The organism is Actinotalea subterranea, from assembly GCF_008364845.1.
GTDB classification, from domain to species: domain Bacteria; phylum Actinomycetota; class Actinomycetes; order Actinomycetales; family Cellulomonadaceae; genus Actinotalea; species Actinotalea subterranea.
This window is the reverse complement of sequence record NZ_VTTP01000001.1, coordinates 200617-429423: the sequence shown is the minus strand read 5'-3', so window position 1 is coordinate 429423 and position 228807 is coordinate 200617. Positions and strand designations below refer to the sequence as shown.

The 228807-nt window shown below is 74.1% G+C and carries 213 protein-coding genes, 1 other RNA gene, 1 pseudogene and 1 riboswitch (1 of these 216 only partly in view); of the genes and pseudogenes, 121 read left to right on the top strand and 94 right to left on the bottom strand.

Features of this window, described 5'->3' with window-relative positions; all coding sequences use genetic code 11:
• Positions 1-97 precede the first annotated feature (97 nt).
• The 4 genes from FZ988_RS01990 to FZ988_RS01975 all read left to right on the top strand — a co-directional run bounded on the left by FZ988_RS01990 (position 98) and on the right by FZ988_RS01975 (position 4074).
• The gene (locus tag FZ988_RS01990; RefSeq protein WP_149202308.1) at positions 98-946 is read left to right on the top strand and encodes a Bax inhibitor-1/YccA family protein; all 849 of its coding nucleotides are present in this window, start codon (positions 98-100) and stop codon (positions 944-946) included.
• Positions 947-1070: 124 nt separating this feature from the next.
• Entirely contained in the window at positions 1071-2477 is a 1407-nt protein-coding gene (locus FZ988_RS01985) for a cystathionine beta-synthase (protein WP_149202307.1), read from the top strand.
• 98 nt (positions 2478-2575) lie between these two features.
• On the top strand, positions 2576-3568 hold the full coding sequence (locus tag FZ988_RS01980) for an acetylxylan esterase (protein ID WP_149202306.1): 993 nt from the start codon (positions 2576-2578) through the stop codon (positions 3566-3568).
• 86 nt (positions 3569-3654) lie between these two features.
• Positions 3655-4074 (top strand): FKBP-type peptidyl-prolyl cis-trans isomerase, encoded by a 420-nt coding sequence (locus tag FZ988_RS01975; RefSeq protein WP_149202305.1) that lies wholly within the window; start codon positions 3655-3657, stop codon positions 4072-4074.
• 69 nt (positions 4075-4143) lie between these two features.
• Here FZ988_RS01975 and FZ988_RS01970 read toward each other — a convergent pair whose 3' ends face one another.
• The 4 genes from FZ988_RS01970 to FZ988_RS01955 form a co-directional block, all read right to left on the bottom strand.
• Positions 4144-4824, bottom strand: a complete 681-nt coding sequence (locus tag FZ988_RS01970; protein ID WP_149202304.1) for a response regulator — start codon at positions 4822-4824, stop codon at positions 4144-4146.
• Positions 4821-6203 carry a sensor histidine kinase gene (locus FZ988_RS01965; protein ID WP_149202303.1) on the bottom strand — a complete coding sequence of 461 codons (1383 nt, stop codon included), beginning with the start codon at positions 6201-6203 and terminating at the stop codon, positions 4821-4823. The genes FZ988_RS01970 and FZ988_RS01965 overlap by 4 nt, the downstream gene beginning before the upstream one ends.
• Before the next feature lie 106 nt (positions 6204-6309).
• Complete coding sequence (locus FZ988_RS01960; RefSeq protein WP_149202302.1) at positions 6310-7161, bottom strand: ABC transporter permease; 852 nt, start codon at positions 7159-7161, stop codon at positions 6310-6312.
• A complete protein-coding gene (locus FZ988_RS01955; protein WP_149202301.1) occupies positions 7158-8153 on the bottom strand; it encodes an ABC transporter ATP-binding protein in 996 nt (331 codons plus the stop codon). Before FZ988_RS01955 ends, FZ988_RS01960 begins: the two co-directional genes overlap by 4 nt.
• A 241-nt stretch (positions 8154-8394) precedes the next feature.
• On the opposite strand from FZ988_RS01955, the gene FZ988_RS01950 reads away from it, so the two are divergent.
• Positions 8395-8862, top strand: coding sequence for a hypothetical protein (locus FZ988_RS01950; RefSeq protein WP_149202300.1), 468 nt, complete (start codon positions 8395-8397; stop codon positions 8860-8862).
• Positions 8863-8997: 135 nt separating this feature from the next.
• On the opposite strand, the gene msrA is transcribed toward FZ988_RS01950, so the two are convergent.
• Positions 8998-9660: a peptide-methionine (S)-S-oxide reductase MsrA gene (gene msrA, locus FZ988_RS01945; RefSeq protein ID WP_223145008.1), complete on the bottom strand. Its 663-nt coding sequence runs from the start codon at positions 9658-9660 to the stop codon at positions 8998-9000.
• 121 nt (positions 9661-9781) lie between these two features.
• Here msrA and FZ988_RS01940 point away from each other — a divergent pair, with 121 nt between their 5' ends.
• From FZ988_RS01940 to ilvA, 3 genes are read left to right on the top strand one after another with little or no spacing between them, the layout of a single operon-like run.
• Positions 9782-10993 carry a cystathionine gamma-synthase gene (locus FZ988_RS01940; protein ID WP_246169090.1) on the top strand — a complete coding sequence of 404 codons (1212 nt, stop codon included), beginning with the start codon at positions 9782-9784 and terminating at the stop codon, positions 10991-10993.
• Positions 10990-12240: an AI-2E family transporter gene (locus FZ988_RS01935; protein ID WP_149202299.1), complete on the top strand. Its 1251-nt coding sequence runs from the start codon at positions 10990-10992 to the stop codon at positions 12238-12240. Before FZ988_RS01940 ends, FZ988_RS01935 begins: the two co-directional genes overlap by 4 nt.
• Positions 12237-13448, top strand: a complete 1212-nt coding sequence (gene ilvA / locus FZ988_RS01930; protein ID WP_246169088.1) for a threonine ammonia-lyase — start codon at positions 12237-12239, stop codon at positions 13446-13448. The genes FZ988_RS01935 and ilvA overlap by 4 nt, the downstream gene beginning before the upstream one ends.
• An 86-nt stretch (positions 13449-13534) precedes the next feature.
• On the opposite strand, the gene greA is transcribed toward ilvA, so the two are convergent.
• Both greA and FZ988_RS01920 read right to left on the bottom strand, forming a co-directional pair.
• A complete protein-coding gene (gene greA, locus FZ988_RS01925) occupies positions 13535-14023 on the bottom strand; it encodes a transcription elongation factor GreA (RefSeq protein ID WP_149202298.1) in 489 nt (162 codons plus the stop codon).
• 276 nt (positions 14024-14299) lie between these two features.
• Complete coding sequence (locus tag FZ988_RS01920) at positions 14300-14704, bottom strand: DUF4307 domain-containing protein (RefSeq protein WP_149202297.1); 405 nt, start codon at positions 14702-14704, stop codon at positions 14300-14302.
• Positions 14705-14892: 188 nt separating this feature from the next.
• Between FZ988_RS01920 and mca the strand changes: the two genes are divergently transcribed.
• The 7 genes from mca (at position 14893) to FZ988_RS01885 (ending at position 21130) form a co-directional block, all read left to right on the top strand.
• Positions 14893-15753 carry a mycothiol conjugate amidase Mca gene (gene mca, locus FZ988_RS01915; RefSeq protein ID WP_149202534.1) on the top strand — a complete coding sequence of 287 codons (861 nt, stop codon included), beginning with the start codon at positions 14893-14895 and terminating at the stop codon, positions 15751-15753.
• Positions 15750-16058, top strand: coding sequence for a hypothetical protein (locus FZ988_RS01910; RefSeq protein WP_149202296.1), 309 nt, complete (start codon positions 15750-15752; stop codon positions 16056-16058). The genes mca and FZ988_RS01910 overlap by 4 nt, the downstream gene beginning before the upstream one ends.
• A complete protein-coding gene (locus tag FZ988_RS01905; RefSeq protein ID WP_149202295.1) occupies positions 16055-16885 on the top strand; it encodes a nitrilase-related carbon-nitrogen hydrolase in 831 nt (276 codons plus the stop codon). The genes FZ988_RS01910 and FZ988_RS01905 overlap by 4 nt, the downstream gene beginning before the upstream one ends.
• A gap of 66 nt (positions 16886-16951) precedes the next feature.
• Positions 16952-17071: riboswitch (TPP riboswitch) on the top strand.
• A gap of 42 nt (positions 17072-17113) precedes the next feature.
• Entirely contained in the window at positions 17114-17953 is an 840-nt protein-coding gene (locus FZ988_RS01900) for a Ykof family thiamine-binding protein (protein WP_246169087.1), read from the top strand.
• Positions 17950-18717, top strand: a complete 768-nt coding sequence (locus tag FZ988_RS01895) for an ECF transporter S component (protein ID WP_149202294.1) — start codon at positions 17950-17952, stop codon at positions 18715-18717. The genes FZ988_RS01900 and FZ988_RS01895 overlap by 4 nt, the downstream gene beginning before the upstream one ends.
• Positions 18714-20312: an ABC transporter ATP-binding protein gene (locus FZ988_RS01890; protein ID WP_149202293.1), complete on the top strand. Its 1599-nt coding sequence runs from the start codon at positions 18714-18716 to the stop codon at positions 20310-20312. The genes FZ988_RS01895 and FZ988_RS01890 overlap by 4 nt, the downstream gene beginning before the upstream one ends.
• Positions 20309-21130 (top strand): energy-coupling factor transporter transmembrane component T family protein, encoded by an 822-nt coding sequence (locus FZ988_RS01885; RefSeq protein ID WP_188078936.1) that lies wholly within the window; start codon positions 20309-20311, stop codon positions 21128-21130. The genes FZ988_RS01890 and FZ988_RS01885 overlap by 4 nt, the downstream gene beginning before the upstream one ends.
• 32 nt (positions 21131-21162) lie before the next feature.
• On the opposite strand, the gene trhA is transcribed toward FZ988_RS01885, so the two are convergent.
• Positions 21163-21831 carry a PAQR family membrane homeostasis protein TrhA gene (gene trhA / locus FZ988_RS01880; protein WP_149202291.1) on the bottom strand — a complete coding sequence of 223 codons (669 nt, stop codon included), beginning with the start codon at positions 21829-21831 and terminating at the stop codon, positions 21163-21165.
• A gap of 214 nt (positions 21832-22045) precedes the next feature.
• On the opposite strand from trhA, the gene FZ988_RS01875 reads away from it, so the two are divergent.
• The 3 genes from FZ988_RS01875 (at position 22046) to FZ988_RS01865 (ending at position 26634) form a co-directional block, all read left to right on the top strand.
• Entirely contained in the window at positions 22046-22807 is a 762-nt protein-coding gene (locus FZ988_RS01875) for an isoprenyl transferase (RefSeq protein ID WP_149202290.1), read from the top strand.
• Between the two features lie 293 nt (positions 22808-23100).
• On the top strand, positions 23101-24411 hold the full coding sequence (gene phoH2 / locus FZ988_RS01870) for an RNA 5'-3' helicase PhoH2 (protein ID WP_149202289.1): 1311 nt from the start codon (positions 23101-23103) through the stop codon (positions 24409-24411).
• Positions 24412-24534: 123 nt separating this feature from the next.
• Positions 24535-26634, top strand: coding sequence for a methyl-accepting chemotaxis protein (locus tag FZ988_RS01865; protein ID WP_188078935.1), 2100 nt, complete (start codon positions 24535-24537; stop codon positions 26632-26634).
• Positions 26635-26685: 51 nt separating this feature from the next.
• Here the strand turns inward: FZ988_RS01865 and FZ988_RS01860 are convergent, their stop codons facing one another.
• Together FZ988_RS01860 and FZ988_RS01855 are read right to left on the bottom strand one after the other, a co-directional pair.
• Complete coding sequence (locus FZ988_RS01860) at positions 26686-28113, bottom strand: class II fumarate hydratase (RefSeq protein ID WP_149202532.1); 1428 nt, start codon at positions 28111-28113, stop codon at positions 26686-26688.
• Between the two features lie 111 nt (positions 28114-28224).
• A complete protein-coding gene (locus tag FZ988_RS01855; protein WP_149202287.1) occupies positions 28225-28962 on the bottom strand; it encodes a carbonic anhydrase in 738 nt (245 codons plus the stop codon).
• A 272-nt stretch (positions 28963-29234) separates the two neighbouring features.
• Between FZ988_RS01855 and FZ988_RS01850 the strand changes: the two genes are divergently transcribed.
• From FZ988_RS01850 to FZ988_RS01830, 5 genes are all read left to right on the top strand, one after another.
• Entirely contained in the window at positions 29235-30494 is a 1260-nt protein-coding gene (locus FZ988_RS01850; protein ID WP_149202286.1) for an extracellular solute-binding protein, read from the top strand.
• A complete protein-coding gene (locus tag FZ988_RS01845; RefSeq protein WP_149202285.1) occupies positions 30491-31519 on the top strand; it encodes a carbohydrate ABC transporter permease in 1029 nt (342 codons plus the stop codon). Before FZ988_RS01850 ends, FZ988_RS01845 begins: the two co-directional genes overlap by 4 nt.
• On the top strand, positions 31519-32361 hold the full coding sequence (locus FZ988_RS01840) for a carbohydrate ABC transporter permease (RefSeq protein ID WP_149202284.1): 843 nt from the start codon (positions 31519-31521) through the stop codon (positions 32359-32361). Before FZ988_RS01845 ends, FZ988_RS01840 begins: the two co-directional genes overlap by 1 nt.
• A gap of 94 nt (positions 32362-32455) precedes the next feature.
• Positions 32456-33742, top strand: coding sequence for an ABC transporter ATP-binding protein (locus FZ988_RS01835; protein WP_149202283.1), 1287 nt, complete (start codon positions 32456-32458; stop codon positions 33740-33742).
• 30 nt (positions 33743-33772) lie between these two features.
• On the top strand, positions 33773-35110 hold the full coding sequence (locus FZ988_RS01830; protein ID WP_149202282.1) for a glycoside hydrolase family 15 protein: 1338 nt from the start codon (positions 33773-33775) through the stop codon (positions 35108-35110).
• A 12-nt stretch (positions 35111-35122) separates the two neighbouring features.
• Here the strand turns inward: FZ988_RS01830 and FZ988_RS01825 are convergent, their stop codons facing one another.
• Genes FZ988_RS01825 through xseA form a run of 3 tightly spaced genes read right to left on the bottom strand, consistent with a single transcriptional unit; the run spans position 35123 to position 37808 of the window.
• A complete protein-coding gene (locus FZ988_RS01825; RefSeq protein WP_149202281.1) occupies positions 35123-36223 on the bottom strand; it encodes a carbohydrate kinase family protein in 1101 nt (366 codons plus the stop codon).
• Positions 36220-36525 (bottom strand): exodeoxyribonuclease VII small subunit, encoded by a 306-nt coding sequence (locus FZ988_RS01820; protein WP_149202280.1) that lies wholly within the window; start codon positions 36523-36525, stop codon positions 36220-36222. The genes FZ988_RS01825 and FZ988_RS01820 overlap by 4 nt, the downstream gene beginning before the upstream one ends.
• A 26-nt stretch (positions 36526-36551) precedes the next feature.
• Entirely contained in the window at positions 36552-37808 is a 1257-nt protein-coding gene (gene xseA, locus FZ988_RS01815; RefSeq protein WP_149202279.1) for an exodeoxyribonuclease VII large subunit, read from the bottom strand.
• 135 nt (positions 37809-37943) lie between these two features.
• Here xseA and FZ988_RS01810 point away from each other — a divergent pair, with 135 nt between their 5' ends.
• A complete protein-coding gene (locus tag FZ988_RS01810) occupies positions 37944-38969 on the top strand; it encodes a 4-hydroxy-3-methylbut-2-enyl diphosphate reductase (RefSeq protein WP_149202278.1) in 1026 nt (341 codons plus the stop codon).
• Between the two features lie 78 nt (positions 38970-39047).
• Here FZ988_RS01810 and FZ988_RS01805 read toward each other — a convergent pair whose 3' ends face one another.
• Positions 39048-40409: a DNA recombination protein RmuC gene (locus FZ988_RS01805; RefSeq protein WP_149202277.1), complete on the bottom strand. Its 1362-nt coding sequence runs from the start codon at positions 40407-40409 to the stop codon at positions 39048-39050.
• Positions 40410-40502: 93 nt separating this feature from the next.
• Here FZ988_RS01805 and ychF point away from each other — a divergent pair, with 93 nt between their 5' ends.
• Complete coding sequence (gene ychF, locus FZ988_RS01800) at positions 40503-41597, top strand: redox-regulated ATPase YchF (RefSeq protein WP_149202276.1); 1095 nt, start codon at positions 40503-40505, stop codon at positions 41595-41597.
• Here ychF and FZ988_RS01795 read toward each other — a convergent pair.
• Positions 41587-42003 (bottom strand): VOC family protein, encoded by a 417-nt coding sequence (locus tag FZ988_RS01795; RefSeq protein ID WP_149202275.1) that lies wholly within the window; start codon positions 42001-42003, stop codon positions 41587-41589. The genes ychF and FZ988_RS01795 overlap by 11 nt on opposite strands.
• A gap of 104 nt (positions 42004-42107) precedes the next feature.
• Between FZ988_RS01795 and FZ988_RS01790 the strand changes: the two genes are divergently transcribed.
• Positions 42108-43100 (top strand): helix-turn-helix transcriptional regulator, encoded by a 993-nt coding sequence (locus tag FZ988_RS01790; protein ID WP_149202274.1) that lies wholly within the window; start codon positions 42108-42110, stop codon positions 43098-43100.
• A 139-nt stretch (positions 43101-43239) separates the two neighbouring features.
• Here the strand turns inward: FZ988_RS01790 and FZ988_RS01785 are convergent, their stop codons facing one another.
• Entirely contained in the window at positions 43240-43584 is a 345-nt protein-coding gene (locus FZ988_RS01785) for a DUF952 domain-containing protein (protein WP_149202531.1), read from the bottom strand.
• Between the two features lie 39 nt (positions 43585-43623).
• Positions 43624-45819, bottom strand: a complete 2196-nt coding sequence (locus FZ988_RS01780; protein WP_246169085.1) for a SpoIIE family protein phosphatase — start codon at positions 45817-45819, stop codon at positions 43624-43626.
• A gap of 480 nt (positions 45820-46299) precedes the next feature.
• On the opposite strand from FZ988_RS01780, the gene FZ988_RS01775 reads away from it, so the two are divergent.
• The 3 genes from FZ988_RS01775 (at position 46300) to FZ988_RS01765 (ending at position 51005) form a co-directional block, all read left to right on the top strand.
• Positions 46300-48159, top strand: a complete 1860-nt coding sequence (locus FZ988_RS01775; protein ID WP_149202272.1) for an ABC transporter family substrate-binding protein — start codon at positions 46300-46302, stop codon at positions 48157-48159.
• A 234-nt stretch (positions 48160-48393) separates the two neighbouring features.
• Complete coding sequence (locus FZ988_RS01770; RefSeq protein WP_149202271.1) at positions 48394-49914, top strand: ABC transporter permease subunit; 1521 nt, start codon at positions 48394-48396, stop codon at positions 49912-49914.
• On the top strand, positions 49911-51005 hold the full coding sequence (locus tag FZ988_RS01765; RefSeq protein ID WP_149202270.1) for an ABC transporter permease: 1095 nt from the start codon (positions 49911-49913) through the stop codon (positions 51003-51005). Before FZ988_RS01770 ends, FZ988_RS01765 begins: the two co-directional genes overlap by 4 nt.
• A gap of 44 nt (positions 51006-51049) precedes the next feature.
• On the opposite strand, the gene FZ988_RS01760 is transcribed toward FZ988_RS01765, so the two are convergent.
• Entirely contained in the window at positions 51050-51673 is a 624-nt protein-coding gene (locus tag FZ988_RS01760) for a PH domain-containing protein (protein ID WP_188078934.1), read from the bottom strand.
• Between the two features lie 82 nt (positions 51674-51755).
• Here FZ988_RS01760 and FZ988_RS01755 point away from each other — a divergent pair, with 82 nt between their 5' ends.
• The 5 genes from FZ988_RS01755 (at position 51756) to FZ988_RS01735 (ending at position 60639) form a co-directional block, all read left to right on the top strand.
• Positions 51756-53633, top strand: a complete 1878-nt coding sequence (locus FZ988_RS01755) for an ABC transporter ATP-binding protein (protein ID WP_149202268.1) — start codon at positions 51756-51758, stop codon at positions 53631-53633.
• Between the two features lie 168 nt (positions 53634-53801).
• A complete protein-coding gene (gene typA / locus FZ988_RS01750; RefSeq protein ID WP_149202267.1) occupies positions 53802-55712 on the top strand; it encodes a translational GTPase TypA in 1911 nt (636 codons plus the stop codon).
• Positions 55713-55731: 19 nt separating this feature from the next.
• Positions 55732-56763: a PIG-L family deacetylase gene (locus FZ988_RS01745; protein WP_149202266.1), complete on the top strand. Its 1032-nt coding sequence runs from the start codon at positions 55732-55734 to the stop codon at positions 56761-56763.
• Positions 56760-57149, top strand: a complete 390-nt coding sequence (locus FZ988_RS01740; protein ID WP_246169083.1) for a DUF6113 family protein — start codon at positions 56760-56762, stop codon at positions 57147-57149. Before FZ988_RS01745 ends, FZ988_RS01740 begins: the two co-directional genes overlap by 4 nt.
• A 55-nt stretch (positions 57150-57204) precedes the next feature.
• Positions 57205-60639 carry a VanW family protein gene (locus FZ988_RS01735; protein ID WP_149202264.1) on the top strand — a complete coding sequence of 1145 codons (3435 nt, stop codon included), beginning with the start codon at positions 57205-57207 and terminating at the stop codon, positions 60637-60639.
• A 38-nt stretch (positions 60640-60677) separates the two neighbouring features.
• Here the strand turns inward: FZ988_RS01735 and FZ988_RS01730 are convergent, their stop codons facing one another.
• Positions 60678-60902, bottom strand: coding sequence for a putative acetyltransferase (locus tag FZ988_RS01730; protein WP_149202263.1), 225 nt, complete (start codon positions 60900-60902; stop codon positions 60678-60680).
• Positions 60903-60998: 96 nt separating this feature from the next.
• Here FZ988_RS01730 and fdxA point away from each other — a divergent pair, with 96 nt between their 5' ends.
• The 3 genes from fdxA (at position 60999) to FZ988_RS01715 (ending at position 64047) form a co-directional block, all read left to right on the top strand.
• Positions 60999-61325, top strand: a complete 327-nt coding sequence (gene fdxA / locus FZ988_RS01725) for a ferredoxin (RefSeq protein ID WP_149202262.1) — start codon at positions 60999-61001, stop codon at positions 61323-61325.
• 38 nt (positions 61326-61363) lie between these two features.
• Complete coding sequence (gene dapC, locus FZ988_RS01720; protein ID WP_223145006.1) at positions 61364-62491, top strand: succinyldiaminopimelate transaminase; 1128 nt, start codon at positions 61364-61366, stop codon at positions 62489-62491.
• 257 nt (positions 62492-62748) lie between these two features.
• Entirely contained in the window at positions 62749-64047 is a 1299-nt protein-coding gene (locus FZ988_RS01715; RefSeq protein WP_149202261.1) for a citrate synthase, read from the top strand.
• Between the two features lie 56 nt (positions 64048-64103).
• Here the strand turns inward: FZ988_RS01715 and FZ988_RS01710 are convergent, their stop codons facing one another.
• Together FZ988_RS01710 and dapD are read right to left on the bottom strand one after the other, a co-directional pair.
• The gene (locus tag FZ988_RS01710; protein WP_149202260.1) at positions 64104-64997 is read right to left on the bottom strand and encodes a hypothetical protein; all 894 of its coding nucleotides are present in this window, start codon (positions 64995-64997) and stop codon (positions 64104-64106) included.
• A 10-nt stretch (positions 64998-65007) separates the two neighbouring features.
• Positions 65008-65991: a 2,3,4,5-tetrahydropyridine-2,6-dicarboxylate N-succinyltransferase gene (gene dapD / locus FZ988_RS01705; RefSeq protein WP_149202259.1), complete on the bottom strand. Its 984-nt coding sequence runs from the start codon at positions 65989-65991 to the stop codon at positions 65008-65010.
• A gap of 73 nt (positions 65992-66064) precedes the next feature.
• Here dapD and dapE point away from each other — a divergent pair, with 73 nt between their 5' ends.
• From dapE to FZ988_RS01675, 6 genes are all read left to right on the top strand, one after another.
• The gene (dapE, locus tag FZ988_RS01700) at positions 66065-67159 is read left to right on the top strand and encodes a succinyl-diaminopimelate desuccinylase (RefSeq protein ID WP_149202258.1); all 1095 of its coding nucleotides are present in this window, start codon (positions 66065-66067) and stop codon (positions 67157-67159) included.
• 10 nt (positions 67160-67169) lie between these two features.
• Positions 67170-68000 carry an LOG family protein gene (locus FZ988_RS01695; protein ID WP_149202257.1) on the top strand — a complete coding sequence of 277 codons (831 nt, stop codon included), beginning with the start codon at positions 67170-67172 and terminating at the stop codon, positions 67998-68000.
• Entirely contained in the window at positions 67997-68959 is a 963-nt protein-coding gene (gene folP / locus FZ988_RS01690; RefSeq protein WP_246169082.1) for a dihydropteroate synthase, read from the top strand. The genes FZ988_RS01695 and folP overlap by 4 nt, the downstream gene beginning before the upstream one ends.
• Positions 68956-70188 (top strand): hypothetical protein, encoded by a 1233-nt coding sequence (locus FZ988_RS01685; protein ID WP_149202256.1) that lies wholly within the window; start codon positions 68956-68958, stop codon positions 70186-70188. Before folP ends, FZ988_RS01685 begins: the two co-directional genes overlap by 4 nt.
• Before the next feature lie 203 nt (positions 70189-70391).
• Entirely contained in the window at positions 70392-70559 is a 168-nt protein-coding gene (locus FZ988_RS01680; RefSeq protein ID WP_081802811.1) for a DUF3117 domain-containing protein, read from the top strand.
• Between the two features lie 8 nt (positions 70560-70567).
• On the top strand, positions 70568-72241 hold the full coding sequence (locus FZ988_RS01675) for a leucyl aminopeptidase family protein (RefSeq protein ID WP_342781111.1): 1674 nt from the start codon (positions 70568-70570) through the stop codon (positions 72239-72241).
• An 80-nt stretch (positions 72242-72321) separates the two neighbouring features.
• Here the strand turns inward: FZ988_RS01675 and FZ988_RS01670 are convergent, their stop codons facing one another.
• Positions 72322-72954 (bottom strand): O-methyltransferase, encoded by a 633-nt coding sequence (locus tag FZ988_RS01670; RefSeq protein ID WP_281287145.1) that lies wholly within the window; start codon positions 72952-72954, stop codon positions 72322-72324.
• A gap of 304 nt (positions 72955-73258) precedes the next feature.
• On the opposite strand from FZ988_RS01670, the gene sigE reads away from it, so the two are divergent.
• The 6 genes from sigE to FZ988_RS01640 all read left to right on the top strand — a co-directional run bounded on the left by sigE (position 73259) and on the right by FZ988_RS01640 (position 78523).
• Positions 73259-73834 (top strand): RNA polymerase sigma factor SigE, encoded by a 576-nt coding sequence (sigE, locus tag FZ988_RS01665; RefSeq protein WP_246169157.1) that lies wholly within the window; start codon positions 73259-73261, stop codon positions 73832-73834.
• Positions 73831-74862, top strand: coding sequence for a zf-HC2 domain-containing protein (locus FZ988_RS01660; protein WP_246169079.1), 1032 nt, complete (start codon positions 73831-73833; stop codon positions 74860-74862). Before sigE ends, FZ988_RS01660 begins: the two co-directional genes overlap by 4 nt.
• Positions 74850-76295, top strand: coding sequence for a S1C family serine protease (locus FZ988_RS01655; RefSeq protein ID WP_149202254.1), 1446 nt, complete (start codon positions 74850-74852; stop codon positions 76293-76295). The genes FZ988_RS01660 and FZ988_RS01655 overlap by 13 nt, the downstream gene beginning before the upstream one ends.
• A gap of 85 nt (positions 76296-76380) precedes the next feature.
• Positions 76381-76794: a twin-arginine translocase TatA/TatE family subunit gene (locus FZ988_RS01650; RefSeq protein WP_149202253.1), complete on the top strand. Its 414-nt coding sequence runs from the start codon at positions 76381-76383 to the stop codon at positions 76792-76794.
• A 113-nt stretch (positions 76795-76907) separates the two neighbouring features.
• Positions 76908-77960 carry a tryptophan--tRNA ligase gene (gene trpS / locus FZ988_RS01645; protein ID WP_246169156.1) on the top strand — a complete coding sequence of 351 codons (1053 nt, stop codon included), beginning with the start codon at positions 76908-76910 and terminating at the stop codon, positions 77958-77960.
• Positions 77957-78523, top strand: a complete 567-nt coding sequence (locus FZ988_RS01640) for a 2'-5' RNA ligase family protein (RefSeq protein WP_149202251.1) — start codon at positions 77957-77959, stop codon at positions 78521-78523. The genes trpS and FZ988_RS01640 overlap by 4 nt, the downstream gene beginning before the upstream one ends.
• Before the next feature lie 45 nt (positions 78524-78568).
• Here the strand turns inward: FZ988_RS01640 and FZ988_RS01635 are convergent, their stop codons facing one another.
• From FZ988_RS01635 to sdhC, 4 genes are read right to left on the bottom strand one after another with little or no spacing between them, the layout of a single operon-like run.
• The gene (locus tag FZ988_RS01635) at positions 78569-79348 is read right to left on the bottom strand and encodes a succinate dehydrogenase iron-sulfur subunit (RefSeq protein ID WP_149202250.1); all 780 of its coding nucleotides are present in this window, start codon (positions 79346-79348) and stop codon (positions 78569-78571) included.
• On the bottom strand, positions 79348-81132 hold the full coding sequence (gene sdhA, locus FZ988_RS01630; protein WP_149202249.1) for a succinate dehydrogenase flavoprotein subunit: 1785 nt from the start codon (positions 81130-81132) through the stop codon (positions 79348-79350). Before sdhA ends, FZ988_RS01635 begins: the two co-directional genes overlap by 1 nt.
• A gap of 51 nt (positions 81133-81183) precedes the next feature.
• Positions 81184-81645, bottom strand: a complete 462-nt coding sequence (locus FZ988_RS01625) for a succinate dehydrogenase hydrophobic membrane anchor subunit (protein ID WP_149202248.1) — start codon at positions 81643-81645, stop codon at positions 81184-81186.
• Positions 81645-81980 carry a succinate dehydrogenase, cytochrome b556 subunit gene (gene sdhC / locus FZ988_RS01620; protein ID WP_246169155.1) on the bottom strand — a complete coding sequence of 112 codons (336 nt, stop codon included), beginning with the start codon at positions 81978-81980 and terminating at the stop codon, positions 81645-81647. Before sdhC ends, FZ988_RS01625 begins: the two co-directional genes overlap by 1 nt.
• A 251-nt stretch (positions 81981-82231) precedes the next feature.
• Here sdhC and FZ988_RS01615 point away from each other — a divergent pair, with 251 nt between their 5' ends.
• The 13 genes from FZ988_RS01615 (at position 82232) to FZ988_RS01550 (ending at position 96447) form a co-directional block, all read left to right on the top strand.
• On the top strand, positions 82232-83377 hold the full coding sequence (locus FZ988_RS01615; RefSeq protein WP_149202246.1) for a mannose-1-phosphate guanylyltransferase: 1146 nt from the start codon (positions 82232-82234) through the stop codon (positions 83375-83377).
• Positions 83374-84588: an amidohydrolase gene (locus tag FZ988_RS01610; protein WP_149202245.1), complete on the top strand. Its 1215-nt coding sequence runs from the start codon at positions 83374-83376 to the stop codon at positions 84586-84588. Before FZ988_RS01615 ends, FZ988_RS01610 begins: the two co-directional genes overlap by 4 nt.
• A gap of 217 nt (positions 84589-84805) precedes the next feature.
• Complete coding sequence (locus FZ988_RS01605) at positions 84806-85939, top strand: BMP family lipoprotein (protein ID WP_149202244.1); 1134 nt, start codon at positions 84806-84808, stop codon at positions 85937-85939.
• Positions 85940-86111: 172 nt separating this feature from the next.
• A complete protein-coding gene (locus FZ988_RS01600; RefSeq protein WP_149202243.1) occupies positions 86112-87695 on the top strand; it encodes an ABC transporter ATP-binding protein in 1584 nt (527 codons plus the stop codon).
• Positions 87692-88924, top strand: coding sequence for an ABC transporter permease (locus FZ988_RS01595; RefSeq protein WP_149202242.1), 1233 nt, complete (start codon positions 87692-87694; stop codon positions 88922-88924). The genes FZ988_RS01600 and FZ988_RS01595 overlap by 4 nt, the downstream gene beginning before the upstream one ends.
• Positions 88921-90216: an ABC transporter permease gene (locus FZ988_RS01590; protein WP_425457927.1), complete on the top strand. Its 1296-nt coding sequence runs from the start codon at positions 88921-88923 to the stop codon at positions 90214-90216. Before FZ988_RS01595 ends, FZ988_RS01590 begins: the two co-directional genes overlap by 4 nt.
• 7 nt (positions 90217-90223) lie before the next feature.
• Positions 90224-90640: a cytidine deaminase gene (locus FZ988_RS01585; RefSeq protein ID WP_149202241.1), complete on the top strand. Its 417-nt coding sequence runs from the start codon at positions 90224-90226 to the stop codon at positions 90638-90640.
• A 10-nt stretch (positions 90641-90650) separates the two neighbouring features.
• Positions 90651-91964, top strand: a complete 1314-nt coding sequence (locus FZ988_RS01580; protein ID WP_149202240.1) for a thymidine phosphorylase — start codon at positions 90651-90653, stop codon at positions 91962-91964.
• Between the two features lie 115 nt (positions 91965-92079).
• Positions 92080-93099 (top strand): hypothetical protein, encoded by a 1020-nt coding sequence (locus FZ988_RS01575; RefSeq protein ID WP_149202239.1) that lies wholly within the window; start codon positions 92080-92082, stop codon positions 93097-93099.
• Positions 93100-93528: 429 nt separating this feature from the next.
• Entirely contained in the window at positions 93529-93750 is a 222-nt protein-coding gene (locus FZ988_RS01565) for a hypothetical protein (RefSeq protein ID WP_149202238.1), read from the top strand.
• Positions 93751-93795: 45 nt separating this feature from the next.
• A complete protein-coding gene (locus FZ988_RS01560) occupies positions 93796-94938 on the top strand; it encodes an adenosine deaminase (RefSeq protein WP_149202237.1) in 1143 nt (380 codons plus the stop codon).
• Positions 94935-95666, top strand: a complete 732-nt coding sequence (gene deoC / locus FZ988_RS01555; RefSeq protein ID WP_149202236.1) for a deoxyribose-phosphate aldolase — start codon at positions 94935-94937, stop codon at positions 95664-95666. The genes FZ988_RS01560 and deoC overlap by 4 nt, the downstream gene beginning before the upstream one ends.
• 10 nt (positions 95667-95676) lie before the next feature.
• Positions 95677-96447, top strand: a complete 771-nt coding sequence (locus FZ988_RS01550) for a glycerophosphodiester phosphodiesterase family protein (protein ID WP_246169077.1) — start codon at positions 95677-95679, stop codon at positions 96445-96447.
• Positions 96448-96464: 17 nt separating this feature from the next.
• Here the strand turns inward: FZ988_RS01550 and FZ988_RS01545 are convergent, their stop codons facing one another.
• Together FZ988_RS01545 and FZ988_RS01540 are read right to left on the bottom strand one after the other, a co-directional pair.
• Positions 96465-98309: a phospho-sugar mutase gene (locus FZ988_RS01545; protein WP_149202235.1), complete on the bottom strand. Its 1845-nt coding sequence runs from the start codon at positions 98307-98309 to the stop codon at positions 96465-96467.
• On the bottom strand, positions 98309-99151 hold the full coding sequence (locus FZ988_RS01540) for a purine-nucleoside phosphorylase (RefSeq protein WP_149202234.1): 843 nt from the start codon (positions 99149-99151) through the stop codon (positions 98309-98311). The genes FZ988_RS01545 and FZ988_RS01540 overlap by 1 nt, the downstream gene beginning before the upstream one ends.
• Before the next feature lie 111 nt (positions 99152-99262).
• Between FZ988_RS01540 and FZ988_RS01535 the strand changes: the two genes are divergently transcribed.
• Entirely contained in the window at positions 99263-100714 is a 1452-nt protein-coding gene (locus FZ988_RS01535; protein WP_425457925.1) for an NAD(P)H-quinone dehydrogenase, read from the top strand.
• A 47-nt stretch (positions 100715-100761) separates the two neighbouring features.
• On the opposite strand, the gene efeB is transcribed toward FZ988_RS01535, so the two are convergent.
• The 10 genes from efeB to FZ988_RS01485 form a co-directional block, all read right to left on the bottom strand.
• Positions 100762-102186: an iron uptake transporter deferrochelatase/peroxidase subunit gene (gene efeB, locus FZ988_RS01530; protein ID WP_149202233.1), complete on the bottom strand. Its 1425-nt coding sequence runs from the start codon at positions 102184-102186 to the stop codon at positions 100762-100764.
• A 2-nt stretch (positions 102187-102188) separates the two neighbouring features.
• Positions 102189-103478, bottom strand: a complete 1290-nt coding sequence (efeO, locus tag FZ988_RS01525) for an iron uptake system protein EfeO (protein ID WP_149202232.1) — start codon at positions 103476-103478, stop codon at positions 102189-102191.
• A gap of 179 nt (positions 103479-103657) precedes the next feature.
• A complete protein-coding gene (gene efeU, locus FZ988_RS01520) occupies positions 103658-104524 on the bottom strand; it encodes an iron uptake transporter permease EfeU (protein ID WP_149202231.1) in 867 nt (288 codons plus the stop codon).
• 106 nt (positions 104525-104630) lie between these two features.
• Positions 104631-105143 (bottom strand): NUDIX hydrolase, encoded by a 513-nt coding sequence (locus tag FZ988_RS01515; protein ID WP_149202230.1) that lies wholly within the window; start codon positions 105141-105143, stop codon positions 104631-104633.
• A 6-nt stretch (positions 105144-105149) separates the two neighbouring features.
• Positions 105150-106955, bottom strand: coding sequence for an acetyl/propionyl/methylcrotonyl-CoA carboxylase subunit alpha (locus FZ988_RS01510; protein WP_223145005.1), 1806 nt, complete (start codon positions 106953-106955; stop codon positions 105150-105152).
• Positions 106956-107073: 118 nt separating this feature from the next.
• The gene (locus tag FZ988_RS01505; RefSeq protein WP_149202229.1) at positions 107074-107730 is read right to left on the bottom strand and encodes a Maf family protein; all 657 of its coding nucleotides are present in this window, start codon (positions 107728-107730) and stop codon (positions 107074-107076) included.
• 70 nt (positions 107731-107800) lie between these two features.
• Positions 107801-109528, bottom strand: a complete 1728-nt coding sequence (locus FZ988_RS01500; protein ID WP_149202228.1) for a DUF885 domain-containing protein — start codon at positions 109526-109528, stop codon at positions 107801-107803.
• A gap of 91 nt (positions 109529-109619) precedes the next feature.
• The gene (locus FZ988_RS01495) at positions 109620-109856 is read right to left on the bottom strand and encodes an acyl-CoA carboxylase epsilon subunit (RefSeq protein WP_188078933.1); all 237 of its coding nucleotides are present in this window, start codon (positions 109854-109856) and stop codon (positions 109620-109622) included.
• Positions 109853-110455 (bottom strand): hypothetical protein, encoded by a 603-nt coding sequence (locus FZ988_RS01490; protein ID WP_149202226.1) that lies wholly within the window; start codon positions 110453-110455, stop codon positions 109853-109855. Before FZ988_RS01490 ends, FZ988_RS01495 begins: the two co-directional genes overlap by 4 nt.
• Positions 110452-112074 carry an acyl-CoA carboxylase subunit beta gene (locus FZ988_RS01485; RefSeq protein WP_149202225.1) on the bottom strand — a complete coding sequence of 541 codons (1623 nt, stop codon included), beginning with the start codon at positions 112072-112074 and terminating at the stop codon, positions 110452-110454. Before FZ988_RS01485 ends, FZ988_RS01490 begins: the two co-directional genes overlap by 4 nt.
• 138 nt (positions 112075-112212) lie before the next feature.
• On the opposite strand from FZ988_RS01485, the gene FZ988_RS01480 reads away from it, so the two are divergent.
• On the top strand, positions 112213-113091 hold the full coding sequence (locus FZ988_RS01480) for a biotin--[acetyl-CoA-carboxylase] ligase (protein WP_246169075.1): 879 nt from the start codon (positions 112213-112215) through the stop codon (positions 113089-113091).
• A gap of 14 nt (positions 113092-113105) precedes the next feature.
• On the top strand, positions 113106-114182 hold the full coding sequence (locus FZ988_RS01475; protein WP_149202223.1) for an adenylate/guanylate cyclase domain-containing protein: 1077 nt from the start codon (positions 113106-113108) through the stop codon (positions 114180-114182).
• A 33-nt stretch (positions 114183-114215) separates the two neighbouring features.
• Here the strand turns inward: FZ988_RS01475 and FZ988_RS01470 are convergent, their stop codons facing one another.
• A complete protein-coding gene (locus FZ988_RS01470; protein WP_342781110.1) occupies positions 114216-115046 on the bottom strand; it encodes an SOS response-associated peptidase in 831 nt (276 codons plus the stop codon).
• A gap of 76 nt (positions 115047-115122) precedes the next feature.
• Here FZ988_RS01470 and FZ988_RS01465 point away from each other — a divergent pair, with 76 nt between their 5' ends.
• From FZ988_RS01465 to FZ988_RS01455, 3 genes are all read left to right on the top strand, one after another.
• Positions 115123-116391 carry a multidrug effflux MFS transporter gene (locus FZ988_RS01465; protein ID WP_246169074.1) on the top strand — a complete coding sequence of 423 codons (1269 nt, stop codon included), beginning with the start codon at positions 115123-115125 and terminating at the stop codon, positions 116389-116391.
• Between the two features lie 58 nt (positions 116392-116449).
• Positions 116450-117886 carry an aminotransferase class I/II-fold pyridoxal phosphate-dependent enzyme gene (locus tag FZ988_RS01460; RefSeq protein ID WP_149202222.1) on the top strand — a complete coding sequence of 479 codons (1437 nt, stop codon included), beginning with the start codon at positions 116450-116452 and terminating at the stop codon, positions 117884-117886.
• Positions 117887-118294: 408 nt separating this feature from the next.
• Positions 118295-120130 (top strand): DUF222 domain-containing protein, encoded by a 1836-nt coding sequence (locus FZ988_RS01455; RefSeq protein WP_188078932.1) that lies wholly within the window; start codon positions 118295-118297, stop codon positions 120128-120130.
• A 183-nt stretch (positions 120131-120313) separates the two neighbouring features.
• On the opposite strand, the gene FZ988_RS01450 is transcribed toward FZ988_RS01455, so the two are convergent.
• The 5 genes from FZ988_RS01450 to FZ988_RS01430 are packed head-to-tail and all read right to left on the bottom strand — an operon-like array spanning position 120314 to position 124117.
• Positions 120314-120553, bottom strand: coding sequence for a hypothetical protein (locus FZ988_RS01450; RefSeq protein WP_149202220.1), 240 nt, complete (start codon positions 120551-120553; stop codon positions 120314-120316).
• A complete protein-coding gene (gene feoB / locus FZ988_RS01445) occupies positions 120550-122475 on the bottom strand; it encodes a ferrous iron transport protein B (protein WP_149202219.1) in 1926 nt (641 codons plus the stop codon). Before feoB ends, FZ988_RS01450 begins: the two co-directional genes overlap by 4 nt.
• Positions 122472-122696, bottom strand: coding sequence for a FeoA family protein (locus FZ988_RS01440; protein ID WP_149202218.1), 225 nt, complete (start codon positions 122694-122696; stop codon positions 122472-122474). The genes feoB and FZ988_RS01440 overlap by 4 nt, the downstream gene beginning before the upstream one ends.
• A 21-nt stretch (positions 122697-122717) precedes the next feature.
• Entirely contained in the window at positions 122718-123557 is an 840-nt protein-coding gene (locus tag FZ988_RS01435) for a DUF72 domain-containing protein (RefSeq protein WP_149202217.1), read from the bottom strand.
• A gap of 53 nt (positions 123558-123610) precedes the next feature.
• Positions 123611-124117 (bottom strand): GNAT family N-acetyltransferase, encoded by a 507-nt coding sequence (locus FZ988_RS01430; RefSeq protein WP_149202216.1) that lies wholly within the window; start codon positions 124115-124117, stop codon positions 123611-123613.
• Between the two features lie 144 nt (positions 124118-124261).
• Between FZ988_RS01430 and pgi the strand changes: the two genes are divergently transcribed.
• Positions 124262-125962: a glucose-6-phosphate isomerase gene (pgi, locus tag FZ988_RS01425; RefSeq protein ID WP_149202215.1), complete on the top strand. Its 1701-nt coding sequence runs from the start codon at positions 124262-124264 to the stop codon at positions 125960-125962.
• Positions 125963-125977: 15 nt separating this feature from the next.
• Here pgi and FZ988_RS01420 read toward each other — a convergent pair whose 3' ends face one another.
• Both FZ988_RS01420 and FZ988_RS01415 read right to left on the bottom strand, forming a co-directional pair.
• Positions 125978-127219: an amidohydrolase gene (locus FZ988_RS01420; protein WP_149202214.1), complete on the bottom strand. Its 1242-nt coding sequence runs from the start codon at positions 127217-127219 to the stop codon at positions 125978-125980.
• Positions 127220-127229: 10 nt separating this feature from the next.
• Positions 127230-127724: a MarR family winged helix-turn-helix transcriptional regulator gene (locus tag FZ988_RS01415; protein WP_149202213.1), complete on the bottom strand. Its 495-nt coding sequence runs from the start codon at positions 127722-127724 to the stop codon at positions 127230-127232.
• Positions 127725-127783: 59 nt separating this feature from the next.
• On the opposite strand from FZ988_RS01415, the gene FZ988_RS01410 reads away from it, so the two are divergent.
• Positions 127784-128158, top strand: a complete 375-nt coding sequence (locus FZ988_RS01410) for an RNA-binding S4 domain-containing protein (RefSeq protein WP_149202212.1) — start codon at positions 127784-127786, stop codon at positions 128156-128158.
• A gap of 32 nt (positions 128159-128190) precedes the next feature.
• Here the strand turns inward: FZ988_RS01410 and FZ988_RS01405 are convergent, their stop codons facing one another.
• Together FZ988_RS01405 and FZ988_RS01400 are read right to left on the bottom strand one after the other, a co-directional pair.
• The gene (locus tag FZ988_RS01405; protein WP_246169072.1) at positions 128191-130182 is read right to left on the bottom strand and encodes a penicillin-binding transpeptidase domain-containing protein; all 1992 of its coding nucleotides are present in this window, start codon (positions 130180-130182) and stop codon (positions 128191-128193) included.
• Between the two features lie 59 nt (positions 130183-130241).
• The gene (locus FZ988_RS01400; RefSeq protein WP_149202211.1) at positions 130242-131528 is read right to left on the bottom strand and encodes a phosphoribosyltransferase; all 1287 of its coding nucleotides are present in this window, start codon (positions 131526-131528) and stop codon (positions 130242-130244) included.
• Between the two features lie 151 nt (positions 131529-131679).
• Between FZ988_RS01400 and FZ988_RS01395 the strand changes: the two genes are divergently transcribed.
• The 4 genes from FZ988_RS01395 to FZ988_RS01380 all read left to right on the top strand — a co-directional run bounded on the left by FZ988_RS01395 (position 131680) and on the right by FZ988_RS01380 (position 134263).
• Entirely contained in the window at positions 131680-132132 is a 453-nt protein-coding gene (locus FZ988_RS01395) for an S-ribosylhomocysteine lyase (protein ID WP_149202518.1), read from the top strand.
• The gene (gene mtnN / locus FZ988_RS01390) at positions 132129-132851 is read left to right on the top strand and encodes a 5'-methylthioadenosine/S-adenosylhomocysteine nucleosidase (RefSeq protein ID WP_149202210.1); all 723 of its coding nucleotides are present in this window, start codon (positions 132129-132131) and stop codon (positions 132849-132851) included. The genes FZ988_RS01395 and mtnN overlap by 4 nt, the downstream gene beginning before the upstream one ends.
• Positions 132852-132867: 16 nt before the next feature.
• Complete coding sequence (locus FZ988_RS01385) at positions 132868-133335, top strand: NUDIX hydrolase (protein WP_149202209.1); 468 nt, start codon at positions 132868-132870, stop codon at positions 133333-133335.
• 130 nt (positions 133336-133465) lie between these two features.
• The gene (locus FZ988_RS01380) at positions 133466-134263 is read left to right on the top strand and encodes a GIN domain-containing protein (RefSeq protein WP_149202208.1); all 798 of its coding nucleotides are present in this window, start codon (positions 133466-133468) and stop codon (positions 134261-134263) included.
• Between the two features lie 6 nt (positions 134264-134269).
• Here the strand turns inward: FZ988_RS01380 and FZ988_RS01375 are convergent.
• Positions 134270-135527, bottom strand: a pseudogene (locus tag FZ988_RS01375) (RNA polymerase sigma factor).
• Positions 135528-135536: 9 nt separating this feature from the next.
• Positions 135537-135890 (bottom strand): YciI family protein, encoded by a 354-nt coding sequence (locus FZ988_RS01370; protein ID WP_149202207.1) that lies wholly within the window; start codon positions 135888-135890, stop codon positions 135537-135539.
• A gap of 258 nt (positions 135891-136148) precedes the next feature.
• Between FZ988_RS01370 and FZ988_RS01365 the strand changes: the two genes are divergently transcribed.
• Together FZ988_RS01365 and FZ988_RS01360 are read left to right on the top strand one after the other, a co-directional pair.
• A complete protein-coding gene (locus FZ988_RS01365) occupies positions 136149-137630 on the top strand; it encodes an MDR family MFS transporter (protein ID WP_149202206.1) in 1482 nt (493 codons plus the stop codon).
• 268 nt (positions 137631-137898) lie between these two features.
• Positions 137899-139239: a DUF4921 family protein gene (locus FZ988_RS01360; RefSeq protein WP_149202205.1), complete on the top strand. Its 1341-nt coding sequence runs from the start codon at positions 137899-137901 to the stop codon at positions 139237-139239.
• A 23-nt stretch (positions 139240-139262) separates the two neighbouring features.
• Here the strand turns inward: FZ988_RS01360 and FZ988_RS01355 are convergent, their stop codons facing one another.
• Both FZ988_RS01355 and FZ988_RS01350 read right to left on the bottom strand, forming a co-directional pair.
• Complete coding sequence (locus FZ988_RS01355; RefSeq protein ID WP_149202204.1) at positions 139263-140630, bottom strand: ATP-binding protein; 1368 nt, start codon at positions 140628-140630, stop codon at positions 139263-139265.
• Positions 140627-141280 carry a response regulator transcription factor gene (locus FZ988_RS01350; RefSeq protein WP_149202203.1) on the bottom strand — a complete coding sequence of 218 codons (654 nt, stop codon included), beginning with the start codon at positions 141278-141280 and terminating at the stop codon, positions 140627-140629. Before FZ988_RS01350 ends, FZ988_RS01355 begins: the two co-directional genes overlap by 4 nt.
• An 80-nt stretch (positions 141281-141360) precedes the next feature.
• Here FZ988_RS01350 and FZ988_RS01345 point away from each other — a divergent pair, with 80 nt between their 5' ends.
• The 6 genes from FZ988_RS01345 to FZ988_RS01320 all read left to right on the top strand — a co-directional run bounded on the left by FZ988_RS01345 (position 141361) and on the right by FZ988_RS01320 (position 147845).
• A complete protein-coding gene (locus tag FZ988_RS01345; RefSeq protein WP_149202202.1) occupies positions 141361-142650 on the top strand; it encodes a LolA family protein in 1290 nt (429 codons plus the stop codon).
• Between the two features lie 83 nt (positions 142651-142733).
• Positions 142734-143705, top strand: coding sequence for an ABC transporter ATP-binding protein (locus FZ988_RS01340; RefSeq protein ID WP_149202517.1), 972 nt, complete (start codon positions 142734-142736; stop codon positions 143703-143705).
• On the top strand, positions 143692-144579 hold the full coding sequence (locus FZ988_RS01335) for an ABC transporter permease (protein ID WP_149202201.1): 888 nt from the start codon (positions 143692-143694) through the stop codon (positions 144577-144579). The genes FZ988_RS01340 and FZ988_RS01335 overlap by 14 nt, the downstream gene beginning before the upstream one ends.
• A 21-nt stretch (positions 144580-144600) precedes the next feature.
• Positions 144601-145527: a Ppx/GppA phosphatase family protein gene (locus FZ988_RS01330; protein ID WP_149202200.1), complete on the top strand. Its 927-nt coding sequence runs from the start codon at positions 144601-144603 to the stop codon at positions 145525-145527.
• A gap of 41 nt (positions 145528-145568) precedes the next feature.
• Positions 145569-146912, top strand: a complete 1344-nt coding sequence (locus tag FZ988_RS01325; RefSeq protein WP_188078931.1) for an NYN domain-containing protein — start codon at positions 145569-145571, stop codon at positions 146910-146912.
• Positions 146913-147278: 366 nt separating this feature from the next.
• The gene (locus FZ988_RS01320; RefSeq protein ID WP_149202198.1) at positions 147279-147845 is read left to right on the top strand and encodes an OsmC family protein; all 567 of its coding nucleotides are present in this window, start codon (positions 147279-147281) and stop codon (positions 147843-147845) included.
• An 82-nt stretch (positions 147846-147927) separates the two neighbouring features.
• Here the strand turns inward: FZ988_RS01320 and FZ988_RS01315 are convergent, their stop codons facing one another.
• Positions 147928-149304, bottom strand: a complete 1377-nt coding sequence (locus tag FZ988_RS01315; RefSeq protein ID WP_149202197.1) for a wax ester/triacylglycerol synthase domain-containing protein — start codon at positions 149302-149304, stop codon at positions 147928-147930.
• A gap of 75 nt (positions 149305-149379) precedes the next feature.
• Here FZ988_RS01315 and FZ988_RS01310 point away from each other — a divergent pair, with 75 nt between their 5' ends.
• Positions 149380-150369 carry a P1 family peptidase gene (locus tag FZ988_RS01310; RefSeq protein WP_149202196.1) on the top strand — a complete coding sequence of 330 codons (990 nt, stop codon included), beginning with the start codon at positions 149380-149382 and terminating at the stop codon, positions 150367-150369.
• Between the two features lie 44 nt (positions 150370-150413).
• Here FZ988_RS01310 and FZ988_RS01305 read toward each other — a convergent pair whose 3' ends face one another.
• Positions 150414-151427 (bottom strand): type IV toxin-antitoxin system AbiEi family antitoxin, encoded by a 1014-nt coding sequence (locus FZ988_RS01305; RefSeq protein WP_149202195.1) that lies wholly within the window; start codon positions 151425-151427, stop codon positions 150414-150416.
• Positions 151428-151758: 331 nt separating this feature from the next.
• Between FZ988_RS01305 and FZ988_RS01300 the strand changes: the two genes are divergently transcribed.
• Positions 151759-152136, top strand: coding sequence for a hypothetical protein (locus FZ988_RS01300; RefSeq protein ID WP_149202194.1), 378 nt, complete (start codon positions 151759-151761; stop codon positions 152134-152136).
• Between the two features lie 66 nt (positions 152137-152202).
• Here the strand turns inward: FZ988_RS01300 and rlmC are convergent, their stop codons facing one another.
• The 5 genes from rlmC to FZ988_RS01275 all read right to left on the bottom strand — a co-directional run bounded on the left by rlmC (position 152203) and on the right by FZ988_RS01275 (position 161224).
• On the bottom strand, positions 152203-153330 hold the full coding sequence (rlmC, locus tag FZ988_RS01295) for a 23S rRNA (uracil(747)-C(5))-methyltransferase RlmC (protein ID WP_149202193.1): 1128 nt from the start codon (positions 153328-153330) through the stop codon (positions 152203-152205).
• Positions 153331-153371: 41 nt separating this feature from the next.
• Positions 153372-156158 (bottom strand): FtsX-like permease family protein, encoded by a 2787-nt coding sequence (locus FZ988_RS01290; RefSeq protein WP_149202192.1) that lies wholly within the window; start codon positions 156156-156158, stop codon positions 153372-153374.
• Positions 156155-159517 (bottom strand): FtsX-like permease family protein, encoded by a 3363-nt coding sequence (locus FZ988_RS01285; RefSeq protein WP_149202191.1) that lies wholly within the window; start codon positions 159515-159517, stop codon positions 156155-156157. The genes FZ988_RS01290 and FZ988_RS01285 overlap by 4 nt, the downstream gene beginning before the upstream one ends.
• Complete coding sequence (locus tag FZ988_RS01280; protein ID WP_149202516.1) at positions 159510-160178, bottom strand: ABC transporter ATP-binding protein; 669 nt, start codon at positions 160176-160178, stop codon at positions 159510-159512. Before FZ988_RS01280 ends, FZ988_RS01285 begins: the two co-directional genes overlap by 8 nt.
• A gap of 77 nt (positions 160179-160255) precedes the next feature.
• Complete coding sequence (locus FZ988_RS01275) at positions 160256-161224, bottom strand: ABC transporter ATP-binding protein (protein ID WP_246169070.1); 969 nt, start codon at positions 161222-161224, stop codon at positions 160256-160258.
• Between the two features lie 155 nt (positions 161225-161379).
• Here FZ988_RS01275 and FZ988_RS01270 point away from each other — a divergent pair, with 155 nt between their 5' ends.
• The 9 genes from FZ988_RS01270 (at position 161380) to FZ988_RS01230 (ending at position 169320) form a co-directional block, all read left to right on the top strand.
• Positions 161380-161910: a hypothetical protein gene (locus FZ988_RS01270; protein WP_149202189.1), complete on the top strand. Its 531-nt coding sequence runs from the start codon at positions 161380-161382 to the stop codon at positions 161908-161910.
• 9 nt (positions 161911-161919) lie between these two features.
• A complete protein-coding gene (locus tag FZ988_RS01265) occupies positions 161920-162783 on the top strand; it encodes a helix-turn-helix domain-containing protein (RefSeq protein WP_149202188.1) in 864 nt (287 codons plus the stop codon).
• Between the two features lie 159 nt (positions 162784-162942).
• Positions 162943-163722 carry an electron transfer flavoprotein subunit beta/FixA family protein gene (locus tag FZ988_RS01260; protein WP_188078929.1) on the top strand — a complete coding sequence of 260 codons (780 nt, stop codon included), beginning with the start codon at positions 162943-162945 and terminating at the stop codon, positions 163720-163722.
• A complete protein-coding gene (locus FZ988_RS01255; protein WP_149202186.1) occupies positions 163722-164741 on the top strand; it encodes an electron transfer flavoprotein subunit alpha/FixB family protein in 1020 nt (339 codons plus the stop codon). Before FZ988_RS01260 ends, FZ988_RS01255 begins: the two co-directional genes overlap by 1 nt.
• Positions 164738-166021: an FAD-dependent oxidoreductase gene (locus tag FZ988_RS01250; protein WP_188078928.1), complete on the top strand. Its 1284-nt coding sequence runs from the start codon at positions 164738-164740 to the stop codon at positions 166019-166021. The genes FZ988_RS01255 and FZ988_RS01250 overlap by 4 nt, the downstream gene beginning before the upstream one ends.
• On the top strand, positions 166018-166308 hold the full coding sequence (locus FZ988_RS01245; protein WP_149202184.1) for a ferredoxin family protein: 291 nt from the start codon (positions 166018-166020) through the stop codon (positions 166306-166308). The genes FZ988_RS01250 and FZ988_RS01245 overlap by 4 nt, the downstream gene beginning before the upstream one ends.
• Before the next feature lie 59 nt (positions 166309-166367).
• Entirely contained in the window at positions 166368-167525 is a 1158-nt protein-coding gene (locus tag FZ988_RS01240; protein WP_149202183.1) for an acyl-CoA dehydrogenase family protein, read from the top strand.
• Between the two features lie 88 nt (positions 167526-167613).
• A complete protein-coding gene (locus FZ988_RS01235; RefSeq protein WP_149202182.1) occupies positions 167614-168462 on the top strand; it encodes an SDR family NAD(P)-dependent oxidoreductase in 849 nt (282 codons plus the stop codon).
• A 51-nt stretch (positions 168463-168513) separates the two neighbouring features.
• Positions 168514-169320 (top strand): enoyl-CoA hydratase/isomerase family protein, encoded by an 807-nt coding sequence (locus FZ988_RS01230; protein WP_149202181.1) that lies wholly within the window; start codon positions 168514-168516, stop codon positions 169318-169320.
• A gap of 100 nt (positions 169321-169420) precedes the next feature.
• Here FZ988_RS01230 and FZ988_RS01225 read toward each other — a convergent pair whose 3' ends face one another.
• The 3 genes from FZ988_RS01225 to FZ988_RS01215 form a co-directional block, all read right to left on the bottom strand.
• Complete coding sequence (locus FZ988_RS01225) at positions 169421-170638, bottom strand: M20 metallopeptidase family protein (RefSeq protein WP_149202180.1); 1218 nt, start codon at positions 170636-170638, stop codon at positions 169421-169423.
• Between the two features lie 109 nt (positions 170639-170747).
• On the bottom strand, positions 170748-171074 hold the full coding sequence (locus FZ988_RS01220; RefSeq protein ID WP_223145004.1) for a DUF1905 domain-containing protein: 327 nt from the start codon (positions 171072-171074) through the stop codon (positions 170748-170750).
• Positions 171071-171649, bottom strand: coding sequence for a GNAT family N-acetyltransferase (locus FZ988_RS01215; protein ID WP_149202179.1), 579 nt, complete (start codon positions 171647-171649; stop codon positions 171071-171073). The genes FZ988_RS01220 and FZ988_RS01215 overlap by 4 nt, the downstream gene beginning before the upstream one ends.
• Positions 171650-171733: 84 nt before the next feature.
• Here FZ988_RS01215 and dinB point away from each other — a divergent pair, with 84 nt between their 5' ends.
• Together dinB and FZ988_RS01205 are read left to right on the top strand one after the other, a co-directional pair.
• Positions 171734-172945 (top strand): DNA polymerase IV, encoded by a 1212-nt coding sequence (gene dinB, locus FZ988_RS01210; RefSeq protein ID WP_223145003.1) that lies wholly within the window; start codon positions 171734-171736, stop codon positions 172943-172945.
• A 70-nt stretch (positions 172946-173015) separates the two neighbouring features.
• A complete protein-coding gene (locus FZ988_RS01205) occupies positions 173016-173459 on the top strand; it encodes a hypothetical protein (RefSeq protein ID WP_188078927.1) in 444 nt (147 codons plus the stop codon).
• A gap of 35 nt (positions 173460-173494) precedes the next feature.
• On the opposite strand, the gene FZ988_RS01200 is transcribed toward FZ988_RS01205, so the two are convergent.
• On the bottom strand, positions 173495-174487 hold the full coding sequence (locus FZ988_RS01200; RefSeq protein WP_149202177.1) for a helix-turn-helix transcriptional regulator: 993 nt from the start codon (positions 174485-174487) through the stop codon (positions 173495-173497).
• 126 nt (positions 174488-174613) lie between these two features.
• Between FZ988_RS01200 and FZ988_RS01195 the strand changes: the two genes are divergently transcribed.
• A complete protein-coding gene (locus tag FZ988_RS01195; RefSeq protein ID WP_149202176.1) occupies positions 174614-175036 on the top strand; it encodes a VOC family protein in 423 nt (140 codons plus the stop codon).
• Positions 175037-175151: 115 nt separating this feature from the next.
• Positions 175152-176429, top strand: coding sequence for a hypothetical protein (locus FZ988_RS01190; protein ID WP_149202175.1), 1278 nt, complete (start codon positions 175152-175154; stop codon positions 176427-176429).
• Positions 176430-176445: 16 nt separating this feature from the next.
• Here FZ988_RS01190 and FZ988_RS01185 read toward each other — a convergent pair whose 3' ends face one another.
• Entirely contained in the window at positions 176446-177465 is a 1020-nt protein-coding gene (locus tag FZ988_RS01185; RefSeq protein ID WP_149202174.1) for an aldo/keto reductase, read from the bottom strand.
• Between the two features lie 170 nt (positions 177466-177635).
• Between FZ988_RS01185 and FZ988_RS01180 the strand changes: the two genes are divergently transcribed.
• The gene (locus tag FZ988_RS01180; RefSeq protein WP_149202173.1) at positions 177636-178226 is read left to right on the top strand and encodes a TetR/AcrR family transcriptional regulator; all 591 of its coding nucleotides are present in this window, start codon (positions 177636-177638) and stop codon (positions 178224-178226) included.
• An 89-nt stretch (positions 178227-178315) separates the two neighbouring features.
• Here FZ988_RS01180 and FZ988_RS01175 read toward each other — a convergent pair whose 3' ends face one another.
• Together FZ988_RS01175 and FZ988_RS01170 are read right to left on the bottom strand one after the other, a co-directional pair.
• Positions 178316-180193, bottom strand: a complete 1878-nt coding sequence (locus FZ988_RS01175) for a cation:proton antiporter (protein ID WP_149202172.1) — start codon at positions 180191-180193, stop codon at positions 178316-178318.
• Between the two features lie 103 nt (positions 180194-180296).
• The gene (locus FZ988_RS01170) at positions 180297-180626 is read right to left on the bottom strand and encodes an ArsR/SmtB family transcription factor (RefSeq protein ID WP_223145002.1); all 330 of its coding nucleotides are present in this window, start codon (positions 180624-180626) and stop codon (positions 180297-180299) included.
• A 16-nt stretch (positions 180627-180642) separates the two neighbouring features.
• On the opposite strand from FZ988_RS01170, the gene FZ988_RS01165 reads away from it, so the two are divergent.
• Complete coding sequence (locus FZ988_RS01165; protein ID WP_149202170.1) at positions 180643-181119, top strand: SRPBCC family protein; 477 nt, start codon at positions 180643-180645, stop codon at positions 181117-181119.
• A 57-nt stretch (positions 181120-181176) separates the two neighbouring features.
• Here the strand turns inward: FZ988_RS01165 and FZ988_RS01160 are convergent, their stop codons facing one another.
• Positions 181177-181605 (bottom strand): hypothetical protein, encoded by a 429-nt coding sequence (locus tag FZ988_RS01160; protein ID WP_149202169.1) that lies wholly within the window; start codon positions 181603-181605, stop codon positions 181177-181179.
• A gap of 143 nt (positions 181606-181748) precedes the next feature.
• Between FZ988_RS01160 and FZ988_RS01155 the strand changes: the two genes are divergently transcribed.
• From FZ988_RS01155 to FZ988_RS01140, 4 genes are all read left to right on the top strand, one after another.
• Positions 181749-182072 carry a rhodanese-like domain-containing protein gene (locus FZ988_RS01155; protein ID WP_149202168.1) on the top strand — a complete coding sequence of 108 codons (324 nt, stop codon included), beginning with the start codon at positions 181749-181751 and terminating at the stop codon, positions 182070-182072.
• A gap of 58 nt (positions 182073-182130) precedes the next feature.
• The gene (locus tag FZ988_RS01150) at positions 182131-183507 is read left to right on the top strand and encodes an MBL fold metallo-hydrolase (RefSeq protein WP_149202167.1); all 1377 of its coding nucleotides are present in this window, start codon (positions 182131-182133) and stop codon (positions 183505-183507) included.
• Positions 183508-183595: 88 nt separating this feature from the next.
• The gene (locus FZ988_RS01145) at positions 183596-184414 is read left to right on the top strand and encodes a sulfite exporter TauE/SafE family protein (RefSeq protein ID WP_149202166.1); all 819 of its coding nucleotides are present in this window, start codon (positions 183596-183598) and stop codon (positions 184412-184414) included.
• Between the two features lie 57 nt (positions 184415-184471).
• A complete protein-coding gene (locus FZ988_RS01140; protein WP_149202165.1) occupies positions 184472-185083 on the top strand; it encodes an alpha/beta fold hydrolase in 612 nt (203 codons plus the stop codon).
• Between the two features lie 53 nt (positions 185084-185136).
• Here FZ988_RS01140 and FZ988_RS01135 read toward each other — a convergent pair whose 3' ends face one another.
• Both FZ988_RS01135 and FZ988_RS01130 read right to left on the bottom strand, forming a co-directional pair.
• Positions 185137-185772, bottom strand: coding sequence for a transcriptional regulator (locus tag FZ988_RS01135; RefSeq protein WP_149202164.1), 636 nt, complete (start codon positions 185770-185772; stop codon positions 185137-185139).
• Positions 185769-186164, bottom strand: coding sequence for a DNA-binding protein (locus FZ988_RS01130; protein ID WP_149202163.1), 396 nt, complete (start codon positions 186162-186164; stop codon positions 185769-185771). The genes FZ988_RS01135 and FZ988_RS01130 overlap by 4 nt, the downstream gene beginning before the upstream one ends.
• A 55-nt stretch (positions 186165-186219) precedes the next feature.
• Between FZ988_RS01130 and FZ988_RS01125 the strand changes: the two genes are divergently transcribed.
• The 3 genes from FZ988_RS01125 to FZ988_RS18390 are packed head-to-tail and all read left to right on the top strand — an operon-like array spanning position 186220 to position 188313.
• A complete protein-coding gene (locus FZ988_RS01125) occupies positions 186220-187494 on the top strand; it encodes a PEP/pyruvate-binding domain-containing protein (protein WP_149202162.1) in 1275 nt (424 codons plus the stop codon).
• A gap of 2 nt (positions 187495-187496) precedes the next feature.
• Positions 187497-188111: a histidine phosphatase family protein gene (locus tag FZ988_RS01120; RefSeq protein ID WP_246169068.1), complete on the top strand. Its 615-nt coding sequence runs from the start codon at positions 187497-187499 to the stop codon at positions 188109-188111.
• A gap of 40 nt (positions 188112-188151) precedes the next feature.
• Positions 188152-188313 carry a hypothetical protein gene (locus FZ988_RS18390; protein WP_188078926.1) on the top strand — a complete coding sequence of 54 codons (162 nt, stop codon included), beginning with the start codon at positions 188152-188154 and terminating at the stop codon, positions 188311-188313.
• Here FZ988_RS18390 and FZ988_RS01115 read toward each other — a convergent pair.
• Positions 188310-188612, bottom strand: coding sequence for a hypothetical protein (locus tag FZ988_RS01115; RefSeq protein WP_149202160.1), 303 nt, complete (start codon positions 188610-188612; stop codon positions 188310-188312). The two genes, FZ988_RS18390 and FZ988_RS01115, sit on opposite strands and share 4 nt — an antisense overlap.
• Positions 188613-188803: 191 nt before the next feature.
• Between FZ988_RS01115 and FZ988_RS01110 the strand changes: the two genes are divergently transcribed.
• Both FZ988_RS01110 and FZ988_RS01105 read left to right on the top strand, forming a co-directional pair.
• The gene (locus tag FZ988_RS01110) at positions 188804-189418 is read left to right on the top strand and encodes a hypothetical protein (protein WP_149202159.1); all 615 of its coding nucleotides are present in this window, start codon (positions 188804-188806) and stop codon (positions 189416-189418) included.
• A gap of 78 nt (positions 189419-189496) precedes the next feature.
• Complete coding sequence (locus FZ988_RS01105) at positions 189497-189931, top strand: nitroreductase/quinone reductase family protein (RefSeq protein ID WP_149202158.1); 435 nt, start codon at positions 189497-189499, stop codon at positions 189929-189931.
• 78 nt (positions 189932-190009) lie between these two features.
• Here the strand turns inward: FZ988_RS01105 and FZ988_RS01100 are convergent, their stop codons facing one another.
• From FZ988_RS01100 to arr, 5 genes are all read right to left on the bottom strand, one after another.
• Positions 190010-190873: an ATP-grasp domain-containing protein gene (locus FZ988_RS01100; RefSeq protein WP_149202157.1), complete on the bottom strand. Its 864-nt coding sequence runs from the start codon at positions 190871-190873 to the stop codon at positions 190010-190012.
• Between the two features lie 75 nt (positions 190874-190948).
• Positions 190949-191893, bottom strand: coding sequence for a cold-shock protein (locus tag FZ988_RS19105; protein WP_149202156.1), 945 nt, complete (start codon positions 191891-191893; stop codon positions 190949-190951).
• A 111-nt stretch (positions 191894-192004) separates the two neighbouring features.
• Entirely contained in the window at positions 192005-194587 is a 2583-nt protein-coding gene (locus tag FZ988_RS01090; protein WP_149202155.1) for a polynucleotide kinase-phosphatase, read from the bottom strand.
• Entirely contained in the window at positions 194584-196125 is a 1542-nt protein-coding gene (locus FZ988_RS01085) for a 3' terminal RNA ribose 2'-O-methyltransferase Hen1 (protein WP_223145000.1), read from the bottom strand. Before FZ988_RS01085 ends, FZ988_RS01090 begins: the two co-directional genes overlap by 4 nt.
• Positions 196126-196192: 67 nt before the next feature.
• Entirely contained in the window at positions 196193-196603 is a 411-nt protein-coding gene (arr, locus tag FZ988_RS01080; RefSeq protein WP_149202153.1) for an NAD(+)--rifampin ADP-ribosyltransferase, read from the bottom strand.
• A gap of 147 nt (positions 196604-196750) precedes the next feature.
• On the opposite strand from arr, the gene FZ988_RS01075 reads away from it, so the two are divergent.
• On the top strand, positions 196751-197734 hold the full coding sequence (locus FZ988_RS01075) for a hypothetical protein (protein WP_149202152.1): 984 nt from the start codon (positions 196751-196753) through the stop codon (positions 197732-197734).
• Positions 197731-198105 (top strand): GntR family transcriptional regulator, encoded by a 375-nt coding sequence (locus FZ988_RS01070; RefSeq protein ID WP_149202151.1) that lies wholly within the window; start codon positions 197731-197733, stop codon positions 198103-198105. The genes FZ988_RS01075 and FZ988_RS01070 overlap by 4 nt, the downstream gene beginning before the upstream one ends.
• A 109-nt stretch (positions 198106-198214) precedes the next feature.
• Here FZ988_RS01070 and ssrA read toward each other — a convergent pair.
• The 19 genes from ssrA to FZ988_RS00975 all read right to left on the bottom strand — a co-directional run bounded on the left by ssrA (position 198215) and on the right by FZ988_RS00975 (position 216303).
• Positions 198215-198582: a transfer-messenger RNA gene (ssrA, locus tag FZ988_RS01065) on the bottom strand.
• 150 nt (positions 198583-198732) lie between these two features.
• On the bottom strand, positions 198733-199665 hold the full coding sequence (locus FZ988_RS01060) for a GGDEF domain-containing protein (protein WP_149202150.1): 933 nt from the start codon (positions 199663-199665) through the stop codon (positions 198733-198735).
• Positions 199666-199842: 177 nt separating this feature from the next.
• Positions 199843-201483, bottom strand: a complete 1641-nt coding sequence (locus FZ988_RS01055; RefSeq protein ID WP_188078925.1) for a leucine-rich repeat domain-containing protein — start codon at positions 201481-201483, stop codon at positions 199843-199845.
• Between the two features lie 29 nt (positions 201484-201512).
• Complete coding sequence (locus FZ988_RS01050) at positions 201513-203423, bottom strand: DUF2207 domain-containing protein (protein WP_149202148.1); 1911 nt, start codon at positions 203421-203423, stop codon at positions 201513-201515.
• A complete protein-coding gene (smpB, locus tag FZ988_RS01045; protein WP_149202147.1) occupies positions 203416-203886 on the bottom strand; it encodes an SsrA-binding protein SmpB in 471 nt (156 codons plus the stop codon). The genes FZ988_RS01050 and smpB overlap by 8 nt, the downstream gene beginning before the upstream one ends.
• Positions 203887-203947: 61 nt before the next feature.
• Positions 203948-205276, bottom strand: coding sequence for a M23 family metallopeptidase (locus FZ988_RS01040; protein ID WP_246169067.1), 1329 nt, complete (start codon positions 205274-205276; stop codon positions 203948-203950).
• 5 nt (positions 205277-205281) lie between these two features.
• The gene (gene ftsX, locus FZ988_RS01035; protein ID WP_149202146.1) at positions 205282-206196 is read right to left on the bottom strand and encodes a permease-like cell division protein FtsX; all 915 of its coding nucleotides are present in this window, start codon (positions 206194-206196) and stop codon (positions 205282-205284) included.
• An 11-nt stretch (positions 206197-206207) separates the two neighbouring features.
• Positions 206208-206897, bottom strand: coding sequence for a cell division ATP-binding protein FtsE (gene ftsE, locus FZ988_RS01030; RefSeq protein ID WP_149202145.1), 690 nt, complete (start codon positions 206895-206897; stop codon positions 206208-206210).
• Positions 206898-207145: 248 nt separating this feature from the next.
• Entirely contained in the window at positions 207146-208258 is a 1113-nt protein-coding gene (prfB, locus tag FZ988_RS01025) for a peptide chain release factor 2 (protein ID WP_149202144.1), read from the bottom strand.
• A gap of 84 nt (positions 208259-208342) precedes the next feature.
• Positions 208343-209752: an EAL domain-containing protein gene (locus tag FZ988_RS01020; RefSeq protein WP_188078924.1), complete on the bottom strand. Its 1410-nt coding sequence runs from the start codon at positions 209750-209752 to the stop codon at positions 208343-208345.
• Between the two features lie 127 nt (positions 209753-209879).
• Positions 209880-210302 carry a pilus assembly protein TadG-related protein gene (locus FZ988_RS01015; protein WP_149202142.1) on the bottom strand — a complete coding sequence of 141 codons (423 nt, stop codon included), beginning with the start codon at positions 210300-210302 and terminating at the stop codon, positions 209880-209882.
• 108 nt (positions 210303-210410) lie between these two features.
• Positions 210411-211007 (bottom strand): pilus assembly protein, encoded by a 597-nt coding sequence (locus tag FZ988_RS01010; RefSeq protein ID WP_188078923.1) that lies wholly within the window; start codon positions 211005-211007, stop codon positions 210411-210413.
• Positions 211004-211408, bottom strand: a complete 405-nt coding sequence (locus FZ988_RS01005) for a TadE/TadG family type IV pilus assembly protein (RefSeq protein ID WP_149202141.1) — start codon at positions 211406-211408, stop codon at positions 211004-211006. Before FZ988_RS01005 ends, FZ988_RS01010 begins: the two co-directional genes overlap by 4 nt.
• A complete protein-coding gene (locus FZ988_RS01000; RefSeq protein WP_149202140.1) occupies positions 211389-211697 on the bottom strand; it encodes a hypothetical protein in 309 nt (102 codons plus the stop codon). The genes FZ988_RS01005 and FZ988_RS01000 overlap by 20 nt, the downstream gene beginning before the upstream one ends.
• On the bottom strand, positions 211694-212635 hold the full coding sequence (locus tag FZ988_RS00995) for a type II secretion system F family protein (protein ID WP_149202139.1): 942 nt from the start codon (positions 212633-212635) through the stop codon (positions 211694-211696). The genes FZ988_RS01000 and FZ988_RS00995 overlap by 4 nt, the downstream gene beginning before the upstream one ends.
• Positions 212632-213489, bottom strand: a complete 858-nt coding sequence (locus tag FZ988_RS00990) for a type II secretion system F family protein (protein ID WP_149202138.1) — start codon at positions 213487-213489, stop codon at positions 212632-212634. The genes FZ988_RS00995 and FZ988_RS00990 overlap by 4 nt, the downstream gene beginning before the upstream one ends.
• 1 nt (position 213490) lies before the next feature.
• Positions 213491-214723 carry a TadA family conjugal transfer-associated ATPase gene (locus FZ988_RS00985; protein ID WP_149202137.1) on the bottom strand — a complete coding sequence of 411 codons (1233 nt, stop codon included), beginning with the start codon at positions 214721-214723 and terminating at the stop codon, positions 213491-213493.
• Positions 214724-214861: 138 nt separating this feature from the next.
• Positions 214862-215203: a hypothetical protein gene (locus FZ988_RS00980; protein ID WP_149202136.1), complete on the bottom strand. Its 342-nt coding sequence runs from the start codon at positions 215201-215203 to the stop codon at positions 214862-214864.
• Complete coding sequence (locus FZ988_RS00975; protein WP_149202135.1) at positions 215200-216303, bottom strand: DUF4349 domain-containing protein; 1104 nt, start codon at positions 216301-216303, stop codon at positions 215200-215202. Before FZ988_RS00975 ends, FZ988_RS00980 begins: the two co-directional genes overlap by 4 nt.
• A gap of 94 nt (positions 216304-216397) precedes the next feature.
• Here FZ988_RS00975 and FZ988_RS00970 point away from each other — a divergent pair, with 94 nt between their 5' ends.
• The 11 genes from FZ988_RS00970 to FZ988_RS00915 form a co-directional block, all read left to right on the top strand.
• On the top strand, positions 216398-217345 hold the full coding sequence (locus FZ988_RS00970; RefSeq protein WP_149202134.1) for an oxygenase MpaB family protein: 948 nt from the start codon (positions 216398-216400) through the stop codon (positions 217343-217345).
• A gap of 139 nt (positions 217346-217484) precedes the next feature.
• Positions 217485-218429, top strand: coding sequence for a CAP domain-containing protein (locus tag FZ988_RS18385; protein WP_188078921.1), 945 nt, complete (start codon positions 217485-217487; stop codon positions 218427-218429).
• A 9-nt stretch (positions 218430-218438) separates the two neighbouring features.
• A complete protein-coding gene (locus tag FZ988_RS00955) occupies positions 218439-219239 on the top strand; it encodes an ABC transporter ATP-binding protein (RefSeq protein ID WP_425457923.1) in 801 nt (266 codons plus the stop codon).
• On the top strand, positions 219215-220801 hold the full coding sequence (locus tag FZ988_RS00950; RefSeq protein WP_149202132.1) for a hypothetical protein: 1587 nt from the start codon (positions 219215-219217) through the stop codon (positions 220799-220801). Before FZ988_RS00955 ends, FZ988_RS00950 begins: the two co-directional genes overlap by 25 nt.
• 100 nt (positions 220802-220901) lie before the next feature.
• Positions 220902-222077: an ROK family transcriptional regulator gene (locus FZ988_RS00945; protein WP_246169065.1), complete on the top strand. Its 1176-nt coding sequence runs from the start codon at positions 220902-220904 to the stop codon at positions 222075-222077.
• 91 nt (positions 222078-222168) lie between these two features.
• Positions 222169-223515, top strand: a complete 1347-nt coding sequence (locus FZ988_RS00940; RefSeq protein ID WP_149202131.1) for an extracellular solute-binding protein — start codon at positions 222169-222171, stop codon at positions 223513-223515.
• 76 nt (positions 223516-223591) lie between these two features.
• A complete protein-coding gene (locus FZ988_RS00935) occupies positions 223592-224662 on the top strand; it encodes a carbohydrate ABC transporter permease (RefSeq protein WP_149202130.1) in 1071 nt (356 codons plus the stop codon).
• Positions 224659-225588 (top strand): carbohydrate ABC transporter permease, encoded by a 930-nt coding sequence (locus tag FZ988_RS00930; protein ID WP_425457921.1) that lies wholly within the window; start codon positions 224659-224661, stop codon positions 225586-225588. The genes FZ988_RS00935 and FZ988_RS00930 overlap by 4 nt, the downstream gene beginning before the upstream one ends.
• A complete protein-coding gene (locus FZ988_RS00925; RefSeq protein ID WP_149202129.1) occupies positions 225588-226589 on the top strand; it encodes an ROK family protein in 1002 nt (333 codons plus the stop codon). The genes FZ988_RS00930 and FZ988_RS00925 overlap by 1 nt, the downstream gene beginning before the upstream one ends.
• Entirely contained in the window at positions 226577-227362 is a 786-nt protein-coding gene (gene nagB, locus FZ988_RS00920; RefSeq protein ID WP_149202128.1) for a glucosamine-6-phosphate deaminase, read from the top strand. The genes FZ988_RS00925 and nagB overlap by 13 nt, the downstream gene beginning before the upstream one ends.
• 844 nt (positions 227363-228206) lie before the next feature.
• A protein-coding gene (locus FZ988_RS00915; RefSeq protein WP_149202127.1) for a hypothetical protein crosses the window boundary here: on the top strand, positions 228207-228807 show its 5' portion. The gene runs 275 nt beyond the window's last position; 601 of the gene's 876 nt are visible here — the first part of the coding sequence; it begins with the start codon at positions 228207-228209; the stop codon falls past the right edge of the window.

Genomic DNA, 228807 nt, shown 5'->3' with positions numbered 1-228807 from the left:
TCCCCGCGTTGCACGTGCATAGGATGAACACCGGCCAGCGACACCCCTGCCCGTTCCGCGGTCCACGCGGGGCCGGGCGCCGCGACCAGGAGGCACAGTGAGCAACCCCGTCTTCAGCAACAGCGCCATCTTCGGCGAGCCACGGCGAGGCCGCGGGACCGTCGTGCAGCCGAACCCCTACACGTCCACCGGTGGAGCGACAGGCGCCGCCGGCACCCTCAACGCGTCGACCCTCGAGCAGATGTACGGCGCCCCCGCGGCGACCACGCGCGAGACGGGCCGCATGACGTACGACGACGTGATCATGAAGACGGGCGGGCTGCTCGCGCTCCTCGTCGTGGTCGCCGCCGCGACCTGGTACGTCGCGCCGGGCCTGTGGCCGATCGGCATGGTCGTCGGCCTCGTGCTCGGCCTCGTCAACGCGTTCAAGAAGAGCCCGAGCCCCGCGCTCATCGTCGCCTACACGGTCGCCGAGGGCGTGTTCCTCGGTGGTATCAGCCTCGTGTTCCAGTCGATGACGTTCGACGGCAACGCGGTCCAGCCGATCGTGCTCCAGGCGATCCTCGGGACGCTGACGACGTTCGGTGCCGCGCTCTTCCTGTTCCGCTCGGGCAAGGTCCGCGTGACGCCCAAGTTCACGCGCTGGCTCATGATCGCGATGGTCGGGTACCTGGCCTTCTCGCTCGTGAACTTCGGCCTCTCGTTCTTCATGGCCAGCTCGGGCTTCGGCCCGCTGCGCGAGGGCCCCATGGGCATGCTCGTCGGGCTCTTCGCCGTCGGCCTCGCCGCGGCGTCGCTGATCATGGACTTCGACTCGATCAAGCGCGGCGTCGAGCAGGGCGTCCCGGCCAAGTTCGCCTGGTCCGCGGCGTTCGGCCTCATCGTCACGCTCGTGTGGCTCTACCTCGAGATCCTGCGTCTCCTCGCGATCTTCAACCGCGAGTGACGGCCCCACGTCCCCGGCACCCGTCTACCCGACGGTGCCGGGGACGTGCCATGTCCGGGGAGGCCAGGACCACCCACCCAGCCCGCGCCGCCCGGCGCGGCCGACCACCAGGAGCGGTTGCCCCGTGAAGTACGCCGAGCACATCTCCGACCTCGTCGGCGGCACGCCGCTCGTCCGCCTGGGCGCGGTGACCGAGGGCCTCGCCGCGACCGTGCTGGCCAAGGTCGAGTACCTCAACCCCGGTGGCTCCGTGAAGGACCGCATCGCGCTCAAGATGATCGAGGCCGCCGAGGCCTCGGGCGAGCTGCGCCCCGGCGGGACGATCGTCGAGCCGACGAGCGGCAACACCGGTGTCGGCCTGGCCCTCGTCGCGCAGCGCAAGGGCTACGACTGCGTGTTCGTGTGCCCGGACAAGGTCTCGCAGGACAAGCGGGACGTGCTCGCCGCCTACGGCGCCCGGGTCGTGGTCACGCCCACCGCCGTCGCTCCCGAGCACCCGGACTCGTACTACTCGGTCTCGGACCGGCTCGTCCGGGAGATCGACGGCGCGTGGAAGCCCAACCAGTACGCGAACCAGAACGGCCCCGCGAGCCACTACGAGACCACGGGCCCGGAGATCTGGGCGGACACCGACGGGCGCGTGACGCACTTCGTCACCGGTGTCGGCACCGGCGGGACGATCACCGGGACGGGCCGCTTCCTCAAGGACGCGAGCGCCGACCGGGCTCCCGAGGCAGGCGGGCGCGTGCACGTCGTCGGTACGGACCCCGCGGGGTCCGTGTACTCGGGCGGCGACGGTCGTCCCTACCTCGTCGAGGGTGTCGGCGAGGACTTCTGGCCGGCCGCGTACGACCCGACGGTCCCGGACGAGATCATCGCCGTGAGCGACGCCGACTCGTTCGCCATGACGCGCCGCCTGGCGCGCGAGGAGGGCCTGCTCGTCGGCGGGTCCTGCGGCATGGCGGTCGTCGCCGCGCTCCGTCTCGCGCGCCGCCTCGAGGAGGAGGACGCCGACGCCGCGGCCCGTGCCGTGATCGTCGTGCTGCTGCCCGACGGCGGGCGCGGCTACCTCTCCAAGATCTTCTCCGACGCGTGGATGCGCTCGTACGGGTTCCTGCGCGAGGAGCAGGGCGCCGTCGTCGGGGACGTGCTGCGGTCGAAGTCGGGTGCGCTGCCCGACCTCGTGCACGCCCACCCGACGGACACCGTGCGCGACGCGATCGAGATCCTGCACGAGTACGGGGTCTCGCAGATGCCCGTCGTCAAGGCCGAGCCGCCCGTGAAGTCGGGCGAGGTCGCGGGTTCGGTGAGCGAGCGCGACCTCCTGGACGCGGTGTTCAGCGGCCGGGCCGCGCTCGCGGACCGGGTGGACCGGCACATGGCCGCGCCCCTGCCGCTCATCGGTGTCGGCGAGGACGTCGAGGCAGCGCGCACGGCCCTGCAGCAGGCCGATGCGCTCATGGTCGTCGAGCACGGTGACCCCGTCGGGGTCCTCACGCGGCACGACCTCCTGGGGTTCCTGGCGCGCTGACCTACACGCGGGCAACCCGCGGTCGGAACGTTACGACACGGCCCACCGGCGCGTGGTAGACATCTGGGCGAGTCCCGTCACCGCCGAGGAGGCCGCCCGTGCCGATGTTCGACCTGCCCGTCGAGGAGCTCCGCTCCTACCGGCCCGAGGTGGCCGAGCCCGCCGACTTCGACGCGTTCTGGGCGCAGACCCTCGCCGAGACGCGTAGCCACGCGCTCGCGCTCGAGGCCGTGCCCGTCGAGACCGGGCTGTCCCTCGTCGAGGTGCACGACGTGACGTTCGCGGGATTCGGCGGGCAGCCCATCAAGGCCTGGCTCACCCGTCCCGCGGGCGCGCGCGAAGACCTCCCGGTCGTCGTCGAGTACCAGGGCTACGGCGGCGGCCGGGGCCTCCCGCACGAGCGCCTGACGTGGGCGGCCGCTGGCTACGCGCACCTGTTCATGGACACCCGGGGGCAGGGCAGCACGTGGGGGAGCGGGGGCGACACCCCGGACACGACCGGGAGCGGACCGCAGACCCCGGGCGTCATGACGCGCGGGATCCTGGACCCCGAGCAGCACTACTACCGGCGTCTGTTCACCGACGCCGTGCGCGCCGTCGAGGCCGCGCGGGAGCTGCCGGGCACCGATGCGACCCGCGTCGCCGTCTGCGGCGGGAGCCAGGGCGGCGGCATCAGCATCGCGGTGGCAGGGCTCGTGCCCGACCTCGTGGGAGTGATGCCCGACGTGCCCTTCCTGTGCCACATCCGTCGTGCGACGGAGATCACCGACAACGACCCGTACGGCGAGGTCGTGCGCTACCTGTCGGTGCACCGGGGCCACGTCGACGCCGCGTTCCGGACGCTCTCCTACATCGACGGCGCCAACTTCGCACGGCGCGCCCGCGCCGACGCCCTCTTCTCCGTCGCGCTCATGGACCTGACATGCCCCCCGTCGACGGTCTACACGGCCTACAACCGCTGGGCGGACCTCCTGCCGGCAGGAGCCGCACGGCCCTCGACCGAGATCGTCGAGTACCCCTTCAACCAGCACGAGGGCGGGCAGGCCCACCAGGTGGGCCGTCAGATCCGCTGGCTCGCCGAGCGCGTCTGACCCTCGCGCGGCCGCGCCCGGCATCGGGCACGATGGACCGCGGCGACGCGCACCCGGCGCAGCGCCACCGACAGGAGAGGTCACCCATGCCCGAGAACACGTCCCCGCTGCCCGTCGCCTCCGGGGTGTTCGGCGACAAGCCGGTGCTCACCTTCCCCGACACCCCCGCGCCGGGCGACCTGGCCGTGCAGGTCCTCTCGCGTGGCGACGGCGAGCTCGTCGAGGCGGGCGACGACATCGAGGTCAACTACTACGGCCAGGTGTGGGGCGGCCGGATGTTCGACAACTCGTACGACCGCCGCTCGTCCATCTCGTTCCCCATCGGCGTGGGTGCGGTCATCGGCGGGTGGGACGAGGGGCTCGTGGGCCAGCAGGTGGGCTCGCGCATGCTCCTGTCGATCCCGCCGCACCTCGGCTACGGCGAGCGCGGCATGCCCCAGGCCGGCATCGGCGGGACGGACACGCTGGTCTTCGTCGTCGACATCGTCGGCACGCGACGCCGCTGACCGTGCACCCGGACGGCCGCGCGCACCCGGGGCGCGCGGCGGTCCGGGCGGTCGGGCGCGCCAGGACGCTCAGGCCTGGCCGCGCCCCACGAGGCCCGTCTCGAACGCCAGGACGACGGCCTGGACGCGGTCGCGCACCCCGAGCTTGGCGAGGATGCGGCCCACGTGCGTCTTGACCGTGGCCTCCGAGAGGTAGAGCAGCTCCGCGATCTCCGCGTTCGACGAGCCGTGCGCGATGGACAGGAGGACCTCCAGCTCGCGTGGCGTGAGCTCGGCGAGCCTCGGGTCGACGGCGTCGGCCGCCTCCGGGACGACGCCCGAGGCGGGCATCTGCGGGGCGAAGAGCTCGAGCATGCGTCGGGTGATGCGCGGCGAGACGACCGCGTCCCCCGAGCTCACCGAGCGGATCGCGGCGATGAGCTCCGGGGGCCGGGCGTCCTTGAGCAGGAAGCCGCTCGCCCCCGCCCGCAGCGCGGCGAACGCGTACTCGTCGAGGTCGAACGTCGTCAGGATGAGGATCCGCGTGGCGGGCTGCTCGGCGACGATCCGCCCGGTGGCCTCGATCCCGTTCACACCGGGCATGCGGACGTCCATGAGCACCACGTCGGGCGCCAGGGCACGGACCTGGTCGACCGCCGTCGCGCCGTCCCCGGCCTCGCCGACGACCTCGATGTCGTCCTCGGCCTCGAGGACGAGCCGGAAGCCCATGCGCAGCAGTGCCTGGTCGTCGACCAGAAGGACCCGGATCATGCGCGCTCCTGCCAGGGGATGACCGTGCGGACCCGCCACCCGGTGTGCCAGGGGCCGGCATCGACCGTCCCCGCGTAGACGCCGGCGCGTTCGCCGATACCGATGAGGCCGCGCCCGGCGCCGTCGGACGGCGGCGTCGTGCCCGGCAGGGCCGGGCCCTCGTCGACGACGTCGACCTCGACGCCGTCCGGCGTGCGGCGCAGGGTCAGGTCCACCCCGGAGGTCCCGGGTGCGTGCCGCAGCACGTTCGTGAGGGACTCCTGGACGATGCGGTAGACCGCGAGCTGGAGGCCGGCGTCGCCGGGCAGCGCGGTCGTCAGGCCGTCGGTGCGCACGGGCAGCCCCGCGGCCCGGAACCGCTCGACGAGTGCCACGAGGTCGGGCGCGGAGGGCTGCGGCTCGAGCGGCGCGGCGTCGGCGTCCGGCTCGGGGCCGGCGTCGAGCACGCCCAGCACGCGCCGCATGTCCGTGAGCGCCGCGCGCCCCGTTGCCGAGAGCTCGTCGAGCGCCGCCCGGGACCGGTCGGGCGATCGCTCGATCGCGGCCGACGCGCCATCGCCGAGCGCGATCATGACGGACAGGCTGTGGGCGACGACGTCGTGCATCTCACGCGCGATCCTGGCGCGCTCGGCGGCCCGCGCGAGCAACGCCTCCCGGTCCCGGTCCCGGGCGAGGCTGTTGGCCCGCTCGACGAGGTCGGCGATGTGCAGGCGGCGGTTGCGCACGCTCGTGCCGATCGCGACCGCTAGCAGGCCCAGGATCATGACGAACGCGATGGTCAGCAGGCGGTCCTGCGAGCTGAAGGCGACGGCCCCGTTGTCGTCGGTCACGCTCACGCCCGCGACGTCGCTCGCGGGGACGCCGTCCGGCGCCTCCCAGGACCACAGGACGAGGCCCGTGACTCCCATCGAGCCCGTGAACGAGAGCCAGGTCGTCAGGGCCGGCCGTGACGCCGCGACTGCGTAGAGCGCGAGGCACACGCCGAGGTCGAACCCGTTCGTCGAGCCGGACAGGCCCGTGCACGCCGCCGTGAGGACCGTCATCACGGTGATCACGAGCAGGGGCCGTCGTCTGCGCCAGAACAGGAGCACGGTGCCCAGGACGATGAACCCGGCCGCGACGAGCTGGGGCCTCGTCCCGTCCCACGAGAACGGCCCCTGGGTCGCGGTCGCGAGGAGCGCGAGGAGCGAGGGCACCGCGAACCAGAGCATGACGACGACGTCCATCGCCACGGGGTGCCGCACGAAGAACCGGCGGACGGGGCCGAGGCGCCGGGCCGTGAGCTCGGTGAACTCCGGCGCACCGTCCGGGTGCCCGGCCGGGACCGGGCCGGGCGCAGGGGCCCCCGGGGGCGGTGTCCGCAGGCGGTGTGCTGTCACGGCACCAGCCTCCCATCGGCGGTGCCCTGGACGACGCAGGGCGTCGGACCGGCCCTCCACCGGTCCGACGCCCCCGCCGCCGCCCCAGGGGCGGTCACGTGCGTCCTCAGGCGTCGCGCCGGCGCAGGAGCACCGCTGCGAGGACCAGCAGGACCACCGTCCACACCACCAGCACGCCGTAGCCCTGCCACGCGCTCAGCTGGACGGCGTCCTCGACGCGGTTCATCGAGTCGAGCGTCTCGTCCGTGAGGAGCAGGCGCGTGCCGGCCGTCGACGGAAGGAACGGGCTGACAAGCTCGAAGAAGCGCAGCGGGATGAGCGCGAACACGTTCTCGATCACGAGGAGCAGGCCGAGGACGACGGCGAGCGCACCGGCCGAGTGACGCATGAGCGCGCCGATCGCGAAGGCGAACACGGCGATGGTCGCGAGGTACAGCGGGGCGCCGGCCACCATGCGCAGGGTCGACGGGTCACCCAGGTCCAGGGACAGGTCGAGCTGGTCGGCGAACGGCAGCACGGCGACCCAGGCGAGCGCCACGGCGATCACCGAGACGACGGCGACGACGACCGCGAGGACCGCGGCCTTCGCCCACAGGGCCGGGAGCCGCTTCGGCACCGCGGCCAGCGTCGACCGGATCATGCCGGTGCTGTACTCGCCCGAGATCGTGAGGATCGCCAGGACGCTCACGGCGAGCTGGGCGAAGTACCACCCGCTCGTGATGACGGACGCGCCGTCGACGGCGCCCATCTCCTCCGGGCCGACGGTCGTGGCGCCCCACGCGTAGAGCACGGCGAGGCCGATCATCAGCAGGGCCGTCACGGGCAGGGTCCAGAACGTCGAGCGGATCGTGCGGAACTTGATCCACTCCGACGCGACGACGCGCGTCAGCGTGACCGGCTTGACCGCGGCGCGGGGCCGGGTCGCAGCGGCCGGGGCGGGGGAGGCCAGGGTGGTCATCGCAGGGCACCTTCGTTCAGGGGCGCGGTCGCGCCTTTCGGGCTGGCGGGGTGGGCGGCCTGGCCGGCGGGGGCGGGGCCGCCGAGCGGGGCGTGCGAGTGGAACTCGACGTCCTGGGCGGTGAGCTGCATGTACGCGTCCTCGAGCGAGCCGTTGAGCGGCGTGAGCTCGTGCAGGACGACGCCGGCCCGTGCGGCCGCCTCGCCGATCGCGGGGGCCGTGCTCCCGGTGATCTCGAGGACGCCGAGCTCGGGTGACGCGACGGTGACGCCCGCCGCGCGGACCGCCGCCTCGAGCTCGGCCGCCTGGGGCGACCGGACGCGGACCGTGGTCCCGGTGGCGCGGGCGACGATGTCGCCGACGGGGGCGTCGGCGATGACCCGGCCCCGGCCCACCACGATGATGTGGTCGGCGGTGAGGGCCATCTCGCTCATGAGGTGCGAGGACAGGAAGACCGTGCGCCCCTGGCCCGCGAGGTAGCGCACGAGGTTGCGGACCCACAGGACGCCCTCGGGGTCGAGGCCGTTGACGGGCTCGTCGAGGATGAGCGTCTGGGGGTCGCCGAGCAGGGCCGCCGCGATGCCGAGGCGCTGTCCCATGCCGAGAGAGAAGCCGCCGACGCGCTTGCGCGCCACGCCCTCGAGCCCCGTCATCTCGATCACCTCGCGCACGCGCGCCTTGCCGATGCCGTGGGTCGCCGCCATGGCGAGCAGGTGGTTCTGCGCGGAGCGGCCGGTGTGCACCGCCTTCGCGTCGAGGAGCGTGCCGACCTCCTGGAGCGGAGCCCGGTGCTGGGCGTAGTGCTTGCCGTTGACGGTCACCGAGCCGGCGGACGGCCGGTCGAGCCCGACGACCATGCGCATCGTCGTCGACTTGCCGGCGCCGTTGGGCCCCAGGAAGCCGGTGACCTTCCCGGGCTGGACGGTGAACGACACACCGTCGACGGCGGTCTTCGCGCCGTACCTCTTGGTCAGGCCTACGGCCTCGATCATGGTTCCTCCTCGTCGGTGCTGACGAGTCGAACCTACGGAGCCCGGGCCCGCACCAGAACGGCCATGAGGCGTATCTGTGCGGGCCCGGCTCCTACGCCGCAAGGATGACCCGCTCCGTCGCGCGACGGGCGCGCGGCCTCCCGCGGGCGCGCTCAGCGGGGGCGGCCGGAGCCTGTGCACGACGCCCGTGCGCGGTGCTGGGGTGCCACCATGGACGCTCCACGAGCCAGGGAGCCGACCAGTGGCAGGTAGTCGTCCGACGATCGAGTTCCGGGCCGTCCACACCCCGGACCGCCCCACCGCGGTCATGCCCGTCGTCGACGGCGTCACGCTGTGCGACCTCGTCGGCGCCTACGAGCGCAAGAGCGGGTACGAGCCGTGGGGCGCCTACGGGGGCCTGGTGCCCGCGTTCTTCGACTACGGGCGGCTCACCGAGTACCTGCGCGGCGACGCTCGGCAGCAGTGCCCGGAGCCCGGCTCGGTCTGGCTCCTGGCCTGCGACTGCGGCGAGGTCGGCTGCTGGCCGCTCGAGGTGGACGTCGCGGCGACACCCGAGACGGTCACGTGGTCCGGCTTCCGGCAGCCGTACCGCCGCGAGTGGTCCTACGCGGCCTTCGGTCCGTTCGTCTTCGACCGCCGCGAGTACGACGCGGCAACGGCACACGTCACGGAGCTCATCGAGGCGGAGCTGGGGCAGGAGGTCGGCTGAGGCTCAGGTCCCGCGGGGCGACGGCGGAGCGGGCACCCTCGCCCGTCCAGCCCCCGCCCGTGGGGCGCAGCGTGGGCCCGGCAGCGGCGCCTCGCTGCCGGGCCTACGCGCTCAGGCGCCTACGAGGTCGGGCGACTACGAGGGGAGCGGGCAGGCGACGCCCGTCGAGTGGACGGGGCAGTAGCCGTTCGGGACCTTGTGCAGGTACTGCTGGTGGTAGTCCTCGGCGTAGTAGAACCGGCCCGCGCCCCCCTCGCCGTCGACCGGCCGGATCTCGGTGGTGATCTGGCCGTACCCGTTGCGGCGCAGCTCGGGCTCGAACGCGTCGCGGGTCGCGAGCGCCGCCTCGAGCTGCTCGGGCGTCGTCGTGAAGATCGCCGACCGGTACTGGGTGCCGACGTCGTTGCCCTGGCGGAACCCCTGCGTCGGGTCGTGCAGGGTCCAGAAGGTACGCATCAGCTCGGCGTGGCTCAGCACCGTCGGGTCGTAGGCGACGAGGACCGTCTCCGTGTGACCGGTCTGGCCCGTGCACGTCTCCTCGTACGTCGGGAACGGGGTGAAGCCCCCCTGGTAGCCGGCGGCCGTGGTGACGACCCCGGGGAGCCGCCACATCTCCTTCTCCGCACCCCAGAAGCACCCGAGCGCGAGGTGCGCGACGGCGGTGCCCTGCGGCCACGGGCCGGCCAGCGGCGTGCCGAGGACCGCGTGCCGCTCGGGCACGGCGTAGGCGTACCCGTCACGTCCCTTGAGCGCACGCTCGGGCGTGACCATCGTGGTGCGCAGCATCGATCCGAACATGGGGCCTCCTTGCTCGTGGACGGTCGACCGGCTGCCGGCCGTCCATCGGCTCGCAACGCGCCCGACGCCCGCGGTGTTCCCTGGCGCGTGCGCGTCGGGGCCTACCTCTAGCCTGGGACGCGTGACAGACGCACCCACGCCGCAGGACTGGACCAACGCAGGCTTCTCGACCCGGGCCATCCACGCCGGGCAGGAGCCGGACGCCGCCACCGGCGCCGTCGTGACCCCGATCTTCCAGGTCTCGACCTACAAGCAGGACGGTGTCGGCGGCCTGCGGGGCGGGTACGAGTACTCGCGCTCGGGCAACCCGACCCGCACGGCGCTCGAGGAGGCGCTCGCGGCCGTCGAGGGCGGCGCGCGGGGCTTCGCTTTCTCGTCGGGCCTCGCCGCGGAGGACACGCTGCTTCGCGCGGTGCTGCGTCCCGGGGACCACGTCGTCGTGCCGAACGACGCGTACGGCGGCACGTACCGCCTCGTCGCGCGGGTCTTCGGCCCCTGGGGCATCGAGCACACGCCGGTCGACCTCACGGACCTCGACGCGGTCGCGGGCGCGATCGAGCACGGGCGGACCAAGGTCGTGTGGGTCGAGACGCCCACGAACCCGCTGCTCGGCGTGAGCGACATCGCCGCCCTCGCGGCGCTCGCGCGTGCGGCGGGCGCCCTCCTGGTCGTCGACAACACCTTCGCCACGCCGTACCTGCAGCAGCCGCTCGCGCTGGGTGCCGACGTGGTCGTCCACTCCACGACCAAGTACATCGGCGGGCACAGCGACGTGGTCGGCGGGGCGCTCGTCGTCGGCGACGGCGCGCAGCTGCCCGTGGGCCTCGAGGGACCCACCGGGACGACGCTGCTGACGGACGCGGTCGCGTTCCACCAGAACTCGTCGGGCGCCGTCGCGGGGCCCTTCGACGCGTGGCTGACGCTGCGCGGCCTCAAGACGCTCGCGGTGCGCATGGGACGGCACTGCTCGAACGCGCTGACGGTCGCGACGTTCCTGCGCGACCACCCCGCGGTCGACCAGGTCATCTACCCCGGGCTCGAGGACCACCCGGGCCACGCGACCGCGGCGCGCCAGATGAGCGGCTTCGGCGGCATGGTCTCCTTCCGGGTCGGGAGCAAGGAGAAGGCGCTCGACGTGTGCGCCCGGACGCACGTGTTCACGCTCGCCGAGTCGCTGGGCGGCATCGAGTCGCTCATCGAGCACCCGGCCCACATGACGCACGCATCCGTCGCGGGCTCGGCGCTCGAGGTCCCGGACGACCTCGTGCGCCTCTCGGTCGGCATCGAGGACGTGGCAGACCTGGTCGCCGACCTCGGCCAGGCGCTCGCGTGACCGCCGCACCGGGCGGACGAGGCCCGGCGTCCGACGCCGTCCCGCGTTCCGTCCAGGTCGCGGCCGCCTGGGCGTGGCGCGTCCTGCTCGTCGCGGTCACGCTCGGCGTGGTCGTCGTGGGCATGGCGTACTCGAAGGTCCTGTGGGTCCCGGTCGTCCTCGCGCTGCTGCTGACCGTCCTGCTCGGCCCGGTCGTCGACGCGCTCGTGCGCCGGGCCCGCCTGCCCCGTGGCGTCGCGTCGGGCGTCGCCGTCCTCGGGCTTCTCGCGGTCGTGTCCGGCCTGCTGACCGTCGCCGGCCGCGAGATCGTGCAGGGCATCGGGGACCTGTGGTCGCGCGCCTCCGCGGGCATCGACGAGCTCCTCGAGTACGCGGCCACGAGCGACCTCGGCCTCGGCAGCGAGGAGATCGGCAGGTACCTCGACCAGGCGCGCGAGCAGCTGAGCAGCAACAGCGGGACCCTCGTCTCGGGTGCGCTCTCCGTGACGACGACCGTGGGCCACGTCCTGGCGGGCGCCGTCGTGACCCTGTTCTGCCTGTTCTTCTTCCTCAAGGACGGCGCGACGATCTGGGCGTGGATCCTGCGGCTCTTCCCCGAGTCCGCCCGCCAGCCCGCGTACGAGGCGTCCCGGCGCGGCGTGGTGACGCTCGCGGCGTTCACACGCACGCAGATCCTCGTCGCCGCGATCGACGCCGTGGGCATCGGGCTGGGCGCGCTGATCCTCGGGATCCCGCTCGCGGTGCCCCTCGCCGTGCTCGTGTTCCTGGCGAGCTTCATCCCGTTCGTCGGTGCGATCGCGACCGGTGCGATCGCCGTGCTCGTCGCGCTCGTCGACCAGGGCCCGGGCCAGGCGCTGATCATGCTCGTGATCGTGCTGGGCGTGCAGCAGTTCGAGAGCCACGTGCTCCAGCCGCTGCTCCTCGGGCACGCGGTCTCGCTCCACCCCGTCGCGGTCCTGCTGTCCGTCGCCGCGGGCTCGCTCGCGGCGGGCGTGGTCGGCGCGCTCCTCGCGGTGCCGTTCGTCGCGACGCTCAACACGGTCGTGCTGTACCTGCACGGCCGCGACAAGTTCCCCGCGCTCGGGCAGGACCCGGACGCGCTGAACCGCCGGCTCAGACAGCTCGACGGCCCCACGGGCGACACGCCGCTGGTCGACGAGGGCGGCCCTGACGCAGACCCGCTCGCCTCGGGTCGCACGAGCGGCACCGGCACCACCGGCACCACTGGCACGGCGGACGAGAGGTGAGCGTCCCCGTGGTCGGCCCCTCGGACGTCCTCGAGGCCGCCGCCGTGCTGGACGGCATCAGCCTGCGCACACCCGTGGAGTCGAGCCGTGCGGTCTCCGCGCTGGCCGGCGGGCCCGTGCACCTCAAGTGCGAGAACCTCCAGCGAGCCGGGTCGTTCAAGATCCGCGGCGCGTACGTGCGCATGTCCAGGCTCACGGCCGAGGAGAAGGCGCGCGGGGTCGTCGCCGCGAGCGCCGGCAACCACGCGCAGGGGGTCGCGCTCGCCGCACGGCTCCTCGGCGTCGACGCGACGGTGTACATGCCCCACGGCGCCGCGCTGCCCAAGATCGCCGCGACCCAGCAGTACGGCGCGCACGTGGTGACCGCGGGGACGTCGGTCGACGAGGCGCTCGTCGCCGCGCGTGAGCACGCCGACCGCACCGGCGCGGTGCTCATCCACCCGTTCGACCACCCGGACGTCGTCGCGGGCCAGGGCACGATCGCGCTCGAGATCCTCGAGCAGGTCCCCGACGTCCGGACCATCCTCGTCCCGATCGGGGGAGGTGGCCTCGCGGCCGGGATCGTCGCCGCCCTGGGTGACGACCACCGCGACGTGCAGGTCATCGGCGTGCAGGCCGCAGGCGCCGCCGCCTACCCCGGTTCGCTCGTCGCGGGGCGGCCCGTCGCCCTCGAGACGATGGGCACCATGGCCGACGGGATCGCCGTCGGCTGCCCCGGGGAGGTCCCGTTCGCGATCCTCGCGGGACGGCACGTGCCCGTGCGCACGGTCTCCGAGGAGGACCTCTCGCGGGCCCTCCTGCTCGTCGCCGAGCGCGCCAAGCTGCTCGTCGAGCCCTCGGGGGCGGCCGGGGTCGCTGCGCTCCTGGCCGGGGAACCGGTGCAGACGCCCGCCGTCGTCGTGCTGTCCGGCGGCAACATCGACCCGATCGTGCTCCTGCGGGTCGTACGGCACGGCCTCGCCTCGGCGGGGCGGTACCTGCAGATGCGCGTCACGATCGACGACAAGCCAGGTGCGCTCGCGGCGCTGCTCGCCGAGCTCGCCGCAACCGGCGGGAACGTCATGCATGTCGGGCACACGCGGACCGGCATCGACCTCGCGATCGACGAGGTCGAGATCGGCGTGCAGGTCGAGACCCGCGGGCCCGACCACTGCGCGCAGGTCCTCGAGCACCTCCGTGGTGCTGGCTACCAGGTCCACGAGGGCTGACGGTGGACCGTGCTCCCGCGGCGTCGTGGCGCGGCGACGGGACCAGCCTGACGGGCCGCCCGTGGCACGGGCGACCCGTCAGGGGATCACGGCTGGAAGGGCTTGGCCTCGTGGATCTCGACGGCGATCTCGTGGCCGTTCGGGGCCGTGTACGAGGTCTTCTCGCCGCGTGAGCGGCCCACGATCGCGGCACCCAGCGGGGACTTGTCGCTGTACACGTCCAGGCCGGTGCCCTCGGCGACCTCACGCGAACCGACGAGGAACGTCATGCGCTCCCCGGCGACGCTCGCCGTGACGACCATGCCGGGCTCGACGACGCCGTCGTCCGGCGGGGCCTCGCCCACGACGGCGGTGCGCAGGATCTGCTGGAGCTGGCGGATGCGCGCCTCCTGCTTGGCCTGCTCCTCGCGGGCCGCGTGGTAGCCGCCGTTCTCCTTGAGGTCACCCTCCTGGCGCGCGGCGTCGATCTTCTGCGCGATCTCCGTGCGGCCCGTCGTGCTCAGCTGCTGCAGCTCGGCGCTGAGACGGTCGTGCGCCTCCTGGGTCAGCCAGGTGACAGTCGTCGTGTCGGTCACGGTCGCTCCTTCCGAGCTCTCGTCGTGCGTGGTCGGTCTTCGTCCTGCGGCGTGCTGTCGTGCTCGGGCCGTGCGCGACCCGGTGGGGGAGGCGCGTCGCTCGGGGGTTCCACGCCACGAGGGCACGAGACCCGGCGCGACCCTGCGCTGCACTGCCGCGCGGCCGTGCTGTGACGTCCGGGAACCGCTGTGGCTACCGGGAGCACGGCACGTGATGGCGTGGAAACGACAACCATAGCAAGGTCCCGCGCCGCAGGCCCGTGGGCTCGCGTCCGTTCAGGGGACCCAGCAGCTCTCCACGACGCCGGTCACGGCGGGCTCGGCCGTCGCGACCTCCACGGTGAGGCGGCGGGTGCGCTCCTGCGACGGGGCGACGTCCACGGTGACGACGCCCACCTGCGCGTACTGCTGGCTGAGTGCCTCGACCCGGCACCTGACCGTCACCGACGGGTCGGTCCGGTGCACGTCGAAGACGACCTCCACGCGATCGTCCTCGAGCGAGAAGCCCACGTCGTCCCACGTCACAGGGCTGCCGGCGACACCCAGGCCGATCCACAGGGCCGCGCCGAGGCCCGCGAGCCCGAGCAGCCACAGCGCGACCACCCCGCGACGCCGGGCGCGCGGGGTCGCCTCCCGGCCGTACCGACCGGCCGGCGGGTGCAGGGGCTGCGGCGCTGTCATGACCTCTCCTGGTCCGGTCGGGTCCTGCTGGGTGGGTACCGGGCTGCGCGCCGGGTGCGTGCGGGGGCCGGCGTGCGAGACCATTGTCCCTGGTGCGCCCGTCTCGGGTGCGCATCTCGGCGACGAGGAGGCTGTCGGTGGCGGACACCGGACGAGGCACGAGCAGTTCACGGCAGGGTCTGCGGCTCATGGCGGTGCACGCCCACCCGGACGACGAGTCGAGCAAGGGCGCGGCCACGACCGCGCGGTACGCCGCCGAGGGCGTCGACGTGCTCGTGGTCACCTGCACCGGCGGCGAGCGGGGCGACATCCTCAACCCGCGGTACTCGGGGCTCCACGGCACGCCGGAGGAGATGGCTCAGGTGCGCCGTGCCGAGATGGCGGCGGCCGCCGAGGCCCTGGGGGTGCGTCAGCACTGGCTCGGCTTCGTCGACTCGGGGCTTCCCGAGGGCGACCCGCTCCCGCCCCTGCCCGAGGGCTGCTTCGCGCTCGTCCCGCTCGAGGAGGCCGCCGCGCCGCTCGTCCGGCTCGTCCGGGAGTTCCGGCCGCACGTGATGACGGCGTACGACCCGAGCGGCGGGTACCCGCACCCCGACCACATCATGGCCCACCGGGTCGCGTTCGAGGCCTACCACGCCGCGGGCGACCCGGAGCGCTACCGCGGCCTCGGGGAGCCCTGGGCGCCCACGAAGCTCTACTACAACCACGACTTCTCGCTCGAGCGCATCCGCACCGTGCACGACGCCGTCGTGGCCGCTGGCCTCGAGTCGCCGTTCGGCGACTGGATCGACTCGCGCGCGATGCGCGAGGTCCCCCAGCGGCAGGTCACGACCCGGATCGCGTGCGCCGACTACTTCCCGGCACGCGACGCGGCCCTCGTCGCGCACGCGACGCAGATCGACCCCGACGGGTTCTTCTTCCAGGTGCCGCGCGACCTCGAGGTCGACGTCTGGCCCGTCGAGGAGTACGAGCTCGCCGAGTCGCGCGTGCCGACGCACCTGCCCGAGGACGACCTCTTCGCGGGCATCCACCCCGAGGACGACCGGTGACGTCGGCCCTGGGGTCCGGCCTCGACGCCGCGGGCTGGACCGCGTCGGTCGTCGTCGCCTCGGACGAGCCCGAGCTGCGCGAGGGCGTCGATCCGGGCGACGTGAGCCCCGGCGTCCCGGGCTTCCTCGTGATCTTCCTCGTGGTGCTCGCGTGCATCCCGCTGTTCCGGTCGATGACGTCGAAGCTGCGCCGGCTCGACCACCGCGCACGCGTCGAGGCCGCGGGGGAGCCCGTGACCGCGCCCGCGGACGACGCCGCGGCGCCGGGCGCGGACCCGGACGCGCCGGGAGCACCGCGCCCATGACCCTGCGTGTGCACGTCGCAGGCATGCGCACGGGCACCGACCGCGCGGCCAACGCCGCGGCAGCGGTCGACCTCGTCGAGCACGCCGCGGCCGACGGCGCCGGACTGCTCGTGCTCCCGGAGTACGCGGCCGCGTTCGACCCCCATGGCGTCGGCCGGGAGCACGCCGAGCCGCTGGACGGCCCGTTCGTGCGGGCCCTCGAGGCGGCGGCGGCACGGACCGGCGTGCACGTGATCGCCGGGACGCTCACACCGGGGGAGGCGGACGGGCGGGCCGCGAACGTCGTCGTCGTCGTCGCCCCGACGGGCCTCGTCGCCGCGTACCGCAAGGTCCACCTGTACGACGCGTTCGGGCACCGCGAGTCCGACCGCCTCGAGCCCGGCCCCGCGGACGCCGCGCCCGTGGTCGTCGACGTCGCGGCCCTGCGTGTGGGCGTCATGACGTGCTACGACCTGCGGTTCCCCGAGTCGGCGCGCAGGCTCGTCGACTCCGGCGCGACGGTGCTCGCCGTGCCGGCGGCGTGGGCGGCGGGCGAGCACAAGGCCGAGCACTGGGGCACCCTGCTGCGTGCCCGTGCGATCGAGAGCACCGCCTACGTGCTGGGATCCGTCCAGACGGGCCCCGGCGTCACCGGCGACCCCACGGTCGTCGACCCCGACGGCGTCGTGATCTCCGCAGGGCCCGGCGTTGCAGGTGGCGGCGAGCAGGCCGTGGTCGTCGCGGAGCTGGACCCCGCGCGCGTGGTCGCCACGCGAGAGCGGAGCCCGTCCCTCGCGAACCGGCGCTACGGCGTCGTGCCCCTGCCGCCGCGCGTGCCGCAGGACTGAACGGCCACCACGCCAGGCCGCGGACGGTCGCTTGACACGGCGACCGGGGGGCGTAGGTTCGACCCCGACAAGCCCCCGGGGAGCGCGGACGCGCTGAGAGTGTGGTCGGACCGAGAGGTCGAGCCACTGACCCGTGGAACCTGATCCGGTCCGTACCGGCGTAGGGAGCTGGGCGAGGCACTGCGGTGCCGTGCTGTCCGGGGGTCCGTGCACCCTCAGGAGGCGACCGTGACCATCGACCACGCCCAGCGCGAGCCGACCACCCAGCGCGACCCGATCACCCAGCGCGAGCCGATCACCCAGCGCGAGCCGATCACCCAGCGCGACCCGATCACTGGTCCGGACCCGAGCAGCGAGCCGGCCCCGGCCGCCGCCCAGGAGGCGACGGCGGACCACACCCGCATGGGGGTCGGCGCCCGCTTCACGCTCCACCCCGCGACGGACGCCTTCGTCGACGTGATCGTGGGCGCGCTCGCGGCGGGGCACGCCGCGGTGCCCGCCGTGGCCGTCCGCACCGACGACGTGTCGACGCTCCTGCGCGGCAGCGAGCAGGACATCGCGGAGTACCTCACGACCGTCGTCGCGCACGCTGCGGCGGCCACGCCCACGGGGCACGTCGTCGCGACGGTCGCCCTGTCGCGGGGCTGCCCGGGCGAGGTCGGGTGCACGCTGCCGACGGGCGAGCTGGCCCACGTCGCACCCGTCGACCTGCCGCCCACCGGCCTGGCCGCGGCGGCGCACTGGGCGCTGTACCCGCTGGGGACCGTCGACGCGATGGGGCCGATCGAGGAGGCCATCGGTCGGGCGCGCGCCGCCGGGACCTGGGCGGGCGCGGAGAACTTCGCGACGCGCCTCGAGGGTGACCTCGCCGCGGTCCTGGCGACACTCGTGGACACCTGGACGACTGTCGGCCGCTCGGTCGCGCACGTCGCTGCCCACGCGACGGTCAGCGTGGGCAGCCCGAGCGCACGGCGTGAGCCGAGCACACAGCGCGAGCCGGGTGCGGGGCAGCCGCCCGGCCGGTCCGCCGAGGCGGGGGACGCCACGCGCGCGGAGGGCGAGCGATGAGCGGCCGCCGCATCCCGTGGGCGCTGCGCGACCTCGTCGTGATCGCGGTGCTGGCCGCGGTCTTCGGGTTCCTCTACTGGGCCCTCGTGCAGGCGTGGGGCGGCCTCCAGGTCGCGATGGGCCCGCTCGGCGACCTCGCGCAGAACGCGCTCATGGGCGGCTGGATCACGGTGGCGCCCCTCGCGGTGTTCGTGGTCCGCCGGCCTGGCGCGGGGATCGCTGCGGAGATCGGGGCGGCGTTCGTGGAGTTCGCGTTCCTCGGGTCGCCGGCCGGCCCCACCCTCCTGATCGCGGGGCTCGTCCAGGGCGGTGGGGCCGAGGTCGCGTTCGCCCTGACCCGGTACCGCCGGTTCGGGTGGCCGACCTTCCTCGCCTCGGGCGTCGGCGCCGTCACCGCGAGCTTCGTGTGGGCCGGGACGACGCAGGACTGGTGGACCCAGGACCTGCTCGCGCTGCGCGCCGTGCTCCAGCTCGTCAGCGGCCTCGTCCTGACAGGTGCGCTGGCCAAGGTGCTCGCGGAGGGTCTGCTGCGCGCCGGTGTGCTCGACAACTTCGCCGCGGGCCGTGCCGCCGCCGGCCGGGCGGGCGATGTCACGGTGCCCGACGGCGACGCGGTGCCCGACGGCGACGCGGTGCCCGACGGCGTCGCGGTGCCCGACGGCGACGCGGTGCCCGACGGCGACGCGGTGCCCGACGGCGACGCGGTGCCCGACGGCGACGCGATCACCGCCGGGCGTGACGACGTGCGTCCAGGATCCCCGTGACCCCCGCGGTGACCTGCGCGGGCCTCACGGTCTGGTACGCGCGCCGACCCGACGCCGGGCTCGCAGGCGTCGACCTGGACCTCGAGCCGGGGGAGCGCGTGCTGGTCGCGGGCCCGTCGGGCGGCGGCAAGTCGACGCTCCTGCACGCGCTCACCGGCGTGGTGCCGCAGTCCGTCGACGCCACCGTCGGCGGCCGCCTGCGCGTGCTCGGCCAGGACCCCGCACGCGTCCCCGTGGCTCGCCTCGCGCTCGACGTGGGCTGGCTCGGGCAGGACCCCGCGTCGGGGACGTGCCTGCCGTACGTCGACGCCGAGGTCGCCTTCCCGCTGGAGAACCGGGGAGTCGCCCGCGCGGAGATCGGCCCGCGGGTCGCGCGCGCCCTGGCCGACGTCGGCGCCGCCCACCTCGTCGGCAGGCGGACGTCGACGCTCAGCGGCGGAGAGCAGCAGAGGGTCGCGCTCGCCGCGGTCCTCGTGGGTGAGCCGCGCCTCCTGGTCCTCGACGAGCCGACGTCGATGCTCGACCCGGTCGCGGCGGCGGCGGTGCTCGACCTGCTGGGGCGGGTGACGGGGCGCGAGGTCGATGGCCCCGGGCCCGCACGGACGACGGTGCTCGTGGAGCACCGCCTCGCCGAGATGAGCTGGACGCCCGAGCGGACCGTCGTCATCACCGGCGGCCGCGTCGCGTCGGACGCTCCCACCGGTGACGGGACCACCCGTCACGTCGCGCAGGGTGCGGGCGGCGTCGCTGGTCGGCGCCCGTGGGCACCCACCCGCCGCTCGACGGTCGGCGACGTGGTGCGTCGGGTGCGCGGGGCCGCGTACGGGTACGGCGTCGTCCCGGCCGTGAGCGGCGTGGACCTCGACCTGCGTGAGGGTCAGGTCACGGCTGTCGTGGGCACCAACGGGTGCGGCAAGTCGACGCTGCTGCTCGGGCTCGCAGGGCTGCTGCCCGCGCTCGCGGGGCTGCCCGGGCCCCAGGGTCGAGGGGGCAGGCGTCCCCGGCGGGGAGGACGCGCCCCGTCGGGGACCGCGCTCCCGGGGCCGGGCGAGGTCGGCCTGGTGTTCCAGCGACCCGAGCACCAGCTCCTCGCCCGGACGGTCGCCGGGGAGGTGGCCTACGGCCTCGTGCGCGCTCGTGGGCTGCGTCGGCCGGACGCGCGTGTCGCGGCGGCCGTCGAGGACGCGCTGGCGCGGGTGGGCCTGCGGGCGCTCGCGGACGCCGACCCGTTCCGCCTCTCGGGCGGCGAGCAGCGGCGCCTGTCGGTCGTCGCGATGGGTGTGCTCGAGCGTCCCGTCCTGCTGCTCGACGAGCCGACGTTCGGGCTCGACCCGGAGCAGACCGGTGCGGTCCTGGCTCTGGTGGCCGAGCTTGCCGCGGGCGGGACGGCGGTCGTCCTTGCGACCCACGACCTGCGCCTCGCCCGGTGCCTCGCCGACCAGGTCCTTGTGCTGGGACGGGGCGCGAGCATCGCGTGCGGTGGGCCCGAGCTGCTCGACGACCGGGCGCTGCTGGGCGCGGCGGGGCTGCTCGTCCCGGCGGACGGGCCGCCCCCGCACGAGCCCGTCGCCGCGGTGCGAGGCGGGGCGTGGTGACGGGGGCCACGGCGCTCCGGACGGTGCCGGCGCGGCCGACCGCCGTCCAGGTCCCGTGGCTCGCCCGGTGCGACCCCACAGTGCTCCTGGGCGTCGTGGTGGCGACGCCGCTCGTCCTGGTCCGGGTGTTCGACCCGCTGCCGCTGGTCGCCCTCTGGCTCCTCGGGCTCGTGGGCGCTCGGTGCGCGGCGGGCGTCACGTGGCGACGGCTGGTGCTCGCGCAGCTGCCCTTCGCGTGGTTCGCCATGAGCCTCGTGGTGGTCAACGCCGTGACGCGCGGGGGTGACGTCGTCGCCGTCGTCGGGCCGCTCGAGGTCACGGACCTGGGCCTGCGGACGGGCGTCGCGCTGGCCGTCCGCACGCTCGTGACGGGTGTGTGCGCGACGGCGTTCCTCACGGTCGCCGACCCGGTGCGGCTGCTCGGGTCGTTGCTCGTGGTCGGGCGGCTCCCCGTGCGGACCGCTGCGGCTCTCCTCGCGGCGCACCGCCTCCTCGAGGACCTTCCGGACGACTGGGCGTCGACGCGTCGCGCGCACGCGGTGCGTGAGCCACCGGGGCGCCGGACCGGTGGGTCTGCGGCGGCGTTCGGGCGGGCCGCCTTCGCGCTCCTGGCGTCGAGCGTGCGCCGTGCGGAACGTGTGGCCGTCTCGTTGGAGAGCCGCGCGCTCGGGGCCCTGCCGCGACACGAGCGCACCGTGTGGCGCCCCGCGTCGACGTCACGCGCGGACGCGGTGCTCGTCGCGGTCGTCGGGAGCGTCGTGGGGGCCGTGGTGCTCGTGCTCGGCCCGCTGCTCGGCCCGCTCGACCTGGCGCCGTAGGGCGCGGGCCGGGCGCGGCAGGTCGTGAGACGTCAGCCTGCGGCGCCGCTCGAGTAGGTGGCGAGGCTCACGGCGACGTAGTGGCACAGGAAGCCGACGACCGTGAGCACGTGGAAGATCTCGTGGAAGCCGAACCAGCGCGGGCTGGGGTTGGGCCGCTTGGTGCCGTAGACGACGGCGCCGACGGTGTAGGCGAGGCCGCCGACGGCGACCCACCAGACGATCGCGGGACCGTTGGGCGTGACCCAGAAGTCCGGCATGAACCACACCGAGACCCAGCCGAGCGCGACGTAGACGGGCACGTAGAGCCAGCGTGGTGCGCCGAGCCAGAAGATCCGGGCGAGGGTGCCGAGCAGCGCGCCGGACCAGACGACCACGAGCAGCGTCCGGTCGAGGGGCGAGTCGAGGAGCAGCACCGACAGCGGGGTCGAGGTACCCGCGATGATGAGGAAGATGTTGGTGTGGTCGAGCCGGCGCAGGACGCCGGCGACCTTGGGGGACCACGTGCCGCGGTGGTACACGGCGCTCGTGCCGAACAGCAGGATCGCGCTCAGGCCGAAGACGCCCGTCGTGACCTTGGCCTCGGTCGTGGGGGCGAGGACGACGAGCACGATCGCGCCGACGAGGGCGATCGGCGCCGTCCCGGCGTGGATCCAGCCACGCAGGCGCGGCTTGACGGCGTCGACGAGCTCCGCGGCCATGGTGTCCCTTCCTCAGCATGTGCTGCGCAGAACCTACGCACCCGTAGGTTACCTCAGCGTAGGTCGCGCCACCGCCACGTCACGCGACCGTGGCGGGTCGGTGTGGCTGTACCGTGACACCGACTGACACCGACGCTACGCCCGCGGGCGACCCCGGGTGCGCACGGCGTCGTGCCCGGCCGCCCGCCCCGAGAATGACCCCCGAGGACACCGCATGCACCTGCCGCATCCGCTCTACGGGCTGTACGAGCGGCGGCTCGCGGCATCGTTGCCGCGGGAGGCGATCCCCCGGCACATCGGCGTCATCCTCGACGGCAACCGGCGCTGGGCGCGGAGCCTCGGCGAGACGCCCTCGACGGGCCACCGACGCGGGGCGGACAAGATCGCGGACCTCCTCGGGTGGTCCGAGGAGATCGGCGTCGAGGTCGTGACGCTCTGGATGCTCTCGACCGACAACCTTGCGCGCGAGCCCGCCGAGCTCGCCGAGCTGCTCGGCATCATCACGGACACGGTGGGGGACCTCGCCGCGTCGGGCCGCTGGCGCCTGCAGGTCATGGGCGCGCTCGAGCTGCTGCCCCCGGCCGCCGCGTCGGCGCTGAGCGACGCGCAGGAGCGCACCTCCGGCATCGAGGGCCTGCACGTCAACGTCGCGGTCGGCTACGGCGGGCGGCGTGAGATCGCCGACGCGGTCCGGTCGATCCTGCGGGAGCACGCGGGGAACGGCACGTCGCTCGAGGAGCTCGCGGACACGTTCGACGTCGACCACATCGCCGAGCACCTGTACACGAAGGGGCAGCCCGACCCCGAGCTCGTGATCCGCACGTCGGGCGAGCAGCGCCTCGGCGGGTTCCTGCTGTGGCAGAGCGCGCACTCCGAGTTCTACTTCTGCGAGGCCTACTGGCCGGCGTTCCGCCGCGTCGACTTCCTGCGTGCCCTGCGGTCCTACGCCGCGCGCGAGCGCCGCCTCGGGCGCTGAGGGCCCGCGGCCGGGCGCTGAGCGGCGCCCGACGGCCGTCAGGTGAACATCGTGTGACATGGGAGCGGGTGTCGCGCGTGTCGTGACGGTCGTGTCGGAGGCCCGGCGTAGCGTCCCGCGATAACGGACGGCGTCCGTCGTCCCTCGGGAGGCCAGCCCATGGAGCACCAGCTCCGGGAGGAGGGCCCGCGACAGGCCCTCGTGGCGGTCGACCGGGCCCACCCAGCGGGGCGCCGGTCGTCGGCCGGCGTCGCGCGGCACGCTCGGCGCGCAGGCGCCGGAGGGAGTCCCCCGTGACCCAGACCTACGTGCTCGACACCTCCGTCCTCCTGTCGGACCCGCGGGCGATCCTGCGCTTCGCCGAGCACCAGGTGGTGCTCCCCGTGGTGGTCATCACCGAGCTCGAGGCCAAGCGTCACCACGCAGAGCTCGGCTACTTCGCGCGCAGCGCGCTGCGCATGCTCGACGACCTGCGGGTCACTCACGGGCGGCTCGACGAGCCCGTGCCCGTCGGCGAGGCGGGCGGGACCCTTCGGGTCGAGCTCAACCACGTGGACCCCACGGTGCTGCCGGCCGGGTTCCGGCTCGGTGACAACGACACGCGCATCCTCGCCGTCGCGAAGAACCTCGCCGACGAGGGCCAGCGCGTCACGCTCGTCTCGAAAGACCTGCCGATGCGCGTCAAGGCCTCAGCCGTCGGGCTGCACGCCGAGGAGTACCGCGCGGAGCTCGCGGTCGACTCGGGGTGGACCGGGATGACCGAGGTGCAGCTCGCCGACGAGCAGATGGCCCGGTTCTGGGAGACCGAGCGCCTCGAGCTCGCGGACGTCGACCTCACGGGCCAGGACACCGGTCCGCTGCTGTGCCACACCGGCGTCGTCGTGCACTCGCCGCGCGGGTCCGCCCTCGCGCGCGTCACGGCGGACAAGCAGCTCCGGCTCGTGCGGGGGGACCAGGACGTGTTCGGGGTCCACGGACGCAGCGCCGAGCAGCGCATCGCGATCGACCTCCTGCTCGACGAGGAGATCGGCATCCTCTCCCTCGGTGGGCGTGCCGGCACGGGGAAGTCGGCGCTCGCCCTGTGCGCGGGCCTCGAGGCCGTGCTGGAGCGGCGCCAGCACCGCAAGGTCATGGTGTTCCGGCCGCTCTACGCGGTCGGCGGCCAGGACCTCGGCTACCTCCCGGGGTCCGAGGCCGAGAAGATGAACCCCTGGGCCCAGGCGGTCTTCGACACGCTCGGCGCGCTCGTCTCGCAGGAGGTCGTCGAGGAGGTCATGGACCGGGGCATGCTCGAGGTGCTGCCCCTGACCCACATCCGTGGACGCTCCCTGCACGACGCCTTCGTGATCGTCGACGAGGCACAGTCCCTCGAGCGCAACGTGCTCCTCACGGTCCTGTCACGCATCGGCCAGAGCTCTCGCGTCGTCCTCACGCACGACGTGGCCCAGCGGGACAACCTGAGGGTCGGCAGGCACGACGGCGTCGCCGCCGTCATCGAGGCGCTCAAGGGCCACCCCCTCTTCGCGCACGTGACGCTCACGCGGTCCGAGCGGTCGCCCGTCGCCGCGCTCGTCACCGAGCTGCTCGAGGGCATCGAGGCGTAGCCGCAGGCCCGGAGGGTGAAACAGCCGCGGTCGATCATGTGATCACTCACCGCGGCGGGTGGGCGACCGATGGGTGGGGCGCAGGGGAAACCGGTGGACCGCCACCGCGAACGAGGAGCCCCGATGCCTTCCCTGCGGACCAGCCTTCGAGCCCAGCTCGTCACGATGGGTGCGGGCGCCGTCGTCGTGAGCGCAGCGCTGCTCACGGGTCTCGGCGGCCTGCAGACCTCCCGGCTCGCCGACGCGACGGGCCAGGACGTGACGGCCCTGAACGAGGCGTCGATGAACGAGACCGTCGCGCAGGCGCACTCGCTCGTCAGCACCCAGGTTGCCACGGTCACCGACCGCATGGCGTCCGAGCTCCGGGTCGCCCAGGGCGTGCTCGAGCGCGCGGGCGCCGTGAGCTTCGGGTCGCCAGTGACGTGGCAGGCGACGAACCAGGTGACGTCGCAGACCCAGTCCGTCACGCTCCCGCAGGTGCTCGCGGGTGGCACGTGGCTCGGGCAGAACGCCGACGCCGCGACCCCGAGCCCCGTCGTCGACGACGTCACGGCCATGCTCGGCTCGGCGAGCACCGTGTTCCAGCGCATGAACGAGGCGGGCGACATGCTGCGCGTCGCCACGAGCGTCCCGACGACGGACGGCGGGCGCGCGATCGGCACCTACATCCCGGCGCAGGGGGCTGACGGTGCGCCGAACGCGGTCGTCGAGGCTCTGCTCGCCGGGGAGACCTTCTACGGGACGGCCCAGGTCGTGGGGCAGACGTACGTGACGGCGTACGCGCCGATCATGGTCGACGGGGCCGTCGTCGGCGCGATCTTCGTCGGCACGCCGCAGACCACCGTCGACGCCCCGCTGCGCGAGGCGCTCGCGGAGGTCGTGGTCGGTGAGACGGGCTACGTGACCGTGACGTCGGCGTCGGGCGCCTGGGTCGTGCCGCCGCCGGGAGCGGCCGAGGGCGACGCGCTCGAGGCGGTCGACGCCGACGGCGAGCCCTACGTCCAGCCCCTGCTCGACGCCACGGCCGGGCTCGCGGACGGTGAGGTCGCCGAGCGGAGCGTCGAGCTGGCCACCGGCTCGATGTCGGTGCACGCGACGCGCTACGCGCCGTGGGGCTGGACGATCACGGCCTGGGGTGTCGACAGCGAGCTGCAGGCCGCTCCTGCCCGCCTCGCCGCGGGCACGACGAGCCTCGTGCGCACGCTCGTCGTCGCGGGCCTGCTCGTCGCGGCGGCCGCGGCGCTCGTCGTGGTCGTCGTCTCGGGGCGCGTGGTGGGACGCGTGTCGCGGCTGACCCAGGCGCTGCACCGCGTGGCCGCGCGCGACCTCTCCCAGGACGTGCGCGGTGAGGGCCGCGACGAGATCGGCGTCATGGGCGACGCCGTGGGCGAGGCGATCACGGGGATGCGGGGCGCGCTCGAGCGCATGCAGTCCGGTGCGGACGCCGTGCGCCTGACCGCCGACCGTCTCGACGGGTCGAGCAGCACGCTCGAGAAGGTCTCGGGGGAGGCGTCGGACCGCGCGGACCAGGCAGCGCACAGCGCAACCGTCGTGAGCACGGAGGTCGGCGCCGTGACCGCCGCGATGACGGAGATGCGCACGTCGATCTCGTCGGTGTCGCACGACGTCCAGGCCGCGACGGTCCAGGCGTCCGAGGCCGTCCGCGTCACGCGTGAGGCAGCCGAGGCCGCGACCCGGCTCGGCGAGTCCTCGTCGCACATCGCGGCGATCCTCAAGACCGTCACCTCGATCGCGGGGCAGACCCACATGCTGGCGCTCAACGCGACGATCGAGGCCGCGCGCGCCGGCGAGGCCGGCCGTGGGTTCGCCGTCGTGGCCGACGAGGTCAAGGACCTCGCCCAGCAGACGTCGGCCGCCATCGGAACGATCGCGCCCGTCCTCGCGGCCGTCACGCAGGACGCGGCGGACGTGCACGAGGCCGTCGAGCGCATCGCCGAGTCGATCTCCACCGTCGACGAGCACCAGTCGTCGGTCGCCGCGATCGTCGAGCAGCAGGCCGCGACGACGTCGGAGGTCGAGCGCAACCTCGTGGTCGCCGCGGGGAGCTCGACCGACATCGCCGGCAGCATCTCCGAGGTCGCCCAGGCGGCGTCGGCCGCACGCGCAGGCTCGGCCGACGTGCGGGACGCCGTCTCGACCCTCACGGGTGTCGCGTCCGAGCTGTCCGACGGCGTCGCGGAGTTCACGCTCGTCGGCCGGTGACTCGCACCCGGCGGGGCGGGGCACCGGCCGGGGCGGCCTGACGCGCCGTGCTCAGGCGACGGGCGGCCGCGTCATCGCGAGCACGTCGAGGGCCTCGTCGAGCTGGGCCTCGGTGACCTCGCCACGCTCCACGAACCCGAGGTCGACGACTGCCTCGCGGACGGTGATGCCGCGGGCGACGGCGTGCTTGGCGACCTTCGCGGCGGCCTCGTAGCCGATGACCCGGTTCAGGGGTGTGACGATCGAGGGCGACGACTCGGCGTAGGCGCGTGCGCGGTCGACGTTGGCCGTGATGCCGACGACCGTGCGGTCCGCGAGGACACGCGCCGCGTTGGCGAGCAGGCGCAGGGACTCGAGCACGCCCTGGGCGATGACGGGGATCTGCACGTTGAGCTCGAAGGAGCCGCTCGCGCCCGCCCACGCGACGGTCGCGTCGTTGCCGACCACGCGCGCGGCGACCATGAGCACGGCCTCGGGGATCACGGGGTTGACCTTGCCCGGCATGATCGAGGAGCCGGGCTGGAGGTCGGGCAGGAAGATCTCGCCGAGGCCCGTGTTGGGACCGGACCCCATCCAGCGCAGGTCGTTGCAGATCTTGGTGAGCGAGACGGCGATGGTGCGCAACGCACCGGAGAGCTCGACGAGGCCGTCGCGCGCGCTCTGCGCCTCGAAGTGGTCGCGCGCCTCGGTCAGGGGCAGTCCCGTGTCCTCGCGGAGCAGGGCGATGACGCGCTGCGGGAACCCGCCGGGCGTGTTGATGCCGGTGCCGACCGCTGTGCCGCCGAGCGGTACCTCGGCCGCGCGCGGCAGGGCGGCGTGGAGGCGCTCGACGCCGTAGCGGACGGCCGCGGCGTAGCCGCCGAACTCCTGGCCGAGCGTCACGGGCGTCGCGTCCATGAGGTGGGTGCGCCCCGACTTCACGACACCCGCGAACTCGCCGGCCTTGGCCTCGAGGGCCCCGGCGAGGTGCTCGAGGGCGGGCACCAGGTCGTGCACGACGCCGGCCGTCGCCGCGACGTGCACGGACGTCGGGAACACGTCGTTCGAGGACTGGGACGCGTTCACGTGGTCGTTGGGGTGGACGTCGCGACCGAGGTGGCGGGTCGCGAGCGTCGCGACGACCTCGTTGGTGTTCATGTTCGACGAGGTCCCCGACCCGGTCTGGAACACGTCGACAGGGAAGTGCTCGTCGTGCCTCCCTGCGGCGACCTCGTCCGCGGCGGCCACGATGGCCCGCGCGACGTCGTCGGGGAGCACGCCGAGCTCGGCGTTCGCGAGGGCCGCGGCCTTCTTGATGCGTGCGAGCGCCTCGATGTGGCTGCGTTCGAGGCGGGTGCCCGAGATGGGGAAGTTCTCCACGGCGCGCTGCGTCTGCGCGCGGTACAGGGCATCGACCGGGACGAGGACGTCGCCCATCGTGTCGTGCTCGATCCGGAACCCGGCGGGGGCTCCCGGGGTCGCGGTGCCGCTGGCGTTCATGGTCTGGGCGTCGTCGTCCGTCATGCCGCCCATCCTGGCATCGCACGCACGACGGCGAGCACCGGGTGTGTCCAGGGTCACAGGTCCCGGGCGGCCCTGCCGCCCGCCTGCTCAGGCCTCGATGCGGCCGGAGGCCTCCACGAGGCGCACCTGGCCGTCGGCCAGCGCGTACTCGAGCCCGACGACGGCGCAGCGGCCCTCCTGGACGGCGGCGCTCAGCCCGGCCGAGTAGCTCTGGAGCATGCGGACCGTGTGGCGCACGTGCTCGCGGCCCAGGGTCGCGGGCGTCGGGACGAGCAGCGGTCGGTCGGCCCCGGAGGTTCGGCCCCCGCCGTCCTCCCCGTGCCCGGAGTCGTCGCGCCCGTGCACGTCGGCCCCGTCCGTGGCGTCGCCGGGGTGGCCGAGCCCCTGCTCCGGGTCCGGGATGTTGACGATGCTCGGGATGACGCGGTCGACGATCGCCCGGACGAAGCCCCGCGGCATGCGCCCCGTCGTGAGGGCCTCGGCCGCGGCGCCGACGGCGCCGCACGAGTCGTGCCCGAGCACGATCACGAGGGGCGTGCCGAGGATGTCGACGCCGAACTCGATCGAGCCGATGACGGTCGTGTCCACGACGTGGCCGGCGGTCCGGACCACGAACAGGTCCCCGAGGCCCTGGTCGAAGATGATCTCGGCGGCGACCCGCGAGTCCGAGCACCCGAAGACCACGGCGAAGGGGTTCTGGGCGGTGCTGAGGTCGGCACGGTGCTCGACGCCCTGCGACGGGTGCTCCATCTCGCCGCGGACGAACCGCGCGTTGCCCTCGAGGAGTGCGGTCCAGGCCTGTGCCGGTGTCATGTCGCGCGCCATGGCCCCATCCTGCACGGCGCGCGCCGGTCCGCCCCTCGGCGACCACGGGATGGCCACCCCGGCGCGCGGGTGCCGCCGGGCGAGGGAGAGCGCCGTCGGGCGAGCGAGAGCACCGCCGGGCGGGGGGCGCCGCCGGTGCGTGCCGGGACGTGCCGCGCAGCCCGCTCGACGACCGCTCCGGTGGCGGCCCTCACGGACGGGGTGTAGCCCTGTGTGCAGGCAGCACCACGGAACGGGGGACCCGGTTGCGACGACGCAGAGGGATCGCGGGGATGCTCGTGCTGGCGAGCGCGGGTGTGGTCGGCGCGTGCGGCGGCGAGAGCGGGCCGCCCACGCTGACCTGGTACACCAACCCGGACGACGGTGGTCAGGCGCGCATCGCCGAGGAGTGCACCCAGGAGGCTGACGGCGCCTACGAGATCGAGGTGTCCGTGCTGCCGCGGGACGCGAGCGCCCAGCGTGAGCAGCTCGCGCGCAGGCTCGCGGCGCGGGACGCGTCGATCGACCTCATGAGCCTGGACCCGCCCTTCATCCCCGAGCTCGCCGAGCCGGGCTTCCTCGCCCCCGTCCCGCAGGACGTCGCGGACCGGGTCAGCGAGGGCGTCGTCGACGGTGCCCTCGTGGGGGCGACGTGGCGCGACGAGCTCGTGACGCTGCCGTTCTGGGCGAACACCCAGCTGCTGTGGTTCCGCACGTCGGTCGCCGAGGGGGCGGGTCTGGACATGTCCGCGCCCGTGACCTGGGACCAGCTGATCGAGGCGGCCACCACCCAGGACGCCTACCTCGGCGTGCAGGGGACCAAGGCCGAGTCGCTCACGGTCTGGGTCAACGCGCTCGTGGAGTCGGCGGGCGGGCACGTGATCGAGGACCCGGAGGCGGAGGCCGACGACGTCGCGCTGGGGCTCGAGTCGGAGGCCGGGCAGGAGGCCGCCCGCATCATCGGTGAGATCGGCTCGGAGGGGCTGGGTGGCCCCGGGCTGCCGACGGCGGACGAGAACGCCTCGCTCACCCTGTTCCAGGGCGACCGCGGGTCCTTCATGGTCAACTGGCCGTTCGTCTGGCGCGCGATGAACGCGGCGGTCGAGGACGGTGCGCTCGACCAGGCGGTCCTCGACGACATCGGCTGGGCCCTGTACCCGCAGGTGCTCGAGGGCTCGGAGTCACGGCCCCCGTACGGCGGCATCAACATCGGCGTCGGCGCGTTCTCTCCGGACGTCGACCTGGCCTACCAGGCGGCCGAGTGCATCGTCGACCCGGCGAAGCAGGCCGAGTACTTCGTGAGCGACGGCAACCCGCCGGCGGCCTCGGCGGCCTACGACGACCCCGAGGTCCAGGAGGCGTTCCCGATGGCGGACGTCATCCGCCAGTCCCTCGAGCAGGCGGCCCCGCGGCCGCAGACGCCGTACTACAACGAGGTCTCCACGGGTCTGCAGGAGACCTGGCACCCGCCGTCCGCTGTCGACCCGGACGCGTCGCCGGGGCGTGCGACCGACCTGATCATCGCCGTGCTGCGCGGGGAGAGCCTGCTGTGACCGCCGCGAGCACGCCAGCGGGCGTCGGCGCCCCCGGCTCCGGGAAGCCCTCCGGCCAGCCCGGGCGCACGGCGCAGGAGGAACGTGCCCACCGCGCTCGCGGCGGACCCCGGCAGGATGCCGAACGCTCCGACCGCGCGCGCGCCGAAGCCCGCCTGGGCTGGTACCTCGCGGGGCCGGCGTTCGTGGTCATGCTCGCGGTCACGGCGTACCCGATCCTCCAGGCCGTCTACGAGTCGCTCTTCCGCTTCCGGCTGACGGCGCCCGACGAGCGCGAGTTCGTCGGGCTCGAGAACTACGCCACGGTGCTGAGCGACCGGGTGTGGTGGGCCGACCTGGGTGTCACCGCGTTCATCACGCTCGTCACGGTCCTCGTCGAGCTCGTCCTGGGCTTCGCGCTCGCTCTGGTGATGCACCGGGCGGTCACGCAGCTCCGGGGCCTCCTGCGCACCGCGATCCTCGTGCCGTACGGGATCATCACCGTCGTCTCCGCGTTCGCGTGGTTCTACGCGTTCGACATCAACTCGGGGTTCGTGAACTCCTGGTTCTCCTGGGTGCCGGGCATCGACGAGGACCTCAACTGGTTCGCCGGGCAGGGCACGAGCCTCGTCGTCATCATCGCGTCGGAGATCTGGAAGACGACGCCGTTCATCTCGCTCCTGCTCCTGGCGGGCCTGGCGCAGGTGCCCACGGAGCTCGAGGAGGCCGCGGAGGTCGACGGCGCCACGTGGTGGCAGCGGCTGCGTCGCGTCGTCATCCCCAACATGAAGGCCGCGATCATGGTCGCGGTCCTGTTCCGGGCGCTCGACGCGTTCCGCATCTTCGACAACGTCTTCATCATGACGAACGGCGCCAACGGAACCGAGGTGCTCTCGCTCCTGGCCTACCGCACGTCCATCGGCCGGCTCGAGATCGGCCTCGGGTCCGCGATCTCGGTCCTGCTCTTCGTGTGCGTCATCGCCATCTGCTTCGTCGCGATCAAGCTCTTCAAGGTCGACCTGGCCGGCGCACGAGGGGAGAAGTGATGTCGACGCTCACGGGACGTCAGAAGGCCGGGTGGGCCGTCATCACGGTGCTCGTCCTGGTGTACGCGCTCTTCCCGGTCGCCGCGATCGCCGCGACGAGCTTCAAGCGCCCGAGCGAGCTCAACCAGGGCACCTTCTTGCCGCAGAGCCCGACGACGGCGAACTACGAGCAGATCCTCGTCGGCGGGGCCCAGGAGCTCTTCCTGTCCGCGCTGCGCAACTCCATCGGCATCTCGCTGATCGCGACGGCGGTCGCCGTGGTGCTCGCGACGCTCGCCGCCTACGCGATCGCGCGCCTCGACTTCCCGGGGAAGCGACTCGTGCTCACGACGGCGCTCGGGGTCTCGATCTTCCCCGTCATCTCCATCGTCACGCCGCTGTTCAACCTGTGGCGCTCGATCGGCCTGTACGACACCTGGCTCGGGCTGATCATCCCGTACCTGTCCCTCACGCTGCCGATCTCCATCTGGACGCTCGCGGCCTTCTTCCGGCAGATCCCCTGGGAGCTCGAGCAGGCCGCCCAGGTCGACGGTGCGACGAGCTGGCAGGCGTTCCGCAAGGCGATCGTCCCGCTCGCGGCTCCAGGTGTGTTCACCACGGCGCTCATCGCGTTCTTCATCGCGTGGAACGACTTCGTCTACGGAATCTCGTTGACCTCGACCGAGGCAGCGCGGCCGGTGCCCGCGGCGCTCGCGTTCTTCACGGGCGCGTCGCAGTTCGAGGAGCCCACCGGGTCGATCTCTGCGGCCGCCGTCGTCGTGACCGTCCCCGTCGTCGTGCTCGTGCTGCTCTTCCAGCGTCAGATCGTCTCGGGCCTCACGCAGGGCGCGGTCAAGGGATGACCGCGCCGGCCCGAGCCGCCGTCGTCCGCCGCGCCGGGACGTCCCCGACCGGCTGCGCCCGTCCCGCCGATCCACCCGAGCCGCGAGGAGAACCATGGCGTCCATCGTCCTGACGGACATCGTCAAGAAGTACGGAGACGGGTTCCCTGCGGTCAAGGGCGTGAGCCTCGACATCGCGGACGGGGAGTTCGTGATCCTCGTAGGCCCCTCGGGGTGCGGCAAGTCCACGCTGCTACGCATGATCGTGGGGCTCGAGGACATCACGTCCGGGGACCTCGAGATCGGCGGACGGCGCGTCAACGACAAGGCGCCGCGTGACCGGAACCTCGCGATGGTGTTCCAGAACTACGCGCTCTACCCGCACCTGACCGTCTTCGAGAACATCGCGTTCCCCCTGCGCCTGCAGAAGGGCCAGTTCAGCGACGACGAGATCCGGCGCAAGGTCGAGCTCGCCGCGGACACGCTCGAGCTGCGCGAGCACCTCGACCGCAAGCCCGCGAACCTGTCCGGTGGCCAGCGCCAGCGCGTCGCGATGGGCCGGGCGATCGTGCGCGAGGCCGACGCGTTCCTGTTCGACGAGCCGCTGTCGAACCTCGACGCCAAGCTGCGCGGCCAGATGCGCACCGAGATCGCGCGCATGCAGCGCCGGCTCGGCACCACGACCGTCTACGTGACGCACGACCAGACGGAGGCGATGACGCTCGGGGACCGGGTCGCGGTGCTGCGCAAGGGAGAGCTCCAGCAGGTCGCGAGCCCGCGCGGGCTGTACGAGCAGCCGGTGAACCTCTTCGTCGCGGGGTTCATCGGCTCACCGCCCATGAACTTCCTGCCCGGCGTGGTCGAGGACGACGCCCTGCAGCTGCCGTTCGCGCGGGTCCCGCTCGACGACCGCCTCCGGGCGAGCATCGGCGACCGAGGGCTGGTCATCGTGGGCCTGCGTCCCGAGCACGTCGAGGACGTCCGGGTCCTCGAGCCGGACAAGGTCGAGGCGGGTGTCACGTTCACGGCGGACGTCGACGTGACCGAGTGGCTGGGCGCCGAGCTGTACGCGTACATCCCGTTCGACACGCACCCCGACGTCGCGACCAAGCTCGAGGAGCTCGACCGCGACCTCGACGGCGAGGGCATGCGCAGCCAGGTCGTCGTCGTCCTCGGCTCCGAGAGCCGTGTGCGGGACGGGGACCGCGCCGAGCTGTGGTTCGACCCGGCCCGTCTCATGGTCTTCGACCCGGAGACGGGCGAGAACCTCACTCGCGACGACGACGCAGCCGCGCGGATCGACGAGGAGAACGAGGCGGACCGTCGCGCGAGCCTCGAGCGTGCCCAGGCGCGTGAGCGCCGCGACGGGGACGGCGCAGGCGCGGGCGAGCACGCGGCGTGAGACGTGCGCGCGCCCGGCTAGAGTCGCCGGGTGTCGGCACGGTGGCCCAGGGCGCGGGTAGGCGTCGCAGCGGCTGTCGGCGTCGCCATGGTCGTGACCTGCCTGGTCGCCTCCGCGCCCGTCGGGCGGCCCCACGCCGTGATCCCGCTGTACGCGGAGGGCGTGGTGCTCGACGCGGGCGGCATGCCGCAGATCGTCCGGCCGGGCACGCCACCGGACGACCCGGACGCGCAGGACGACGCCGTCCAGCGTGCCCGGCAGGATGCGTGGCTCGAGGAGGGCGACGTCCCGGGCCCCGACCGGTACGCGGACCTCGCGGAGCAGGCGCTGCGCGACCTGGATGCCCTCGTCCTGCCCAACGGTGCCGCGATCGCGGGGACCAGCGCGGCGTGGCGATACGTCTGGCCGCGTGACGCCTCGTTCACGGCCGTGGCGCTGGCCCGTACGGGGCACCCCGACGACGCGTTCGAGATCCTCACCTACCTGCAGCGGATGCAGGACGAACGCTCGTCCGGCGGGGTGTTCGAGGCGCGGTACCTGCCCGACGGGACCGGTGCCGTCCCCGACGAGCGCGGTCTCCAGCTCGACGGCAACGGCTGGGTCCTGTGGGCCGTGGCTCAGTGGTACGACGCCGCCGGTTCGGGGACTGCCACGGATGAGGCGCTCGAGGAGCTCCGCCCGCTCGTCGAGCGGTCCCTCGCGGCGATCGAGGCGAACACGGACCCGGTGAGCGGTCTCCCCGGCGTGTTCCCGGACTACTGGGAGGTGCGCGAGAGCGTGCCGACGCTCGGCACGTGCGCACCGCTGCTGCTCGGCGTCCGGGCGGCGGAGGGGGTCGCGGAAAATCTCGGCCTCGGCGCGGTGGAGCCCCTGGTGACGCGTCTCGAGGCGGGCGTCGACCGCTTCGCCCCCGACTACCCCAGGCGTCTGGGCGGGCGTGACCGGGACACCGCGGTCGCCTTCCTGATGCCACCGTTCGTCGAGGCGGGCGGCGTTGAGGGGGACGACGCCGGTGCCGGGGTCGACGAGGACGTGTCGGCCGCGTGGTCGGCGGCTGCGGCGGCGATGGTCAGGCCAGCGGGCGGCCTCGCACCGGGGGAGGGGTGGAAGGAGGACGGCATCTCGTGGACGCCGACGACCGCGGTGTTCGCCCTCACGGCGGCGGCGTCGGGCGACGTCGAGCAGGCCGTCGAGCGTCTGGACTGGCTCGAGGCGCACCGGACGAGTCGTGGTGCGCTTCCGGAGAAGGTGCTGTGGGACGGCAGCCCGTCGGCGGTCGCGCCGCTCGCGTGGACGGCGTCGCTCGTGCTGCTCACGCTCGACGAGCTGGACCGCCAGGAGACGGGCGCGGCGACGGACGCCGGCTGACCGCCCGAGCGGTCAGGCCTCGAGCTCCGCGGCGGTGGGCGGGTTGGCGCCGGCGCGGCTCACGGTGATGGCGGCGATCTGCGTGCAGCGCGTGAGGACCGAGCGCAGGGTGACGTCGTCCGCGGCGCGCAGCGCGGCCCTCCGGTCGGCACCGAGGAGGTGGGCGGACCACAGCCCGTCGATGAGGCCGCCCATGAAGGAGTCGCCTGCACCCACGGTGTCCGCGACGGCGACGCGCGGCGCTGCGACGTCGAGCCGTCCGCCCTCGGCCGTGAACGCGGTCGCGCCCTCCCCTCCGCGGGTGACGATGACGACGGCCGGCCCGGCGGTGGACCAGCGCCGGGCGACCTCGAGCGGGTCCGTCCCCGGCTCGAGCCAGGCGAGGTCCTCGTCGCTGACCTTGACGACGTCGGACAACGCCACGAGGTGCTCGACGACGGGCCGGGTCTCGGCGGCGGGCGGCATGAGCGAGGGCCGCAGGTTCGGGTCGTAGGTGAGGGTGGCCGACTCGCGGTGCGCCTCGAGGATTCGTGCGACGTCGGGGCCTCCCGGCGTCAGCACGGCTGCGATCGAGCCCGTGTGGACGACGAGCGGGGGCACGGCGGGCGAGGTCCAGCGCTCGGGGACGTGCCATGCGAGGTCGAAGTCGTAGGAGGCGACGCCGTCGGCGTCGAGCGTCGCCGTGGCGACGGACGTCCGCTCGGCCGTGTCGCTGCCGGCCACGATCGTGACCCCGGAGGCCTCGAGGTGGCGACGGACGAGGTCGCCGTGGGTGTCGGGCCCGAACCAGGTCAGCAGGTCGACCTTGCGGCCGAGGCGACCGAGCCCGAGCGCGACGTTCGCCGGGCTCCCTCCGACGTGCTCGCCGCCCGTGCCGTCGGCACGCCTGACGACGTCGATCAGGGCTTCGCCGATGACGAGCGCGCGACGCTCCGAGGCGTCGACGTGGACCTCGACGACGTCCTCGACGAGCGGCGTGAGGCCGCCCTGAGTGGGGTCGCGCTCGATGACGCCGACCCCGGGCGCCGCGTCACCCTCGGGCGTGACCGCCGGGCCGGTCGGCGGAGCGGGCGTCGTGGGGACGTCGCTGGCGGGGGTGCTGGGCTCGGTCATCGGGCGTCCTCGTCCTCGGGGTCGGCATCGGCGGGGGTCGTGCCGCCACGGGCGGCGCGGGGGTCTGCGGTCGTGCCGCTCGTGGCGGCGTGAGCCTCCTCGAGGCGGCGGCGGGCGCCGTCGAGCCACTCCTGGCACCGGGTGGCGAGGGCCTCGCCCCGCTCCCAGAGGGCGAGCGAGCCCTCAAGGGTCTCGCCCCCGGCCTCGAGGCGTTGCACGACCGTCACGAGCTCCTCGCGCGCCTGCTCGTAGGTGAGGTCCGCGACGGGTCGCGGCTCGGACGGGGAGGTGGAGGTCGGCACGGGGACAAGTAAACCGTGCGCCACCGTCACGGGTGGCGTACCTGTGCGGGGATCTCGCCACCCGCCACGCGCACGCGCAGCGGGTCACCGGGCGCCACGTCGTCCGGTGCCCGCACGACCCTTCCGTCGTCGGCGCGCTGGACGACGGCGTAGCCGCGCTCGAGCGTCGCGGCGGGGGACAGGGCCCTGACCTGCGCCGCGAGCCGGTCGATGTCGGCGCTGCCTGCGCGGACGGCGTCCCCGAGCGCGCGGTCGGCGGCCGCGTGGAGCCGGTCGACCTCGCGCTGGTGGCCGTCGACGAACACGTGCGGGCTCGCGAGCACGGGCCTGCCGCGGACGGCCGCGAGCCTGTCGAGCTCGCGGTGCACGAGCCGCTCGACGGCGGCGCGGGACCGGGTCCGTGCCTGGACGAGGCGTGCACGCTCCTCGTGGACGTCCGGGACGATGCGCTTCGCGGCGTCCGTGGGGGTCGACGCGCGGTGGTCGGCGACCAGGTCGAGGAGCGGCGCGTCCGTCTCGTGGCCGATCGCGCTGACGAGGGGTGTGCGGCACGCGGCCGCAGCACGGACGAGTGCCTCGTTGCTGAAGGGCAGGAGGTCCTCGACGGACCCGCCGCCGCGCGCGACGACGATGACCTCGACCGCCGGGTCCGCGTCGAGCTCGGCGATCGCCGCGGTGACCTCGGGGACGGCGCGCACGCCCTGGACGGCGACCTCGCGGATCTCGAAGCGCACCTGGGGCCAGCGCGCCCGGGCGTTGACGACGACGTCGTGCTCGGCCTTGGACTCGCGGCCGCAGACGAGGCCGACTGTGCCGGGGAGGAACGGCAGGGGCACCTTGCGGTCGGCGTCGAAGAGGCCCTCGGCGGCCAGGAGGCGTCGGAGGTGCTCGATGCGGGCCAGGAGCTCGCCGAGCCCGACGGCGCGGATCTCGTCGGCCTCGAGCTGGAGCGTCCCGCGCTTGGCCCAGAACCGGGGCGTCGCGTGCACGACGACGTGCGCGCCCTCCTCGACGGGGGCCGTCGCGGCGTCGAGCACGCGCACGTGCAGGGAGACGGGCAGCGACACGTCGGCGTCGGTGTCCCGGAGCGTCAGGAAGGCGAGGGTGGTGCCCGGTCGGCGGTTGAGCTGGACGACCTGGCCCTCGACCCACACACCGGGCATCCGGTGGATGTAGTCGGCGATCTTCATCGAGAGGTAGCGCACGGGCCACGGCCGCCCCGCCGTGGTGTCGACCGCGCGCGTCGGCAGGGGCGCCGGGGCGGTCGTGCTCGTCTCGCTCACCGGCCCAGCCTGCCACCCGTCGGCGACACGGCCCGCACCCGGCGTCCGTCGCCGGGGGCGTCGAGCAGGCCAGGGGTGTGCGGCGTCACGGGCCGGCCGGGGGCTCGTCGGGCGGGCGTTTCGTAGACTGGTGAGGTGACCCCCTCTTCTCCCGGACCGAAGCGTGTCCTGCTCGCGGCCCCGCGTGGCTACTGCGCGGGTGTCGACCGGGCGGTCATCGCCGTCGAGAAGGCGCTCGAGCACTACGGCCCGCCGGTGTACGTCCGCAAGGAGATCGTGCACAACAAGTACGTCGTGGAGACGCTCTCGGAGCGCGGGGCGGTGTTCGTCGACGAGACGGACCAGGTGCCCGAGGGTGCGCGCGTCGTGTTCTCCGCGCACGGCGTCTCCCCGGCCGTGCACGCGGCGGCCGCTGCTCGCTCGCTCCTGACGATCGATGCGACGTGCCCGCTCGTGACGAAGGTCCACAAGGAGGCGGTGCGCTTCGCGGGTGACGACTTCGACATCCTCTTGATCGGCCACGACGGCCACGAGGAGGTCGAGGGCACCGCCGGTGAGGCGCCGGACCACATCCAGGTCGTCAACTCGCCCGACGAGGTCGACCGGGTGGTCGTTCGTGACCCCGAGAAGGTCGTGTGGCTGTCCCAGACCACGTTGTCGGTCGACGAGACGATGGAGACGGTGCGCCGCCTGCGCGAGCGCTTCCCGGCGCTCCAGGACCCGCCGAGCGACGACATCTGCTACGCGACGCAGAACCGGCAGGTCGCGGTGAAGAAGCTCGCGCCGCAGTGCGACCTCGTGATCGTGGTGGGTTCCGCGAACTCGTCGAACTCGGTGCGTCTCGTGGAGGTGGCGCTCGATGCGGGTGCCGGGGCGTCGTACCGCATCGACCGCGCCCAGGAGATCGACCCGGCGTGGCTGGACGGTGTGACGACGGTGGGTGTCACGTCGGGCGCCTCGGTCCCGGAGATCCTCGTCCGGGACGTGCTGGACCGCCTCGCTGACGCCGGCTTCGGCGATGTGCAGGAGGTGCGGACCGCGACGGAGGACCTCATGTTCTCCTTGCCGAAGGAGCTCCGCGCGGACCTCAAGGCGGCGGGTCAGGCAGCGGCGCGCCCCCAGCGCGGCCCCCGACGCTCGTTGTCCGTCGAGCCGGTCTGAGCTCGCGCCACGTCGTACCTCGTCACGCGGGGGTGCCAGGGCCGGCTCGTGCGGGGCCCGGTCCGACCTGGCGCTGGCTCAGGCGGAGCTGGACCTGCGCACCACGTCCCACAGGCCGGGTTCCCTCGGCCCGGTGAGGCCATCGATCGCGACGACGCGCTCGTCGTCCGCCGCGACGAGCTCGGGGGCCTGGACCTGCCGGCTCACCCGCTCGACCTGCGCGGGGGTCTCGAGCTCGTCGTCCGTCACGCGCAGCTCGGCGAGCCGGCGGGCGCTGACGAGCACACGTGACTCGAGCGAGCTCACGGTGTCGTTGTAGGAGCGCACCGCGCCGTCGAGCTGCCTGCCGAGCCGGCTGACGTGACCTCCGAGCGTTGCGAGCCGGCCGTGCAGCTCGCGACCGAGGGTGAGCACCTGCTGCGCGTTCGCGGCGAGGGCTTCCTGGCGCCACGCGTAGGCGACGGTCCGCAGGAGGGCTACGAGGGTCATGGGCGTCGCGATGACGACGTTGCGCTCCATCGCGTACTCGTAGAGCGTCGGGTCGACCTCGAGGGCGGCGTGGAGGAACGGCTCGGCCGGGACGAACATGACCACGAACTCCGGGGCGGGCGAGAGCTGCTCCCAGTACTGCTTGCTCGCCAGGTCGTCGACGTGCTTGCGCATGTGCCGGGCGTGGGCGGCCATGCGCTGCGCGCGCACGGCGTCGTCGTCGGCCTGGACCGCGTCGAGGTAGCCGAGGAACGCGACCTTGGAGTCGAGCACCACCTGCTTCCCACCGCTGAGCCGCACCACCATGTCGGGCCGCTGCGCGCCGTCGTCGGTCCGCACGGATGCCTGCTCGACGAAGTCGACGTGCTCGAGCATGCCTGCCGCCTCGACGACGCGACGCAGCTGGAGCTCACCCCAGCGGCCGCGGACCTGGGAGGAGCGCAGGGCGGTGACGAGCTGGCCCGTCTCGCTGCGCAGGAGGTCCGACGTCTCCCGCATCGCACGGACCTGCTCCCCGAGGGCGCTCTGGCTCACCAGGCGCGCCTGCTCGGCCGCCGTCACCTCCGCCCTGACCTCGTCGAGGACCGTCGCGATGGGTTCGACGAGCGTGCGGACGGCCTGCTCACGCGTCGCGAGCGCGGCCTCGTGGCTCTGCTGCGTGGCGCGCAGGCGCTGCTCCGCGAGGCCGAGGAACTGGTCGTTGTTCGCGGCGAGCGCCTCCGCCGCGACCGCGCGGAACTGGTCGGTGAGGCGTCGCTGGTCACCCTGCGCAGCCGCGAGCCGTTCCGTGGCCATCTGCCGCTCGGTCTCGAGCTGGACCCGCAGACGCGCGGCGTCGAGCTCGGCTGCCTGCACACGCGCGGCGGAACCCTGCGCGCCGAGGACCCGCCCGACGAGCACGCCGATCAGGGCACCGACGAGCACGCCGGCGAGGACGAGGGCTGTCTCCATGCCCCAACCCTCCCAGCGCCCACCGACATCCGGCCCGCCCCCACACGCGCGAGGGGACACGGGTCGCGGCGCGCGCCCGTAGACTCGTCGCCCGTGGCTCTCACCATCGGCATCGTCGGACTGCCCAACGTCGGCAAGTCCACCCTCTTCAACGCGCTGACCCGCAACCAGGTCCTCGCCGCGAACTACCCGTTCGCGACGATCGAGCCGAACATCGGCGTGGTCCCGCTGCCCGACCCCCGCCTGCGCACGCTCGCCGACATCTTCGGCAGCGAGCGCCTCGTGCCGGCGGTCGTCTCGTTCGTCGACATCGCAGGCATCGTGCGCGGCGCGAGCGAGGGGGAGGGCCTCGGCAACAAGTTCCTCGCGAACATCCGCGAGGCCGACGCGATCTGCCAGGTGGTCCGGTCGTTCGCCGACGACGACGTCGTGCACGTCGAGGGCCGCATCCACCCGGCCGACGACATCGAGACGATCAACACGGAGCTGGTCCTGGCGGACCTGCAGACCGTCGAGAAGGCGATCCCGCGCCTCGAGAAGGAGGTGCGCGGCAAGAAGACGGACGCCGCGGTCCTCACCGCCGCCCAGGAGGCGTACACGGTGCTGTCCGAGGGGTCGACGCTCTTCGCGGCCCAGGACCGCCTCGCCAAGGCCGGCGTCGACCCGGCCGCCCTGCGCGAGCTCCAGCTCCTGACGACCAAGCCGTTCATCTACGTGTTCAACACGGACGACGCGGGCCTCGCGGACGACGCGCGCAGGGCAGAGCTGAGGGCGCTCGTCGCCCCGGCCGACGCGATCTTCCTCGACGCCAAGCTCGAGTCCGAGCTCGTCGAGCTCGACCCCGAGGACGCCGCCGAGATGCTCGCCGAGTCGGGTCAGGCCGAGGCAGGCCTCGACCAGCTCGCGCACGTCGGCTTCCACACCCTCGGCCTGCAGACCTACCTCACGGCAGGGCCCAAGGAGGCCCGCGCGTGGACGATCCGCAAGGGCTGGACCGCACCGCAGGCCGCGGGCGTCATCCACACCGACTTCGAGCGAGGGTTCATCAAGGCCGAGGTCATCAGCTTCGACGACCTCGTCGAGGCCGGGTCCATCGCCGCGGCCCGCGCGGCAGGCAAGGCCCGCATCGAGGGCAAGGACTACGTCATGGCCGACGGCGACGTGGTGGAGTTCCGCTTCAACGTGTGAGCCCGGGTCCCTCCGCCGTGCCGGGGCGGCGGAGCTCGCTGATCGGCGTGAAGACGTTGACCAGGTTGCCGTCGGGGTCTCGGAGGAGGAGCGAGCGGTTCCCCCAGGGCATGTCCGTCGGCTCGTTCACGAACACCTCGACGACGTCCCGGAGGGCGTCGCGCGTCGCGTCGACGTCGTCGACCAGGAAGTCCAGGATCACGCTCCGGTTCGCGCGGGCCTCCGCGGCGTCGGCGCCCAGCAGCGGGACGGTGGCTGAGCTGGCGATCGCGAGCGTGCCGAGCCCGGTGCGCAGCTCGGCGAACATCGGATGGAGCCTGGTCGCGCTGATCCCGGTCACTTTCTCGTAGAACGCGACCAGGGCGTCGAGGTCGTCGGTGATGATCCGGGTGGCGGTGAGCTGCATGGCTCTCTCTCCTCGCGTGTCGGTGCCCGTGGCCGGAAAGGCCACACGCGGACCGTAGAAGGGATTCCGGGCCGCATCCGCCCGGTATTGGCGATGATGGGCGCATGGCCGACGGCACCGCGCGAGCGCTCAAGCTCCTCGAGCTGCTGCAGTCGGCGCACGTGCGCACGGTGTCCGAGCTGGCGGACCGCCTCGGCGTCGACGAACGGACGGTCCGTCGGGACGTCAGGCGGCTGGTCGCCCTCGACGTGCCTGTCGAGTCCTTGCGCGGGCGCTACGGGGGGTACCGACTCATGCCGGGCCGGCGTGTCCTGCCGTTGACGTTCACGAGCGAGGAGGTGATGGCCGTCTTCCTCGGGCTGTCCCGCGTGCGGCCCACGCGGGACGGGCCCGGCGTGGCCGCGCAGACCGCCCTGTCCAAGGTCAAGCGAGCTCTGCCGTCCCAGGACGCGGAGCGCATCGATGCCGTGCTCGCCGCGATGGTGAGTGACGGTCGCGTTCGCGACGGCGACCCCGACCCCGCGGTGATGCTGACCCTGGCGGACGCGCTCGACCTCGGGCGGGCCGTCGACGTGCGCTACCGCAACCGAGAGGGCGTGCCGTCCCGACGGACCCTGCACCCCTACGGGCTCATCGCTCGCGGGGACCACTGGTACCTCCTTGCGCTGGACACCGGCACGCAGGAGGAGCGTGTCTTCCGGGTCGATCGGGTGGAGACCGCACGGTCGCTCGCCCAGACGTTCGTACCGCCGGAGCGGGACGACGTGGCGGCGCGGCTGACGGAGCGTCTCGTCCACGCCGACTACCGGTGGAAGGTGGTCCTCCGCATCCGGCAGACAGAGGAACGCATCCGTGCCCATCTCCCGGCCAGCGTGGCCGGGCTCGAGCGGCTGGGACGCAGGGGCACGCCGACGGCGGACGACGACCGGCTGCCGTGGCACAGGGCGGAGATCCACGCCGAGGACCTGGGCTGGCTGGTCTCGGTCATCGCGGCCCTCGACTGCGAGGTGGTGATCGAGCGTCCGGAGGAGCTCCGTGAACGGGTGCGCACGACGGCGGTGAGGATGCTCCGCGCCGCGGCTCCCGGTAGCGGCTGAACCACGTCATCGGCGCGGCGCAGCGGTCGCAGCGGCGCGAGACGACCGTGATCCGGCGCGCGTCTCCCGATGGCCGTCGGCGATGCGACGGGGCGGCGTTCCGCCCTCGCGTCAGAGGAGGCCACGACCCCCAGGCGCGTCAGAACCGGAAGCGACCCTCGGCGTCGAAGCCGGCCGGGCGGACGTCGGTCACGAACGCCGGCGTGATCGGCCCGTAGATGTGCGGGTACAGCTCTCCGTCACCGCCGTCCTCGTCGACGACAGGTGTTCCCGCGGCGCGGATGGCGTCCGCGTCCAGGACCAGGACGCACAGCTCCGCCTCGTCGTCGGCGTAGACGAGCTCGGCCACCGGGCTCAGCTGGTGCTCGTACGAGGCGTGGATGAAGCCGACCTCGTCGAGGCTCGCGCCCCGGGTCGAGGTCGCATAGGGACCGGTGGTCGACGCGGTGTCCCACTCGTCGCGGTGCGCCAGATGGAAGATCATCACGGCCCCATCGAACCACCGTCTCCCCGGGCCCTCGCGTCAGGGGCGTTCGCCCTCCGCACCAGCCGCACCAGCCGTGCCGGCGGGAGCCTCGGGTGCGGGCGGGACGTCCGGCGGCACCCGGTTGGGCCCGGCCTCGGGCGGGCGGGGGCCGACCTGCGGGTGCAGGCGCACGGCGACGAGCGCGACGTCGTCCTCCGGGTGCGGGGGCAGCATGCGCCGCAGGGTCTCGTCGCACAGCGCGTCGAGGTCGAGGTCGAGCCGCGCCAGCTCGCTCAGCACCTGCTGGAGGCGCGTGAGCCCCGCGCGCAGCGGCTGGGCGCGACGCTCGACGAGGCCGTCGGTGAACAGGAGGACCGTGGACCCGGCGTCGAGCACCACCTCGGTCTCGCGACGTAGCGTGTCAGGCAGGACGCCGAGCAGGAGGTCGCCCTGGGCCGCCACGAGCGGGACGACGGTGCCGTCGGGGCGGATGACCAGAGGCGGCGGATGACCCGCGTTCGACCAGCGCACGCGGGTGCGCAGGTGCGCGAGGTCCTCGGGCGTCTGCTCGATGCGGGCGACGACGGCTGTGGCGATCGTGGTGGCCTGGAGCGTGCGCATCGCCTGGTCGACCTCGCGCAGCAGCTGTGCGGGCCCGGCGCCCGTCGCGACGGCGATCCCGCGCAGGATGGAACGGACCTGGCCCATCGCGGCGGCCGCCGCCGTGTCGTGGCCGACGACGTCCCCGATCACGAGGACGGTCGCGCCGTCGCGCTGGAGGAAGGCGTCGTACCAGTCGCCGCCGATCTGGGCCGCCTCCGCAGCTGGGACGTAGCGGACGACGACCTGCATGTGGTCCGGCTCGGGAGGGGGTGTCAGGAGCGAGCGCTGGAGGCCCTCGGCGAGACGTCGCTGCTGGCGGTACAGGCGCGAGTTGTCGAGCGCGAGCCCGGCACGGCCCGCCACGTCCTGCGCCGTGGCGATGTCGGCGGGGCTCATGGGCACGCGCTCCGCGCCGGCGAACAGGCTCAGCAGGCCGACGGTCCGGCCGCGGCCCCGCAGCGGGAGCACGACGACGGCCTCGGGCGCGAGCCGGTCCAGCAGGTCCCTGGCCTCACCGGGCTTGAGGACGGAGCGGACCGCGCGCGTCGCGCCTTCCTCGACGTGCGCGGGCTCACCGGACTGGAGTGCCTGCGCGACGAACGAGCGGGGCTCGAGGGCGTCGAGCCGCAGGTTCGCGTACCGCTCGACGAGGGGGCGCTGGGCGGGGTCGGCGTGCCACCAGCCGATGTCGCGGAGGCCACGGCGGAGGTCGGCGTGGTCGTCGTCGACGAGCGTGACGACGCACCAGTCGCCGAGCGCGGGGACGACGAGCTGGGCGAGGCGCGCGACCGCCTCCTCGGCGTCGAGGGTGCCGGTGAGCGCGGCCGTGACCTCGGCGAGCAGCGACGCACGCTCGGCCGTCCGCTCCGCCTCCTCCTGCGCCGCCCGCCGTGCGGTGATGTCGAAGAAGTGCACGGAGAGGCCGTCCGGGCTCGGCCACGCGTGGAGCTCGAACCATCCGTCGAGGGGCGCGGGGTAGTAGGCGTCGAAGACGACGGGACGTTGCTCGGCGAGCGCCCGCCGGTACTTCTCCTCGAATGCCGAGTCGAGGGCGGCGGGGAAGAGGTCCCACACGACGCGCCCGAGGAGTGCCTCGCGTGCCGTCCCGAGGAGCCGCTCGGCCTCGGCGTTGACGTAGGTGAAGCGCCACGCGTGGTCGAGCGAGTAGAACGCGGTGGGCGTGGCCTCGAGCACGCGCGCGACCCGGGCCTCGCTGTCGTGCACCGCTGTGCGGTCGTAGGCGGCGCCGAGCACCCGGACGGCGCGTCCGGTGCCGTCGGCCAGGGCCCGTCCCCGCGCGGCGACCCATCGCACTGGTCGGTCGGGCGCGACCACCCGGTACTCCGCCTCGTACTCGCCGCACGTGTCGATCGCGGAGGCGAGGGCGGCGGAGACCCGCGGCTGGTCCGCCGGGTGGACGCGGGCCGAGAAGCCCTCGATCGTCTCGTCGAACGAGCTGCGGTCGTAGCCGAACAGGTCGAGCAGCTGGTCGTCCCAGGCGAGGCGGCCCGTGACGAGGTCCCAGTCGAAGGTCCCGATGCCCGCGGCCCGGATCGCGAGCTCGCCGAGCACGCGCCGGGCGTCGTCACCCTGGGGGAGGTCGTCACCGCGTCGTCGGCGGGGCGCAGCGGGCGAGGCGTCAGTGCCCACGTCAGCCCCCTGACCTCCGCCGTCGGCAGTGTCGGACGACCTGCTCCCCGACGCTAACAGGCCCGTGGCCCGTCGGCGTCGCGCAGTGCGACGGGGCCCGCGCGGGGCCGGATCCGTCTCGGAGACCGGCATCGGGCGCCGCGATGTGCTAGCGCCTGTCAGCGGTGCGTCTGACGACGGTTCACCGGCCAGACCCGGATAGGCGCAACGGATTCCGTCGACAGGAGCCGGACCCTCGCCGGGGGAGCCCGGGCCCGACCTCCGGGGTCGTCTCGTCTGGTGAGACGTACCGGCCAGTATCGATCAGGTAACGATCACCAACCCGAACTGTTACGCGTCCCGAATGCCGGGATTCGCGGGGGTACAGTCGCGGCAACCACATGGTGAGCGATCGCCGGGTGGCTCCAGCGAGCCCGAGTGCGGGCTGCCGAGGGGCCGAAGGGCCCAATGTCGCTCACCACATCCTTGTCAGGAGGAACATTGAGGATCTCACGCAAGTCCGCGGCCGTCGCGGTCGCTGCAGCGAGCGCGCTCGTGCTCGCGGGCTGCAGCGGTGACGCAGACGAAGCCAACGGCTCCGAGGACGACAACGCGGGCATCAGCACCGAGGCGTCGGTGAACATCGCGTGGAACCAGCCGTTCTACTCGTACAACATCAACAGCGCCACGGGTAACGCAACCGCCAACTCGGTCCTGCGCTACCTGATGAACTCGTCCTTCAACTACTACGACCAGGAGCTCAACCTGGTCCAGGACGAGTCCTTCGGCACGTACGAGAAGACCTCGGACGACCCGCTGACGATCGAGTACACCTTCGCGGACGACGCGCAGTGGTCCGACGGCGTGCCCGTCGACCCGGCCGACTTCCTCCTCGAGTGGGCCGCCCAGGTCGGCACCTACAACAACGTGACCCCCGAGACGGACGACGAGGGGAACATCACGAACCAGGAGGCCATCGACGCGGGCATCTACTTCGACGGCCTGTCCTCCTGCGTCCCCCTGATCGAGGACATCCCTGAGATCGACGGCAAGACGATCACCCTCGTCTACTCCAAGCCGTTCGCCGACTGGGAGACCTGCATCACGGGCCCGAACCTGCCGGCCCACGTCGTCGTGAAGCGCGCCCTCGGCATCGAGGACCCGACCGAGGCCAAGCAGGCGCTCGTCGACGCGCTGGCCGAGGACGACTCCGAGGCGATCGCGAAGATCTCCAAGGTCTGGAGCACGGACTTCAACTACACCTCGCTGCCCGAGGACGAGGAGCTCTACCTCTCCAGCGGCGCGTACGTGATGACCGACTTCGTCGAAGAGCAGTACATGACGCTCAAGACGAACGAGAACTACAAGGGCGAGCTCACGGCCGCCATCCCGACCGTCACGGTCCGCTGGAACGGCGACCCGATGGGCCAGGTCCAGGCGCTGCAGAACGGTGAGGTCGACCTCATCAGCCCGCAGGCCACGGCCGACGTCCTCGAGGCGCTCCAGGCGATCGACGGGCTCGAGATCGAGACCTCGGACGAGGGCACGTACGAGCACATCGACCTGCAGGTCACCAACGGCGGGGCGTTCGACCCGGCCATGTACGGCGGCGACGCCGACAAGGCCCTCAAGGTGCGCCAGGCGTTCCTCAAGACGATCCCGCGCCAGCAGATCATCGACAACCTGATCAAGCCGCTCAACGAGAACGCCGAGCTGCGTGACTCCTACAGCGTCGTGCCCGGCTCCCCGCTGTACGACGACGTCGTCGCCGTCAACGGGCAGTCCGAGCAGTACGGCGAGGTCGACATCGAGGGCGCCAAGGCGCTTCTCGCCGAGGCCGGCGTCGCCGGTCCGATCAACGTCCGGCTGCTGTTCGACCCGAACAACACGCGTCGCCAGAACGAGTACGAGCTGATCGCGGCCTCGGCCGCCGAGGCCGGCTTCACGGTCGCGCCGTACCAGGTCCAGACCGACTGGGGCACGGACCTCGACAACGCCACCACGTACTACGACGCAGCGCTGTTCGGCTGGCAGTCGCAGTCGACGGCCGTCACGGAGCTCGACTCGAACTACCGGACGAACGCCGACGGCACGGGCAACAACTTCTACGGCTACTCCAACCCCGAGGTGGACTCGCTGCTCGACGAGCTCCAGGTCACCACGGACGAGGAGAAGCAGGCGGAGCTGCTCGGCAGCATCGAGAAGCACCTGGTCGACGACGCCTTCGGCGTGACCATCTTCCAGTTCCCCGGCGTCACCGCCTGGAACCCGGAGAAGCTCCAGGGCGTCTCGAAGATCTCGATCAACCCGACGATCTTCGCCGGCTTCTGGAACTGGACGGCGGGCTCCGCAGCGGAGTGACCGTCACCCTCTGATCGACCCCGTCGGGGAGGGCGCCCTCGGGCGCGCCCTCCCCGACGGGCAGCGAGGCCTAGCACGACCGTCCGAGGGCGCCGGGGCACGCGTACCCGGCGCCCTCGCACGTTCTCCGCCGCCGCGCCGGCTGCCCCCACGGCCCGCGGAATACCGGCCAACCACACTCGCGGGTCTAGGATCACCCGCTGAGTCTCCCCGACGACCGAAGGACGCCTTCCGGTGCTGTCTTTCCTCACACGCCGCGTGCTGGCAGGCCTTGCCACGCTCTTCGCGGCGATCTTCCTGATGTTCTTGCTGGTGGACCGCTCGATCGACCCGTTGGCCGACCTGCGCGAGAGCACCGCGAGCAACAAGCAGCAGCTGATCGACCAGCGCATCGAGCTGTTGAACCTGGACACCAACGTCGTGCTCCGGTTCTTCCACTGGCTCGGCAACTTCGTCACCGGTGACCCCGGGGTCGCGTGGCGCACCGGCCAGGAGGTCGGGCCGATGATCTCGCACGCGATCGGCTCGACCCTGCAGCTCGTGACCGCGGCGACACTGCTGTCGCTCCTCCTGGGCGTCACGATCGGCATCGTCAGCGCGCTGCGTCAGTACAGCTCGTTCGACTACCTCATCATCTTCCTGTCGTTCCTCCTGTACTCGCTGCCCTCGTTCTGGATCGCGGTGCTGCTCAAGCAGTGGGGCGCGATCGGCTTCAACGACTTCCTGCGCGACCCGGTGCTCTCGTGGGTCGTGATCACGGTGATCGCGCTCCTCGGCGGCCTGCTCTGGATGCTCGCGGTCGGCGGCTCGGTCCGACGCCGCGTCCAGACCTTCGCGCTCGGGCTGGCCGCGACGTTCGCGATGCTCGCCTACCTGCAGCTCACCGACTGGTGGTCGGACCCGCAGCTGGGCCCGATCCTCGTCCTCGTCCTCGGTGCCGCGGCAGCCTTCGCGATCACCGGTGTCTCCGCCGGCCTGCGTAACCGGAGGGCACTCTTCGCGTCGCTCTCGACGGTGGCGCTCGGCGTGGCCCTGTACTTCCCGGTCCAGGGGCTGTTCGACGAGATCGTCGAGTCGCACCTGCTGATCGCGGGCATGGGCGTGGTCGCCGTCGCGAGCGGTGTGCTCATCGGCTTCCTCTTCGGCGGGCCGGACCGGGGCGTGTCGATGCGCTCCGCGGGAATCACGGCCCTCGTCGTCGCGACCCTGGTGTTCGTCGACCAGGTGCTCCAGGTGTGGGTCCCGTACTCCAACGCCCTGGGCGGCCGGCCGATCCCGACGTTCGGTGACCGGACGCCGAACCTCGGTGGCAACTACTGGGTCCAGGTGCTCGACGCGTCGACCCACCTCATCCTGCCGACGCTGACGCTCATCCTCGTGGCCTTCGCCGCGTACACCCGGTACTCGCGCTCGAGCATGCTCGAGGTCATGAACCAGGACTACATCCGCACCGCGCGCGCCAAGGGCCTGCCGGAGCGGGTCGTCGTCGTGCGCCACGGCTTCCGGAACACGCTCATCCCGCTCGCGACGATCGTGCCGATCGACGTCATCACGCTCATCGGCGGCGCAGTCATCACCGAGGCGGTCTTCGCGCGGCCCGGCATGGGCTCGCTGTTCATCAACGCGCTCCGCGGCGCGGAGATCGAGCCAGTGATGGCGTACCTCTTCATCACCGCGTCGTTCGCGATCATCGCCAGCATCGTCGCGGACATCATCTACGCGATCGTCGACCCCCGGATCAGGTTGGACGCATGACGACTCCCACGGCTCCAGACGCCCCGGACTCCACGGGGACCCTCGAGAACGCGATCGAGCTCAAGGAGGTCGCCGGCCTGTCCCAGGGGCAGATCGTCCGGCGGCGCTTCTTCAGGCACAAGGGTGCGCTCGTCGGTCTCGCAGCGCTCGGGTTCATCGTTCTCCTCGCGTTCACCTCGGTGGGCGTCGGTCCCATCGACGGCTGGTGGAAGCACGCCGGCTCTCCGGGGCCTGTCCTCAACCCCGGCGGTGCGCCCACGCTCAGCATGCCGACGTGGCTCGGGGGCACGGGCTTCGCTCTCGGCGAGCACCCGTTCGGCCAGGACGAGATCGGCCGCGACATGTTCGCGCGCGTCATGCTCGGCACGCAGACCTCCATCAAGGTCATGGTCATCATCGGGCTCGTCGCGTGCCTCGTCGGCGTCACGATCGGCTCGCTCGCGGGGTTCTACCGCGGCCGCCTCGAGATGATCCTCATGCGGACGACGGACCTCTTCATCACCATCCCGACGATCGTCATCGGCGCGGTCATCGGCAAGCTCTCCGGCGGTGTCAACAGCACGCTGTTCGCCGTCGCACTCGGCCTGATCCTGTGGACGAGCCTCGCTCGCCTCGTGCGCGGAGAGTTCCTCAGCCTGCGCGAGCGCGAGTTCGTCGACGCGGCGCGCGTCGCGGGCGCGAGCGACCGCCGCATCATCTTCAAGCACATCCTCCCGAACGCCATCGGCGTGATCATCGTCGCGACGACGCTGCTCATGAGCTCGGCGATCCTCCTGGAGACGGCCCTGAGCTACCTGGGCTTCGGCATCCAGCCGCCCGAGGTCTCCCTGGGTCGCCTCATCAGCGAGTACCAGAGCGCGTTCGCGACGCGGCCGTGGCTCTTCTGGTGGCCGGGCCTCTTCATCGTCTCGATCGCCCTGAGCGTCAACTTCATCGGTGACGGCCTGCGCGACGCGTTCGACCCGCGTCAGAAGCGCATCCCCTCCCAGCGGAAGATGGAGAAGTCCCTCGACCAGCGGGTGACGAGCACGCTCGGGAGCTACCCCCCGGGGAGCCCGACGAACATCCGCGACGCCGGGAACGGCGCGTGACCTCCCTGCTCGCCGAGGCGTTCGGCGGCGCAGGTGCGCGCCCCTCAGCCGAGGATCACGCACACGGCGGTCGCGGCACCCAGGCCCAGGACCGCCGCGAGCACGGCGACGTTCCAGCGCTTCGTCGTGCGCGGTCCCTCGGCCGTGGCGCGCGCCTCAGGTGCGCCGACCGGGCGGAGGTGGCCCGCGGCGACCAGCTGCGTGTGCCGCTCGGCGATCACACGCGCGACCTGCTCGGCGGAGCTGTTCTCCCAGCGGCGTCCGGCGCCGTCGTGCTCCGAGGGCTGAACCGAGCCGCCGCGTCGTCGCGTCGCGGTGCGGTTCGCGGTCCCGCTCGAGCGGGGTGCCGCCCAGGCCGTGACAGCTTCGTCGTCGGCACGCACCACGAGGGACCACGCGACCTCGACGCCGCGGTACGCGGGCCACGGGACGTGCACGGTGCGCAGCACGTTGACGACGGTGACGCCGCCGTCGGCCACCTCGACCCGCGGGTTCCAGAAGAGCGCCCACACCAGGGCCGGCACGAGGGTGCACGGCGCGGCCCACAGCAGCGCGCCACCCAGGCCGTCCGTCGCGACCACGCTCCCCAGCGCGAGCAGGGCGACGACCGCGACGGCAGCCGTCAGGACCCGGCCGAACGTGGACGAGAAGACTCGGGTCGCGTTCACCACCACATGCTCCCAGACCTCGACCCGGCATCCGCCGCCACCCCCGGCGCGCACCGGCGTCCCCAGGAAGGACACTGATCCCGTGGCACTCGACACGTCTCACGCCCCGGCCCCGGCCCCGGACGGCGCCCAGGCGCCCGTCCTGACGGTCCGCGACCTCGGCGTCGACTTCTACGTCGACGGCGAGTGGTTCCCGGCCGCGACCGAGGTCTCCTACGACGTCATGCCCGGTGAGGTGCTCGCCATCGTCGGCGAGTCCGGCTCGGGCAAGACCCAGTCGTCGATGTCCCTCATCGGTCTCCTGCCGCCCAACGGGCGCGCACGCGGGAGCGCGAAGCTCGGCGACCGCGAGCTGATCGGCATGTCCCCGAGCCGGCTGCGGCCGATCCGCGGACGCGAGATCGCGGTGATCTTCCAGGAGCCGATGACGGCGCTGAACCCCGTCTACACCGTCGGCTTCCAGATCGTCGAGACGCTGCGCGCGCACTTCGACATCGGTCCCGCGGCCGCCAAGGAGCGGGCCGTCGAGCTTCTGCGGCTCGTCGAGCTGCCGGAGCCCGAGCGCCGGTTCAACTCCTACCCGCACCAGCTCTCGGGCGGGCAGCGGCAGCGCGCGATGATCGCCCAGGCGCTGGCCTGCGACCCCAAGCTCCTCATCGCGGACGAGCCGACGACGGCGCTCGACGTCACCGTCCAGGCCGAGATCCTCAAGCTGATGCGCGACCTGCGCACGCGCATCAACTCGGGCATCGTCCTGATCACGCACGACATGGGCGTCGTCGCGGACATGGCCGACCGCATCATCGTCATGAAGGACGGCCGTGTCGTCGAGCACGGCACGTCTGCCGAGATCTTCGGCAACCCGCAGCACCCGTACACGCAGCGCCTGCTCGCAGCCGTCCCGCACCTCGGCCGGATGGGCGCCGGCGGCACGGCCGAGGCGGCCCGTGACGCCGCCGCGGCGGTCGCGGAGGCCGCCGGCGCACCCGCGCGCGTCGCCGAGCCCTCCGCGGAGGCCGCAGGCAAGGACGTCGTGCTCCAGGCGCGCGACCTCGTCGTGGAGTACCCCGGGCGCCGCCGCACGGCGGCCTTCCGCGCGGTCGACTCGGTCGACATGACGATCCGCCAGGGCGAGGTCATCGGCCTCGTCGGCGAGTCCGGCTCCGGCAAGACGACCATCGGCCGTGCCGTCGTCGGGCTGCTGCCCGTGACCAGCGGATCCCTGGAGATCTGCGGCGTCGACATGGTCGGCGCCTCGCGCAAGGACCTGCGTCCGCTGCGCAGCCAGGTCGGTATCGTGTTCCAGGACCCGGGCTCGTCCCTCAACCCTCGTCTGCCGATCGGCGAGTCCATCGGCGAGCCGCTGTTCCTGCACCGCCAGATCAAGGGCGCCGCCCTCGACCGTGAGGTCGAGCGGCTGCTCGACCAGGTCGAGCTCCCGCGCGCGATGCGCAACCGCTACCCCCACGAGCTCTCCGGCGGGCAGCGTCAGCGCGTCGGCATCGCGCGTGCGCTGTCCCTCGAGCCGAAGCTGCTCGTGGCCGACGAGCCCACGTCCGCGCTCGACGTGTCCGTGCAGGCGACGGTCCTCGACCTGTTCCAGGACCTCCAGCGCGAGCACGGGTTCGCGTGCCTGTTCATCTCCCACGACCTCGCGGTCGTCGAGATGCTGTCCGACCGGATCGCCGTGATGCACCACGGCAAGCTCGTCGAGGTGGGGGAGACGGCGCAGGTCGTGGGCAACCCCCAGGACCCGTACACGCAGCGGCTCATCGCGGCCGTCCCCGTCCCGGACCCGGAGGAGCAGCGCCGGCGTCGCCAGGACCGCGACGCGATGCTCGAGGCGCAGCGGGCCGAGATCGAGCTCGAGGAGGCCGAGGCGGCCGCCCACGCCGCACGCGGCAAGGGCCGCGGGCACGAGGACGCCGAGGGCGAGCACCTGCCCCCCACCGGTTTCTGAGTCTCACGGGGACCCGCCCGGGACGACGGGCACGCTCGGTCCCGGGGTCCTTCACCCCGGGGTCGAGCGGCCCCCGGCGCGGGTGCGGGGTGTGTGCATGTAAAATCGGTCGGCGCCCAGTGTCGTGGCGCGCTCCCCGATCTCCCCACACTTTGAGATGAGTCCCGCATGCCTGTGCGCTCCGACCTGCGCAACGTCGCGATCGTCGCCCATGTCGACCACGGCAAGACCACCCTCGTCGACGCCATGCTGTGGCAGTCCGGCTCGTTCGGCTCCCACGCGCACGTCGACGAGCGCGCCATGGACTCGGGTGACCTCGAGCGTGAGAAGGGCATCACGATCCTGGCCAAGAACACGGCCATCCGGTACCGGGGACCCGCGGCAGCCGCGGCCGGCCAGCCGGACGGGATCACCATCAACGTGATCGACACGCCGGGCCACGCGGACTTCGGCGGCGAGGTCGAGCGCGGGCTCTCCATGGTGGACGGCGTCGTGCTCCTCGTCGACGCGAGCGAGGGCCCCCTCCCGCAGACCCGGTTCGTGCTCCGCAAGGCGCTCGCCGCGAAGCTCCCGGTGATCCTCCTGGTCAACAAGGTCGACCGCCCGGACTCGCGCATCGCGGAGGTCGTCCACGAGGCGACCGACCTGCTGCTCGGCCTGGCGAGCGACCTCCACGAGGACGTCCCGGACCTGGACCTGGACGCGATCCTCGACGTCCCCGTCGTCTACGCGGCCGCCAAGGCCGGGCGTGCGTCGCTCGAGCAGCCCGCCGACGGCACGCTCCCCGACAGCCCCGACCTCGAGCCGCTCTTCGCGACCATCCTCGAGAAGATCCCCGCGCCGCAGTACGACGAGGGCGCGCCGCTTCAGGCGCACGTCACCAACCTCGACGCGTCGCCGTTCCTCGGCCGCCTCGCCCTCCTGCGCGTGTTCAACGGCACCATCCGCAAGGGCCAGCAGGTGGCGTGGGCCCGGCACGACGGGACCATCCAGAACGTCAAGATCACGGAGCTTCTCGAGACGAAGGCGCTCGATCGCGTGCCCACCGACTCGGCCGGCCCGGGCGACATCGTCGCGGTCGCGGGCATCGCCGACATCACGATCGGCGAGACGCTGACCGACCCCGACGACCCGCGGCCGCTGCCGCTCATCACGGTCGACGACCCCGCGATCTCGATGACGATCGGCATCAACACGTCCCCGCTCGCGGGCAAGGGCGGCAAGGGCCACAAGGTCACCGCCCGCCAGGTCAAGGACCGCCTCGACGCCGAGCTCGTCGGCAACGTGTCGCTGCGCGTGCTGCCGACCGAGCGTCCGGACGCGTGGGAGGTCCAGGGGCGTGGCGAGCTCGCCCTCGCGATCCTCGTCGAGCAGATGCGTCGTGAGGGCTTCGAGCTCACGGTCGGCAAGCCGCAGGTCGTCACCAAGGTGATCGACGGCAAGACCAACGAGCCCATGGAGCACATGACGATCGACGTCCCCGAGGAGTACCTCGGTGCCGTCACGCAGCTCCTCGCGCAGCGCAAGGGCCGCATGGAGACCATGTCGAACCACGGCACGGGCTGGGTCCGCATGGAGTTCGTCGTGCCCGCGCGCGGCCTCATCGGCTTCCGCACCCAGTTCCTCACGGACACCCGGGGCACGGGCATCGCCTCGTCGATCGCGCACGGCTACGAGCCGTGGGCCGGCCCCATCGAGACGCGGACGACGGGTTCGCTCGTCGCCGACCGCGCGGGCAAGGTCACGCCGTTCGCCATGATCAACCTGCAGGAGCGCGGCTCGTTCTTCGTCGAGCCGACGGCCGAGGTCTACGAGGGCATGATCGTGGGCGAGAACTCGCGCAACGAGGACATGGACGTGAACATCACCAAGGAGAAGAAGCTCACGAACATGCGGTCCTCGACCGCCGACAACTTCGAGAACCTCGTCCCGCCGCGCAAGCTCACGCTCGAGGAGTCCCTCGAGTTCGCGCGTGAGGACGAGTGCGTCGAGGTCACGCCCGAGATGGTCCGGATCCGCAAGGTCGTCCTCGACCAGACGGAGCGCGCACGCGCGACGGCGCGGGCCAAGCGCGCCTGACCCGCCCGCGGCCCAGCCGATGGTGACTGACGGCGTCGTCCCGCCCGCGGGCGAGGGGGGACTGCTCGCCGTCCACGCCCACCCCGACGACGAGACGCTCAGCACGGGCGCCCTGCTCGCCACCTGGGCCGCCGCGGGACGGCCGGTCACGGTCGTCACGTGCACCCGGGGCGAGCAGGGCGAGGTCATCGGTTCGCGGCTCGCTCACCTCGAGGGGGACGGTCCCGCGCTCGCCGCTCACCGGGAGGGCGAGCTCGCCGACGCCCTCGAGGCCCTGGGGGTCGGGGAGCACACGTTCCTCGACGCGCTGCGGGCACCGCCTGCCGCCGGCGGCCGCACCCGGTACGCCGACTCGGGCATGGCCTGGGCGGGTGTCGCCCGTGCGGCCGCCGCGGAGCACCTGCCCGACGGCGCGTTCGTCGGGGTCGACGTCGACGCGGCGGCGGGCGACCTCGCGCGCCTCATCCGGCGGCGTCGGCCGGACGTCGTCGTCGGGTACGAGCCCGGGGGTGGCTACGGGCACCCCGACCACGTGCAGGCGCACCGGGTGATGCAGCGCGCGCTGGACCTGGCTCAGCTCGACGTCACCGGCACCGCGCGGACCGGGGACGAGCCGTGGCGTGTCCCCGTGGTGCTCTGGTCCGTGCTGCCTGTCGAGGAGCTGCGGGTCGGCCTCGCTGCCATGAGCTCGTTCGCCGCGCCCGGTCTGCGGCTCCCCGACCCGGCGGGTCCCGTGCCCGCGTGCGCGGTCCCGGGCGCCGAGGTCGACGTGCGCGTCGACGTCCGACCGGTGGCGTCGGCAGTGGTCGGCGCGATGCGTGCCCACGCGACCCAGATCCAGGCCGTGCGCGTGGTCGACGAGGTCGCTCGCACCCCCGGCGCCGGTACGGCAGCGATCGACCCGGCGGGCCTCGTCCTCGGTTCCCGTGCGCTCAGCGACGGCGTGCTGCAGCCCGTCCTGGCGGCCGAGGCGTACCGCTACGCGCACGGCTGGCAGCCGCGGCCGGTGGCCTGGCCGGCCGGTGTGACGGCAGTACGGTGGCCCGCGTGACGATCCTCAACGGCCGGGTCCTGGCCCGCCTCGCAGCCATGGGTCTCCTCGGGGTGGTTGTCGGGGTGGTCGGGACCGTCGTGCACCGCTGGCACATGCCCTGGGGCCTGGTCCTCGCGCTCGCGTCGGTCCTGTCGGCCTCCGTCGTGGCGCGCGCCTGGACGGGCTGGGCCGGGATGCTCTCGGTCGGTCTCGGTGTCGCGCTCGCCGTCGGCGTCCTCGCGGTCGAGGGACCGGGCGGCGACGTGCTGGTGGCGGCGCAGCCGGTGGGTTACGTCTGGTACGGCGGCGCCCTCGTGACGGTCCTGGCCGGTCTGCTGCCCGCGCGCTGGTTCAGCGAGCGCCCCGTGGGTCGCGCGCCACAGGCGGGCGGGCTGGGCACGTAGAATCTGGCCCGGTGGGCGACGTGCTCGCCGCAGCGGGCAGGGGAGAGCGGATCCGATGACGCAGGGACCGGAGAAGGACGTCGTCGACGACGATGTGACCGAGGCCCCGGTGGCCGCTCCGGAACCAGGTGGGGACGCCGACGCCGCTGTCGAGCCGGCACCGGCCTCGGACGAGGCTGCGCACGACGCTGACGGCGTGGCCGACGACGCCGATGTGACCGATCTTCCGGACGAGGCCGCGGACGTCACGGCCCCCGCGGGCCCGCCGACGGACGATTCCGCGGGCGACGACACGCGCACCCCCGCAGATGCGGAGGCGGCCGACGCGCACGACGAGGTCGCCCAGACGCCCGCGCCCGACCAGCCCGTGCAGCGCGACGTCCCCGCGCAGGAGGGCGCACCCGCACAGGACGACGCGCCCGCTGAGCACGAGACACCTGCTCAGGACGACGCGCCTGGGCTGGACGACGCGCCCGGGCAGGACGACGCCCCTGGGCTGGACGACGCGCCCGGGCAGGACGAGGTGCCGGCCCACGACGACGACGTGCCGGCACGGGACGAGGCGACCGAGCAGGACGAGGTGTCCGAGGCGCCTGCGCAGGACGCCGTGCCGGCCCTGCCCGATGTGCCCGCGCAGGACGCGCCCGCGCAGGACGTGCCCGCGCAGGACGCCGTGCCCGACGTGCCCGCTGTGCCCGCCCTGCCCGACGCACCGGCGCAGGACGCCGCCGAGCACCACGTGGCCACCGACCACCACGAGCGGCCTCGGCCGGAGCAGATGTCGGTGCCGGACGTCTCCGCACCCGACGGACCGCCGGTGGATGCGGCGCCCGAGCCGGCCATCGCACCCGCGGAGACGGGTCCCGACACGCCCGCGGCCGCCGCTCCGTCGGTCCACGCGCGTGACCACGGCGTCGGCGTCGCAGCGGACGCTCCGCTGACCGACGCGCCTTCGCCCGAGACCGACGCGCCTTCGCCCGAGACCGAGGCTGAGCTCTCACCGGCGCCGGGGTCCGCAACCCCGCCAGCCCCTGCACCCGCGTCGGCGCCGCCCGCCTCCGACGTGCCTGCCGCACTCGAGCCAGAGCCCGCACCCGCACCGTCGTGGCAGCCCCCGCCGCCTCCGCCGCCCGCCGCGCCGGAGCCGGACCCGTCCGAGGCGACCCCTGCGGCCCCGCTGACCCCACCGACCCCGCCCCCGGCACCTGAGCAGGCAACCCCCGCGGCGCCTACCGAGGCGACACCCGAACCCCCGCGCGACCCAGCGCCGCCGAGCGTCTCGTGGCAGCCCCAGCCGTGGTCGTCCGCGACGCTCGTCATGCCCGCCGTGCCGGCCGAGGACGCCCCCGCGGCTGGGGCCCCGCCGGAGGTCCAGGGTGCGCCCGAGCCGATCGGCGCCTCCACCCCGATCGGCGCCTCCACCGAGGCGGAGATGCCGGTCGAGGTGCCCGGCGTCCCCGGCGTCCCGGTCCGGACCCCCATCCCCGTGCGCCGCGTCTCGGACACGCCGCCGCCGGAGCCGAACGGAGCAGTGCCGGCTGTCACGTCGTTCACGCCCGACGGACCCGGCACGACCGACCGCACGGAGGTCCTGGAGCGGACCGCGTCCGTCGCGTCGACCAGCGCAGCACCGGCACCGACCCCCACGGACGCGCCGGCGGCGCAGGCCGCCGCGCCCATGCACGCGCCGGCCGCCGCGCCGGCCGCCGCGACACCTCCGCCGCCCCGCACCTCGGTGCGCCCGTCGCGCGACTCGGACGCGGTGGCCGACGCCTCAGCGTCCCCGATCGACGTCTTCCCGGAGGAGGAGCGCCGGCGCAGGTGGCCACGCGTCCTCGGCGTCGTCGCGACCCTCCTCGTCGTGCTCGGCGGCGCCTACGTGGGCGTCCTGTGGTTCTGGTCCGACAGGGTCCCGACCGACACCGTGGTCGCCGGTGTGGAGATCGGTGGCCTCCCCGCGGACGAGGCGGTCGCCCTCCTGGAGACGTCGCTCGAGACCGCCACCACGGAACCCGTACCCGTCGCGGCCGGGGAGAAGCGCACCACGTTCGACCCGTCTCAGGCGGGGCTGGTGCTCGACGCGGAGGCGACGGTCGCCTCGGTCACGGGCTTCGACCTGCAGCCCGTGCGCCTGTGGCACCACCTGTTCGGCGCGGGGACCGTGGACCCGGTGACCGACGTCGACGAGGCCGCGCTCACCGTGGCGGTCGAGGAGGTCGCGGCAGCCCTCGTCCTGGAGCCCGTCGACGGGACCGTCGTCCTGGTCGACGGCCAGCCCGAGTCGACACCGGCAGTCGACGGCCTGGCCGTCGACGAGGAGCAGACCGCGCAGATCCTCCGGGACGGGTGGCTCACTGCCTCCCGGCCCGTCGAGCTGCCGACCGAGGTCACCGCCCCGTCCATCACGCAGGACGCCGTCGACCGCGCGCTCACGGAGCTCGCGCGGCCGCTCACGGGCGCACCCGTCGTCGTGTCGGTCGCCGACCAGCTGGCCGAGCTCCCGGTGGACGTCCTCGCCGCAGCCGCGTCGTTCGTGCCGGAGGGTGACGAGCTCGTGCTGCAGATGGACGGTGCCACGCTCGTCGAGGCGGTCACCGCGCGCACGACGAACCTGCTGACGGCGCCGTCGGACGCAACCTTCGCCTTCGAGAACGGGGCGCCGGTCATCGTGCCAGGCACCCCTGGCACCACGCTCGACCCCGCCGCGCTGGCCTCCGCCGTGGCGACCGCGGGCACCACGAGCGACCGCACGGCCCGCGTCGAGCTCGTCTCGACCGACCCGGCGGAGTCGACCGCGGCACTCGAGGCGCTCGGCATCACGCAGGTCGTCTCCGAGTTCTCCACGCCGCTGAATAGCGAGCCCCGACGGACCCAGAACATCATCAACGGCGCGAGCAAGATCAACGGGACGCTGATCCGCCCCGGGGAGACGTTCAGCCTGACCGAGGTGCTCGGGCCGATCGACGCCGCGCACGGGTACGTGCAGGCGGGTGCGATCGTGAGCGGCGAGCACACCGACGCGTGGGGCGGCGGGCTCTCGCAGATCTCCACCACCACGTACAACGCCGCGTTCTTCGCGGGCTACGAGGACGTGGAGCACCACCCGCACAGCGAGTGGTTCTCGCGCTACCCGGAGGGCCGCGAGGCCACCATCTTCACCGGCGTCCTCGACATGCAGTGGCTCAACAACACGCCCTACGGCGCGCTCATGCAGGCCTGGGTGGAGGGCGGACGGGTGCACGTCCGGGTGTGGAGCACGCCGCACTGGACGGTCGAGACGTCGACGAGCGGCCGCTCGGGCGTCACGGCGCCGACCACGGTGTACTCGCAGTCCCCGACGTGCGAGCCGCAGTCGGCCGGCAACTCCGGCTTCACCGTGACCGTGTCCCGCCGCACCCTGCTCCAGGGCGTGGAGCAGGACAACGAGTCGTGGACGGTCCGGTACAAGCCGCAGAACCAGGTCATCTGCGGCCCGGCTCCCGCGGGCTGACCCTCAGGGCGCGCGGCCCGGCTCCCGCGGGCTGACCCTCAGGTCGCGCGGGGCGGGCGTCGCGGGGGCGCCGGGGGCACGAGCTTGCCGATCGCGATCTCCGCACCGGGCACGTCCACGTCCCCGGCTCGGGTGCGCACGCGGACCCCCGCCGCGTCGGTCGCGAGCAGGTCGCCCAGGACGTCGCTGTACCTGCCGTCCGCCAGGCGTCGACGCACGACGACGCGCGCACCGACGGGCCATGACGTCCACGGGTCGCTCACAGGGCGGCTCCTTCCGTCGCGCACCGGCTCACGTGGGGGATACTAGGAGCCTTGCGCGCCCGAGAGGGTGCCGATGCGCTTCGTGGAGGGACCCCCGTGACTTACGTGATCGCTCAGCCCTGCGTCGACGTCAAGGACAAGGCCTGCATCGAGGAGTGTCCGGTCGACTGCATCTACGAGGGCAAGCGCTCGCTGTACATCCACCCGGACGAGTGCGTCGACTGCGGTGCGTGCGAGCCGGTGTGCCCCGTCGAGGCCATCTACTACGAGGACGACGTCCCGGAGCAGTGGAGCGAGTACTACCGCGCGAACGTCGAGTTCTTCGACGTGCTCGGCTCGCCCGGCGGTGCCGCGAAGCTCGGCGAGATCGACCACGACCACCCGATCGTCGCCGCGCTCCCGCCGCAGAGCACCCCGGCCTGACGCGGTCCGCCGGCGCCCGCACGCCCCCGCGCACCCGCATGGGTCTCCAGCTGCAGGGCCTTCCCGACTTCCCGTGGGACGCCCTGACCCCGTTCGCCGAGCGCGCCCGGGCCCACCCCGACGGCATCGTCGACCTCTCGGTCGGCACCCCCGTCGACCCGACGCCCCAGGTCGTGCGTGCCGCGCTCGCGGCCGCGGCCGACGCACCGGGCTACCCGACGACGCACGGGACCGCCGCGCTGCGTGAGGCGGTCGCCGCGTGGTTCGCCCGGCGCAGGGGGGTGCCGTCCCTCGACCCGGGTGCGGTGCTGCCCACGGTCGGGTCGAAGGAGCTGGTGGCCTGGCTCCCGTCGCTGCTGGGCCTGGGACCGGGCGATGTCGTCGTGCACCCCGAGGTCGCATACCCGACGTACGACGTCGGCGCGCGGTTCGCGGGCGCCTCGCCCCTGCCCGCGGACGACGTCACGGCGTGGGCCGGCCGGGACGACGTCCGCCTCGTGTGGCTCAACTCGCCCGGCAACCCGACGGGCCAGGTCCTGGGCGTCGACGAGCTGCGGGAGGTCGTGGACGCCGCCCGGCGGATCGGCGCCGTGGTCGCCTCGGACGAGTGCTACGCGCTCCTGGCCTGGGACGAGCCGTGGGCGTCGGGTGGTGTGCCGAGCATCCTCGACCCGCGCGTGTGCGGCCCCAGCCACGAGGGCCTGCTCGCCGTGCACTCGCTGTCCAAGCAGTCCAACCTCGCCGGGTACCGGGCGGCGTTCGTCGCGGGCGACCCGCAGCTCGTCGGTCGTCTCCTCGAGGTGCGCAAGCACGCGGGGATGATGGTTCCGGGCCCGGTGCAGGCCGCGATGGTCGCGGCGCTCGACGACGACGCCCACGTCGACGAGCAGCGCGCCAGGTACCGTCGGCGGCGCACGGCCCTGCTGGCCGCGGTCGAGCAGGCGGGGCTGGAGGTCGACGCCTCACCGGCGGGCCTCTACCTGTGGGCGCGTGCGGCGGGCCCCGGCCAGGACTGCTGGCAGACCGTCGCCGACCTCGCGGACCTGGGGGTGCTCGTCGCGCCGGGCGCGTTCTACGGGCCGTCGGGCGCGCGTCACGTCCGCATGGCGCTCACCGCGTCGGACGACGACGTGGCCCGTGCGGCCGCCCGGCTGTCGGGGGCATGACGTCCGCGTCCGCGGGGCAAGAACCCGTCATCGCATAAGCCAAGCATCTGCTTTACTGGGCCTTGACCCGTGGCAGACGCCGCCGACGACGCGCGGTGTGACCGGGATCACGCTCAGATCGGGACGTTCTACCCATGGTTGAGTGGGTCGACGCCTCAACTCGCAGGTACGGTCTTCGTGGCCGACGACGCCCACCCAGCGCGTTCGGGCCTCACCCAGGGGTTTCGCCCGGCACGCCGGGTCCGCAAGGAGGAAGCATGATCGACACCACCACCGCTCCGGTGGAGCTGCGCACCGGGGAGCGAACGCTCGAGCTCCCGGTCGTGGAGGCGTCCATCGGCAACGACGGGATCGTCGTCTCGTCGCTGCTGAAGGAGACCGGTCTGGTCACCGTGGACCCGGGGTTCATGAACACCGCCTCCTGCGAGTCCGAGATCACCTACATCGACGGCGACCAGGGAGTGCTGCTCTACCGCGGCTACCCCATCGAGCAGCTCGCCGAGAAGTCCTCGTTCCTCGAGGTCGCGTACCTCCTCACGCACGGTGAGCTGCCGTCGGCTGACGCCCTGTCCGCGTGGATCGAGCGCGTCGAGCGCCACACGCACCTGCATGACAACTTCAAGGCCCTCATCGGCGCGTTCCCCACCAACGCGCACCCGATGGCGGTCCTGTCGAGCGCCGTGTCCGCCCTGCCGGGCTACTACCCGGAGAGCGTCGACCCGTTCGACCCCGAGACCGTCGAGCTCGCCACCGTGCTGCTGCTCGCCAAGGCGCCCACGATCGCCGCGTACGCCCACCGTCGCGCGCTCGGCCAGCAGATGATCGGCCCGGACCAGGGCCGCGGCTACGTCGCCGACTTCCTGCGCATGGCGTTCCAGCCGAACGGGACCCCGTACGACGTGGACCCGACGATGGTCAAGGCGCTCGACGTCCTCCTGCTCCTGCACGCCGACCACGAGCAGAACTGCTCGACGTCGACGGTGCGCATCGTCGGCTCGAGCCACGCGAACCTCTACGCCTCGGTCTCCGCAGGGATCAACGCCCTGTCCGGCCCGCTCCACGGCGGCGCCAACGAGGCCGTGCTGCAGATGCTCACGGACATCCAGGCGGGCGGCGGCGACGCCACGGAGTTCATGCGGCGCGTCAAGAACAAGGAGCAGGGCGTCCGCCTCATGGGCTTCGGCCACCGGGTGTACAAGAACTACGACCCGCGCGCAGCGATCGTGAAGAAGGCCGCGGACGAGGTCCTGTCGAAGCTCGGCAAGCGTGACGAGATGCTCGACATCGCGATGCGGCTCGAGGAGATCGCGCTCAACGACGAGTACTTCATCGAGCGCAAGCTCTACCCCAACGTCGACTTCTACACCGGCCTGCTCTACAAGGCCATGGGCTTCCCGACCAACATGTTCACGCCGCTCTTCGCCGTCGGGCGCATGCCGGGCTGGATCGCCCAGTGGCGCGAGATGATGCGCGACCCGGCGACCAAGATCGGCCGCCCGCGGCAGATCTACACGGGCCCGACGTCGCGCGACTACGTCGAGATGGACGGCCGCTGACGACCGCCGTCCTCTGACCGGGGCAGCCGACGGCGGACGGCTCGTGCGGTACCGCCTCAGCTCGCGACGGTGACCAGGACGAGCCCGGCGCCGGCCGGCTCGCCCTCGGTCCGCACCCACCGGCCCGTGGACCTGTCCCAGGTCCGGTCGCCGTGCTGGACCGTCGCGATGTCCAGGGGCGACGCGACCGAGACCGCCCAGTGGGCGACGGCCCACGCGAGCCGGTCCGCGTCCTCGGGTGCCGCAGCCATCGGCGAGGCGTCGATCTGCACCACCCCGTCCTGCGGCACGCTCGCACCCAGTCCGTTGAAGTCCCGCTCGACGCGTGCGACCACGCTCGCGGCGTCCCCCGCACCGTCCGGCTCCGGGAGCGTGCAGGTCACGGCCGCACCGGTGTAGCCGTACATCGCCGACGCCCAGGCCCGCGCGCGCGCCTCGTGCTGGGCATAGGCGTCCGGGAACCCCGAGCGCTGGACGGCCTGCGCCGCCTCGGTCACAGGCAGGTCCTGGTACCCGTCGACGTCGACGAGCGCGTCGTAGAAGGCGTTCGTCGAGTACACGGGGTCCATGATCTGCTCGACGGTTCCCCAGCCCTGCGACGGGCGCTGCTGGAAGATCCCGACCGAGTCCCGGTCGCCGTGGTCGATGTTGCGCAGGGTCGACTCCTGGAGGCCCGTGGCGATCGCGATGGTCGTCGCGCGCGCCGGCAGGCCCCGGCGCAGGCTCGTCGCCGAGATGAGCGCGGCGGTCTCGGCCTGGTCGGGCTCGAGGTACCAGGACGTGCCGTCGAGGACCGCCTCGCACCGCGCGTCGGCCGGAGCCTCGTCGGACCTTCCGAGCCAGGCGGCGACACCGATCCCGCCGCCGACGACGACGGCCGAGAACGCGACGGTGCCCGCCACGGCCCGCACGCCGGCGCGACGCCGACGGGCTGCGCGGGAGAGTGCCATCACGTCCGCCTCAGTTCGCGTGGAGGTCCGGGTTGAGCACGATGCCGTGACCCGCGCGCGCGAGCACCTCGACGACCCCGGTGAGCGAGTTGCGGCGGAACAGCAGGCCGTCCTGGCCGGCCAGCTCGCGAGCCGCCACGACCGTGCGGTCCGCACCGTCCGTCGCGCTCCCGGCGCCGACGACCGTGACCTTGGTGCCGGCCGTGACGTACAGGCCTGCCTCGACGACGCAGTCGTCACCGAGGGGGATGCCGAGGCCCGAGTTCGCGCCGAGCAGCGACCGCCGCCCGATGCTGATGACGGTGCGCCCGCCCCCCGAGAGCGTCCCCATGATCGAGGCGCCCCCGCCGACGTCGCTGCCGTCGCCGACGACGACGCCCGCCGAGATGCGACCCTCGACCATCGACACGCCGAGGGTCCCCGCGTTGAAGTTGACGAAGCCCTCGTGCATCACGGTGGTGCCCTCCGCGAGGTGCGCGCCGAGGCGTACGCGGTCGGCGTCGGCGATGCGGACGCCCGAGGGCAGCACGTAGTCGACCATCCGCGGGAACTTGTCGACGCCGTGCACCGTCGGTGCCGTGCCGTGGGCGGCCCGCAGGCGCAGGCGCGTCTCCTCGAAGCCCTCGACCGCGCACGGGCCCCGGTCCGTCCACACGACGTTGGGCAGCACGCCGAAGATGCCGTCGAGGTTCTGCCCGTGGGGAGCGACGAGGCGGTGCGAGAGCAGGTGCAGGCGCAGGTAGGCGTCGGCCGTGGACGACGGCGGGGCGTCGAGGTCGATCCGCGTCGTCACCGTCGAGGTGCGCACCCCGCGCGCGACGTCGGCGCCCTCGAGGGCCTCGAGCCGCCCACGCAGCGACGCGGCCCGCGCGGCGGCGTCGGGGTCGGCGTCGTCCGCCGTGCCCAGCACCGGCTCCGGGTACCAGACGTCGAGGACCGTGCCGTCGTCCGTCAGCGTGGCCAGGCCGTGGCCCCAGGCGGTGCGATCAGTCATGCGGGCCAGCCTAGATGTCCGGGGTGCGGCCCCCCACGCCTGGCGCGCCGCGCCGCGGACTAGGGTCGCGGGCATGGCCGACCCCGTCCTCAACCTCACCGGCGACCTCGTCGAGCTGGCCCGCGCCCTGTGCGACACCGAGTCGGTGAGCGGCGACGAGCGGCGCCTCGCCGACGCGGTCGACCAGGCTCTGCGTGGCCTCGACCACCTCGAGGTGCTGCGCGACGGCGACGCCCTCGTCGCTCGGACCGCACTGGGTCGGTCCGAGCGCGTCGTCGTCGCCGGGCACCTCGACACCGTCCCCGTCGCGGGCAACCTGCCGACCGAGCTGCGCACGGACGCGTCGGGCGTCACCGAGCTGTGGGGCCGCGGCACCGTCGACATGAAGGCCGGCGTCGCGGTGCAGCTCGCGCTCGCGGCGACGCTCACCGCGCCGACCCGGGACGTCACGTGGGTGTTCTACGACCAGGAGGAGGTCGAGGCGGACCGCAACGGCCTGGGCCGCCTGGTGCGGAACCACCCGGACTGGGTCTCGGGCGACTTCGCGGTGCTCTGCGAGCCGACGGCGGGTGCGCTCGAGGGCGGCTGCAACGGCACGCTGCGCGCGGAGGTCCGCGTGCCCGGTCGCGCCGCGCACTCCGGTCGCGCGTGGCTCGGGGTCAATGCGATCCACGGTGCGGCGCCGCTGCTCGCTCGGCTCGCGGCCTACTCCCCGCGTGCGGTCGACGTCGACGGCCTCGTCTACCGCGAAGGGCTCAACGCCGTCGGGATCCGGGGCGGCATCGCCGGCAACGTCATCCCCGACGAGTGCGTCGTCACCGTCAACTACCGGTTCGCGCCCGCACGGTCGCTCGACGAGGCGGTGGCGCACGTCCGCGACCTCTTCGAGGGCTATGACGTCCGGGTGACCGACGCCGCGCCGGGCGCCAGGCCGGGCCTCGACCACCCCGCCGCCGCGGCGTTCGCGGCCGCCGTCACGGGCCTGACGGGCCGCCCCCCGGCGGCCAAGGAGGGGTGGACGGACGTCGCGCGCTTCACCGAGCTCGGTGTCCCCGCGGTGAACTTCGGCCCCGGCGACCCCACGCTCGCGCATGCGGACGACGAGCGGTGCCCGGTGGACCAGATCACGGGCTGCTTCGCCGGGCTCCGGGCGTGGCTCACCTCCTAGAGTCGGACGCATGACCGCGCACATCCCAGGACGTCCCGCAACGAACGGCTACCGCAGGGGCCCGGTGCTGCTGCGCCGCGGCCAGGTGCCGGTGACGACGAGCGACCAGAACCTGCTCGCCCGCGGCGGCGGGGCGGACTGGGTCCACGCCGACCCGTGGCGGGTCATGCGCATCCAGAGCGAGTTCGTCGAGGGCTTCGGCGCGCTCGCCGAGGTCGGCCCCGCCGTGAGCGTCTTCGGATCGGCCAGGACCAAGCCCGACCAGCCGGAGTACGAGCTCGGTGTCCAGGTGGGCCGCGGGCTCGTCGAGGCCGGCTACGCCGTGATCACGGGCGGTGGCCCGGGGATCATGGAGGCCGCCAACCGCGGCGCCAACGAGGCCGGCGGCCTGTCGATCGGCCTCGGGATCGAGCTGCCCTTCGAGCAGGGCATGAACCAGTGGGTCGACCTCGGCGTCAACTTCCGCTACTTCTTCGCCCGCAAGACCATGTTCGTCAAGTACGCCCAGGGCTTCATCGTGCTGCCCGGCGGGTTCGGCACCTTCGACGAGCTCTTCGAGTCCCTGACCCTCGTCCAGACCCACAAGGTCACGGAGTTCCCGATCGTGCTCGTCGGCACGAGCTACTGGAGCGGCCTGCTCGACTGGCTCCGCGGACCGGTCGTCGACCACGGGACCGTCAGCGCGAAGGACCTCGACCTCATCCAGCTCGTGGACGACCCGAGGGAGGCCGTCGAGCTCGTGGCCGAGCGGGACGCCCAGCTGCGTGCCGAGGAGGAGGCCGCCGTCGCGGCGAACGCTGCGGCCGAGCAGGAGGCCGAGCAGGCCTCGCGCGAGCGGTGACCGGCGGGACAGGTCTGCCGCCGACGGCGGGGGTGCCGCTGCGGCTGCGCGGCCGGGTGCTGGCCCCGGACCGTGCCGCCGTCATGGCCGTCGTCAACCGCACGCCCGACTCGTTCTACCCCGCCGCCCGCGCCGGCGACGAGGACGCGGCGCTCGCGGCCGTCGCGCGTGCCGTCGCCGACGGGGCGGACCTCGTGGACATCGGCGGGGTCCGCGCGGGTCGCGGCGCCGAGGTCGGCGTCGAGGAGGAGATCGACCGCGTGCTGCCGGTCGTCAGGCGGGTCCGAGCCGCGTTCCCGGACCTGCCCATCAGCGTCGACACGTGGCGGGCCGAGGTGGCCGAGGCCGTGACGGCCGCGGGCGCGGACCTCGTCAACGACACGTGGGCCGGGCACGACCCGGCGCTCGCGCACGTCGCCGCCGCCGCCGGTGCCGGCCTCGTCTGCTCGCACACGGGTGGGCTGCCCCCGCGCACCGACCCGCTCCGGCCGCAGTACGTGCCTGCCCCAGAGCCGGACGCGGACGCTGACCCCGATGCGGGTGCCGAGGCCGACCCGCTCGACGGCGTGCTCGTGGACGTCCTCGCCACGCTCGCGGCCGCCGCGGCGCGCGCGGTCCGCGCGGGCGTCGACCCGGGCTCCGTCCTGGTGGACCCCACGCACGACTTCGGGAAGACCACCTGGCACTCGCTCCACCTCACGCGCCGCACGCCTGACCTCGTCGCGCTCGGCTTCCCCGTCCTCATGGCGCTCAGCCGCAAGGACTTCGTCGGGGAGTCCCTCGGGCTGCCCGTCGACGAGCGCCTCGAGGGGACGCTCGCCGCCACGGCGGTCGCGGCGTGGCTGGGCGCGAGCGTCTTCCGGGCGCACGACGTGCGCGCGACACGGCGCACCGTCGAGATGGTCGCGGTCCTGCGCGGGGACCGCCCACCGGTGCGCGCCGTGCGCGGCCTCGTGTGAGCGCTGTCGCCCGCGCACCCTGGTGGCTCAAGGTGCTCGGCGTCTACGCGGCCGCGCGGATCGTGAGCGCCGTGATCCTGATGGCCGTCGCGCGCACGCAGGAGGCGAACCTCTGGACGCCCGCGGCGCCGTCGTACGCGCAGTACACGGGGCTCATGTGGGACGCGAGCTGGTACCGCTCGATCGCCGAGACGGGATACCCGGGCGAGCTGCCGCGGGGCGCGGACGGCCTCGTCCAGCAGAACCCGTGGGCGTTCTTCCCTCTCTTCCCGGCCCTGTGCCGCCTCCTCATGCAGGTGACGGGTGCGCCCTGGGAGGTTGTGGCGCCGACGCTCGCGCTCGTCCTGGGCGCGGCCGCGATGCTCGTGGTCCACCGGACGGTCGCCGCGGCGCTCGCGCGCCCGGGCGGACCGGGACCGGCGGTGCCTGGCGGGACGGGGGCGGGCGTCGTGCAGACCCTGCCGCTCGCGACGGTCGCGCTCCTGTCCGTCTGGGCGTCGGCGCCGGTCCTCCAGGTCGGGTACACGGAGTCGCTCGCGCTCCTCCTCCTGGCTGCGACGCTGTGGTGCCTCGTCGTGCGGCGGTACGGGGCGGCGCTCCCGCTCGTCCTCGCGCTCGGGCTGACGCGCGCCGTCGCGCTGCCCGTCGCCGTCGCCGTCGTCGCGCACCTGGTGGTCCGGTGGCGGCAGGCGCGCGCGGGCGCTGCGTGGCCCCGGCCCGAGCGGGTCGGGGGAGCGGTGCTGCTCCTGGCTGCTCTCGCCTCGGGCGTGCTCTGGCCCGCGGTCTGCGGCCTCGTCACGGGGGAGCTCGACGCCTACGGGCAGACGCAGGCCGCGTGGCGAGGTCGGGACGAGGTGGTCCCGCTGCTGCCGTGGCTCGACGTCGCGCGCTGGCTGCTCGGCTCGTGGGGCCCGGTCGTGCTGGTGCTCCTCGTGGGCGTCGCGGCGCTCGCGGTCGCGACCCGCCCCATGGCCCGCCTCGGCCCCGAGCTCCAGGGGTGGTCGGCCGGCTACGTCGCCTACCTCCTGCTGGTGGTCGAGCCGGGGACGAGCCTCGTCCGCTTCAGCCTGCTCGCCTGGCCGGTCGCGGGGGTGCTCGCGCTCGTCGCCCTCCGGTCGCGGCTGCCTCGCACCGCGCTCGCGGCGATGGTCGTGGTCGGGGTGCTCGGGCAGGTCGCCTGGGTAGCGCTGCTGTGGCGCCTGGTCCCGCCCTCCGGCTGGCCTCCCTAGCCCCGGACCCCCGCGGGCCCCGGCTCCGCCCGGGTGCGCGTCCCGGATCGCGGCCGGCGGGTCCCGGCGAGCACGGCGGGTGAACTAGACTGATCTCGGACATCCGTCCCTCCCGCCGTTCAGCGCGAGCACCCCCGGCCCGTGCCGGTGGCGCGCGACCGGGCGCGGGGAGGCCGGGACAGACCGACACGGAGGAGCCACCGATGGCCGCGATGAAGCCGAGGACCGGCGACGGGCCGCTCGAGGTCACCAAGGAGGGGCGTGGCATCGTCATGCGCGTCCCGCTCGAGGGTGGCGGCCGCCTGGTCGTCGAGCTCAACGCGACCGAGGCGAGCGAGCTGGGCGAGGCGCTGACCTCCGTCGTCAGCTGAGGGGCACCGTGGCGTCAGCGTCCCCGAGCCGGCGTCGCGTCGCCGCACCGGCACTGCGTCGTGAGCAGGGCTCGCGGCGGCTGAGCACGCTCCTCCCCGAGCTGCCGCACCTCGAGGTCGTCCGCGGCTCCGTGGCGACGAGCACGCTGCTCGCCGAGCCGGAGGTCGACGCCCTCGTCCTTCCCGTCGCCCCGCCCGCCGAGGGCGACGACGGCGAGGAGGGCGTCCAGCCCCGCGCGGGCACCGCGGACGCCGCCGCACGCTACGGCGTCGACCTCGCCGACCTGGCCGACCGCCTCGACCTGCACGGAGCGCCGGGCGAGGCGCACACCGTCCAGCTTCCCCGGGCGACCGCCCCGGACGCCCGGCTTCCCTGGGCGGGCCTGCCGCCCCGGCTCGTCATCGTGGGCGTCGGCAGCGGGACCCCGCGTGACCTGCGCCGGGCGGGCGCCGCGGTCGCACGTGCGACCCGCGGCCTGCGCACCGTCGTGACGACCGTCGGTGCCGACGGCGGTGCCGAGGGCACCGCCGCGCTCGTCGAGGGGTACGTCCTCGGCTCCTACCGGCACCCGAGCCGGGCGACCGGGTCCCCGGCGCCCGCCGCGGCCCGCTCGCTCGTGCTGCTCGGCCGCTACCCGGACGCAGCGGTCGTCGCGGGTCGCATCGCCGCCCAGGCCACCTGGCTCGTGCGGACCCTCGCCGCGACCCCGTCCGACACGAAGACGCCTGCCTGGTTCGCCGACCGTGCGTCCGAGCTCGCGCAGGACGCGGGACTCACCGTCGAGGTCCTCGAGCCGCAGGCCCTCGCCGACCGCGGGTTCGGCGGGATCCTCGCGGTCGGCTCCGGCTCGGCGCACGGCCCCCGGCTCGTGACCGTCAGGTACGAGCCGGACGCGGGTGCCCGCCGTCCCGCCGCGCGCGGGACCGGTCGGGCCCGGCCCGTCGGCGCGCGGCACGTCGTGCTCGTCGGCAAGGGGATCACCTACGACACGGGCGGGCTGTCCATCAAGCCCCGCGAGGCGATGGTGCCCATGAAGACCGACATGACCGGGGCGGCCGTCGCGCTCGCCACGGTCCTCGCGGCGGCGAGCGCGGGCGTTCGCCACCGCGTCACAGCCGTGCTCCCGCTCGCCGAGAACGCCTTCGGTGGCTCGTCCTACCGGCCAGGCGACGTGCTGCGGATGTACGACGGCACCACGGTCGAGATCGCGAACACCGACGCCGAGGGCCGCCTCGTGCTCGCCGACGCGCTGAGCCACGCGGTGGCCGACCTCGACCCGGACCTGCTGATCGACGTCGCCACCCTCACGGGCGCGGCGACCCTGGGCCTGGGCAAGCAGTACGCGGCCCTGTACAGCGCCGACGAGGGCCTGGCGCGCTCGCTCGAGGAGGCGGGCGCCGAGGCGGGGGAGCCGCTGTGGCGCATGCCGCTCGTGAACGAGTACCGGTCCGCGACGCGCTCGACGATCGCCGACCTGCGTCACGTGACGGACGACCCGCACATCGGCGGGGGCTCCATCACGGCCGCGCTCTTCCTCGAGCACTTCACGGGTGGCCGGCGCTGGGCGCACCTCGACATCGCAGGGCCGGCGCGCGCTGCGGCGACGGCCCACGAGGTCACCGAGGGCGCGACGGGCTTCGGGGCACGAGCGCTCCTGCGCTGGCTCACGCTGCTGCGCTGACCTTCGGTCCCGGCGCCGCGCCGAGCGGCGCCAGAGGCCCTCAGGGACCGCCGACGGGCGTCAGCGACCGCCGACGGGCGTCAGCGCCGTGCGGCGAGCAGCAGCCCGTCGCCGCTCGGGACCAGCGACGGCACCACCCGGTCGTCCTCCCGCAGGGCGCGCGTGACCTCGCGCAGGGCGGTCGTCACCGGGTCGCGTCGCGCCGGGTCGGGCGTGCGGTCGCCCGCGAGGGCGTGCGCGACGGCGAGCACCCCGCCCGGCCGGAGCAGACGCAGGCCCTGCTCGACGTGCTCTGCGAGCTCGAGCGGGTCGCCGTCGGCCAGGACCAGGTCGTAACCGCCGTCGGTGAGCCGGGGGAGCACCTCGAGCGCGCGGCCCGTGATGGTGCGCGCCCGGGTCGGGCGGATCCCCGCCTCACGGAAGGCCTCCTTGGCGGCACGCTGGTGCTCGGCCTCGGCGTCGATCGTCGTCAGGACTCCGTCGGGCGACATGCCGCGCAGCAGCCACAGGCCCGACACCCCCGCGCCGGTGCCGATCTCCACGACGGCCGACGCCCGGAGCGCGGCCGCGACGACCTGGAGCAGGGCGCCCGTCCCCGGTGAGACCGCACCGCAGCCGAGCTGGGCCGCGCGGTCCGTCGCGCGCAGGAGCACCTCGTCGGCCGTCCGGAAGTCCTCGCAGTGGGCCCAGCTGGCGGACTTGTCGGTGGAGATGGCGGCCTCCCGGGGCAGTCGTGGACGGGCGTGCGAGCGGGTCGTGCACAGGTGGCTCGATGCTATCGCCGCAGGTCCGCGCGGGCCGGGCAGGTGGCCGGGGACGCGCGCGCCAGGTTCGCCGACACGCGCCGGGAACACCGGGAACGGCTCGCGCGTTCCCACGGTTGTCCAGGACTGGGACACTGGGTGTGCCCCGCCGGGGCTGACATCAGGAGGCGCACGACTCTTGCGAACCGTACTGCGTGGGCGACGCCCCGCGACGGACGGGGACGGACCCGCGACGGGGACGGCCCCGACGAGCGTGCCCGCGGGCACCGAGGTCTACGTGCCGCCCTCCTGGGAGCAGATCGTCACCGACCACTCGGCGCGCGTCTACCGCCTCGCCTACCGGCTCACGGGCAACCAGCACGACGCCGAGGACCTCACGCAGGAGACGTTCGTCCGCGTGTTCAGGTCGCTCTCCTCGTACACGCCCGGGACCTTCGAGGGCTGGCTGCACCGCATCACGACGAACCTGTTCCTCGACCAGGTGCGCCGACGCAAGCGGATCCGCATGGAACCGCTCGGCGACGACGCCGAGCGGGTCCCGGGGACGGTCGGGGACGGCACGCCCGAGCGCGGCTTCGAGCACGCGAACCTCGACCACGACGTCCAGCGCGCCCTCGACGCGCTCTCGCCGGAGTTCCGCGCGGCGGTGGTCCTGTGCGACATCGAGGGCCTCTCCTACGAGGAGATCGCGGTCACGCTCGGCATCAAGCTCGGCACCGTCCGCTCGCGCATCCACCGGGCGCGTGCGCAGCTCCGGGAGTCCCTCGCGCACCGGGCGCCGGAGGCGGTGGCGCTCGCGCCGGCGGACCCGGCCCCCTGGGAGGCGTGAGCGTGACGCACCTCGGGTCGCAGATCAGCGCGCTGGCGGACGGTCAGCTGTCCCCGGACGCCGCGGACCGTGCGCTCGCGCACGTGGCGGGCTGCCCGGAGTGCCGCCGCGAGCTCGACGCGGCGCGCGCCGCGAGGCGAGCGCTCTCCGCCGCGTTCGAGGTGCCGATCGCACCCGACCTCACGGCACGCCTGCTCGCGCTCGGCGCCTGCCCGGCCCAGGGCCAGCAGGGCCAGCCGCCGCGGCGTGACACGCGCTTCATGGGTGACTCGGTCCCCCTGCCCGGCAGCGACGACCGGCGCCGCCTGCCGGCCGACTGCCTCACCGGCGACCTGGTCCGCCGCCGCCACGTGCCCGGCCGCTGGCTCGTCGCCGCGACCACCGGCGTCGGGGTCGCGGTCGTCGGCCTCGTGTCCCTCGGCGCGCAGCCACCGGTCGTGCCCGAGGCGCACCCGGCGCACGCGCTGACGCTGCTGGGCCGGGCGAGCACCTCCACGCACCAGTCGGCGAGCGTCGTCCCGGGCGGCTCCGCGACCGTGACCCGCACGGCGGCGCAGAACGCCGCGCTCGTGCCGGGGGCGTGGGCGGACCAGGCCACCGCGACGCCGCCCGACGAGGCGCTCGCCTGGATGGCCGAGCACGGCTGGGCGGCGCCGGACGTGCTTCCGCAGGGATACCAGGTCGTGGGCCTGTGGGAGGGCGTCGACGGGTCGCGCGCCGTCGAGGTCGACCTCGTGGGCGAGGCCGGCTTCATCGTCGTGACCGAGGAGCGCGGTCGCCTCGATCCCGCGGTGGCCCAGACCGCGGAGCAGGTCACGCTCGGCTCGCGGACCGTGCACGTGCTGTCGACGGCGCCGTGGCACGGCGTGTGGCAGTCGGGCGACAGCGTCGTCAGCGTGGTCGCCGAGGCGCCGTCGGACGCGCTCGACGAGCTCGTCGCCGCCTACCCTCAGCAGGACTACGACGACGGCCTCACGGCACGCATCTCACGCGGCTTCGAGGTCCTCGCGGGAACATGGGAGCCGTGAGCACCGAGCCGACCAACCCCTTCGCCCCTCCGTCGACGTACCGGTCGGCCGACGCGCCCGTCCCCGGCGCCGCGACGCCGGAGCCTCGGGCCCCGGAGCCGCGGTCTGCGGAGGCGTCGTCCCCGCAGTCCCGGCTGCCGGAGCCGCCCGTGGAGCGACAGGTGGCCTCGCCGCAGCCGTACCGGCCCGGCTACGTCCAGCTCGAGGAGACGACCCTCCCGGGCGACGAGACGGGCACCCGGGGGAGCGACGCCTCGTCCCCGGCGGCGGACCTGCCAGGCGTGCTGTTCCCCCAGGGCCCGACGGACAGCTGGGGTCGCCCGGTGCCCGAGCGCGCCCCTCGGCGCCCTCGGCGCGCCCTCAGCGCGGTGTGGGCCGTCCCGCTCGTGGTGCTCTCGCTCCTCGCGGGCGGCGCGGGAGGTGTCCTCGCCGAGCGCGTGCTCGACAGCCGGCCCTCGGACGCCGCGCTCCCGGAGGTCGTCGGTGCCGAGGACGTCGGCGAGCTCAGGGGCGTCGCGGCGATCGCCGGGGCCGTGCTCCCGAGCGTCGTCTCGATCGAGGTGCGGTCCGCGCAGGGCGAGGGCACCGGCTCCGGCTTCGTGCTGCGTGAGGACGGCTACATCCTGACGAACAACCACGTGGTCGCGGCCGCGGGTGACGACGCCGAGATCGTCGTGGTGTTCGCGGACGGGACCGAGGAGGCCGCCGAGGTCGTCGGACGCACGTCGGAGTACGACCTCGCGGTCATCAAGGTCGAGCGCGAGGGCCTGACGCCCCTCCTTCTGGGCGACTCGGACGGCGTCGTCGTGGGCGACCCTGTCGTCGCCGTCGGCGCACCGCTGGGGCTCCAGGGGACCGTCACGACGGGCATCGTCAGTGCGCTCAACCGACCGGTGTCGGCAGGCAGCGCGACGGACACGGCCTTCATCAACGCGATCCAGACGGACGCCGCGATCAACCCTGGGAACTCGGGCGGACCGCTCGTCAACGCGGACGGCGAGGTCATCGGGATCAACTCGGCGATCGCGCAGACGCCGGGGGCGGCGGCGGCGACCGGGAGCATCGGCCTCGGCTTCGCGATCCCGTCCAACCAGGTGCGGCGCACAGCCGAGGAGCTCATCGAGACGGGCCGGGCGACCTACCCGGTGATCGGCGTCCTCCTCGACCAGCGGTACGAGGGCGAGGGCGTCCAGGTCCTGTCCGAGGCGCAGAACGGTCAGCAGCCGGTGACGCCGGGCGGGCCTGCCGAGAAGGCGGGCATCGTGCCCGGGGACGTCATCGTCGCGATCGACGGGCGGCCGGTGACGCAGGCCGACGAGCTCATCGTGGCGATCCGGGCGAAGGCGCCGGGCGACGCGGTGACCCTCACCGTGCGCACGGGCGACGAGGACCGCGACGTGCGCGTCGTGCTCGACGAGTTCACGAGCGACTGAGCCCGCAGCCGGTGCAGCGGGCCCGCGGCCGTCGGCGGGCTGACCGGGCGAACCGCCCGCCGGGGCAGCGGGTTACGCTGACCCGGTGCTGGGGATCAACGGGGCCGAGCTGCTCGTGCTGATGCTCGTGGCCCTCGTCGTGGTGGGCCCCGAGAGGCTGCCCAGGTACGCCGAGCAGCTCGCGGGGTGGGTCCGCACCCTGCGCCGCATGATCGGCTCGGCCAAGGAGCGCGTCGCGGCCGAGCTCGGCGAGGAGGCGGCGGACGTCGACTGGGCCTCCCTCGACCCGCGCCGCTACGACCCGCGCCGGATCGTCCGGGACGCCCTCCTCGAGGACCCGGCGCCCGCGCCCGCGGTGACGTCAGCCGGCGGACGGCGGTACACGACGACGGCGGCCTCGGCTGCTGCGGGGACCGGTGCGACCGGCGGCGCCGGCGGTGCGTCCCGCGCCGTCGCCGGCGCCCCCGAGGCGGCGCCGTTCGACGACGAGGCGACCTGAGCGAGCCCATCGGGACGCGGCCGCCCAGGCGCTCCGCGACCGCCTCGTCGCCCGGTTCGGGGCACGGCGCCGAACCTGCCAGAATGCTCAGCATGTCCGACCCCGCCTCGTCCATGTCAGCGAAGACCACCGGGCCCGCGGCGCCCACCGCGCGGGGGAGGCGGATCCTCTCGGGCATGCAGCCGACGTCGGACTCGCTGCACCTCGGCAACTACCTGGGCGCGCTGACGAGCTGGGTGGCCCTCCAGGACGAGTACGACGCGCTGTACACCGTCGTGGACCTCCACGCCCTCACCGTGGCCCCGGACCCGAAGCAGCTGCGCGAGCGCACGCGCCGCACGGCCGCGCAGTACCTCGCCGCGGGCGTGGACCCGGCACGGTCCGTGCTGTTCGTCCAGAGCCACGTGCACGAGCACGCGGAGCTCGCCTGGGTGCTGTCCTGCTACACGGGCTTCGGCGAGGCCTCCCGCATGACCCAGTTCAAGGACAAGTCCGCCAAGCAGGGCGCCGAGGGCACGACCGTCGGCCTCTTCACGTACCCCGTCCTCATGGCGGCGGACATCCTGCTGTACGACGCGGCACTCGTGCCCGTGGGCGAGGACCAGCGTCAGCACCTCGAGATCACGCGTGACCTGGCGCAGCGGGTCAACTCCCGGTTCGGCCGCACGTTCGTGGTGCCCGAGGCGCACATCGTCAAGGCGACCGCGAAGATCTACGACCTCCAGGACCCGACGGCGAAGATGAGCAAGACGGCGTCGTCGCCCAACGGTCTGATCGAGCTGCTCGACGACCCGAAGGTCGTGGCGAAGCGCATCCGCTCGGCCGTCACGGACGCGGAGCGGGAGATCCGGTACGACGTCGACGCGAAGCCCGGCATCGCGAACCTCCTGACGATCTTCTCGGCCCTCAGCGGTCGTCCTGTCACCGACGTCGTGCAGGACTACGAGGGCAAGGGGTACGGCGACCTGAAGAACGACCTCGCGGACGTCGTCGTCGCGTTCCTGACGCCGTTCCAGGAGCGCGTGCACGGCTACCTCGACAACCCGGCGCTGCTCGACGACGTGCTCGCCGACGGCGCGGAGCGGGCCCGCACGATCGCGCGCGAGACGCTCGCACGGGTCTACGACACGATCGGCCTGCTCCCCGCGCGCGGGCGGCGCGGATGAACCTTCCCGAGCGCGTGGGCGACCAGGTACGGATCGGCGTCGCCCTGCAGGTTCCGGCACCGTTCGGGCCCCAGCTCCAGCGCGCTCGCGCGGGCTTCGGCGACCCGCTCGCCCAGGACATCCCGCCGCACGTGACGCTCGTCGGCCCCACGGTCGTGGAGCCCGGCCGGCTCGCCGAGGTCGGCGACCACCTCACGGCGGTCGGCAGGGCCCATGCGCCGTTCACGCTCCACCTGCGGGGGACGGGCACGTTCCGGCCGGTGTCCGCGGTCGTGTTCGTCCAGGTGGTGCAGGGCATCGCGGAGTGCGAGCGGCTCGAGCGCTCGGTGCGGCGCGGGCCGCTCGCGCAGGAGCTGCGGTTCAACTACCACCCGCACGTCACGGTCGCCCACGACGTGCCCCAGGACGCGCTCGACCGTGCGTTCGACGAGCTCGCCGACTTCGACGCACGCTTCCTCGTGGACAGCATCCACGTGTTCGAGCACGGCGACGACGGCGTCTGGCGGGTCGTCCGCGACTTCCCGCTCACGGGCACCGCACCCGTGGCCGAGCCGGCCCGCTGACCGCCGCCGCGGTGCAGGCGGCGTCCTGCTCCCGGCAGGGTGCCGTCAGAACGCGCGGGTGATCATCGCGCGCTTGACCTCCTGGATGGCCTTGGTGACCTCGATGCCGCGCGGGCACGCCTCGGTGCAGTTGAAGACCGTGCGGCACCGCCACACGCCCTCGCGGTCGTTGAGGATCTCCAGGCGCTGCGCGGCGCCCTCGTCGCGGCTGTCGAAGATGAACCGGTGCGCGTTGACGATCGCGGCGGGGCCGAAGTACTGGCCGTCGGTCCAGAACACGGGGCACGACGACGTGCACGCGGCGCACAGGATGCACTTGGTCGTGTCGTCGTAGCGCTCGCGCTGCTCGGCGGACTGGCGGCGCTCGCGCGTCGGCTCGTTCCCGTTGGTGATGAGGAACGGCATGATCTCGCGGTACGAGGCGAAGAACGGCTCCATGTCGACCACGAGGTCCTTGATCACGGGGAGACCCTTGATGGGCTCGATCGTGATCGGCTTCTTGATGTCGAGGTCCTTGAGCAGCGTCTTGCAGGCGAGCCGGTTGCGGCCGTTGATGCGCATCGCGTCGGAGCCGCAGATCCCGTGGGCGCACGAGCGCCTGAAGGTCAGGGAGCCGTCGACCTCCCACTTGACCTTGTGCATCGCGTCGAGCACCCGGTCGGTGCCGTGCGCGGTGACGGTGAACTCCTCCCAGTACGCCTCGGCCTCGGGCGTGTCGGGCAGGAACCTGCGGATGCGCAGGGTCACGTCGAAGCTCGGGATCGCCCCGACCTCGGCTGCGGGCTCGGGGGTCGCGTGCCCCGTGGTCTCCAGGACGGTGGTCATCAGTACTTGCGCTCCATCGGCTGGTAGCGGGTCACGGTCACCGGCTTGTGGTCGAGGCGGATCTCCGTCTCCCCGGGCTCGGCGGCGCTGGGGCGGCGGTAGGCCATCGTGTGCTTCATGAAGGCCGCGTCGTCGCGGTCGGGGAAGTCCTCACGGAAGTGCCCGCCGCGGGACTCCTCGCGGGCGAGGGCGCCGACGACGACGACCTCCGCGAGGTCGAGCAGGAACCCGAGCTCGAGGGCCTCGAGCAGGTCCGTGTTGAACTGCTTGCCCTTGTCCTGGACGCCGACAGACCGGTACCGCTTCTGGAGGGTGCGGATGTCGGTGAGCGCTGCGGTGAGCGACTCGGCGGTGCGGAACACCTGGGCGTTGGCGTCCATGGACTCCTGAAGGGCGCGCCGCAGGTCGGAGACGCGCTCGCCCGCGGCGGCGTCGCGCATGCGCTCGATCTCGCCGACGACGGCGGCCGCCGGCTCCTGCGGCAGGTCGACCCAGTCCGCGGTCGCGGCGTAGGCGGCGGCGGAGATGCCGGCGCGCTTGCCGAACACGTTGATGTCGAGCAGCGAGTTGGTGCCGAGGCGGTTGGAGCCGTGCACGGACACGCACGCGACCTCGCCTGCGGCGAAGAGCCCGCCGATGACGTCGGTGTTGTTGCGCAGCACCTCGGCGTCGATCGTCGTCGGGATGCCGCCCATCGCGTAGTGCGCGGTGGGGTACACGGGGACCGGCTCGGTGTAGGGCTCGATGCCCAGGTAGGTCCGCGCGAACTCGGTGATGTCCGGGAGCTTGGCGTCGATGTGGGCCGGCTCGAGGTGCGTCAGGTCGAGCAGGACGTAGTCCTTGTTGGGGCCCGCACCGCGGCCCTCGCGCACCTCGTTCGCCATGGAGCGGGCGACGATGTCACGCGGGGCGAGGTCCTTGATCGTGGGGGCGTACCGCTCCATGAAGCGTTCGCCCTCGCTGTTGCGCAGGATCGCACCCTCGCCGCGCGCGGCCTCGGAGAGCAGGATGCCCAGCCCGGCCAGGCCTGTCGGGTGGAACTGGAAGAACTCCATGTCCTCGAGCGGGATGCCGCGCCGCAGGGCGAGCGCCATGCCGTCGCCCGTGAGGGTGTGCGCGTTCGACGTGGTCTTGTAGATCTTGCCCGCGCCGCCCGTCGCGAAGACGACGGACTTGGCGCGGAACACGTGGATCTCGCCGCTCGCGAGGTCGTAGGCGACCACGCCGCTGACGCGCACGGGCTGGCCGTCGGGCACGTCACCGGTCGACAGGTCGTCCGTGAGGAGCACGTCGAGCACGTAGAACTCGTTGAAGAACTCGACGTCCTGCTTGACGCACTGCTGGTAGAGCGTCTGCAGGATCATGTGGCCGGTGCGGTCGGCCGCGTAGCAGGAGCGCCGCACGGCTGCCTCGCCGTGGTTGCGCGTGTGCCCGCCGAACCGCCGCTGGTCGATGAGGCCGTCGGGCGTGCGGTTGAAGGGCAGGCCCATCTTCTCCAGGTCGAGCACCGCGTCGATGGCCTCCTTGGCCATGACCTCGGCGGCGTCCTGGTCGACGAGGTAGTCCCCACCCTTGACGGTGTCGAAGGTGTGCCACTCCCAGTTGTCGTCCTCGACGTTGGCGAGCGCGGCGCACATGCCGCCCTGCGCGGCGCCGGTGTGGGAGCGCGTCGGGTACAGCTTGGAGATCACCGCGGTCCGGGCCCGTGTGGACGACTCCAGCGCCGCGCGCATCCCGGCGCCCCCCGCTCCGACGATGACGACGTCGTACTGGTGGGTCTGCATCAGGTCTTCAGTCCTTCGTCGGTTCGGGTGGGAGCGGCGAGGTGCCGGGGCTCAGGCGGTGCAGAACGACGGCAGCAGGTCGGCCGGGCTGCCGGGGGGGCACGGGTCGAACGTGAAGATGACGAGCGTGCCGAGCACGACGGTCACCGTGAACGCGAGGTACAGGGCGCTCTTGAGCACGACGCGCGTGCCCGTGCGCTCGGCGTAGTCGTTGATGATCGTCCGCACGCCGTTGGTCCCGTGGATCATCGCGAGCCAGAGCATGAGGAGGTCCCACACCTGCCACAACGGGGAGGCCCACTTGCCGGCGACGAACCCGAAGTCGATCGCGCTGATGCCGTCGCCGTCGATGAGGTTCATGAAGAGGTGGCCGAAGATGAGCACGAGGAGCAGGACGCCCGACGCGCGCATGAAGACCCAGCCGTACAGCTCGTAGTTGGTGCGCGTGGTCCGCCGGTTGCGGGGGCTGCGGGGCGCGGGGATCGGCGACCGGGCCTCGGTGGTCGCGGTCATCAGTGGCCTCCGAAGACGTTCATGAGGTGACGGGGCGCGAACCCGGCCATGGTCACGACGAAGAGCCCGACGACGACCCACAGCATGACGCGCTGGTAGCGGGGCCCGTTCTTCCAGAAGTCGACGAGCATCACGCGGATGCCGTTGAACGCGTGGAAGACGATCGCGGCGACGAGGCCGAGCTCGCCGAGGCCCATCACCGGGTTCTTGTAGGTGCCGATCACGGCGTTGTACGCCTCGGGGGAGACCCGGACGAGCGCCGTGTCGAGCACGTGCACGAGGAGGAAGAAGAAGATGAGGAAGCCGGTCACCCGGTGCGCGACCCAGGACCACATCCCCTCGCGTCCGCGGTAGAGCGTGCCAGCCGGTGCTTCGGGCACTGGTGATCCTCCCGGCAGGTCGAGGTGACGACGTCGTCCCCTGTGGTCGTCCGCGCCGGTGCGTCCCGGTCGCGGGCGGTTGTCACTGTACGACCCGACTGTAGCCACGGAACGACGCGTGGCACGCCGTCGACAAGGGCCTGGGGTCCCGGTACCGCCGCGTTTGTGACCAACACCACACCGGCCCGGCCTGGCAGGATCGGGGCATGTCCGCGCACACGCCCAGCCCCGCCGCCGACCGTCCCGACGCCCTCCCGTTCCGCGCGGTGGTCCCCGCGGGCGGGGCAGGGACCCGCCTGTGGCCCCTGTCCCGGGCCGGCGCACCGAAGTTCCTGCACGACCTGACCGGCACGGGACGCACCCTGCTGCAGAGCACGGTCGACCGGCTCCTGCCCCTGACCGGGCCGGGCGGCGTCGTGGTCGTGACGGGCCGGCGTCACGAGGAGGCGGTCCGCGCCCAGCTCCCCGAGCTCGGGGCGGGAGCGGTGCTCGCCGAGCCCTCGCCGCGCGACTCGATGGCGGCGATCGGCCTGGCGGCGGCCGTGCTCGCCCGGCGTGAGGGCGACGTCGTGATCGGCTCGTTCGCCGCCGACCACGTGATCGACAGCGGCCCGGGCTTCGCCGAGGCCGTGCGCGCAGGCGTCGAGGCCGCGCGGGCCGGGTACGTCGCGACGATCGGCATCGCCGCGAGCGAGCCGTCGACCGCGTTCGGCTACGTGCACATGGGCGAGCCGCTGGGCCTCGCGGACGCGCCCCAGGTCCGGCACGTCGTCGGCTTCACGGAGAAGCCTGACGCCGAGACCGCCGCCGCGTACCTCGCCACCGGCGAGTACCGCTGGAACGCGGGCATGTTCATCGTGCGCGCGCAGGTCCTCCTCGACCACCTGCACGCGCTCCTGCCCGTGCTGCACGACGGCCTCCAGGAGATCGCCGCCGCGTGGGACGGCCCGGACGGGCCGGCGGTCCTCGAGCGGGTCTGGCCCGGCCTGCAGCGCATCGCGATCGACCACGCGATCGCGGAGCCCGTCGCGGCCGCGGGCGGGGTCGCGGTCGTGCCCGGGGACTTCCGCTGGGACGACATCGGCGACTTCGCGGCCCTCACGCCGCTCCTGGCACCCGGCGAGGGCGACGGCCCCCGCGTGCTCGGCCGCGCGCAGGACGTGCTCGCCGTGGACGTGCGCGGCGGCGTGGTCGTGCCCGCGGCCGGACGGCTCGTGACGGTCCTGGGCGTCGACGACGTCGTGGTCGTGGACACGCCCGACGCGCTGCTCGTCACGACGCGCGCCCACGCGCAGCAGGTCAAGTCCGTGGTCGACGCCGTCCGGGCCGCCGGCCACGAGGGGCTGCTGTGACGGTCGCGACCGTCGACCAGATCAACGCACGGGTCGACGCCCACCTGGACGAGCTCGTCGAGCTGCGCCGTGACCTGCACGCCCTCCCCGAGGTCGCCAAGACCGAGCGGCGGACGACGGACCTGGTCGCCGCGCGCCTGCGCGCGGCAGGCCTCGACCCGCGGCTCCTGCCCGGCACGGGCCTGGTCTGCGACATCGGGCCGGGGGCGGTCACGACCGGGCGTCGGCGCATCGCCCTGCGTGCGGACCTCGACGCGCTCCCCGTCCACGACGCGTGCGGGCGTCCGTGGTCGTCGACCGTTCCCGGCGTCGCCCACGCGTGCGGCCACGACGTCCACACGGCCGTCGTGCTCGGGGCCGGGCTCGTCCTCGCGGAGATCGCGGCCGAGGGCGGGCTCGAGACGGGCGTCCGGCTGCTCTTCCAGGCGGCGGAGGAGATCCAGCCCGGCGGGGCGCTCGACGCCCTCGAGGCCGGCGCGATGGACGGTGTCGCGCAGATCTTCGCGGTGCACTGCGACCCCAAGCTCGACGTCGGCCACGTGGGCTCCCGGATCGGCCCGATCACCTCGGCGTCCGACCCGGTGACCGTGACGCTCACGTCCGCGGGCGGCCACACCTCGCGGCCGCACCTGACGGGCGACGTGGTGTTCGCGCTCGGGCAGGTCATCACGCAGGTGCCGGCCGTGCTGGGCAGACGCCTCGACCCGCGGTCCGGGGTCAACCTCACGTGGGGCCAGGTGCACGCGGGCACCGCGAACAACGCGATCCCCGCGACGGGGACGGTCCGCGGCACGCTGCGCTGCCTCGAGGCGCGTGCGTGGGAGGAGGCCGCGACGGTGCTGCGCGAGGCGGTCCAGCACGTCGTCGCGCCGTACGAGGTGGGCGTCGACATCCAGCACCACCGGGGCGTGCCGCCCGTCGAGAACGACGCGGCCGCGACGCGCCTGCTCGACGTCGCCGCTCGCGACGTGCTCGGCGCCGACGCGCTCGAGCTGACCGAGCAGTCGCTCGGCGGCGAGGACTTCGCATGGCTGCTCACGCGCGCGCCGGGTGCGATGGCGCGCCTGGGTACACGCACGCCCGGCGGCCGGACGTACGACATCCACCAGGGCGACTTCGACGTCGACGAGCGGGCGATCGGGGTCGGGGCACGGCTCCTCGCACGCGTCGCCGTGCTCGCGGGCCGACCGGCGGACCAGCGGCCCGTGTGACGGGGGCGGTCCGGTGTGGCGGGCGCAACATTCCGGTTGGGTAACAACCCGTGCGACCTACCCGCCGGTAACACAGCCGTGATCTGCGCACGGCTACTGTTCGAGTCACAGCAGCCGACCAGGTGCGAGCTCATCCCCGAGGCGACGACGCCACGCGGAGCCCTCGCGTGGTGCCTGGGCGGCCCGGCGTCGAACGAACAACAACAGGAGTGACGACGTGAAGAAGTTGACGCGAGCAGCGGTGCTGGCCACCGCGACCGCCCTGGCACTTGCCGCCTGTGCGGCTGCCCCGGAGGACGAGGAGACCACCGAGCCCGGTGCCGAGGAGACGGCGGGGGAGACCGTCGACTACACCGCGTGCATGGTGTCCGACGAGGGTGGCTTCGACGACGCCTCGTTCAACCAGTCGGGCTTCGAGGGCCTCGAGCGCGCCGAGTCCGAGCTCGGCATCCAGGTCCGCACGGCCGAGTCGTCCGACCCGGGCCAGTACGAGACCAACGTCGACTCGATGGTCCAGGAGGGCTGCAACCTCATCATCGGTGTCGGCTTCGCCCTCGAGGACGCCATCGAGATGGCCGCCCAGGCGAACCCGGACATCGACTTCGCGCTCGTCGACAGCGCGTTCAGCGACGCCGACTTCAACCCGGTGACGTACGACAACGCCAAGCCCCTGCTCTTCAACACGCAGGAGGCCGCGTTCCTCGCCGGCTACCTGGCCGCCGGCCACGCCGTCGCGACCGACGCCGAGGAGCCCAAGGTCGCCACGTACGGCGGCATGCCCTTCCCCTCGGTCACGATCTTCATGGACGGCTTCTACGACGGCGTCATGAAGTACAACGAGGACAGCGGCACCACGGTCGAGGTCCTGGGCTGGGACAAGGAGGCGCAGAACGGCTCGATGATCGGGAACTTCTCCGACACCGAGGCCGGCCGCGCCACGACCGAGACGTTCATCGCCTCGGGTGCTGACGTGATCCTGCCCGTCGCCGGTCCCGTCGGCGCCGGCTCGCTCAACGCCGCGTCGCAGACCGAGGGCGTCTCCGTGATCTGGGTCGACTCGGACGGCTACATGCAGGCGTCGAACGCGGACACCAAGCAGCTCATCCTGACCTCGATCATCAAGCAGATCGGCACGGCCGTCTTCGACACGATCGCGACCGCTGCTGACGGCGGCTTCGACGCCGCGCCGTACGTCGGTACCCTCGAGAACGGTGGCGTGGACATCGCGCCGCTCCACGACTTCGAGAGCACTGTCGACCCGGCGCTCGTCACGGCCGTCGACGACCTGCGCGAGCAGATCATCGCCGGTGACCTCGTGGTGGAGTCCGTCTCCGCCACGCCGACCGAGTAGTCGGTCCGGTCCCACGTGAACGACCCGGTGGCCCGGGGCGCCTGACGCCCCGGGCCACCGGCCTGCCATGCCCAGGACGGCCCGACGTGGGCCGTTCGTCGGCCCACCACTCGTCCGAGTGGTGGAACATCTCTACTGTCGTGACGAGAACGAAGTAAGGGGCGAGGAAGCCGTGAAGCTTGAGCTGCGGGGGATCACCAAGCGGTTCGGACCGCTGGTGGCCAACGACTCCATCGACCTGACCTTCGAGGCGGGCGAGATCCATGCCCTCCTGGGCGAGAACGGGGCCGGCAAGTCGACCCTGATGAACGTCCTCTACGGGCTCTACGACCCGGACGGCGGCGAGATCCGCATCGACGGGCGGCCCGTGAAGTTCGCGGGGCCCGGCGAGGCGATGGCCGCGGGCATCGGCATGGTCCACCAGCACTTCATGCTCGTGCCCGTGTTCACGGTGGCCGAGAACGTCGTGCTCGGCCACGAGCCGGTCCGGGGTCCGGGCAACATCATCGACCTGGCGCGTGCGCGCACGCTCGTCAAGGAGATCTCCGACCGGTTCGGGTTCGACGTCGACCCCGACGCGATGGTCGAGGACCTGCCCGTGGGCGTCCAGCAGCGCGTCGAGATCATCAAGGCGCTGTCGCGCGACGCGAAGGTGCTCATCCTCGACGAGCCCACCGCGGTGCTCACGCCCCAGGAGACGGACGAGCTCATCGGCATCATGCGGCAGCTCAAGGCCGCAGGGACGTCGATCGTCTTCATCACGCACAAGCTGCGCGAGGTCCGCGCCGTCGCGGACCGGATCACCGTCATCCGCCGCGGCAAGGTCGTCGGCACCGCCCTCCCGCAGTCCTCCGAGGGCGAGCTCGCGTCGCTCATGGTCGGGCGCTCGGTGAGCCTCGGCGTCGCCAAGGCACCCGCGCAGCCGGGCGACGCGACGTTCCAGGTCCGCAACCTCACCGTCATCGACGACCGGGGCGCGCGCGTCGTGGACGACATCTCCTTCGACGTCCGCCGGGGCGAGATCCTCGCGCTCGCGGGCGTCCAGGGCAACGGGCAGTCCGAGCTCGCCGAGACGATCCTCGGGCTCATGCACGCCCGGAGCGGCTCGATCACGCTCGATGGCGACGAGCTCCTCGGCCGCAGCGTCGACGACGTGCTCGAGGCGGGCGTGGGCTTCGTGCCCGAGGACCGCAGCACCGACGGCCTGATCTCGAGCTTCTCGATCGCCGAGAACCTCATCCTCGACCTCCACACGCGTGAGCCGTTCGCGCGGGCCGGTTCGCTGAGCCCCAAGCGCGTGGCGGCCAACGCCGACCGGCGCGTCGGCGAGTTCGACGTGCGGCTGACGTCGATCCAGGACCCGGTCAGCACCCTGTCCGGCGGCAACCAGCAGAAGGTCGTGCTGGCCCGCGAGATGTCCCGCCCGCTCCGCCTGCTCGTCGCGTCGCAGCCGACGCGCGGTCTCGACGTGGGCTCGATCGAGTTCGTGCACAAGCGCATCGTCGCCGAGCGCGACAACGGCACCCCGGTCGTGATCATCTCGACCGAGCTCGACGAGGTCCTCGCGCTCGCCGACCGCATCGCCGTGATGTACCGCGGGCGGATCATCGGGATCGTCCCCGGTGGGACCAGCCGTGACGTGCTCGGCCTGATGATGGCCGGTGCCCCCCCGCAGGACGCGCACCAGGCGGCCAGCGAGCACCACACCCTGCTCGGTGCGGCCGACCGCTCTGCCATGAACGAGGAGACCCCGTGACGACCACCGACACCCTGGTTGCGCCCTCCGCGCAGCCGCCCGCGGGCCAGACCCGTGAGCGCAACCTGCTGCAGGAGGTGCTCGACTCCTCCTGGCTCGTGATCATCCTCGCGATCGTCACGGCGCTCGTGGCGTCCTCCGTGCTCATCGCCGCGGCGAACACCGAGGTCCAGGAGTCGGCCGCGTACCTCTTCGCCCGGCCGAGCGACTTCTTCGGCGCCGCGTGGGACGCGATCTACTCGGCGTACTCCGCCCTGTTCCGCGGCGCGGTGTTCGACTACCAGGCCGAGGGGGTCCGCCAGATCCGGCCGATCACCGAGACCATGGTCGCGTCGGTCCCGCTGATCTTCACGGGGCTCGGCCTCGCGGTCGGCTTCCGCTCGGGCCTGTTCAACATCGGTGCCCAGGGCCAGGTGCTCATGGGCGCGGCTGCGGCGACGTACGTCGGCATCACGTTCGACCTGCCCGTCGTCGTGCACGTCGTCCTCGCGTGCCTCGCGGCGATGGTGGTCGGCGCGCTGTGGGCCGGCATCGCGGGCCTCCTCAAGGCCCGCACCGGCGCCAACGAGGTCATCGTGACGATCATGCTCAACTCGATCGCCCTGTACCTCGTCTCGTACCTGCTGACGACGACGCTGCTCGCCCAGGGCGGCACGCGGCCGATCTCGCCGAAGGTCGCGGACACCGCGTGGTTCCCGCGCATGCTCGGGGACAGCTTCCGGCTGCACTGGGGCTTCGTCGTCGCGCTCCTCGCGGCCGTGGGCGTCTGGTGGCTCATGGAACGGTCCGTGCTGGGCTTCCAGTTCCGTGCCGTCGGCGCCAACCAGCGCGCCGCGCGCACGGCCGGCATCCGGGTCAACCTCGTGTTCGTCGCGGTCATGCTCACGGCCGGTGCGCTCGCCGGCATGGGCGGCGCCGCGCAGATCCTCGGCACGGACAAGACCCTCCAGGCCGGGAGCGCCGGCTCGATCGGCTTCGACGCGATCACCGTCGCGCTCCTCGGCCGGTCCAAGCCCCTCGGCACGGTGCTCGCGGCGCTGCTCTTCGGCGCGCTGCGTGCGGGCTCCCCGCTCATGCAGACGTCCGCCGCCACCCCGATCGACATCGTCCTGGTCATCCAGGCGTCCATCGTCCTGCTCATCGCGGCTCCGCCGCTCGTCCGGGCACTCTCGCCGATCCACTGGATCGGCCGCCGCCTCGGCCGCTCGACCAAGGAGGCTGTCGCGTGAGCGCTCTGACCAGCACCCCGCCCGCCACGCCGCAGGTGCAGACCGCCGGCGCCGTGCAGGCCCGCATCGCGTGGCGCACGCCCGTCATCTACGGCGTCGTCTCGCTCATCTCGCTCGTGGTCTTCGCCCTGATGACGCCCGGCGACGACACCACCCGGTTCATGGTGTCGAGCCGCGGGGACTTCACCGAGATCGCGCCGTTCGCGGTGCCGTCGCAGCTCACGGCCCTCCTGCTGTCCGTCGTCGCCGTGGCGCTGGCCGCCTGGGCGACGTGGATGACCGCGCAGCGGGTCAAGGTCCCGGCGTGGCTGCCGATGGTGTTCGGCGGCGTCGTGCTCCTCGCGTTCCTCGTGTGGGTCATGGCCGGCAACAGCAACGCGATGCCCGTGACGGTGCTGCTCACGAGCGCACTCGTCCTCGCCGTGCCGCTCGTCTTCGGCGCGATGGCCGGCCTGCTGTGCGAGCGCTCGGGCATCATCAACATCGCCATCGAGGGGCAGCTCCTCGGCGGGGCGTTCCTCGCCGTCGTCGTGGGCAGCCAGACCGGCAACCCGTACCTCGGGCTCGTCGCCGCGCCCCTCGCGGGTGCGCTCGTCGGCTGGGTGCTCGTGACGTTCGCGGTCAAGTACCGGATCGACCAGATCATCGTGGGCGTCGTGCTCAACGTCCTGGTCATCGGCATCACGAACTACCTGTTCTCGACGGTGCTCACCCAGAACCCGCAGGCGCTCAACAACCCGCCGCGGCTCCCGACGCTGCCCATCCCGGTGCTGTCGTCGATCCCCGTCATCGGGCCGGTGCTCTTCAACCACTCGATCGTCATCTACCTCATGTACGTGGCGGTCGCGGTGCTCCAGGTCATGGTCTTCCGCAGCCGGTGGGGCCTGCGCATGCGTTCCGTCGGCGAGCACCCCAAGGCGGCGGACACGGTCGGCATCAACGTCAACCGGACGCGCGTGCGCAACACGGTCCTCGGCGGTGCCGTCGCGGGCCTCGGTGGCGCGGCGCTCGTCGCCGCCGGTCTCGCGTTCACGAAGGAGCTCACGTCGGGCAAGGGCTACATCGCGCTCGCCGCGATGATCCTGGGCCGGTGGAGCCCCAAGGGCGCGCTCGCCGCGTCGCTCCTGTTCGGCTTCGCGGACGCCCTGCGCCAGGTCCTCAACAACCTCGGCTCCCCGGTCCCGAGCCAGTTCCTGGCGATGCTGCCCTACCTCGCGACGATCTTCGCCGTCGCCGGTCTCGTCGGGCGCGTCCGTGCCCCCGCGGCCGAGGGCATCCCCTACGTCAAGTGAGGACGACATGACCGCAGCACCCACCCCGGACGAGATCGACTGGGACGCCCTGCGGGCCGCCGCCCGTGAGGTCATGACGACGGCGTACGCCCCGTACTCGAAGTTCCCCGTCGGGGCGGCCGCCCTCGTCGACGACGGCCGCATCGTCGTCGGCTGCAACGTCGAGAACGCCTCGTACGGGGTGGGCCTGTGCGCCGAGTGCACGCTCGTCGGCGCCCTGCACACCTCGGGCGGCGGCCGCCTCGTCGCGTTCGCGTGCGTCGACGGCCACGGGAACGCCCTCATGCCGTGCGGGCGGTGCCGTCAGCTCCTGTGGGAGGCCGGCGGCGCGCGCCTGCTGGTCGACACCGTGAGCGGCATCAAGCCGATGACCGAGGTGCTGCCCGACGCCTTCGGTCCCGACGACCTGATCGAACGAGCCTGAAGGGCATCCCATGAGCACCAGCACCACCGAGCACGAGCGCTTCGACGCCGTCGACGTCATCCGCGCGAAGCGTGACCGCGAGCGGCTGAGCGACGGGCAGATCGACTGGGTCATCGACGCGTACACGCGCGGCGTCGTCGCGGACGAGCAGATGTCCGCGCTGGCCATGGCGATCCTGCTCAACGGCATGGACCGCGCCGAGATCGCGCGGTGGACGGCGGCGATGATCGCCTCGGGCGAGCGCATGGACTTCTCGGGGCTCTCGCGCCCGACGGCGGACAAGCACTCGACGGGCGGCGTGGGCGACAAGATCACCCTGCCGCTCGCCCCGCTCGTCGCGGCGTGCGGCGTCGCGGTCCCGCAGCTCTCGGGCCGCGGGCTGGGCCACACGGGCGGGACGCTCGACAAGCTCGAGGCGATCCCCGGCTGGCGCGCGGCGCTGACCAACGAGGAGATGATGCGCCAGCTCGAGGAGGTCGGCGCCGTCATCTGCCAGGCCGGCTCGGGTCTCGCGCCGGCCGACCGCAAGCTGTACGCCCTCCGGGACGTGACGGGCACTGTCGAGGCCATCCCGCTCATCGCGAGCTCGATCATGAGCAAGAAGATCGCCGAGGGCACCGGTGCGCTGGTGCTGGACGTCAAGGTCGGCAGCGGCGCGTTCATGAAGGACGTCGACCGGGCCGCGGAGCTCGCGCGCACCATGGTCGCCCTCGGCACCGACGCCGGCGTCCGCACGGTCGCGCTCCTGACGGACATGTCGACGCCGCTGGGCCTGACGGCCGGCAACGCCCTCGAGGTCAGGGAGTCCGTCGAGGTGCTCGCGGGCGGGGGCCCGTCCGACGTCGTCGAGCTCACGGTCGCGCTGGCGCGCGAGATGCTCGCCGCCGCGGGCCGCACCGACGTGGACCCGGCCGACGCCCTCGCCGACGGACGCGCGATGGACGTGTGGCGCCGGATGATCTCCGCCCAGGGTGGTGACCCGGACGCGACGCTGCCCGTGGCACGCGAGACCGAGCAGGTGCTCGCGCCCGCGGACGGCGTGCTCGTCGAGCTCGACGCCCTCGCCGTCGGCGTCGCGGCGTGGCGGCTCGGGGCCGGTCGCGCGCGCAAGGAGGACGTCGTCCAGGCTGGCGCCGGCGTCGAGCTGCACGCGAAGCCGGGCGCCCTGGTGCGTGCGGGTGAGCCGCTCATGACGCTGCACACGGACACGCCCGAGCGGTTCGAGCGGGCCCGTGAGGCGCTCGCGTCGGCCGTCACGATCGCCCCCGAGGGCTCGCGTCCCACGGAGCGTCCGATCGTCATCGAGCGCATCACGGCGGGCTGAGACCCTCCGGGCGTCCGAGCCGGCGGCCGTGCGCCACCGGCTCGGACGGTCCGGGCGGTGCACGGCGGGGCACGGCGTGGCAGTGCGGCTCCGGGTTCGCGACGAGGAGGCTCGGATGGGCGTCCAGCTGACGACGCTGCTGCACCGCGCGGGCCTCTGGCCCGGGAGCGTGGCGCCGTGGCCGGGCGGTGGTCTCGCGCCGTGGACGAGGCCCGACGGCGCGGGCGACGTGCGTGACGGCGTGGCGCGGGCCCGCCGGGCGCGCCTCGACGGCCGGGACCGCGCGCGGTACGACGCCCTGGTCGTCGATGCGGGGCACGCGGGGGCACCCGTGCGTGACGTCCTCGTGCGCACGCTCGCCGCGCACGGCACCGTCGCAGCCGTCGAGGAGATCGCCGGCCTGTGCGCGGACCGCCCGACCCTGGCCGCCGGCCTCCATGACCCGGTGAGCGCCCTGGGCCGTGCGGCGCGGCAGGTCGACGGGACGACGTGCGGGTCCGCCGTGCTGGCCGTCGTCGCCGCTCTCGGCGACCCGGCGCTCGCCGCATGGCTCCTGACGGGTGCGACGCTCGCGGCAGCAGCACCGCCCGAGCTCTCGGCTGCGTCGGGCACGGCGCTCGAGCGCCTGGCCGGGGCGTCGGTCGAGCGTCGCTCCGAGGCGGTCCAGAGGGTGCTCAAGGCGCGGACGACACGGCAGGCGCTCGTCGGCCTGCCATGGCCCCCGGCCCTCGGTACGCCGCCGTGGGCGGCGGCGCGCGCGGCCCGCTTCCCCGGCGCGGCCTTCGCCGGCGTCGTGCTCGACGACACGGACCGCGGCCACCTCGACGGTGTGCTCGACCAGGTCGGGCTCGCGCTGGACCACGGCGTCCCCGTCCCGCTGTACAGCGGCGGCGACAGCGACGGGGGATGGGCGGCGGCCGTCCCGCGTCACGTGGTCCTCGCGGTCGGGCGCTCCTGGCACGGAGGCACGGAGACGCGGCGCGAGACCGACCGCTTCACGCTCTGGGAGCCGAGCGCGGGCTCGACCCACGAGGTCGCGCGGGAGGTGCTCGTCGCAGGTTCGGACCCCGTCCCGGCCCTCGGCCGCTGGTCGCACCTCACCTGGGCCCTGCTCCCGCACCCGCCGGCCGCCTGACCCGCTGGCCCCCTGACCCGCCGCCCCCTGACCCTCCGGGCCCCCGGCCACCTCACCCGCCGGCCCGCCCCGCCCGCCACCCCACGCCCCCACCCGGTCGCCGAGATCGCACATGTGCACCCAGATCGCACTCGCGCATGTAAGACCTCGGTGCAGATGTGCGATCTCGAGGCCCGGAGGCCCGGAGGCCCGGAGGCCCGGAGGCCCGGGACGTGCGGAGGTCGGGGGGCGCGGTGGCCCGGTGGCCCGGTGGCGCGGTGGCGCGGTGGCCCGGAGGCGCGGAGGCCCGGGGGCCCGCCGGCGGAGGGCGGGGGCTGGGGATCGCGTCCCTCGGGGTGCGGTGGCGGTGGGGTGGGGGGAGGGCGACGATGGGGGTGACGGACCCGGTGCGCCCGCCCTCGTGGCGGGCCCGAGCGAGAGGTGGCTGCGATGAGCACGATCCCTGGTGACAGCTCCTGGGCCGATGCGGGTCTGGTGCCGCCCGAGAACGCCGAGGTCCCGTCGTCCGAGAGGGCGACGGTCCCCGTCGACCCCGAGCACCAGCCCGCTGCGCCGCGCCCGGACCTGCGCGACGAGGCCGACGAGCCGGACGTCGTCGAGCAGGCGCTCGACGTGCCCGAGGACGAGGTGGACGAGTACCCGGGGCAGTGAGCGGGACGGCCGAGGTCCCGGTCCGGCACCGCTAGCGTGGTCCCCATGACCGCTAGCACCGCCGTGCCCTCGCACGTGACGCCCGAGGCGATCGCCGCCCTGCCGAAGGTCGTCCTGCACGACCACCTGGACGGGGGCCTGCGCCCCGCGACGCTCATCGAGCTCGCCGGCCGGGCGGCGCACCCCCTGCCCGCCGACGAGCCCGAGGCGCTCGGCCGCTGGTTCGTCACGGCCGCCTCGTCGGGCTCGCTCGAGCAGTACCTCAGCACGTTCGAGCACACGCTCGCCGTCCTGCAGACCGCCGACGACCTGCGCCGTGTGGCCCGCGAGTCCGTCATCGACCTCGCGGCCGACGGCGTCGTGTACGCCGAGCAGCGGTACGCACCGGAGCTGCACGTGCGTGGCGGGCTGACCCCCCAGCAGGTGGTCGACGCCGTCCAGGAGGGCATCGCCGAGGGCGTCACGGAGGCCGCTCTCGCCGGTCGGACGATCCGCGTGGGCCAGGTGCTCGCGGCGATGCGCGACAGGCACCACAGCGAGGACGTCGCCGAGCTGGCCCTCGCGAACCGGCACCGCGGCGTCGTCGGCTTCGACCTGGCGGGGCCCGAGGCCGGGTTCCCGGCGGGCAAGCACAAGCGGGCGCTGCGCACGCTGCGGCGCGCGAGCTTCCCGGTGACGATCCACGCGGGCGAGGCCGACGGCGTCGACTCCATCGCGGACGCGCTGCACACGGGCGGTGCGCTCCGGCTCGGGCACGGCCTGCGCGTCGTCGACGACATCCGGTTCGGCGAGCCGACGGCCGAGGACCCCTACGGGCTCGACGAGGCCGTCCTCGGGGACCTCGCCCACTGGGTCCGTGACCAGCAGGTCCCGCTCGAGCTGTGCCCCACGTCGAACCTCCAGACCGGTGCGGCGCGGTCCGTCGCGCAGCACCCGGCCACGGCGCTCGCGCGCCTCGGGTTCGCCGTGACGATCAACACCGACAACCGGCTCGTGTCCGGCACCTCGATGACGCGTGAGCTCCAGCTGCTCGTCGACGAGGCGGGCTGGACCCTCGACGACCTGCGGGACGCGGCCCTGACCGCTGCCTGGAACGGCTTCATCCATCACGACGAGCGGCAGGCGCTCGTCGACGACACGATCCTGCCCGGCTACACCGTGCAGGCGAACGGACGGCACCGCGCATGAGTGACCACACCACCCCCCTCGACCCGAGCACGATCGACCGCACCACGGTCGCCCGCATCGTCGACCACACCCTGCTCAAGCCGGAGACGACGCCGGCGGACGTCGAGGCGCTCGTCGCGGAGGCGCAGCGCCTCGGCGTCTACTCCATCTGCGTCTCGCCGTCGATGCTGCCCGTCGACGCGGGAGACGTCCTCGTGGCGACGGTGTGCGGCTTCCCGTCGGGCAAGCACCACAGCGAGGTCAAGGCCGCCGAGGCGGCGCGCTCGGTCGCCGACGGCGCGCACGAGGTCGACATGGTGATCGACCTGGGTGCGGCCAAGGCGGGCGACTTCTCCGCCGTCGAGCGTGACATCGCCGCGGTGCGTGCCGCCGCCCCCGCGCCCACGGTGCTCAAGGTGATCATCGAGTCGGCCGCGCTGACCGACGAGGAGATCGTCGGCGCGTGCCGGGCCGCCGAGGCCGCCGGTGCGGACTTCGTCAAGACGTCGACGGGCTTCCACCCGGCCGGTGGCGCGAGCGCGCACGCGGTGGAGCTCATGGCCGCGACGGTGGGTGGGCGGCTCGGCGTCAAGGCCTCCGGGGGCATCCGGACCGCTGCTGCCGCCCGCGAGATGATCGCCGCCGGCGCCACACGCCTCGGCCTGTCGGGGACAGCTGCCGTCCTCGACGGGCTCGACGGCTCTGACGCGGGCACGGCGGCGGACGGGCCCGCGGGCTCCGGCTACTGACGCCGACCACGTGCCGGGGCCCCGCTACCTCGACCACCCCGGGCCCATCGCGCTCGCGCACCGGGGGTGGTCGAGTGCGGGGCTCGAGAACTCGATGGCAGCCTTCGCGGCCGCCGTCGAGCTCGGCTACGGGTACGTCGAGACCGACGTGCACGCGACCCGCGACGGCGTCGCGGTGGCGTTCCACGACACGACGCTCGACCGGGTGACCGACGGCTCGGGCGCCGTCGCGTCGCTCGACTGGTCGACGGTGCGTCGCGCGCGGATCGGCGGCGTGGAGCCCGTGCCACGGCTCGAGGACCTCCTCGGGGCGTGGCCGGGCCTGCGCGTCAACATCGACGTCAAGGCCGCCTCGGCGATCGGCCCCACCGTCGACGTCATCGAGCGTACGGGCGCGCACGACCGGGTCTGCATCGCGTCGTTCTCCGACGCACGCCGACGCGCCGTGGTCCGGCGCCTGTCACGTCCGGTCGCGACGTCCGCGGGCAACGGCACGGTCGCCGCGTTCCTCGTGGGCGCCCGCTCCGGCGCGGTCAGCCGGCGCGTGCTCCGCACCGTCGACTGCCTGCAGGTCCCCGAGCGCTCCGGGCGCGTCCGGGTCGTCACGCGCGCCACCGTCGAGGCGGCGCACGCCGCCGGCGTCCAGGTGCACGTGTGGACCGTCAACGACGCGGACGCCATGCACCGCCTGCTCGACCTCGGGGTCGACGGCCTCGTGAGCGACCGGTCCGACGTGCTGCGCGACGTCCTCACCGAGCGTGGGGAGTGGCACGGGGCCTGAGGCCCCGTGCCACCCGACTACAGCCCCAGGGCCGCCGCGACGTCGGCCCGGACGGCGTCGAGGCGCTCGCGCGCGACCCGGCGGGCCGCCCCGACCGTGTCGACGTCGTCAGCGCCGTCGCCGGGCGCCTCGACGGGGACGATCACCTCGAGGTAGCACTTGACCTTGGGCTCCGTGCCCGACGGGCGAACGACCACGCGTGTGCCGTCGGCGGCGACGAGCCGCAGGCCGTCCGTGGGCGGCAGGCCCTCGGGCCCGTCGACGCTGCCCTGCGACAGGTCGGTGAGCTCGACCACGGGCGAGCCCGCGAGCGTCGCCGGCGGTGCGCTGCGCACGCGCGCCATCGTCTGCGGGATCTGGTCGAGGTCCGCGAACCGTGCCGAGAGCTGGTCGGTCAGGTGCAGGCCGTGCCGGACGGCGAGGTCGTCGAGGAGGTCGATGAGCGTGCGACCCTCCGCGTGCACGCGCGCGGCGAGCTGCGCCAGGAGCAGCGCGGCGCTCAGGCCGTCCTTGTCCCTGACCACGCCCGGGTCGACGCAGTAGCCGAGGGCCTCCTCGTAGCCGAACACGAGGCCGTCGACGCGTGAGATCCATTTGAACCCCGTGAGCGTCGAGCGGTGCTCGAGCCCGTGGTCGGCCGCGATGCGCGCGAGCAGGCGTGAGGACACGATCGAGCTCGCCAGCACCCCGCCGCTGCCCTCGCTCCGGCGCGCGACGTCCTCGCCCAGCAGGGCGCCGACCTCGTCGCCGTGCAGCATGCGCCAGCCCTCGTCGCGTGCGGCACCGGGGCCGGACGCCGAGCCGCGTGCGGTCAGGCGCGGGTCGCGCACCGCGACCGCGCAGCGGTCGGCGTCGGGGTCGTTCGCGAGGACGAGGTCCGCGTCGACCTCCTGCGCGAGCGCGAGGGCCAGGTCGATCGCGCCGGGCTCCTCCGGGTTGGGGAACGCGACGGTCGGGAAGGTCGGGTCGGGCAGCGCCTGCTCCGCGACGATGTGCAGGTCCGAGAACCCGGCGCCGTGCAGCACGAGCTCGGCGACGTGCCCGCCGACGCCGTGCAGGGGTGTCAGGACGATGCGCAGGTCGCGGGGCGTCGTGGGGTCGGCGAGCGCGCCCACGGCCGCGAGGTACCCGTCGAGGACCTCCTCGCCGAGGACGGTCCAGCCGCCCTCCGAGCGCGGGACCGAGGCTACCGACGGCACGGCCGCGATGTGGGCCGCGATCGCCGCGTCGTAGGGCGGGACGATCTGCGAGCCCTGCCCGCTGTCGGTGACCACGCGCCCGCCCAGGTACACCTTGTACCCGTTGTCCTGCGGCGGGTTGTGGCTCGCCGTGACCATGACGCCCGCGTCGGCCCCGAGGTGCCGGACCGCGTAGGCGAGCACGGGCGTCGGCAGCGGTGCGGGCAGGAGCAGGGCGTGGCCGCCGGCCGCCATGACGACGGCTGCGGTGTCCCGGGCGAACACGTCGGAGTTGAACCGGGCGTCGTACCCGATGACGACGCGCGGTCCCTCGACGTCGAACGTGCCGTCGCCCTTGAGCTCGGCGAGCGCCTCGGTGAGGTACCGCACGAGGCCGGCGGCGGTGCGGATGACCACGGCGCGGTTCATGCGGTTGGGACCGCCGCCGAGCGCGCCGCGCAGCCCGGCGGTGCCGAACTCGAGGGTCCGCGCGAACCGGTCCGCGAGCTCGACGCGAGCCGCCTCGCGCAGAGCGGGGTCGCCGCCCTCGGCGACCGCGAGGAGCTCGGTGAGGTGCTCGGCGGTCTGCGGGTCCGGGTCGTCGTCGACCCAGGCGCGCACCGCGGCCGCGAGGTCGGGGTCCAGGGCGTCGGACGGCTGTGCGGTCGTCAGGTCCTCGGCCATCAGATCCTCCCCACGATGTCGGCGAGGAGCCGGCTGATGCGCGGTGCGGCGGCCTGACCCGCCTCGATCACCTCGGCGTGGGACAGCGGGACCGGGCTGATGCCCGCCGCGAGGTTGGTCACGAGCGAGATGGCGAGCACCTCGAGGCCCGCGTGGCGGGCGGCGATCGCCTCGATCGTCGTCGACATGCCCACGAGGTCCGCACCGAGCCGACCGGCCATCTGCACCTCGGCGGGCGTCTCGTAGTGCGGGCCGCGGAACTGCGCGTAGACGCCCTCGGCGAGCGTCGGGTCGACCTCGTGCGCGACGTCGCGCAGGCGCTGCGCGTACAGGTCGGTGAGGTCGACGAACGTCGCACCCTCGAGCGGGGACGTCGCGGTCAGGTTGAGGTGGTCGCGGATGAGGACGGGTGTCCCCGGCGCCCAGTCGGCGTTGAGGCCGCCGCAGCCGTTCGTCAGGACGACGGCGCGGGCACCGGTCGCCGCCGCCGTGCGCACGCCGTGCACGACGCGCCGCACGCCGCGGCCCTCGTAGAGGTGGGTGCGGGAGCCGAGGACGAGCGCGTGGGCGCCGCTGGGGAGCCGCACCGAGCGCAGCGTCCCGACGTGGCCGACCACGGCCGGGGCGCTGAACCCCGGGATCTCGTGGCTCGGCACCTCGGCGACGGTCTCGCCGACGAGCTCGGCCGCGCCGCCCCAGCCGGAGCCGAGGACCAGCGCGATGTCGTGGCGGGCCACACCCGTGGCCTCGGCGATGGCGGCGGCCGCCTCGCGGGCGACGTCGAAGGGGTCGGTGGTCGGGTCGTCGATCGCGGCGGGACCCGCGCTGCTCGTGGCGCTCATGAGCCCGAGGCTAGCGGGGCTGCGGCGTCCGTGCTGGGCCCCGGGGCCCAGCGGGTGCCCCGCGGGACGTGCCCGCGCGCAGCGTCGCGCGTCCCACGGCAGAATGCCGGGGTGACGTCGACGACACCCGGCCTGGCCGAGCCCGCACCGTCCGCACCCGTGCCCCCCGGGCGCCCGTCGCCGCGCGTGGTCGTCGTGGGCGGCGGCCCGGGCGGCTACGAGGCCGCGCTGGTCGCGCGCAGGTCCGGCGCCGACGTGACGATCGTCGAGCGCACGGGGTGGGGCGGCGCCGCCGTGCTCACGGACGTCGTCCCGTCCAAGACCCTCATCGCGACCGCGGAGTGGATGACCATCGCGGACCGGGCGCCGGAGCTGGGCATCCGCACCGCGGGCCTGCCGGTCGACGGGCCCGCCCGTGGGCACCAGGTCGACCTGGGCCGCGTGAACGCGCGCGTCGTCGAGCTCGCCGAGGCCCAGTCGGGCGACATCCGGGCGCGCCTCGAGCAGGAGGGCGTCGAGCTGCTCACGGGTGAGGGCCGCCTCGACGGGCCGCAGCGGGTCGTCGTGGGGGACCGCGTGCTCGAGGCCGACGTCGTGCTCGTCGCGACGGGTGCGACGCCCCGGACCCTGCCCGAGGCGCAGCCCGACGGCGAGCGGATCCTCACCTGGACCCAGCTGTACGGCCTGAGCGAGCTGCCCGAGCGGCTCGTCGTCGTCGGCTCGGGCGTCACCGGCGCGGAGTTCGCGGGCGCCTACAACGCGCTCGGCTCGGACGTCGTGCTCGTCTCCTCGCGCGACCGCGTGCTGCCGGGGGAGGACGCCGACGCCGCCGAGGTCATCGAGGAGGTGTTCCGGTCACGCGGGATGACGGTCCTGAGCCGGTCGCGTGCGGCGGGCGCACGGCGCACCGCCACGGGCGTGGAGGTCACGCTCGCGGACGGCCGCGTCGTCGAGGGCTCGCACTGCCTCATGGCGGTCGGGTCCGTCCCGGCGACGCGCGGCCTGGGTCTCGAGGAGGCCGGCGTGCGGCTGACGGGCTCGGGGCACGTCGAGGTCGACAAGGTCTCGCGGACGTCGGCGCGCGGGGTCTACGCGGCGGGGGACTGCACGGGCGTCCTGCCCCTCGCGTCCGTCGCGGCCATGCAGGGACGGATCGCGATGGCGCACGCGCTCGGCGACGCCGTGGTGCCGCTCGACCTGCGGGAGGTCGCGGCGAACATCTTCACGGCTCCCGAGATCGCCACCGTGGGCATGTCGCAGAAGGCGCTCGACGAGGCGGGCATCCGCTACGTGGCGAGCACGCTCGAGCTCGCGCGGAACCCGCGCGCGAAGATGCTCGGGATGAAGGACGGGTTCGTCAAGGTGTTCGCCCACGGGGCGACGGGCATCGTGCTCGGCGGGGTCGTGGTCGCGCCGCGGGCCGGCGAGCTCATCTTCCCGCTGACCCTCGCCGTGAGCCACCGCCTCACGGCCGACGAGATCGCGCAGTCGTTCACCGTGTACCCGTCGCTGTCGGGCTCGATCGCCGAGGTCGCGCGCGTGCTGCACCAGCGCCAGGACTGACGGGCGGGTCCGGCGCCCGCGGGGCCGTCGGGCGAACCCGCGCGACCTCAGGCGAACAGGCCGGACCCGACGAAGTCACCGGCCGCGATCGCGGCCTCGTCCCGGACGCCGGGCGGCACCGCGTACAGGCCGGACCCGGTGTGGCGCAGGTACTCGCTCAGCGCGTCGTCGCGGGCCAGCACCGTCTGCATCGGGACGTACTGGGAGCGTGGGTCCCGGACGTAGGCGAGGAAGAACAGGCCTGCGTCGAGCCGTCCGAGGCCGTCCGAGCCGTCGGTGTAGTTGTAGCCGCGGCGCAGCATGCGGGCGCCGCCGTTGCTCGTCGGGTGCGCGAGCCGCACGTGGGAGTCGACCGCGATGAGCGGCACCCCGTCCCGTCCGGCCGCGGCCATGTCCGGCTCGGTGTGCTCCTCGCCGCCCGAGAGGGGCGCCCCGGAGCCCTTGGTCCGGCCGATGATCGTCTCCTGCTCGCGCAGCGAGGACCGGTCCCACGTCTCGATGATCATGCGGATGCGCCGGGCGACGAGGTACGTGCCGTCGGCCATCCACGCCGCGTCACCGCCCTCGCCGGCGCCGTCGGTCGCCTGCGCCCACACGTGCTCGGTGAGCTGCTCCGGCTCCTCGGCCTTGAGGTTGGCGGTGCCGTCCTTGAAGCCGAACAGGTTGCGGGGCGTCGCCTGGCTCGTGGAGGTCGACGACGTGCGGCCGTAGCCGAGCTGGCTCCAGCGCACGGCTGCGGTGCCGAACGCGATCCGGGAGAGGTTCCGGATCGCGTGGACGGCGACCTGCGGGTCGTCCGCGCACGCCTGGACCACGAGGTCGCCGCCGCTGCGTGCGTCCTCGAGCGCGTCGCCGGGGAAGTGCGGCAGGTCAGCCAGGGCGGCCGGACGCCGACCGGCGAGCCCGAACCGGTCGGTCCCGTCGGCCGTCGTGAAGAGCGAGCCGCCGAACCCGAACGTGAGCGTGAGCCGGGCGGCGGGCAGGTCCAACGCCTCGCCCGTGTCGTCCGGTGGCGCGTCGTAGGGCCCCGAGTCCGGTCCGAGCTCGCCCGCGGGAAGGCCCCGGGTCATGCGCGCGGCGGCCACCGTCCACCGGCGGAGCAGGTCCACGAGGTCGTCGCGGGACGTCGTCGTGAGGTCCCAGGCCGCCATGTGGAGACGGTCCTGCGCGGGCGTGACGATGCCGGCCTGGTGACGCCCGACGAGCGCGTGCACGTCGGACGACCCGCCGCCCGGCACGGCTCCGCCGGCGCCGCCGGACCCGGCTGAGCCCGCCGAGAGGGCGCCGGAGCCCGCGGCCCAGCCCACCGCGCCCGCACCCGCGAGCCCCGCGACGCCGGCGCCGGCGAGGCCCAGGAGCGAGCGACGCGAGAACGAGCGTGCGGCAAGCCCGGCGTGCCCGGCGTGCCCGGGGTGCTCGGCGTGCTCGTCCGTGGCGTCGGCGGGCGTGCCCGCGGGACCGTGGTCGCCCATGGTCAGAGGACCACCGCGGCGGTCAGGCGCGAGAGCGGCTCGCCCAGGGCGTCGACGGCCGCAGCCAGGGCGCGCACCTCCTGCGTGCTGAGCTCCGTGTAGAGCCGGAAGCCGTCGCCCGCACGCTGCTCGTCGAGCAGGGCCTGGACCTCGCCGAACCGCTGGTCGAGCTCGTCGACGAGCTCCGGGTCCTTGGCCTCGACGACCTCGCGCAGCCCGTCGAACGCGACCTTGGCGCCGTCGACGTTCGCCTGGAAGTCCCACAGGTCGGTGTGCGACCAGATCTCCTCCTCGCCCGTGACCTTGCCCGTGGCGACCTCGTCGAGGAGGCTCTTCGCGCCGTTGCCGATCTGGTCGGCCGTGAGCGTGAACCCGGCGTCGTGCACGCGGTCGTAGAGGTCCTGGGTGTCCGTGACGAGCTGCGTCGCGTACCGGGTGCGCTCCTCGGCGGTCAGGGGCGTGTAGGCCGCTCCGCCGTTGGCCTCGGGCGCGGGCGCCCAGAGGTCCTTCTCGAGCACGTGCCACCCGGTCCACTCCGTCCCGGCCTCGACGTCCGCCTCACGCAGGTCCATGCGCGGGTCGAGGTCCCCGAACGACTCGGCGACCGGCTCGATGCGCTCCCAGTGGACGCGTGTCGGGGCGTAGGCGGCGCGCGCCGTCTCGTCGTCGCCCGCGACGTACGCGTCCGAGAACGCCTGGGTCGCGGCGAGGAGCTGCGCGGCCTGGTCCTTGACGTAGGCGACGTACGCGTCGCTCGCGGCTGCGAGCTGCTCGGCCGTGTCACCCGTGGGCCCGACGTCGACGCCCGAGTCCGTCACCGTGAAGTCCGCGCGGATGCCGTCGCCGACCATGCCGGGCTTGCAGGCCGTGACGTAGGTGCCGGCCGGCGCCGTGACGACGAGGTCGCGCGAGATGCCGGGCCCCACGTTCTCGACCTCGGACACGATGCGCAGGCCGTCCTCGGCGAGCAGGTAGAACTCGGTGACCTCGTCGCCGGAGTTGGTGACCTCGAAGACGAGGGTGCCTGACGGCGCCTCGGGTGCCGAGAGCGTGCACGCGTCGGCGCTCGAGTCGACGGTGATCGTCGTCGGGCCGGTGCCCTCGGCGCCGTCCGCGCCGGTGGGGGCGGGGTCGTTGGCGACGCAGCCGGCGAGGGCCGTCACCAGGAGTGCGGCCGGGGCGATCGCCGCCGCGCCGCGCAGCCGGCGGGCCGTGCGCGCGCCCGGGCGCTGCGTGGTCGCGCGGGCGTCGTCGTCGCCGGTCGGGCGGGCCGTGGTGGGGTGCGGGTTCATGGTCTGCGCGGTCTCCGAGGTGAGGTCGCCCGCCTCCGCGACCGGGGACCGGTGCGGGCGGTGGGGCGGGGGCGATGGCGGGGCGGGTGCGATGGCGGGCGGGTGCGATGGCGGGCAGGAGCGGTGGGGTGGTGCAGGCGTGGCCCGTCGGGCCTGGTGCCGCGGTGCGGCCGCGTCGCTCAGGAGGCGAGGGCGCCGGTCGTGGCGGGCGCCGCCGCGGGGGCGGTCGGAGCCGGGCCGGCGCGTCGTCCCCACACGGTGCGGGCGTAGAGGGTCGCCGTCGGGACGAGGTAGGTGGTCCAGGCGGCGAGCTCGAGCCAGGTCGTGGCGGGCGAGAAGTTGAAGATGCCCTTGAGCAGCGTCCCGTACCAGCTCTGCGGAGGGACGGCCGCGCTGACGTCGAAGGCGAGGGCGCCGAGGCCGGGGAGGATGCCCGCCTCCTGGAGGTCGTGCACGCCGTAGGAGAGCACGCCGGCGGCGACCACGACGAGGAAGAGGCCCGTCCAGGCGAAGAACACCCGGAGGTTGAGCCGGACGGCGCCCCGGTAGATGGCCCAGCCCAGCACCGTCGCGGTCGCGAGGCCGAGCACGGCACCTGTGAGCGGGCGCGTCGTCGAGCCGGTCGCCTCGGCGGCCGCCCAGAGGAAGAGCGCGGTCTCGAGCCCCTCACGGCCCACGGCGAGGAGCGTCGTGACGAGGACCGCCCAGCGGCCGGCGGTCAGGGCGTCGTCGAGCCGTGCGTGCAGGTCGGCCTTGAGGTGCCGGGCCGTCTTGCCCATCCAGAAGATCATCCAGGTGAGCAGGCCGACGGCCAGGATGGACAGCGTGCCGCCGATGGCCTCCTGCGCCTCGAACGTGAGGCCCGAGGGGCCCCAGGTGAGGAGCGCGCCGAGCGCGAGCGACGCGAGCACTGCCGTCGCGACGCCGAGCCAGACCTGGCCCACCAGGTCGCGGCGACCCGAGCGCACCAGGTACGCGACGAGGATGCCGACGACGAGGGCGGCCTCGAGGCCCTCACGCAGTCCGATCAGGTAGTTCGCGAGCATCGTCCGCCGGTTCGCCCAGGTCCTCGGAGTGAGGAGTGCCTTACCTAACGCGGAGAGCGTAGCGCACGTCGTCCGGGGCGGGTCGCCCGGCGTGCATCGCGGGTGCTCAGGCCGTCTCGACGATCGAGCGCAGCGCAGGCCAGGCGTCGCCGAAGGCGACCAGCAGGGGGCGCCGGTCCACGTCGTCGAGGCCGACCCAGGCGATCTCGAGGCTCTCCGGGTCCGTGGCGCGGGGGTCCTGAGGACCCGTCGCCCGTGCGACGACCGTCGTGTAGGCCCACGGGCCGTGGTCGAGGACCCGCGTCGTGACGACCTCGAGGGCCCCGGGATCGATGCCCGCCTCCTCGGTCGCCTCGCGCAACGCGCCGCGGACGGCGTCCTCGCCGGGCGCGAGCGCCCCGCCGGGCAGCCCCCACGTCCCGCCCTGGTCGCTCCACAGCGCGCGGTGCTGCAGCACGACGTCGAACCGGGCGGGATCGGACGCGCCGGACGCACCGCGGTCCCGGAACAGGAGGAGCCCGGCGGCACCGTGCAGGCCCCAGTGACGCCGCCCGCACGCGCAGTCGACCCAGCCGTCACCCGCCTGCCGGTGCAGCCCGCCGGTGGGCGCTGGGCTCACGGCGTGTCAGCCGACGATCTCGCAGATCGCGGTGCCGGCGCTCACGCTCGCGCCGACGCCCGCGGTGAGGCGCTGGACCGTCCCCGCACGGTGCGCGACGAGCGGCTGCTCCATCTTCATCGCCTCGAGCACGACGACGAGGTCGCCCTCGCTGACCTGCGCACCGTCGGCGACGGCGACCTTGACGATCGTGCCCTGCATGGGTGAGGCGAGCGTCGTACCGTTGGCCGACGCGGCGGGCGCACGGACGACCGTGCGGCGCGCACGCTGGGGCCGCGTGGACAGGCCGCCGCGGCTGCGTGACGAGCCGAGGCCCATGCCCGCCGGGAGCACGACCTCGATCCGCTTGCCGCCGACCTCGACGACGACACGCTCGGTCGCGGCCTCGGCGGGCTCGTCGGCGGGCGCCTGCGCGGCGACCGGCTCGGCCCCGGGCCGCAGGCCCACCAGCCGGTCGGCGAACGCGGTCTCGATCCACCGCGTATGGATCGTGAACGGCTCAGCCGGGTCGACGGGCACGAAGGCCGTCTCCTCGAGCACGGCGCGGTGGAACGGGACGACTGTCGGGATGCCCACGACCTCGAGCTCGGCGAGCGCCCGCCGGGCCCGCTCGACCGCCTGCGTGCGCGTGGCACCGGTGACGACGAGCTTCGCGATCATCGAGTCGAACGCACCCGAGACGGTGTCCCCCTCGACGACACCGCTGTCGACGCGCACACCGGGGCCTGCGGGCAGCCGCAGCCGCGTGATCCGCCCGGGGGACGGCAGGAACCCCGCGGCCGGGTCCTCGCCGTTGATGCGGAACTCGATCGAGTGGCCCCGCACCTCGACGGTGTCGTAGCCCAGCGGCTCGCCGGCGGCGATGCGCAGCTGCTCGCGCACCAGGTCGACGCCGGTGACCTCCTCGGTCACGGGGTGCTCGACCTGGAGGCGCGTGTTGACCTCGAGGAACGAGACGGTGCCGTCGGTCGCGACGAGGAACTCGCACGTGCCCGCCCCGACGTAGCCGGCCTCGCGCAGGATCGCGATGGACGACCGCCGCAGGAGCTCCTCCTGGTCGGGTGTGAGGAACGGCGCCGGGGCCTCCTCGACGAGCTTCTGGTGGCGCCGCTGCAGCGAGCAGTCGCGCGTCGAGACCACGACGACCGTCCCGTGCGCGTCGGCCAGGCACTGGGTCTCGACGTGCCGTGGTGCGTCGAGGTAGCGCTCGACGAAGCACTCGCCGCGGCCGAAGGCGGCGGTCGCCTCACGCACCGCGGACTCGTACATCTCGGCGATCTCCGCGGCCTCACGGGCGACCTTGAGGCCGCGCCCGCCGCCGCCGAACGCGGCCTTGATCGCGATGGGCAGGCCGTGGCGCGCGGCGAACTCCTCGACCTCGGCGACGCCCTGCACCGGGTCGGGCGTACCGGCCACGAGGGGCGCACCTGCGCGCTGCGCGATGTGCCGTGCGCTCACCTTGTCGCCGAGCGCCTCGATGGCCGCGGGCGGCGGGCCGATCCACGTGAGGCCGGCGTCGATGACCGCCTGGGCGAACGCGGCGTTCTCGGCGAGGAAGCCGTAACCCGGGTGCACGGCGTCGGCGCCGGAGCGGCGGGCGATGTCGACGAGCTCCGCGGCGTCGAGGTAGGTCTCGGCTGCGCGGGCACCGCCGAGGGCGTACGCCTCGTCGGCGAGCCGGACGTGGAGGGACTCGCGGTCCTGGTCGGCGTAGACCGCGACGCTGGCCACGCGCGCGTCGGCGCAGGCGCGGGCGATGCGGACGGCGATCTCACCGCGGTTGGCGATGAGGACCTTGCGGATGGCGGGCACGGCTCACCGTAACGTCACGGCGTGCCTGGTGGCCGCACGGGGCCCACGGAGCGGCCCACCTTTGGTGGAATCGGCAACCGGGCTCCGCGGGCCTTTGTCGGGATCGCCAGTCGGGGTGTCACCCGGCCGTGTCGCGCGGGCTCCACAGGTCGGCCATCGTGAGCCCGAGCTGGACCAGGAGGTCGCGCAGCACGGGCAGACTGAGGCCGACGACGCCGTGGTGGTCGCCCTCGATGCCCGTGACGAACGGGCCCCCGAGGCCGTCGACCGTGAAGGCGCCCGCGACCTCGAGCGGCTCGCCGGTCGCCACGTAGGCGTCGATCTCGGCGTCGGACAGGTCGGCGAAGTGCACGAGGGTCGACGACGTCGCACCGATGGTGCCCGCCTCACCGGGGCGCAGGTCGACGAGCCAGTGGCCCGTGTGCAGCACGCCCGAGCGGCCACGCATCCGGCGCCAGCGGTCCACGGCGTCGGCCGCGTCGGCAGGCTTGCCGTACGCGGAGCCGTCGAGCTCGAGCAGGGAGTCGCACCCCAGCACGAGGAGGTCGTCGGGCGCACCGTCGAGCCCCTCGGCGCGCTCGGCGACGGCCTGCGCCTTGGCCTGCGCGAGGAGGAGCACCGCGTCGGCGGTGCCCAGCACGCCGAACCGCTCGGCTGCGGACGCGAGCACGGCGTCCTCGTCGACGCCCGAGACCTCGACGAGCGGCTCGACGCCCGCGGAGCGCAGGGTGGCGCGGCGGGCGGGGGACGCGGAGGCGAGCAGCAGCGAGGTCACCGCGGCAGGGTATGCCGTCGGCGGCCCCGGTGCGTGCTCCGCCCGGCCGCGTCCCGACGCCGTGCCCGTGCTAGACGAGCGCCTCCCGCAGCACGTCGAGCCCGACCGAGCCGAGCGCGAGGGCGCGCGCGTGGAACGCCTTGAGGTCGAGCTCCTCGCCGCGTGCGACGGCGGCGGCCCTGGCCTCGTCGCGTGCGGCCTCCCACAGGCGCTGGCCGATCTTGTACGCGGGTGCCTGGCCGCCCCAGCCCAGGTAGCGGTTGAGCTCGAAGCGCAGGAAGCTCTCGGGCATCGCGACGTTGGCCTTGAGGAACTCCCACGCCTTGTCGTGGTCCCACGTGCCGCCGCCCCATCGCTCGGGGCACGGCAGGCCGAGGTGCACGCCGATGTCGAGGACGACGCGCGCGGCGCGCATCCGCTGGCCGTCGAGCATGCCGAGGCGGTCGCCCGGGTCGTCCATGAAGCCCAGGTCGGCCATCAGCCGCTCGGCGTACAGGGCCCAGCCCTCGCCGTGGCCGCTGACCCAGCACGCGAGCCGTCGCCAGCTGTTCAGGGTCGCGCGCTCGCACACCGCCTGGCCGATCTGCAGGTGGTGGCCCGGGACGCCCTCGTGGTAGACGGTCGTCTTCTCGCGCCACGTCGTGAAGCTCGTGACCTCGGGCGGCACCGACCACCACATGCGGCCCGGTCGCGTGAAGTCGTCCGACGGCCCCGTGTAGTAGATGCCGCCGTTCTGCGTGGGGGCGATGCGGCACTCGAGGCGCCGGATGGGCTCGGGGATGTCGAAGTGGACGCCGTCGAGGGCGGTGATCGCCGCGTCGGACGTCGCCTGCATCCAGGCGCGCAGGGCGTCCGTGCCGTCGAGGACCCGGCTCGGGTCGGCGTCGAGCACGGTGATCGCGTCGGCGATGCTCGCGCCCGGCCCGGCGACGGTCGCGGCGACGGCCTCCTGCTCCGCGATCACGCGGTCGAGCTCCTCGAGGCCCCACGCGTACGTCTCCTCGAGGTCGACGCGCGCACCCAGGAAGTAGCGCGACCACAGCGCGTACCGCTCGCGGCCGAAGGCGTCGGACTCGGGCGCCTGGGGCAGGAGCTCGTCCTGGAGGAAGGTGGCGAGGTCGGCGTAGGCCGCCCGGGCGGCCGTCGCCCCCTCGCTCAGGTCCCGCCGGATCGCCTGGCAGGCGGACGAGTCGTCGAGAGCGGCGTCGACGGCGCCACCCTCGACGAACCCGATGAAGAAGGACCCGTCCCCGGCGAGCTCGCGTGCCTGGTCGACCCCCTCGCGCACCTGACGCGCCGCGGCGACGCGGCCGCGCGAGGCGGCCAGGCGCAGCGACTCGACGACGCCCGCCGCAGCCTGGGGCAGGGCGTTGAGCCGCGCCGCGACGTTCTCCCAGTGCTCGGGGGTCGAGGTCGGCATGAGGTCGAAGATGTCGCGCATCTCCTGGAGCGGGGACGCGATGTTGTTGAGCGCGCCGATCCACTCGTCGGCGTCGTGCAGCTCGAGCTCGAGCCCGATGCGCTCGCGCATCGCGGCGACCGTCACGCGGTCGACGTCGTCGCTGACGGGGGCGGCGTCGAGCTCGGCGAGCACGGCCCGCGCGGCATCCGCCTGCGCAGACCAGCCCGCGGGGGAGTAGTCGGTCATCAGGTGGTCGTAGCCGTCGAGGCCCATGGCCGTGGCTGCGAGCGGGTTGAGCCGCGCCGCGGTGAGGACGTAGGCGTCGGCGATCGCGTCGACCGCGGTGGGTGTGCGCGGTGCTCCCGACGGGGTGCTGGTGGGGGTGGCAGAGGTCATGCGACCGACCCTATTCCCACGTCCGGACGCTCGACGCCGTCGCCCTCGCCGTGGCCCGTGACCCGTGACCCGCGAGCGGCGTCGGGCCGCGTCAGCTGCGCGCGCTCCAGCGCCACGCGTCGGCCGAGGGCTGCCACGTCCCGGTGGGCTCGACGGCGGCGCGCCAGCGGCGGCGGCCGACGGCGGCGGCGTCGTGCGTGCGACGGCCCGTACCCGCGGCGCCCGCGCCGGCCACGAGGCCCGCGACGAGTGCGGCGAGCTCGTCGTCGTCCGCCGTGCCGCGCACGACGCGCAGGTGGGTCTGGGGCGTGGCCTCGTCGTCGCTCACGCGTCCGGCTCCTCGTCGTCCTCGTCCTCGTCCTCGTCGAAGAGCACGGGGCCGCCGCGCGCCGAGCCCCACTCGGGCACGGTGAAGCCCTGGTCGAGCAGGCGGCGGGCGATCTCCGCGCCCGCCTCGTCGATGAGACCGAGCACGGACGTCAGGGTCACCTCGGGGCTGTGCGCCTGCCCCGTGACGACGAAGCCCAGGTGGAACGTGTCGAGGTCGTCCTCGTCGTGGTCGTGCCCGTCGTCCTCGAGGTCGCCCTCGGCGTCGTGCCCGTCGACGGTCATGCCGGTGAGCTCGGCGTGCATCCCGAGCCGGTCGTGGATGAGCTGGTACAGGGTCGCGTTGAGCCGGGCGACGTGCGACTCGAGGGCCAGGACGCGGGGGTCGACGTCGGCCTCCGCAGCGCCGAACTCACCGCGGACGCCGGCCGCCGTGTCGACGTAGGCGTGCAGCGTCGCGGCGATGTCGTCGACGGCGCGGTGCAGGTCGGCGGGGTCGAGCTCGCGGAGCGGCTCCTCGCCGTGCGAGCCGTGCGAGCCGTGCGATCCGTGCTCGTCGGGCCCCGGCTGCCCCGGGTGGTCGTCGTGGCCGCCGGTCACAGCGGGATGTTCCCGTGCTTCTTGGGCGGCATGGCGCCGCGCTTGGTGCGCAGCGCACGCAGCGCGCGGACGATCTGCACGCGCGTCTGCGACGGCGCGATGACGGCGTCGACGAACCCGCGGTCGGCCGCCTCGTACGGGTTCACCAGGGCATCCTCGTACTCGTGCGTGAGCCGCGCGCGCTCGGCGTCGACGTCGCCCCCGGCGTCGGCCACCGCCTTGAGCGCGCCGCGCTGCAGGATGTTGACGGCACCACCGGCGCCCATGACCGCGACCTGGGCCGTGGGCCAGGCGAGGTTGACGTCCGCGCCGAGCTGCTTCGAGCCCATGACGATGTACGCGCCGCCGTACGCCTTGCGGGTGATGACCGTGACGAGGGGGACCGTCGCCTCGGCGTACGCGTAGATGAGCTTCGCGCCCCGGCGGATGATCCCGTTCCACTCCTGGTCGGTGCCGGGGAGGAACCCGGGCACGTCCACGAACGTCAGGACCGGGATGTTGAAGGCGTCGCACGTCCGCACGAAGCGTGCGGCCTTCTCGGCCGCGTTGATGTCGAGCGTCCCGGCCATCTGGAGCGGCTGGTTGGCGACGACGCCGACCGGGCGGCCCTCGACGTGGCCGAACCCGATGAGCACGTTCTGCGCGTACAGCGGCTGGACCTCGAGGAGCTCGCCGTGGTCGAGGACGTGCTCGACGACCGTGCGCATGTCGTAGGGCTGCGAGTCGGAGTCGGGGACGATCGTGTCGAGCTCCTCGTCCGCCTCGGTCACCTCGAGCGCACCCGGGAGCGCGTCGTCGTCCTCCCAGACGGGCGGGTCCGCGAGGTTGTTGGAGGGCAGGTAGCCGACGAGCGCCTTGACGTAGTCGATCGCGTCGTCCTCGTCGGCGCCGAGGTAGTGCGCCACGCCCGAGCGGGCGTTGTGCGTGAGCCCGCCGCCGAGCTCCTCGAACCCGACGTCCTCGCCGGTGACGGCGCGGATGACGTCGGGCCCCGTGATGAACATGTTCGAGGTGCCGTCGGCCATCACGATGAAGTCGGTGAGGGCGGGCGAGTACACGGCGCCGCCCGCGCTGGGGCCGAGGATGAGCGAGATCTGGGGGATGACGCCCGACGCCGCGACGTTGCGGCGGAAGATCTCCGCGAACTGCGTGAGCGCGCCGACGCCCTCCTGGATGCGCGCGCCGCCGCCGTCGAGGATCCCGATGAGCGGCACGCCCGTGCGCAGCGCGAGGTCCATGACCTTGGTGATCTTCTGGCCGTGCGCCTCCCCGAGGGACCCGCCGAAGACCGTGAAGTCCTGGCTGTACACGGCGACCTGGCGGCCGTCGATCGTCCCGTGCCCGGTGACGACGCCGTCGCCGGCCGGTCGCCTCGCGTCCATGCCGAACGCCGTCGAGCGGTGCCGCACGAACGTGTCGAGCTCGGTGAAGCTGCCCTCGTCGAGCAGGGCCGCGATCCGTTCCCGTGCCGTCTTCTTGCCGCGCGGGTGCTGCTTCGCGGCGGCGGCCTCCTCGGCGGCGTCGACCGCGGCCGAGGTCCGGCGTGCGAGGTCGGCGAGCTTGGCCGCGGTTCCGGTGGCGATCGGCGTCGTGCTCGTGGTCCCAGGTGCATCGGTCACGTGGACGAGGGTAGTTGTCGGGTCCCCACATGGTCTGTGCGGGACCCGCACGTGTCGGCCCGCGGCGGTGTGCCGATCCGTACAAGCGGCAGCCCGTGCGGGGCACGGCCGCGGCCCGGCTCGCCTAGCGTGGGGTCCGTGACGCTCCCACCTCTCGAGCAGGCTGCCGTCGGCTCGGCGCTCTCCGCGGCGCTCGCGGCCGTGTCCGCCGGAGGGACCCTGGCGCCCGGTCGGTTCGTCGTCGTCCCGCGTGCGGAGTCGACCTCCACGGACCTCGTGGCGGCGGTGCGCGACGACGACGCGGCCTGGCCGGACAGGTCGGTGCTCGTCGCCGACCACCAGGTGGCGGGGCGCGGCCGCGCGGGCCGGACCTGGACGACCCCGCCCGGCACGGCTCTGACGTTCTCGGTGCTCCTGCGGCCGCAGGTGCCGCTCGAGCGGCTCGGGTGGGTCCCGCTGCTCGCCGGCCTCGCCGTCGTGCGCGCGCTCGGGGACGCGGGTGCCCGGGCGAGCGTGAAGTGGCCGAACGACGTCCTGGTGCCCGCCCCCGACGGCCTCGACCTGCCGGGGTGGGGGACGTCCCGCAAGGTCGCGGGCGTCCTCGGCGACCTCGTCACCGCGCCCGGCCGCACGGCCGTCGTGGTCGGCATCGGCATCAACGTCGCTCAGCAGGCGCGTGACCTGCCTGTCGAGAGCGCGACGTCGCTCGCCCTCGTGCTCGACGAGGCACCCGACCGGGTCGCGCTGCTCGCGGCGGTCGTCGGCCGCCTCGTCGAGCTGGACCAGCGGTGGCGGGCCGCGGACGGGGACGCGTGGGCGGCCGGCATCGGCGCCGAGTGCTCGGCGGCGTGCGCGACGCTCGGCCGACCGGTCCGGGTCGAGCTGCCCGGCGGTGGCGTGCTCCAGGGCCGCGCGGACGCGTTGGGACCCGACGGTGCGCTCGAGGTCGTCGACGCCGCGGGTCGGCGCGAGGCGGTCCGTGCCGGTGACGTGCGTCACGTCCGAGGCGTCGCGTGAACTAGCCTGTCGGGGTGCCAGCACCCGTCGGCGAGCCGTCCCAGGACGCTGAGGCCGGCGCGGGTCCCGTGGGTGGGCGCTCGACGCTCTCCAGCCTCGAGGACCAGCTGCTCGGTGGCCCCCGGACCCTGACGCTCGCCCAGCTCGCTGAGCGCGCCGGCGCGGACATCGCGGACGTCCGCCTCTTCTGGCACGCGCTCGGGCTGCCGACGACGTCGCCCGATGCCGTCGCGTACACCGACCGTGATGCCGAGGTCATCGCCGCCGTGATGGCCGCGCGCCGCCGGTACGAGGTCTCGGCGCGCACCGGCGTCTCACTGGTGCGCGCGATCGGGCACACGACGGACCGCCTCGTGCTGTGGCAGGTCGAGGCGCTCGTCGAGCACATGGTGGACCGTTACGCGCTCGACGACACGAGCGCGCGACTCGTGCTGCTGGACCGGCTCTCGGAGCTCGCGCCGCTGCTCGAGGAGCAGCTCGTGCACGCCTGGCGGCGTCAGGTCGTGGCGATCGCGGGCCGCTTCGCCGAGGAGTTCGCGTCGGCGCGCGTCGCGTCGTCCGCGGACGAGCTCCCGCTCGCGCGCGCCGTGGGTTTCGCGGACATCGTGTCCTTCACGACGCGCACGGCCGGCCTGGGCTCGACCGCGCTCGCGGACTTCGTGCAGAGCTTCGAGATGCGCGCGCGGGACGTGGTGACGGCGGCCGGCGGGCGCGTCGTCAAGACCATCGGTGACGCGGTGCTCTTCGTGGCGGACGACGCGGTGACGGGTGCGCGCGTGGCGCTCGGCCTCGCGGCTGCGTTCGGTGCGCAGACGCCCGTCCCGGTGCGCGTCGGCTTCGTGTGGGGCCGGGTGCTCTCGCGGTTCGGCGACGTGTTCGGCCCGTCGGTCAACCTCGCGGCCCGGCTCACGGCCGAGGCGGAGCCGGGCGGCGTGCTGGTCGACGCGGCGACGGCGTCGCTGCTCGCGGCCCGGCGGGGCCAGGACCGGTCGGAGTACCGCCTCACGGAGCTCGCCGAGCGGGAGGTCCCCGGCCTGGGACGGCTGCGACCCGTGGAGATCGCGCAGGCCGGGCCGGCGGACGGGGCGTAGGCGGCAGGTCGCTGCGTGTCAGCCCGCGGCGCGTCAGCCTGCGGTGTCGAGGTCGACCGGCTCGATGAGCTCGGGACCGTCGGACCGCACGCTGTTCACCGTGGTCGAGACGGGCGTCGGGACGAGGCGGGGTGCCGGGCCGTGCAGCAGCGCGACGGCGGCCTCGGCGTCGTCCTGGTGCGGGTCGAGCCAGGCGGCCCAGTGCTCGGGGGCGAGCACGACGGGCCGGCGGTCGTGGATCTCGGCGAGCGCGGGGTCGTCGGTCGGGGCGCCGCCCGTGATGATCGTCGTGGTGACGAGCCATCGCAGCGGGTCGTCGTCGGCGCGTGACCGGTCCCGCCAGAACTCGTAGAGCCCCGCGAAGGCCAGCGGCCTGCCGTCGTCCGGGTGGATCCAGAACGGCTGCTTGGGCGTGCGGCTCGGTGCGCCCGCCGCGGGCTTGCGCCACTCGAAGTAGCCCTCGGCGGGGACGAGGCAGCGCCGGGCGACCACGGCCTTGCGGAACGCGGGCTTCTCGACGAGCGACTCGACGCGGGCGTTGATCATGCGTGCGCCCACGGACGGGTCCTTCGCCCAGCCGGGGACGAGGCCCCACCGGGCGAGGCGCAGCGACCGCTCCGCGGCGCCGTCGGCCCCGTGCTCCTTGGCCCGCGACGACTCCTCGGACCCGGGCGACGCCCCGGGCCCCGTGGGACGGGGCGCGCGCTCGACGACGACGCGCACGGGGTCGGTCGGCGCGACGTTCCACGACGCCGGGAGGCCGAGCGCGTCCTCGGCGATGGCCTCAGGGGCGACGTCGAACGCCGCGGCGAGCTCCTGGGCCTTCCGGAACGAGGCGTAGCGACCGCACATGGGTGTCAGCATGCCGCGCACCCCTGACATCCGGCACCCGGCGCCGGCGCCGGTGCGGTCGAATCGATCCGATGTCATACTTCCGTGAGTGACGAGCACCCAGGGCCCGAGCGGCGCGGCGCACGAGCGCGGCGTCGACGCACCGCCGGCCGTGCGCGAGCGGACCGCGGGCTTCGTCCTCCTCGTCGGGCTGCTCACGCTGCTGCCGGCCGTGACCACCGACATGTACCTGCCGTCCTTGCCCGAGGTCGCGGCGGACCTCGGCACGACCGAGGCTGCCGCCCAGTTCACGATCACGGGCATGCTCGTCGGCGGGGCGCTGGGCCAGCTGATCGTCGGGCCGCTGTCGGACCGGCTCGGCCGACGCCTGCCCGTGCTCGTCGGCGTCGGGCTCCACGTCGTCATCTCCCTGCTGTGCGTGGTCGCGCAGAGCATCGAGCAGCTCGCGACGCTGCGGGTCCTCCAGGGGCTCGTGAGCTCGGGGGCGACGGTCGTCGCGATGGCCGTGATCCGCGACCGGTTCGTCGGGGCCGAGGCGGCCCGGCTCATGTCCCGGCTGATGCTCGTGATCGCGGTCGCACCCCTGCTCGCGCCCACCGTCGGCAGCGTCGTCGCCGCGCAGTGGGGGTGGCGCGCGGTCTTCGTCGCCCTCGCGGTCCTCGCAGCCGCGCTCGTCGTCGTCATGGCCCTGTTCCTGCCCGAGACGCTCCCGCCCGAGCGTCGCGTCGCGCACGGGCTGCGCACGTCGCTCCACGGCTACGTCGACCTGCTGCGCGACAGGAGGTTCCTCGCCCTCGCGGTGGTGCCCGGGCTCGGCATGGCGATGATCATGAGCTACGTCGCGGGGTCGCCGTTCGTGCTGCGGCAGGAGTACGGCCTGACCGCGCAGCAGTTCGCGCTCGTGTTCGCGATCGGCGGGACGTCGATGGTCACGGGGTCGCAGGTCAACGCCGCGCTCGTGCGCCGGACGGGGCCCACACGCCTCCTGCGGCTCGGCATCCCCGTGACCGCCGTGCTCGCGGCGGGCCTGGTGGCGGTCGCGGCGACGCACGCGGGCGGCGTCGCGGGCCTCGTCGGGGCGCTCTGGCTCACGACCGCGATGCTCGGCTTCGTGATGTCCAACGCGTCGGCGCTCGCGATGACGCGTCGCGGCGAGCGCGCGGGGACGGCTGCGGCGACCATCGGCTTCCTCCAGGCCGGTCTCGCGGGCACGGTCAGCCCGCTCGTGGGCGTGCTCGGCGGTGACGCCGTCGCGATGACCGGGGTGATGCTGGGCAGCATCCTGGTGGCGTTCGTCGTCGTCGGGCTCGGCACGCCTGCCTACCGGCGCGGCGGATGGCTGCGTATGGGGGAGTAGGTGCGGTCGGGGCAGGGCGCCCAGCTGTGCCGTGGCGGCGCCCACCTACGCTGACCGCATGGCACCCCTGGTCGACGGTCCCTGGTCCGACGTCGCTCGTGCCGTCGGCCTGCTGCGCCCCGACGGCGAGGTGCGCCCGACGGTGTTCGCGGAGATGTCCGCGCTCGCGGCCCGCACGGGCGCCCTCAACCTCGGCCAGGGCTTCCCGGACGTCGACGGCCCGGCCCACGTGGCCGAGGCGGCCGTCGCCGCCATCCGCGCCGGCGACAACCAGTACCCGCCCGGGAGCGGAACCGTCGCGCTGCGCGAGGCCGTCGCGGCGCACCAGGACCGCACCTACGGCCTGCGACCCGACCCTGACAGCGAGGTCCTGGTCACCACCGGGGCGACGGAGGCGCTCGCGGCCGCGGTGCTCGCGCTCGTGCGACCGGGCGACGAGGTCGTGACCCTCGAGCCCTACTACGACTCGTACGCGGCGGTGATCGCGATGGCCGGTGCGCGCCACGTGACGATCGGCCTGGTCGCCGACGAGGCAGGGGCGGGCTTCCGGCTCGACGTCGCCGCAGCGGCCCGCGCGTTCACCGACCGGACCCGTGTGCTGCTCGTCAACAGCCCGCACAACCCGACGGGGACCGTCTTGACGCGCGCGGAGCTCGAGGTGCTCGCGGGCCTCGCACGCGTGCACGACGTGGTGGTCGTGACCGACGAGGTGTACGAGCACCTGACGTACGACGGCGTCGAGCACGTCCCGATGGCGACCCTGCCCGGGATGGCCGGGCGGACCCTCACGATCTCGTCGTCGGGCAAGACGTTGTCCTTCACCGGGTGGAAGATCGGCTGGGTCACCGGGCCGGCCGAGCTCGTGACCGCCGTCCGGACCGTCAAGCAGTTCCTCACCTACGTGTCCGGGGCGCCGTTCCAGCCGGCGATCGCGTCCGCGCTGGCCGACGCCGACGGACGGACGGGCGAGTACGTCGCCGGGTTGCGTGGCTCGCTCGCCGCGCGCCGCGACCTGCTGTGCGAGGGCCTGGTGCGGGCGGGGTTCGACGTCGTCGTGCCCCAGGGGACCTACTTCGTCGTGGCCGACGCCGGTGCGCTGGTGGGCGAGGTCGAGGGCGACCGGGCCGTGGGGCGTGGCGGGGGGATCGTCCCAGGTGGTGGGACCGCGCGGGGCGGCGGGGAGCGGGGTGGTGTGGCGGGCGGTCGGCCGGGTGATGTGCCGGGTGGTGTGCCGGGCGGTCGGCCGGGTGATGTGCCGGGCGGTGACGGTCGCGGCGGTCCGGGCGGCAGCATCGACGGCGTTGAGCTGTGCCGCCGCCTGCCCGGCCTGGTGGGCGTCGTCGCGGTGCCGGTCGGTGCGTTCTGCGCCGAGGGGTCGGCGGTTGCGCAGGCGATGCGGAGCCGCGTGCGGTTCACGTTCGTCAAGCGCGAGGAGGTCCTCGTCGAGGCGGTGTCGCGACTCGTCGGGCTCCGGGCTGCGCTGCGAGCCGGCTGACCGGCGGGGCCCGGAGGCGGGCCGCGGTGCGCGGGTGGTCATCGTTCGGATGTCCGGCCCGGGTGTCGGATGACTGACGGGTGCGTCGCACGGGGCGGTTGGGGACTGTGGCGGGTGGTTGCTGGGGCGGGGTGAGGTGGCCGGGTGACTGGACCCGCCTGCCTGGTGACCTGGCGAACCGGCTACCTGGTGACCGGTGACCTTGGCGACGCGGGGAGCTGGTGAGCGGTGACCTGGGACCCGGGTGCCTGGTGACCTGTGACCTGGCGGCCTGCAGTGCCTTCTCCGGGGCGGAGCCGGGCTGTCCGGCCAGCCAGCGCCCTGATCATGATCCCCAGGTTTGTCCACGGGGTGTGGATTGTCCGGATTTGGTTGTGTTCGGCCCCTCGATCTGGAAGAATCGAACGTATGTTCGAAGACGTGGAACGCCTGCCGGTGCCTCGGGGTGCTGCCGTGCGTGTTCCGCCGACAGCTCCGGAGGGGCGTACGCCGCCTGACGATCTCGCGGCCCGCCGTGCCGCCGATGTCGCGGAGCACGACGCGTGGCTCCGGTCGGAGGCCGCCGAGCTGGCTGGTGAGGTCGACGACGGGGTCGTCGCAGGCCTTACGCACCTCGAGGGGTGTGCCGAGCTCGCCGGTTGGCTCGCCTCGGTCGACGTCGCTCGCCTGGGTGAGTTCGACCTCGTCGAGGTCGTGGCAGCCTTCGAGCGTGTCGCTGCGTGGGCCAAGGCGCGCGCAGCGAGCGCTTCCGCAGAGCTGGCAGCGCGGCCGGCGATGAACCCTGCGTGGCCGAGCGCCGTCGGGCCGGTGACGGAGCGCTGCGCAGCACCGAGCGAGCTGTCGCTGCGACTCGGGGTGAGCCGCCAGGCGGCGGCAGCGCTCGTGCGGCGCGGTGCCGCGATGTCGCGCACCTTGGGCCGGACGGGCGATGCCCTCGAGCGAGGCGAGATCGACTGGGGCAAGGCAGCGCTGATCTCGGACGCCCTCGCCGACGTGCCGTGGCAGGTGAGCCTCCAGGTGGAGGACGCGGTGCTCCCGGGCGCTGGCGGGCGGACGCACGGGCAGCTCCGGCGCGACGTCGCGCGGGCGCTCGCGGAGGTCGACCCGCGCGACGCCCAGGAGCGGCATGAGCGCGCCGCTCGTGGCCGCCGCGTGGAGAGGCCCCGAGTGCTGCCCGACGGCATGGCCAGCGTCCGGGCGATCCTGCCCGCGGAGGCCGCCGTGCGGCTCGACGCGACGCTTCAGGCGGCCGCCGTGGCCGCTCGGGGAGAATCCGATCCACGTACGGCCGATCAGGTGCGCGCGGACGCGCTCGACGCGATGGCGACCTTCGCGTGGTCGACGGGATGGACCGGCGTCGCGACGCGTCGGTCTGCCGAGGACGAGCGTGGGGCTGGGGCGCCCCGGCGGCGGTCGGAGATCCAGGTCACGGTCGGTGTCGGGACCCTGCTCGGTATCGACGAGCGGCCCGCCGAGCTCGCCGGGTACGGACCGATCGGTGCGGATGTCGCACGCCGTATCGCGGCGGAGGGGACGTGGCGACGACTCCTGGTCGATGGTCCGAGCGGCGCTGTCGTCGACGTGGGGCGGACCCGGTACAAGCCGCCGGCCGAGATGGCGGCACTCGTCCGCGCGCGTCACCCGTCATGTGTCGTACCGACGTGCTCCGTGCCGTCGGCCAGGTGCGACCTTGACCACACGATCCCGTTCGGCGGCGCGGGCACGTCCGCGGTCCCCACCGAGCGCGCGCCTGTGCGAGCGGGTGCGGGGGAGAGTGAGGGTGAGGTCAGGCTCGGCGGCGACGGCACGTGCGCGTCCCCCGCGGACGGCGGACCGGTGCGTGGTGGCGAGGGTGCGTCCAAGGTCGTCCACGACGGGACGTCCGCGCTGGGCAGCGACCACGGGCCCGCCGGGCGCGTCGGGACCACATCCGTGGGCAACCTCGGGCCGCTGTGTCGTCCGCACCATCTCGAGAAGACGCACGGTGGGTTCCGCCTCGAACAACCCGAGCCCGGCACGTTCGAGCTGCGCACACCAACCGGGCACCTCTACGTCTCGGTGCCACCGCGAGCCCCTGGTGTCCCGTGGGACGCGGCGCCATCGGTGACCGGGAGCAGGCCGCGGCCCGGCCGCCGGACCGGATCCGGTGGCGACGGTGCTGGGACAAGGTCCGGTGGCGACGGTCTCGGGACAGGGACAGGGATCGACGAGCACGCGATCAGCGTCGGGGAGTTCCCGTTCTAGCGGTGCACGCCCGGCGTCGACCGCCGCCCGTGAGGGCGCCTGGACGCCTGCGGTCTCGTGCATGTGGCGACGGGAGGCGCTCAGCGACCTGACCTGTTCAGTGCGCGGACCCGCTCAACGCCCGCACGTGCTCCGTCCCAGGAAGGCCACACGGCTGGTGGCGACGCGGCTCTCGACGGTCGCTCAGCGGCGGCGACCGGCCAGCGGGCAGCCGGCGCAGCGCAGTGATGCGGGGTCCGGCGTGCAGGACGTCGGCCCGCAGGCTGCGCGGCCGGGAGCTGTGGGCGGGGTGACGACGCCGAGCCGCGCGAGCTCGGCGACCATGACCTCGGCGAGCTCCGGAGGCATGCCGAGCCGGGCGGCTGCGGAGTCGACGGTCGAGCCGGACCGGATCTCCTCGACCATGCGCGCCAGGGTGCTCACAGGAGCCTCCCCACCTGGAACACCACGACCGCCAGGACCCACGCGACCACGAGCTGCACCGCGACCGCCCCCACCGTCCACCGCAGCCCGAAGCTGCGTCGCTGCTCCGCGACCGTCGCGAGGCACGGTGTGTACCCCAGCACGAACACCATGAGGGCGAGTGCCGCCGCAGCCCCGTGACCGTCGGACGACGCGTCGAACGTCCTGCGCAGGTTCTCGCCGAGCGAGACGCCGCCACCGTCCTCGACGGCGAACGACTGCGCGAGCGACCCGACGACGACCTCCTTCGCGACGAAGCCCGTGGCAAGGGCCGCGGTCACGTGCCAGTCGTCGAGGCCCGCCGGCGCGAAGACCGGGGCCGTGACCTCGGCGAGCCGGCCGTAGAGGCTCTGCTGGACGGGCACGTCCGCGACGGCGTGGCCCGGGCCCGCGGGGACGGCCATGAGCACCCACACCACGGTCAGGGTGACCACGATGATCCCGCCGGCCCTGGCCGTGAACGCACGCACCCGCGACCACACGGACGCGGCGATCGACCGCAGCCGGGGGCGCTGGTAGGCGGGCAGCACCAGGAGCAGGGCGTCGTGCTGCAGGTCTCGGAACAGGGACCGGCGCAGGGCGAGCCCACCGAGCACGACCAGCACGATGCTCAGCACGTACATGCCGAAGATCGCGGTCCCGGCGTGGTCGGGGAAGAAGGCGCCCGCAAGGAGCACGTACACGGTCAGGCGCGCCGCGCAGGACGTCCACGGGACGAGCAGGCCCGTCAGGAGCCGCTGGCGGGCGTCCGGGATGGTGCGGGTCGCCGCGATGGCCGGCACGTTGCAGCCGAACCCGATGATGAGGGGCAGCATCGCGCGACCGTCGAGCCCGATCGACCGCATGGCGCGGTCCGCGAGGAACGCCGCGCGCGCCATGTAGCCGCTGTCCTCGAGCAGCGACAGAGCCGTGTACATGATCGCCATGAGGGGGACGAAGGTCGCAACGGTCCCCACCCCGGCGAGCACGCCGTCGACGACGAGCCCCTCGACCCACGTCCCTGCCCAGCCGCCCAGGACCGTCCGCACCGCACCCGCCAGCGGCCCGTCCACGAAGGTCCCCACGAGGTCCATCACCGGCGCCGCCGCGGACGTCGCGAGCTCGAACAGGGCCCACATCGTCGCGAGGAAGACCGGCAGGCCCACCCACGGGTTGAGGAGGAGGCGGTCGGCGACGTCGCTCCGCGTGCGGCGGGACGGCGTCGGTGGCGCGAGGGCGCGCGTGACGTCCTCGACCCACGCGAAGAGCGCCTCGGCCTCGGCCAGATCGGGAGCCAGCGTCGCCGCGGCGTGCGGGCGCGGCGACGCCCAGGCGCGCGCGGCGCCCTCCACGGGGGCGACGCCCCCCTCGACGAGCATCCGCTCGAGCTGTACCCGCCCACCCGTGCCACGCGGGTCGAGGGGCACGACCGGCACCCCGAGCTCCGCCTCGAGCCGGTCCCTGTCCAGAGGCGTGCCGTGCGCCGCCGCGACGTCGAGCATCGTGACGCCGACGACGACCGGCCGCCCGTCACGCGCGACCTGGGCGAGGAGGTACAACGACCGCGCGAGGGCCGTCGCGTCGAGCACCACCACGACCACGTCGTCCGGCCCCGCGACGGCGAGCGCGTCGGCCACGACGGCCTCGTCGGGCGAGCGGGCCACGAGGCTGTACGTCCCCGGCAGGTCGACGACGTCGAACGCCCCGGCCGCCGTCCGCCACGACCCCGTCTGCAGCTCGACCGTCGTACCGGGTGCGTTCATGACCCGCTGCCGCGCCCGCGTGAGGCCGTTGAACAGGGTCGACTTGCCCACGTTCGGGTTGCCGACGAGCAGCACCCGACGCCCACGGGTCGCCGTCGTGACGGCGGCGCCGGACGGGTCCGGGCCGTGGCACGTGCTCATGGCAGCGGCCGTACGGCGATCCGACCGGCAGTGGCCCGGTCCACGGCGAGCCGTGACGCGCCGACCGCCACGACCCGTCCGCCGAACGGGGCGCGCTGGCTCACACGGACGGTCGTGCCCACCCGGATGCCCACCTCGTGCAGGCGCAGGCGGGTCCCGGACGGGACGTCGACCTCGACGACCTCGACGTCCTCGTCGACCGGGCAGCTGCCGAGGTGCATACCTCGACCGTAGAGATGAGGTTAGGCAATCCTCAGGGACGATGGGCCTACGCCGAGCCGGGCCGCGAGCCGCTGCGCGTCGTACGGCGCGTGGACCTTGGCGTCGTTGTCGAAGTACACGAGCACGTCGTGGCCCGACGCCGCCCATCCGCGCACCTTCGCGGCCCACACGTCGAGCGCGGCGTCGTCGTACCCGCTCACGTAGAGCTCGGTGTCGCCGTGCAGGCGCACGTACACGAGGTCGCTCGTCGGCTCCTCGATCAACGGCCACCTCCCCGCCGTGTCGGCGACCACGAGCCCCACGTCGTGCGCCTTCGCGAGGTCCGGCAGGCCGGGGTCGAGGAACGACTCGTGGCGCACCTCCAGGACGTGGCGCAGCCGCCGGTCCGCGGACGTCGTCGTCCATGCGCGCCCGTCGAGGCGCTCGTCGTGCCCCGCGGCCAGCGCCGCGGCAGCCCCGGTGGAGCGGGGCAGGAGGTCGAAGAACGCGGCGAGCCGCGCCGGGTCGTAGCCGAGCCGCGGCGGGAGCTGCCACAGCAGGGGCCCGAGCTTCTCCTCCAGCGCGAGGACGCCCGAGGCGAAGAAGTTCGCCAGGGCCTGCTCGACGCCGCGCAGCTTGAGCATGTGCGTGATGAAGCGGCCGCCCTTGACCGAGAACAGGAAGTCGGCCGGCGTCTGGGCGTACCAGGCCTGATAGCTCGTCGGCCGCTGGAGCGCGTAGAACGAGCCGTTGATCTCGATCGTCGAGAGGAGGCCGGACGCGTGCGCGAGTTCGAGCCTCTGCGGCAGGCCCCTCGGGTAGAACGTCCCGCGCCACGGTGCGTACCGCCAGCCCGAGATCCCGATCCGGACGTCGCCCATGCGCGCCACGCTAGGCACCACGAGCGCGGCCCGCGCGTCGAGGAGGAGAACCCCTACACGCCGACGACGCCGCTCCGCCGCTCGAGCAGCACGACGTCGCGCCACGTGTCCCCGTGGCGACCCATCCGCTCACGCCGGCCGATCGTGCGGAACCCGTGCCGCTCGTGCAGCGCGAGGCTCGCCACGTTCTCGGGGAACACCCCCGCCTGGAGGCTCCACACGCCGTCGGCCTCGGTCGACGTGACGAGCGCGCGCATGAGCGCCGAGCCGACGCCGCGCCGCTGGGCGGCCGCGGCCACGTAGACGCTGCTCTCGAGGACCCCGGCGTACACGCACCGGCTGCTCACCGCGCTGCACGCGGCCCAGCCCAGGACACGCGCGGGGTCGTCGTCGCCCACCGCCACGAACCGGTGCGCCGGCACGTGGGACGCGTCCCACGTCTCCCACGAGGGGACCGACGTCTCGAAGGTCGCGTCGCCCGAGGCGATGCCCTCCGCGTAGATCTCGCCGACGGCCGGCCAGTCGGCCGCAGTCATCGCCCGGACCCCGATCCCGCCCATGCGTCCTCCATGCTCCTCGCGCGCCGGTGCTCGCCCCACGGCGGCGAGCACACGCCCGGCATCGTCGCACGGGTACCAGGTCCGGTGTCCTACGCCGCCGCCGGGCAATACGGTGGAGCCGACCGTCCCGCAGGAGGAAGCCACGTGATCACCCCACCCGTCGACGCCACGACCACGAGTGCCTGGGCCGCGCTGACCGCGCACCGGGCCGCCTTCACGCCCGACCTGCGCGGCTGGTTCGCAGCCGACCCACAGCGCGCGGGACGCCTGAGCCACGGGGTCGGCGACCTCCACGTGGACCTCTCGAAGAACCTCGTCACCGACGAGACGCTCGAGATCCTCGTGCGGCTCGCCCACGAGGTCGACCTCGAGGGCCGCATTGCCGCGATGCTCGCCGGCGAGCACATCAACGTGACCGAGAACCGAGCCGTGCTCCACACCGCGCTGCGACGTCCGGCGTCGGCGAACCCGCGCCTCGTCGTCGACGGCCAGGACGTCGACGCCGACGTGCAGGCCGAGCTCGCCAAGGTCTTCGCGTTCGCGGAGCGTGTGCGCAGCGGCGAGTGGACGGGCGTCACCGGCGCCCCGATCCGCACGGTCGTCAACATCGGCATCGGCGGGTCCGACCTTGGCCCCGTGATGGCCTACGAGGCCCTCAAGCCCTACGCCGCCGACCACGTCGAGCTGCGGTTCGTCTCGAACATCGACCCGACCGACGTCGCCGAGACGCTGCGCGACCTGGACCCGACGACGACGCTCTTCATCGTCGCGTCGAAGACGTTCGGCACGCTCGAGACCCTCACCAACGCGCGCCTCGCGCGTCAGTGGATGTGGACGGGCCTCGTCGCCGCGGGCGCGATCGAGGACACCGACGACGCGCGGTCGGCCGCGGTCGCGAAGCACTTCGTCGCCGTCTCGACGGCGCTCGACAAGGTCGCCGCGTTCGGCATCGACCCCCAGAACGCCTTCGGCTTCTGGGACTGGGTCGGCGGACGCTACTCGCTCGACTCCGCGATCGGCACGTCCCTGGCCGTGGCCATCGGCCCGGACGGGTTCCGCGACCTCCTCGCCGGGATGCACTCCGTCGACGAGCACCTGCGCACCGTGCCGTTCGAGCGCAACGTGCCCGTCCTCATGGGCCTGCTCAACGTCTGGTACGTGAACTTCCTCGGCGCGCACACGCACGCCGTGCTGCCCTACGCGCAGTACCTGCACCGCTTCGCGGCCTACCTGCAGCAGCTGACCATGGAGTCCAACGGCAAGTCCGTGCGCTGGGACGGGACGCCCGTGACCACGGACACGGGCGAGGTCTTCTGGGGCGAGCCCGGCACCAACGGGCAGCACGCGTTCTACCAGCTCATCCACCAGGGCACGCGGCTCGTCCCGGCGGACTTCATCGCCGTCGCAACCCCCGCCCACCCGCTCGTCGACCAGGCCGCCCCGGGCGCCCCCGACGTGCACGAGCTCTTCCTCGCGAACTTCTTCGCCCAGACCAAGGCGCTCGCGTTCGGCAAGACGGCGGACGAGGTGCGCGCCGAGGGCACGGCCGAGGAGATCGTGCCGGCGCGCGTGTTCGGCGGCAACCGCCCCACGACCTCGATCATGGCGCCCGCGCTCACGCCCGCGGTGCTCGGCCAGCTCATCGCGCTCTACGAGCACATCACGTTCGTCCAGGGCATCGTCTGGGGCATCGACTCGTTCGACCAGTGGGGTGTCGAGCTCGGCAAGGTCCTGGCCAACCAGATCGCCCCGGCGGTCGCGGGCGACGCCGCGGCGCTCGACGCCCAGGACCCGTCGACGCGCGGGCTCATCGAGTACTACCTCGCCCACCGCCGCCGGCGCTGACGGGGCGCTCCCGCCTCAGCGGCGGAAACGCTCCGCGCGCTCCACGACCCGGGGCGTGCCCCCGGCGTCGTCGGAGCCGTAGACCTCGACGCCCTCGATGAGGACCCGCTCGACGCGCGCATGCACGTCGAGCGGGTCCCCGGACCACACGACGACGTCGCCGTCACGGCCCGGGGCCAGGGCGCCGACACGCGCGTCGAGCCCGAGGATCGCCGCAGGGTTCACGGTGAGGGCCTCGAGCGCGGTCGACCGCGGCAACCCCTCCTTCACGGCCAGGGTCGCCTGGTGCACGAGGAAGTTCACGGGCACCACGGGGTGGTCCGTCGTGATCGCCACGCGCACGCCGGCGGCCGCGAGCGTCGCGAGGTTCGCGATGGACCGGTCCCGCAGCTCGACCTTCGACCTGCTGGTGAACAGCGGCCCGAAGATCACGGGGATGCCGCGCTCGGCGAGGACGTCGGCGATCTTGTGACCCTCCGTGCCGTGGTTGACCACGAGGCGGTAGCCGAACTCGTCGGCGAGGCGCACGGCCGTCGCGATGTCGTCGTGCCGGTGGCAGTGCTGGTCCCACGCGAGCTCGCCGTCGAGCACGCGGACGAGGGCCTCGAGCCCGAGGTCGCGCGCGAACGGCTCACCCTTGCTCAGGGCTGCGGCGCGTGCGGCCCGGTAGTGCTCCGCGCGGACGAACGCCTCGCGGATGACGCGTGCCGTGCCGAGGCGGGTCGCGGGCGTCTGCTTCTTGGCGCCGTACACGCGCTTCGGGTTCTCCCCGAGGGCCGACTTGATGGAGACGGCGTCCGAGATGACCTGCTCGTCGATCGTTCGCCCGCCCCACGTCTTGATCGCGACGGTCTGCCCGCCGATCGGGTTGCCCGAGCCCGGCTTGACGACGACGGACGTGATCCCGCCGAGCAGCGCGTCGCGGAAGCCCTCGTCGTCGATGTTGATCGCGTCGATCGCCCGGACCGCGGCCATGTCGGGGCCCGTCATCTCGTTCACGTCGTCGCCGGCCGCCCCCTCGCCCTCCTCGGCGATGCCGACGTGCCCGTGCGCCTCGACGAACCCGGGGAGCACCCACCGGCCGGTCGCGTCGATCACGCGTGCGCCGTCCGGCACCTCGACGTCCACGCCGACGGCGGTGATCCGGCCGTCGACCACGACGACCGTGCCGCCGGGGATGGGGGGTGCGCAGACGGGGACCACGTACCCCCCGGTGACGGCGACGACGGACGGTGTTCCGGGGGTGCGGTGGACCATGCCTGCCAGGCTAGTCGCCGGTCAGGGCGTAGAGCCGCCCCTCCGGGTCCAGGGACCGCCCGACGGCGGCCGCGATCGTGGACAGCTGCTCGACCTGGGCGGGCGTGAGCACGTCCATGACGTGGCGTCGCACCGTCTCGACGTGGCCGGGTGCGCTCGCGACGACGGTGTCCCAGCCCGCGTCGGTCAGCCGCGCGAGCGTCGCGCGACGGTCGTCCGTGCACGGGTGCCGAGTGACGAGCCCGCGCGCCTCGAGACGCTTGACGACGTGCGAGAGCCGGGGGAGCGTCGCGTTCGTCGCGGACGCGAGCTGGGACATCCGCAGCGTCCGGCCTGGCGTCTCCGAGAGCATCGCGAGCAGGAGGTACTCGTAGTGCGTCAGGCCCGAGTCACGCCCGAGCTGGGCGTCGAGCGTGGCGGGCAGGAGCTCGACGACCGCCTGGAGGCGCAGCCACGCGCGCAGCTCCTCGGGCGTGAGCCAGCGCGGCTCGTGCGTGGGGCTCATCGGTCTCCTCGGGGGCAGGTAGTTGATTCTACAACAACCCCGCTCGGTAGCGTGGGCCCATGACCGCCGAGCTCACCCGCACGCGCGTCGACCGCTGGACCTGGGCCGTGCGCCTCTTCCGGACCCGTGCCCTCGCCGCCGCCGCGTGCCGCTCGGGTCACGTGCGCGTCAACGGAGAGCGCGCCAAGCCGGCGACCCAGGTCGCCGTGGGCGACGAGGTGCGCGTGCGCGGCGACGGCCCCGAGCGTGTCGTCGTCGTCACGCAGGTCATCGAGAAGCGGGTCGGCGCCGCCCTCGTGCCGCAGTGCCTCGTCGACCACACGCCCCCGCCCCCGGCCCCGGGCACGGTCGCGCTCGTCGCCCAGCGTGACCGCGGCGCGGGGCGGCCGACCAAGCGCGAGCGGCGGGTGCTCGAGCGGCTCCGCGGGCGCTGACGGGCCCCGAGGGCGCTACAGCCCGGCGAGCCTCACAGCCCGGTGAGCGCGAGCAGCTCCTCGAGCAGGGGCCCCGAGGTCGTCGAGCCGTAGTCACCGGTCTCGACGAACACCGAGATCGCGACGTCGCCGTGCACGGCGACCATCCACGTGTGGTTGCGCAGCTCGCCGTCGGCCGAGTACTGCGCTGTGCCCGTCTTGGCGAGCACGTCAGGTGCCGGCACGTCCTGCAGGAACGTCGCACCGCCCTCCGTGACGACGGCGCGCAGCATCTCCTGGAGCGCCGCCGTCTCCTCGGCGGTCAGCGGCGTCGCGACCTCGGGGGCCTGCGGCGCCTGCGGGCCGACGAGCCACGGCGTCACCCGGTGCCCGCTCGCGACGGACGCGGCGACGGCCGCCATGACCAACGGGGACGCCTGGATGCGCCCCTGGCCGATCATCGACGCCGCGTGGTCCGTCCCCGTCGCGTCGGACGGGACCGCGCCGAGGAACGTTGGGTAGCCCAGGTCGGCCTCGACGCCGAGGCCCAGGCTTGCCGCCGCGTCCGTGAGCGCGGTCGCCGGGACCTGCTCCCGCAGACCGATGAACGCCGTGTTGCACGAGTGCGCGACGGCCGTGCGCAGCGGGATCGAGCCGAGGGCCTGCGCGGGGTAGCCGGGGAAGTTCTCGAACGTCCGCCCGTCGACGACGGTGCTCGCGGGGCAGTCGACGGTGCTCGCCGGCGTCAGGCCCGCACGGAGCGCGGCGAGGGAGCTCACGACCTTGAACACCGAGCCCGGGGCGTAGGTGCCTAGCGTCGCCGTCGAGTAGCCCTCGCCCCCCGGCCCGCTCGCCGCGGCGAGCACCGCACCGGTCGAGGGCCGGATCACGACGATCGCGCTCGGGGGAGCGACGTCCTCGAGGACCGTCTCCGCGGCGTCCTGGTAGGCGGCGACGAGAGTCGTCACGAGGGGCTCGCCGGCGACCGGGTCGACGCGGTAGAGCTCGCGGACCTGCCCTGTGTCCGCGGCCGTCGCCAGGACCGTGAAGCCCGGGAGCCCGCGCAGCTGCTCGTCGTACTGACGCTGGAGCCCGGAGAGCCCCACGGTGTCGCCCGCCACGACGGCCCCACCCGCCTCCTCGACGATCTCCGCCGTTGCCGGGCCCGCAGTGCCGAGGACCGGCCGCGCGAACCGGCGCGTCGGTGCGAGCGGGAGCGTGTCCTTGACCGAGAGCGCGCCGGCGATGTCGCTGAACGCCCCCAGGTCGAGTCCCGGGTTCTCCTCGCGCACGACGATCGCCTCGACGAACGCCTTCTCGCCGGCCGCGGCGACGCGCGCCGCGTACTCCGCGGGGTCGATACCGACGACGGCTGCGACCTGCGCGGCGGCCTCCGCCTGCCCCGGCGCCTCGACCCGGGTCTTGTCGACCCCCAGGCGCAGCACCGCCCGGGGCTCCACGAGCACCTCGCCGCCCTCGGCGCCGAGCACCGTCGCGCGCTCGGCCGGCGCGTCACGCCGTCGGCTCAGGGTCTCCGTCTCCCGCAGGTCCGGCGCGAGCAGGAACGACGACCAGCGCGCGACCCACGCGTCGTCCACGAGGTCGAGGTGCGCGGTCGTCGTATACGTCCAGTCCGCCTCGTTCGCGTCCAGGTCCCAGGTGAAGTCGAGCGGGACGGTCGCCGTCGTCCCCTCGTCATCGACCGTGATGTCACCGACCTCGACGGCGGGCAGGTCCGGGTCCAGGCCGGCGTACGCGGCCACGGCCTGCTCGGTCGCCTCGGCGGGCGTCGCACCGCTCAACGCCACGTCGCCCAGGTCCGCCGCGGCGATCCCGTCGGCGAGCGCCCGCGCGACGTCGTCGGGCTTCGGCGGGCCGGCCGTGCACGCGGCCAGCCCGCCGCTCAGCGCGACGCCCAGGACGCCGACGAGCGCCCGCCGTGCGACGCGTGGCAGGGCCCGCGCCGCGTCGTGCCCCCCAACGCCGCCGTGCCCCCCAACGCTGCCGCCGTGCCGAACCCGCCTGCGGTCGCCTGCTGCTCGCACCTGTGCCCCCTCGCCCGTCCGTGTCCCCCGATCATGGCGGACGGCGGTGACACGGGGCGTCAGGTCGGCAGGTGTCGCGTGAACCAGTCGACGGAGAGCCGCGCGACCTCCTCGAGCGCGCCGGGCTCCTCGAACAGGTGCGTCGCGCCCGCGACGACCTCGAGCCGGTTGGGGCAGCGCAGACGGGACTGGGCGCGGCTGTTGAGCTCGAGGACGTGCTCGTCGCGACCACCCACGACGAGCAGCGTCGGGGCCCGGACCTCGCCGAGCCGCACCGTCGCGAGGTCGGGGCGTCCGCCGCGGGACGCGATCGCGCGGACGGGCGAGCCGGGCTCGGCGGCGGCCCACAGCGCGGCAGCGGCACCCGTGCTGGCACCGAACCACCCGAGCGGCAACGGCCCCCCGTCCAGGCCGGCACGGACGTCGGGCCGGGCCAGGAGCCAGGCCGAGACGGCCGAGAGGCGTGCCGCGAGGAGCTCGACGTCGACCCCGCGAGAGCTGTCGATCGCCTCGTCCCGGTCGAGCAGGTCGACCAGGAGTGTGCCGAGCCCCGCGTCCGCCAGGGCTGCCGCGACCGTCCGGTTGCGCGGGCTCAACCACCCGCTCCCGCTCCCGTGCGCGAACACCACGACCCCCAGCGCGCCCGCCGGGACCACGAGGCGGCCCGCCAGCACGCGCCCGTCGACCGGGACGCCGACGTCGGACGCGACCTCGTGACCGCTCCCGTGCAGGATCGCCGCGACGTCGTCGTCCGACGTCGGGCGGAAGTCCCGGTAGTGGTGCCCGACGGCGAGGAACGGGCTCGGCGTCCGGGCGCACACGACCTCGTCGGCCTCGGGGACGGCCCCGACGACCTCGGGCGGGCCGACCGGCACGGCGAGGACCACGCGTCGCGCACCCAGCAGGCGTGCCACGCGGCAGGCTGCACGGGCCGTCGACCCCGTGGCGACCCCGTCGTCGACCACGACGGCGGTGCGGCCCGTCAGGTCGACCGGCGCCCGGCCACGGCGCAGGGCCGCGACCCTGCGGTCGAGCTCGGCCCGCTCGCGCTCCTCGACGCGGGCCAGGGCCCCCTCCGTCACGCCCGCGCTGGCGACCATCCGCTCGTCGACGACGCGCACCCCGCCCTCGGCGATGGCCCCCATCGCGAGCTCGGGCCGGCCGGGGACACCCAGCTTGCGGACCACCAGCACGTCGAGCGGGGCGCCGAGCGCCCGGGCGACCTCCGCGGCGACGGGCACACCGCCGCGCGGCAGGCCGAGCACCACGACGTCGGGGGCACGGAGCGGACCCAGCCGCTCGGCGAGGCGTCGGCCGGCGTCGACCCGATCAGCGAAGAGCACCATGGCGGGTCCTTGCACGTGGGAGAGGTGCAGGTCCTTCGACACCGCCACCCTACGTCCGTGCGCGCAGCAGGACGGCATGGCGCAGAATGGGGCACCGGGACGAAGCCCCGCCGGACCAGCCTGACAGGAAGCCCACGTGAACCAGCCCCGCATGAACGTCGAGTCGTTCAACCTCGACCACCGCACCGTCGACGCGCCGTACGTGCGTCTCGCCGACAGCAAGACGCTGCCCGCCGGGGACGTGATCACCAAGTACGACGTGCGCTTCACGCAGCCCAACCGTGCGCACCTCGAGATGCCCGTGGTCCACTCGCTCGAGCACCTCTTCGCCGAGCACTCGCGCAACCACTCCGACCGGGTCATCGACTTCTCGCCCATGGGCTGCCAGACGGGCTTCTACCTCATCCTCCAGGGCGAGTGGGCGTACGACGACGTGCTCGGGCTCGTCCAGGCGACCCTCGAGGACGTCCTCGAGGCGGGCGAGGTCCCGGCCGCGAACGAGGTCCAGTGCGGGTGGGGCGCCAACCACACGCTCGAGGGTGCCCAGGCCGCCGCGCGGACCTTCCTCGAGGCGCGCGACGGCTGGAGCCGGGTGACCGCATGATCGCCGTGGACGCCGTCGTCGTGACGGCCATGGCCGACGAGGCCGCGCCCTTCGTCGCGCGCGCCGACTTCGTGGGCTCACCCACGACCGTGGGGCACGCCGTGCACCGCGTCGTCTCCTTCGCCGACCGGGGGGTGCTGCTCGTCCAGTGCGGGATCGGCCTGGTCAGCGCCGCGACCGCGGCGGCGGTCGCGATCAGCGGGACCTCGCCGCTCGCGGTGATCAGCGCCGGCAGCGCGGGCGGGGTCGGCACGGGCGTGCGGGTCGGGGACGTCGTCGTCGGCGACCGGTACGTGTACTCCGGCGCCGACGCCCGGGCCTTCGGGTACACGCTCGGCCAGGTCCCGGGCATGCCCGAGGTGTTCGAGGGCGACAGGTCGCTGCTCGACGCGGCGATGCGCATCGACACGGGCCTGCGGCTCCACACGGGCACGATGCTCTCGGGCGACGCGTTCATCGACGCGACGGCCGTCGACGGGATCCGCTCCGCGTTCCCGCACGGGCTGTCGACGGACATGGAGTCGGCGGCGCTCGCCCAGACGTGCCACCTCTACGGCGTCCCGTTCCTGTCGGTGCGCGGCATCTCCGACCTGTGCGGGCCGGCCGCGGACGAGGACTTCCTCGAGACGGTCGACGACGCGGCGGACCGCTCGGCGCGCGTGGTCATCGAGACCCTCCACCTCGTCGCGTCCCGCCAGGCCGCCGGGATCGCCGTCTAGGTCAGGCGCACGCGTCATGGCGCACAGCGCGGGCCTGCTGCTCTTCCGTCGGACCGCGGACGGCGTCGAGGTCCTGCTCGGCCACATGGGCGGGCCGTTCTGGGCGCGCAAGGACGCCGGCGCCTGGACGATCCCCAAGGGCGAGCCCGGCCCCGAGGAGGACCTGCACGACGCCGCGGTGCGCGAGTTCACCGAGGAGCTCGGCATGGCGCCACCCGCGGCGACGGCGCCCGACCTGGCCCTCGGGAGCGTGCGTCAGAGGGCAGGCAAGACCGTCACCGCGTGGGCCCGCGAGGGCGACGTCGACCCGGCGCGCGCGGTCAGCAACCTCGTCGACGTCGAGTGGCCACCCAGGTCCGGGCGTCACGTCGCCGTGCCCGAGCTCGACCGCGTCGCCTGGCTGCCCGCCGCCGACGCCCGCAGGCTCGTCGTGAGCGCGCAGGCCGAGCTCGTCGACCGTCTCCTGGCCGTGCTCGGCGAGTGAACCCGCAGGGGTCGGGGCCGCGGAACTCAGGGGCGCCCTCCGGGGGTTACCCGATGCCGCGAGGGCCCGCCGACGCCGATGCTGGGAGCAGCCCGGAACGACCGGGACACCGCTCCACGACGAGGACACCATGAACCTCCGCACACCGCGCGCACGCCGCACGTCCCGCGCTCAGCGCACCCCCGGAGCGCAGGGCCCTGCACGCACGGGTGCGGCCCTCGTCGCGGCCGCGGCCCTCGGCGCGCTCGTGCTCACGGGCTGCGGGACCGTCACCGTCGGCTCGCGGACCGTCGACGTCGGGCCCATCGCCACCGAGCAGCGCGACGTGGACGCGGCGACCGCGATCGAGCTCGCGACCTCGGGGGACGTCACCGTGACGCGCGGCGACACCGCGTCCCTGACCATCACCGCGGGGGAGGGGATCCTGCCGCACCTGACGAGCGACGTCGAGGACGGCGTCCTCGTGCTCGGGGTCGACGACGAGGTGCGCTGGGGCAGCCCGGGGAGGGTCGAGTACGAGCTCGTGCTCCCGGAGCTCGAGGCGATCAGCATCACGGGCTCGGGCGACGTGAGCGCCGACGGCGCCACCGGCGAGCTCCTCGTGGTCAACCTCGAGGGCTCGGGCGGGGTCCAGGTCCGGGGCGTCGACGTCGAGGCCGTCTCCGTGGCCATCGCGGGTTCGGGGGGCGTGGACCTCGAGGGCCGCGCCGAGAGCCAGGACGTGAGCATCGAGGGCTCGGGAAGCTACTCCGGGGGCTCGCTCGCGACCAGCGCCGCGGTCGTCGCCATCGACGGGTCCGGTGGCGCGACGCTCGACGTGTCCTCGACCCTCGAGGTCGCGATCGGCGGCAGCGGCTCCGTCACCTACACCGGGGACGCCGAGGTGACGAAGGACATCGACGGCTCGGGCGACGTGCAGCGGCGCTGACCCCGGTCAGCCCCCGAGCGACGCGCGACGCCGCTCGAGGAAGGCGCGTTCGACGGCGTTCGCCGTCCGGGCGATCGCGGCGGCGTACGCCTGGTCGGCCTCGGCCGTCCGCCCCGCGCGCCGCAGGAGGTCGGCCCGCACCGCGTGGAAGAGCGGGTACCCCGCCAGGTCGAGGGCGTCGACAACCGCGAGCGCGGGCGCGGGCCCGTCGACCTCCGCGACCGCGACCGCACGGTGCAGCGCGGCCACGGGCGACGGCATGACGGCGAGGAGCTGGTCGTAGAGCCGCACGACCTGGCCCCAGTCGGTCTGCGCGGCCGAGGGCGCGTCGCAGTGCACCGCGTGGATGGCCGCCTGGATCTGGTAGGGCCCCGGCCGGCCCGCCCGCAGGCACCGGCGCACGAGCGCGAGCCCTTCGTCCACGAGCGCCCGGTCCCAACGGCTGCGGTCCTGGTCGGCGAGGAGCACCAGGTCGCCCTCGGCCGTCGTGCGGGTGCCCCGGCGTGCCTCCACGAGCAGCATGAGCCCGAGCAGACCCCACGCCTCGGGCTCGTGCGGGAGGAGCTCGACGACCGTGCGACCGAGGCGCACGGCTTCGGTGCACAGGTCGGCGCGCACGAGGCGGTCGCCCGAGCTCGCCGTGTACCCCTCGGTGAACACGAGGTAGACGACGGCCAGGACTGCGTGGAGCCGCGCGGGCAGCTCCTCGCGCTCGGGGACGCGGTACGGGATCCCGGCGTCGCGGATCTTCGCCTTGGCGCGGACGAGGCGCTGCGCCATGGTCGTCTCGGGCACGAGGAACGCCTGCGCGATCTCGGCCGTCGTCAGACCGCCCAGGAGCCGGAGCGTCAGGGCGACCTGGGCCCCCGTCGACAGCGCGGGGTGGCAGCACGTGAAGAGCAGTCGCAGGCGCTCGTCCGGGACCGCCGGGGCCGCGGCGAGCACCTCCGCCGGGTCGTCCGCACCCGCGCCTGCGAGGAGCAGCGCGGCCTGCGCGTGCCGGTCGTGGCGGGTCGCCTCGCGGCCGCAGCCTGTCGATCCCGCGGCGTCGGGCGGTCGTCACGAGCCAGCCCGCCGGGCTCGGCGGCACACCGGTGGACGGCCAGTGCTCGACGGCCAGCGCGAAGGCCTCCTGCGCCGCGTCCTGCGCGACGTCGAGGTCCCCGAACGTCCGGGCCAGGACGGCGACCACCCGGCCGTGCTCCGCACGGAACACGCGGGCGATCGCCTCCGAGGTCGGCCCGGTCGGCTGGCCGTCAGGCACCGGGTGCCGTCACTCGCCGGTCGCGTACCGGAACGGGCGCACCTCGATGGGCAGCCCGGTCGCCCGCGCGAGGCGGCGGCCCCAGTCGAGGGCCGCGTCGAGGTCGGGCGCCTGGATGATCGAGAACCCGCCGAGGTGCTCGCGGCCCTCGAGGTAGGGACCGTCGGTCACGAGGACCTCGTCGCCCTCGGGCCGCAGGACCGTCGACGCGCTCGGCTGGTGCAGGCCGCCTGCGAACACCCAGGCGCCCGCGTCACGCATCGCGCGGTCGACCTCGCCGACGTCGGCCATGACCTTCTCGAGCACCTCCGCGGGCGGCTGGGGGCCGACGGGCTCGATCACAGCGAGCAGGTACTGCGCCATGGTGCACCTCCTGGTCCGGGCGCCGGCTGGTCCGGTGCCTCACCACCTGAACGAACGGCGAGGCACCGGATCGACACCGGCACCCACCTTGCTCGGACAAATCCGTCGACGCGACGCCGGACCGCGCGCACACTTGACCGTCGGCCCCGCCCACCGTGCGGGGCCGCGACGGCGTCGAGCGGCTCGGCCTGGGCCCGCGCCCGCCACACGTGCACCGGCGCACGACCCCCATCCTCCGCGAACGGACAGGGATCCCGCATGACCGAGCAGACCGATCACCTCCAGCACGCCGAACCCGTCACGTCGGCCGACGCACGCATGGCGCCGGGCGACCGCCGCGCCGTCGTCCTCCTGCTCATCTCGACGTTCGTCGTGATCCTCAACGAGACGGTCATGGGTGTGGCCCTGCCGCACCTCATGACGGACCTGAGGATCACCGCGGGCACGGCGCAGTGGGTCACCACGGCGTTCATGCTCACCATGGCCGTGGTCATCCCCGTGACCGGGTTCGTGATCCAGCGCACGACGACGCGCGTCACGTTCCTCACGGCGATGGGCCTGTTCAGCCTCGGGACGCTCGTGTGCGCGCTGGCGCCGAGCTTCGCCGTGCTGCTCCTGGGCCGCGTGGTCCAGGCCGGTGGCACCGCGATCATGCTCCCGCTGCTCATGACGACCGTGATGACCGTGACGCCGCCCGCGAGCCGGGGCCGCACCATGGGCAACATCTCCGTCGTCATCTCGGTCGCACCCGCGCTCGGCCCCACGATCTCCGGCCTCGTGCTGAGCGTCCTCGACTGGCGCTGGCTCTTCCTGCTCGTGCTGCCCATCGCGCTCGGTGCGCTCGCGCTCGGTGCGGCGCGGCTCGCGAACCTGACGACGCCCCGGGAGGCGCGCGTCGACATCGGCTCCGTGGTCCTGTCCGCGTTCGCCTTCGGCGGGATCGTCTACGGGCTGAGCCAGTTCGGCGAGGCGTCCGCGGGCGGCGGCGGCGCGCTCCTCGCGTGGGCCCCGGTCGTCGTCGGCGCCGCAGCGCTGTCGCTCTTCATCGCGCGGCAGCTGTGGCTCCAGCGCACGGACGCCGCGCTCCTGGACCTGCGCACGTTCACGTCGTCCACCTTCACCGTCGCGACAGTGCTCATGGCGATCAGCATGATGTCGATGTTCGGCACGATCATCCTGCTGCCCATCTACGCGCAGAACGTGCTCGGGCTCGAGGCGCTCGAGACCGGGCTGCTGCTCCTGCCCGGCGGGCTCCTCATGGGCCTGCTCGCGCCGCTCGTCGGCCGCGGGTACGACCGGTTCGGCCCGCGCGTGCTCCTCGTGCCGGGGACGGTGCTCGTGAGCGCCTCGGCGTGGGGCATGACGCTCCTCGGCCAGGCCAGCTCGCCGTGGCTCCTCCTCGCGTCGCACGTGGTGCTCAGCGGTGGTCTCGCGCTCATGTTCACGCCGCTGTTCACCGCGTCCCTGGGGTCGCTGCGTCCGCAGCTGTACTCGCACGGGAGCGCCGTCGTGGGCACGGTCCAGCAGGTCGCGGGCGCCGCGGGCACCGCGCTCTTCGTGACGGTCATGACGGTCCAGGCCGCTGCCCGCGCGGACTCGGGGGCCGACGTCGTGACGGCGACCGCCGCGGGGGTGCACTCGGCGTTCCTCGTCGGCGCACTGATCAGCCTGCTCGCGATCCCGGCCGCGTTCGCCGTCCGCCCGCCCGCGGTCACGCCCGAGGTCATGCCGCACGCGTAGGGGCTCGCCGCGTCCCGGCCGCAGCCGTCGACCGGGGCGCGGCGACGCCGGCGCGGCATGTGGGACGACGCCATGTGCGACGGCGACGTCAAGGGGCTCTCGGCGGCGTACGAGTCGATGGCCGCGGCCGTGGCGGACCGGGACAACAACCCGGGCTGGACGCTCTCCCCGTGACCTACGTCGGCACCCGCGAGGCGGCGATGGCCGAGCTCGCCCGGCACCGGCCAGGGGGCGGCCCGGGTAGCGTCGGGGGCGTGCAGGAGCCCCGATGACCGCAGGCATCCGCGCCGGCCCGGTGCCCGACCCGCAGGAACCGCTCGTCAGGCTCCCCGACGGCACGGTCAAGCAGGTCTCACCCCTGACGGGGACCGTCGTGTGGACGGTTCCCGGGCGCGCCGGCCGGCCGTTCTCCACGCCGTCCGGCGAGCGCCGTGCGATCGACCCGGACCGCCGGGACGCGCTGTGCGCGTTCTGCCCCGCGCGGTACCTCGAGACGCCGCCCGAGAAGGCGAGGCTCGTGCGGCTGCCGGACGGCCGGTGGGAGACCCTGCGCGACGTGCAGGCACGCGACCTCGACGCGACCGTCGCCGACGTGCGCCGCGTGCCCAACCTCTTCGAGATCCTGTCCGTCGGCTACTGGCGCGCCAACCACCACCACGAGGCACCCGTCGAGGCCTGCGAGCGCGCCGCCCGGTACCTCGCCGACCCGGCCGGCCGGGCGCACGCGCTCGCCGTCGTCGAGCGCAGGCTCAGGGCTGGCGGCATGTCCGACGCGCGGTGGGCGGCCATCGGGCAGGACGCGCGCCTCGCGCACGCGGCCGACCTGTTCGCCGGCACGCACGACGTCGTGGTCGCGCGGCGGCACGTCGTCGACGGGGCGCGGTACGAGGACGAGCTGGCGGGGGCCGGGACCCTCACCCCCGACGAGCACGCGCGCTACCTCGCCTTCACGGTCGACGCGATGCCGTCCCTGTACTCGGCCCAGCCGCACGCCCGCTACGTCGCGGCGTTCCAGAACTGGCTGCGCCCCGCCGGTGCGTCGTTCGACCACCTCCACAAGCAGCTCGTCGCGATCGACGAGCACGGCCCGCGGCTCGAGGAGGTCCTGGCGCGTACGCGTCGCGACCCCGGTCTGCTCGGTCGTGTCCTGGCCCACGCCCAGGCGCACGGGCTCGTCGTCGCGCAGGACGAGCACGCCGTCGCGGTCGCCGGTGTCGGTCACCGCTACCCGTCCCTCGAGGTGTACTCGACCAGCACCCACCACCGGCCGTGGGAGCACACGCCCGCCGAGGTCCGCGGCTTCTCCGACGTGCTGCACGCCCTGCACGCGGCGACCGGCCCCGCGGTGCCGACCAACGAGGAGTGGCACCACCGGCCGGTCAACGTGGACGACCCGCTGCCCTGGCACGTGGTGCTCAAGTGGCGCGTGTCCACGCTCGCGGGGTTCGAGGGCAGCACCAAGATCAACGTCAACACGCTCGACCCGGTAGGTCTGCGCGACCGCGTCGTCGCCGAGCTGCTCCGGCTGCGCGAGGCGGGCCTCGTGGCACCGCTGCGCGTGGGCGACGAGTGCGCCGTCGGGCCCGGGACGCTGCGCTACCGCGGGTAGCCGACGCGTGCCGGCGGACCGGCTCAGCCCACGGGGAGACGCACCGTCGCGGACAGCCCCCCGAGGGACGAGGCCCCGAGGACGACGTCACCGCCGTGCTCACGCGCGACCTCCCGGGCGATCGCGAGACCGAGCCCGCTCCCACCGGCCTCCCGCTCACGCGCCTCGTCGAGCCGCACGAACCGCTCGAACACGCGCTCGCGGTCGGCTGCGGCGATCCCGTGCCCGTCGTCCTGGACGACCACGCAGCCGTCGGCCACCTCGACGAGCACGCGCGAGGCCGCGTGCCGGGCCGCGTTGTCGACCAGGTTCCGCACCACGCGGGCCACCGCCGCCTCGTCGCCGCGGGCCCGCCCCGAGCCGTCGACGGCGACCGTCACGTCGTCGCGCCCCGCGGCCGCGTGCGAGGCCTCGACCGCGTCACGCGCGACCCGCCCCAGGTCGAGGTCGGCGTCGTGCAGCGGGGCCGCGCCGACCCGCGCGAGCAGCAGCAGGTCGTCCACCAGGGCCTGCATCCGCAGGACCTCGGCGGCGAGCTCGGCGGCGAGCTCGCCGGTGCCGTACGCGTCGGGGTGGCTCCGCGCGACCTCGACGCTCGTGCGCAGGGCGGCGAGCGGAGAGCGGAGCTCGTGGGCCGCGTCGGCGACGAACGTCCGCTGGCGTGCGGCGCTCGTCTCCAGGCGGTCGAGCATCTCGTTGAGGGTGCGGGCCAGCGCGCCGAGCTCGTCGTCCGCACGGGGGACCGGAAGCGAGCCGGGGCCGCCCGTGCGTGCGACCTGGGCCGCGGCGCGTCGCAGCTGCTCCACGGGGGTCAGTGCGCGGCCGAGGACCGTCCAGATGGCGAGGGCGAGCAGGGCCGTGAGCGCGGGCACCACGAGCACGAGGGACACCCGCAGCGCGGCGAGCAGGCCCTGGACCTCGCCGAGCGGCACGGACGCGACCACCGTCACCGGGTCCCCGTCGTGGGTCGCCGCGCGGACGGCGACACGCGCCTGGTCGTCGTAGGCGGTGCGCCGGGTGGTCGGGGCGGGCGGGCCTGACGGGCCGGCGCCGCCGTCGAGCAGAGCCGAGACCTCGGCCGACGGCAGCACCGGCAGGGTGCGGCTCGCGGTGAGCGACGACGAGACGACCAGGCCGTCGGCGTCGAGCACCTGGACGATCTCGCCCGCCTCCGCGACCGGCAGTGCGTCCGGCAGCCGGTCGTCCGCCGCCAGGGCGGCGACCGTCGCGGCCCGCTCGAGCACGATCTCGTCGATCGCGGCGACCCGGCTGCGCGTCAGGACGGTCGTGAGGGCGACGGCGCCCGCGACGAGCGTCAGGCACAGCAGACCCGCGGTCAGGACCGTCAGGCGCGCACGCAACGACCAGACGCGCCGCCGGACGGCGGTCACCCGGCCACCCGGTACCCCGCACCGCGCACGGTCCGCACCGCGTCGCGGCCGAGCTTGCGACGCAGGTACCCGACGTAGACCTCGACGACGTTGAGGTCCTCGCCCGTGCCGTCCCACACGTGGTCGCGCAGCTCGACCTTGCCCACCACGCGGTCGGCGTGGCGCATGAGGTACTCGAGCAGCGCGAGCTCACGCGCGGTGAGCGGAACGGGCTCGCCGCCGCGCGTCACCGTGCGCGCGGACGGGTCGAGCACGAGGTCGCCCGACGTGAGGACGGCCGGCCGCGCGCCCGTGGGCCGCCGCACGAGGGCGCGCAGCCGCGCGACCAGGACGACGAACGAGAACGGCTTGGTCAGGTAGTCGTCGGCCCCGACGTCGAGCCCGTCGGCGACGTCGTGCTCACCGTCCTTGGCGCTGAGCATCAGGACCGGCGTCCACACGTCGCGCTCGCGGAGCGCCGTCACGACGTCGTAGCCGTTGCGGCGCGGGAGCATCACGTCGAGCACGATCGCGTCGTAGTCGTTGTCGGTCGCCATCTCGAGGCCCGTCGCGCCGTCGAGCGCGACGTCGACGGCGAACCCCTCGGCCACGAGGCCACGGCGCAGGGCGCGCACGAGCCCCTGCTCGTCGTCGACCACGAGAACCCGCACGGGGTGAGCATGCCACCGCGCGCGACGCCCCCGGACCCGCTCTCAGCGTCCTCACAGGCTCCGACGCGCACGCTGGACCCATGACCGAGAACGCCGCACCCTCAGCAACCACAGCCACCAGCACGCCACGATCGATCCTGCGCTCGCCGTGGATGGTCCCCGGCGTCGTCGCCGCCGCCGTGGCGGGCGCCTTCCTCGCCCCGCCGCTGCTCGCCAACGCGGGCGCCGAGGGCCTGCCGGACCTCACCCCGGCCGAGCTCGCGGCCAACGTCGCCGCAGCCGAGAGCGTCCCGTTGTCCGGCACCGTCGTCTACACCGCACGGCTCGGCCTGCCCGAGATCCCCACGGCGCTCACCGGCGCCAACCCCATCGCGCTCCTCGGCGGCAGCTCGACGCTGCGCGTCTGGACGGACGGCGAGGACCGGTCGCGGGTCGCGCTCCTCGGGGACACCTCGGAGTACTCGGTGGTCCGCGACGGCCCGGAGGCCTGGACCTACTCGAGCACCGACGAGGAGGTCGTCCACTACGCGCTCGACGCCGCGGGGCAGGCGAGGTACGCCGAGCTCGAGGCCGAGCTCCGCGAGGGCCCGTCGCCCGACGTCGCGGCAGACCTGCCGACACCCGAGGAGGCCGCGAGCGCGGCGCTCGACCACGCGGACGAGTCCTCGACGGTCTCGATGGACGCGAGCACGACGGTCGCCGGTCGGGACGCCTACCAGCTCGTCGTCAGCCCCAAGACCCAGGGGTCGCTGGTGGGCCGGGTCGTGGTCGCCGTCGACGCCGAGACGTGGACGCCCCTGCGCGTCCAGGTGTGGAGCACGCAGGACGCCGAGACACCGGCGCTCGAGCTCGGCTTCACGGACGTGACCTTCGCGACGCCCGACGACGCGGTGCTGGCCTTCGCGGCCCCCGCCGACGCCGCGGTGCGTGACGTGATCATCCCGCTGCCGGACGAGACCGACCTCGCCGTCCCGGACGCCGCCGAGGCGCCCACGGACGCGACCGGTCCCGAGGACGCGCCGCTGCCCGAGGGCGTGACGGTGACCGGCACCGGCTGGGAGACCGTCGTCGAGATCTCCGGGATCGACGTCCAGGCGCTGCTCGGCAGCGACCCGGCAGCGATGGCCGGTCTCGCCTCCGAGCGCCTCATCGGCTCGGACGAGGCCCAGGAGCTCGTCGGGGAGTTCGTGCCCGAGGACGGTGAGCACCCCGGGAGCGACCTCGACCTCGGTGCCCTGTACGGCACGCTGACGAGCGAGTCCCCCGAGGGTCAGGTCATCAGCTCGGCGCTCCTGACCGTGCTCCTGACGCCCGACGGCCGCGTGCTCGTCGGCGCCGTCCCGGCCGAGACGCTGCGCGGGATGGCGTGACCTCCGGACCGGTGTCCCCCCTCCTCGCGGCCGACGCCGCGCGGAGGGGGGACACGGTCGTCGCGTCCGGCGCGCAGGCGCCGGTGCCGGCGTCGCGCGAGGCCACGGTCGAGGCCCCGGCCGTGCGGACCTCAGGGCTGACCAAGCGGTTCGGCTCCGCCCCGGCCGCGGTCGACGGCATCGACCTCCACGTCCCGCGCGGGTCGGTCTACGGCTTCCTCGGCCCCAACGGCTCGGGCAAGACGACGACGATCCGGATGCTGCTGGGCCTCGTCCGGCCGACGAGCGGCCAGGCCTGGCTGCTGGGCGAGCCCATGCCGGGCGCGTCGGCCGGGGTGCTGCCGCGCGTCGGGGTCCTCGTCGAGGGCCCGGCCTTCCAGCCGTACCTCGGCGGCCGCCAGAACCTCACGCGGCTCGACGCGTGCGACGCGACCGCCGACCCGCGCACGTCGCGCCGGCGCATCGACGACGCCCTCGACCGCGTCGGCCTCGCCGCGGCCGCGGACAAGCCGTACCGGCAGTACTCGCTCGGCATGAAGCAGCGGCTCGGCCTCGCCGCCGCCCTGCTCCGCCCGCGTGAGCTCCTCGTGCTCGACGAGCCGACGAACGGGCTCGACCCGCAGGGCACGCGCGAGGTCCGCACGCTCGTACGTGAGCTCGCCGACGCGGGCACGACCGTGCTCGTGTCCTCGCACCTGCTGAGCGAGATCGAGCAGGTGTGCTCGCACATCGGCGTCATGAGCCGCGGGCGGCTGCTCGTCCAGGGCGAGCGGGCCGCGCTGACCGAGGCCGGCGAGGCACGCGTCGTCGTCACGACGACGTTCGCCGACGCCGGGGCCGCGGCACGCGTGCTCGTGGCCCTCGGCCTCGTCGACGTGGCCGCGGACGGCACCGAGGTCGAGGCGTCGCTCGCCGGGACGGGTGTGGGTGTCGGTGCCGTGTCGGCCGCACTCGTGCACGCCGGGGTCGAGCTCCTCGGCCTCGAGCTGCGCAGGCCGAGCCTCGAGCAGCTCTTCGTGACGCTCACCGGGGAGGGCTTCGATGTCGCGCGCTGACGTCCTCGCCGGGCCCGTCCCGCCCGCAGCGCCCGCTGCACCCGCAGCACTGCCGGGCGCCGTCGCCCGGCTGCTGCGCTCCGAGCTGCGCCTCGTCTTCGGCAGGCGCCGCAACGTCGCCCTGCTGTCCGGGCTCGCCGCCGTGCCGCTGCTCCTCGGGATCGTCCTCTATGTCGCGCAGGGCACGGCGCTGTCCGGCCAGGGGCCCGGGTTCGTGGCGCGCGTGACGGGCAACGGCCTCTTCCTCGTCGTCGCGGCGCTGTTCATGTGCCTGCCCTTCCTGCTGCCCCTGACGATCGGCATCGCCTCGGGTGACGCCATCGCGGGGGAGGCGTCGTCGGGCACCCTGCGCTACCTCCTGACGCTCCCGGTCCGGCGCGGACGCCTCCTCGCCGTCAAGGCTGTCGCGACGCTCGTGTTCGTCACGGCCGCGGTGCTCGCCATCGCGCTCGTTGCGCTCGCGACGGGCGCCGTGCTGTTCGGCGTCTCGGACCTGACCCTGCTCTCCGGGACCACCATCCCGGCGGGCGCGGGGCTCGCGCGCGTGGCCGGGGTGACCGCCTACGTGGCGGCGTCGCTCACGGGGCTCGTCGCCGTCGGCCTGTTCTTCTCGACCCTCACCGAGGTCCCCGTGGGCGCGATGGCCGCGACCGTCGTCGTCGCGATCGTCTCGGCCGTCCTCGACACGCTCCCGCAGCTCGCGGTGATCCACCCCGGCCTGCTGACGCACCACTGGCTCGACTTCGCGGAGATGCTGCGGCTCGAGGTCGACTGGGGCGTCCTCGGCCAGGGGCTCGCCGTGCAGGCCGCGTGGGTCGCGGTGTTCGGCGCGCTCGCCTGGGGTCGCTTCGCGACGGCGGACGTCACCTCCTGAGCCGGGCGCTAGCGTGACCGCATGCGCCTCGGGGTCCTCGACGTCGGCTCGAACACCGTGCACCTGCTCGTCGTCGACGCGCACCGCGGCGCGCCACCCGTGCCGCAGTCGTCGCGCAAGTCCGTGCTCCGCCTCATGCGGTACCTCGGGCCCGGCGGGGAGATCAGCGCCGAGGGGGTGACGGCGCTCGTCGAGGCCGTGCGCTCCGCCGCCGCAGCAGCGGACGAGGCCGGGGTCGAGGAGCTGCTCCCGTTCGCCACGTCCGCGCTGCGCGAGGCGCCCAACGGCCCGCAGGTGCTGGACCTCGTGGCCGACCAGACGGGGGTGCGGCTGCGCGTGCTCACAGGCGAGGAGGAGGCCCGCATCACCTTCCTCGCCGCGCGGCGGTGGTTCGGCTGGTCCGCGGGCCAGCTGCTGCTCCTCGACATCGGCGGAGGCTCCCTCGAGATCGCCGCCGGCGGCACCGAGAACCCGGACGTCGCGCTGTCGGTCCCGCTCGGTGCCGGGCGGTCGACCGTCACCTTCCTGCCCGACGACCCGCCCGCACCCGCGCAGACCGCCGCGCTGCGGGCCCACGCGGCGCAGGTGCTCGGGGAGGCCGCGCGCCGGTTCGCCGACCTCCCGCGGCCCGCGCACGTCGTCGGCTCCTCCAAGACGATCCGCTCGCTCGCGCGCCTCGCCGGTGGGACCGCGGACGGCGTCGGCCCGCAGGACCGCATCCTGCTGCGCCGCTCCGCGCTCGAGGACTGGGTGCCGCGGCTCGCCCGGATCCCGGCGGACGCACGGCCCGCCCTGCCCGGCATCACCGAGGACCGGACCTTCCAGGTGGTCGCGGGTGCGATCGTGCTCGCCGAGACCATGCGAGCCTTCTCCGTCGCCGAGCTCGAGGTGTCCCCGTGGGCGCTGCGGGAGGGGATGATCCTGCTCTCCCTCGACCGGCTGGGCTGACCCCGGGCTGCGCGACGCGTGAGGGCGAGGAGGATGGACCCGTGACGATCATCGACACCACCGAGACCACCGACGTCCGCCGCCTGCGCTGCGCGCTGTTCGTCGACTTCGACAACGTGTACATCGGGCTGAAGCGCCTCGACCCTGCCGCGGCCGAGGCGTTCGCCGGGTCGCCCGCGCACTGGCTCACCGCCCTCGAGACGGGCAGCGACGCCGACGGCGACTTCACGCGCCGCTTCCTGGTCCGCTCGTGCTACCTCAACCCGTCGACGTTCTCCCAGTTCAGGCCCAACTTCACGCGGGCCGGGTTCAGCGTCGTGGACTGCCCCTCGCTGACGCAGCAGGGCAAGAGCAGCGCCGACATCAACCTCGTGCTCGACGCCGTCGACGCCCTCAGCGCGCAGACGAGGTACGACGAGTTCGTCATCCTCTCGGCCGACGCCGACTTCACGCCCCTCGCCCTGCGGTGCCGGGCGGCCGACCGCCGCGTCACGATCATCACGGCCGGTCCCGCCGCGAGCGCCTACCGCGCCGTCGCGGACACCGTCATCACGGCTGACGAGCTCGCCGAGCTCGTCAAGGACCCCGAGCCGAGCACCGTCGACGAGGTCGTGCCCGTGCAGGTCGCCGCGCCCGAGCCGGCCCGGGGCGGCGGCAGGGCAGCCGCGTCGACGCGCGGCGGCGGGTCGTCCTCGACACCGGCGGCCGCAGGCTCCGCGGCACCCGTGGTGGTGGCCGCGCCCGTGGCAGCGCCCGTCACGTGGACCGGACCCGCACGGCGCGCCGTCCTGCGCCTCGTGCGCTCGGCGGAACGCCCGCTCAACGGCGGCGCCGTGGCGCAGGCCGCCCAGAAGGCCGAGCCTGCGCTCGCGACGTCCGCGTGGGGCGGCGCCGGCGGGTTCTTCCCGTGGCTCGCGCGCGTCGCACCGGAGCTCGGCGCCGCGTCGGGCTTCGTGTGGGACCCCAAGCGCTTCAGCGAGGCCGACCTGCCCACGGCCGGCGGCGTCGACCTGCCGCCCCTGCAACGCCAGGTGGTCGAGGTGACCGACATCCCCAACCTGCCGACGGAGCGGTACCGCGTGCTGCTCACGGCGCTCGCGGACGACGTCGCGGCGACCCCGTTCGACCGCCCCGAGACGGCCCGCCGGGTCCGTGACGCGTGCCAGGCCGCTGGTCAGCCGATCGGCCGCGGGTCCGTCAACACCGTGATCTCCGGCGTCCTGTACGCCGGGCTCGACCTCGCGACCCGGCCGAGCGCCCAGAAGGTCGCCGAGACGTGGGCGGACAACGTCGTCGGGCTCTGCCGCGGTGCGCGCATGGAGCTCGCGCCCGCCGACGTCTCCGCGATCCGGACGTGGGTCGGTGGGGGTCTCGTCGGGCGGTGACGCCCGGATCGTGGACCGGCACTCGCCGCGCGGGCACGGACCTGCTTGGGTGACGCCATGGCTTCGTCGCGCACCCTGCAGGCCCACCCGGGCTCCGCTGCGCACGTGCGGCCACTGGCCGCCACGACGAGCTGTCGAATGCGGTAGGGCGGAGCGCCCTCGCTGAGCCCGCCGGTCCACGACCGACGGGCCCACCTGTCCTCACCGGCCCGCGTGCCCCCGTGCGCGCCCTGCCCGCAGCCGCCTCGCGCGCTCGCGGCACGGCGCCGTGCATGCCCGCGCACCGGTGACGCGCCCGCCCGCTCCCACGACCTCCGCCGGGACCGCCAGGCGCGGCCCGGCTCCGGCACGCACCCAGGAGCACCCATGACCAGCACCAGCACCCTGCCGACCACCACGACCGACTCCGCCCAGCGGCCCGAGCGCGACGAGTCGCTGCGCGCGATCATCTCGGCGACGGCCTCCGCCGTCGCCGAGGACGCGAGCCGCGCGGCCGTCCAGTTCCGCGCCACAGGGGAGGGCGTCGGCTCCGTCGCGACCGACGTGCGCACCCGCCAGCACACGTTCGTGGTCGACGAGCCGGCGTCGCTCGGCGGCGACGACTCGGCGACCAACCCCGTCGAGTACGCGCTCGGTGCGTTCATCGGCTGCCAGGTGGTGACCTACCGGTTCTGGGCCGCGCGCCTCGGCATCCGGCTCGAGGGCGTCACCGTCGAGGCCGTGGGTGACCTCGACGTGCGCGGGTTCTTCGGGCTCGACGACGGCGTCCGGGCCGGGTTCACCCAGGTGCGCCTCGACGTGCACCTCACGGGCCCCGAGACGGCCGAGCGGTACGCCGAGCTCCAGCGTGCCGTCGACGCGCACTGCCCCGTGCTCGACCTCTTCGCCAACCCGACGCCCGTGGTCTCGACGCTCACGACCACCGCGGGCTGACGCGGGGCGAGGTCGCACCCCGGCCCGCGCACGTCCCACGGGCGGGCGCGGGCCGGGTCGTTCACGGGCCTCTGGTTCCGGCTCAGGCGCCGGCGACCGCCTCGAGCGCCCGCCCGAGGGCTGACGCGAGCTCTGTCACCTCGGGCACCACGTCGGCGTCGACCATCACCGTGACCGAGAGGGACCCGGCGTAGGAGAACGCGGCGAAGGCCACGCCCACGTTCCCCGCGGTGATGCTCAGGGGGAGGACGCGCAGGACCTCCGCGCCGGCGAGCCGGAGTGGCGTCGTCGGGCCGGCGAGGTTGGTCAGGAACGAGTTCACGAGGGTCTGGCGGTCGACGAACCACCGGAACAGGCCCGCGGCCGCGACCACGCGGAAGACCGGGCCGATGAGCGCTGCCGACGACCCGCGTGCGTGCGTCTTGCGTGCTCGGGTGAGCGCCGCGACCGCCCCGAGACGCTCGGCGGGCGAGCCCCGCAGCGGGACGCGGACGGGCATGATGCCCACCTGGTTCCCGAGGGAGCCGTCCGTGGCCGCCGCCCGCGCGGAGACCGGGACGGACACCACGAGCTCGCTGACCGTCTCGCCCCGGGCGATCAGCACGCTCTCGAGCGCGGTGGTCACGGCGACGAGGAGGGCGTCGTTGACCGTGGCGCCGTGCCGCCGCGCACCGGCGCGGACCGCGGCCAGGGGCACGTGCACCCCGGCCGCGGCCCGGTGCGGACCGGTCGGGGCGTTGATCGAGCACCGCGGCGCGCGGCCGCCCGAGCCGCGACCGAGCTCGGTGCCCCCGCCGCGGGCGTGGCGCAGGGCCTGTGGGAGGCGCAGGAGCCGCCGGACCCGTCCCCGGGTCGCGTCGCGTGCCAGGTCGAGCCGGCTCGGCCACGGCGCGACGACACGTGGTCGGGCGGCGCGGGTCGGGCCAGGCCGGTCCACGAGCTCCGCGAGCACCGCGAGCCCGCCGATGCCGTCCGCGAGAACGTGGTGCAGCACGACGACGACGGCCACGGCCTCGGCCCGCCCGCCACGGGTCTGGGTCACGACGACCGCGCGCCACAGCGGGCGGGCGCGGGGGAGCGGTTCGCCCAGGACTCGCGTCGCGGCGCGGAGCAGGGTCGCCTCCGCACCCTGCGCAACGGACTCCTGCGGTCGCTCGCCCCCGGTCGGTGCGAGCTCGAGCAGGGTCACGTGCGCCGCGGGGTCGAAGGCCGGGTCGTCGGCCCAGTACGGCCGACCGAGGCCCCAGGGTGCCCGTACGAGCCGCTGCCCGAGCCGGCGCACGGCAGGGACCCGCTCGACGAGCGTCCGGGCCACGGCGTCCGGGTCGAGGGGCCGGGCGGCGGGGTGGTCCTGGCCGAGCAGCAGGACGCAGCCGACGTTGCGCGGCACGGGCCCCACGTCGGACGCGAGCTCGACGAGGTCCATCGTGCCCAGGCGTTCGACCGGTCGCGGACCCATCGTCCGACCCTCGCAGGTGCACGGCCCCGGAGGGTGCGACGAAGGTCGCGCGGACGACGTGGCTACCGTGTGCCCATGACGACCTCGCAGGCCCCGGACCGGCCCGGCTCCCTCAGCGACGTGCCCGGCGTGCGGGTGGGCCACGTCCAGCGGACCGACGAGGGGTGGCTCACCGGCGTCACGGTCGTCCTGCCGCCACCGGGGACGGTCGGCGGGGTCGACGTGCGCGGCGGCGGCCCCGGCACGCACGAGACGGATGCGCTCGACCCCCGGACGCTGGTGCCGACGGTCGACGCCGTCGTCCTGGCAGGGGGTTCCGCGTACGGGCTGGTCGCGGCCCACGGGGCCCAACGCTGGTGCGCCGAGCACGGCCGCGGGTTCCCCGTCTCAGCGACGCCAGGCGAGGTCGTCCCGATCGTCCCCGCGGCCGCGATCTTCGACCTCGGGCGGGGCGGGCGGTTCGACGCGCGTCCCGACGAGGAGATGGGCTACGCGGCGGCTGCGGCTGCGGACGCCGCGGGGGACGGCGCGGCCGTCGCGCGCGGCAACGTCGGTGCGGGCACGGGCGCCGCGATCGCGGGGCAGACGCACAAGGGTGGCGTCGGCACGGCGTCCGTGCGGCTCACCGGGGTTGGCGGCGACGTCGTGGTCGCGGCGCTCGCGGTCGTCAACGCCTCGGGAGCCCCGCGGCCTCGCGGCGTGGCCCCGCAGGTGGAGGGTGGCCGGGCACCGGCCGCCGCCCCGTTCAACACCACGATCGCCGTCGTCGCGACGAGCGCCGACCTGGACCCGGCCGAGGCGTCCCGCACCGCGACGGCGGCGCACAGCGGCATGGCACGCGCGCTCGACCCCGTGCACACGCTCACGGACGGCGACACCGTCTTCACGCTCGCGACCGGCAGCACGCCCCTGCCGCCCCCGGCCGACCGCCGCGCGCGGGTTCTCGCGCTCGTGGAGCTCCAGGCGGCGGCGGCGCACGTGCTCGAGCTCGCGATCCGTGATGGCGTCGCGCAGGCGACGGCGGTCCGGACGGCAGCGGTCGACCTGCCGGTGTGGCCCGGCTGAGCTGGGGACGCGTGCGCGGTGGACCGGTGGTGGTCGGCCCGCCCTCAGGTGCGGTCGAGGCGGGCGAGCCGGTCGTGCGCGCGGCGCAGCGCGTCGCCGTGCGCACGCAGCTCCGGGCTGCCGGAGGTCACGAGGTCCGCGTAGACGAGAGGGGCGGGCACCAGTGCGGAGGCGTCCTGGGGGACGTCCCAGAACCTGCGGCGGAAGCGCACGTCCGCGCGCTCGGCGTCTGGTCGCATGCCGTGGCGCGCGACGAGCTCCGTCGGCAGGGTGTCGACGTAGAGGACGGCGGTGGTCGCGTGCAGCGACGGGTCGAGCACGGCTGCGGCTGCGTCGCCCGCGAGCTGCGCGCCCGCGTCGTCGAGGTCCGCGTCGGCGCCGAGCCACCAGCCGGGGACGTCGGCCGCGTAGGCGCCGAGGTCGAGCGAGGGCACGAGCCACGTCGCGTACGCCTCGGCCCACCGGCTCAGGAGCTCGCCGCCGCGGGCGAGCGACCGGACGCGCCCTGACCTGCGCAGATACCCCGCGTCGGTGAGGTCCTCGACGACGACCTGCGCGGTGCCCAGCGAGACCCCGCTCGCGCGCGCGATCTCTCGCAGGGGGCGTCGCAGCAGCGTCGGCCAGCTCAGCAGGACGAAGACGACGCGTACGCCCGAGCGGGTGAACGCGCGCGAGGCCGCCGTGGACCTCGGGCGTGGGACCGGCGGGCGGCGTCGTCCGCGGACGTCGACGAGCAGACCGGGCCATGCGACGTGCGTGTTGCCCGCCAGGTCCACGTAGTCGATGCCGCGCCCGCGCAGCGTGTCCGCCGCTGCCTCGCTCACATGGGGGGCGACGACGAGGAGTCGCCCGGTGCCCGGCGTGTCGAGGGCCGAGGCCACCGCGGGCGTGACACGCTCGCGGAAGGTCATCGCGTAGCTGTGGTGACCGTGGCCCTCGGTCTCGAGCCGAGCGGTCCGGTCCGGTCCGACGGTGAACGTCGCGCCGATCCCGTAGCCCGCGAGGCCGCGGAGGGCCGTGTCGATGGTGAGAAGGCTCGCGTCGGCGTCCTTGTCCATCTGAGAGCCCCGTTCATCGCGGCTGAACACACCTGGATCATGGACCTGAGCACGCCGCGGGGGCAACGCGGCGCGCAGGCGGCGGATGGCCGAGTCCGAGAGTGTCGTCTGGCGCTCGCGAAGTCCAGAACAGCGCTCTGTTCACTGGGGCTGAACTCGGGCCCAGATCTGGACAATGGCCATGGACCGCGCCTGGGGGCGCCGAGCGAGGTCACTCGATCGAGTGATGTCCGGGCGATCTGCTCTCACGGTGCCCCGGGCGGTCGATGCAAGGACGGGGGATCCCTGGGTGACCGGGGGCAGTGAGTGCAGGCATCAGAGGAGGTCCCCCGTGAGCGTCTCGAGCGTCACCGGCGTCGGAGCGTCGCCGGTCCACCCGGCGGTCGTGCCGTCGGGTGCTGCGGGGCCGCCCCCACCGGGCGCACCGCCCGTGCAGGGCCCTCGGGACGCCGCCGCCGTGCGCGCGGAGCGTGCGGCCCTCCTCGAGCGGGTGCAGCTGGCGCGTGCGGAAGCCTCCGAGCCGCCGGAGCAGCCGGAGCGCGCCGCGAACGACGGCACCCCCGGCTACGTCTACGCGGTCGCCGCCACCCTCGGCATGCCCGTCGAGGAGCTGGTCGCCGCCCTCGCGCAGGGCACCACCCTCGCCGAGCTCATCCCCGAGCGCGTCGAACCCGCCGAAGAGGGGCTCATCCTCGACGTCGAGGTGTGACGCGGCGCTGCTCCGCCCTGACGCCACCTGGGCACCGAGCTGAGCCTCGACCCGCCCCGCAACGGCTCAGTCGCGCTCGAGCCGGACCGCGACCTCGTAGTGGCCCGTGTGCGGGAACATGTCGAGGACGCGTCCCTCCCGCGGGCGCAGCGACGGCATCGCGCGCAGGTCGCGCGCGAGCGTCTCGGCGTTGCAGCTCGAGTAGACGACGTGGCGCACGCCCGACGCCTCGAGCCACCGGCTCAACGGCTCGCCGATGCCGCGCCGCGGCGGGTTCACGACGACGAGCTCAGGAAGTGCGCCCCCGGCCGTGCCGCCGACGTCGGCCGCGTCGCCCGCCTCGAAGCGCACGTCTGCCAGGCCCAGCTCCCGTGCGGTCAGCCTCGCGCTCGCGACCGCCTCGACGCTGCGCTCGATGCCCGTCACGGCCCGGCCGGGGGTCGCCGCGTGCAGCGCGAAGCCCCCGACGCCGCAGTACAGGTCCCACATCGACGCCGGGGAGATCGCATCGACCCAGGCCGTGACCTGCCGGTACAGCGCGGCCGCGACCTCGGTGTTCGTCTGGAAGAAGCTCTGGGGGCGCAGGTGCAGGTCGATCCCGTTGACCCGCATGCGCAGGGTGGCGCCCTCGGTCAGCAGGATCTCGCGCTCGCCCTCGGTCACCGCCTTGTGCTCCGGCAGGAGGTTCACGGAGGCGACCGCGAGCTGAGGCAGTGCCGCCTGCAGGGCCAGCAGGTGCTTGCGGATGCGGGTCACGGCCTCCTGGGAGCGCAGCACGAGCCGCACCATGAGATCGCCGTCGGGCGACTCGGTCACCAGGAGGTGCTTGAGCTCGCCGGAGCGGGTCGTCACGTCGTACGGGGTGATCGACGCACGGCTCACGAAGTCCGCGAGCAGGGGCAGCGCGGCGTGCATGCGCGCGGAGTAGAGCGGGCACGCGCGCAGGTCGACACCGCGCCCGGTCGGGTCGAGGATGCCGAGCGTCGGCGCCGAGGTGCTGCCGCCGACCACCATCTTCGCCTTGTTGCGGAAGCCCTGCTCGGCGCTCGTCACGGGTGGCAGCCAGGTCAGGTCGCCGTGCTCGCCGAGCACCTCGGCGCAGTGGCCCACCTTGCCGGCGAGCTGCACGGCGTACGGCTGGTCCAGCAGGGTGCACGAGCGGCACCGGGCCGCGTCGAAGTACGTGCACCGCATGGGGGCGACTCTACGGCGCGGCCCGCCACCCCCCGCTCCGGTCAGCCGACGCGCAGCACCTGGCCCAGCCGCTCGCGCCGTCGCAGGGAGGACTCGACGGCCACGACGGCGAGCACGGTCGTCAGCACGACGAGCGCGGGTGCCGCGGCCCACCAGGGCAGCACGAGCGCCGGGTCGCCCGCCTGCCCTGTGACGAGCCGGAGCGCGAGCGGCCCGGAGACCAGCGCGGCGAGCAGCGCTCCGAGCCCGACGCCCGTGACGCACGCGACGACCGCCGTCGGGAGGAGCTCGCCGACCGCCACGCGCGTCGCGCCGCGGCGGTCCACGCCGAGCACCCGCAGGGTCGCGAGCGCCGTCGCCCGCTCGGGTGCGCCGGACGAGGCGCCCAGGAGCGCGGACAGCGCGGTCAGCGCGAGGAGCACCACGAGGCACGCGACCGCGAGCGTCATGAGCCCCGCCGTGAGCGGCTCGTCGCGACGCTCGGCGAGCCACGCGCTGCGGCTCGTCACCGTCGCGTCGGCGAGCCCGGCGGTCTCGACGGCTGACGAGACGGCCGCGTCGGCGCCCGTGCCGACGACCCACACGGCGTTCGGCGGCACCGGGGCCCCGACGGCCTCGGCGAGCGCGTCACGGTCGACCACCACGGTCGGCGGCGGGCCGTCGGCGTCCGTCGCTGCGCCGTCGTCCGTGGCGCTCGGTCCCGAGGGGAGCGTCGGCGCCGTGCCGACCGGGTCGAGCGCCACCGAGGACCCGTCCCACAGGAGTGCGAGGTCCTCGCCCGACCGCGTGAGCTCGCCGTCGACGAGGGCCGCGGGCGCGCCGTCGGACGCCGTGCCGAGGCCCGCGGAGGGTGCGTCGAACGGCGTCGCCGCGAGGAGCCGCGCGAACGTGGTGGGCTCGACGGCGAGGACGCGCACGCGGTCGACGTCGCCGCCGCCGAAGAGCTGGACTCCGTCCGCGACCCGGAGCAGCGCGACGGCCTCGACGCCGTCCGCGGAGGCGAGCGACGCCGCGGCGTCGGCGAGGGCGTCGCCGGGCGCCGTGCTCACCACGACGTCGGCCCCCACGCTGTCCCAGGAGCCCTCGACCTGGCCGACGCGCACCGTCTGGGCGAGCGCGGCACCGAACGTCACCAGGCTCGTGGCCACGACGAGGGCGACGACGGCGAGGGGTGCGCCGGCCGCCTGCGCGCGCGCGGTCGCGACGAGCGGTGTCATGCCCTTCGCCCGCCGGCTCGCGGCGAGCGCACCGCGCAGCACCGGTGGCACGAGCCGGAGCAGCACGAGGCCGCCCGCGGCGGCGACGAGGGCGGGCGCCGCGGCGAGGACGAGGTCCGCGGAGCCGCCCAGGCCGACGGCGCCGCGCCGCCGCAGGGTCAGGAGCGCCGCGACGGCGACGAGCACGAGCGACGCCTCGAGCGCCACGCGCCGCACGACCCGTGCGCGAGCCGCCAACCTGCGCTGGTGCCGGTCCGCCGGGACACGTCGCCCACCGGTCGCGAGCGCGGCGGCCCGCATCCCCAGGAGCGGTGGGGCGACGGCCGCGACCGCCAGTGACGGGACGGGCCACGGCCACGCGACGGGGCCGGGTGCGACCACGGACGCCAGGAGGAGGCCGAGGGCGGCGCCGAGCGTCGCGACGGTCGCGGACTCGACCGTGAGCTGGACGCCGATCGCCGCGAGCGACGCACCCCGGGCCCGGCTCCGCGCGAGCGCGACGGCCCGCCTTCGCGTCAGGAGCTCGGCCGTCAGCACCAGGACGAGAGCTCCGGCCGCGACCACGCCCGCGAGCAGCACGGAGGCCTGGGACCCGGCCGCGTCGATCCGTGCGTCGGTCTCCACGAGCACGCGGTCGAGCTGCGTGCGCACCGATGGGTGGGGCCCGGCGACGTCGAGCGAGGAAGGGGCCGCCTCCGCTGCGGCGACGGAGGCGGCGAGCTCGTCGAGGGTCGCGAGGTCGACCGCCGACGGGTCGACGGGGAACGTGAGGGTCCGCGTCACCTGGGCCGGCTCGAGCGTGACCCGTGCCGCGGGCAGCGACTCGGCCGAGAGGTACACGGCGGCCTCGGTGCGCTGCGCGGGGCCGGACCCGTACTGATGGGGCTCGAGCATCTCGGGGACCCGCGACCACACCGCGTCGTCGGGGTCCACGGCGCGGAACACGCCGCTGACCGTGAGCGGGACGTCCTGGCGGCTGTCGTCCTGGGCGCCGATCGTGTCACCCGGCCCGACGTCGAGGAGCGTCGCGACGGCCTCGGAGACGCCGACCTCGACCGGCCACGACGGTGCGCCCGGGTCGGCCGCGACGTCCTCGACCGTGACGGTGGCCGCGGGTGCAGCGCCCTCGACCCACGTGACACCCGAGGCGTCGGCGCTCCAGGTGTGCGCCACGCGCACCGTGGCACCGGGCGTGCCGTCGGGCAGCGCGATGGTCAGTGGCACGCTGCGGACCGTGACGACCGGTGGCCCGACGACGCGGGCGACGACGGGCGGGAGCGCCGCGTCGACCCGCCCGGCGACCTCGATGACCGACGCACGGGCACCGGCGCTCAGCACGCGGTCGACGTAGAAGTCCTCCTCGAAGGGTGCGTCGACGGACAGGTCTGTCGACGGCCGCGCCTCGGCCACGGCGATGCGGATGGCGTCGTCCGCCGTGCGCGTGAGGAACCGTGGTGTCGCGTCCGCGAGCGCGATGGTGAGGAGCACGACGGCGAGGGTCGTCGCCAGGAGCCCGAGGTCGGTGCGGGACTGCCGCGGCACGCCCGCGAGGTGCAGGCCGAGGCGACGGCGGCGCGCCCGCCCGGGACGCCGGTGCCGGGAGGCCGTCATGAGGCGTCCATGCGCAGGTGGGCGACGGTGGCTCGGCGCACGGTCCGCAGCGCGACGGGGACCACGACGGCGGCGCAGCCGAGGACGAGGCCGAGCACCAGCACGCTCTGGCTCGCCCAGGGCCACCCGAACGCGGCGGCGGGGACCGGTGGGCGACCGGTCGCGGAGACCGCCAGCAGCGGGCCGACCGCCCAGCCGGTGAACGCGCCGACACCGGTGCCCGCCGCGACGACCACGAGCGTGACCGCGCTGTGCTCGGCGAGGAAGGACGCGACCACCGATCGCCGGGAGACGCCGAGGCCCTGCAGGCGTGCGACCTCGACGGCGCGTGCGTCGAGCGCCGTCGCGGTGTGGACGGCTGTGCCGGCGAGGGCGAGGCCGACGGCCGCGACCACGAGGAGCCACAGCGCGGCGCGCAGGGCGCCGCGGAGCGGTCCGTCACGCAGCTCGGCCGTGACGTCGGCACGCGTGACCGTCGGCCCCAGGTCCCCGGCCGCGGCGACCGCGGCGGCGGGGTCCTCGAGGCCGGCGACCCACCACGTGTCCGTCATGGACGTGAGGTCTGCGCGTGCGACGAGCGCGCGGGAGAGCGCGTCGTGGTCCGCGAGGACCGCGGGTCCACGGGGGACGGAGGGTAGGTAGGGCGCGACGCCGACGACCGTGGCCTCGACCGTCGTCCCGCCGACGGTCAGGCTCAGGGGCGCGCCGGTCCCGAGGCCGAGCTCGCGGGCGACGGGCTCGGTGACGACCACGGGCAGCTCCTCCGCGGCCGGCAGGGCCGTCACGACGATCGCGGCGTCGGCGTACAGGAGCGTCGTCAGCGACACGCTCGCGGTGGCCGTCACCGCGACGCCGTCGTCGCTCCCGGCCTGCGTGGCACGTGCGTTGCGCACGGCTCCGAAGTCGCTCGGGCTGCGGCCCTCGGACCAGCCCCCGGCCGTGCCCAGTGCGTCGGCGGCGTCGAGGTGCGCTCCAGGGACGTCGACCGTCGCCGTCACGCGTGCGGTGATGTCCGACTGCCACGGCACGTCCTGCGGCGCGAGGAGCGTGAGCGGCAGCTCCACGCCCACGACCCGGACTTCGGGGTCCCCGTCGACGGCGCCGACGGGGACGGGGACCGTGTGCGGCTGCCCGTCGAGCGGGACAGGCGTGGCGGCGACCACGAGCGTCCGGGAGCCCCAGGCGTCCTCGACGAGGAGACCCGGGACCGTCTCGAGCGGCGTCCCGTCGTCCGCCGCGCCCGTGACCGTCACGTCGAGCGTCGGTGCGGCCGGGACCAGCGGGCCCGCGCCGCCCGTCGTGGGCGCGAGCCCGGCCGAGACGTCGGCCCACGACCCCTCCGGCAGGCGTCCGCGCATGAGCGCGTCCGCGCGGCGCGTGTCGACCGCGAGGAGCTGGGTCGTCGACTCCTCGGTGCCGCCGCCGACCCGGGAGCCCAGCGCGATGGCCCGGCGCGTGACGGGCGAGACGTCGCCCCCGGTCGCGACAGCGACCGCCGCGCCCTGGGCGAGGACGGGTGCACCCGTGACGTCGACGACGAGCTCGGTCCCGACCTCGGCCTCCGCCTGGTCCGCCTGGGAGTCCCACCACGTGCTCGTGAACGAGACCCCGAAGGTCGCCGCCGCGGTGGCCAGGATCAGCAGGAACGCCCCCGCCGTCGAGTGCGGTCGCCGCGAGACCTCCCACGCGGCCAGCGGGAGCACGAGACCCCGGGACGCGCGTGCGTGGCCCTCCGCGAGCCTCGACACCCACGGCAGGACGCGCAGGACCAGGACCGCGCCGGCGAGGAGCACGAGCAGGGGTGCGGCGACGAGGACGGGGTCCGGCTCCGCACCGGTGGCGACCCGGTGGGCGCGCAGCTGGACGTACGCGGCGACGGCGACGGCAGCGAGGACCACGTCGGTGCCCGACCTGGCCACGAGCCCGCGTCGCGGCCGACGGTGCGCACCGGCGTCGACGGGTCGCACCGACGGGGCGACGAGGAGCGCCGCGAGCAGGAGGGCGGCCGAAGCGACGGCGACGACGAGGGGGGCCGTCACGCTCGCCGGCCCGGCGAGACCCGCTCCGGCGAGCCACGGCAGCGCCGTGACCGCGCGGAAGGTGACGAGCGAGAGCGGCACGCCGGCCGCGGCGGCGAGCGCGGCGAGCAGGGCGCTCTCGGCTGCGGCCTGACGCACGAGCTGGCCGCGCCGGGCGCCGCGGGCGACGAGGAGCGTCGCCTCGGCCGCGCGCCGCACCGCGACGAGCCTGGCCGCGAGGCCGAGCGCCGTGGCGGCGAGCGCGGCCCCGAGGAGCGCGACGACGAGGACTCCAGAGGACGTGATGCCCTGCTGCGTGCGCGCGTCGGCGAGGGTGCGTGGGTAGGGCGACGCGACGGCTGTGCTCGACACCGCGTCCCCGAGCGTGCGGGTCAGGTCCGTGCGCAGGGAGCCGCTCGGCGGCCCCATCGCGACGAGTTCGTCGGCGTCGGCGTCGGACAGGTCGGGCCGCACCACGAGGCTGACGCGCCCGACCGGGACCTCGGTGGCGGGCAGCGTCCCGGGTGCGACGACGAACGGACCGTATGCGGGGATCAGACCGGTGCTGGTGTCCACGCCCTCGCCGTCGAGCGGGTCCCGCTCCCACGCACCCTGGGCACCGTCCTGATCGTGGGCGCGCGTGAACGTGCCCACGACCACCACGCCGACCTCGGTGCTGCCGGGCGAGGAGGCGCCGTCCGCCTGCTCGGACGCGTGCTGCGGGTCGGGGGAGAGCACGACGCGGTCGCCGGGCGCGAGGTCCAGCGCGCGGGCCGTGGACGTCAGCACCGCGACCTCGCGGTCCGCTGCCGTCGCGGTCGGCGCGGGCCAGCGTCCCGCCGCGAGCGTCGCCGCCGCCTCGAGGCCCGGGGCGTCGAGGAGGTAGCCGAGCCGCAGCGTGTCCGCGGCCGTCGCGGGCAGGTACTGCAGGGCTGACGCGAGCCACACCGACGTGGAGCTCGGTGCGGGCGCGAACGCGTCCTCGACGAGGGCCGTCGCGTCGGCCACGACCTGCGCGGCGTCGACGGCGGGCGGGTCGGACGCGTCCGGGGCCCCGTCTCCCGCGTCCGGCACGGCGAGGCGCAGCCCGACGGTCACGTCCACCTCGGCCGGACCGGCCCGTGCGATCGCCTGCTCGAGCGCGCGGTCCTGGGCCGTCGTCAGCAGCAGCACGCACGTGCCGAGGAGCGTCGTCCCGGCGACGACCACCGCGAGGACGGCGGCGAGGAGCGGGACCTGGGTCGACGCGCGCCGCAGGACCAGCGCGGGCCGACCGCCCGCGCGCCCGCCACGGGCGGCCCGGCCCGCGTCCCGGCGGTGCCCGGGCGGCGGCTCAGCCATCCGTGAGCTGTCCGTCGACGAGGTGCACGGCGCGGTCGGCCAGCGCGATCATCACCGGGTCGTGGGTCGAGACGATCGCGGTCATGCCCTCGGCCTCGACGACCGCCCGGATCAGGGCCATCACGGCGAGGCCCGTCTCGCTGTCGAGCTGGCCCGTGGGCTCGTCCGCGATCAGGAGCCGCGGCGACGCAGCGAGCGCGCGCGCGATCGCGACGCGCTGCTGCTGCCCGCCCGACAGCTCGCCGGGGCGCTGGTCGGCGTGGTCGCCGAGGCCCACGAGGTCGAGGAGCAGGCCCACGCGGCGCTCGCGGTCCGCGGGCGCGAGGCGGCGCAGCCGCAGCGGGACGCCGACGTTCTCGGCCGCGCTGAGCACGGGGACGAGGCCGAACGTCTGGAAGACGAACGCCACGAGGTCGCGTCGCAGCGCGACCTGACCGGCCTCGTCGAGCGACGTGACCTCGGTGCCACCGACCGTGACGCTCCCCGCGTCCGGCCGGTCCAGCCCGCCGACGATGTTGAGGAGCGTCGTCTTGCCCGAGCCCGAGCGGCCGACCAGCGCGACGAGCTCACCCGGTGCGACGTCGAGCGACACGTCGCGCAGGGCATGGACGGCTGCGCGACCCGCGCCGTAGGTGCGCCGCACCCCGCGGACCGTGACCATCGGGGGGACCGGTGGTGCGTCGCTCCCGCCGTCCGGGGCGCCGGGGACGGGGGACGTGCCTGCACGCTGCGGCTCGCTCATGCGTGCCTGCGCCCCTCACCCGCGTGCGAGGTGCTCCCGCCGGCGCCGTCCGACCAGACGCTCACGTGGTCCGCCTCGAGCGCGAGGCGCACGCGGCGGGTCAGTGCGAGCGCCTCGCGGTACTCGCGGGGCACCTGGACGCGGCCCGCACGGTCCATCACGGCATACTCCTCGGCGACGATCTCCGAGGCGTCCTCGTGCGCCTCGGCGCGTCGCCGGAGCACCTCGCTGCTCGTGCGGCCGTCCCGGATGGCGACGGTCCGCTCGACCTGCCCGCTCACCGCCGGGTCGTGCGTGACGACGACGACGGTCGCGCCCGTCTCCCGGTTCACGGTGCGCAGGGCGTCGAACACCTCCTGGGACGTCGCCGTGTCGAGCTCGCCCGTGGGCTCGTCGGCGAGCACGACGCGCGGGCCGTTCGCCAGCGCGACGGCGATCGCCGCACGCTGCTGCTCACCGCCCGACATCTCCCGGGGCAGCCTGTTCGCGCAATACCCGACGCCGACGACGTCGAGCAGCTCGGCGGCGCGCGCCGCACGCGTCCGTCGGGGGCGCCCGGCGAAGGCCAGCGGCTGGACGACGTTCTGCGCGGCGGTGAGGTACGGGACCAGGTTGCGCGACGTCTGCTGCCACACGAAGCCGACCATGCTGCGGCGGTACTCGACCCGGTCGCTCGCCGACATCGCCATGAGGTCCCAGCGCCCCACCCGGACACGGCCCGCGGTCGGCGCGTCGATGCCGGAGAGCACGGCGAGCAGCGTGGACTTGCCCGAGCCGGAGGCGCCGACCACTGCCACCATCTCGCCCGCGTCGACGAGCAGGTCGAGGCCCTGGAGCGCCTGCACCTCGATCGAGCCGGTCTGGTAGATCCGCACGAGGTTGTCGCACACGATGAGGGCGTCGCGGCCGAACTCCGCGGCGCGCGGCGCGCGTGACCCGAGCGCCTCGAGAGTGCTCTGCGACACCGGGACCTCCTGTGGTTGGCGCGGCCAGCGACGAGTCTGCCAGGACGTTCGCCTGCGGGGCGTGGGCCGCGCGGGTGTTGGCTTGGCGGGTCGGTGCACCTCGCGCCGGCGGTCCGTCGTCGACGGGTCCGTGGGCCAGACAGGAGGGCACGACCATGTCGTGGACGGCGGTCTCGCTCTCGCCCCCGTCATGGACGGGCCTCGTCGTGGTGCTCACGGTGCTGGCCCCCAACGTCCTCCTGCTGGGCTTCCCGCCTCGGGGCGCGCCGACGACGCCGCCGCGACCGGGCGTCATGTGGGTCGGTGCGGAGCGCGTCGGCCAGGTGGCCTGCGTCGGTCTGCTCGTCGCGAGCCGACCGGGCTGGGCCTCAGGTGCGGGATGGGCCTGGGCGGTCGGCGCGTGCGTCACCGCCTACCTCGCGCTGTGGATCCGGTACCTGGCTCGGGGGCGGGCGTTCGCCCTGCTCTACGCACCGCTCGGCCCGCTGCCCGTCCCGATGGCGGTGCTCCCCGTCGTGGCGTTCGGGCTCACGGCACTGTGGGTCGGTTCGGCGTGGGCCTGTCTGGCCGTCGTGGTGCTGGCCGCCGGGCACCTGCGCACGGCGGTCGTCGTCGCGCGCGTCACGAGGATGCACGTTCGTGCACGAGGCCGATGGTCCCGACCGCGGCCGACCGGGCGGACCTAGCGTCGGGCCATGTCTGGTCGCCAGCAGACGATCGGCCGGCTCGACGCCGTGCACCCCGACCGCGCCGAGCTCGGCGTGTGCCTCGCGGCGCTCAAGCCCACGGGCGGCTGCATGGACCGCAGCCGCGCGAGCGACCTGCTGCGGACCGACTTCCACATCGTCATCCTGTGCTCGGCAGGCTCCGCCGAGCAGCTCGTCGACCTGGACGTCCACCACCACGCACCGGGTTCGCTGCTGTGGATCCGCCCGGGCCAGGTGCACGAGCGACCGCCCACGGTCGAGGGCACCGCGATCTGCTTCACCGACGACTTCCTGGGGCAGGACCCGGCGGCCGCGCGCACGGGCCCGACGTCGTGGCTCCTCGCCGGTGACGACCTCGCGGACGTCCGCGCCCACCTCGACGTGCTCGACCGCGAGTACCGGCGCTACGTCTTCGGCCCGACCGGGCAGCACCTCACGCGGGGCGACGCCATGCTGCGGCACCTGCTCCAGGCACTCCTGCTGCGGGTCGCCCAGGCACCCTCGCTGTTCTCGGGCCGTCCGCTGGAGCCGCACCCCGTGGCGCGCGCGTTCCTCGAGCTCGTCGAGCGCTCGTTCGGCTCGATCCACACGGTCGAGGACTACGCGGTCGCGCTCGGGTACTCCTCCAAGACCCTGGGGCGGGCGAGCGTCGAGGCCACGGGTCTGACGCCCAAGCAGGTGATCGACGCGCGGCTCGTGCGGGAGGCGCGCCGCCTCCTCGCGTACACGGACCTGCCGGTCGGCGTCGTCGGGCGCCGGCTCGGCTTCGAGGACCCGGCGAACTTCTGCCGCTTCTTCGTGCGCGCCACGGGCTTGTCGCCCGGCGCGTGCCGGGCCACGTTCCGCGGCTGACGAGGCGGCCGGCGGGCGCAGGGCCGTGTCCGGAACCGACCACGGGCGGTCGGGTTTCCACCACTGCCGGGCCCGGCGAGCGCCCGCGCGCACCGGAACCTGGGGTGGTCAGCCCGGCGCCGTGACGACGCCGGACCACCCCCCGGTGAGGAACGTGCGTTGCCCAGAGCTGTCGTCTGCTACAAGTGGGTCCCGGCCGAGAACGAGCTGCGGCTCGACCCGGTCACACGCGCCGTGGACACGTCGTCCGCGCGCTGGAAGGTCTCGGACTACGACCGGAACGCGATCGAGGCCGGGCGCGTGCTCGCCGCGGAGCGCGGTGCCGAGCTCGTCGCCCTGACCTTCGGCGACGCTGGCGCGAAGGCATCGCAGAAGGACGTGCTCGCGCGTGGCGCCGACCGTGCCGTGCACGTCGTCAGCGCGGCCGCCGGGTCCGCCGACGGGCACGTCACGGCGCACGCCCTGGCGGCCCAGGTGCGTGCGCTGGGGGACGTCGAGGTCGTGCTGTGCGGCGAGGGCGCCGCGGACACGTACGCCCACGAGGTGGGTCCGCGCGTCGCCGAGGTCCTCGGCTGGCCCGTGGTGACCAACGTCCGCGAGCTCGCGGTCCAGGGGGAACGGCTGCACGCCGTCCGCGTGGTCGGCGGCGACCTGGAGGCCGTCGAGTGCGACCTGCCTGCGGTCGTCACGGTGCTCGCCGAGGTGGGGCCGGCCCCCATCCCGGGCCTCAAGGCGGTGATCGCCGCGGGCCGCAAGCCGGGCGAGCAGGTCGCCGTTGACGCGCTGGGCCTCGCACCCGACGCGCTCGCGCCCCGGACCGTCGTCACGCGTGTCACGGGCTACGCGGCCGAGCGCTCCCGCGTGCTGCTGGACGCGGGTGAGCCCGCGGAGCGGGTCGCCGCCCTGGTGTCCGCGCTGACCGAGACCGGAGCCCTGTGATGACCGCCGACACGACCGCCATGCCCACCGACGTCGTCCACGTGGTCGCCGAGCCGCACGAGGTCGCCGGCCTCGTCGTCCTCGCGCTCTCCGCGGACCCGACGGCCGCCGTGCACGTGATGTGCCTCGGTGTGCCGGACCCCGCGACCGCGCAGGCCCTGACGGGGTGTGGGGCGATGTCCGTCGTCGTCCTCGCGGCGGGCGCGCCGGTGCCGTCGCCCGGGCTCGACCGGCCCGAGGACTACGTCCCGGCGGTCGCCGAGCGCCTCGCCGGGGCGACCCCGGGCCTCGTCCTGGTGCCCGCGACGGTCAGCGGTTGGGAGATCGCGGCCCGGCTTGCGACCCGCCTGGGGTGCGGCCTCGTCAGCGAGGCCACCTCGGTGCGTCGGCTGCCCGACGGCGGGTGGTGCGCGGAGCGCACGCTCTACGCCGGTGCGGCCGTGCAGGGGCTCGAGTGGCACGGCCGGGCGGTCGTGAGCGCGGCTGCGGGCCGCGGCGGACCGGGCGCCCTCCCGCCGCCGGACGCCGGCGGCGCCGGGTCGGGTGGCCCCGTGGCGCTCGAGACGGTCGTGGTGGACCGCGACACGCGCGTGCGGGTCACGTCGCGCACCTCGCGCGAGCGCGACGCCGTGGACCTGTCGGCCGCGTCCCGCGTCGTCTGCGTGGGCATGGGCGTGCAGACCCTCGACGACCTCGCGCTGGTCGAGGACCTCGCACGTGCGCTGGGTGCCGAGCTCGCGTGCACGCGGCCCGTCGCGGAGGACCGCGGGTGGCTCCCCGTGGACCGCTACATCGGCATCTCCGGCGCGAGCGTGCACCCCGACCTGTACGTGGGGGTCGGCGTCTCCGGCCAGGTCCAGCACACCGTCGGCATCCGCGACGCGCGGACCGTCGTCGCGATCAACACCGACGCCTCCGCGGCGCTCATGGGTCAGTGCGACCACGGGCTCGTCGGGGACCTGCGCGAGCTCGTCCCGCTGCTCGCCGGTGCCGTCCGGGCGGCCGGGGTCCCGTCGTGAGCGACGACGCGGACGTCGACGTCATCGTCGTCGGCGCCGGCCCCGCGGGCTCCGCGTGCGCGCACCGGCTCGCGCGTGAGGGACGCTCCGTCGTCCTCGTCGAGCGCGGGACGACCGCGGGCGCCAAGAACGTCAGCGGCGGCCGGCTCTACACGTACGCGCTCGAGGCGCTCGAGGAGGGGCTCACCCGGCAGGCGCCGTTCGAGCGCGCCGTCGTGCGCGAGCAGATCATGCTCGTCGACGGCGACCGTGCGATGCAGGTCTCGGTGCTGCCCTCCGGGGACAGCGACCCGGCCGGGGTCCCCGCGTCCGTGACGGTCCTGCGGGCGCGGTTCGACGCGTGGCTCGCGGGCCGCGCCGAGGGGGAGGGCGCGCTGCTCGCGACCGGCGTCACGGTCGACTCGCTCCTGATGGAGCACGACCGTGTGGTCGGGATCGTCGCCGACGGCGAGGAGATGCGCGCGAGCGTCGTCGTGGCCGCGGACGGCGTCAGCTCGCTGCTCGCCCGTGAGGCCGGGCTGACCGGGCCGCTCGCTCCCGCCTCGGTCGGCGTCGGTGTCAAGGAGGTCGTGGCGCTCGACGCCGCGGCGCTCGAGGCGCGGTTCGGCGTCGGCCCGGGCGAGGGTGCGGCGACGCTCCTGCTCGGCTGCACGGGTGGGGTGCACGGCGGCGGCTTCATGTACACGAACGCCGCGAGCATCTCCATCGGCGTCGTCGTCTCGCCCGGAGACCTCGCGGCCGCCGGGCGCACGCCGCACGGGCTCCTGCAGGACCTCAAGGAGCACCCCGCCGTGCGCCCGTACCTCGCGGGCGGCGAGAGCGTCGAGTACTCCGCGCACCTGGTCCGTGAGGACGGCGTGCGGGGTGTCCCGCGCCGGCTCGCACGCGAGGGGTTCCTCGTCACCGGCGAGGCCGCGGGCTTCGTCCTCAACCTCGGCTACACCGTGCGGGGCATGGACCTCGCGCTCGTGTCCGGCATCGCGGCGGCCGAGGCCGTGCTCGCGGGCGGTGACCTCGACGCGGCCTACCACGCGGCGCTCGAGCGGCACGGGCTCATGGCGACGATGCGCGGCGCCGACGGGTACCGGGACCTGCTGCACCTGCACCGGCTCTACGGCACCTACCCGGGCCTCGCGCTCGACGTCGCGACCTCGATGTTCGCGGTCGACGGCGGACCGCCCCCGCCGCTGCGGCGGCTCGTGCGCGATGTGCGTCGTCGCCACGGCGTACCCCTGCGCGGCCTCGTGCGCGACGGCCTCGTGGGGGTGAGGTCCCTGTGAGCACGCGCCTGCCCGTCCCCGAGCTGCTGGGCCGCGACGTCTTCGCGGTCGACGAGGGCAGCCCCCACATCGTCCTCGACCCGGCCGTGTGCGCGACGTGCACGACGACGCCCTGCGTCGCGGCCTGCCCCGCGCAGCTCTACCGCGTGGGCCCCGACGGGGTCGTCGGGCTCGACCACGCCGGCTGCCTCGAGTGCGGCACGTGCCGGGTCGTGTGCGAGGCCGGCGGCATCGTGCGCTGGACCTACCCCCGCAGCACGTTCGGCGTGAGCTACCGGCAGGGCTGACGCCCGCCGTCCGACCGACGCGAACCATCCACGCACCATCAGCGAGAAGGAGCACGACCATGTGGTACCTGACCGAGGGCCGCCAGGCGATCCTCGACACCGTCCGTGAGTTCGTCCGCACCGAGGTCGCGCCGCAGGCGCTCGAGATCGACGCGACCCACGAGTTCCCGCTCGCCCTGTTCAAGCGCGCGGGCGAGCTCGGCCTGCTGGGCGTCACGGTCCCCGAGGAGTTCGGCGGGCTCGGCGCGGACCAGACGACGAGCGCACTGATCTACGAGGAGATCGCCACGGCGATGCCCGTGCTGACCATCGCGATGGGTGCCCACAGCTTCCTCGCGGGCGGCCTGATCGAGATGCTCGGCAGCGTCGAGCAGAAGAAGACGTACCTGGTGCCCGCAGCCGCGGGGGAGATCATCATGGCGTGCGGCTCGACCGAGGCGGTCGGCGGCGACAACCAGGTCGAGTTCGCCACGCGTGCGGTGCTCGACGGCGACGAGTGGGTGCTCAACGGCGGCAAGGTCCTCATCTGCAACACGGGCGTCGCCGACCTCTACGTGGTCGTCGCCGTGACCGCCGACCACGTCGACCCGGTGACCAAGGCAGGCCTGAGCGCGTTCCTCGTGCCAGCCGGCACCCCGGGGCTCGGCATCGGCAAGCCCGAGCACAAGCTCGGCTGGCACGGTTCGGCGACCGGCTCGCTCTCCTTCACGGACTGCCGCATCCCCCGTGAGAACCTGCTCGGCCCGCTCGACGGCTGCCTCCAGGCGATGTTCGTCAGCGCGACCACGGAGTTCCTCAGCTGCGGCCCCGTGAGCCTGGGCATCGCCGAGGGCGCGTACCGCATGGCGCTCGCCTACAGCCTCGAGCGGACGCAGCAGGGCCAGTCCATGTTCGACCGCTTCCAGGTGACGCGGCACAAGCTCGCGCGCATGTACGGGGAGATCGAGTCGCTGCGCGCGCTCGTCTACTCGACCTACGCGGAGCGCGACCGCGGGCAGCTGTGCCTGGCCCAGGGCCGGCTCCTGAAGATCAAGGGCGCCGAGGTCTCCGAGTACGTCGCCCGCGAGGCGATCCAGCTCTTCGGCGGTGTCGGCACGGTCGTGGAGACGGGCGTCGAGCGGTACTGGCGCGACGCCAAGGTCATGGCGATCGGCGGCGCCTCGGTCGAGGCGCTCAACGACGTCGTCGCCGGGCTCATCAAGCGCAACCTCGCCTGAGCCGCTCGCCCAGGCACCCGCTGGCACCACCGGCACACCCCCAGGGCGGCCCCGCCCGCAGTGCACCACCCTCACGAGGAGGAACGTCATGCAGGACTACCACGGCAAGGCCGTCGCGATCACCGGCGCCGCCAACGGCATCGGTCAGGAGCTCGCCCGACGGTTCGCGGCGGCCGGCGCGCAGCTCGCGCTCGCCGACATCGACGCCGATCATCTCGACGCGCTGGTCAAGGAGCTCGAGGAGGGCGGCGCGCAGGTGCTGTCCGCCGTGTTCGACGTGCGGGACTACCCGGCGATGGAGGCGTTCGCACGCGAGACGTTCGCCGCGTACGGCTCGGTCGACCTGTTCTTCAACAACGCCGGCGTGATCTCGGTCGGCACCGTCTGGGAGCAGCCGCTGTCCGACTGGGACTGGCTGCTCGACGTGAACGTCAAGGGCGTCGTGCACGGCATCAAGGCGTTCGTGCCCGGGATGATCGCGCAGGACCTTCCCTGCCACGTCGTCAACACCTCCTCGATCGCGGGCCTGCTCACGGTCGAGAACTCGCCCGCCTACGTGGCCAGCAAGTTCGCCTCCCTGTCGCTCACCGAGGTCCTCGACCTCCAGCTCCAGGGCGTGGGCTCCAAGGTCACGGCGCACGTGGTGTGCCCCGCCGTCGTGCAGACGGACCTCGACAACTGCCTGCGTCACCGTGACCCGAGCACCTACGACGCGGACGACCCGTACTACCGGACCGACGACTACCGCGCCCGCATGGCGGTCGTCACGGGCTCGATGCCGCACGGGCTCCCGGTCGTCGACGCGGTCGAGACGATCATCACCGAGCTCGAGAAGGGGACCTTCTACATCCTCACGCACCCGGCCTACAACCCCGCCATCACGGGTCGTGTCGCGGGCATCGTCGGCGGTGTCCGCCCGACGCTCGTGGCCCGCTGAGGCGTCCGCCGTCCCCCCCCAGGCACACATCCCCAGAGAAGAGGAGCCCCCGTGTACCCGTACGAGAAGAAGTTCGACCACGTCGTGACGTTCGAGAAGGACGGTGCGATCGCGACCATCACGTTCGACTGCCCCGAGAACCTCAACCGGTTCTCCGAGCAGGTCATCGACGAGTTCGGTGCCGCGCTCGACCGCGCCCACTGGGACGAGGACGTGCGCGCGATCATCCTGCGCGGCACGGGCCCCGTGTCGTTCGGCCCCGGTGACCTGGACATCATCAAGACGAAGCTCGCGAAGGACCTCACCTCCGCGCGGCAGGTCATGTTCGAGATCTCGAACCTGATCAAGAAGATGTACACGATCCCGACGCCGATCATCGGGCTCGCCGAGGGCGGCTGCCTCGGTGGCGGGTGCAACCTGCTGCTGTCGAGCGACATCGTCGTCGCGTCCGACAAGGCGTACTTCCACGAGCTCTTCGTGGACTACGCGCTGACGCCCGACACGGGTGGCCTGTGGGCACTGCAGCGGCTCGTCGGGCCGATGCGTGCCAAGGCGATCTGCATGCTCGGCGACCCGGTGCCGGCCGCGGCCGCCGCCGAGCTCGGCATGGTCTACCAGGTGGTCCCCGCCGAGTCGGCGTACGCCGAGGCTCGGGCGCTCGCGGAGCGCATCGCGGCGAAGTCCCCGGTCGGGATCAACCACATCAAGCAGATCTCGAACCGGCTGCCCGACTACACGATGGACACGTACTTCCAGATCGAGGGCGACTACCTCGCCCTCGGCGCGCTCAGCGCCGACTTCCGCGAGACGAACGTCGCGGCGGCCGAGAAGCGGCCCCCGGTCTACACGGGACGCTGAGGCAGAGAGGGCTGAGGCACAGAGGGCCGAGGCACAGAGGGCTGCGGCACCCGGCTCACGAGGCCGGGTGCCGCAGCCGTTCCGTGCTGCGCGGTGCCCGTCAGCCCTCGGCGAGCCGGTCGAGGGCGAGCCCCGCGAGGACCGCTGCGGCGACGGGCAGGGCGGCGTCGTCGAACCGGGCGCCCGCTGCGTGGTTGTAGGGGGCCGTCGCGGGGTCCTCGCCGGCGGGTGTCGCGCCGAGGAACAGGAACACCCCGGGCACCTCCTGGAGCACGTAGGAGAAGTCCTCGGCCCCCGAGACCGGTCGAGGCGCGTCGATGTACCCCTCGTCACCGAGCAGCGCACGGGTCACGCGTGCGGCCCGTGCCGTCTCGGCGGCATCGTTCACGGTCACGGGGTAGCCGCGCACGTACTCCACGTGGGCGGTCAGGCCGTGCGCGGCGGCGATGTGCTCGGCGGCGCGGGTGAGGCGCTCGGGGATCGTCGCGTGCTGCTCCCGGGAGAACGTGCGGACGGTCGCCGCGATCTCGGCCGTCGCGGGGATCACGTTGTCGGTGGTGCCCGCGGTGATCTTCCCGACGGACACCACGACGGGGTCGTGGGCGTCGAACTGCCGGGTCACCACCGTCTGGAGCGCGAGCACGATCTCGGCCGCGACGGTCACCGGGTCGGCGGCGAGGTGAGGTGCGGAGCCGTGACCGCCGCGGCCCTCGACGGTCACGTACAGCTGGTCGGCGGCGGCCATCGTGGGGCCCGGCCGGCCGGTGATCACCCCGAGCGGCGCTCCGGCGGAGAACACGTGGATGCCGTAGGCCGCGACGACCCGCTCCCCGGCGGCATCCAGCACACCCTCCTCGATCATGATCCGCGCGCCGTGGTCCCCTTCCTCGCCGGGCTGGAACATGAAGACGACGGAGCCGGCGAGCTCGTCGCGCCGTGCGGCGAGCAGACGGGCCGCACCGACGAGGCCCGCCATGTGCATGTCGTGCCCGCACGCGTGCATCACGCCCACGTGGGTGCTCGTGAACGACTCACCCGAGTCCTCCGTGACGGGCAGCGCGTCCATGTCGCCGCGCAGCAGCACGGCCGGCCCGGGACGCGCACCGCGCAAGACGGCGACGACCGAGCCCAGGGCCGTGCCCGTGGTGACCTCGAGGTCGAGGCCGTCGAGTGCCGTCAGCACGCGGGCCTGCGTCAGGGGCAGTGCCAGGCCGATCTCGGGGATGCGGTGCAGGTCACGGCGGAGCGTCGCGAGCTCCGGGGTGAGTGCGGCGGCGTCCTCGAGGAGTCGCGCGGGTGAGTGGGGGTGCTCCGTCACGGGAGGGGTCCTTCCTGCGCTCGGGCGGCCGCGGTGTGCGGCCGGCGCGTCGCGTCGACGCTACCGCCGTGACGCCTGACGCCGTGGACGGTCGGTGGGTGGCAGCCGGTCAGACGTCGAGGAGGCGCAGGTGCACGCTCGCGGAGCTGCCGACGGCGAGGCCCTCGGCCGTGCGGACGGCACGCTTGACGGGCAGGACGTAGGTTCCCCGGCCGCTGTCGGGGAACACCGAGGTGCGCCAGGTGCTGGCCCCGATCGAGACCTCGACGCGCAGCGAGCCGAAGCCCCGGGCGACGGGCCCGGCAAGGTCGAGGATGTCGTCGGCCATGTCCTGCGGGACGCTCACGAACGTCCAGCTGCTCGTGCGGGCCTGCCACTGCCACAGCTCGGCGTCGAACTCGTACTCCACGGCGACCTCCCCGCTCGGTCGGCTCATGCCTCGGCACCCGCAGCGAGCTCCCGGCGCATGATCCAGCGCTCGCGATGCCCGCTGTGCGCCGTGGTGGGGCCGGCGCGGTGGAACCCGGCGGCCTCGAACAGCTCGACCGTGCCGACGTACCCCGAGATGACGTCGACGCGCGTGCCGCCCGTCTCGACCGGGTACCCCTCGACGACCTCGGCGCCGTGGGCCGCCGCGTGCGCGACGGCGCCCGCGAGGAGCTCGTGCATCAGGCCCCGCCCGCGGAAGCCGGGCCGCACCACGAAGCAGACGGCGCTCCAGGCGTCCCGCTCGTCGAGGAACGGGATGGTCCTCGAGCGCATGAGGCGGCGGTAGGTGCTGCGTGGCGCGATCGAGCACCAGCCCGCCACGACGTCGTCCACGTAGGCGAGCACACCGGGGCCCGGCTCCGCCGCGCACTCGTCCCGCATGTAGCCGGGGCGCTCGAGGTTGGGCACGCGCGAGTCTCGGTAGCTCATGCACCAGCAGCCGCCGGCGTCCGGCCGTCGGGTGCCCACGACGGTGGCGAAGTCGTCGTAACGGCCGACGGCGGGCAGCACCACGGTTCCCATGGACGGCAGCGTAGGGGGACCCGCCGACACGGCCCGCGGGCGGCGTCTTGTCGGATGTCGGACCTCGGATCGAACATGTGTTCTATGACCCAGCGTGGAGCGGAGCCCGAGCGTCGCGCGGCGATCCTGCACGCCGACCTCGACGCCTTCTACGCCGCGGTCGAGCAGCGGGACGACCCGCGGCTGCGCGGCCGTCCCGTCGCTGTCGGCGGGGGAGTCGTGCTCGCCGCGTCGTACGAGGCCAAGCGGCGGGGCGTGCGGACGGCGATGGGTGGGCGCCAGGCGCGCGCCGTCTGCCCCGGCCTCGTCGTGGTCCCGCCCCGGTTCGACGCCTACGTCGAGGCGAGCCGCGCGGTGTTCGACGTGTTCCGCCGCACCACGCCGAACGTCCAGGGCGTGTCGATCGACGAGGCGTTCCTCGACGTCGCGGGCCTGCACCGCATCGACGTTCCGCCGCTGGACATCGCCGCGCGGCTGCGCGCGCAGGTGCGCGACGAGGTCGGTCTCCCGATCACGGTGGGCGTGGCGCGCACTCCCTTCCTCGCGAAGGTCGCGAGCCGCGTGGCCAAGCCCGACGGCCTCCTGCTCGTCCCGCCGGACGCCGAGGACGCGTTCCTGCACCCCCTGCCGGTCGAGATGCTCTGGGGCGTCGGGGAGGTCACCGCGCGCAAGCTCCATGGCTACGGGCTCGTCACGGCGGGCGACGTCGCGGCGCTGCCCCAGCCCGTGCTCGTCGGGCTGCTCGGCCCGGCGGGTGGGCGGCACCTGTTCGCGGTGGTCCACGGGCGCACGCCCGCGCGGGTCGTCACGGACCGCCCGCGGGGCTCGATCGGTGCGCAACGGGCCCTGGGCCAGGGTGCGCACGACCCGCGGTTCGTGCGGGCGGCGCTGCTCGGACTCGTCGACCGCGTGTGCCGGCGGCTGCGCGGCGCGCACCGCGTCACCGCCACGGTGGTGCTCAGGCTGCGCTTCGCGGACTACACGCGCGCGACGCGCTCGCGGTCCTTCGTCCGGCCCACCGAGTCGGGCGAGGAGGTCGCCGCAGTCGCCCTCCGCCTCCTCGACGAGGCGGAACCCCTCATCCGCGAGCGTGGGCTGACGCTCATCGGCACGGCCCTGACCGGGCTGTCCAGCGCCACCTACGTGCAGCAGACGCTCGAGCTCGAGCACGCGGACCGTGGCGCGCTCGACTCGGCGGTCGACGCCGTCGCGCTGCGGTTCGGGGCTCGCGCCGTGACGCGTGCGAGCCTCCTGCGTACCGGCGAGGGCATCGCGGTGCCGCTCCTGCCGGACTGACGCGTCATGGGAGACCGGTCCCGGTCCTAGGGTCGACGGGGACGAGCCGCGGCGGACGAGGAGAGCTGTCATGCAGGATCGGCTGGATGCCGTCGTGGCGTGGGTCGGGGAGGCTGGAACCGGCCAGCTGATCGCGGTGGCTGCGGTCTGCGTGCTGGTCCTCGCGCTGGTGAGGGCCCGGGGCCGACGTGGTCGCGCACGGCCCGCCCCGGGCGAGGTGTGGTTCGCCGAGGTGCCCTTCGAGGACGGGACAGGGAGCAAGGACCGGCCGGTCCTGGTCCTCGCCGTCCGTGGCGGCAGGTGCAGCGTCGCCAGGTTCACGTCCCAGGACCGCTCGGCCCGCGGTGACCACCGGCGCGTCCCTGGCGTGGTGCCCGGCCTGCAGCGGAGCAGCTGGGCGAACCTGCGCCCGATCACGCTGCGGCGCCGTGCTTTCCGGCGTCGGGTCGCACCGCCCGACGCCGCCCTCGTCGCCTGGTACGAGCGGGAGGCCGACCGCCTCGCGGCCGGGTGATCCTGACGCGTCCCAGGTGGTCGCGGCCCGCGCGCTCAGTGCGCGTCACCTGGTCCTGCAGCGAGCGCCAGGCTCGCCGACGCGAAGCGGTCAGCGAGATCGTGCAGGGTCGCGGCGAGCCCCGGCGGCGCCACCACGGCGAAGCTCGCGCCGAGCAGGCCGAGGGCGGTCGCGCCCCACAGGAGGTCGTCGACGTCGAGCTCCACCCGGCACCGGTCCGGGCCCTCCTCCGTGACGGTGAGCCAGCCGACCCGCCGTCGGACCTGCGCCGCGGGCGCGTCGACGAGCGCCTCGACGTGGAAGCCCTCGGCGCCGCCGCTGATCCGCTCGCGCACGAAGGTGGCGGCGTCGTCGGCCGGGAGGCGCCTCGGGGCGAACCTGCTGCCGGTGCCCCGCGGCTCGGTCACGCGATCGAGCCGGAACACGCGCCAGTCGACGCGTGACGGGTCCCACGCGACGAGGTACCAGCGCAGGCCGAGCGGCACGAGGCGGTACGGCTCGACGTGGCGGTCGCTCGGGGTGCCGTCGGCTGCCGTGTACCGGAACTCGAGCGCCTCCCCGTCGCGGCAGGCCAGGGCGGCGGCGCTCAGCACGTCGGGCTCGACGCCGTGGTCCGTCCGCGGGCCGGTCGTCCAGGTGCCGGGCGCCGTCACCGACCTCAGCGCCTCCACGCGCCGCCGTAGTCGGGTGGGCATGACGGGCACGACCTTCGCCAGGGCCCGCGCCGACGGCTCGGCGAGGCCCGCGACCCCCGTGCCCGCTGCGGCCGACAGGCCCACGACGAGCGCGACGGCCTCGTCGTCGTCGAGGACGAGCGGGGGCAGCGACGCGCCCGGGGCGAGGGCGTAGCCGCCGTACACCCCGCGATGGGCCTCGACCGGGTACCCGAGCTCGCGGAGCCGCTCGACGTCGCGCCGCAGGGTCCGGATCGACACCCCGAGGCGCCCGGCGAGGTCCTCGCCCGCCCAGTGCCGTCGCGACTGAAGGAGCGACAGCAGGCGGAGCGTGCGGGAGCTGGTCACGGCCATGACTCAAGTCTGCGTGCTATTGCGGTCAGGAAGTGGCACCTGCGCTCCGTAGCGTCGATCGTGCGGCGCCGGCCAAGGAGGACGTGCCCCGTCGCATCGACCGATCCAGTCCAAGGAGCACCAGCCATGACCCTCACCACCACGACCCACCTCAACTTCCGCGGCGACGCCCGTGCCGCCCTCGAGCTGTACCGCACCGTGTTCGGCGGTGACCTGGCGCTCGTCACCTACGCGGACGCCCACAACGTCCAGGACCCGGCGGACGCCGACCGGGTGATGTGGGGCCAGGTCGTCGCCGACGACGGCTTCCACGTCATGGCCTACGACGTGCCCGGCCACCTGCCCTGGGAGCGGGGTCAGAACTCCTTCTTCGTGTCCGTCCGCAGCGGCTCGGTCGAGGAGATCACCGAACGGTGGGGCCGGCTGTCGGCGGGGGCGACGATCGTCCAGGACCTCGCGCCCGCCGGGTGGGCGCCGCTGTACGGGATGCTCACGGACGCGTTCGGCGTGACCTGGGTGCTCGACGTCCTCCCGGCCGGCGAGTCCTGAGACGGTGCGGGCGGGCACGGGACCGCGTGCTCCGTGCCCGCCCGTGCCCGCCCATGCCCTCCCCGGTCGACCGAGGCCCAGGGAGCGCATCCACCCGGCGGATAGGGTGACCGCCATGGTCGTGATCACGCGATGGCTGTGGACGGCCGTGCTGCGGGTCGTCGCGTTCGCCGACCACGCGAGGTGGATCGTCCTGAGCCTCGTGCTGGCCCTGACCGGCGTGATCGGGCTCGCGGTGCCGACGCCGCCCGCGCTCGCCGTGGCTCTGGCCGTCGTGTCCGTCGTGCTGGTCGTCCTCGAGGTGCGGGCGCACCACGCGCGCCTGCGTGAGATCCAGTTCGTGGACCGCTCGGGCGACGGCTTCGCGGACGTCCGCGCCGCAGTCGAGGGCTCGGACCGGTTCGAGTTCGTCGGCACGTCGCTCGGTCACGTGGTCGTCGACCGGGTGGCGACACGGGCCATCGCCGCCGGGCAGGTGACCGCCCAGGTCGCTGACTCCGCGTACCGGCTCCCGCGCGAGCTGAGCGACGCAGGCACTGCCTTCCGCAGGCGGCGGGTCGCGAGCGGGCGGACGTACAACGGCCACCTCCTCGGCCTTGACGCCGACCTCGGCGGCGGTGCTGCGCTCCTCGCCACCCACTGGCGGATGGTGCCTGCGCGGTACTGGGACCACCTCGGCTCCGACATCCTCGCGATGAAGGACGTCCTGCAGGCCGGCCGCCTGGTTTCGGACCTCGGCCGGGCCCTGTACGTCGATCGGCACGGCAGGCTCAGGGACTTCGGCGAGAGCTGGTTGCTCAACGGCATCGGCACCTCGGTACTGGCCCTGACGACAGACGCGCGACTCGTCGTGGTCTCGCAGTCCAACCACAACGAGTCGAGCCAGGGCCTGCTCGCCCCGTCGGGCTCCGGCTCGCTCGAGCCGGTCGACTTCGAGGGTGCGACGAGCCTGCGGGTGGACGAGCTCGCCGCGCACGGAGCGCTGCGCGAGCTGTCGGAGGAGGCAGGCGTCGCGCGCTCCGAGGTCCGCGCCTCCGCGTTCCTGGGATTCGGACGATGGCTCGAGAAGTCGGCGAAGCCCGAGCTGCTCACCCTGGCCCTGCTGTCCATCGACTCGCACGAGGTCCGGCGCAGGCGTGTGCCGGGCGCGGACCGGCCGTACACGTTGGGCATCGACGTCGTCCGGCTGAACCCCGCCCGAGACACCTGGATCGAGTCTGACCCGCTCTCCGTGCTCGAGGTCGACGCGCCTCATCGGCTGTCCGTCCCGCTCGTCCTCGGCCTTCACCTCCTCGCGCAGCAGGTGCATGACCAGGAGTCCCCGGTGCGCCGCCTCGTTGATGCGGCGCTGGGCGCGCCGACCGGGCCCGGGGGCCCGGCCGGCTCAGCCTGAAGGGCGGGACATCGTCCTACCGCCGCCGGAGCGCAGGCTCCAGCAGCGCCGGTGGGGTGTCGAACTTCTCCTGCGGCGCCAGGTCTGTCCCGGGCGCCACCACGGCGTCGACGGCGTCGAGCACGTCGGGGGGCAGGACGGTGTCCGCGGCGGCGAGCTGGGACCGCAGGTGGTCGAGGGTTCGAGGGCCGATCAGCGCGCTCGTCACGGCCGGGTGGGCGGTCACGAACCCGAGCGCGAGCTGGATCATGGTCAGCCCGGCGTCGTCCGCGATGGTGGCGAGTCTCTCGACGGCGTCCATCCGCGCGCGGTTGGACGGGATCGTCAGGTCGAACCGCTCGGGCAAGGCCGTCGACCGGCTCGTCGTGATCGGCGTCCCCGCCCGCACCGCCCCGGAGAGCCAGCCCGAGGCCAGCGGGCTCCAGGCCAGCACACCGAGCCCGTACTCCTGGGTCACGGGGAGCACGTGGGCCTCGACCCCGCGCTGCAGGATCGAGTAGCTGGGCTGCTCGGTCACGAACCGGCCGAGGTGATGCTCACGAGCGGCCCACTGCGCCTGGACGATGCGGTACGCGGGGTAGGTCGACGAGCCGAAGTAGCGGATCTTCCCCGCGCGCTGCAGGTCGGTCAGCGTGGCGAGCGTCTCCTCGTCGCTCGTCCTCGGATCCCACCGGTGCACCTGGTACAGGTCCACGTGGTTGACGCCCAGGCGGCGCAGGCTGTTGTCGAGCTCGGCGACCAGCCAACGGCGGGAAGAGCCTTGGTGGTCGAGGCCGTCGTCCATCGGCAGGCCCACCTTCGTGGCGAGCACGACGTCGTCGCGACGCCCGGCGATGGCCCTGCCGACCATCTCCTCGGACTCGCCGCGGCCGTACATGTCGGCCGTGTCGATGAGGTTGATGCCTGCGCCGAGTGCGGCATCGACGATCGCTGTCGCCTCCTCCTGCGTGGTCCGGCCGATGGCGCCGAAGTTCATCGCGCCGAGCGCGAGCGTGCTGACCTGCACACCCGTGCGGCCCAAGGTGCGGTACTGCATGGCTGATCCTCCTGGCTGGGTGGGTTCGGTCGGAGCGTGCCGCGCGGGAGGTCGCGGTGACGGGGTTGCGTCCAGGTGGGTGCTGCGCCATCCTCGACTAACCGGAGCGGTGCTCCATTACGACCATATGGAGCGCTGTTCCGTTTGGCAAGGGTGGGAGGTCGACAGTGGTGGCAGGTGGCCCAGCGGCGCAGGGCGCGCCGCGGAAGCGTGCGGATGCCCGCCGGAACGAGGAGGCGCTCGTCGCCGCGGCGGCCACCGTCTTCGTCAGGTCGGGGGTCGAGGCGCCCGTGCGTGACATCGCCGCCGAGGCGGGGGTCGGGATGGGCACGATCTACCGGCACTTCCCCACGCGGGCCGAGCTGATCGTCGCGGTCTACCGGCACCAGGTGGAGGCCTGTGCCGAGGCCGGCCCGGCCCTGCTCAGGGACAGCGGCACGCCGGCCGTGGCCCTGGAGCGCTGGATCGAGCTCTTCGTCGACTTCCTGGTCACCAAGCGGGGGCTCGCGGACGTGCTGCGGTCCGACGACGACGCCTTCGGCGCGCTCCACACGTACTTCGTCGAGCGCCTCGTGCCCGTGTGCGCACAGCTGCTCGAGGCGGCCGCTGCTGCCGGTCAGGTGCGCTCCGACGTCGGTGCGTACGCGCTCATGCGGGGCGTCGGCAACCTCTGCATCGGCTCGGACGGGGACGACCGCTACGACGCCCGCGCCATGGTGGGCGTCCTCGTGAGGGGGCTGCGTCGCAGTGAGGGTGCCTGACGGTGCTGGCGACATGGAGCCAGGCGTGAACCGGCGTGCACCGGCCGGCACCGCGGTCCCTCGCCGACACCGCCCGCGGGCGGCTGCTCCTACTCCGGTGCGCTGCGGAGCTCGGTCCCGATCTGCTCGGCGTCGAGGATCGCGAGGGCGCGGGTCAGCGCCGCCGAGCTCGCCGTCCCGAGGTCGCGGATCCGCAACAGCTCGCGCCGCTGCGCGTCGATGACGGCCAGGTGCAGGTCGTGGAGCTGGGCGCGTGCGTCCTCGCCGGGCAGGCCGGGCTCGGGGGCGGCCTCGTCGGCGCCTGGTGCGACCTCGACCTTCGTGAGCTCGCGCCGGTACAGCCCGCGGGCGCGTGCCAGCAGGGCGGGGTCGAACCCCTGTCCGTTCGGCCGACGCACGTCGCCGGCGTCGAGCGCTGCTGCGCCCGCCGCCTGCATCCGCGCGACCAGCGCGTCGAGCTCCTCGCCGTCGGCCCCCGGTCGGCGAGCGAGGTCGAGGCGACGGACGAGCCAGCCGAGCGTGCCGCCCTGGAGCAGGAGGGTGCCCGTCGCGACCGTGAACGCGACGAGGACGAGGAGCGAGCGGTGCGGGGTGTCGGTCGGCAGCGTGTGCGCGGCCGCGACCGTCACGACGCCGCGCATGCCTGCCCAGGTCAGGACCGCGCCCTCACGGACGCCGAGGGGCTGGCCGGCCACGTAGTCGATGTCAGCGACCCGCCGCGTGATGCGCTCGCGCAGCCGCTGCAGACGCGTCTCCGGCGCGGCACCCGGCCCGTCCCTGTGGCTCCGGGGAGCCTGCGCACCGGCGGGTCCCGTGCGTCGGGCGTCCGTACGTCTGCCAGGACGCCCCGCGCGTCCGGGGCCGCCGGGGCCCCCGCCGAGGCCCAGGCGTCGGAGGTCGTCCGCCGACGCGTCCTCGACGCGATACCCCTCCTCGCCTGCGTGCGTGAGGAAGTGCTTGGCGGCCTCGCCGCGCCGGGACCGTCGCGACAGCCCCGCGAGGAGCGACGCGACGTAGAGGGACCGCATCACGAGGACCACCACGACGGCCGCGACGGCGAGCCCGAGGGCTGAGGTGAGGCTGCCGTGCACGTCGCGGACATCGGCGACGAGGACCTCGAGCTGGATCCCCATGGCGAGGAAGACGAGGCCCTCGAGCAGCAGCTCGAGGGTGCGCCAGTTGGCGGCCTCCGTGAGCCTGTCCTGCGGGCGCAGGTGGCGGGCGCTGCCGTACCCCGTGACGAGCCCGGCGGCCACCGTCGCGACGAGCCCGGAGGCGCCGAGGTGCTCCGCGGGCAGGAAGGCGATGAACGGGACCGTGAACGAGATCGCCGTCGTGAGGTGCGCGTCTGCGATGCGCGAGCGCACCCACAGGCTCAGGCGCCCGACGATCCCGCCGATCACGGCGGCGACCGCGACCGCGTAGAGGAAGTCCCCGACCGCCGACCAGAGCGAGACCGTCGCGGCCGTCGCGGCGATGGCCGTGCGCAGGACGACGAGCGCCGACGCGTCGTTGAGCAGGCTCTCGCCCTCGAGCACCGTCACGATGCGGGGCCCGACGCCGAGCTTGCGGACGATGGACGTCGCGACGGCGTCGGTGGGGCTGATGATGGCGCCGAGCGCGATGCCCAGGGCGAGCCCGAGGTCGGGGATCAGCCAGGTGAAGAGGAGGCCCAGCGCGACCGACGTGAGGACGACGAGCACCACGGACAGTCCCGCGATGGCGTTGAGATCCCGACGGAAGTCCATCGTCGGCATGCTCACGGACGTGCCGTAGAGCAGGGGCGGGAGGAGCCCGGCGAGGATCCACTCGGGATCGACGTACACCGTGGGGAACGACGGGATGAGGCTGAGCCCGACGCCGAGGACCACGAGCACCAGCGGGGCGGACACACCCACGCGAGGGGACAGCGCGAGCACCACGACGACGATCACCGCAGCACCGAGCCCGAGCGTGAGAGCGTCCATGCGCGCCAGCCTGTCATCGATCGCCGTCCACCCGGCAGGGCGTGCTCAGCAGCAGGCCGTCGCGTGCCGCCCCTGCGTGGGATCGATGAGGGTGGGAGGGCGGCTACGGGCCGTCGAGCCGGTCCAGGAGGTCGACGGCGGCGCGCGTGTAGTCGCTGATCCAGCGGTCGTGGATGCGCTTGATCGGGAGAGGGGCGAGCGCGAGGTGGCGCTCACGGCCGATCTTGCGACCCGTGACGAGCCCGGCGCGTTCCAGGACCCGCAGGTGCTGGAGCACCGTGGTCCGGTCGAGGTCTGCGACGAGGTCGCACAGCTCGCCCGTGGTGCAGGTCCGCTCGCGGAGCGCGTCGAGGATGCGTCGCCGTGTCGCTGACGCGATGGCCTTGAAGACGAGGTCGTCGTCGTCGGGGGCGTTGACCGGACGCGATGACATGTTGTAAAAATACCACATGAACCAGGACGAGAACCTTCGCGAGCTCCGCTTCACCGTGTCCGGCCGCGTCCGGCGGCCGATCGACCAGGTCTACGAGGCCATCGTCGACCCGGACCAGCTCTCGCGGTACTTCGCGACAGGCGGCGCCCGCGGGCGCCTCGAGGCGGGGGCCGTGGTGACGTGGGACTTCCAGGAGTCCCCCGGCGGCTTCCCCGTGGACGTCGTGGAGGCCGAGCCGCCGCGGCGCATCGTGATCCGCTGGGCGGGCGACCACGTGACCGGCGACGACGGGCGGACCACCACGACCTTCGAGCTCGAGCCGATCGACGACGGTGCCCGCACGCTCGTCACCATCACCGAGTCGTCATGGCAGGCGTCGGAGGCCGGCGCGAAGAGCGCGTTCGACAACTGCGAGGGCTGGACGGGCATGCTCGCCGCGCTCAAGGCCTGGCTCGAGCACGGCATCAACCTGCGGGACGGCTTCTACCTCTGACGACGGGCGGTCGCCTGGCGGCGGACGGGCGCCCGAGGGTGGGCGGGGCCGGCCGGATCAGGTCGGGCAGGTCTGCGCCGCGCCGGTGAGGCGCTGGTACAGGCCGAAGGCGACGACGAGCAGGCCGGTCAGGGCCATCGGCACCTCGTGCGGCGCCGACTGGACGAGCACCGTTGCGGCGACGACGGTCATGCCGGCCATGGCCGCGCAGGGTCCGCAGCCGACGTCGGGCCGTAGGCCTTGGCCTGCCTGCGGCACGTAGCTCGCGAGGACGGCGGTGCCGGTGAGGGCGACCAGCGCCACGGTGAGCGTCCAGGCGGGTGCGTCGAGAGGCGCCCAGCCGCCACCCCCGGCGACGAGCGCCGCGAGCAGGGCCGGCGCGAGCGCACCGGTGACGACCGTGCGCCGTCGGCCCCACCGGCGGGTCGCTCGCAGGGTGGGTTCCTGTGCCGGGCCGCGCAGCGCGTCGGGCTTCGTGGTCGTCAACGTAGGCCTCTCATGTGCTTCGCCCGCGGGTCTCGTGGGCTCGGACTCTCCGTTCCGGCGCTCCGGGAATGCGGCCAGCGGTGAACAGGTTGTAGCCTCACGATACCCCCAGGGGTATATGCGACCTGACAGAGAGGAAGCCGATGACCGAGGTCTCCATCGACGAGCTCGCCGCGGCGCGGGCCGACGGCGCCGTCGTCGTCGACGTGCGCGAGCCGTCCGAGTACGTCCAGGGGCACGTGCCCGGCGCGGTCCTCGTGCCGCTCGGCGAGGTCCCCGCCCGGTACCGCGAGCTGCCGGCGGCCCGCCGTCTCTACGTCGTCTGCGCCAGCGGCAACCGCAGCAGGCGCGCCACCGACTACCTCGTCGGCCAGGGGCGCGACGCCTGCTCCGTCCAGGGCGGCATGGCCGCCTGGTCGGGATCCGGCCATCCCGTCGTCGTCGGCCCTCGCACCGACGTCGCGTGAGCCGCCCCGTCGCGCCGACCGGCGCCGACCCGTCACCACGTCCCGGAAGGACCCCCTGATGGCCACGATCGTCTCGATCGAGACACCGTCCCTCGGTGACCGCACCTACCTCGCGCACGACGGCACCGTCGCCTTCGTCGTCGACCCGCAGCGCGACATCGACCGCGTGCTCGACGCAGCTGCGGAGGCCGGCGTGCGGATCACGCACGTCTTCGAGACCCACATCCACAACGACTACGTCACCGGTGGCCACGCCCTGGCGCAGCTGACGGGAGCCAGCTACCACGTCAACGCCGACGACGACGTGTCGTTCGAGCGCACCCCGATCCGTGACGGGGATGTCGTGGAGGTCAGCCCCGCGCTCCGGGTGCGCGCGATGCACACGCCCGGCCACACCTTCACGCACCTCTCGTACGTCCTGGAGGGCGCCGAGCCGGCCGTGTTCTCGGGCGGTTCGCTGCTGTTCGGCTCCACCGGGCGCCCCGACCTGCTCGGCGAGGCCCACAGCCACGACCTCGCGCGTCACCAGTACAGCTCCGCGCGCAGGCTCGCCGCCGAGCTCAGCGACGACACACGCGTGATGCCCACGCACGGCTTCGGCTCGTTCTGCGCCGCGAACTCCGCGGGCGGGAGCACGACGGCGTCGACCATCGGCCGGGAGCGCCTCGTCAACCCCGTGCTCAGCCAGGACGAGGAGGACTTCGTCGCCGACACGCTCGCCGGCCTCGACGCCTACCCGGCGTACTACGTCCACATGGGCCCTGCGAACGCCGCAGGGCCGAGCGCCCCGGACCTCTCCGAGCCCGAGCGCGCGGACAAGGACCAGCTCCGTCGCCGCCTCGAGGCGGGCGAGTGGCTCGTGGACCTGCGCTCCCGCACCGCGTTCGCCGCCGGGCACGTGCCTGGGACGTTCAACTTCGGCCTCGACGGCCAGTTCTCGACCTACCTGGGGTGGCTCATCCCGTGGGGTACGCCCGTGACCCTGCTCGGCGACTCCCGCGAGCAGGTCGCGGAGGCCCAGCGTGAGCTGGTCCGCATCGGGATCGACCGGCCCGCTGCGTCCGCCACGGGCCGACCGGAGGAGTGGACGGACGCCCCGCTCGCCACGTTGGCCCAGGCCACGTTCGCCGATCTCGCCCAGGTGCGGCACCACCGGTCGGTCACGGTCCTGGACGTGCGGCGGGTGAGCGAGTGGCGCGCCGGTCACGTGGACGGCGCCGTTCACATCCCGATCCATGACATCGTCAAGCGCATGGACGACGTCCCCCTGGGTGAGGTCTGGGTGCACTGCGCCTCGGGCTACCGTGCCTCGATCACCGGGTCGCTGCTCGCGGCGACCGGGCGACGCGTCGTCGTCATCAACGACGACTTCGCCCGCTCAGCCGAGGCCGCGGGCCTGCCCCTCGTGCCCGAGGCCGCGCCGACCTCCGTCTGACCGCGCCCACCTGTCCGGCGGCCGACGTCGTCGCTCGCCGGACAGGCGCCGGCCGGGCCCCGCCTCAACGCTCCGGAGGACCCCCGCAGTGCTCGCCCTGACCCTGCCGATCGGGCTCGTCGTCGGCATCACCCTCGGCGCCCTCGGTGGTGGCGGCTCGATCCTGACGGTTCCGGCCCTCGTCTACCTGCTCGGGCTCGACCCACGGTCCGCGACGACCGGCTCGCTCATCATCGTCGGCGTCAGCTCGCTGATCGGGGCCCTGCCGCACTGGCGGGCCGGGCGGGTGCGGCTCGCCCAGGGCGTCGTGTTCGGCGGCCTCGGCGTGGGCGGCGCGTTCCTCGGCTCGCTCCTGTCGACGTCGGTGCCGCAGCAGGTCCTGCTGGTGGCGTTCGCGGGCCTCATGCTCGTCGTCGCCGGGCTGATGACACGTCGTCGCAGGTCGGCGGCCAGGAAGGACGCAGCGGGTGAGGCCGACGTCGCCGCCACCGTCGCGCCGATGGTCTCCCTGCGTCCCCTACGCGTGGACGTCCGCGCCGTCGGCGTGCTCCTCCTGACGGCGACGGCCGTCGGGCTGCTCACCGGGTTCTTCGGCGTCGGGGGCGGCTTCGCGGTCGTCCCGGCCCTGGTGCTCGCCATGCGCATGCCCATGCCCGTCGCGGTCGGGACGTCGCTCGTCGTCATCTCCGTCAACAGCGCCAGCGCCCTCGTCTCCCGGCTGGGTCAGGACGTGACCCTCGACTGGCGGGTCATCGGCTCGTTCACCGCCGCTGCGATCGTCGGGTCGCTCATCGGGTCGCGGATCACCGCCCGGGTGAGCCCGGCCCGCCTCAGCCTGGCGTTCACGGTGCTGCTCGTCCTTGTCGCGCTGTACACGGCCGTGCGCAGCATCGCCCAGCTCGTCTGACGCCGTCGCCGCGGGTTCGCGTCGCCCGTGCGGGCGGCCGGTGCGCATACTCGTCAGGTGTTCGAGGGGTTCGACGAGTGGGACCGGCCGGTGGGGCAGGTGACCATCCACGGGCGCAGCGGCGGGCACGGGCCGGCCGTGGTGCTGCTCCATGGGCACCCCCGGACCCACGCGACGTGGCACCGGGTGGCACCGCGCCTGGTGTCGGCAGGCTGCACCGTCGTGTGCCCTGACCTGCGCGGGTACGGCCGGTCCGCCAAGCCGTCGCCCGACGCCGAGCACCTCACGTACTGCGACCGTGCGATGGCGCAGGACGTCGTGGACCTCATGGGCGGGCTCGGACACGACCGGTTCGCCGTCGTGGGCCACGACCGCGGGAGCTACGTCGCGTACCGCACCGCGCTGGATCATCCCGACGTCGTCACGGCCTTGGCGGTCCTGGACGGCATCCCGATCGTCGAGGCGCTCGAGCGGACCGACGCGCGGTTCGCCGAGGCCTGGTGGCACTGGTTCTTCTTCGCCTCGCCGCACGCCGAGCGTGTCATCACCGCGGACCCGCTCGCGTGGTACCGGCCCGACCCGGTCGCGATGGGCCCCGGGCACCACATGGCGGAGGAGAACCCCGAGGACCTCACCCGCCTCCTGCTCGAGCTCCTGCCCGTCCCCTGATCAGCGGGCGCCGCCCGGGCCCCTCGTCCGTCCGTACGCCCTCGGGCGCCCGCTCAGGCCCCGACGCCCCGCTCGAGGCCGAGGGTGGCGATCAGGTCCTCGTGCAGCTCGAACCAGACCCGGTGGCAGGAGTCGACGTCGGTGCGGTCGACCCACGCCGTGTCGCCTGCCCGCGCGTTCTCCAAGGCCGCGGTGAAGCGCGCGTCGTACCCGTCCAGCCGGGCGAGGACGGTGCCGAGCCTGCGCGCGAGCGTGGTCAGTGCGGACGCGACGTCCTCGAGCTCGTCGAGCACGGCGGTGTCCCAGCGTGCGTCGGTGTGGTCGTTCTCGGCGAGCCGGTCGCCCGCCCTCGGGCGGAGCTGCCAGTCCGTGCACGCCCGCTGGACACGCGCGTTCAGGGGGATGAAGGCGCGGTGCACGTCCTGGACCTCGTCGACGCCGCCGGCGTCCGCGAGCTCGGCCCGCAGTCGGCGCTCGCCCTCGGCCCGGCCCGATGCCGTCAGCGACCAGCCGCCCTGCCCGGCGAAGCTCGTGTGCGTGACCCAGCCGCGGGCCTCGGCGTCGAGCAGCGCCTCGTGGGTCTCGTCGGGGTCGAGCGTGAACCGACGTGCGACGGCCGCGCTGTCGGCGAACCCCAGGATGCGCACGCCGTGCAGGGCCAGGAGGTCGGGAGCGGACGGCCGGGTCATCGGTCCGTGGTCTGCCGGTTGCTGAGGCGGGTGAAGTGCTGCTGGCACGCCTGCGGCGAGTTGAAGCCCATCGCGTCGGCGATCTGGGCCCAGGTCAGCCCCGCGGAGCGCGCGACGAAGAGCAGCCCGGACTCGACGCCGTCCACCTCAGCACGTGCTGCGGGCAGCAGCGTGAGGGCGGCGAGCACGCCGTCGGCCGCGAGGTGGCCGGCCCGCCAGAGCGCGAACTGGGTGAGGTCCACGGCGGAGGTCGGTGCGGGGGCGGGCAGCCAGGGGCGGGGTTCGAGCCGGTCGGCGCCGTGCTCGCGGAGTAGGGCCCGGGCGTCGTGCTCGCGCTGCGCCCGGGCCTGGTCGGCACGCGCCGAGCCTGGGGAGTCGTCCTTGCGTTCCATCTGACGATCGTCCACACTCAACGAAACGTTGTCAACAGCCCGTTGAGGAGGGTCGATGATCGTGCAGCTCGTGGACGCCGCCGCGCCCACCTGCGGCGGCAAGGCGGGTGCGCTCGGGGCGATGCTCCGCGCATGCCTCCCGGTGCCCGACGGCGTCGTCGTTCCCCTGGCCGCCTACCGCGAGGCGACCGGGCACCTCGGGCTGCCTCGCCTCGCCCGCGGATCAGGAGACGGGGACGCGGCACGCAGGGCGATCGCCGCGGGTCCCCTCCCCGACGGCCTGCGTACGGAGCTCGCGCGGGAGCTCGACCGGCTCGGGGACCCGCCCGTCGCCGTGCGGTCGTCGGCGTCGGACGAGGACCTGACGCACGCGTCCGCGGCTGGGCAGCACGAGACCGTGCTCGGCGTGCAGGGCGTCGATGCCGTGGCCGACGCCGTCCGCGCGTGCTGGGCGTCGCTGTACTCCTCGGGTGCGATCGCCTACCGAGGTGGCCGGGGCGGGAGCGTGCGGGCCGGGCGCCTGTCTCCGGCACGTCGCGGGACCAGCGAGGAGCCCGCGATGGCGGTGATAGTCCAGCGCCTCGTCGACGCGGACGTCTCGGGTGTGATGTTCACCGGCCCGGGGGGAGCCACGCGTGTGGAGGCGTCATGGGGCCTCGGGACCAGTGTCGTGGGTGGGACCGTCAGTCCAGACGCGTACGAGGTGCTCGCCGACGGGACCGTGCGGCGCGCGCCCGGCGACAAGCGCACGCGCGTGGACCGCGTCGGCTCGCGCGTGGTCGAGACCGACGTGCCTGCGGGCCAACGGCTGCGGCTGACGCTCGACGACACCACGGTCGGACGGCTCGCCGCCCTCGGGCAGCAGGTCGCGACGCTGATCGGTGGGCACGTCGACGTCGAGTGGGCCGTCGCCGCGGGCCGGGTGTCGCTGCTCCAGGCGCGTCCCGTGACCGCTGCACCTCCGCAGGTGCGGCCGTCCGGCACGGCGCGCGTGCCCGCGTCGTCGTCCATGCTCATCGGCAGTGCCGGCAGCCGCGGCACGGTGACCGGCGTCGTGCGCGTGGTCCGAGGCCCGGACGACTTCGCCCGGGCCTCGGCCGGCGACATCCTCGTGTGCCTGTGGACGGACCCGTCGTGGACCCCGCTCCTGGGAGTCGTCGGGGGAGTCGTCACTCAGACCGGCGGGGCGCTCTCGCACGCCGCGATCGTCGCGCGCGAGCACGGCATCCCCGCGGTGCTCGGCGTGCCCGACGCCCTGACCAGGCTGCGCGACGGCGACCGCGTCACGGTCGACGGGACCGCGGGCACCGTGACGATCGACCGGGCGTAGGCATGGCCGTGGCAGCGCGACACCTCTACCTCGTCCGCCACGGTGCGGCGGACGCCCTCGGCGCCCTCACCGACGTCGGCCACCGGCAGTCCGCGCTCCTCGGCCGACGCCTCGCAGCCGTGCCGCTCGACATGGTGTGGCACTCGCCGCTTCCGCGCGCCGCGGCGAGCGCGCACGAGATCGCACGGCACCTCCCTGGCGTGCCCGTGAAAGAGGCGGCCGAGCTCGTGGACCACGTCCCCTACGTCCCCGGCCCCGTCGAGATGCCGCCGGCGTGGGCCGGGTTCTTCGACGGGTACGAGGCCGCGGAGGCCGCCGCCGGCCGTGCGCTCGCGGACGCCCTGGTCGCGCGCTTCGCAGGACCGCCCGAGGGTGCGACGCCGCAGCACGACAGCCACGAGGTGCTCGTCACGCACGCGTACCCGATCGCATGGCTCGTACGTCACGCACTCGGCGCCCCCGACCACCGGTGGCTCGGCCTCGACAGCGCGAACGCCGCGCTGACCGTCGTCGAGCACAGGCGCGGCACGCCGCCCACGCTCGTCATGTTCAACGACATGAGCCACCTCCCGCCGGGCCTGCGGTGGACCGGGTTCCCGGGCCCTGCGAGGCCATGAGGGCCCGGGTGTCCCGTCGGCCCCGTGGGACGATGACGCCGTGAAGGGTTCGACGATCGCGTTCGCCGCCGTGTTCCTCGTGCTCGGGGTCGCCTCCGTCGTGCTCGAGCTGTGGTTCACGGCCATCGCCATGGCGATCGGGTTCGGCGGCCTCGTCTACCAGGAGTGGAAGCGCCGCCGCCCGCCGGAGTCGTCGACCTAGGCGCCGACCATCGCGGCAAGGAAGGCGACGTAGGCCGCCAGGCCCGCCCAGGCGGCCCCTGAGACCACGGCGCGAGGACCGCGCAGGGCGTGGGTCGCGCCGGCGAGGGCGAGCAGTGCCCAGCAGGCGGAGTGACCCCAGCGGAGTGCGAGCTCACGCCACCCGGTCGCGTCGGCCGCCTGCCCGGGGACCACCACGAGCCACAGCACCGAGAGCCCGGTCGCACCCACCGCCCCGAGGCCGACGAGCCGACGCGACGGGTGCCACCTGGACTTCTGCCCACCCTCCCTGACCACCATGCGCAGGACGCTAGACGGGAGCGCGCCGCGTGCGGGTCCACCGGTCGGTGGACGGGGATGGTCTGCCGACGCGAGGCGCGGCGTCCGGTTTCACCCGATTGCGCGCGCGGATCAAGCCCCAGCACGTGTGCGCCGCCACTATCTTGATCGACGGTCAACCCGGACGAGCCGGGTCACAGCAGGGGGTCGACATGGCTGCCGAGTTCTCTTCATCCATCCCGCAGACGGCCGCCGAGCCCCGCGAGAACGTCGGGCGAGGTGCGCTCTTCTCCCTCGCGACCATCCCGGCGGGCGTCGCCGTCTGGGTGCTCCTCTGGGGCCTGGGCTTCATCGCGTCGATCGTCGCGGCGCTCGTCGCCTTCCTGGCGGTGCGGCTGTACGTGTGGGGTGCCGGTCGCCTGAGCCGCGTCGGTGCGGTCGTCGTGGTCGCCGTGACCGTGGTGACTCTGGCGCTGGCCTTCTTCGGTGGGATCGTGCTCGACGGCGCCGTCGGGTTCGGCGAGCTGAGCGGCCTCGGCACGTGGGGTGCGTTCGTCCACGAGGAGTTCTGGCCCGCCTTCTGGCTGGTCTTCCCCGAGGCCGCGCCGGAGTACCTGCCTGACCTCGGGTGGGCCGTGGCGTTCGGCGCCCTCGGCTCCTTCGCGACCCTGCGCGCGGCCTTCGCTGCGACCGGCCCGGTCGTCACGTACCCCGGGGGAGTGCCCGCCACGGCGAGCGCGCCCGACGCAGCCGGGATGCCTGAGGCAGCGAGCGCGCCCGACGCGGCGAGCACGCGCGAGCGGACCGTCGAGCCCGACGCCGTCTGACCTCGCCCGGACTGTCCGGCGTCCACGGAGGTGGAGCAGGATGACGGGGTGACCGGGCCGACAGGCAGACCGCCGCGGGTGCCTCCCCGCTGGTTCGTCCGTGCCGCGTGGCGCAGCCACCGGCTGCTGCACCGCCTCAGCGGGGGTCGCTTCCTGTGGCTGCCCTCGGGCAGGCGGGGCTGGGGTGCGCTGAGGCTGACGACCACGGGGCGCCGATCGGGCCAGGCCCGCGACGTGATCCTCGGCTACATCGAGGACGGGCCAGACCTCGTCGTCCTCGCCATGAACGGCTGGGGCGAGGGGCACCCCGCCTGGTGGCTGAACCTCCAGGACCGGCCCGACGCGCGAGTCGCACTCGCGGGCCGACCGCCGCGTCCCGTCCGCGCGCACGAAGCGGTCGGCGCCGAGCGCGACCGGCTGTGGCAGCTGTGGGTGGCCCTCGGCGACGACCTGGACCGCTACGCCGCCCTGCGCGAGACGCCGACGCCCGTGGTGGTGCTCGAGCCGGCGTGAGAGGGCGGGACCCAGGCGCGCCGATGTCGCCGCCAGCGCCGTCGCGGGTCGCGGTGCCGTGGCCGAGTGGGACGGGCCTCAGGCCGGCACCAGCGGCGATGCACGGCGTTCAAGTGCTGCGACGAGGTCCTCGGGGGCGGTGCTCGACGGGCGGTCACTGACCTGGCCGTCCCCCAGCTCGACGACCCGCCAGGTGCCGTCGTCCCTGAGCACCATGTCGACGGTCACGAAGGGAAGGTCGAGGGCGGCGACCAAGGGGCCGACCGTGGCGAGGTCCGGCGGCGGAGGCATCGCCGTCGGCGTATCGGGGTGGGCGGTGACCAGGCGGCAGTCACCGTCGACCCACCAGGTGCGAGCCTCGGCGGACACGAACGTCTCGAACCGGCGCAGGACGAGACCGCCGGCGAAGTCGTCCGCACGCAGCTCGAGGAAGCGTGCAGCGACCCGGCGGGCGGCGGCAGCGTCGCTGACGTCCGGGATGTAGGCGGCCTCGTCCCAGTGGTGCTTGAGGGACTTCGTGAAGTCGCGCAGCACAGCTGGCCCCGGCCCGAGCGAGCGACACCGGTCCTCGAACGCATCGAGGTCCGGCCCGTCGGTCCAGACCGACTCCGGCGTCACTGCAGCGAGTGCCGCGAACCAGCCCGGCAGCTCATGGGCGGCGCGGTAGTCCGTCGGTGAGGTGCGCAGGCGGAGCCCGCGAGCGGTGAGACGCACGTGGAGCTGCCGGTAGTCCTCCGGACGGAGCATCCAGCCGCGGTACACGACGTCGTCGTCCCCTTCGGGAAGGCGGACGAGCGCCTCATCGGGGCGACCCGCTTCCAGCGCGTCGTGGTCCACGAGGCCGACGGCGTGGCCGGCCTCGCGTGCGGCCGTCCCCTCGCCCCGGAAGTGCTCGTCGACGCGGCGCCCGTCGAGCGGATCGGCCGGCAGGAGAAGCAGCATGGGCCGATCATGCCCGACGGGGGCGGCCAGCCGATGCGGGTCGTCAGGCGCCCCGCACGGACCGCTGCCAGGCGCTCACACCAGCTCGACGCGGTCCGCCTGCGGCCCTCGATCGCTCTGGCGCACCTGGAACCGGACCCGGTCGCCCTCGTGCAGCGCCTCGGCGCCCCGCAGGACGGACACGTGCACGAACAGGTCTGCGCCGCCCGCGTCGGGGGCGATGAAGCCGAAACCCCGATCCGCGTCGTAGCGCGAGACCACGCCCTCGCCGCCGCGTGCCGGGACGCCGGAGGCCTCCGGACGCCCCGACCGGCCGCGGGCGGGCGGCGCCGCGGGTGCTCGGCGGGCCGTCGCGCTTCCGACGAGGCGCACGTCTCGGGCCTGCGGGCCCTTCTCTCCCGCAGTGGTCTCGTACGTCACGCGGTCGCCCTCGTGGAGCTCGGTCAGCCCGCCGGCGAGCGCCCGGACGTGGACGAAGACGTCGGGGCCGCCGGAGACGGGGGCGATGAACCCGAAGCCCTTGTCCTCGGCGTACCAGGACACGGTGCCGTCGGCGCCGTCGGACGGCGCTGCCTGCTGAGCGGCCTGGGCACCGAGGGGCAGGAGGTGGTCCGCCTGCGGGCCCTTCTCGCCGTCGACGACGAGGAACGCCACGCGCTGCCCCTCGGTGATCACGCCGCCACCGACGATGGCCGAGCTGTGCACGAAGATCTCTGCGCCACCGCCGTCGGGCGTGAGGAAGCCGTACCCCTTGGCCGGCTCGTACCAGGTGACGGTGCCGAGCACGCCGACGGCTGCGTCGGCGGCCTGGCCACCCGTGACGCGGACCCGACGTGCCTGCGGGCCGCGGTCGCCCTCGCCGATCTCGAACTCGACGACCTGCCCCTCCCGGAGCGCCTTCGTCGCGTCGTCGCTCACGATCTCGGACGCGTGCACGAACAGGTCCTCCGCCTCCTCCCCGAGGGCGATGAAGCCGAAGCCCCGGTCGGTGTCGAACCAGCGGACAGTTCCCTCGGGCACGCGTGACTCCTTGTTGCAGACGACGGTCGGTGTTGCTCCAGTGTCCCCGACTCCAGAGGCCGCGGGGCACGGGGACCGCCGGCTCCACGAACTCGGCGCCGTCGGACGGCGTCAGAGCCTGGGGTCGATCGGCTCCGACTCGAGCGCGAGGACAGCGAAGACCGCCTCGTGCACCCGCCAGATCGGCTCGCCGGCGACGAACCGCTCGAGCGCCTCCAGGCCGAGCGCGTACTCGCGCAGGGCGAGCGAGCGCTTGTGCCCGAGGTTGCGGGACCTCAGGCGTTCGAGGTTCGCCGGTTCGGTGTAGTCAGGGCCGTAGATGATCCGGAGGTACTCGCGCCCGCGGACCTTGACCCCGGGCTGCGCCAGGCGGCGTCGGCCCGTGACGAGGTTCGCCGACGGCTTGACCACCATCCCCTCGCCACCGGCCGCGGTGAGTTCCTCCCACCACGTGATGCCGGCGGCGACCGAGTCCTCGTCGGTGACGTCCACGACGAGGCGGCGCGTGGTCTGCAGGAGACCGGTGGGGTCGGCCGCCACGAGTCGGTCGGCGACGTCCAGGTGCCACAGGTGGTCGCGGTCGGCGAACGTGGCCCCGTCCGCAGCCAGGAGCTGGAACGGCGCGAGGTGGACGCCGTCGAGGCCGTCCACCGGCCAGACGTAGCGGCGGTAGGCCTTGACGTACCCGTCGGCGTTGTCGGCGCGTGACCGTGTCCGGCGGAGCAGCTCGTCCACCGGAAGTCCGGCGGCCGACGCCAGCTCGAGTGCGGCGACGGCGGCGGGCAGGGCAGTGCGCGCGGCCGCACCGACACCGGCGTACTGCGTGCGCAGCAGGTCCTCGGCCTTGACGGACCACGGCATCAGCTCGCAGTCGAGCAGCAGCCAGCCGGTCTCGGTGTCGTCCCCGCGAACGTTCCACAGCCCCGCCGCCGTGGCGGCGTCGCGGACGACGGCGAGCAGCCCCTCCGTGAGCGCGGGTCCGAAGAAGGGTCGTCCGGTGCGCGTGTGGACCACGCCGGTCACACCGTCGGGCATGGCGAAGCCCCGCGCGGCCTCGGCGTCCCGGCACACGAGCACGACGGCGCGTGAGCCCATGTGCTTCTCCTCGCACACGACCTGCCCGACGCCGTCGGACCGGTAGTGCGCGAACGCCTCCCGCGGGTGCTCGAGGAGGTCGCCGTCGGGAGCGGTGGCGCACGGGCTCATGGTGGGCGGCAGGTAGAGGAGCCAGCGCGGGTCGACGGCGAACCGGCTCATGACCTCGAGCGCACCCACGGCGTTCGTCTCCGCGACGGTGACTCGTCCGTGGTGGCGGGTCTCGACGACCCGCTTGCCCATGACGTCGGTGACGTCCAGGACGTCGGGGTCGCGACGCCCGCCGGCGGTGGTGCCTGCGTCGGCCGCCTCGCCCGCCGACGGGAACGGTCGGGCCGGCTCGTAGTGGACGCGTTCCGCCGGAACCTGGACGACCTCCTTCTCCGGGTAGCGCAGAGCCGTCAGGTGCCCGCCGAAGACGCACCCGGTGTCCAGGCACATCGTGTTGTTGACCCAGGTGGCGACCGGCGTCGGCGTGTGGCCGTAGAGCACCATCGCGCGCCCGCGGTACTCGTCCGCCCAGGGGAGGCGCACGGGCAGCCCGTACTCGTCGGTCTCGCCCGTGGTGTCCCCGTACAGGGCGAAGCTCCGGACCCGGCCCGACGCGCGGCCGTGGTACGCCTCCTTGAGGCCGGCGTGCGCGACGACGAGCCGGCCGTCGTCGAGCACCAGGTGCGCGACCAGGGTGTCGCAGAACTCCCGCACGGCCCGGCGGAACTCGTCGGGCTCGCCCGACAGCTGGGCGAGGGTCTCGGCCAGGCCGTGCGAGACCTGGACCTGCCGACCGTCGAGGGCGCGCACGAGCTTGTTCTCGTGGTTGCCGGGCACCGCGAGTGCGTGGCCGGCGTCCACCATGCCCATGACCAGGCGTAGGACGCCGGGGGAGTCGGGCCCGCGGTCGACGAGGTCGCCGAGGAAGATCGCACGGCGCCCCTCGGGGTGCACGGCGTCGACGGGGCGGCCCGCGTCGTCGCGCACGACGACATAGCCCAGGGCGTCAAGGAGCGACTCGAGCTCGGCGCGGCAGCCGTGCACGTCCCCGATCGCGTCGAACGGCCCGTGGTCGTCGCGGAGGTCGCTGCGCAGCGGCGTGCGCACGATCGTCGCGGCAGCCACCTCGTCGGCACCGTCGAGCACGTGCACCGTGCGGAAGCCCTCACGGCCCAGGGACCGCAGCGAACGGCGCAGCTGCTGGCGCTGCCTGCCGATCACGTGAGCGTCGAGGTCGCGGTCCGCCCGCGCCCGGTTGCGCTCGAGGCAGACGGCCTCGGGCACGTCGAGGACGATCGCGACCGGCAGCACGTCATGCGCGCGTGCCAGCGCGACCAGCCCCTTGCGGGCCTCGGGCTGCACGTTCGTCGCGTCCACGACGGTGAGGAGCCCGGCGTCGAGCCGCTTGCCCGCGATGGTGTGGAGCACCTCGAACGCCGCCTTGGTGGCCGCCTGGGAGTTCTCGTCGTTGGACACGAGGCCGCGGCAGAAGTCGCTCGAGAGCACCTCGAACCGGCCGAAGTGCTGGGCCGCGAACGTCGACTTGCCGGATCCGGAGGCCCCCACGAGGACGACGAGGGACAGGTCCGGGACAGCCAGCGCGGTCATGAGCGCACCCCCGGCGCTGCGTCCGTGAGCCGCGGAGTGGCCGCCCCGCCCGGCATGACAGCGGCCGGCGGGTCGTCGCGGGTCAGCACCGCCATCTGGGTGGGCGGGCCGACCTCGCCGTCGTCGGCGCCCACAGCCCGGAAGGCGACCGTGTAGCCGTACTCGCGTGCAGCGGCGCCGGCCCAGGCCTGGAACTCCGCTCGGCTCCACTCGAACCGGTGGTCGTGGTGGCGCACCTCGCCGGCCGGGAGCGCGTCGAAGCGCACGTTGTACTCCGCGTTCGGCGTCGTGACGATCAGGGTGCGAGGGCGGGCGTGGCCGAGCACGGCGCGTTCGAGCGCCGGGAGCCGGGGAGGGTCGATGTGCTCGACGACCTCCATGAGCACCGCGGTGTCGAAGCCCGCGACCCGCGCGTCGCGGTACGTGACCGACGACTGAGCCAGCTCGATCCGCCGACGCTTCGCCTCCGGCAGAGTTTCCAGGTGCAGTCGCCGGGTCGCGAGCTGCAGGGCGCGGAACGAGACGTCGACCCCGAGGAGACGCTCGTAGGTGTGGTCGTTCAGGAGCGCCGACAGGAGGGTCCCCTCGCCGCAGCCCAGGTCGACGACGGAGCGTGCGCCGGAGTCGGCGATGGCCGCGAGCACGGCGTCGAGCCGCCGGCGCGCGAGCGGAACGGGCGGGGCGGTGGGCTCGAGGACGACCGAGTCCGCGCCGGGGTTCTGGTCGACCGTGAGCGGGGCGTCGTCGGTCTCCTGGCCCGGGCCGTCCACGGAGTCGTCGAGGGCTTCCGGGACGGCGTCGTCGACCTCGGCGAGGCGTTCGAGCGCCGACGTCGCGAGTGTGCGCTGGTGCGCGAGGTACCGGTGGACGATGCGCTCGCGGTCCGGGTGCGTCGCCAACCAGCCTTCGCCGGCGCGCATCAGCTTGTCGATCTCGTCGGGTCCCACCCAGTAGTGCTTGTCGGCGTCCAGGGCGGGCAGCAGGACGTACAGGTGGCTGAGTGCGTCGGCGAGCCGCAGCGTGCCGGTCAGACGCAGGTCGACGTACCGGGAGGCGCCCCAGCGGGGGACCTCCGGGTCGAGCTCGATCGGCGTCGCGTCGACCTGCCAGCCGAGCGGGGCGAACATCTGCTCCGCGACGGCCGAGCCGCCGCGGCAGGGGACGGCCGGCGCGTGGATCTCCAAGGGAATCGCGCGCCCGGGGAGCTCCGGCCGGGCCTCGCAGCGACCCGCGATCGCGGTCCGGTAGACCCGGCCGAGCGCGACGGCGAGCATCGACGAGGCTGCGTACGGCCGGTCGTTGACGTACTGCGCGAGGCTGAACCCCGACCGCTGATCCCCGGACCTGCCGCGGACCAACGCGATCGGATCCACCTCGAGCAGCAGGGCTGCGGTGCAACGCTCGTCGGTCGCCTCGGGGTAGAAGACGTGCGCCGTGCCCACCGCCAACGAGAACGACTGAACCTTGCTGGGGTGCTTGTGCAGGAGGAACCCGAGGTCCGTCGCTGACGGCGCGGTCGAGGTCACGGTGAGCAGCACGTCGATGATCGTCTCACCGGGGGCAAGCGGAATGCCCTGGCTCCGCGCGGCCGGCCGGACGCACGGGTCAGTTGATGATCTCCCCGCGCTCATCGGCGAGGATGGCCGCCAGCCGCTCGCGCCATGCCTTCAGCTCCGCGGGACTGAGCCGCTTCCAGTCGTTCACCTCGTCGACGACCCTCAGCGGCTCTGTGCTGCGGTAGGACCTGGTGGGGTTGCCGGGGAACTTCTTGTCGGTCACGTTCGGGTCGTCCTCGAACGCCCCCGTCGGCTCGACGACGTAGACGCGTGGCGCGCCGTCTCCTGCCACGAGCTCCGCGGCCAGTCCCGCACCGTCGGGCACCGCGGTGAAGTAGATGTGGTTCATCACCACGTCGGGCCGGTAGTTCGACCGGAACCCCGCCGTGAGAAGGTCACCCGGTCGCAGGTCGGCCTTGGTGCCGTGGAAGAACGGACCGTCGTCCAGGCGCTCGCTCACGCCGACAGCCTACGAGTCGTGCTCGCCGGCGCGGCGCGCTCCGCCGGGCGGCGGGCATCCCTTCATGCTCACCCCTTGCCTCGACGGACTTGACCCGCAGTCGGCTCCGTGTCATTGTGCATTGGTCATGCTCAATGAGGAGGTCCAATGCGGTTCAACGGCGGCAGCGTCTGCATCGGGGGCCCGAGCGGTTCCGCTTGCTTCCCTTGGCCAGAGTTCTGGGTCTACGCCGGTTCGGCGACGCTGCTGCTCGCGCTCGTGCTGGGAGTGCTGCTGTGGGACGCCCGCCGCGTCCCCACACCGTCGGAGGCGGCGCGACGCGCGAACCGGCACGCGACCCTGGCGTCGGTTGTGGGGATCGCGATGCTCGTCATCGTGCTGATGTGGATGGCCTTCGCGTTCGTGCTCGGCGCACGCCCCACCGACGGACGCGTGGCTGCGTCTCTTCCCGCGCTGGCGGGGGCGTGTCTCCTGGCCGCCCAGGCCGTCGGCCAGCTGACGTGGCCGCGGCCCAGCGGGTCCCGCCGGGAAGCGGAGCTGGCCCCGCGCGGCGTCGCCGACGTCACTCCGTCGTGGCCGCGCCGCCTGGGCATCGTCTGGGCCGGCGCATCCCTGGTCCTACTCGGTGTGTTCGCGCTGGTCGCTGACGGGCCGAGGTCGCTGGTCCGAGAGGCGGGACGCTACAGCGAGGCGATAGGTCCGTACCCCGGCTGGTACTACGGCGTCCCGATGGCGCTGGCGGTCCTCGTGACGGTCGGTGCTGCCGAGCTGGTGCTGCGCATGATCGCCACCCGGCCCGCGGTCGCCGGGGTGAGCGCCGAGTGGGACCTGCACCTGCGGCGCCGTTCGGCCGCGCATGTGACGCGGGGGATCCAGCTGGTTCTGGCGATCACGGTCGCCGGCATCCTTGTTGCTGCTGGGTGGGTTCACCTGTCGCTGGGCCATGACTACGTGGAGCTGGCCTCCGGGGGGTTCGCGGACGAAGGCTCGCCGGCCCAGGGGTACCTGGGCGGGGCGCTGCTGATCGCCGCCTTGTGCGTCGTGCTCGTCGGTCTTGCCGGGGTCGTCATCCCGCAGGGCCGTGGGCGGCGCAAGGCTCCGGCCGCCGTGGGCGCGACGGTGATCTCATGAGGATCACCCTTGACCTCGACTCGTCGACTGCGCAGTACGAGCAGATCCGCGCTCAGGTCGTCGCTCTCATCACTGCGGGAGCGCTGCAGGAGGGAGATCGCCTACCCACGGTGCGGGTGCTCTCCGCCGACCTCGGCATCGCCGCGGGGACGGTCGCCCGGGCCTACCGCGAGCTTGAAGCGGCAGGTCAGGTCACCACCAGGCGGCGGGTCGGCACGGTCGTCACCGCCCCCACCCGACCACCGGGTCGAACGCACGAGCTAGCACACCAGCTCGTGAGCACCGCCCGCGACGAGGGCATCGCCCCCCAGGACCTGATCGACCTCGTCCGCTCTGCACTGCTCACGTCAACGCCCCACGCGTCCGCATGAACGGGTCGACGGAGCTCCCGGACGCCCGCCGCAACACGAAGGCCGCCACCCCCGGCGAGAGGGATGACGGCCTTGATGTTGCCTGGACAGCGCGGACGCCGGCTCAGGACAGTGGAGGTGGCGGGAATCGAACCCGCGTCCGATGGCAGTGAAACAGGTCTTCTCCGGGCGCAGTCTGCTACGGAGTTTCTCGGCCCCAGCACTCACGCAGACGAGCTGCTGACGGGCCCAGTCACCTAAAAGTCCCCGCAGCCCCGGTGACGAGGACTGCGAGCAGTGGCTCTCTAGATGACGCCAGACTCTGAGTCGAGAGCTACCTCAGGCTGACGGACTTCAGGACTCGCTCAGGCGGCGAGTGCGAAGTCGGTGCGCTTAGAATCGGCACCTATTGGTTTGCAGGGAGCGTTAATGAGATAACCCTGCATCCTCAGCCCGCTTCTCCTGGAACGACAACCATCGTCGAAACCGATCACCCCCTGTGCAGTTGTCAAGCACTCTCCGTGCGTCGGGGCGGACCCTGGGCGCGACGAGCAGGTCAAGCCTACGGGACAACGCGGGAGACGGCTCCCGTATTCCACAGGGCCGGACCGGGCGCGGGGGCAGATCGGGACGGCACCACCGACCGTCTCAGGTGGACTTGACCGCGTACAGCTCTTGGTCGGCGGCCCGGAACCAGTCGTCGAAGCTCTCCCCGCGCCACGTCGCGAGGCCCGCGGACCAGCTGCAGATCGAGTCGTCTCGCAGCCGGGGGAGCAGGTCGCGCGCCTGGGCCTCGTCGGCGCCCGGCAGGACGAGGAGGAACTCGTCGCCACCGAACCGCCCTAGTGCGTCCTCGGCGCGCAGCCCCTCACGCCAAGCGGCGGTCAGGCTCACCAGAACCGCATCACCGGCGTCGTGCCCGCGCTCGTCGTTGACGAGCTTGAAGTCGTCGAGGTCCAGGAGCACGAGCGTGAGCGGCTGCTTGGTGCGCGCCGCCCGGGCCATCTCCAGCTCCGCGACCGCCCGGAACGCGCGCCGGGTCAGCACGCCCGTCAGCGGGTCCGTGGTGGCCTCCGCGCGCAGGTCACGGATCTTGCCGTTGAGGATGACCGTCACGCTGCTGAAAGTCGCCATGAGGAAGAACCACGTCTGGGGGACCGACGGCGCGCCCGCGAGGAGGAGGCCCACGCCGAGCCCGATCCCGATGAGCCCCAGGTGCCGCAGCAGGACGCGCCGGCGGTGGAACACCGCGCTGAACGTCGCGACCCAGAGGAAGGACACGGACGTGATGAGCGTGCCGCTGGGCGTCGTCGACGAGGCGACGCAGAGCGCGATCAGCGCCGTCGAGAGGCCGAGCACCGCGTGCAGGTGGACGCTGCGCAACCGGGGTGCCGCCCACCGCAGCGCGAGGCCGAGCGCGAACGCGACGACCACGAGCTCGGCGCCCAGGCGGCGCGGGGCCGTGGGGCTGAACGGGAAGAGGACGGTCACCGCGATCACGGCCCCGGCGATGAGGCACGCGTTGCTGAGCACGTGAGCCTCGTCCGGGCGGGCCAGGCAGCCGAGGCGTTGGTGTGCCACCTGGCTCCTCTCGGCGGCGCGGACGCGCCCGTGCTCGACGTCGACCAACTATGCATCCATCGACATCTCCCGCCAGGGCCTTGAGTCCTAGGCGGGGTGCGGCATCGGGTGAGCTCCGGTGGCGGGTCGATCTATGCGCATCGTGCCCGATCGCGCCCAGCGCGGCGGATGCGTTCGCTACGCGAGACCGCCCACGTACACACCGCTCGCGCGCAGCGTCTCGATGCCCGCCAGCGTCGAGCTGTCCGACCCCTCGAGGTCCACGCCGAGCAGCGCGGGCAGGGCCGTGAGCGGCGTGACGTCGCGCAGGGCGTTGCCGCCGAGCCACAGCTCGTCGAGCACCGGGAAGCCGGCAGACACGAACAGGCCGGCGTCCGCGATCCGGTTCCCGGTCACGTCCAGCATCGTCAGCCCGGGCAGCCCACCGACGGGCGAGGGATCCGTGATCGCGTTCCGCGTCACGGTGAGCCGCGTCAGGCTGGTCGCACCGGTGAGCGGGCCCAGGTCCTGCACATCGTTGTCGCTCACGTCGAGCTCGACGAGCCCGGTCAGTCCCTCGAGCGGGGCCAGGTCCGTCACGGCGTTGTCGGCGAGCCCGAGGAACCGGAGCTGCCCGAGCCCGGCGAGGGGCGACAGGTCCGTGATCCGGTTCCCCGAGAGGCCCAGGTCCTGGAGCGCCGTCAGGTCGGCGAGGGGAGCGAGGTCGGCGACGGCGTTGTGCGTCAGGGTGAGCGTGCTCAGGTCGGGCAGGTCCGCGAGGGGCGACAGGTCCGCGACGTCGTTCTCGGACAGGTCCAGGTGCACCAGGTGAGGCAGCGCCCCGATGCCCTCGAGGGAGCGGATCGCGGGGCCGGGCGTCTCCCCGGCGTCGCCGTCGCACTCGAGCGTCCGGATCTCGCCGAGCGCGGCACGCGTCGTCGTCCCACCGGCGTCACCGGCACCGACCTGCGCGCCGACGCACCGGGCAAGGGCCGGATCGGGGAAGAGGTCCCCGAGGGGCTCCCGGCTCTGCTGACGCACCACGGATGTCACCCCTACGGCGACGAGGACCACGACGACGGCGCCCAGCGCCCACCGCGCAGTCCGCACGGCCGGTCGTCGGCGCCTCGTCAGGGGCGGCCCGTCCTCACCAGGACCGACGCCCTCGCCGCCGGACGGAGAGGTTCCGTCGCGGGCGACCCGGCGCGGCCCCGCCCATGTCGCCGCCGGCGCGGCCGCGGCCGCGAGGAGTGCCACACCCGCGACGCACAGCACCAGCCCGCCCGCGGCCTCCCAGGAGGCCCCGAGCCACACCTGAGCGCGCACGAACGGCGCGAGGACGGAGCTCACGAGCGCGAGCCCGCCGAACGCCAGCGCGTCCAGGCCGGCGACGAGCCAGCCCAACCGGACGGCGCCCGCCAGACCGCGCACCAGCCCGACGCCGACGACGCCCAGCGCGAGCCCGAGGACGGCCCACCCCACCGGCGCCAGCGAGACGCCGGACTGCACGGCGATCCGCCAGCCCAGGAGCGCGAGGCGCACCTGGAGGAAGCCCTGCGCAGCGGCCATCGCTGTCCCCGCCAGCGCGAGCGCGGCACCCACGCCCACTGCGGCCCAGCCTGCCGTCCGCCGCGCGTCCGACGACCCTCCCTCACCGGCTGCCGGTGCGCCCCGCCGTCGCGCGACCGCGACCGCGAAGGCCGGGACCAGGCCCGCGGCGACCACGAGGACGCCCAACCGCGACGGCACAGGCCGGAGCAGCAGCCCGAGCCCGACGACGCACGCCGTCAGGCCGATGAGCGACACCACCGCGACGACGCCGACCGCCCACGGACGCACGGGGGCCGGCCCCACGCTGCGAGGCGGCGTCACCAGGTGCCGCCTCCGCCTCCGCCGACCCCGCCGCCGGAGAACCCGCCGGACCCCGACGAGCCGAAGGAGCCGGGCGTCGGCGCCGTGATCGCGGACTCGGCGTCCGCGGTGAAGGACGTGAGGGACTCGGCGAAGCCACCACCGCCGGACCAGAACGCGCCGTAGCCCCATGCGCCGACGTACCACGTGGGGTCCGGCACCGCGCGGCCCTGCGCGGCGAGGTCCGCGAAGACGCGCGCCCAGCGCTCCGTGACGCCGAACGCGATCGCGTACGGCAGGTACCGGCTGAAGAGGTCCTCACCCTCCTCGAAGCGCAGCTGGGGGCCCTCGGCCGTCGCGAGGTACTGACGGAACCCCTCGGCCTGGTGCAGCACAGCGGTGCCGTCGGCCGTGCGCGCGGGCGCGGCACGGGTCAGGGACAGCATGACGACGCCCACGACGACGAGCCCCACGCCGACGAGCGCCCACGTGGTGAAGATCGCGAGGAGCACAGCGAGGACGACGGCGCCGAACGTCACGAGGGAGCCGAGGCCGGCCCAGCGTGCGCGCACCTTGGTGGGGTTGCCCCGGAACCAGCCGCGTTCGGTGACGTCCTCGTAGAGCGCAGCCTGGACCGACGCCATCGAGGACGCGAAGGTCGTGCGCAGCGCGGACAGCTCGACCGACGTGCGCCCGGCGAAGATGTCCTTGAGCAGCGCGGCCTCGTACGGCAGGAGAGCGGGGTCGCTGCTGTCGCCCGTCTCGACGAGCCGCCAGTCCCGCTCGTCGGCCTTGTCCCCGGTACCGGTCGTCTGCTCGATGCGCAGGTAGCCCCGCACGGCGAGGTCCACGAGCGTCGCCGTCACGTCACGCGGGTCCGCGTGCTCGTCGACGAGGGTGCCGAGCTGGCCGGGCCGGAACCCGGCCGGGGGAGTGAACTGGACGGTCACGGGCACGCGCCGACGCTGCCCGACCGACGCCTGCTGGCCGGGTGCGGGCAGCAGGCCGGGCGTGAGGCCCAGGTACGCGTCGTCGCGCCCGCGCAGCCGTGCGCGCCAGCCCACGAGGCCGGCACCGCCCAGCAGCGCCGCGAGCGTCGCGAGACCGGTCGCCGGGGTGAGGGAGAAAGCACGTCCCGCGCTCCAGCGGTCCTGCAGCAGGGGCTCGACGCCGCCGAACGTCCCGGCGGGGAAGCCGGCCACGACGGTCAGGTGCTGGTTCGCGGGCGTCTCGTCCTGGCGGAACGTCGCCGTGCTTCCCGACGCCTCGGCGCCTGTGCACGAGTCCCGGCTGCCGAGGCGGCCTGCCATGCACTCCGCGAAGGTCACGTCGTCCGGGCCGGTGACCGTCACGGTCACGTCCTCGACGGGGACCTGCCAGCCGCCCAGCACGTTGAGGTTCAGCTCGTCGTCGCCGCCCGTCAGGTCGGACGCGTTGACCCAGCCCTCGACGTCGTACGTGATCCGGTACTCCTGAAGGCCGCGGACCTCCTCGTCCTCGTCGCCGATGCGCAGGACGAGGAGGGCGCCCTCCTCCTCGACGTCAACGTCGGCCGCGGCACCCGTGCTGCTCGAGGCGCGCACGTCCGTGGTGCGGTAGACGCGGTCCTGCGTGTCGTCCCACCTCTGCTTCACGACGTACGTGAGGTAGGGGCCGTGGTTGGGGCTGCTGCCGAAGTCCACCGCGAGGTCCAGCGCGACGTGCGCGACGCCGTCGTCGTCCAGGTCGATCGCGAGGTCGTAACGCGTGATCCGGTCCTCGGCGTCGTTGCCCGCCTCCGCACGGACGCCGGCCTGTGCCGCGGAACCCGTGGCATGGGCGACGCCGCCGGTCAGGAGGCCGATGCCGAGCGCCGTGCCGACGGCCGCAGCCACGCCGACGGCGCGCGCGACGGAACGGCCCGTCCTGCCCGTGGCCCGCTCAGCCATGCTTGCGCAGGCTCATCGCTGCCTGGGCCTCGCGGATCTCCTGCTTCTCACGCAACGCGTGCCGCTTGTCGTACTCCTTCTTGCCGCGGGCGAGAGCGATCTCGACCTTCGCGCGGCCGTCCACGAAGTACAGGGCGAGCGGGACGATCGTGTGCCCCTTCGCCTGGGACTCGCGCTCGAGCTCGTCGATCTGGCGCCGGTGCAGCAGGAGCTTGCGCTTGCGCCGCGGGGCGTGGTTGGTCCACGTGCCCTCGGTGTACTCGGGGATGTGCACGGCCTGGAGCCACGCCTCGCCGCGGTCGACCTCGACGAACCCGTCGACGAGGGACGCGCGCCCGGCCCGGAGCGCCTTGACCTCGGTGCCGGTGAGCACGAGCCCCGCCTCGAACGTCTCGTCGATGTGGAAGTCGTGCCGCGCCTTCTTGTTGGACGCGACGAGCTTGCGTCCCGTCTCCTTGGCCATGCCCCCAGGCTAGTTGGTCCGTGCCGTCGGGCTCACCGGGAATGTGCGCAGGGCGGCCCGATCAGCCGTTGATCATCGGCCGCGGGTCGACCGTCGCGCCGTTGACGTAGACCTCGAGGTGCAGGTGGCACGCCGCCGACGTCCCCGTGTTGCCCGAGTAGCCGATGAGCTGGCCCTGGGACACCTGCTGGCCACCCCGGACGGCGAAGCTGGTCATGTGGTTGTAGCTCGACATGAGCGACTTCCCGTTCCAGTAGCCGTGGTTGATCATGACCTGGTTGCCGTACCCGCTGCGGGCGCGCGCCCACTCGACCGTGCCCGAGGCGCCCGCGTAGAGCGGCGTGCCGCACCATGTGCGGATGTCCGTCCCGGCGTGCAGGCGCCACTCCTTCCAGATCGGGTGGAAGCGCTGGCCGTAGCTCGAGGTCACGACCATCGGGCTCACTGAGGACGGGTTGATGAACGGCGCCGACGCGGTCGACCCCGTCGGGTTGGGTGCCGGCTTGCCCGCTGCGGCGGCCTCCGCGGCGAGCCGCGCACGCTCGGCCTCCTGCGCGGCGACGATCGCGGCCAGGTCGCGCGCGAGCGCCGCCTCCTGCGCCTCGAGCTCGGCCTTCTTGGAGAGCTGTGTCGCCTTCTGCGTCTCCATGAGCTGGGCCTTGGCCTGCTGCTCGGCCTGGAGGTTCACGAGCGCCGTCTTGCGCTCCTCGGCCGCGACGCGGGCGGCCTCTGCCTCGACGACCTTGGCGTCGGCCTCGGCCTTGAGCGCCGTGATCTGCTCACGGACCGCGGTGAGCCGCACCTCACGGTTGCGGTTCACACCGTTGATCTGCTCGAGGTCGCGCAGCGCCTGGGTCTGGGTGCGCAGGGCGGTCGACGCCATCGCGGACTGCTCCACGAAGTCGTCCGTCGACTCGGCGTCGAGCACGGCCGAGAGCGAGGAGGCCGCGAGGTCGCCACGGTAGGCGTCGCGGGCCATCTCGCCGATCGCCGTGCGGGTGACGTCGGCGCGCGCCGTGTCCGCCTCGATCTGGGCGCTGATCGACGCCTCCTCGGCCTCCGCGTCCGTCAGGCGCTGCGCGATGAGCGCGGCCTGACGCTGGAGCTCCGCGACGAGGGCCTCGGCCGCCGCGAGCTCCTGCTCGGCGACGGGGATCTGCGCCTCGATGACCGTGAGCTCCGCGTACGTCTGGGCGAGCGCGGCGTCCGTGCCCTCGAGCTGCTCCGCGAGCGCGTCCTTCGCGGCGTCGACCTCCCGCTGGCGCTGCTCGGTCGCGGCCCGCTGGTCGTCGTACTCGTCCGCGGTCGCCGGGGTCATGAGTCCGCCGACGAGGAGCGCGCCGAGCAGTGCGGCCAGGGCCGCGCGGGCGTGGCGTGGGCGAGGGGTCACGGTGCTCACACCTTCGTGTATCGGCTGAGGGTGACGACGGATGAGATCGCGGCGAGGCCGATCGCGATCACGAGGAGGACCGGTGCGATGGTCCACACCGCCTCGGTGCCGATGTAGTCGATGAAGCTCACGGAGTCCGCGAGCCAGTCCTCGACGAGGTAGCGCACCCCGAACCACAGGCCGGCCACGGACAGGGCTGCGCCGATGGTCGCGGCGATCGCGCCCTCGAGCATGAACGGCAGCTGGATGAACAGGTTGGAGGCGCCGACGAGCCGCATGATGCCGGTCTCACGCCGTCGGCTCATCGCGGAGAGCCGGATCGTGGTGGTGATGAGCAGCACCGCGGCGAGCAGCATGACGGCGGCGAGCCCGGCGGCGACGAGGCTGCCGCGGTTCATCACGAGGATGAGGGGCTCGACGACGGCGCGCGGGTCACGCACCATCTCCACGCCCTGGCGCCCGGTGAACATCTCCGCGACCACCTGGTACTGCTCGGGGTCGTCGAGCGCGATGCGGAACGACGCCTGCATCTGGTCGGCCGTGACGCCCTGCGCCCACGCCTCGTCGGCGAACCGCTCCTGGAAGGACGCGAACGCCTGCTCCTGGCTCTCGAAGTACACCTGCTCGACGTACGGCTCGAGGGCGTCGGACTCGAGCTCGGTGCGCAGGGTCTCGATCTGCTCGTCGCTCGCGAGCCCGCCCGCGCAGGTCGGCTGCTCCGAGCCGTCCGGGCACAGGTAGATGGTGACCTCGACCTTGTCGTACCACTCGTCCTTCATCTGGCCGATCTGCACCTGGAGCAGCCCGGCGGCCCCCACGAACGTCAGGGACACGAAGGTCACGAGGATGACGGACACCGTCATCGACAGGTTGCGGCGCAGGCCGAGGCCGATCTCGGACAGGATGAACTGAAGTCGCATGGTCGCCCCCCTCAGCGCGTCGAGCCGTAGACGCCGCGGGACTGGTCGCGCACCATCTGGCCGTGGTCCAGCTCGACCACGCGCTTGCGCATCTGGTCGACGATCTCGTCGTCGTGCGTGGCCATGACCACCGTGGTGCCGGTGCGGTTGATGCGGTCCAGGAGGCGCATGATCCCGACCGACGTCGTCGGGTCGAGGTTCCCGGTCGGCTCGTCCGCGAGCAGGATCGACGGGCGGTTGACGAAGGCGCGCGCGATCGCGACGCGCTGCTGCTCACCACCCGAGAGCTCGTGGGGCCGGCGCCGCTCCTTGCCACCGAGGCCGACGAGCTCGAGCGTGTCCGGCACCGTCGTCATGATGTGGTGCTTCGGCTTGCCGATGACCTGGAGCGCGAACGCGACGTTCTCGAAGACCGTCTTGTTGGGCAGCAGGCGGAAGTCCTGGAACACGGCGCCGATCTGGCGGCGCAGGTGCGGGACCTTCCACGTCGACAGGGTCGAGAGGTCACGCCCCGCCACGAACACGCGTCCCGCCGTCGGCCGCTCCTCGCGGAGCACGAGGCGCAGGAAGGTCGACTTCCCGGAGCCGGAGGCCCCGACGAGGAACACGAACTCGCCGCGCTCGACCTCGAGGTCGATGGCGTCGAGTGCCGGACGGGCACCGCGCGCATAGACCTTGGTGACGTTCTCGAATCGGATCACAGCGTCCAGGCCAGTCGTCGGGGGCGGAGGGCGGGCGGACCAGCCCGGGGGCAGGCGCGTCCGTGTCGAGACTAAGCAGAGCCCGCGCGACGTCGGGCGCCCGACACGCCGCCGCACGGATCCGGCCCGGATGCCGCCCGACGCCGGACGGCCCGGTTGGGAGGGGATGCCCGGAATGTGCGTGTCACGCCGCCCGGGCGGGCGTCCGCCGGTGCGGCCGGTCCGCGGGGCCCGCGCGGCCCGGACGGTCAGCTGTCCGCGGCGCCGCCGCGGCGCCAGCGGATGCCGGCCTCGATGAAGTCGTCGATGTCGCCGTCGAACACCGCGGACGGGTTGCCGACCTCGTGCTCGGTCCGCAGGTCCTTGACCATCTGGTACGGCTGGAGCACGTAGGAGCGCATCTGGTCGCCCCAGCTCGCCTTGATGTCGCCCGCGAGCTCCTTCTGGGTCGCCTTCTCCTCGGCCTGGCGCAGCACCAGGAGGCGGGACTGGAGCACGCGCATCGCCGCGGCGCGGTTCTGGATCTGCGACTTCTCGTTCTGCATCGACACCACCGTGCCCGTCGGCAGGTGGGTGAGGCGGACCGCGGAGTCGGTCGTGTTGACGGACTGGCCACCGGGCCCGGAGGAGCGGAACACGTCGACCTTGATCTCGTTCTCCGGGATGTCGATGTGGTCCGTCTGCTCGATGAGCGGGACGACCTCGACGGCGGCGAAGGACGTCTGGCGGCGGCCCTGGTTGTCGAACGGCGAGATGCGCACCAGGCGGTGCGTGCCGGCCTCGACGGACAGGTTGCCGAACGCGTAGGGGACCTTGACCTCGAACGTCGCGGACTTCAGGCCGGCCTCCTCCGCGTAGGAGGTGTCGAGGACGGCCGTGGGGTAGCCGTGGCGCTCGGCCCAGCGCAGGTACATGCGCAGCAGCATCTCGGCGAAGTCGGCGGCGTCGACGCCGCCCGCGCCGGCACGGATGGTGACGACGGCCTCGCGCTGGTCGTACTCGCCCGAGAGGAGCGTGCGGACCTCGAGGGCACCCAGGTCCTTGCGGAGGCTCGCGAGCTCGGCCTCGGCGTCGGCCAGCGTCTCCGCGTCGGACTCCTCGACGGCCATCTCGACGAGCGTCTCGAGGTCGTCGATGCGCTGGGCGAACCCGTCGATGCGCTCGAGCTCCGACTGGGCGTGGGACAACGCCGAGGTGACCTTCTGCGCCTCGTCCGTGTCGTCCCACAGGTCGGGCGCGGACGCCCGCTCGGACAGCTCGGCGATGCGGGCGCGCAGGGCCTCGGGGTTGCTCACCGCCCGGATGGTGCCCAGGGTCCCGCGCAGGGCGCTGATCTCAGCGGAGAAGTCGGTGGCAGCCACGACCGTCCAGGCTACCCGCTCCGGGCCACGCGCTCAGCCGCGGCGGGGCGCCGGCGACCGGAGCCCCGCACCGTCCTGCGACGCTCAGCCGTGCCGTCCGAGGCGCCCCCGCCAGCCACCGCGGCCCGACGACGCGCCCGCCGCGCCGGCCGACGTGGCGTGCTCGGGCTCCTCCTCGACGTCGAACCAGCGGGGCTCGAGCGCGCGGTCGTCACCGCCGGGCGGCGGGACGCGGCGCATGAGCTGACGGGCGGCGCAGTGCACGAGGTCCGCGTCCCGGGTCAGCACGACGTCGAAACGCCCGTCGCCCGTCTCCCGGCCGAACACCCCGTACGCGCCGTACTCGTTGAGCACCACGAGGAACCGCTCGGCGGTCAGCGGGTCGTCGGCAAGCGTGCGGACGGCCCGCAGGGCCCCGACCGGCTCGGACAGGGAGCCGGTCCCGAACCCGACGGCGAGCAGCGCGCCGTCGTCGGGGCGGGGCATGTCCGTGTCGAGGAGGGTCTGCAGGCCGTCGCGCCCCATGCCGAACAGCACGATGGGCTTCACGCCCGGCACGTTCTCCGTGTACGCGACGAGGCGCGCCAGCTCCATCAGCTCGGGCAGCGTGACGAGGCGTGACTCGCGGTCCTCGACGAGCACGTACGGCGCGGCGACGGCCACCTCGTCGGCCGACGCCGTCACGGGTGGGACGGCACGCGCGGGCGGGTAGTGGGCGGCGAGCGGACCGGGCATGCCGAGGTGGCGTCCCTGGCCGTAGCGTGCGCCGAGGGCGATGGCCCAGCGCAGGTCGTCCTCGTCCTCGATTCGCTCGACGCACAGGGACGCGCCGGTCTGCTCGACGTGCTGGAGCGCGCTCAGGAGGATCGCGGACCGGTCGGCGGGTTCGGCGGCGCGCAGCAGGCTCAGGTCGACCTTGACCATGTCCGCGCCCGTGACCGGCAGCATCGGGATAGGCGCGCGGCTCGAGCCGACGTCGTCGATGGCGACTCCCCAGCCCATCTCGCGCGCGCGGTCGACGGCGGCGAGGAGCGCCGCGGGGTCGGTCGTGATGGCGCGGTCGTTGACCTCCACGAACACGCGCAGGAGCGACTCGGCCTGGCTCACGACGGTCCGCAGGTCCTCGGGGCACTCCGCGCCGAGGGAGCCGGGCTCGACGTTGACGAAGATGGACATGGACGGCGGGACGTCGGCGTCGAGGACCGCCGAGAACGCGGTCGCGCGGCACACCCAGTCGAGCTCGGCGGTGCGCCGGCAGCGCTCGGCGGCGGCGAAGAGCTCGCGCGGGTTCTCCAGGGGAGAGCTGAGGGGCCCACGGGCGAGCGCCTCGAGGCCGACGACCTCGCCGGTGCGGAGCTCGACGACGGGCTGGAAGACGGCGTGGACGTCCCGGCGGGCGAGGAGCGCGAGGAGCTCGCGGTCGAGCGCGTCGTCAGCGGGGCTGGTCGAGGCGGTCGGTGCGGTGGCACCTGGGGCTGATGCGGTCGGTTCCATGAGTGCAGGGTCTCTCAGCGTTCGGTCGGTCGCCACGGGGGGCGCGACAGAACCGACGACGACCCCCGCGTCGTGTTGCCGCACCATCGGCCGGGCCCCGGGTGGGATGAGGCGTCGAGGGACCGCACTAGTCGTCGGCGCGGGCCCGGGCGGTGACCTGGAGCGGGATGCCGTCGGACCAAGGGGCGAGGAACCAGGACAGGAGCGGCGGGTGTGCGACGGCCGCGAGGGTGACCTCGGCGGTGCGTGCGTCAGGTGTCGTCGCGTCGACCACGCGCAGGTCGCTCAGCCGGCCGCTCGCCGGGGAGCTGACGAGGTGCGCGTCGACGGCGGCGCGCACCGACTCGGGGCTCAGGCGGACGAGCGAGTCCGTGCCGGGGGTGTCGGCGCGCCCGTAGTAGGAGGTCTCGTCGAGGCTGTCCGCGGCCTCGAGGGCCGCGAGGTCGGCGAGGGCGAGGAGTCGTTTGCGTTCGAGGTGGACGCTCGACGCGGACACGATCGCGAGGACCAGGAGCAGAGCGAGCACGGCGTAGCCGAGGGACAGCAGCATGATCTGACCGTCGTCATCACCGCCGGCGGCGGATCGGCCGCTGCTCCACCGCGACCAGGAGGAACGCGGGTGGGCACGGGTCCCCTGGGGTGCTCGGGCGGTCATGGGTCAGCCCTTCTCGACGAACGTGTCGACGGCGGCCGTGGCGGTCGAGGAAACAGGCACGCTGAGCGGGACGACGTCCTGGAGCCACCCCGGGACGCCTGGGAGGGGGACGTCGACCTCGACGGTGGCGGACACCGTCTCCCCGGGGACGAGGCAGTGCGTCGAGGAGCACGCGAACGTCACGCCCTCGGCGGCTGCCTCGGGGTCGAGGCCCTGGTCGGCGAGCGCGAGGCCCGCGGCGGCGATCCCGTTGCGGGCCGCCGACGGCGCGTCATCCCCGAGGACGAAGACGCGCGCTGCCTCCCGCGCGGCGCCGTCGACGGCGAACGCGGCCGCCTGGAGCGTGCCGAGCACCAGCACGAGGTACACGATCGGGACGAGGAGCAGGAGCGCGACGCCGAGGAACTCGACGACGGCGTTGCCCGAGTCGTCCGACCACGCGTCGCGCGCCCGTGCGAGCCGTGCGCGTGCGCGGTGCGCCGGTCGTGACGCCCGCCGGGGGTCTGCGGACCGGAGCGGACGAGCGGGCCGTGCGCGCGTCGCCGGGGGATGGCGTCGCGCGCACGGCCCGCCGCCGCTCGCCGAGGGGTGGCCGGTCACGGCGCCTCGGCGAGGGCGTGGCCGTCGACGGTGAGCGCCCCGGCGGGCCCGAGGAGGCCGAGCACCGGGAGCGCGGCCGTGACCTCGACCCGCACCACGGGCAGGCCGTCGACGGTGGTGCTCGCTGCAGAGACGTCCTGCGCGAAGGCGGGGCTCAGGGCCATGCCGATGAGGTCCCGGGTCCGTTGGGCGCCCTGCTCGGGGTCCCGGTCGGCGAGCGCGCCGTACCGGGCGCCCTCGGCGGCGCAGTCGACGAGCGTCGCCCGGACGTGGAGCGCGAGGGCGAGCTGGAGCACCCCGGCGAACAGGAACGTGGTCAGGGCGCCGATGAGCACGAAGTCGACGACGGCGGAGCCGCTGTCGTCGCCGGCGCGGCACGGCTCAGCCGAACGCCGTGACACGAGAGATCGCGGTCTCGAACACGCTCGTGAGCGCGGGGCCGGCGATGGCCCACAGGGCGAGCACGAGGCCCGCCGTCATGAGGGTCACGAGGACCCAGCCGGGGACGTCGCCGCGCTCGCTGTCGTCGGCGGGCAGGAGGGCCTCGGGCTGGGGCTGCTCGGTCGCGGGCTGCTCGGTCGCATCGGGGTGCACGGGGTCCTCCAGGTGGGTCGGGCGTCGGGTCGGGATCGGGGTGGTGGTCGCGGCCAGGGGGTCGGACCCGTCCGGGGGGTCCAGGGCGCGGCTCACAGGTCGAGCCGTAGGGCGCTGAGGCCGGGGAAGACCGCGAAGGCGACCGTGACCGGGAGGATCAGGAAGACGACCGGGATCATCATCACGACCTCTTTGCGCCCACCGGTCTCCATGAGCGCGCGCCGGCTCGCTTCACGGACGTCGTCGGCCTGCGCACGCAGGACGTCGGCGAGCGGCGTCCCGCGGTCGACCGCGACCGCGATGGCCTCCGCGAAGCGGGACAGGTTGACGAGCCCGGTGCGGTCGGCGAGCCGTTCGAGCGCGTCGATCAGGGGCGTTCCGGCTCGGGTGTCGGCCACGACCTTCCCGATCTCGCCTGAGAGCTCGCCGTGGGTGGCGCGTGCGACGCGTTCGAGTGCCCCGAGGGCGCCTTCGCCCGCGCCGACGGCGAGCGCGAGGAGCTCGGCGACGGTCGGCAGCTCGGCGAGCATCCGCTCCTCGCGTCGGTGCACCTGGCGGCTCAGGCGGTGCTCCGTCACCACGAGGCCGGTCAGGCCGCAGACCACGACGAGCGCCGCAGCGACGACGGGGTGCGTGCCGCGACCGGCGACGGCTGCGAGGGCCAGGACGAGGCCGGCGGCTGCCGCGATCGCCGTCGTCACGACCTGCTCGACGCGGTACTCCTCGACGGACTGCTCCCGCCCGGCCCGGCCCAGGCGTGCGACGAGGTCCGCGCGTGGGCTGCTGAGCCGCTCGACGAGGCGGACGGCGTCGTGCATCACGGGGGCGATGAGTCGCTCGACGGTCGGGAACGGGGTGTGCGTCGCGGGTGCACGCAGGAGGGTCGAGGTGCCGACCTGTCCTCGGAGGTAGGGCGCGAGGCGGTCGTCGAGGCGCGGTCGGCGGGCCTGCAGGCGCCAGGCCACGAGCCACAGGCCGGCGCCCAGCACCCCGCCGACGAGCGCGCCGAGGGCGACGGGCGGCGCGCCGCTCATCGGAGCACCCGCGCGTCCTCGGGGAGCCGTCCGATTCTTGCCATGAGCCGGTACGCGACGACGGTGCAGGCCGCGCCCGCGCCGAGGACGCCGACGCCGGCCGGCGTGTCGTACGCCGACGCGGCCTCGGGACGTGTCGACAGGAGAGCGAGGACCACCCAGGGCGCGGCCACGGCGAGCCGCGCGGCGTTGACGGTCCAGCTCTGGCGGGCCTCGAGCTCGCCGCGCGTGCGGGCGTCGGCCCGCAGGAACGCCGAGAGCGTGCGCAGGAGGCGACCCAGGTCGGTGCCGCCCACCTCGCGCGTGAGGCGCAGGGCCTCGACGATGCGGTCCGCGACCGGGTCGGCGAGCCGTGCCTTGAGCGCGTCGAGGCACTCGCTGAAGTGGCCGTCGACCCGGTAGTCCTCGGCGAACGCCTGGAACGCGGGCCGCAGCTCCACGGGTCCGCGGGTGCCGAGCTGGCCGAGGGCCTCGGGCAGGGACAGACCCGCACGGATGCCCGAGGAGAGGTGGTCGACGACCTCGGGCCACACGGTGCGCAGGGCCGCCCGACGCTGCCGGGCGCGGGTCCGCACGAGCGCGTGGGGTGCCGCCGTGGCCATGGCGGCGAAGCACACCGCGATGGCGGGGGAGCGGAGCAGGGCGACCGCGAGGACCAGGGTGACCACCCCGGCGGCCACGGACGTGCCGACGAGGCCCGCCGGTGTCACGCCGGGCGCGCCGGCCTGCACGAGCAGGTCCGCGACGTCGTCCGACCAACGCGCACGCCGTCGAGCCGCGGGCGGGGGCGAGGTCCATGACCACAGGAGCAGGCACAGGCCCGCGCCGAGGAGGAGGCCGGTGACGACACCCACGTCAGCCCACCTCGCCCGCGCGGAGGAGGCTCACGAGGTCGATCCCGGCCCGCGCGTATCGCTCCGTGTGCGGCGGGAACCCGTCGGCTCGGACCAGGGCGCCGTCACGCTGGCGGAACACGTCGGCGGTCTCGACGACCCCGTTCTCGACGCGCCCGGGCACGGCGACGATCTCGCGTGTGCGTCGACGGCCACGGGCGTCCACGTCGAGGTGCACGACGAGGTCGACGGCCGAGGCGACCGTCGGGATGACGAATGCGGCGGACACGTTCTCGCCGGCGAGCAGCGGGAGGGTGCACACCTTGCTCAGGGCCTCGCGCGCGCTGTTCGCGTGGACCGTGCACATGCCGGGCACGCCGGCGTTGAGCGCGATGAGCATGTCGAGGCTCTCCGCCTCCCGGACCTCGCCGATGATGATGCGGCTGGGCCGCATGCGCAGCGCCTCCTTGACGAGGCGGCGCAGCGTGATCTCGCCGGTCCCCTCGAGGCTCGGCTGCCGGCACTGGAGCCCGACGACGTCCCGGTTGCCCACCTGGAGCTCGAAGACCTCCTCGCACGTGATGACGCGCTCGCGGGGCGGGATGGAGCCCGCGAGCGCGTTGAGCATGGTCGTCTTGCCGGCCTGCGTGGGGCCGGACACGAGGATGTTCAGGCCCGCTGCGACGGAGGCGCCGAGGAACCGGGAGGCGGCAGGGGTGAGGGAGCCGAGTGCCACGAGGTCGTCGAGGTGCGTGGCGCGCACCACGTACTTGCGGATGTTGACCGCCCACGCGGACCGTGTGACGTCGGGGATGACGACGTGGAGCCGCTCGCCGCCGGGCAGGGAGGCGTCGACGAAGGGGCTCGAGAGGTCCAGGCGGCGCCCGGAGACCTTGAGCATCTGCTCGACGAGCTCCCGGACCTGGGCCTGCGTGAGGATGGTGGTGGTGAGCTCAGGCTCGCCGCGCCGCGCGACGAAGACCTGTGCGGGCGAGTTGATCCAGATCTCCTCGACCTCGTCGTCGTCGAGGTACTGCTGGAGAGGGCCGAGGCCCGCGACCGCGTCGACCACGGCCTTGGTGGCGGCCTCCGGGTCGGGCAGGGGCGGGACGTGCCCGCGCAGGGACCGCTCGTCGTAGTCCGCGAGGACGTCGCGCACGAGGAGCCTGAGGGACTCGCCGTCGCGCAACGGGTCGATGCCCCGCCGGCGGATGAGCTCGCGCACCTCGTGCTCGAGCAGTGCTACACCTTCCACAGCCCCCTGCTTCCCCCCGCGGCACCACCGCACCGCCTCGCCGAGCATAGGGGAGCAGAACGGACGAAAGGGACGCTTGTGGATAACCCGATCAGGTGAACCGCGCGGGCGCCGACGGGCTCCGCGGGGTGACGGGCGTCAGCGCCCGGTCGGCTCGTGCCCCGAGAGCGGGGCCGGGGGAATCGGTGTAGCCGTCTGCTCTGACGCACGCGCCTGTGCGGCGCGTGCGTCGGCGGTCAGGGCCTGGATGACGACGGCGGCGCCGACGAGCGCGGCGCCCGTGGGCAGGGCCGTCCACCGGATCAGGGTCATGACGAACTCGACCACGGTCACGCCGAAGACGGCGCCGGGGCCGGCCAGGTCGGCGAGCGCGAGGTACATCTGCGTGCCGTACAGCGAGAGGAACGAGCCGCCGACGAACAGCCCCACGGCCCACGCGACGCACCGCCGGGCGGTCGGGTGCATGCGCGGTGCGGTCAACGGCCCTCCGCCGGGTCGGCAGGTTCCGGCTGCCCGGCCGCGGCGTCGGGAGCGGCGGGCGCCGGCGTGGGCGGGGCCGATGGGGCAGCGGCGGGTGACGGCGCTGTCGCCGCCGCTGCGGTCTGTGGGGGCCGGGCGGCCTGGGTCTGCTGCACGCCCTGGGGCTGCTGCGCGCCCTGCGGGTACGGCACCTGCTGGGAGGCGGCCACCGGCAGCGACGTCGTCGGGCCGCCGGGGTAAGAGGGCGCGGAAGGCGGCGCCGTTGCCGCCCTCCGCCGATTGAGGGTCCGTCGCACGACGAGCACGACCCACGCGATGATGCCCGCGACGACGAGCCACGGGAGCAGGGCACCGAGGCCCTGGAGCAGGCCGTTCACGGTCGACACGAGCGCGGCCCAGCCCGACGTGAGGCCCGCCCAGAAGCCCGTCGCGGGCTCCTCCGGCTCGGCACCCTCCGACCAGATGTCGAGGCGGAAGGTCGACATCGCGACCTCGTCCGCGAGCGAGGCCTGCTGCGACAGAAGCACCTCGAGCTCGGACTGCCGCTCGGTCAGGATCTGCTCCGCCTCGACGATCTCGCTGATCGAGCCGGCAGCCGTCAGGAGCTCCTCGAGGCGGCCGATCGAGATCTCCAGCGCGCGGATGCGGGCCTCGAGGTCCTCGACCTGGTCGGTCACCTCGGTGCTCACCAGGCTCGTGTCCTGCACGTCCCCGAGCTGCTTGAGCTCCTCGAGCGTCCCCGAGACCTCGTCCGACGGGATGCGGACCACGAGGTAGGCGCTCGCCGCGTCGTCGTCGGCGCCGCCCTGCTCGACGCGCTCCTGCACGTGCCCGCCCGCGGCCTCGACGAGCCGCGCGGCCTCGGCGGCCGTCTCGGCCGGGTCGTCGACGACCATCGACACGGAGCCCGACGTGACGAACGACGGCTCCGCGAGATCCATCGACTCGTCCGCGGCTGCGCCGTCCATGTCCGAGTACGCGCCGTTCGAGTCCTTCTGCGACGTCGACTCGACGGCCCCGGAGTCGGCTGCGCCACCGCCGGAGCACCCCGCTACGAGGAGCACGGCGACGACGGCGAGCGACCTCATCAGGCTGCGCATGCGCCCCAGGCTAGGGGCGGGCCGACGACGAGGGGCCGGGTTGCCTCAATCGTGATCGTTTCGTCATGCAGCCGTGCCGTGTGACGATCGGGCGATGGTCGACGCCGCAGCGCCACGCTCGTCACCGGGGGCCCAGGCGGCACCCGGCGGGTTGAGGCGGCTGCGTGCCGAGGCGGCCGGCGTCCTCCTGCGCAGGGTGGCCGGCCCGGACCCGACCGAGGCGCGCGACCGCATCCACCGCACCCCCGGTCCGCGCTGGTTCGCCCCCGACAGCGCGATCGCGCGCGTCCACGGCGACGCCTCGATGTTCGTCGGCGGGCTGCGCGCCCTGCTACTGCAGTCCCTGCACCCACGTGCCATGGCTGCCGTCGCCGCGCACTCCGGCTACCGCGGGGACCCGTGGGGCCGCCTCCAGCGCACCGCGACCTTCCTCGCGACCACGACCTTCGGCGTAGAGACCGACGCCGAGCAGGCCGTCGCCGTCGTCCGGGCCGTGCACGCCCGCGTGCGCGGGACCACCTCCCAGGGCGAGCCGTACGCGGCCTCCGAGCCCGAGCTCCTGAGGTGGGTGCACCTCGCCGAGACCGACAGCTTCCTGCTCGCGCACCAGCGACTCGGCCGCGAACCCCTCGACGCAGCCGGGTGCGACGAGTACGTGGCCCAGGCCGCCGTCGTCGGCCGGGCCCTCGGCGCGCCCGACCTGCCGACCACCCTCGCCGACCTCCACCGCCAGCTCGGTGCGTACCGGCCCGTGCTCGACGGGCGGCAGGAGGCGCGCGACGCCGCGCGGTTCCTCCTCGCGACGCCGCCGCTGCCGTGGGCCGCACGCCCCGCCTACTGGGCGCTCGCGCTCGCGGCCGTCGACCTCATGCCGCGCTGGTCCCGCGCCGAGCTCGGGCTGCCTGACGTGCCGCTCGTCGAGGCGACGCTGGGCAGGTCCGCAGGGCGCGCCGCAACCCGGGCGATCCGGTGGGCGCTGGACTCCGCACCCGTCGGTGCTCCCGACGCCGTCGAACAGACGGAGCCCGCCGACGCGCGCTGAACTGGCAGGATGTGGCAAACGGGTGAACCTGGCCCGAGACTGTGCACTGCGCGTGCCGACCCGCGCGCCATGCGCGCCGCGCCCGTGGCCCACCGACCGTCCGGTGCCCGGGCGTTCCCGACGACCGAAGGACGTGGCAGTGCCCCGTTCCACCGCAGCATCCCGTCCCGCCGCAGGATCCGCCCCCGCGCCCCGCTCCGCAGTCCCGCCGAGCACCGCGCCCGGGGCCCGCGGCCTGCGACGCGCCGTGCTCGCGGTCGTCACGAGCCTCGTGCTGACCGGGGCCGTCGCAGGGCTCGCCGCACCCGCTCACGGCGGGCCGGCGGAGGACCTCGTCGCGCTGCTCAACGCGGACCGTGCGGCCAACGGCCTCGGTCCCCTCACGTTGGACGCCTCCATGACCGGGGTCGCCGCGGCGTGGAGCCAGCACATGGCGGACACCGGGCAGATGTCGCACAACCCGGACTTCGCGGAGCAGATCCCGGCGGGGTGGTCGAGCGCCGGAGAGAACGTCGCCTACAACAAGCCCGCCGACGTGGCGAAGCTCCACGCGCAGTGGATGGACTCGGCGCCGCACCGCGCGAACATCCTCAACCCCGACTACACGCACGTGGGCATCGGGGTGGCCGAGGGCGGCGGGGCGGCATGGGGCACCCAGGTGTTCGCCGCCTACGGCGAGCCGCCCGCTGCCGCGCAGGTCGCACCCGCACCCGCACCGGCCCCGGCCCCGGCTCCGGCCCCGGCTCCCGCACCGGCGCCCGCTCCTGCGCCACCCGCACCCGAGCCCGCCGTGGAGCCGGCGCCCGGCACCCCGGCTCCCACACCCGTGCCCACCGCGGAGCCGACCGCCACCCCGAGCAGCGATGGCGACGGGGGTGCGGCGGCCGCCGCAGGGAAGGACGACGCGGGGACGGCAGCCGTCGCCCGCGACGCGCAGCCGGACGACGGCGTCGTGACGGGCCGGACCTACGGGCTCGCGCCGACGGTCGCCCTGGGGGCTGCGCTCGTGGTCGCGCTCATGGCCGCTGCGGCGGGAGCCCTGTGGCTGCGCCGTCGCCGTCGCGGGGGATCCACCGCCCCGTAGGGTGAGGCGGTGACCTCACCGGACGGGCCCGCCGAGCCCGCCCGCGCGCCGTCGCCGGCCCTGTCCATGAGAGGGCTCGTCAAGAGGTACGGCCGCACGGTCGCCGTCGCGGGCCTCGACCTCGACATCCCCGCGGGCTCCTTCTACGGCGTCGTCGGGCCCAACGGCGCAGGCAAGACGACCACGCTGTCCATGGCGACGGGCCTGCTGGTGCCCGACGCGGGCACGGTGCACGTGCACGGCGTCGACGTCTGGCGCCACCCGACCGCCGCCGCGCCGCTGCTCGGCGTGCTGCCCGACGGCCTGCGGGTCTTCGACCGCCTCACCGGGCCCGAGCTCATCAGCTACGCGGGGCTCCTGCGAGGCATGCCGCGCGGGGTCATCGAGGCGCGGCGCGACGACCTGCTGCGCGCGCTCGACCTGACGCCCGCCGGCGCGACGCTGGTCGCCGACTACTCGGCGGGGATGACCAAGAAGATCGCCCTCGCGTGCGCACTGGTCCACGCGCCGCGCGTCCTCGTCCTCGACGAGCCCTTCGAGGCGGTCGACCCGGTCTCCGCGACGGCGATCCGCCGGATCCTCCAGGGCTTCGTGGCGGCCGGTGGGACCGTCGTGCTCTCGAGCCACGTGATGGCGCTCGTCGAGCGCATGTGCGACCACGTCGCCGTCGTCGCGGGCGGGCGCGTGCTCGCGGCCGGCACCCTCGACGCGGTCAGGGCGGGGCAGGACCTCGAGCAGCGGTTCGTCGGGCTCATCGGCGGCGAGCAGGCGGACCCGGAGCTGACGTGGTTGCGACCGTCGTCCGACTGAGGGCCCGCATCCTTCGTCACACCCTCGCGCGCGAGACGTGGCGGCTCGTCGTCCTGATCGCAGGCGCGCTGTGGGCGTTGAGCATGCTGCCGTCCGTCGCAGGCGGCATGGTGTGGCTCTCGGGGCAGCCCGCCGAGGTCGCGCACGACGTCCTCGTCGTCGGCGGCGCCCTGCTCGTCGTCGGCTGGACCGTTGTCCCCGTGCTCATCCCGGGGCTCGACGACGCGCTCGACATCGACCGCTTCGCGACGTTCGGCGTCCCTGTGCGCCGGCTCGTCCCCGGGCTCCTGGCCGCGTCGTTCCTCGGGGTCCCGACGCTCTTCACGACGCTCGTCTGCTTCGCGCCCGTCCTCGCCTGGTCCGGGCACGCCCCGGCCGGCGCGCTCACCGCCGCGGTCGCCGCGCCCCTCGCGCTCGCCCCGTGCCTGCTCGGGGCGCGCCTGAGCACGGGGCTCATGGCGAGGCTCCTGGGGTCGCGCCGCTCACGTGAGCTCGGCGCCGTCGGCGGCCTGCTCGTCGTCGGCGCCGTCGTGCCGGGCGTGGTTGCCGTCGGTGCGCTGGGCATCGAGGGCGCGCTCGAACGCGTGCCGGCCGTCGCGACCGTGCTCGGCTGGACGCCGCTGGGCCTCGCGTGGGCGGCGCCGGCAGCCGTGGTCCAGGGCGACGTCGCCGGGGGAGTGCTGCGCCTCGTGCTCGCCGCAGGCTGGGCGGTCGTGGGTGTGCTCGCGTGGATGCTGCTCCTGCGCCGCGCGCTCGTGAGCCCGCCGGCGCGGGGCGGGGAGGTGCGCCGGCGTGCGGACTCCGTGCTGCCCGCGCGGGACCTCGTGGGACGCCCCGGGCTCGTCGCCGCGCGTGCCGTCTCGCGCCGGGCGCTGCGGTACTGGGGGTCGGACCCGCGCTACGTCAACGCCCTGCTCGGCGCCGTCGTCGCGCCCGTCGCGATCGTCCTGCTCGTCGCGACTGTGGTCGACGCGCCCGCGGCCGTGGCGCTGAGCATGGGACCGCTCATGGCCGGCAGCGTGGGCTGGGGGCGGCACAACGACGTCGCGTACGACGGCTCGGCGTTCTGGATGCACGTCAGCGCGCGGGTCCCGGGGTGGGCGGACCGCCTGGGGCGTGCCGCCGCGACCCTCACCTGGGGGCTGCCGCTGACCGTCGTGGTGAGCCTCGCGGGTGCGTGGGTCGCGGGCCGCCCGGACCTCGGTGCCGCGGCCGTGGGGGCGGCGCTCGGGGTGCTCGGCGCGGGCCTGGGCGTCTCGGCCGTGTTCAGCACGGTGCTGCCCTACCCCGTGGCGGAGGCGGGCGCGAGCCCCTTCGTGACGCCGAGCGGGTCGGTCGGCGCGAGCATGGTCGCCCAGGTCGTCACCTCGGCCGCGACGGCCGCGCTGTCCCTGCCCGTGCTCGTGGCGTACGGCGCGACGCTCTGGTGGAACCCTGCGCTCGCGCCCGTGACGTTGGTGCTGGGCGTGCTCGGGGGAGCGGGGGTGCTGCTCGGCGGGGTCCGGGTCGGTGGCCGCATCTTCGACGGGCGTGCGCCGCGGGTCCTGGCGCGGCTGCGCTGACCTGCGCGCTCTACCTGCGCTCTACCTGCGGGTCACGATGTGGTCACGGTCACACGTGGATCCTTGACGTGTGATTTGTAAGGAAGGTCTACTAACAAACGTGACGGCGACGACGCATCGGCAGGGGTGGGGCAAGGCCCTGCGCCCCACCGAGAAGGTGCTGCCCGAGCACGCACGCGCCCACCACCGGTCGATGGTCCTCCAGCACCTCTTCCACGCCGGCCCACGGTCGCGCGCCGACCTCGCCCGGGCCACCGGGCTCACGCGCGTCACCGTCTCCGACCTCGTCGGGGCACTCGTCACCGAGGGGCTCGTCACCGAGCTCGGCGCGCGCCAGGAGGGGAAGGTCGGCAAGCCGGCGAGTCTCGTCGCGCTCGACACCTCCGCCTTCCAGATCGTCGCCGTCGACCTGGCCGACGACGAGCGCATGCACGGCGCGGTCCTCGACCTCGCCGGCGCCGTGGTCGAGCGACGCTCAGCGACCCACGACGGCCGCACGGGCCAGGCCGCCGTCGACGCCCTCCTCGCGTTCTGCCAGGAGCTCGCCGCCGCCGCGACGCGCCCGCTGCTCGGCGTCGGCGTCGGCTCGCCCGGTGTCATCGACGCCCACGGCACCGTCGTCGAGGCGCCCAACCGCGGCTGGTTCGACGTCCCGCTCGCCGCGACCCTCAGCGACGCCCTGGGCGTCCCCGTCCACGTCGCGAACGACGCGAACACCGCCGTGCTCGGCGAGTTCACGTTCGGCGGCGCGTCCGGGAGCCTGCTCGTCCTCACCGTCGGTGAGGGCGTCGGTGCAGGGATCGTCCTCGACGGCGCCCTGGTCCAGGGCGCGCGCCACGCCGCCGGCGAGCTCGGCCACGTCACCGCCGTCGACGAGCGGGACGACGTCGAGCACGCACCCCTCGGCCCCGCGCAGCCCTGCGCGTGCGGGCGCCGGGGATGCCTCGAGACCGTGCTCGCGGTGCCCGCACTGCGGCGCCGCATCGCCGGTCTCGACCCCGCAGCAGCCGACGCCGCACTGGCGTCGGTCGGCCATCGCCTGGGCATCGTCCTGGCGCCGGTCATCAGTGCGCTGAACCTCTCCGAGGTGGTGTTCAGCGGTCCCGCCGAGCTCCTCGACGGCCCCCTGCGCGACGCTGCGCTGGCTGCCGTGCGGGAGCGCACCATGCCCGTCATCAGCAGCGACCTCGAGCTGCGGATGACATCGCTGGGCGAGGACGGAGCCCTGTCCGGGGCCGCCGTGCTCGTGCTGTCCGGTCAGCTCGGGGTCACGTGACGACCCCGAGCCGACCAGCCCGCAAGTCGGGAAACGCAACCCTGTGGCGACGCTGTCCGGCGCCGCCTGTGCAACGGGAAGGAACCCCAACGTGAGAATCGTACGGAACGGAGCCGTGGCCCTCACCGCCACCGCCCTGCTCGCCCTCACCGCCTGCAGCGGCGACGCCGACACGCCTGACACCCAGGACGACGCCGCGGGCGACGCCACCGAGATCCGTCTGTGGCTCAACGGGACCGACACCCCCGACGAGCTCCGCGAGTACCTGGTCGACACGTTCGCCGCCGAGAACGACGGTGCGACGCTCGTCATCGAGGAGCAGGACTGGAACGGCCTCGTGCCGCGCCTGCAGACGGCCCTCACCTCCGAGGAGCAGACGCCCGACGTCGTCGAGATCGGCAACACGCAGGCGCCGACCTTCACCTACGCCGGAGCGTTCTCCGACGTCAGCGACCTCTACGCGGAGCTCGGTGGCGACACCCTGCTCCAGGGCTTCGTCGAGGCCGGGTCCGCCGACGGCAAGGTCTACGCCCTGCCGTACTACTCCGGTGCCCGCGCGGTCTTCTACCGCAAGGACCTCTTCGCTGCCGCCGGCGTCGAGGTGCCGACGACGCTCGAGGAGTTCGCGCAGGCCGCGACGACCCTCCAGGCCGCCAACCCGGCCGGGACGCCCAACTTCTCCGGCTTCTGGTTCCCCGGCCAGGACTGGTACAACGGCACCGCCTGGGTCTACACCTACGGCGGCGACCTCGCCGTGCAGGACGGCGACGCGTGGGCCGGCGCGCTGTCCAGCCCCGAGTCGCAGGAGGGCCTCGCACAGGTCCAGAAGCTCTTCACCGAGGGGACGAACGCGCCCCAGGACGCCGACTCCAACGAGCCGTGGGTCCCGTTCAACAACGGCGAGTCGGCGATGTTCTCCGCGCCGACGTGGGCGCGCTGGAGCATCGACCTGCCCGAGTGCAACAAGGGCGTGGACCCCGAGGACGAGTCCGAGGAGGCCAAGGCCCTGCGCGCCGAGCAGCAGGCGTGCAACGAGGAGAAGACCGGTGTCTTCCCCCTGCCCGGCCTCACGGCCGACGAGCCGGCCACGGTGTTCGCGGGCGGCTCCAACATCGCCATCCCCGCGAAGTCGCAGAACCAGGAGCTCGCCCGGAGCCTCATGCGGATCATCTTCAGCGAGGACTACCAGACGATGCTCGCCGAGAACGGGCTCATCCCGGCGAACACCGAGTACGCGTCGGCCATGGGTGACGACGTGTACGCGACGGCCGCGATCGACGCGGCCCTCGGCGCCAAGCTGACGCCCGCCGCCGAGAAGTGGGCGGACGTCGAGGGGGCGCGCATCCTGGAGGACTTCTTCCAGCAGATCGCGTCCGGAGCGGACATCGCGGAGGCGTCGGCCGAGGCCGACCAGCTCATCGCCGACACGCTCAACTGACCCGTACGGGACCGGGGGCGTGGCACACCCCCCGCCGCGCCCCCGGACCCGTACGCCCGAGCTCACTGGAGCCCTCATGCCCACGTCCCACCCCGCGGCGGACGCCGGGGCAGCACCCGCCGAACCCGCCGTCCCCGCCGTGCCCGGGGGGCCCGCAGGTCCCGGGTCGCCCGCGTCGGCCCAGGTCGTCGCACCCGTCGGGAGCGCCCCCGGGCAGCCACCCGCCGCAGCCGCCCACCCGCGCGGGGCGGCCCGCCGTCGGCCCCTGCGCAGCCGTCTGCGCGTCTACCTGCTGCTCATCCCCGCGATCGTGCCCATCGCCGTCGGCCTCGGCTACCCGCTCGTGCGGCAGCTCGTGCTCTCCTTCCAGGAGTACGGGCTCGCGCAGCAGTTCGGCCGACCCGCCGAGTGGGTGGGTCTCGACAACTACGTGACCCTCCTGACGGACCCCTACGTGTGGACCGTCATCGCGCGGTCCGTCGCGTTCTGCCTCGTCAACGCGGCACTCACCATGGCCATCGGCATGGGCCTCGCGGTCCTCATGGCCAAGGTCGGGCGCGCGGCGCGCATGACGCTCCAGGTCGGCATGCTGCTCGCCTGGGGCACGCCCGTGCTGGCGACCATGACCATCTGGCAGTGGCTCTTCGACTCCCAGTACGGCGTGATCAACTGGCTCCTCGCCGAGCCCCTCGGCATGGACGGGCTGCGCTACCACTCGTGGCTCATCGACCCCCTGTCGTTCTACGCGGTGGCCACCGTGATCGTCGTCTGGATGTCCGTCCCGTTCGTCGTGTTCACGGTCTACGCGGGACTCCTCCAGGTGCCGGCCGAGACCATGGAGGCCGCCCAGCTCGACGGCGCCAACGCCCGCCAGCGGTTCTGGCTCATCACGATCCCGATGGTCAAGCCCGTCCTGTTCGTCGTCGCGCTGCTCCAGATCATCTGGGACCTGCGCGTCTTCACGCAGATCTACGTGCTCCAGCGGGCCGGTGCCCCCACCAGGGAGACGCACCTGCTCGGCACGTACATCTACTCGCTCGCCAAGGAGTTCTCGATGGCCGGGGCGATGGCCACGATCATGCTCGCGCTCACGCTCGCCCTGACCGCGTTCTACATCCGACGCATGCTGCGCGAGGAGGAGCTGTGAGCGCAACGACCCACCCCACCGGCCGGGCCCTGCGTGGTGCGACCCCGGACGGTCGACCTCCGCGGGCGGCGTCGGGCGCCTCCAGGCCGGGCACGGTAGGTGCCGCCGTCCGGCGCTGGCTGCTGGGCTCCCTCGCGGTGCTCGTCGCCGTCGTCTGGGTGTTCCCGATCTACTGGATGATCCAGAGCGCATTCCTGCCGACGAACCGGCTCCGCACCCCGGAGCCGACGTTCTTCCCGGTGGACGGCACGCTGTCGAACTTCCGCCGGGTGCTCGCCGACCCGACGTTCTTCGCGTCGTTCCGGGTGTCCCTGGGCGTGACGGCCGTGACCCTCGTGGCGGCGATCGTGTTCGCGTTCCTCGCGGCGCTCGCCGTGAGCCGGTTCCGGTTCCGCGGGCGCAAGTCGTTCATCGTGACCATCCTGGTCGTCCAGATGATCCCGGCCGAGGGCCTGTTCATCTCCCAGTACCAGATGCTCGACGGGTGGCGCCTCGTCAACACCATCGCCGGCCTGTCGATCGTGTACGTGGCGGCCATCCTGCCGTTCACCATCTGGATGCTGCGGGGCTTCGTCACCGGGGTCCCGATCGACCTCGAGGAGGCCGGCATGGTCGACGGGCTCTCCCGGACGGGCGCGTTCTTCCGCATCACGTTCCCGCTGCTCGCCCCCGGCCTCGTCGCGTCCGGCGTCTACGGGTTCCTCCAGGCGTGGAACGAGTACACCCTCGCGCTCGTCGTCATGACGGACCCGGCGCAGCGCACGCTGCCGCTGTGGCTCCAGGGCCTCGTCGAGGCGAACCGGGCCACGGACTGGGGCGTCGTCATGGCCGGTGCCACGCTCATCGCCGTGCCCGTGATCCTGTTCTTCCTCTTCGTGCAGAACAAGATGACCGCCGGTCTCGTCGCCGGGGCGGTGAAGGGCTGATGCCGGTGCACGGCGCGGGCCTCACCGGCGGGCATGCCGGCGGCCCCGGCCGCTGGTGGGTGGGGCTCGACATCGGCGGCACCAAGGTGCAGGGCGTGCTGCTCGACGCCGCCGCCGTGACCCGCGGGGCGGCGAGACGCGCGAGCGTCGGCGGCATCGACGGCGTCGTCGAGTCGGCGGCTCGGACCGTCGAGGAGCTGTGCGCCGCGCGGGGCATCGAGCTGGCCGACCTCGCCGGCGTCGGCGCCGGCGTGCCCGGCCTCGTCGAGCCCGCGACAGGGATCGTGTCCCACGCGGTCAACCTCGGCATCGACGATGACGTCCCGCTCGGCGCGCGCCTGTCGGCCCGGCTCGGCGGAGTCCCCGTCGACGTCGAGAACGACCTGAACGTGGCCGCGCTCGGCGCCGCCCGCGTGCTCGAGCTGCGCGGCGACCTCGCCTACCTGGCGCTCGGCACCGGTGTCGCGGCAGGCCTCGTCCTCGACGGCCGGCTGCGCCGCGGACGCTTCGGCGCCGCCGGGGAGATCGGCCACCTCCCGTACGTGCCCGACGGCGCACCGTGCCCCTGCGGGCAGCGCGGCTGCCTCGAGCTGTACGCCTCAGGGTCGGCGCTCGACGCCGCCTGGCCCAGCCGCGGTCGCCCCTCACCCGTCGAGGTGTTCGACGCCGCGGCCGCCGGCGACCCCACGGCCGTCGCCGTGCGCGACCGGTTCGTCGACGCCGTGGCGGCCGCCGTCCGGCTCCTCGTGCTGACCTGCGACCCCGAGCACGTGCTCCTCGGCGGTGGCGTCAGCGGGGTCGGGACGCCCCTGCTCGACGCCGTGGTGGGTACGGTTGCGGCGGAGGCCGACCGGTCGCCGTTCCTGCGGCGCCTGCGCGTCGCGGACCGGCTCGCGCTCGTCCCCGCCGGAGCCCTCGTCGCACCCATCGGTGCGGCACTGACCGTCCGCGAGGGCGGACCCGTTCGAGACACCACGGAGGCAGTCGCATGGAGGTCGTGATCCACCCGTCCAGCCAGTACCTGGCAGGACTGGCCGCGGACGCAGTCGAGCAGCTGCTGCGCAGCAAGCCCGACGCGGTCCTCGGCCTCGCGACCGGGTCCAGCCCGCTCGCCGTGTACGACGAGCTCGTGCGGCGGCACACCGAGTCGGGCCTGTCCTTCGCCCGCGCGCGGGGATTCCTCCTCGACGAGTACGTGGGCCTTCCCGCCGACCACCCCGAGGGCTACCGGAACGTCATCGAGCGTGAGCTGGTCTCCCGCGTCGACTTCGCCCCCGGCTCCGTTCAGGCACCCGCGGGCGGGGCGGAGGACCTCATCGCGGCGTGCGCGGCGTACGAGCGCTCGATGGCCGACGCCGGCGGCGTCGACCTCCAGATCCTCGGCATCGGCACCGACGGGCACGTCGCGTTCAACGAGCCCGGTTCGTCCCTCGCGTCCCGCACCCGCGTCAAGACGCTCACCGAGCAGACGCGGCAGGACAACGCCCGCTTCTTCGCGGGCGACGTCGAGGCCGTGCCCCGCCACGTCCTCACCCAGGGCCTCGGCACGATCATGGGCGCCCGGCACCTCGTGCTCGTCGCGACCGGCCGCGCCAAGGCCGAGGCCGTGCACCAGCTCGTCGAGGGTCCCGTGAGCGCCCTGTGGCCCGCGACGGTGCTCCAGCACCACCCGCACGTGACCGTCCTGCTCGACGAGGGTGCCGCGAGCCGCCTCCAGCTCGCCGACTACTACCGCCAGACCTGGAGCCACAAGCCCGCCTGGCAAGGCCTCTAGCCCGACCGCCGACGGGAGCCCCGCGCCGGCCCGGCGCCGGGCTCCCAGCCGCGCTCCGACGAGCCCGCCACGCCCCGCGTGCCCTAGCCCGCGCCCCGCGCGCCCTGGCCCCCGCGCCGCGCGCCCCGGCCCCCGCGCGGCGCCACCGCCCCGCACCCCCGCCCGCACCCCCGCCCCGGACGTCGAGGTCGACACTTCCTGCTGAGGTCGACACTCCGGCGTGTCGACCTCAGCAGGAAGTGTCGACCTCAGCGGTCGGGCGGGGTGGGGAGGGAGCGCGCCGACGGCGGCGTGGGGCCGGCGGTGCGATCCGTGTCCGGGCGGTCGACGCGGTGACGTGCCGAGGCCACAGCCCCGTCGACGTCGTCCACAGGCCCGGCGGACACCCGGCCGGCGTGCGCTGAAGGTGGGAGACCCTCGCGGCATGGCGCCGTCCGACAGGTCCTCTGCTGGCCCCTCGCCGTCATCGTGCTCCGCGACCGGCGGGTGTGGGGATCAGTCCGCGGCTTCGTCGCGGGCGCACACGAGCTCGCTGCCACCCGGATCCGCGGTCGCGCAGCCACGAGAGCGGCCGGGGCAGCCGCCCGGCGGTGCCGCATCGACCCGCGCAGCGACGACTGCGCAGCTCGTCACCCGTGGGCCGGACGGCGTGGTGTCGCGGGCTGCGCAGCTGTCGGACGCGCCCGCCGTGCTGCTGGCCCGCGACGTCGACCCGGCTGACCTCCGCCGGAGGCGCACCGCCCAGGCTGTTCGGCAGCTGCGCCGCGGGGCGTACGTCGCAGCTGCCGACCTGGCTGGCGACAACCGGGCGGGCGGCCAGCTCACACTCGCGACGATCGAAGCGGTGCATCAGCAGCTGCGCATCCCCTTCGTGTTCAGCCACGAGTCGGCCGCGCTGGTGTGGGGCTGCGCTGTGTGGCCGACGCCCACACGGACCCACATCATCCAGGCGGACCGGCCCAACCGCCGCGGCGACCCGCAGCTCGTGCGCCACCACGGCCTGCCGCCGTCGAACGAGCGAACCGTGGTGGCCGGGCTACCGGTGACGACCCTCGAGCGCACCGTGATCGACTGTGCGGCGGCGATCGCTCCGGATCGGGCGCTGGTCATCGCCGACGGAGCCCTGCGTCGCGGCGCCGACCGCGACCGCATGGTGCGACTCATGGACCTGCGTGCCGGACACCGCGGCATACGCCGTGCGCGCCTGGTCGTGGAGCTCGCGGATGCCGGCGCCGAGTCGCCGGGGGAGTCGCTGACGCGATGGGTCCTTGCTTCGGCGGGGTTCGACGCGGTCAAGACGCAGGTTCCTGTGGTGACGAGGCTCGGTGTCTTCCGGATCGACCTCGGCCTCGTCGCTGCGCGCCTGGCCATCGAGTTCGACGGATTCGTCAAGTACTCCGGCGCACTCGGATCGACGGCACCGGAGGCGGTGTTCGCAGAGAAGC

Bases quoted from the DNA above. Each gene is read 5' to 3' on its own strand.
- sdhC (WP_246169155.1), bottom strand. From the start codon at position 81,980: ATGTGGTCCTGGGTCGCGCACCGGGTGACCGGCTTCCTCATCTTCTTC.
- FZ988_RS01865 (WP_188078935.1), top strand. From the start codon at position 24,535: ATGCCTTCCCTGCGGACCAGCCTTCGAGCCCAGCTCGTCACGATGGGT.
- efeB (WP_149202233.1), bottom strand. From the start codon at position 102,186: ATGGGCGACCACGGTCCCGCGGGCACGCCCGCCGACGCCACGGACGAG.
- FZ988_RS01895 (WP_149202294.1), top strand. From the start codon at position 17,950: ATGAGCGGCCGCCGCATCCCGTGGGCGCTGCGCGACCTCGTCGTGATC.
- sdhA (WP_149202249.1), bottom strand. From the start codon at position 81,132: ATGCAGACCCACCAGTACGACGTCGTCATCGTCGGAGCGGGGGGCGCC.
- FZ988_RS01050 (WP_149202148.1), bottom strand. From the start codon at position 203,423: ATGGCTGAGCGGGCCACGGGCAGGACGGGCCGTTCCGTCGCGCGCGCC.
- FZ988_RS01120 (WP_246169068.1), top strand. From the start codon at position 187,497: ATGGCCGTGGCAGCGCGACACCTCTACCTCGTCCGCCACGGTGCGGCG.
- deoC (WP_149202236.1), top strand. From the start codon at position 94,935: ATGAGTGACCACACCACCCCCCTCGACCCGAGCACGATCGACCGCACC.
- FZ988_RS01580 (WP_149202240.1), top strand. From the start codon at position 90,651: ATGAGCACCAGCACCACCGAGCACGAGCGCTTCGACGCCGTCGACGTC.
- FZ988_RS01190 (WP_149202175.1), top strand. From the start codon at position 175,152: ATGGTCGTGATCACGCGATGGCTGTGGACGGCCGTGCTGCGGGTCGTC.
- FZ988_RS01305 (WP_149202195.1), bottom strand. From the start codon at position 151,427: ATGGACAAGGACGCCGACGCGAGCCTTCTCACCATCGACACGGCCCTC.
- trpS (WP_246169156.1), top strand. From the start codon at position 76,908: ATGTCAGCGAAGACCACCGGGCCCGCGGCGCCCACCGCGCGGGGGAGG.
- FZ988_RS01335 (WP_149202201.1), top strand. From the start codon at position 143,692: ATGTCGCGCGCTGACGTCCTCGCCGGGCCCGTCCCGCCCGCAGCGCCC.
- FZ988_RS01200 (WP_149202177.1), bottom strand. From the start codon at position 174,487: ATGGCCGTGACCAGCTCCCGCACGCTCCGCCTGCTGTCGCTCCTTCAG.
- FZ988_RS01115 (WP_149202160.1), bottom strand. From the start codon at position 188,612: ATGGTGGTCAGGGAGGGTGGGCAGAAGTCCAGGTGGCACCCGTCGCGT.
- FZ988_RS01315 (WP_149202197.1), bottom strand. From the start codon at position 149,304: ATGGGTCCGCGACCGGTCGAACGCCTGGGCACGATGGACCTCGTCGAG.
- FZ988_RS01955 (WP_149202301.1), bottom strand. From the start codon at position 8,153: ATGATCGAGGCCGTAGGCCTGACCAAGAGGTACGGCGCGAAGACCGCC.
- mca (WP_149202534.1), top strand. From the start codon at position 14,893: ATGGCGGTGCACGCCCACCCGGACGACGAGTCGAGCAAGGGCGCGGCC.
- FZ988_RS01330 (WP_149202200.1), top strand. From the start codon at position 144,601: ATGCGCCTCGGGGTCCTCGACGTCGGCTCGAACACCGTGCACCTGCTC.
- FZ988_RS01765 (WP_149202270.1), top strand. From the start codon at position 49,911: ATGACGACTCCCACGGCTCCAGACGCCCCGGACTCCACGGGGACCCTC.
- FZ988_RS01195 (WP_149202176.1), top strand. From the start codon at position 174,614: ATGACCCTCACCACCACGACCCACCTCAACTTCCGCGGCGACGCCCGT.
- FZ988_RS01575 (WP_149202239.1), top strand. From the start codon at position 92,080: ATGGGCGTCCAGCTGACGACGCTGCTGCACCGCGCGGGCCTCTGGCCC.
- FZ988_RS01345 (WP_149202202.1), top strand. From the start codon at position 141,361: ATGACCGAGAACGCCGCACCCTCAGCAACCACAGCCACCAGCACGCCA.
- FZ988_RS01565 (WP_149202238.1), top strand. From the start codon at position 93,529: ATGAGCACGATCCCTGGTGACAGCTCCTGGGCCGATGCGGGTCTGGTG.
- FZ988_RS01215 (WP_149202179.1), bottom strand. From the start codon at position 171,649: ATGGGAACCGTGGTGCTGCCCGCCGTCGGCCGTTACGACGACTTCGCC.
- FZ988_RS01385 (WP_149202209.1), top strand. From the start codon at position 132,868: ATGGCGCACAGCGCGGGCCTGCTGCTCTTCCGTCGGACCGCGGACGGC.
- FZ988_RS01835 (WP_149202283.1), top strand. From the start codon at position 32,456: ATGGCGTCCATCGTCCTGACGGACATCGTCAAGAAGTACGGAGACGGG.
- FZ988_RS01455 (WP_188078932.1), top strand. From the start codon at position 118,295: ATGTTCGAAGACGTGGAACGCCTGCCGGTGCCTCGGGGTGCTGCCGTG.
- FZ988_RS01680 (WP_081802811.1), top strand. From the start codon at position 70,392: ATGGCCGCGATGAAGCCGAGGACCGGCGACGGGCCGCTCGAGGTCACC.
- FZ988_RS01285 (WP_149202191.1), bottom strand. From the start codon at position 159,517: ATGGCTGAGCCGCCGCCCGGGCACCGCCGGGACGCGGGCCGGGCCGCC.
- FZ988_RS01420 (WP_149202214.1), bottom strand. From the start codon at position 127,219: ATGGTCCACCGCACCCCCGGAACACCGTCCGTCGTCGCCGTCACCGGG.
- FZ988_RS01255 (WP_149202186.1), top strand. From the start codon at position 163,722: ATGACCGCCGACACGACCGCCATGCCCACCGACGTCGTCCACGTGGTC.
- FZ988_RS01970 (WP_149202304.1), bottom strand. From the start codon at position 4,824: ATGATCCGGGTCCTTCTGGTCGACGACCAGGCACTGCTGCGCATGGGC.
- FZ988_RS01875 (WP_149202290.1), top strand. From the start codon at position 22,046: ATGCACCTGCCGCATCCGCTCTACGGGCTGTACGAGCGGCGGCTCGCG.
- FZ988_RS01500 (WP_149202228.1), bottom strand. From the start codon at position 109,528: ATGACCTCTGCCACCCCCACCAGCACCCCGTCGGGAGCACCGCGCACA.
- FZ988_RS01320 (WP_149202198.1), top strand. From the start codon at position 147,279: ATGACCAGCACCAGCACCCTGCCGACCACCACGACCGACTCCGCCCAG.
- FZ988_RS01435 (WP_149202217.1), bottom strand. From the start codon at position 123,557: ATGGGCGACGTCCGGATCGGGATCTCGGGCTGGCGGTACGCACCGTGG.
- FZ988_RS01460 (WP_149202222.1), top strand. From the start codon at position 116,450: ATGGCACCCCTGGTCGACGGTCCCTGGTCCGACGTCGCTCGTGCCGTC.
- typA (WP_149202267.1), top strand. From the start codon at position 53,802: ATGCCTGTGCGCTCCGACCTGCGCAACGTCGCGATCGTCGCCCATGTC.
- smpB (WP_149202147.1), bottom strand. From the start codon at position 203,886: ATGGCCAAGGAGACGGGACGCAAGCTCGTCGCGTCCAACAAGAAGGCG.
- FZ988_RS01585 (WP_149202241.1), top strand. From the start codon at position 90,224: ATGACCGCAGCACCCACCCCGGACGAGATCGACTGGGACGCCCTGCGG.
- FZ988_RS00970 (WP_149202134.1), top strand. From the start codon at position 216,398: ATGGTCGACGCCGCAGCGCCACGCTCGTCACCGGGGGCCCAGGCGGCA.
- rlmC (WP_149202193.1), bottom strand. From the start codon at position 153,330: ATGCGGTGCACGTACTTCGACGCGGCCCGGTGCCGCTCGTGCACCCTG.
- FZ988_RS01825 (WP_149202281.1), bottom strand. From the start codon at position 36,223: ATGACCGAGCCCAGCACCCCCGCCAGCGACGTCCCCACGACGCCCGCT.
- FZ988_RS01710 (WP_149202260.1), bottom strand. From the start codon at position 64,997: ATGGCACTCTCCCGCGCAGCCCGTCGGCGTCGCGCCGGCGTGCGGGCC.
- FZ988_RS01070 (WP_149202151.1), top strand. From the start codon at position 197,731: ATGAGGATCACCCTTGACCTCGACTCGTCGACTGCGCAGTACGAGCAG.
- FZ988_RS01975 (WP_149202305.1), top strand. From the start codon at position 3,655: ATGCCCGAGAACACGTCCCCGCTGCCCGTCGCCTCCGGGGTGTTCGGC.
- FZ988_RS01850 (WP_149202286.1), top strand. From the start codon at position 29,235: ATGCTCGTGCTGGCGAGCGCGGGTGTGGTCGGCGCGTGCGGCGGCGAG.
- FZ988_RS01785 (WP_149202531.1), bottom strand. From the start codon at position 43,584: ATGATCTTCCATCTGGCGCACCGCGACGAGTGGGACACCGCGTCGACC.
- FZ988_RS00995 (WP_149202139.1), bottom strand. From the start codon at position 212,635: ATGAGCGGCGCGCCGCCCGTCGCCCTCGGCGCGCTCGTCGGCGGGGTG.
- FZ988_RS01185 (WP_149202174.1), bottom strand. From the start codon at position 177,465: ATGCAGTACCGCACCTTGGGCCGCACGGGTGTGCAGGTCAGCACGCTC.
- FZ988_RS01310 (WP_149202196.1), top strand. From the start codon at position 149,380: ATGACGACCTCGCAGGCCCCGGACCGGCCCGGCTCCCTCAGCGACGTG.
- FZ988_RS01235 (WP_149202182.1), top strand. From the start codon at position 167,614: ATGCAGGACTACCACGGCAAGGCCGTCGCGATCACCGGCGCCGCCAAC.
- nagB (WP_149202128.1), top strand. From the start codon at position 226,577: ATGGAGGTCGTGATCCACCCGTCCAGCCAGTACCTGGCAGGACTGGCC.
- FZ988_RS01400 (WP_149202211.1), bottom strand. From the start codon at position 131,528: ATGGTGCTCTTCGCTGATCGGGTCGACGCCGGCCGACGCCTCGCCGAG.
- FZ988_RS01150 (WP_149202167.1), top strand. From the start codon at position 182,131: ATGGCCACGATCGTCTCGATCGAGACACCGTCCCTCGGTGACCGCACC.
- FZ988_RS01220 (WP_223145004.1), bottom strand. From the start codon at position 171,074: ATGAGCCGACCGAGCGGGGAGGTCGCCGTGGAGTACGAGTTCGACGCC.
- FZ988_RS01135 (WP_149202164.1), bottom strand. From the start codon at position 185,772: ATGACCCGGCCGTCCGCTCCCGACCTCCTGGCCCTGCACGGCGTGCGC.
- FZ988_RS01635 (WP_149202250.1), bottom strand. From the start codon at position 79,348: ATGACCACCGTCCTGGAGACCACGGGGCACGCGACCCCCGAGCCCGCA.
- FZ988_RS01410 (WP_149202212.1), top strand. From the start codon at position 127,784: ATGACCGCCGAGCTCACCCGCACGCGCGTCGACCGCTGGACCTGGGCC.
- FZ988_RS01860 (WP_149202532.1), bottom strand. From the start codon at position 28,113: ATGAACGCCAGCGGCACCGCGACCCCGGGAGCCCCCGCCGGGTTCCGG.
- FZ988_RS01615 (WP_149202246.1), top strand. From the start codon at position 82,232: ATGTCCGCGCACACGCCCAGCCCCGCCGCCGACCGTCCCGACGCCCTC.
- FZ988_RS01205 (WP_188078927.1), top strand. From the start codon at position 173,016: ATGCAGGATCGGCTGGATGCCGTCGTGGCGTGGGTCGGGGAGGCTGGA.
- FZ988_RS01545 (WP_149202235.1), bottom strand. From the start codon at position 98,309: ATGGCCGAGGACCTGACGACCGCACAGCCGTCCGACGCCCTGGACCCC.
- FZ988_RS01280 (WP_149202516.1), bottom strand. From the start codon at position 160,178: ATGGTCACGGTCCGCGGGGTGCGGCGCACCTACGGCGCGGGTCGCGCA.
- FZ988_RS01240 (WP_149202183.1), top strand. From the start codon at position 166,368: ATGTGGTACCTGACCGAGGGCCGCCAGGCGATCCTCGACACCGTCCGT.
- FZ988_RS01395 (WP_149202518.1), top strand. From the start codon at position 131,680: ATGAACGTCGAGTCGTTCAACCTCGACCACCGCACCGTCGACGCGCCG.
- FZ988_RS01360 (WP_149202205.1), top strand. From the start codon at position 137,899: ATGACCGCAGGCATCCGCGCCGGCCCGGTGCCCGACCCGCAGGAACCG.
- FZ988_RS01695 (WP_149202257.1), top strand. From the start codon at position 67,170: ATGACCGCGCACATCCCAGGACGTCCCGCAACGAACGGCTACCGCAGG.
- msrA (WP_223145008.1), bottom strand. From the start codon at position 9,660: ATGTTCGGATCGATGCTGCGCACCACGATGGTCACGCCCGAGCGTGCG.
- FZ988_RS01795 (WP_149202275.1), bottom strand. From the start codon at position 42,003: ATGCAGCTCACCGCCACCCGGATCATCACCGACGACCTCGACGCCCTG.
- trhA (WP_149202291.1), bottom strand. From the start codon at position 21,831: ATGGCCGCGGAGCTCGTCGACGCCGTCAAGCCGCGCCTGCGTGGCTGG.
- FZ988_RS01415 (WP_149202213.1), bottom strand. From the start codon at position 127,724: ATGAGCCCCACGCACGAGCCGCGCTGGCTCACGCCCGAGGAGCTGCGC.
- FZ988_RS01270 (WP_149202189.1), top strand. From the start codon at position 161,380: ATGTCGTGGACGGCGGTCTCGCTCTCGCCCCCGTCATGGACGGGCCTC.
- FZ988_RS01370 (WP_149202207.1), bottom strand. From the start codon at position 135,890: ATGGCGCAGTACCTGCTCGCTGTGATCGAGCCCGTCGGCCCCCAGCCG.
- FZ988_RS01440 (WP_149202218.1), bottom strand. From the start codon at position 122,696: ATGCACCTCGGCAGCTGCCCGGTCGACGAGGACGTCGAGGTCGTCGAG.
- FZ988_RS01655 (WP_149202254.1), top strand. From the start codon at position 74,850: ATGGGAGCCGTGAGCACCGAGCCGACCAACCCCTTCGCCCCTCCGTCG.
- FZ988_RS01100 (WP_149202157.1), bottom strand. From the start codon at position 190,873: ATGCTGCTTCTCCTGCCGGCCGATCCGCTCGACGGGCGCCGCGTCGAC.
- FZ988_RS01920 (WP_149202297.1), bottom strand. From the start codon at position 14,704: ATGACAGCGCCGCAGCCCCTGCACCCGCCGGCCGGTCGGTACGGCCGG.
- FZ988_RS00975 (WP_149202135.1), bottom strand. From the start codon at position 216,303: ATGCGCAGCCTGATGAGGTCGCTCGCCGTCGTCGCCGTGCTCCTCGTA.
- FZ988_RS01840 (WP_149202284.1), top strand. From the start codon at position 31,519: ATGTCGACGCTCACGGGACGTCAGAAGGCCGGGTGGGCCGTCATCACG.
- FZ988_RS01110 (WP_149202159.1), top strand. From the start codon at position 188,804: ATGGCTGCCGAGTTCTCTTCATCCATCCCGCAGACGGCCGCCGAGCCC.
- ftsX (WP_149202146.1), bottom strand. From the start codon at position 206,196: ATGCGACTTCAGTTCATCCTGTCCGAGATCGGCCTCGGCCTGCGCCGC.
- FZ988_RS01075 (WP_149202152.1), top strand. From the start codon at position 196,751: ATGCGGTTCAACGGCGGCAGCGTCTGCATCGGGGGCCCGAGCGGTTCC.
- FZ988_RS01130 (WP_149202163.1), bottom strand. From the start codon at position 186,164: ATGGAACGCAAGGACGACTCCCCAGGCTCGGCGCGTGCCGACCAGGCC.
- FZ988_RS01790 (WP_149202274.1), top strand. From the start codon at position 42,108: ATGGCCGACGGCACCGCGCGAGCGCTCAAGCTCCTCGAGCTGCTGCAG.
- dapD (WP_149202259.1), bottom strand. From the start codon at position 65,991: ATGACTGATCGCACCGCCTGGGGCCACGGCCTGGCCACGCTGACGGAC.
- FZ988_RS01560 (WP_149202237.1), top strand. From the start codon at position 93,796: ATGACCGCTAGCACCGCCGTGCCCTCGCACGTGACGCCCGAGGCGATC.
- FZ988_RS01020 (WP_188078924.1), bottom strand. From the start codon at position 209,752: ATGGAACCGACCGCATCAGCCCCAGGTGCCACCGCACCGACCGCCTCG.
- FZ988_RS01165 (WP_149202170.1), top strand. From the start codon at position 180,643: ATGAACCAGGACGAGAACCTTCGCGAGCTCCGCTTCACCGTGTCCGGC.
- FZ988_RS01735 (WP_149202264.1), top strand. From the start codon at position 57,205: ATGACGCAGGGACCGGAGAAGGACGTCGTCGACGACGATGTGACCGAG.
- FZ988_RS00925 (WP_149202129.1), top strand. From the start codon at position 225,588: ATGCCGGTGCACGGCGCGGGCCTCACCGGCGGGCATGCCGGCGGCCCC.
- dapE (WP_149202258.1), top strand. From the start codon at position 66,065: ATGGCCGACCCCGTCCTCAACCTCACCGGCGACCTCGTCGAGCTGGCC.
- FZ988_RS01430 (WP_149202216.1), bottom strand. From the start codon at position 124,117: ATGGGCGGGATCGGGGTCCGGGCGATGACTGCGGCCGACTGGCCGGCC.
- FZ988_RS01365 (WP_149202206.1), top strand. From the start codon at position 136,149: ATGACCGAGCAGACCGATCACCTCCAGCACGCCGAACCCGTCACGTCG.
- dapC (WP_223145006.1), top strand. From the start codon at position 61,364: ATGGGTCTCCAGCTGCAGGGCCTTCCCGACTTCCCGTGGGACGCCCTG.
- FZ988_RS01905 (WP_149202295.1), top strand. From the start codon at position 16,055: ATGACCCTGCGTGTGCACGTCGCAGGCATGCGCACGGGCACCGACCGC.
- FZ988_RS01175 (WP_149202172.1), bottom strand. From the start codon at position 180,193: ATGGACGCTCTCACGCTCGGGCTCGGTGCTGCGGTGATCGTCGTCGTG.
- FZ988_RS01380 (WP_149202208.1), top strand. From the start codon at position 133,466: ATGAACCTCCGCACACCGCGCGCACGCCGCACGTCCCGCGCTCAGCGC.
- FZ988_RS00935 (WP_149202130.1), top strand. From the start codon at position 223,592: ATGCCCACGTCCCACCCCGCGGCGGACGCCGGGGCAGCACCCGCCGAA.
- FZ988_RS01155 (WP_149202168.1), top strand. From the start codon at position 181,749: ATGACCGAGGTCTCCATCGACGAGCTCGCCGCGGCGCGGGCCGACGGC.
- FZ988_RS01540 (WP_149202234.1), bottom strand. From the start codon at position 99,151: ATGAGCGCCACGAGCAGCGCGGGTCCCGCCGCGATCGACGACCCGACC.
- FZ988_RS01290 (WP_149202192.1), bottom strand. From the start codon at position 156,158: ATGACGGCCTCCCGGCACCGGCGTCCCGGGCGGGCGCGCCGCCGTCGC.
- FZ988_RS01470 (WP_342781110.1), bottom strand. From the start codon at position 115,046: ATGCTGACACCCATGTGCGGTCGCTACGCCTCGTTCCGGAAGGCCCAG.
- FZ988_RS01745 (WP_149202266.1), top strand. From the start codon at position 55,732: ATGGTGACTGACGGCGTCGTCCCGCCCGCGGGCGAGGGGGGACTGCTC.
- FZ988_RS01265 (WP_149202188.1), top strand. From the start codon at position 161,920: ATGTCTGGTCGCCAGCAGACGATCGGCCGGCTCGACGCCGTGCACCCC.
- FZ988_RS01625 (WP_149202248.1), bottom strand. From the start codon at position 81,645: ATGACCGCGACCACCGAGGCCCGGTCGCCGATCCCCGCGCCCCGCAGC.
- FZ988_RS01015 (WP_149202142.1), bottom strand. From the start codon at position 210,302: ATGCTGCTGTCCCTCGGCTACGCCGTGCTCGCTCTGCTCCTGGTCCTC.
- FZ988_RS01855 (WP_149202287.1), bottom strand. From the start codon at position 28,962: ATGGCGCGCGACATGACACCGGCACAGGCCTGGACCGCACTCCTCGAG.
- FZ988_RS01715 (WP_149202261.1), top strand. From the start codon at position 62,749: ATGATCGACACCACCACCGCTCCGGTGGAGCTGCGCACCGGGGAGCGA.
- dinB (WP_223145003.1), top strand. From the start codon at position 171,734: ATGACCCAGCGTGGAGCGGAGCCCGAGCGTCGCGCGGCGATCCTGCAC.
- FZ988_RS01960 (WP_149202302.1), bottom strand. From the start codon at position 7,161: ATGACCACCCTGGCCTCCCCCGCCCCGGCCGCTGCGACCCGGCCCCGC.
- feoB (WP_149202219.1), bottom strand. From the start codon at position 122,475: ATGAGCACGTGCCACGGCCCGGACCCGTCCGGCGCCGCCGTCACGACG.
- efeU (WP_149202231.1), bottom strand. From the start codon at position 104,524: ATGCTCGCGAACTACCTGATCGGACTGCGTGAGGGCCTCGAGGCCGCC.
- mtnN (WP_149202210.1), top strand. From the start codon at position 132,129: ATGATCGCCGTGGACGCCGTCGTCGTGACGGCCATGGCCGACGAGGCC.
- FZ988_RS01125 (WP_149202162.1), top strand. From the start codon at position 186,220: ATGATCGTGCAGCTCGTGGACGCCGCCGCGCCCACCTGCGGCGGCAAG.
- FZ988_RS01170 (WP_223145002.1), bottom strand. From the start codon at position 180,626: ATGTCATCGCGTCCGGTCAACGCCCCCGACGACGACGACCTCGTCTTC.
- FZ988_RS01090 (WP_149202155.1), bottom strand. From the start codon at position 194,587: ATGACCGCGCTGGCTGTCCCGGACCTGTCCCTCGTCGTCCTCGTGGGG.
- FZ988_RS01805 (WP_149202277.1), bottom strand. From the start codon at position 40,409: ATGGAGACAGCCCTCGTCCTCGCCGGCGTGCTCGTCGGTGCCCTGATC.
- FZ988_RS01640 (WP_149202251.1), top strand. From the start codon at position 77,957: ATGAACCTTCCCGAGCGCGTGGGCGACCAGGTACGGATCGGCGTCGCC.
- efeO (WP_149202232.1), bottom strand. From the start codon at position 103,478: ATGAACCCGCACCCCACCACGGCCCGCCCGACCGGCGACGACGACGCC.